The 183,929-nt window shown below is 61.1% G+C and carries 158 protein-coding genes and 4 pseudogenes; 73 read left to right on the top strand and 89 right to left on the bottom strand.

All coding sequences use genetic code 11. The features are described from left to right. Window positions 1-187: 187 nt before the first annotated feature. From AC09SL_RS14565 to AC09SL_RS14520, 10 genes are all read right to left on the bottom strand, one after another. Entirely contained in the window at window positions 188-1,186 is a 999-nt protein-coding gene (locus AC09SL_RS14565) for a helix-turn-helix domain-containing protein (RefSeq protein WP_058544524.1), read from the bottom strand. 88 nt (window positions 1,187-1,274) lie between these two features. Beyond that, a complete protein-coding gene (locus AC09SL_RS14560) occupies window positions 1,275-2,753 on the bottom strand; it encodes an aldehyde dehydrogenase family protein (RefSeq protein WP_064106940.1) in 1,479 nt (492 codons plus the stop codon). 74 nt (window positions 2,754-2,827) lie between these two features. Next, window positions 2,828-3,676 carry a VOC family protein gene (locus tag AC09SL_RS14555; RefSeq protein ID WP_058542443.1) on the bottom strand — a complete coding sequence of 283 codons (849 nt, stop codon included), beginning with the start codon at window positions 3,674-3,676 and terminating at the stop codon, window positions 2,828-2,830. Window positions 3,677-3,698: 22 nt separating this feature from the next. Continuing rightward, the gene (locus tag AC09SL_RS14550) at window positions 3,699-5,345 is read right to left on the bottom strand and encodes a bifunctional 3-(3-hydroxy-phenyl)propionate/3-hydroxycinnamic acid hydroxylase (RefSeq protein WP_058542442.1); all 1,647 of its coding nucleotides are present in this window, start codon (window positions 5,343-5,345) and stop codon (window positions 3,699-3,701) included. 21 nt (window positions 5,346-5,366) lie between these two features. After that, a complete protein-coding gene (locus AC09SL_RS14545) occupies window positions 5,367-6,188 on the bottom strand; it encodes an IclR family transcriptional regulator (RefSeq protein WP_058542441.1) in 822 nt (273 codons plus the stop codon). Between the two features lie 2 nt (window positions 6,189-6,190). Then, window positions 6,191-7,042, bottom strand: coding sequence for a fumarylacetoacetate hydrolase family protein (locus AC09SL_RS14540; protein WP_058542440.1), 852 nt, complete (start codon window positions 7,040-7,042; stop codon window positions 6,191-6,193). A gap of 318 nt (window positions 7,043-7,360) precedes the next feature. Beyond that, on the bottom strand, window positions 7,361-8,809 hold the full coding sequence (locus AC09SL_RS14535; RefSeq protein ID WP_058542439.1) for a carotenoid oxygenase family protein: 1,449 nt from the start codon (window positions 8,807-8,809) through the stop codon (window positions 7,361-7,363). Window positions 8,810-8,818: 9 nt separating this feature from the next. Next, a complete protein-coding gene (locus AC09SL_RS14530; protein WP_058542438.1) occupies window positions 8,819-10,039 on the bottom strand; it encodes an MFS transporter in 1,221 nt (406 codons plus the stop codon). A gap of 55 nt (window positions 10,040-10,094) precedes the next feature. Then, entirely contained in the window at window positions 10,095-11,087 is a 993-nt protein-coding gene (locus AC09SL_RS14525) for a SphA family protein (RefSeq protein WP_064106939.1), read from the bottom strand. A gap of 144 nt (window positions 11,088-11,231) precedes the next feature. Further along, a complete protein-coding gene (locus tag AC09SL_RS14520) occupies window positions 11,232-11,852 on the bottom strand; it encodes a TetR/AcrR family transcriptional regulator (RefSeq protein WP_058545967.1) in 621 nt (206 codons plus the stop codon). 162 nt (window positions 11,853-12,014) lie between these two features. Here AC09SL_RS14520 and AC09SL_RS14515 point away from each other — a divergent pair, with 162 nt between their 5' ends. Continuing rightward, window positions 12,015-12,455, top strand: a complete 441-nt coding sequence (locus AC09SL_RS14515; RefSeq protein WP_058545966.1) for a hotdog fold domain-containing protein — start codon at window positions 12,015-12,017, stop codon at window positions 12,453-12,455. Window positions 12,456-12,468: 13 nt separating this feature from the next. Here AC09SL_RS14515 and AC09SL_RS14510 read toward each other — a convergent pair whose 3' ends face one another. The 6 genes from AC09SL_RS14510 to choW form a co-directional block, all read right to left on the bottom strand. Further along, window positions 12,469-13,383 carry a LysR substrate-binding domain-containing protein gene (locus AC09SL_RS14510; protein ID WP_058545965.1) on the bottom strand — a complete coding sequence of 305 codons (915 nt, stop codon included), beginning with the start codon at window positions 13,381-13,383 and terminating at the stop codon, window positions 12,469-12,471. Window positions 13,384-13,470: 87 nt separating this feature from the next. Further along, complete coding sequence (locus tag AC09SL_RS14505; protein ID WP_058545968.1) at window positions 13,471-14,607, bottom strand: FAD-binding oxidoreductase; 1,137 nt, start codon at window positions 14,605-14,607, stop codon at window positions 13,471-13,473. 9 nt (window positions 14,608-14,616) lie between these two features. Continuing rightward, the gene (locus tag AC09SL_RS14500; protein WP_058545964.1) at window positions 14,617-15,873 is read right to left on the bottom strand and encodes an aromatic ring-hydroxylating oxygenase subunit alpha; all 1,257 of its coding nucleotides are present in this window, start codon (window positions 15,871-15,873) and stop codon (window positions 14,617-14,619) included. 138 nt (window positions 15,874-16,011) lie between these two features. Continuing rightward, window positions 16,012-16,950: a LysR substrate-binding domain-containing protein gene (locus tag AC09SL_RS14495; RefSeq protein ID WP_058545963.1), complete on the bottom strand. Its 939-nt coding sequence runs from the start codon at window positions 16,948-16,950 to the stop codon at window positions 16,012-16,014. Between the two features lie 30 nt (window positions 16,951-16,980). Further along, complete coding sequence (gene choV / locus AC09SL_RS14490) at window positions 16,981-18,204, bottom strand: choline ABC transporter ATP-binding protein (RefSeq protein WP_064106938.1); 1,224 nt, start codon at window positions 18,202-18,204, stop codon at window positions 16,981-16,983. Beyond that, window positions 18,201-19,049, bottom strand: a complete 849-nt coding sequence (gene choW / locus AC09SL_RS14485; RefSeq protein WP_058546417.1) for a choline ABC transporter permease subunit — start codon at window positions 19,047-19,049, stop codon at window positions 18,201-18,203. The genes choV and choW overlap by 4 nt, the downstream gene beginning before the upstream one ends. A gap of 464 nt (window positions 19,050-19,513) precedes the next feature. Here choW and AC09SL_RS14480 point away from each other — a divergent pair, with 464 nt between their 5' ends. Beyond that, complete coding sequence (locus tag AC09SL_RS14480; protein ID WP_058546418.1) at window positions 19,514-20,218, top strand: TetR/AcrR family transcriptional regulator; 705 nt, start codon at window positions 19,514-19,516, stop codon at window positions 20,216-20,218. Beyond that, window positions 20,208-20,993, top strand: coding sequence for a pyrroline-5-carboxylate reductase family protein (locus AC09SL_RS14475; protein ID WP_058546419.1), 786 nt, complete (start codon window positions 20,208-20,210; stop codon window positions 20,991-20,993). The genes AC09SL_RS14480 and AC09SL_RS14475 overlap by 11 nt, the downstream gene beginning before the upstream one ends. A 537-nt stretch (window positions 20,994-21,530) precedes the next feature. Here the strand turns inward: AC09SL_RS14475 and AC09SL_RS14470 are convergent. Both AC09SL_RS14470 and AC09SL_RS14465 read right to left on the bottom strand, forming a co-directional pair. After that, entirely contained in the window at window positions 21,531-21,914 is a 384-nt protein-coding gene (locus AC09SL_RS14470) for a VOC family protein (protein WP_058546420.1), read from the bottom strand. A 125-nt stretch (window positions 21,915-22,039) separates the two neighbouring features. Beyond that, window positions 22,040-24,076: an NADH:flavin oxidoreductase gene (locus AC09SL_RS14465; RefSeq protein WP_058546421.1), complete on the bottom strand. Its 2,037-nt coding sequence runs from the start codon at window positions 24,074-24,076 to the stop codon at window positions 22,040-22,042. A 211-nt stretch (window positions 24,077-24,287) separates the two neighbouring features. On the opposite strand from AC09SL_RS14465, the gene AC09SL_RS14460 reads away from it, so the two are divergent. The 6 genes from AC09SL_RS14460 (at window position 24,288) to AC09SL_RS14435 (ending at window position 29,005) form a co-directional block, all read left to right on the top strand. Beyond that, entirely contained in the window at window positions 24,288-25,037 is a 750-nt protein-coding gene (locus AC09SL_RS14460) for an electron transfer flavoprotein subunit beta/FixA family protein (protein WP_058546422.1), read from the top strand. Continuing rightward, window positions 25,037-25,972: an electron transfer flavoprotein subunit alpha/FixB family protein gene (locus AC09SL_RS14455; RefSeq protein WP_058546423.1), complete on the top strand. Its 936-nt coding sequence runs from the start codon at window positions 25,037-25,039 to the stop codon at window positions 25,970-25,972. The genes AC09SL_RS14460 and AC09SL_RS14455 overlap by 1 nt, the downstream gene beginning before the upstream one ends. A gap of 200 nt (window positions 25,973-26,172) precedes the next feature. Then, window positions 26,173-27,072: a glycine betaine ABC transporter substrate-binding protein gene (locus tag AC09SL_RS14450; RefSeq protein ID WP_058546424.1), complete on the top strand. Its 900-nt coding sequence runs from the start codon at window positions 26,173-26,175 to the stop codon at window positions 27,070-27,072. A 133-nt stretch (window positions 27,073-27,205) separates the two neighbouring features. Beyond that, window positions 27,206-27,874 (top strand): dimethylsulfonioproprionate lyase family protein, encoded by a 669-nt coding sequence (locus AC09SL_RS14445; protein WP_058546425.1) that lies wholly within the window; start codon window positions 27,206-27,208, stop codon window positions 27,872-27,874. Further along, on the top strand, window positions 27,865-28,149 hold the full coding sequence (locus AC09SL_RS14440) for a hypothetical protein (RefSeq protein ID WP_058546426.1): 285 nt from the start codon (window positions 27,865-27,867) through the stop codon (window positions 28,147-28,149). Before AC09SL_RS14445 ends, AC09SL_RS14440 begins: the two co-directional genes overlap by 10 nt. Next, entirely contained in the window at window positions 28,142-29,005 is an 864-nt protein-coding gene (locus AC09SL_RS14435; protein WP_226920918.1) for a DMT family transporter, read from the top strand. The genes AC09SL_RS14440 and AC09SL_RS14435 overlap by 8 nt, the downstream gene beginning before the upstream one ends. A gap of 72 nt (window positions 29,006-29,077) precedes the next feature. Here the strand turns inward: AC09SL_RS14435 and AC09SL_RS14430 are convergent, their stop codons facing one another. Together AC09SL_RS14430 and AC09SL_RS14425 are read right to left on the bottom strand one after the other, a co-directional pair. Further along, window positions 29,078-29,845: a methyl-accepting chemotaxis protein gene (locus tag AC09SL_RS14430; protein WP_413468870.1), complete on the bottom strand. Its 768-nt coding sequence runs from the start codon at window positions 29,843-29,845 to the stop codon at window positions 29,078-29,080. Between the two features lie 93 nt (window positions 29,846-29,938). Next, window positions 29,939-31,021: pseudogene (locus AC09SL_RS14425) on the bottom strand (HAMP domain-containing protein); the annotation flags it as partial. 293 nt (window positions 31,022-31,314) lie between these two features. Between AC09SL_RS14425 and AC09SL_RS14420 the strand changes: the two are divergent. Next, the gene (locus tag AC09SL_RS14420) at window positions 31,315-32,358 is read left to right on the top strand and encodes a GlxA family transcriptional regulator (protein ID WP_058546428.1); all 1,044 of its coding nucleotides are present in this window, start codon (window positions 31,315-31,317) and stop codon (window positions 32,356-32,358) included. A 120-nt stretch (window positions 32,359-32,478) separates the two neighbouring features. Here AC09SL_RS14420 and AC09SL_RS14415 read toward each other — a convergent pair whose 3' ends face one another. Together AC09SL_RS14415 and AC09SL_RS14410 are read right to left on the bottom strand one after the other, a co-directional pair. Continuing rightward, on the bottom strand, window positions 32,479-32,892 hold the full coding sequence (locus tag AC09SL_RS14415; RefSeq protein ID WP_058546429.1) for a hypothetical protein: 414 nt from the start codon (window positions 32,890-32,892) through the stop codon (window positions 32,479-32,481). A gap of 379 nt (window positions 32,893-33,271) precedes the next feature. Then, the gene (locus AC09SL_RS14410) at window positions 33,272-33,994 is read right to left on the bottom strand and encodes a pirin family protein (RefSeq protein ID WP_058546430.1); all 723 of its coding nucleotides are present in this window, start codon (window positions 33,992-33,994) and stop codon (window positions 33,272-33,274) included. Window positions 33,995-34,232: 238 nt separating this feature from the next. Here AC09SL_RS14410 and AC09SL_RS14405 point away from each other — a divergent pair, with 238 nt between their 5' ends. Next, window positions 34,233-35,183, top strand: a complete 951-nt coding sequence (locus AC09SL_RS14405; protein WP_058546431.1) for a GlxA family transcriptional regulator — start codon at window positions 34,233-34,235, stop codon at window positions 35,181-35,183. Between the two features lie 182 nt (window positions 35,184-35,365). Continuing rightward, window positions 35,366-36,856 carry an ATP-binding protein gene (locus AC09SL_RS14400; RefSeq protein WP_058546432.1) on the top strand — a complete coding sequence of 497 codons (1,491 nt, stop codon included), beginning with the start codon at window positions 35,366-35,368 and terminating at the stop codon, window positions 36,854-36,856. Here the strand turns inward: AC09SL_RS14400 and AC09SL_RS14395 are convergent. Beyond that, window positions 36,818-39,607: an ATP-binding protein gene (locus AC09SL_RS14395; protein ID WP_058546433.1), complete on the bottom strand. Its 2,790-nt coding sequence runs from the start codon at window positions 39,605-39,607 to the stop codon at window positions 36,818-36,820. The two genes, AC09SL_RS14400 and AC09SL_RS14395, sit on opposite strands and share 39 nt — an antisense overlap. Window positions 39,608-40,092: 485 nt before the next feature. Here AC09SL_RS14395 and AC09SL_RS14390 point away from each other — a divergent pair, with 485 nt between their 5' ends. From AC09SL_RS14390 to AC09SL_RS14360, 7 genes are all read left to right on the top strand, one after another. Beyond that, entirely contained in the window at window positions 40,093-40,914 is an 822-nt protein-coding gene (locus tag AC09SL_RS14390) for an alpha/beta fold hydrolase (RefSeq protein WP_003203408.1), read from the top strand. A gap of 59 nt (window positions 40,915-40,973) precedes the next feature. Next, window positions 40,974-41,921, top strand: coding sequence for a LysR family transcriptional regulator (locus AC09SL_RS14385; protein WP_058546139.1), 948 nt, complete (start codon window positions 40,974-40,976; stop codon window positions 41,919-41,921). Continuing rightward, window positions 41,918-42,331 (top strand): DoxX family protein, encoded by a 414-nt coding sequence (locus AC09SL_RS14380; RefSeq protein ID WP_058546140.1) that lies wholly within the window; start codon window positions 41,918-41,920, stop codon window positions 42,329-42,331. Before AC09SL_RS14385 ends, AC09SL_RS14380 begins: the two co-directional genes overlap by 4 nt. Continuing rightward, a complete protein-coding gene (locus AC09SL_RS14375; RefSeq protein ID WP_058546141.1) occupies window positions 42,324-42,950 on the top strand; it encodes an antibiotic biosynthesis monooxygenase in 627 nt (208 codons plus the stop codon). Before AC09SL_RS14380 ends, AC09SL_RS14375 begins: the two co-directional genes overlap by 8 nt. Before the next feature lie 120 nt (window positions 42,951-43,070). Beyond that, window positions 43,071-44,909: an amidohydrolase gene (locus AC09SL_RS14370; protein WP_058546142.1), complete on the top strand. Its 1,839-nt coding sequence runs from the start codon at window positions 43,071-43,073 to the stop codon at window positions 44,907-44,909. Window positions 44,910-45,068: 159 nt separating this feature from the next. After that, complete coding sequence (gene ycaC, locus AC09SL_RS14365) at window positions 45,069-45,698, top strand: isochorismate family cysteine hydrolase YcaC (protein ID WP_064106937.1); 630 nt, start codon at window positions 45,069-45,071, stop codon at window positions 45,696-45,698. Between the two features lie 238 nt (window positions 45,699-45,936). Further along, on the top strand, window positions 45,937-46,815 hold the full coding sequence (locus tag AC09SL_RS14360) for a LysR family transcriptional regulator (protein WP_058546143.1): 879 nt from the start codon (window positions 45,937-45,939) through the stop codon (window positions 46,813-46,815). 57 nt (window positions 46,816-46,872) lie between these two features. Here AC09SL_RS14360 and AC09SL_RS14355 read toward each other — a convergent pair whose 3' ends face one another. The 15 genes from AC09SL_RS14355 to AC09SL_RS14285 form a co-directional block, all read right to left on the bottom strand. Continuing rightward, window positions 46,873-47,349, bottom strand: a complete 477-nt coding sequence (locus AC09SL_RS14355; protein WP_058546144.1) for a hemerythrin domain-containing protein — start codon at window positions 47,347-47,349, stop codon at window positions 46,873-46,875. Between the two features lie 198 nt (window positions 47,350-47,547). Then, window positions 47,548-48,657, bottom strand: a complete 1,110-nt coding sequence (locus tag AC09SL_RS14350) for an NAD(P)/FAD-dependent oxidoreductase (protein WP_058546145.1) — start codon at window positions 48,655-48,657, stop codon at window positions 47,548-47,550. A 109-nt stretch (window positions 48,658-48,766) separates the two neighbouring features. Further along, a complete protein-coding gene (gene nuoN / locus AC09SL_RS14345) occupies window positions 48,767-50,230 on the bottom strand; it encodes an NADH-quinone oxidoreductase subunit NuoN (RefSeq protein ID WP_003203388.1) in 1,464 nt (487 codons plus the stop codon). A 7-nt stretch (window positions 50,231-50,237) separates the two neighbouring features. Next, on the bottom strand, window positions 50,238-51,770 hold the full coding sequence (gene nuoM / locus AC09SL_RS14340) for an NADH-quinone oxidoreductase subunit M (RefSeq protein WP_058546146.1): 1,533 nt from the start codon (window positions 51,768-51,770) through the stop codon (window positions 50,238-50,240). Window positions 51,771-51,809: 39 nt separating this feature from the next. Continuing rightward, window positions 51,810-53,663, bottom strand: a complete 1,854-nt coding sequence (gene nuoL, locus AC09SL_RS14335) for an NADH-quinone oxidoreductase subunit L (RefSeq protein ID WP_058546147.1) — start codon at window positions 53,661-53,663, stop codon at window positions 51,810-51,812. Further along, window positions 53,660-53,968 (bottom strand): NADH-quinone oxidoreductase subunit NuoK, encoded by a 309-nt coding sequence (gene nuoK, locus AC09SL_RS14330; protein ID WP_003180046.1) that lies wholly within the window; start codon window positions 53,966-53,968, stop codon window positions 53,660-53,662. Before nuoK ends, nuoL begins: the two co-directional genes overlap by 4 nt. A gap of 4 nt (window positions 53,969-53,972) precedes the next feature. Further along, window positions 53,973-54,473: an NADH-quinone oxidoreductase subunit J gene (gene nuoJ / locus AC09SL_RS14325; RefSeq protein ID WP_003203382.1), complete on the bottom strand. Its 501-nt coding sequence runs from the start codon at window positions 54,471-54,473 to the stop codon at window positions 53,973-53,975. A 9-nt stretch (window positions 54,474-54,482) separates the two neighbouring features. Continuing rightward, entirely contained in the window at window positions 54,483-55,031 is a 549-nt protein-coding gene (gene nuoI, locus AC09SL_RS14320; RefSeq protein WP_003180051.1) for an NADH-quinone oxidoreductase subunit NuoI, read from the bottom strand. 11 nt (window positions 55,032-55,042) lie between these two features. Beyond that, entirely contained in the window at window positions 55,043-56,050 is a 1,008-nt protein-coding gene (gene nuoH, locus AC09SL_RS14315; protein WP_058546148.1) for an NADH-quinone oxidoreductase subunit NuoH, read from the bottom strand. After that, on the bottom strand, window positions 56,047-58,761 hold the full coding sequence (gene nuoG, locus AC09SL_RS14310) for an NADH-quinone oxidoreductase subunit NuoG (protein ID WP_058546149.1): 2,715 nt from the start codon (window positions 58,759-58,761) through the stop codon (window positions 56,047-56,049). The genes nuoH and nuoG overlap by 4 nt, the downstream gene beginning before the upstream one ends. Before the next feature lie 137 nt (window positions 58,762-58,898). Then, window positions 58,899-60,257, bottom strand: a complete 1,359-nt coding sequence (gene nuoF, locus AC09SL_RS14305; RefSeq protein WP_058546150.1) for an NADH-quinone oxidoreductase subunit NuoF — start codon at window positions 60,255-60,257, stop codon at window positions 58,899-58,901. After that, window positions 60,254-60,751 (bottom strand): NADH-quinone oxidoreductase subunit NuoE, encoded by a 498-nt coding sequence (gene nuoE, locus AC09SL_RS14300; protein ID WP_053123206.1) that lies wholly within the window; start codon window positions 60,749-60,751, stop codon window positions 60,254-60,256. The genes nuoF and nuoE overlap by 4 nt, the downstream gene beginning before the upstream one ends. Before the next feature lie 2 nt (window positions 60,752-60,753). Next, window positions 60,754-62,538 carry an NADH-quinone oxidoreductase subunit C/D gene (nuoC, locus tag AC09SL_RS14295; protein ID WP_058546151.1) on the bottom strand — a complete coding sequence of 595 codons (1,785 nt, stop codon included), beginning with the start codon at window positions 62,536-62,538 and terminating at the stop codon, window positions 60,754-60,756. A gap of 72 nt (window positions 62,539-62,610) precedes the next feature. Next, window positions 62,611-63,285: a NuoB/complex I 20 kDa subunit family protein gene (locus AC09SL_RS14290; RefSeq protein ID WP_013693708.1), complete on the bottom strand. Its 675-nt coding sequence runs from the start codon at window positions 63,283-63,285 to the stop codon at window positions 62,611-62,613. Between the two features lie 10 nt (window positions 63,286-63,295). Then, a complete protein-coding gene (locus AC09SL_RS14285) occupies window positions 63,296-63,709 on the bottom strand; it encodes an NADH-quinone oxidoreductase subunit A (RefSeq protein ID WP_030141323.1) in 414 nt (137 codons plus the stop codon). A 905-nt stretch (window positions 63,710-64,614) separates the two neighbouring features. Here AC09SL_RS14285 and AC09SL_RS14280 point away from each other — a divergent pair. After that, window positions 64,615-65,631 (top strand): annotated as a pseudogene (locus tag AC09SL_RS14280) (methyl-accepting chemotaxis protein); the annotation flags it as partial. Between the two features lie 42 nt (window positions 65,632-65,673). Then, on the top strand, window positions 65,674-66,537 hold the full coding sequence (locus AC09SL_RS14275) for a methyl-accepting chemotaxis protein (protein WP_413468869.1): 864 nt from the start codon (window positions 65,674-65,676) through the stop codon (window positions 66,535-66,537). Window positions 66,538-66,649: 112 nt separating this feature from the next. On the opposite strand, the gene aceA is transcribed toward AC09SL_RS14275, so the two are convergent. From aceA to AC09SL_RS14235, 8 genes are all read right to left on the bottom strand, one after another. Further along, on the bottom strand, window positions 66,650-67,975 hold the full coding sequence (gene aceA, locus AC09SL_RS14270; protein ID WP_003203364.1) for an isocitrate lyase: 1,326 nt from the start codon (window positions 67,973-67,975) through the stop codon (window positions 66,650-66,652). Window positions 67,976-68,432: 457 nt separating this feature from the next. Continuing rightward, complete coding sequence (locus tag AC09SL_RS14265) at window positions 68,433-69,194, bottom strand: secretin N-terminal domain-containing protein (RefSeq protein WP_058546153.1); 762 nt, start codon at window positions 69,192-69,194, stop codon at window positions 68,433-68,435. 308 nt (window positions 69,195-69,502) lie between these two features. Beyond that, window positions 69,503-69,928, bottom strand: coding sequence for a GNAT family N-acetyltransferase (locus tag AC09SL_RS14260; protein ID WP_058546154.1), 426 nt, complete (start codon window positions 69,926-69,928; stop codon window positions 69,503-69,505). After that, window positions 69,921-71,087 (bottom strand): ribosomal protein uL16 3-hydroxylase, encoded by a 1,167-nt coding sequence (locus AC09SL_RS14255; protein WP_058546155.1) that lies wholly within the window; start codon window positions 71,085-71,087, stop codon window positions 69,921-69,923. The genes AC09SL_RS14260 and AC09SL_RS14255 overlap by 8 nt, the downstream gene beginning before the upstream one ends. 84 nt (window positions 71,088-71,171) lie before the next feature. Next, window positions 71,172-72,542, bottom strand: a complete 1,371-nt coding sequence (gene purB, locus AC09SL_RS14250) for an adenylosuccinate lyase (RefSeq protein ID WP_058546156.1) — start codon at window positions 72,540-72,542, stop codon at window positions 71,172-71,174. A gap of 291 nt (window positions 72,543-72,833) precedes the next feature. After that, window positions 72,834-73,457 carry a high frequency lysogenization protein HflD gene (hflD, locus tag AC09SL_RS14245; RefSeq protein ID WP_058546157.1) on the bottom strand — a complete coding sequence of 208 codons (624 nt, stop codon included), beginning with the start codon at window positions 73,455-73,457 and terminating at the stop codon, window positions 72,834-72,836. Then, window positions 73,454-74,578 (bottom strand): tRNA 2-thiouridine(34) synthase MnmA, encoded by a 1,125-nt coding sequence (gene mnmA / locus AC09SL_RS14240; protein WP_058546158.1) that lies wholly within the window; start codon window positions 74,576-74,578, stop codon window positions 73,454-73,456. Before mnmA ends, hflD begins: the two co-directional genes overlap by 4 nt. A 59-nt stretch (window positions 74,579-74,637) precedes the next feature. After that, on the bottom strand, window positions 74,638-75,084 hold the full coding sequence (locus AC09SL_RS14235) for an NUDIX hydrolase (protein ID WP_058546159.1): 447 nt from the start codon (window positions 75,082-75,084) through the stop codon (window positions 74,638-74,640). 199 nt (window positions 75,085-75,283) lie between these two features. On the opposite strand from AC09SL_RS14235, the gene AC09SL_RS14230 reads away from it, so the two are divergent. Continuing rightward, window positions 75,284-75,442, top strand: coding sequence for a hypothetical protein (locus AC09SL_RS14230; protein WP_155742085.1), 159 nt, complete (start codon window positions 75,284-75,286; stop codon window positions 75,440-75,442). Between the two features lie 227 nt (window positions 75,443-75,669). On the opposite strand, the gene AC09SL_RS14225 is transcribed toward AC09SL_RS14230, so the two are convergent. Further along, a complete protein-coding gene (locus AC09SL_RS14225) occupies window positions 75,670-77,895 on the bottom strand; it encodes an NADP-dependent isocitrate dehydrogenase (protein ID WP_058545300.1) in 2,226 nt (741 codons plus the stop codon). 482 nt (window positions 77,896-78,377) lie between these two features. Between AC09SL_RS14225 and icd the strand changes: the two genes are divergently transcribed. Next, a complete protein-coding gene (gene icd, locus AC09SL_RS14220) occupies window positions 78,378-79,634 on the top strand; it encodes an NADP-dependent isocitrate dehydrogenase (protein ID WP_003203344.1) in 1,257 nt (418 codons plus the stop codon). Window positions 79,635-79,711: 77 nt separating this feature from the next. On the opposite strand, the gene AC09SL_RS14215 is transcribed toward icd, so the two are convergent. Then, window positions 79,712-79,981 (bottom strand): cold shock domain-containing protein, encoded by a 270-nt coding sequence (locus AC09SL_RS14215; RefSeq protein ID WP_058545302.1) that lies wholly within the window; start codon window positions 79,979-79,981, stop codon window positions 79,712-79,714. 226 nt (window positions 79,982-80,207) lie between these two features. Between AC09SL_RS14215 and clpS the strand changes: the two genes are divergently transcribed. Beyond that, window positions 80,208-80,570: an ATP-dependent Clp protease adapter ClpS gene (clpS, locus tag AC09SL_RS14210; RefSeq protein WP_003180089.1), complete on the top strand. Its 363-nt coding sequence runs from the start codon at window positions 80,208-80,210 to the stop codon at window positions 80,568-80,570. A 29-nt stretch (window positions 80,571-80,599) separates the two neighbouring features. Beyond that, window positions 80,600-82,870 carry an ATP-dependent Clp protease ATP-binding subunit ClpA gene (gene clpA / locus AC09SL_RS14205; protein ID WP_003203340.1) on the top strand — a complete coding sequence of 757 codons (2,271 nt, stop codon included), beginning with the start codon at window positions 80,600-80,602 and terminating at the stop codon, window positions 82,868-82,870. A gap of 158 nt (window positions 82,871-83,028) precedes the next feature. Here the strand turns inward: clpA and infA are convergent, their stop codons facing one another. The 4 genes from infA to trxB all read right to left on the bottom strand — a co-directional run bounded on the left by infA (window position 83,029) and on the right by trxB (window position 85,856). Further along, entirely contained in the window at window positions 83,029-83,247 is a 219-nt protein-coding gene (infA, locus tag AC09SL_RS14200; protein WP_002553999.1) for a translation initiation factor IF-1, read from the bottom strand. A 122-nt stretch (window positions 83,248-83,369) separates the two neighbouring features. Beyond that, window positions 83,370-84,077, bottom strand: a complete 708-nt coding sequence (locus AC09SL_RS14195; RefSeq protein ID WP_058545303.1) for an arginyltransferase — start codon at window positions 84,075-84,077, stop codon at window positions 83,370-83,372. A gap of 57 nt (window positions 84,078-84,134) precedes the next feature. Continuing rightward, window positions 84,135-84,815: a leucyl/phenylalanyl-tRNA--protein transferase gene (gene aat, locus AC09SL_RS14190; RefSeq protein ID WP_058545304.1), complete on the bottom strand. Its 681-nt coding sequence runs from the start codon at window positions 84,813-84,815 to the stop codon at window positions 84,135-84,137. A gap of 81 nt (window positions 84,816-84,896) precedes the next feature. Continuing rightward, window positions 84,897-85,856 (bottom strand): thioredoxin-disulfide reductase, encoded by a 960-nt coding sequence (gene trxB, locus AC09SL_RS14185; protein ID WP_058545305.1) that lies wholly within the window; start codon window positions 85,854-85,856, stop codon window positions 84,897-84,899. Between the two features lie 308 nt (window positions 85,857-86,164). Between trxB and AC09SL_RS14180 the strand changes: the two genes are divergently transcribed. From AC09SL_RS14180 to cysG, 6 genes are all read left to right on the top strand, one after another. After that, on the top strand, window positions 86,165-88,570 hold the full coding sequence (locus AC09SL_RS14180) for a DNA translocase FtsK (protein ID WP_058545306.1): 2,406 nt from the start codon (window positions 86,165-86,167) through the stop codon (window positions 88,568-88,570). 57 nt (window positions 88,571-88,627) lie between these two features. After that, the gene (gene lolA / locus AC09SL_RS14175; protein ID WP_058545307.1) at window positions 88,628-89,251 is read left to right on the top strand and encodes an outer membrane lipoprotein periplasmic chaperone LolA; all 624 of its coding nucleotides are present in this window, start codon (window positions 88,628-88,630) and stop codon (window positions 89,249-89,251) included. Window positions 89,252-89,508: 257 nt separating this feature from the next. Next, window positions 89,509-90,834, top strand: coding sequence for a replication-associated recombination protein A (locus AC09SL_RS14170; RefSeq protein ID WP_058545308.1), 1,326 nt, complete (start codon window positions 89,509-89,511; stop codon window positions 90,832-90,834). Continuing rightward, entirely contained in the window at window positions 90,831-91,205 is a 375-nt protein-coding gene (gene crcB / locus AC09SL_RS14165; protein ID WP_058545309.1) for a fluoride efflux transporter CrcB, read from the top strand. Before AC09SL_RS14170 ends, crcB begins: the two co-directional genes overlap by 4 nt. 15 nt (window positions 91,206-91,220) lie before the next feature. Beyond that, window positions 91,221-92,501 (top strand): serine--tRNA ligase, encoded by a 1,281-nt coding sequence (serS, locus tag AC09SL_RS14160; protein WP_058545310.1) that lies wholly within the window; start codon window positions 91,221-91,223, stop codon window positions 92,499-92,501. Then, window positions 92,502-93,896 (top strand): siroheme synthase CysG, encoded by a 1,395-nt coding sequence (gene cysG / locus AC09SL_RS14155; RefSeq protein ID WP_064106935.1) that lies wholly within the window; start codon window positions 92,502-92,504, stop codon window positions 93,894-93,896. Between the two features lie 121 nt (window positions 93,897-94,017). On the opposite strand, the gene AC09SL_RS14150 is transcribed toward cysG, so the two are convergent. The 8 genes from AC09SL_RS14150 to AC09SL_RS14115 all read right to left on the bottom strand — a co-directional run bounded on the left by AC09SL_RS14150 (window position 94,018) and on the right by AC09SL_RS14115 (window position 98,348). Beyond that, a complete protein-coding gene (locus AC09SL_RS14150; RefSeq protein WP_058545311.1) occupies window positions 94,018-95,022 on the bottom strand; it encodes a glutathione S-transferase family protein in 1,005 nt (334 codons plus the stop codon). A gap of 88 nt (window positions 95,023-95,110) precedes the next feature. Continuing rightward, entirely contained in the window at window positions 95,111-96,112 is a 1,002-nt protein-coding gene (locus AC09SL_RS14145) for a glycosyl transferase family protein (protein ID WP_058545312.1), read from the bottom strand. After that, entirely contained in the window at window positions 96,109-96,444 is a 336-nt protein-coding gene (locus AC09SL_RS14140) for a TusE/DsrC/DsvC family sulfur relay protein (RefSeq protein WP_003203314.1), read from the bottom strand. The genes AC09SL_RS14145 and AC09SL_RS14140 overlap by 4 nt, the downstream gene beginning before the upstream one ends. Next, a complete protein-coding gene (gene tusB, locus AC09SL_RS14135; protein WP_058545313.1) occupies window positions 96,441-96,734 on the bottom strand; it encodes a sulfurtransferase complex subunit TusB in 294 nt (97 codons plus the stop codon). Before tusB ends, AC09SL_RS14140 begins: the two co-directional genes overlap by 4 nt. Next, complete coding sequence (gene tusC / locus AC09SL_RS14130; RefSeq protein WP_058545314.1) at window positions 96,734-97,096, bottom strand: sulfurtransferase complex subunit TusC; 363 nt, start codon at window positions 97,094-97,096, stop codon at window positions 96,734-96,736. The genes tusB and tusC overlap by 1 nt, the downstream gene beginning before the upstream one ends. After that, window positions 97,096-97,488 carry a sulfurtransferase complex subunit TusD gene (tusD, locus tag AC09SL_RS14125; RefSeq protein ID WP_058545328.1) on the bottom strand — a complete coding sequence of 131 codons (393 nt, stop codon included), beginning with the start codon at window positions 97,486-97,488 and terminating at the stop codon, window positions 97,096-97,098. The genes tusC and tusD overlap by 1 nt, the downstream gene beginning before the upstream one ends. 261 nt (window positions 97,489-97,749) lie before the next feature. After that, window positions 97,750-98,085, bottom strand: a complete 336-nt coding sequence (locus AC09SL_RS14120; RefSeq protein ID WP_058545315.1) for a DUF6388 family protein — start codon at window positions 98,083-98,085, stop codon at window positions 97,750-97,752. A gap of 2 nt (window positions 98,086-98,087) precedes the next feature. Then, window positions 98,088-98,348 carry a hypothetical protein gene (locus tag AC09SL_RS14115; protein WP_014337702.1) on the bottom strand — a complete coding sequence of 87 codons (261 nt, stop codon included), beginning with the start codon at window positions 98,346-98,348 and terminating at the stop codon, window positions 98,088-98,090. Window positions 98,349-98,489: 141 nt separating this feature from the next. On the opposite strand from AC09SL_RS14115, the gene AC09SL_RS14110 reads away from it, so the two are divergent. After that, window positions 98,490-98,840: a hypothetical protein gene (locus tag AC09SL_RS14110; protein WP_058545316.1), complete on the top strand. Its 351-nt coding sequence runs from the start codon at window positions 98,490-98,492 to the stop codon at window positions 98,838-98,840. Window positions 98,841-98,906: 66 nt separating this feature from the next. Here AC09SL_RS14110 and AC09SL_RS14105 read toward each other — a convergent pair whose 3' ends face one another. Then, window positions 98,907-99,338 (bottom strand): GNAT family N-acetyltransferase, encoded by a 432-nt coding sequence (locus tag AC09SL_RS14105; RefSeq protein ID WP_058545317.1) that lies wholly within the window; start codon window positions 99,336-99,338, stop codon window positions 98,907-98,909. 162 nt (window positions 99,339-99,500) lie between these two features. Between AC09SL_RS14105 and ggt the strand changes: the two genes are divergently transcribed. The 4 genes from ggt (at window position 99,501) to AC09SL_RS14085 (ending at window position 103,770) form a co-directional block, all read left to right on the top strand. Beyond that, on the top strand, window positions 99,501-101,228 hold the full coding sequence (gene ggt, locus AC09SL_RS14100; protein WP_058545318.1) for a gamma-glutamyltransferase: 1,728 nt from the start codon (window positions 99,501-99,503) through the stop codon (window positions 101,226-101,228). Window positions 101,229-101,328: 100 nt separating this feature from the next. After that, complete coding sequence (locus tag AC09SL_RS14095) at window positions 101,329-101,862, top strand: cysteine hydrolase family protein (RefSeq protein ID WP_058545319.1); 534 nt, start codon at window positions 101,329-101,331, stop codon at window positions 101,860-101,862. Between the two features lie 11 nt (window positions 101,863-101,873). Then, the gene (locus AC09SL_RS14090) at window positions 101,874-103,100 is read left to right on the top strand and encodes a hypothetical protein (RefSeq protein ID WP_058545320.1); all 1,227 of its coding nucleotides are present in this window, start codon (window positions 101,874-101,876) and stop codon (window positions 103,098-103,100) included. Between the two features lie 34 nt (window positions 103,101-103,134). Further along, entirely contained in the window at window positions 103,135-103,770 is a 636-nt protein-coding gene (locus tag AC09SL_RS14085) for a Vgb family protein (RefSeq protein WP_058545321.1), read from the top strand. Window positions 103,771-103,971: 201 nt separating this feature from the next. Here the strand turns inward: AC09SL_RS14085 and AC09SL_RS14080 are convergent, their stop codons facing one another. Together AC09SL_RS14080 and AC09SL_RS14075 are read right to left on the bottom strand one after the other, a co-directional pair. Then, on the bottom strand, window positions 103,972-104,832 hold the full coding sequence (locus tag AC09SL_RS14080) for a CAP domain-containing protein (RefSeq protein ID WP_058545322.1): 861 nt from the start codon (window positions 104,830-104,832) through the stop codon (window positions 103,972-103,974). A gap of 323 nt (window positions 104,833-105,155) precedes the next feature. Continuing rightward, window positions 105,156-106,121, bottom strand: coding sequence for an EamA family transporter (locus AC09SL_RS14075; protein WP_058545323.1), 966 nt, complete (start codon window positions 106,119-106,121; stop codon window positions 105,156-105,158). Window positions 106,122-106,373: 252 nt separating this feature from the next. On the opposite strand from AC09SL_RS14075, the gene AC09SL_RS14070 reads away from it, so the two are divergent. Both AC09SL_RS14070 and AC09SL_RS14065 read left to right on the top strand, forming a co-directional pair. Beyond that, window positions 106,374-107,504: a sensor histidine kinase gene (locus AC09SL_RS14070; protein WP_058545330.1), complete on the top strand. Its 1,131-nt coding sequence runs from the start codon at window positions 106,374-106,376 to the stop codon at window positions 107,502-107,504. 96 nt (window positions 107,505-107,600) lie between these two features. Continuing rightward, window positions 107,601-108,692 (top strand): SMP-30/gluconolactonase/LRE family protein, encoded by a 1,092-nt coding sequence (locus AC09SL_RS14065; protein ID WP_058545324.1) that lies wholly within the window; start codon window positions 107,601-107,603, stop codon window positions 108,690-108,692. A 218-nt stretch (window positions 108,693-108,910) separates the two neighbouring features. On the opposite strand, the gene AC09SL_RS14060 is transcribed toward AC09SL_RS14065, so the two are convergent. From AC09SL_RS14060 to AC09SL_RS14045, 4 genes are all read right to left on the bottom strand, one after another. After that, a complete protein-coding gene (locus AC09SL_RS14060; RefSeq protein ID WP_058545325.1) occupies window positions 108,911-109,297 on the bottom strand; it encodes a DUF1850 domain-containing protein in 387 nt (128 codons plus the stop codon). Continuing rightward, the gene (locus AC09SL_RS14055; RefSeq protein ID WP_058545326.1) at window positions 109,294-111,321 is read right to left on the bottom strand and encodes a TRAP transporter permease; all 2,028 of its coding nucleotides are present in this window, start codon (window positions 111,319-111,321) and stop codon (window positions 109,294-109,296) included. The genes AC09SL_RS14060 and AC09SL_RS14055 overlap by 4 nt, the downstream gene beginning before the upstream one ends. An 81-nt stretch (window positions 111,322-111,402) precedes the next feature. Next, window positions 111,403-112,353, bottom strand: coding sequence for a TAXI family TRAP transporter solute-binding subunit (locus AC09SL_RS14050; protein WP_058545327.1), 951 nt, complete (start codon window positions 112,351-112,353; stop codon window positions 111,403-111,405). 392 nt (window positions 112,354-112,745) lie between these two features. Continuing rightward, window positions 112,746-113,750, bottom strand: a complete 1,005-nt coding sequence (locus tag AC09SL_RS14045; protein ID WP_058546073.1) for a LacI family DNA-binding transcriptional regulator — start codon at window positions 113,748-113,750, stop codon at window positions 112,746-112,748. 167 nt (window positions 113,751-113,917) lie between these two features. Here AC09SL_RS14045 and AC09SL_RS14040 point away from each other — a divergent pair, with 167 nt between their 5' ends. The 3 genes from AC09SL_RS14040 to AC09SL_RS14030 all read left to right on the top strand — a co-directional run bounded on the left by AC09SL_RS14040 (window position 113,918) and on the right by AC09SL_RS14030 (window position 117,679). After that, the gene (locus tag AC09SL_RS14040) at window positions 113,918-115,093 is read left to right on the top strand and encodes a Gfo/Idh/MocA family protein (protein WP_058546074.1); all 1,176 of its coding nucleotides are present in this window, start codon (window positions 113,918-113,920) and stop codon (window positions 115,091-115,093) included. Beyond that, window positions 115,057-116,181, top strand: coding sequence for a sugar phosphate isomerase/epimerase family protein (locus AC09SL_RS14035; RefSeq protein ID WP_153388493.1), 1,125 nt, complete (start codon window positions 115,057-115,059; stop codon window positions 116,179-116,181). The genes AC09SL_RS14040 and AC09SL_RS14035 overlap by 37 nt, the downstream gene beginning before the upstream one ends. A gap of 265 nt (window positions 116,182-116,446) precedes the next feature. Continuing rightward, on the top strand, window positions 116,447-117,679 hold the full coding sequence (locus AC09SL_RS14030) for a nucleoside permease (RefSeq protein ID WP_058546076.1): 1,233 nt from the start codon (window positions 116,447-116,449) through the stop codon (window positions 117,677-117,679). Window positions 117,680-117,697: 18 nt separating this feature from the next. Here AC09SL_RS14030 and AC09SL_RS14025 read toward each other — a convergent pair whose 3' ends face one another. Further along, entirely contained in the window at window positions 117,698-118,354 is a 657-nt protein-coding gene (locus tag AC09SL_RS14025) for a polysaccharide lyase family 7 protein (protein WP_058546077.1), read from the bottom strand. 247 nt (window positions 118,355-118,601) lie between these two features. On the opposite strand from AC09SL_RS14025, the gene AC09SL_RS14020 reads away from it, so the two are divergent. After that, window positions 118,602-118,937 (top strand): hypothetical protein, encoded by a 336-nt coding sequence (locus AC09SL_RS14020; RefSeq protein ID WP_058546078.1) that lies wholly within the window; start codon window positions 118,602-118,604, stop codon window positions 118,935-118,937. 148 nt (window positions 118,938-119,085) lie between these two features. Here AC09SL_RS14020 and AC09SL_RS14015 read toward each other — a convergent pair whose 3' ends face one another. From AC09SL_RS14015 to AC09SL_RS13995, 5 genes and pseudogenes are all read right to left on the bottom strand, one after another. After that, the gene (locus tag AC09SL_RS14015) at window positions 119,086-120,849 is read right to left on the bottom strand and encodes an L-lactate permease (RefSeq protein ID WP_058546079.1); all 1,764 of its coding nucleotides are present in this window, start codon (window positions 120,847-120,849) and stop codon (window positions 119,086-119,088) included. A 713-nt stretch (window positions 120,850-121,562) separates the two neighbouring features. Further along, window positions 121,563-121,943 (bottom strand): RidA family protein, encoded by a 381-nt coding sequence (locus AC09SL_RS14010; RefSeq protein WP_058546080.1) that lies wholly within the window; start codon window positions 121,941-121,943, stop codon window positions 121,563-121,565. Between the two features lie 40 nt (window positions 121,944-121,983). Next, window positions 121,984-122,139, bottom strand: a complete 156-nt coding sequence (locus AC09SL_RS14005; protein ID WP_153388491.1) for a hypothetical protein — start codon at window positions 122,137-122,139, stop codon at window positions 121,984-121,986. Window positions 122,140-122,189: 50 nt separating this feature from the next. Further along, window positions 122,190-122,864, bottom strand: coding sequence for an SOS response-associated peptidase family protein (locus AC09SL_RS14000; protein ID WP_058546082.1), 675 nt, complete (start codon window positions 122,862-122,864; stop codon window positions 122,190-122,192). A 247-nt stretch (window positions 122,865-123,111) separates the two neighbouring features. Beyond that, window positions 123,112-123,546: pseudogene (locus tag AC09SL_RS13995) on the bottom strand (LysR substrate-binding domain-containing protein); the annotation flags it as partial. On the opposite strand from AC09SL_RS13995, the pseudogene AC09SL_RS13990 reads away from it, so the two are divergent. Continuing rightward, window positions 123,493-123,926 (top strand): annotated as a pseudogene (locus AC09SL_RS13990) (aldo/keto reductase); the annotation flags it as partial. The pseudogenes AC09SL_RS13995 and AC09SL_RS13990 overlap by 54 nt on opposite strands. A gap of 174 nt (window positions 123,927-124,100) precedes the next feature. Here the strand turns inward: AC09SL_RS13990 and kefC are convergent. The 4 genes from kefC to AC09SL_RS13970 form a co-directional block, all read right to left on the bottom strand. Continuing rightward, complete coding sequence (gene kefC / locus AC09SL_RS13985) at window positions 124,101-125,927, bottom strand: glutathione-regulated potassium-efflux system protein KefC (RefSeq protein WP_058546083.1); 1,827 nt, start codon at window positions 125,925-125,927, stop codon at window positions 124,101-124,103. Between the two features lies 1 nt (window position 125,928). Beyond that, entirely contained in the window at window positions 125,929-126,450 is a 522-nt protein-coding gene (gene kefF / locus AC09SL_RS13980) for a glutathione-regulated potassium-efflux system oxidoreductase KefF (protein WP_058546084.1), read from the bottom strand. A gap of 316 nt (window positions 126,451-126,766) precedes the next feature. Beyond that, window positions 126,767-128,107, bottom strand: coding sequence for an ATP-binding protein (locus tag AC09SL_RS13975; RefSeq protein WP_064106933.1), 1,341 nt, complete (start codon window positions 128,105-128,107; stop codon window positions 126,767-126,769). After that, window positions 128,104-128,814: a response regulator gene (locus tag AC09SL_RS13970; RefSeq protein ID WP_058546812.1), complete on the bottom strand. Its 711-nt coding sequence runs from the start codon at window positions 128,812-128,814 to the stop codon at window positions 128,104-128,106. The genes AC09SL_RS13975 and AC09SL_RS13970 overlap by 4 nt, the downstream gene beginning before the upstream one ends. Window positions 128,815-129,217: 403 nt before the next feature. Here AC09SL_RS13970 and AC09SL_RS13965 point away from each other — a divergent pair, with 403 nt between their 5' ends. Together AC09SL_RS13965 and AC09SL_RS13960 are read left to right on the top strand one after the other, a co-directional pair. Then, a complete protein-coding gene (locus tag AC09SL_RS13965) occupies window positions 129,218-130,006 on the top strand; it encodes an MlaA family lipoprotein (RefSeq protein WP_058546796.1) in 789 nt (262 codons plus the stop codon). After that, the gene (locus AC09SL_RS13960) at window positions 129,999-130,235 is read left to right on the top strand and encodes a hypothetical protein (RefSeq protein WP_058546797.1); all 237 of its coding nucleotides are present in this window, start codon (window positions 129,999-130,001) and stop codon (window positions 130,233-130,235) included. The genes AC09SL_RS13965 and AC09SL_RS13960 overlap by 8 nt, the downstream gene beginning before the upstream one ends. A gap of 6 nt (window positions 130,236-130,241) precedes the next feature. On the opposite strand, the gene AC09SL_RS13955 is transcribed toward AC09SL_RS13960, so the two are convergent. After that, entirely contained in the window at window positions 130,242-131,195 is a 954-nt protein-coding gene (locus AC09SL_RS13955; RefSeq protein ID WP_058546798.1) for an endonuclease/exonuclease/phosphatase family protein, read from the bottom strand. A 160-nt stretch (window positions 131,196-131,355) separates the two neighbouring features. Between AC09SL_RS13955 and AC09SL_RS13950 the strand changes: the two genes are divergently transcribed. Then, window positions 131,356-131,835: a VOC family protein gene (locus tag AC09SL_RS13950; protein WP_058546799.1), complete on the top strand. Its 480-nt coding sequence runs from the start codon at window positions 131,356-131,358 to the stop codon at window positions 131,833-131,835. A 119-nt stretch (window positions 131,836-131,954) separates the two neighbouring features. On the opposite strand, the gene AC09SL_RS13945 is transcribed toward AC09SL_RS13950, so the two are convergent. Beyond that, complete coding sequence (locus AC09SL_RS13945) at window positions 131,955-132,356, bottom strand: RidA family protein (RefSeq protein ID WP_058546800.1); 402 nt, start codon at window positions 132,354-132,356, stop codon at window positions 131,955-131,957. Between the two features lie 132 nt (window positions 132,357-132,488). On the opposite strand from AC09SL_RS13945, the gene AC09SL_RS13940 reads away from it, so the two are divergent. From AC09SL_RS13940 to AC09SL_RS13895, 10 genes are all read left to right on the top strand, one after another. Continuing rightward, on the top strand, window positions 132,489-133,418 hold the full coding sequence (locus AC09SL_RS13940; RefSeq protein WP_058546801.1) for a LysR family transcriptional regulator: 930 nt from the start codon (window positions 132,489-132,491) through the stop codon (window positions 133,416-133,418). Next, window positions 133,415-134,155, top strand: coding sequence for a CPBP family intramembrane glutamic endopeptidase (locus AC09SL_RS13935; protein WP_058546802.1), 741 nt, complete (start codon window positions 133,415-133,417; stop codon window positions 134,153-134,155). Before AC09SL_RS13940 ends, AC09SL_RS13935 begins: the two co-directional genes overlap by 4 nt. Window positions 134,156-134,327: 172 nt before the next feature. Next, a complete protein-coding gene (locus AC09SL_RS13930) occupies window positions 134,328-135,722 on the top strand; it encodes a TolC family outer membrane protein (RefSeq protein WP_058546803.1) in 1,395 nt (464 codons plus the stop codon). Window positions 135,723-135,892: 170 nt separating this feature from the next. Beyond that, window positions 135,893-138,034, top strand: a complete 2,142-nt coding sequence (locus AC09SL_RS13925) for a type I secretion system permease/ATPase (RefSeq protein ID WP_058546813.1) — start codon at window positions 135,893-135,895, stop codon at window positions 138,032-138,034. A 5-nt stretch (window positions 138,035-138,039) separates the two neighbouring features. Further along, window positions 138,040-139,464, top strand: coding sequence for an HlyD family type I secretion periplasmic adaptor subunit (locus AC09SL_RS13920; protein ID WP_058546804.1), 1,425 nt, complete (start codon window positions 138,040-138,042; stop codon window positions 139,462-139,464). Window positions 139,465-139,517: 53 nt separating this feature from the next. Then, window positions 139,518-139,904 carry a hypothetical protein gene (locus AC09SL_RS13915; RefSeq protein WP_058546805.1) on the top strand — a complete coding sequence of 129 codons (387 nt, stop codon included), beginning with the start codon at window positions 139,518-139,520 and terminating at the stop codon, window positions 139,902-139,904. 177 nt (window positions 139,905-140,081) lie between these two features. Next, window positions 140,082-140,468 carry a hypothetical protein gene (locus tag AC09SL_RS13910; protein ID WP_058546806.1) on the top strand — a complete coding sequence of 129 codons (387 nt, stop codon included), beginning with the start codon at window positions 140,082-140,084 and terminating at the stop codon, window positions 140,466-140,468. Between the two features lie 87 nt (window positions 140,469-140,555). Continuing rightward, window positions 140,556-141,071 (top strand): DUF5625 family protein, encoded by a 516-nt coding sequence (locus tag AC09SL_RS13905; RefSeq protein WP_058546807.1) that lies wholly within the window; start codon window positions 140,556-140,558, stop codon window positions 141,069-141,071. A 389-nt stretch (window positions 141,072-141,460) separates the two neighbouring features. Next, window positions 141,461-151,624: a putative Ig domain-containing protein gene (locus AC09SL_RS13900; protein WP_479571947.1), complete on the top strand. Its 10,164-nt coding sequence runs from the start codon at window positions 141,461-141,463 to the stop codon at window positions 151,622-151,624. 202 nt (window positions 151,625-151,826) lie between these two features. After that, on the top strand, window positions 151,827-152,219 hold the full coding sequence (locus tag AC09SL_RS13895; RefSeq protein ID WP_058546809.1) for a GFA family protein: 393 nt from the start codon (window positions 151,827-151,829) through the stop codon (window positions 152,217-152,219). Window positions 152,220-152,244: 25 nt separating this feature from the next. Here AC09SL_RS13895 and AC09SL_RS13890 read toward each other — a convergent pair whose 3' ends face one another. The 5 genes from AC09SL_RS13890 to AC09SL_RS13870 all read right to left on the bottom strand — a co-directional run bounded on the left by AC09SL_RS13890 (window position 152,245) and on the right by AC09SL_RS13870 (window position 157,203). Then, complete coding sequence (locus tag AC09SL_RS13890) at window positions 152,245-152,742, bottom strand: DUF3916 domain-containing protein (protein WP_058546810.1); 498 nt, start codon at window positions 152,740-152,742, stop codon at window positions 152,245-152,247. 105 nt (window positions 152,743-152,847) lie between these two features. After that, on the bottom strand, window positions 152,848-154,296 hold the full coding sequence (locus AC09SL_RS13885; RefSeq protein ID WP_058546811.1) for an aldehyde dehydrogenase family protein: 1,449 nt from the start codon (window positions 154,294-154,296) through the stop codon (window positions 152,848-152,850). Between the two features lie 204 nt (window positions 154,297-154,500). After that, window positions 154,501-155,682 carry an NAD(P)/FAD-dependent oxidoreductase gene (locus tag AC09SL_RS13880; RefSeq protein ID WP_064106931.1) on the bottom strand — a complete coding sequence of 394 codons (1,182 nt, stop codon included), beginning with the start codon at window positions 155,680-155,682 and terminating at the stop codon, window positions 154,501-154,503. After that, window positions 155,679-156,077 (bottom strand): RidA family protein, encoded by a 399-nt coding sequence (locus tag AC09SL_RS13875; RefSeq protein ID WP_064106930.1) that lies wholly within the window; start codon window positions 156,075-156,077, stop codon window positions 155,679-155,681. Before AC09SL_RS13875 ends, AC09SL_RS13880 begins: the two co-directional genes overlap by 4 nt. After that, window positions 156,067-157,203 (bottom strand): DSD1 family PLP-dependent enzyme, encoded by a 1,137-nt coding sequence (locus tag AC09SL_RS13870; RefSeq protein WP_058544725.1) that lies wholly within the window; start codon window positions 157,201-157,203, stop codon window positions 156,067-156,069. The genes AC09SL_RS13875 and AC09SL_RS13870 overlap by 11 nt, the downstream gene beginning before the upstream one ends. Window positions 157,204-157,298: 95 nt before the next feature. Here AC09SL_RS13870 and AC09SL_RS13865 point away from each other — a divergent pair, with 95 nt between their 5' ends. From AC09SL_RS13865 to AC09SL_RS13805, 13 genes are all read left to right on the top strand, one after another. Further along, the gene (locus AC09SL_RS13865) at window positions 157,299-158,183 is read left to right on the top strand and encodes a LysR family transcriptional regulator (protein WP_058544726.1); all 885 of its coding nucleotides are present in this window, start codon (window positions 157,299-157,301) and stop codon (window positions 158,181-158,183) included. A gap of 452 nt (window positions 158,184-158,635) precedes the next feature. Next, complete coding sequence (locus tag AC09SL_RS13860) at window positions 158,636-159,304, top strand: haloacid dehalogenase type II (protein ID WP_018601252.1); 669 nt, start codon at window positions 158,636-158,638, stop codon at window positions 159,302-159,304. Between the two features lie 36 nt (window positions 159,305-159,340). Continuing rightward, entirely contained in the window at window positions 159,341-160,615 is a 1,275-nt protein-coding gene (locus AC09SL_RS13855; protein ID WP_058544727.1) for an NAD(P)/FAD-dependent oxidoreductase, read from the top strand. 85 nt (window positions 160,616-160,700) lie between these two features. Continuing rightward, on the top strand, window positions 160,701-162,344 hold the full coding sequence (locus tag AC09SL_RS13850) for an ABC transporter substrate-binding protein (protein ID WP_058544728.1): 1,644 nt from the start codon (window positions 160,701-160,703) through the stop codon (window positions 162,342-162,344). A 43-nt stretch (window positions 162,345-162,387) separates the two neighbouring features. Further along, on the top strand, window positions 162,388-163,344 hold the full coding sequence (locus tag AC09SL_RS13845; RefSeq protein WP_058544729.1) for an ABC transporter permease: 957 nt from the start codon (window positions 162,388-162,390) through the stop codon (window positions 163,342-163,344). Beyond that, window positions 163,341-164,216, top strand: a complete 876-nt coding sequence (locus tag AC09SL_RS13840; RefSeq protein ID WP_058544730.1) for an ABC transporter permease — start codon at window positions 163,341-163,343, stop codon at window positions 164,214-164,216. Before AC09SL_RS13845 ends, AC09SL_RS13840 begins: the two co-directional genes overlap by 4 nt. A 1-nt stretch (window position 164,217) precedes the next feature. Continuing rightward, window positions 164,218-166,062 carry an ABC transporter ATP-binding protein gene (locus tag AC09SL_RS13835; protein ID WP_058544731.1) on the top strand — a complete coding sequence of 615 codons (1,845 nt, stop codon included), beginning with the start codon at window positions 164,218-164,220 and terminating at the stop codon, window positions 166,060-166,062. Next, a complete protein-coding gene (locus AC09SL_RS13830) occupies window positions 166,059-166,367 on the top strand; it encodes a (2Fe-2S)-binding protein (protein WP_058544732.1) in 309 nt (102 codons plus the stop codon). Before AC09SL_RS13835 ends, AC09SL_RS13830 begins: the two co-directional genes overlap by 4 nt. Further along, complete coding sequence (locus tag AC09SL_RS13825; RefSeq protein WP_058544733.1) at window positions 166,349-167,740, top strand: FAD/NAD(P)-dependent oxidoreductase; 1,392 nt, start codon at window positions 166,349-166,351, stop codon at window positions 167,738-167,740. Before AC09SL_RS13830 ends, AC09SL_RS13825 begins: the two co-directional genes overlap by 19 nt. Continuing rightward, a complete protein-coding gene (locus AC09SL_RS13820; RefSeq protein WP_058544734.1) occupies window positions 167,737-168,891 on the top strand; it encodes an NAD(P)/FAD-dependent oxidoreductase in 1,155 nt (384 codons plus the stop codon). The genes AC09SL_RS13825 and AC09SL_RS13820 overlap by 4 nt, the downstream gene beginning before the upstream one ends. Further along, entirely contained in the window at window positions 168,888-170,045 is a 1,158-nt protein-coding gene (gene argE / locus AC09SL_RS13815; RefSeq protein WP_058544735.1) for an acetylornithine deacetylase, read from the top strand. The genes AC09SL_RS13820 and argE overlap by 4 nt, the downstream gene beginning before the upstream one ends. 487 nt (window positions 170,046-170,532) lie before the next feature. After that, on the top strand, window positions 170,533-171,990 hold the full coding sequence (locus AC09SL_RS13810) for an NAD-dependent succinate-semialdehyde dehydrogenase (protein WP_058544736.1): 1,458 nt from the start codon (window positions 170,533-170,535) through the stop codon (window positions 171,988-171,990). Between the two features lie 40 nt (window positions 171,991-172,030). Next, a complete protein-coding gene (locus AC09SL_RS13805) occupies window positions 172,031-173,110 on the top strand; it encodes a tartrate dehydrogenase (RefSeq protein WP_058544737.1) in 1,080 nt (359 codons plus the stop codon). Window positions 173,111-173,393: 283 nt separating this feature from the next. Here the strand turns inward: AC09SL_RS13805 and AC09SL_RS13800 are convergent, their stop codons facing one another. The 3 genes from AC09SL_RS13800 to AC09SL_RS13790 form a co-directional block, all read right to left on the bottom strand. Then, window positions 173,394-174,101, bottom strand: coding sequence for a cupin domain-containing protein (locus AC09SL_RS13800; protein ID WP_058544738.1), 708 nt, complete (start codon window positions 174,099-174,101; stop codon window positions 173,394-173,396). Window positions 174,102-174,143: 42 nt separating this feature from the next. Beyond that, entirely contained in the window at window positions 174,144-175,001 is an 858-nt protein-coding gene (locus AC09SL_RS13795; RefSeq protein ID WP_058544739.1) for a GNAT family N-acetyltransferase, read from the bottom strand. A 356-nt stretch (window positions 175,002-175,357) separates the two neighbouring features. Further along, window positions 175,358-176,284: a 2-hydroxyacid dehydrogenase gene (locus AC09SL_RS13790; RefSeq protein ID WP_058544740.1), complete on the bottom strand. Its 927-nt coding sequence runs from the start codon at window positions 176,282-176,284 to the stop codon at window positions 175,358-175,360. A gap of 288 nt (window positions 176,285-176,572) precedes the next feature. On the opposite strand from AC09SL_RS13790, the gene gabT reads away from it, so the two are divergent. The 3 genes from gabT to AC09SL_RS13775 all read left to right on the top strand — a co-directional run bounded on the left by gabT (window position 176,573) and on the right by AC09SL_RS13775 (window position 179,143). Further along, window positions 176,573-177,865, top strand: coding sequence for a 4-aminobutyrate--2-oxoglutarate transaminase (gene gabT, locus AC09SL_RS13785; RefSeq protein WP_058544741.1), 1,293 nt, complete (start codon window positions 176,573-176,575; stop codon window positions 177,863-177,865). An 87-nt stretch (window positions 177,866-177,952) separates the two neighbouring features. Further along, window positions 177,953-178,609, top strand: a complete 657-nt coding sequence (locus tag AC09SL_RS13780; RefSeq protein WP_024617434.1) for an HAD family hydrolase — start codon at window positions 177,953-177,955, stop codon at window positions 178,607-178,609. 45 nt (window positions 178,610-178,654) lie between these two features. Then, entirely contained in the window at window positions 178,655-179,143 is a 489-nt protein-coding gene (locus AC09SL_RS13775; protein ID WP_003203167.1) for an Lrp/AsnC family transcriptional regulator, read from the top strand. A gap of 127 nt (window positions 179,144-179,270) precedes the next feature. Here AC09SL_RS13775 and AC09SL_RS13770 read toward each other — a convergent pair whose 3' ends face one another. Then, the gene (locus AC09SL_RS13770) at window positions 179,271-180,224 is read right to left on the bottom strand and encodes an alpha/beta fold hydrolase (protein WP_058544742.1); all 954 of its coding nucleotides are present in this window, start codon (window positions 180,222-180,224) and stop codon (window positions 179,271-179,273) included. 332 nt (window positions 180,225-180,556) lie between these two features. Between AC09SL_RS13770 and AC09SL_RS13765 the strand changes: the two genes are divergently transcribed. After that, window positions 180,557-181,306 carry a substrate-binding periplasmic protein gene (locus tag AC09SL_RS13765; protein ID WP_058544743.1) on the top strand — a complete coding sequence of 250 codons (750 nt, stop codon included), beginning with the start codon at window positions 180,557-180,559 and terminating at the stop codon, window positions 181,304-181,306. 327 nt (window positions 181,307-181,633) lie between these two features. Here the strand turns inward: AC09SL_RS13765 and AC09SL_RS13760 are convergent, their stop codons facing one another. Continuing rightward, window positions 181,634-183,814, bottom strand: coding sequence for a TonB-dependent siderophore receptor (locus AC09SL_RS13760; RefSeq protein WP_058544744.1), 2,181 nt, complete (start codon window positions 183,812-183,814; stop codon window positions 181,634-181,636). Window positions 183,815-183,929 lie beyond the last annotated feature (115 nt).

The raw sequence follows: 183,929 nt of genomic DNA, 5'->3' as shown, positions 1-183,929 counted from the left end.
CCCCGCGCCTCCCCGGAGCGCCCCGTGGGAGCAAGCTCAGCTCCCACAGGGATCGGTGGTGAGCATCGGACCCATGCCTCCCCGGAGCGCCCCGTGGGAGCAAGCTCAGCTCCCACAGAAGATTTGTGGTGAGCACCGAATCCAGCTCCCACAGGGCAATGGTGAACCATAGGAATTGGAAACAGGCTCAAGCCGCTGTCGATTTCTCTCGGCTGTCGCTCGCGGTGTCGCGGAACAGCCTGGGTGACATGCCGAACGTCGATTTGAAATGTCGGCTGAAGTGGGAACTGCTGCCATAACCCCAGGCGTAGGCGATCTCGGTGAGCGAGCGGTGGGCATGTTCCCGGTTGCGCAGGTCTTCGGCACAACGGGATAGGCGCCGCTGCCAGATGTATTCGCTGACACTGCACCCCAGTTCATCCTGGAAGGCGCGGTGCAGGCTGCGTACCGAGCATTGTTCGGCGTTGGCGATGCGTTCGATGGTCAGGTCGCGGTCGGCCAAGTGGCGTTCGATGTACGCCTTGAGGCGGTTCTGCTTGAAGAAGCGGAAGTCGTGTTCGAGTTGCTTTTCTTCCTGTTTGTTCTTCAGCGCGTTATCCAGCAGCCCGGTGATGCTGTCGCCGATCAGCCCGGCCGAATGGTTGTTCAGCAAGGGGTATTGGTTGTAGGCATCGCTGATCAGGTGCATGAGCATCCGCCCCAGTCCATTGCGACCGTTGAGGTGCATGTCGCCTGTTTGCCCCGGCTGCCCGGGTGCCCCTTGGAACAGGAGGATGAAATGTTCGCAACCCTGCGTGCTGGTCACGTTGAAAGGTTTGCCGCAGTCGACCAGGAGCATTTCGTCAGGGGCCAGCACGCTGCTTTGCTGGCCCTGCTCGAAATGACTGACACCCGCCACCTGCATGATCAACATGCGCGGTGTGTCGAGGGCGTCGACCGCTTTGCTCAGGTGGCGCGAATATCGATGGGCGCTGGCGGTCATCCGACAGAAACGCAGTTGGCCCAAGTCACCGTACTCCAGCCGTCCCTGGAAGTTAGTGTCATGCAGCGGGTCGATGAACGTCGATTCCAGCCGTTTTATATAGTCCGGCGTGCGCCCCAGGTGATCGCTCATGAACTCCTTCCACTTCATCAGGCGATCGGAGCGAACAACTTGCTCGGTGGACACGCAGGCTAAATGGTTCATTTTTCGCCTCTATTTATTATTGTTTTCCTGTGGATCGGGCAAAGGGGTCGACTTGCCCGATCCGGGTCTGATCAGGTTTGCCACAGGCTCAGAACGGGTAGTGATGGCCTCCGGGCTGCCAGGTCACCCAATGGGCACGGGTAAACTCATCCAGGGCATAGTGACCGTTGAAGCGACCGAGGCCGGAATTCTTCTCACCGCCGAACGGGGCATTGGGTTGGTCATCGACGGTGATGTCGTTGATATGGGTCATGCCCGCCACAATGCCGCGGGCGAAGTTCAAGCCGCGGGCCATGTCCCGGGTGAACACGGCGCTGGACAGGCCATACTCGCTGGCGTTCGCCAACGCCAATGCATGGGTTTCGTTTTCTGCGACCAGCAGCGGCAGCAGGGGGCCGAACGTTTCATCGCGGGCCAGCTCCTGATCGGCTTCCACTTCACCGAACACATGGGCCGGCAGCACCAGCCCGGAGGCCGGGCCGCCGCAAAGCTGCTTGAGGCCGGCATTCCGGGCGCCATCGAGCTTACGCAGCAGGCCATCGAGCTGGCTCTGATTGACCACTGGCCCGATCACCGTGTCTGCCTTGGTCGGGTCACCCGTCTTGAGGTTGCGCACGCGCTCCACCACCAGCGCCGCGAAATCGGCATACAGCGAGCGGTCGACGATCACCCGGTTGACGCTCATGCAGATCTGCCCCTGGTGCAGGAAACGCCCGACCACCGCGGCGTGCGCCGCAACTTCAATGTCGGCGTCATCCAGCACCACCAGCGGCGCGTTGCCGCCCAGTTCCAGGGCCACGCGCTTGATGTGTTTGCCCCCGGTGGCAATACGGCCGACATTGCGTCCCACATCCGTCGAACCGGTGAAGGAAATCAGGCTCGGCACCGGGTGCTCGACAAAGGCATCGCCGATTTCCGAGCCTGCGCCGACCACGACGTTGAGTGAACCCTCGGGGAAGCCGGCTTCTTCGAACAGGTGGGCAATCAGCAGACCGCCGGTCACCGCTGTGTCGCTGGCGGGCTTGAGCACGATCGTGTTGCCCAGGGCCAGTGCCGGCACCACCGAGCGCATGCTCAGGTACAGCGGGAAATTCCATGGGCTGATCACGCCCACCACACCCAAGGGTTCACGGAAGACAAAACTCTGTTCGCCGGGCTTGTAGCTGGTCAGGATCCGACCTTCGACCTGCATCGGCATCGTCGTGCATTCGCGGACCAGGTTCAGCGTGAATTGCCATTCCATGCTCGCCTTGATCCGGGTGCTGCCGGACTCGTGGATCAGCCAGTCGATGATTTCTTCACGGCGGTTCTGGATGACCTGGGCGAGCTTTTCAAGTTGTGCACCGCGCTGGGTGGGGTGCAGCTGTGCCCAGGCTGCCTGAGCCTGGTGCGCGGCCTGATAGGCGTCGTCGAGATCGGCAATCGAGGCCAGGGGCATCTCCAGCAGCTGTTCGCCATTGAAGGGGTTGCGGTCGTCCAGGCGGCGTGCGGAGCGCCCTGCACGCCAGGTGCCGTTGATGTATTGGTCGCCATTGATGGCGTAGGGCGCGAGCGATTGAGTCGTCATGGTCTTTTACCTTTAGAGGCAGGTGGTCGCCTCGTTCAGAAATTAAGGGTGCAAACGCCGAGGGGGGAAACTGCTCAGCTCCTGATCCAGGCGCGGCCCCAGGAATTGAGTGTGTATTCCTCCTGTGCCCAGACACCGGGCTGGCGGCTGGCATCAGTGACTTCCAGCTCCGCCGAGAACTCCAGGCGGTTGCGATCGGCATCGACCACCATGAAGAACAGGTTGTTGCCCGGCCCATGTCGGCCGGGCCCGAAGAAAATGGTGATGCGTTCCTCGGCGAAGCGATCACCCCAGTCGCGGATGTCATTCCATTCGTTGGTTTCGTAACAGTGGTGGTCCCACTCGTTTTTCGAACCGCGGAAAAACGCCAAGGTGTGGTGCTCGTCGTCCGAGCGCAGGAAGCACGTCATGAGTTGGCCGGTCTGCTCATCCACGACATTGTCCGAAACAGTGAAGCCCACCGTGTTGACGTAGAAATCGATCATCGCTTCCAGCTCCGTGGTCTGGAACACCACGTGCTGCAAGCGCCCGGGCATGCCTAGGCCAGAGGCCTGGAGAGCGGGGTGAGCGACGCCAAATATCGTTTGCCGGCCCTGGGGATCACGAATCAGGAAAGCCCCCGCTTCGAGCAGCGGCGAGTCGACCTCTTCGATGACGCAACCGTTGCCGAGCAGGCGAACCCGCAGCGCCTGCAGTCGAGGCTGACTGCCCAGGTCGAACGCCGCCGCGAGCAGGCCGCTGTGGTCGGCGGGGGACACGAGCATGGCGCGTTGCGGGCCGCTGAGCATCCAGCTGCCATCGGCTTGCGCCTGGCAGTCCATATCCAGCATCCGCCGATAGAAATCGATTTGCCGTTGCGCGTCCTTGCTCGCCAGGTGCAGGTAGCACAGGCGTGCAGGTGTGGAAGTCTGGAGTGTTTGCATAACCACCTCTGTGCTTGAAGGTTCAATGAAAGACGGGCGCGATGCTCGGCTCGATCGCGCTGCTGTGGGCCACGGCGATGCCGAACAGCGATTGCAGAGATTCGGCGGCCCGGGTTTCGGTAGCCTTGTCGAAAATCGCGGCGATATAGCGATCCGGGCGCAGCAGCAGGAACGGCTGTGAATCGCCCAGCAGGGATTTGAGCTGGCCTTCACGGTCCTGGAGCACCGTGCAGCCGGGGATCGACGGCATGGCCTGGACAGACTCGGGCAGGATCAGGATGCGTCTGGCTTCGAGGTGGCTCCAGAGGCCATGCTGGAGTTCATCGATACGCTGGCGGGACGGGTCGCCGTATTGAATCAAGGCGAAGTCGGCGCCGATGGCGTCATCGAGCAGGCGTTCTTGGCCGTGGGCGTCGGTGAGCATCGGTTGCGGGAACATCTGTCCGCAGGACAACGTGCCGGCTTGCCCCTCGGTCAGCACCAGCCCCCGGGTGAAGCGGGGTTTGGGCTTGAAGCGCATTTGCAGGAAATAATCGCGCAACGGCGGCAACAGGCCGATCAAGGCGAATGCCCCACTGATCAGGCGGGCACGCAGGACGGTGGCCGGTGCCATGACCACGCCGAGGTTCAAAGCCAACTTGATCAAGGCCCACGCATGATCACGACGCTCGCTTTCGTAGGACAGCAGTGCGCCTTGCGCCATCTTCCCCTTCAGCACGCCGACCAGCTTCCAGCCCAGGTTGTGGGCATCGCGAACGCCGCTGTTCATGCCTTGCCCGGCATAGGGCGGGGTCAGGTGCGCGGCGTCGCCGGCAAGAAACACCCGCTGCACCTGCCACCGCTCGGCAACCCGGGCGTGGAAGGTGTAGACCGTCTTGCGCACGATGGAAACCGGCGTGTCCCCCTTGAACGGGCGCAACAATGCTTGCAGGCAGTTTTCGTCGAGCACCTGTTCGTCCGTTTCATCGGGCTTGAGCAGGAACTCGAATCGGCGCGTACGGTGAGGGCCGGGCACTTCCACCACCGGACGCCTGGCGTCGCAATACACGCGGGTCTGCCAGAAGGGGTCGTCGTCCTGGTCGGTATCGACCACCAGCCAGCGCGAGGAGAAGCTCGAACCGACCATCTCGATCCCGAGTTGCTTGCGCACCGGGCTACGACCGCCGTCGCAGGCCACCAGGTAAGCCGCGTGGACTTCCAACAGTTGCCCTTCGGCGTCACGCACCAGCGCGCACACGCCGTGTGGGTCCTGGCTGAATTCCACCAACTCGTGGCCGAACCGAGCCGTCAGGTTGGCAAAGCGTTCGAGGCCTAGCCTGAGGGTGTTTTCAAACAGCGGTTGGCGAAAGGCGTTGCGTTTGGGAAACCCATACAGCTTGCCGGTCGGCTCGACCTTGCCGAAGCAGCGACCGCCAGGCCGGGTGAAGTAATGCACGCCGTAGCCAGGCACGACATCACGCAGCACGGCGGCATCCAGCCCGATGGCCTGCATGGTGCGCAAGGATTCGTCATCGATTGAAACCGCCCGCGGTTCGGTCACGGTGCCCGGCTTGCGATCGATGATCAGGGTGTCCACATCGGCTTGGCCGAGCAGGTTGGCCAGGGTCAGCCCGGTAGGACCGGCACCGACGACCAGGACCTGGGTGTTGATGCGTTTGAGGGTTGTCATTGTTATTCCCTTGCAGATGGTTCAGCCCAGAGGCTTGGCGCGGTTGGCGAGCGCAGCCATGCGTTGCGACAGTTCCTGCGCCAGGGCAAGGATCTGCTGCCCTTGTGTCTCTTCCTGGGCACTGTCGCGTTCTCGCACCGGGCGCACGCAACTGATGCTGCCGACGACCTTGCCGTCGCCGTCGAAGATCGGCGCGGCCAGGCCATAGACGCCCGCGTCGACTTCGCCTGCGCTGGCCACGTAGCCTTGGCGACGCAGTTGCTGCAGCGAGCGACGAAACGCCTCCCAGGTCTGGCCAAGCTGACTGGCGCGCACTTCCTCGGGGTGGTCGAGAAACAGTTGGCTGTGTTGGCGCGAGGTCATGTTGGCAAGGATCGCCTTGGACGTCGCCCCCAGGAACAGGGGCCTGGGCGAGCCACGGGAGTAGCTGACCTCACTGAACAGGTCGCCGTGCTGGTGAATGCACACGACCTGGTCCTTGAACAGTCGGCAGATCAGCCAGACCTGATGTTCGCTCCACTGCGGGAAGCTGGGCTCAAGCGATTGCGCGGCGCGTACGAGGGGGTCGCTCAGGCGCAGTTGGCGGTCCCAGGTAATGATCCGCGCACCCAGGGCATAACGCCCGGCTTCGACCTGGAACAACAGGTTGGCCTCGGCCAATTCGCGCACGTAGCGGTAGATCGTCGAGCGGGTAAAACCCAAGGCGCCGCCCATGTCGTCCACCGCCCAGATCGGGTGCTGTTCGGTGAACAGGTCGAGTACCCGCAACATGCGCTCCAGGCTCGAACCTTTGCTGTCGCCCTCCTGCTCGGGCAGGGGGGCAGGGGTGTGTAGGTTTTCCATGGTTACTGCTCGTCCACGATGCTGTTGCGCAGGGTGCCGATTCGAGCTATCTCGACCTCCACCTGATCGCCTGGCTTCATCCACACCGGCGGCTCGCGGAACGCCCCGACGCCACCGGTGGTGCCGGTGACAATCACGTCACCGGGGGCCAGTTCGGTGAAGGTGGAGCAGTACTCGATCAGCTGGCGCACATCGAAAATCATGTCGCTGGTGCGGGTGTGCTGCATCACTTCGCCATTGAGGCGGGTGGTCAATTCCAGGTCCTGCGGGTCGCCGATTTCGTCGCCGGTCACCAGCCAGGGGCCGAAACCACCGGTGTTCGGGAAGTTCTTGCCGGGGACGAACTGAATGGTGTGCTTCTGCCAGTCGCGGACACTGCCGTCGTTGTAGCAGGCATAACCGGCGACGTAGTCCAACGCGTCGGCGAGTTTGACGTGGCGGGCCGCTTTACCGATCACCACCGCCAGCTCGCCCTCGAAATCAAGCTTGTGGGACGCGGTCGGGCGAACGATGGGTTGCAGGTGGGCGGCCTGGCTGTCGGCGAAGCGGGTAAAGATCATCGGATAGGTCGGCATTTCCCGACCGGTTTCGCGCACGTGGGTGGCGTAGTTGATGCCGATGCACAGCACTTTGCCCGGGTTCGGGATCACCGGCAGGAACGTCACTTCAGCCAGGGGGATACGCGGCAGACTTGCCAGGTGCGCAGCGCTCAGTTCGTTCAGGCGGTTGTGGGCGATGGCTTGCTTGAGATCGCTGCCAAGGGTTGGCTTGAGCGATTCCAGGTCGATGATTTGGTCACCTTCGACCACACCGTAGCTGCTACGGCCTTGGACAATAAAGCTTGCGAGTTTCATGGAGGCTCCTGGGGAGAGGGCGGGTGCAATGAGGGTTAATCTAGTCTTGCTATAAAATCCTGTAAAGTAGGATTTATACAAAAATCCTAAAATATGGAATTTATGTATTTTTTGGCGAGACTGTCCCTTTGGCGGACTTGGGGAGCAAAGGGAGGGGAGGCAGGCAGCCACCGCAGATGGCTTGGGCCGCGAGAGGTGCGCAAAAGGCTCTAACCCTGTGGGAGCGGGCTTGCTCGCGAAGACGGCGTCACAAGCGACATCGATGTCGACTGTACCGCCGCCTTCGCGAGCAAGCCCGCTCCCGCAGGGGATTTGCGTTTAATTGATTGGCGCCCAGCAGCCATGCAGCGACATGCGCATCCGGAAGGGAATCCTGATGCGGGCGATGGGGCCGCTGGCCATGTCACGGGAATCCAGCACGACCAGCTCACTGCGCCCCTCTGCGATGAGGTTGAGCAGGGCAACCACGTAGCCATCGGCTTCCTCTGCATCCGCCGAGCGCGGAATGAAGATCGGTTCCTGGAAGCATCCGCTGTCGCCGGGAAACCAGGCGTCGGTGCTGCCCGTCTTCAGGTTCAAATGGACCAGCAGGTTGAAGAATTGAAAGGGTATGGGCCCATTCGCCGGGTTGTAAGGGCGCTCAGGATCAAAGGCGAGCAGGAAACCATGCTGGTACTTTCGACCGATGTAGCGATCATCACACCGTGGAAACTCGCAGGGGTACTCGGTCAGTGGTTGCGGTTCGACCTCGTCCTGGGGGCTGCTCAGGTCAAAGGTCCAGCGCATCAGGCTGGCAGCCAGGGTTTCAGGCGGTGGAACATATCCGTCCGCCTGGGGAAAGAAGTAAAAAACATTCCCGCCGGTGACCGGCATGTCGACATACACCTTGCCGTCCTCATCGAACGCATTGAGCGTATGCCCCTGAAAACTGTCCTTGGGGCCCTTGAACCACCGCACATCTTGCGCGTTACCGTTGCGCGGCACGACGGCGAACAGCTGAGGCAGGTCCGGTTGCCATTGGAAATGCGGCCCGCCGTTTTTCATGCGTTCGACATCCACCGTCAACGGAATCAACGGGAACACGACGTAGCGTTCGGTCACCGCAAAATCGTGCACCATGGCCGCATAAGGCGCCTGGAACCAGATCTCGTGCAGCAGTTTTCCGTCCGGCGAGATTTCGAAGTAGACAATGTCGGGCGTACCGTCGCCTTTGGCTTCATAGCTGAAGGCCAAGAGATTGCCTGTCGCTGGATCGCGCTTGGGGTGGGCGGTGAATGTCGCGGCTTTGATCTGCCCATCAAAGGTCCATTCGCCGAGGGTCTCCAGGGTTTCGAGATCCATCGCCCAAGGCAGGGCATCTTCCTTGAGCGCCAGCAGGACGCCGTTGTGAGGGATAACGGTGGTGTTGGCGGTGGTGTTGTTTTTCGCCGCGAGGGGGTCATTGGTGTAGAGGTTTCGATAGACGCCGTTGAGCGAACGCCCTTCACGACGCTGGGCCATCAGACGGTCCGTTTTCACGTAGCGGCGTCGCATCGAGACTTTGCCATTGGCAAAGTAGAAGCCAGTGACCATGCCGTCACCGTTGAAAAAGATATCGGTGCCCAGCATCGGTGGGTACTGGGGGTCTGGTGCGACTTGATAAAAGGCTCCTCGGATCTCAGCGGGAAGGGTGCCTTCAACCTCAAGATCGAATAGTTCTGCTTCTACGCGACTGGGCGTATAGAGTGCGCCGGAAAATTCAGACGTTTGAGGAAATGGAATAGTCATGGGGCAATCTCACTCATGTGCTGTTCGTTGATTTTGAAGTTGAGGTTTCAGGCTGGTTGGAGGGGGGACTGCCGGCCCGGAGGGCTTGGTGTCTCGACGAAAACGCGCAACCACCAGGCAGGAAATGACCAGCGCCAGTAAATAGGCAGAGGCGGCCAGCCATCCGACAGCCCGGAAGTGTCCCTCACCGACGACCAGTGCCGCACCAAACGGCCCGAGGCCTTGGCCAACGAAAATGGCGGCGTTACCCAAACCTGCCAGTCGACCGGAAGGGTCCAGCTCGGCTGCCATGGAAAGCAGGTAAGGCAGGCTGAAAAACCATGCGACATGAATCAGGCAGGCCGTGGTGGCAAAAGCCACGGCACTGTCGCCGTAGACGATGATCAGGGTGGCCAACAAGGCTGTGCCGAAGCTCAGTAGTTGCGGAAGTAGCAAACCCAGGCGCCGTCCGATCAGTCCCGCCAGACCCGCCCCCAGCGCCCCGGCCAGGATGCTGCCGCCGAGAATGCCACCAATCTGCTGCGGTTCAAGGCCAATGCTTTTGCCGATGCGTTCCTGATAGACCCAGAGGGCGGAGTGCCCGAAAAACAGCAGTGCAAACAGTACGATCAACAGGATGGACGTAAGACCAAATGGCGGTGTCGAGACGTTGGCCAAACGATGTGCCTGCGGATAATGCTTGGGTATCCTCCAGCACCCCGTCGCCGCGAGCACACTGGTGATCGCCAAGAGGGAAAAAGCGCCGTTCACGCCGAATGATTTCAGGATCAACGGCATGGAGGTCACCAGCAACATTCCCCACATCAGGTTGCCGATGTTGATGACGGCGAAGGTCGCGTCCTTGGACGTGCGCAGCGCTGCGCTGGCATAGACCACGGCCATGACCGCACCACCGCTTGCGCCGCAGATCATTCTGCACAGGAGCAGCCCTGCCTGGCTGTGCAGTTGCGTACTCAGCACGTTACCCAATGCCAGGATCAGCAAGGCCACCAGGGCGAAGCGGCGCCGGTCGACGCTCGCCATGAACAGGGCGCTGATGCCGCAGGCGATGGCCATCGCCATGAGTTCGGCTGCGAAAATGGCGCCTATCGCATTGAGCGGCAGGCCGAGCTGGTCGATCAAGGCACCGCCCAGGATTGGCTGGATCTGCAGTGTCCCCAGGGAAATAACCATCATCAGGCAGATGGCCCCCAATGATTTTTTGCTGTCGATGGAGTCGAGCGCATTCATGAAGCATCACCTCGGGTAAAGGGCCTGCTCATGGGTGAGCAGGCGTACACGCCATTCAGAACTTGTGGACGTAACGAACCTGCACCTGGTAATCCGCGCGGGAGCGATTTTCGACGCCGGTTTCTTTATAGGTATTGAGCCAGAGCGCTTTGTCTTCGGCGATTTTCCAGAACAGACCGGGGCCAAATCCCAGAACTTTTTCCCGGGAGTCAGTCAGGGTATTGCCGTTGACCTTGTCATCCGAAATCTGCCGGAAGTAGTAGCCGTTGATGCCCACCGAGACCTTCGGGAACACTTCGTACGAGGCGGTGAAGTTGGCCCACGCCGACTGTCCTGACTGGGTGTCGCGCACCGCTTGCCCTTCAAAGAACTGCTGCGAACTGCTCGCCGGATCGTCGTTCTTGAAGTTGTACAGATAGTTCAGCCTCCAGCTCACTTCCCAACGGGGTGCCGGCATCCAGGTCGCTGCCCAGTAGGGATTGAGGGAGAAATAGTTGGAGCCTGGGTTCAGGTCTTTGTGTTTATCGTATTTGCCCGTCGGCAGGATGACGTCGAAAGCCATGCGCTGCACGAAGACCGGCCTACCGCTGGCGTCGACGATCGGATCAAACTGGATCTGGGGGCCGACCGCGACATCGCCCAGGCCAGTGGCGTTGTCCTTGAGCTTGGAACCGTTGTCACCGAAGTCGCCGTCCAGGGAAACGATGGGCACCAATAGGCTCCAACCCAGGTGCGCCCCCCCTCCAATGGTCTCGGGTGAGTAGTAGCTCAACTGATTGATCAGCGTGATGACGTTGATCTTCGGGTCATCGAAGGCGCCGTTTTTCTTGCCGCCGTTGGTCCTGATGCTGCTGGCGGTGCTGAACTTCAGGTAAGTCTGGTGATTCAGCCCGGGTGGTCCCGCAAAACCGTCGTAAAAGCTGGTGCCGCCCAGGTTGATACCGCTGGGTTGGCTTACGGAAGGTGGAGGAGGGCCATCGGCTGCATGGGCGGCAAATGACGCGAAGCTGAGTGCCAGGCACGCTGGCAGGGATTTGGTCGGGCTCATTGAAGTGGCTCTATTCTTGGAATTGTGAGCGGGGGAATGTCCCCTGGCACTTCGACTTTAAGTCCCTGTTATGGGTGATGCTTGTGCGCAGCGGCCAGAGTTGACTGGGAGCGCCATGAACCGGGAGAAACGGGAGCGAACTGCTCAGCCGCCAACGCCAACGGCGCGCCAGGCGGCCTCGGCCAGTTGCTGCCGGTAGCCTTCCGGGCTGCGTTTGACGCGGGCCGAGAGCCAGGCGCGGCAATAGCTTTCCGCCGAACCGATGATCAGTGACGGGATCAGCTCAAAAGGCAGGTCCTGCAAATCCTGCTGGTGGGCAGGGTCGCTGAACCATTGCTTGAGCGCGGCGTTCCTGGCGACATTCGCTTCGGCGAGCCGCTCGTTGAAGCTGCTGCGTGCGACTGCAAAGCGAGCCTGGTACTGGAACCGCGCCCAATCGGGTTGGCTGACCACCCAATCCACGTAGCTGAACACCAAGGCGTGGACCCATTCCCTGGTCGACGTGACAGCGCTGAGGTAGCGGTCCCTGAGCTGTGCCTGGTCATCCAGGGCGGTCATGTACAACGCCGCGACCAAGCCTTCCTTGTTAACGAAATGGTGATAAATGGCCCCCACGCTCATCTGGCTTTCGGCACGGATGATGTCGATGGTGGTCGCTTCTATGCCCTGTTGATTAAACAACGCCAGGGCACATCGCAGGATGTGCCGCTTGGACTCGGCACGGCGCCCTGGGTAGCAGCGCTCGAGGAGATCGACAGGTTCCATTTTTCGGCCCAGGCAAAAAGGGGCCATGGTAATTGAAACGACGGCTCGGCACGAGCGATTGACAGGGTGGGTATTTACAGAATAATGTTCTGTAACAGAGCAATATTCTGTAATGGAGTGATGTTCTGTCCGTGACTTCAATCCACCTGACCCGAGATCCCCATGAGCCAGACTCTCAGCATGTACCAAAGCGTTGGCCCGTCCGCTTTCAGCAATATGGCCTGCCAGATGGCACCGTATTTCGGCACCATCACCCCGGAAATTTCTGTGTTGACCCCTGGTCGCGGTGAAGTGAAGGTGCCGTTTCGCAAGGAGATCACCAATCACCTGGCGTCCGTTCACGCGATTGCGCTGTGCAACGCGGCAGAACTGGCGGGCGGCATGATGACCGAGGTGTCCATCCCCAGCGGCGCGCGCTGGATTCCCAAAGGCATGACTGTCGAATACTTGGCCAAGGCCAAGACCGCCATCCATGCGATTGCCGACGGTAGCGAAATCGACTGGCAGACTTCGGGCGACAAGATTGTCCCGGTCGAGATCTTCGACGAGGCTGGGGTGAAGGTCTTCACGGCGCGCATCACCATGAATGTGAAAGTCGGCTAGGTCGCCTGGCGCATCAAGCGTCGATCGTCTCTGCCAGATGTGCCATCAGCCACTGGCGGAAACGGTTGACGCTTTGCCTGTTCGGGGCCCGGCCTTGAGGTTCCAGCAGGCAGAACTGCGCGTCGGTGCGCAGGATGGCTTGCGTCGGCCGCACGAGGTTGCCGGTTTGCAAGTGATTGCTGAGCAGGCCCGACCAGGCAAGGGCGATCCCTTGGCCAGCCAGGGCCGACTGGATCAGCATGGCGTAGTTGTTGATATTGATGCGCCGTCGAGGTTCTGGCGCTGGGTAGCCAAGGCGCTGGAACCATTCTTTCCAGCCAATCCAGTCCCGGTGCTGGTCTTCCAGCCACAACCAGGTGCATCCCCCCAACTGCTCCAGCGTCTCGATCCCTGGGTGCTGCGCCATATAGGCGGGGCTGCACACCGGGAAAATCTCTTCGTTGAACAGCGGCGTGACTTTCATGTTTTTCGGTGGCGTGCTGCAGTAATACAGCGCCAGGTCACAGTCCAGGCGGGAAAAATCACTGACTTGATCCGTCGCGATGATGCGCAGGTCAATCTCCTCATTCTGGCGTTGGAACTGCGACACCAGCGGCAGCAGCCACAACGACGCCATCGCCGTACTGGTGACGACGGTGACTTGTTGCGCGCCTTGCCAGTGACGTATGCCTGCCGTGGCTTGGGCGATTTGCTGCAACGTATCGCGCACGCTTTCGTAATACTGGCTGCCGGTGGCGGTGAGATTGATTTCGCGGGTCGTGCGGGTGAACAGTGCCGTGCCCAGGTAGTCTTCGAGCAAGCGTACCTGGCGGCTGATGGCGCCTTGGGTGACGTTCAGTTCGCGCGCCGCCACGGTGAAGCTCAAGTGGCGGGCGGCGGCCTCGAATGCCACCAGGCTGTTGAGGGGCGGCAAGGGTTGCAGTTTCATCAGGCTGGGCCACTGTCTTATTAGGGTAAGCGCACGGAGATTGTGCAGAAGCCAGTGTGCAGTGACTACCTTATTCGCGATGCAAGGCTAAAGATCCAGGACCAGGTCAGAAGTGGGCTTGCTGCAGCACAGCAAGCGCAGGCCTTTGTCGATTTCCCGTTGCCGGATACCGCCGTTGTGATTCATCTCGACCGTACCCTGTAGCAGGGCGGTCTTGCAGGTGCCACAAACGCCCTGGCTGCAAGAGGAGGGCACGATGGCGCCGGCCTTCTTTGCGGCGGCCAGCACGGTCTGGTTGCCCGGCATGCTGAAGGTTTTTCCGGAGCGCGACAGGGTCACGGTGAAGACGTCCTGCTGATTGAGCGTAGCGGCCTGCTCGATCAACGGTTCTTCATTCAGTGCGGTGATGTCGAAGCTTTCCTGATGGTAGTGGGCGAAATCGAACGCCGCTTCCCTGAGCAGTGACTTGACCGCTTCCATGTAGCCCAGGGGACCGCAAGTAAAGATTTCCCGTTCCTTGTAGTCCGGCACGTGCTGGCTCAGCAACGACAAATCGAGCCGGCCTATCGGTTGCTGCCATTGAGCGGTGTCGCCAGGTCCTTCGCAAACACTGATGACCCGCAGCCCCGGCATGGCGGCCTGCATACGCGTCAGTTCTGTGTGGAAGATGACGTCGTTGGGCGTACGGGCGCTGTGCACAAAAACGATGTCGAGGTTGCCCGCCATGTCGCAGGCGGCCCGGGTCATGGACATCAGGGGCGTTACGCCGGAACCGGCCGACAGGTACAACAACTTGGTCGCAGGATGGCCGACCGGTGTAAAGCTGCCCGCGGGGCCGGACGCCTTCAGGCTGTCGCCGGGCTTGAGGTGGTCATGCAGCCAGTTCGATACCGTTCCCCCCGGTACGCGCTTGACGGTAATGGAAAACGCAAAGGGCCGGGTGGGGGAGGACGACAGGGTGTAGCAGCGCAAGAGGCTCTGCCCGCCAATGACCGGTGAGATCGTGATGAATTGACCGGGCTCGAAGCTCAGTGCGCTGAAGTCCGCACAACGAAAAATGAAGGTTTTTACGTCATGGGTTTCCTGGCGCACAGCGCAGCATTGCAGGGTTTTTTGTTCACCGCTGTGCCACTGCGAGCCGAACGTGCTCCAGGTGGTCGGGTCGGTAAAACGTTGAACCACGCTGGCAGTTGCAGGGCGTGCCGGGTTTTCGTAAGTCGTCATGTTCATTCCTCACACGCCATGGGCGGCCAGACGCGCCGCGTACCAGCGAGAGAACTGGTCGACATAGGTTTCGGTAAAGGCTGAGAACGGCCCGGGTGTGTAGACGGGATCCTGGGTGCCGCTGTGGGTGATGCCGACGAGGTTGGCGTCTTGCAGGTTGGTCGCCGCCCAGACTTCGGTCAGCTTATCCACCTGGTAGTCGACGCCTTCGACGGCATCGGCATGGACCAGCCATTTGGTGCGCACCAGGGTTTTATCGGGCGCCAGGGGGATGATGTAGGAGACCACGGCATGGTCGCTCATGACATGGGTCCAGGAGTTGTGCGTCCAAAGATGCACGTCGCCCAAGTCGCGGCGGGTGAGGTCGCCGAACAGCCGGGTGCACGCCACGCGGGTGTCCAGGGTCTGGGATTCGCCGTTGCCGGCAATGGCCAGTCGTTGCGAGCGGAACTGGGTCACGGCATCTTCACCCAAGTGTTCGACGGCATCGCAGATATAGCCTTCGTTCTCCCAGTTGGTCTTGGTGTCGGCATTGCGGCGGTGATATTCGGCCAGTGCCTGTAGTGAATCCTCGCCCAGCCCATCGGTGCAGAAACCGAAATCTTCGGGCAGGAAAGACGCGGTCAATTCCGGGTGGGTGGCGGCGCAGTGATAACACTCGCGGTTATTCTCGATTACCAGTTTCCAATTGCCGTTCTCGATGATTTCCGATTCGTAGGCGATCTTCGAGTGGGCAATGTCGTATTGGGCGAAACGCGGTGTCATGACCTGGTCAAGGTACAGGATGTCTTCTGGTGGTTCGTCGCCCAGGCAGACGAAGACATGGGTGCCGATGACTCGAGTGTGCACAGGGATCAGGCTTTTGCAGTTAGGGTCGAAGTCCTGGCCCATGTGTGCCGCATGTTTCAGGCTGCCGTCCAGGTCGTAGCTCCACTGATGGTAGGGGCAGACGAGCATGCCTACTGTCGACTTGCCGGCCTGTTTCAGGCGAGCCCCGCGGTGCCGGCAGACATTGCGAAACGCTTGCACGTGCTCGTCATCGTCGCGCACCAGGAGGATGGAGGATTTGCCAATGTCGATGGTCGAGACATCACCGGGTTCGGGGATGTCGCTGGTGACCCCCACCAGAATCCAGTGTTTGGTGAAAAAGATATCGACGTCGGTTTCAAAAATATCCTGGCGACCAAACAAACCGCCTGGCATGCCATGGCCGGGCGTGCGGTCGGCCAGAAGTTCACGATGGGTCTTCACGGCATTGATTGTCATTATAGGTCTCGCTCACATTCAAATTGATCAGGCGGCGAGCACAGTTTGGAAAGGTGGAATAAGACCGTCAACGCGCTTTATTTTCACGCTCGCATAACTTTGCGTTATGCCTGAAAGCTGACTGAAAACTGTTGATTATCAGTGAGTTATATAACTGTCGTCGCGCAGCCAATCGACCAGTGCCTGGGTAATGGGCTCAAGTTTTCGACCGCTCGGAATGACCAGGTAATAAGCGTCTTTTGGCTTGACCACGTAGGGCGTGATTCTGATCAGTTCGCCACTGTTGAGGCGGTGCGCGATCAGTCGACTCCATCCCAGTGCAATGCCGTGGCCTTGAATGGCCGCCTGGATCGCATCGTTGTAGGAACTGCAGCGAAATGAATAGTTGAGCTTGGGGCGCATATCGCCCAGTTCCCGGCACCAACGGTTCCAGGTCATCCAGCCTTCAAGGGTGGAATCGGAGTCAATCAGCGCCGTGTCCAGAAAATCGGCAATGGCTGAAGGTGCCGGGTTGGCGGCGAGCCAGGCTGGCGAGCAAACGGGAAACACTTCTTCATCGAACAGGAAAACCGAACTGCCATCTTCCCATTTTCCATTGCCGAAACGGATGGCCAGGTCGACGTCATCCCGATATGAACTTGGCGAGACCTGCTGCGTCATCAGGCGCAATTTCAACTTCGGTTGCAGCGTGCGCAGAGCGATCAATCTGGGGAGTATCCTCAAGTGAGAGAACGCCTCCGTGCAGGCAATGGTGATCTCTTGCTCACCAATGCCCTCGGCGATTTTGTCGAAGACACTGGCCATGCGATGAATGGACTCTGCGACGACCAGGTGCAGGACGTAGCCTTCATGAGTCAGCTTGATCGCCCGATGAAGTCGATGGAACAGCTTGGTCCCCAGGGTATCTTCCAACAATCGGATTTGCTTGCTGACGGCCGCCTGGGTCACGCCCAGTTCTTGGGCGGCCAGGGTGAAACTGGCCAATCGCGCCACGGCTTCGAATTCCAGCAACGCCGTCATCGACGGTATCAACCGCCGATAGCCCTTGACCTTTTTATCGATAACGCTGGGTTGCATAGGTGTATTCCGAGGTTGCTGCCTGGTGAATCAAGCCACCGAAGATTCTCTTGCGGGTTCAGAAAGCGTGGGGTGCGACAGGTTGTGCCCCAGCAGTGCCCGATACAGTTCGCCATCGCCCAATATGCCCAGGACGGTACCGGCCTCGTCCTGCACGATCAGGGGGTGGCCCGTTTCGTAGCGAATCTGCAGGGCGTCGCGCATGGTGGTCGCCGGTGGCACGCAAGTCGGTTGTCGTGCCAAGGTCTCGATTTGCTGGGCCGGACTCCATGGTTGGACGTGCGCTGTCGTGACGCCTTTTCGAAGGCTGGTCAAATGACGCTGCGGGTTCACTATCATCCATAGGTTTTGAGCAGTATCCAGGCAATATTCGCCGCGGGCGACGACGCACTGCTCCAGCGGGGTCATCAAGCTTTTCGCACACAGCACATTCAACGGGTTGGTGTGGGCGACGAAGTTACGCACGTAGTCGTCGGCTGGGTTCAGCACGATCTCTTCGGGTTTGCTGTACTGGATGATCTTGCCGTCTTTCATGATGGCGATGCGCGTGCCCAGCTTCAGGGCTTCGTCCAGGTCATGGCTGACGAACACGATGGTCTTGTGCAATTTGCGCTGCAGATCGAGCAACTCATCTTGCAGGCCTTGGCGAATCAACGGGTCGAGGGCCGAGAACGGTTCGTCCATCAGCAGGATGTCGGCGTCCATCGCCAGGGCGCGGGCCAGGCCGACCCGTTGCTGCATGCCGCCGGACAATTCGTCAGGCTTCTTGTTGCGCCACTGGGTCAGGCCCACCAGTTCGAGTTTTTCATCCACCAGTGTGCGGCATTCCTTTTCCGACCGGCCCTGCATTTCCAGACCGAAACTGATGTTCTCGCGCACCGTCAGCCAGGGCATCAGGGCGAACTTCTGGAACACCATGGCGATGCGCTGGGTGCGCATCATCTTCAGTTCGGCGGGGGTACAGGAGGCGATGTCGATCTGCCGGCCTTCGTGTTCGACGAACAGCTTGCCGCGGCTGACGGTGTTCAGGCCGTTGATGCAGCGCAGCAGGCTGGATTTGCCGGAGCCGGACAGGCCCATGAGCACGCAGATTTCCCCCTTGTTGATCTCCAGGTTGGCTTTCTCCACGCCGACGATCAAACCGGTTTTCTGAAGAATCTCCGGGCGCGAAAAACCTTGGTCGAGTAGATCCAGGGCGGGCTTCGGACGGGCAGAGAAGATGACGTCGACGTCTTCAAAACGGATGATGCTCATACGTCACCTCTTTTCACGGCTTCACGTTGTTTGCAGATTCGGTCGAGGATGATGGCCAGCAGCACGATCGCCAGGCCGGCTTCAAAACCCATCGAGATATCGGCGGTGTTCAGCGCATTGACCACGGGTTTGCCCAGGCCGTCGGCACCCACCAGTGCGGCGATCACCACCATGGACAGCGACAGCATGATGCACTGGGTAATGCCGGCGGCGATGCTGGGCATGGCGTGGGGCAGTTCGATGCGCGCCAACAATTGGCGGCGCGAACAGCCAAAGGCCTTGCCGGCATCCATCAACTCTTCGGGTACATCACAGATGCCCAGGTAGGTCAGGCGAATAGGGGCGGCGATGGCGAATACCACGGTGGATATCAGGCCTGGGACCACTCCCAGGCCGAAAAGGGTCAGGGTAGGGATCAGATAGACGAAGGTGGGCACGGTCTGCATCAGGTCGAGGACTGGCCGCAAGGCCATATAGAACCAGGGTCGATGCGCCGCGACGATGCCCAGCGGTACGCCGATGACTACGCACACGAGTGTGGCGAAGGTCACTTGGGCAAGGGTCTCCATGGTCTCCTGCCAGTAACCGAGATTGAAGATCAGCAGGAACGAGAGGGCCACGAAGAGGGTGAGGCTCACCTTGCGTTGGATGTAATAGGCCAGCAGGGCAAATACGGCGATCAACGCCAAGGGGTTGAACCAAAGGAGCGCGTTGGTCAATGCGGTGATGACGCCAGACAAGGATAACGATATGGCGTCGAAAATATCGGCGCCATGTTGAGTCAACCATTCGACATACCGGGCGATGTATTCGCCCAGTGGAAGCTTCTCTTGTGTAATCCACATATCACTAATCCGGCTGATGGAAAGAAACAGCACGCCAGCAACCGCCCGGACGCGGCTTCGTGTGCCAGGTTTTGCAGGCAACACAAAGCGACGGCGCGAGGCGTCGCGTAAGCAGTTATCGAGATTTGGGCAGGGGATGAGTAACAGAAGAAGCGTGTGTCAAAGCCAGTCGCCCCGGCATTCTTTGGCCGGGTGTCGAGTGTCTTTCAGAGGTGTGCACTGCAAGATTCATGATGGCGGCTCGTTGTTGTTTTGGTTTGGAGTCCGTTGCCTGTGGGAGATGGTTATTCAGGTGCCTTTTGCTGACAAATCATTTTATGTCCGCGACTCATGAGTTCTTGTCATTAATGATCTGCAACTTCAACGAAGTCTAAGTCGAGAAAGTCAATCAAATGTACTCAGGTGTACATTTGACGGTCATCCGAGTACATTCGCGCTACGCATATTTAAAGAAGGTAAGCAGGATGTCCCAGGTAGGGAAGGCACGTGGCAAGGCTCAGGACGCAGGCTGGCGGGGCTCGCCAGAGGGTTGGCTGGAAGCGGCCTACGAGGCCCTCAAGGAGTCGGGCATCGATGCGGTCCGGGTCATGCCGCTGGCCAAGCGCCTGGGCTTGTCACGCACCAGCTTCTACTGGTTCTTCGAGGATCGCGAGCAACTGCTGGCGGCGTTGCTGTCGCGTTGGCGAGAGACCAATACGGGGGGCTTGATACGGCAATGTGAAAGCTATGCCGAAAGCATCTCCGAAGCGATCCTGAATGTGTTCGAGTGCTGGCTCAACCCACAGTTGTTCGACTCGCAATTCGAGTTTGCCGTGCGCAGCTGGGCGCTGCAGTCCGCTGAAGTGGCTCAAGAGGTCGCTGCGGTAGACGAGCAGCGCATGAACGCCCTGGCGAGCATGTTCAAGCGCTTTGGCTACGACACCCAAGGCGCTGATACCCGGGCCCGAACGATTTATCTGACGCAGATCGGCTACATCACCATGAATACGAGTGAGCTGATTACCGTGCGTTTCCAGCGCATTCCTCATTACGTGAGCATCTTCACCGGCAAAGTCCCCAAGCAGCGTGAGCTGGATCGTTTCTATGGAAAGTTTGGCTATGCCGAAAAAGAACCCGGGGTCTTTGTTCCCTTGACGGACACGTTCGAAGGTAACGGCGATGATCAATGAGACCTTGGGAATCATTGGCGGAACCGGCTGGCTGGGCGGCGCGATTGCCAAGGCCGTCCTGGCGAAGGGACTGGTGCCGTCCGCAAACCTGATCATTTCCAATCGTTCGGGAGACCACCCGTTGGTCCAACAAGGTGCCAGCCTGGTCACGGACAACCAGGACCTGGTGGATCGCAGCGCGGTCGTGATCATCGCGGTTCGCCCCGAGCAGTTCGCCAGCTTGAACATCAATGCGACGGGCAAAACCGTGATCTCCTTGATGGCCGGCATCACGGCACAGGCAATTGCTACACAGACTATGGCTTCGGCAGTCGTACGGGCGATGCCCAATGCGGCGGTGGAAATCGAGCAGTCCTTTACGCCCTGGTATTGTTCGGGCGGAGTAGAGGCGACCACGAAAAGCCTCGTGCAGCGCCTGTTTGAATGTGTGGGCACCGCTGCTGAAGTCCAGGAAGAAGGCTTCATCGATTATCTCTCAGCACTCTCAGGCACCGGCCCGGCCTTTCCGGCCTTGTTGATGACGGCGCTGACCAATCAGGCAATGCTGGCCGGTATACCTGGTGATATCGCGCAGCTTGCCGCGAAAAATGTCGTGGTCAACAGCAGCCAACTGCTGGCCAACCGTGATGCCCTGCAGATGATCGATGCCTTGGTGGCCTACCGCGGTGTAACGGCCGCCGCCTTGCAGGCGATGACCCAGGGGCATTTCGAAGAGCAGGTTGGAAGGGCGTTGCAAGCAGGTGCTGCGGTTGCCCGCAAGGGGCTTCAAGCCTGATAAAACGATCGGGGTCGGGTAACGGCCACCACCGCATCGCGAGCAGGCTCGCTCCCACATTCGATCTTCAGCGGACACAACATCCATGTCCAACACAAAGGGTTTCGGGTGTTCACAGCATCTGGACACGACACAGGGGAAACACGGTCTCATCAAAAAACAGGTCGGCTGTTAGGCCGCCTCGCTTTTGATCTTGATCTGGGGCGCCCCGTTAACCACGATGGCTGAACGGAGGTGTTGTGGAGTGGGCATCCCGGCATGGATGCCGGGATAGCTGCGCTGGGCCATGGATGGCCCTTCGCGGCGGGCCCACGGAGCAATGCCTTCGTTCAGGCACACCGAGCCTAGGCGAGGTGCCGAGTGGTGGGGCAAAGCGCTTTTGCTTACTTTTGGCGCTCTTCCAAAAGTGAGCCGCTGTAAGAGCGGAACCGCCAGCCGCCGCTACCGCAGCAACGGATATTCACCCCACCCCCAGATAAAAAAAGGCACTCCTCCAAAAAACGAAAGGCGCCGTTTTCCTCAAGCCAACCTCAAATCCTATTCAGCCTTGAAGCAATACACCGCCAGCTTGTTTCCATCCAGATCCCGTGCATAAGCTGCATAGGCATTGTCCGCCCAGCCACGCGGACCCGGCAGGCCTTCACATACGCCACCGTTCGCCAATGCCGCTGTATGGAACGCCAGAACCGCAGCACGGTTCGGTGCCTCGAAGCTCACCGTAACACCGTTACCAAGGGTCGCCGGACTGCCATTGGCCGGGTTGAGTACAAAGAACGAAGGCTTATCAACGCCCCAGATGGAACCGGCATCGTTGAGATCGGCAACACGCTTGAGGCCGATCTCCTTCAAGGTGGCATCATAAAACGCACGTGCTTTTGCCAGGTTGTTGGTGCCGACGGTGACATGGGTAAAAACAGACATCTTGGTTTCCTTTCTATGGGGTAGTTGAACGATCGACCGAAACTCAGAAATGAATGACGGTGCGAATGCTTTGCCCGCTGTGCATCAACTCGAAGGCGTCGTTGATCTTGTCCAGGGTCATGACTTCAGATGTCCTTGACCAGCCGCAGCGCATCGTAGATGGCCGCGTGGGTATTACGCGCCGACACCGCGTCGCCGATCCGGAACAGCTGGAAGCGGCCTTCAGGGTTGGTCACGATATTCTGGGTTTTGCCGGCGATCAGGTCGTGCTGTTCCACCGCGCCGTTATTGCTCGAATGCGGGCGCAGCTCGAAGTACAAATCGTCCAGGGGCAGGGTGCCGTGGTTGACCACCACCTGATCGACCACGCGCTGCTTATGCACCTGGCCGTAATCGCTGCCGAAGTTGGCCAGCAACTGACCGTCGCGTTTCTCCACGGAATCGACCCGATAGGTGACCGTGAAGGTGACGTTCAAGTCTTGCAGGCTGCGCATGTAAGGCACCAGGTTCATCGCCATCACCTCCGGTGCGAACGAGCGGTCCGGCGTGACGATCTCCAGTTTTGCACCGCTGTTGGCGATGACCTCGGCCGCCTGCAGCGCCGCATGGTCGCCGGCGTCGTCGAAGATCAGCACGTTCTGGCCGGGCTTGACGTCGCCGGAAATGATGTCCCAGGTCGACACCACCAGTTCATTGCCCTGCTTGAGCACTTCGGTATGGGGCAAGCCGCCGGTAGCGACGATCACCACGTCCGGCGCCTCGGCCATGACCGTCTCGGCTTCGGCCCAGGTGTTGAAATGAAACTTCACCCCCAGCCGTTCGCATTGCGCCATGCGCCAGTCGATGATGCTGATCATCTCGCGGCGACGCTCGCTCTGGGCAGTCAAGCGGATCTGCCCACCGGGCTGATCCGCCACTTCGAACACCGTGACGTCGTGGCCACGTTCGCTGGCCACCCGTGCTGCCTCCAGGCCCGCCGGGCCGGTGCCGATCACCACCACCTTGCGCTTGACAGCCGCCTTGGGGATTTCGTGGGGCATGGTGGTTTCGCGGCCAGTGGCGGCGTTGTGGATGCAATACGCAGCGCCGCCCTGATAGATGCGATCCAGGCAATAGTTGGCGCCGACGCAGGGGCGGATTTCTTCTTCGCGCTTCTCGATGATCTTGCGCACGATGTGCGGGTCGGTCATGTGCGCCCGGGTCATGCCGATCATGTCCACCTTGCCGGAGGCGATGGCGTGTCGCGCCGTGGCGACGTCCGGGATCTTGGCCGCATGGAACGTCGGGAAGCCGGTGGCCGAACGAATCTCGCCGGCAAAATCCAGGTGCGGTGAGTTGCGCATGCCCTGGATCGGAATCACGTCGGTGAGGCCGGCATCGGTATCGATGTGCCCGCGAACGACGTTGAGGAAGTCCACCAGCCCACTGTCCTTGAGCATGTGGGAGATCTGCAGGCCATCGCTGGCACCGAAGCCGCCGGGCAGGTCTTCATCGCCGGTGTAGCGCACCCCGAGCAGGAAATCCTCGCCACAACGCTGGCGAATGCCGCGCAACACATCAAAAGTGAAGCGCATCCGGTTTTCCAGCGAACCACCGTAGGGCCCGTCGAGATCGTTGGTCAGGGGCGACCAGAACTGATCCATGAGGTGCCCGTAGGCCTGCAGTTCCAAACCATCAAGACCGGCGGCCTTCATGCGCTCGGCGGCGTCCACGTAATCCTTGATGATCCGGTCGATGTCCCATTCTTCCATCTTTTTCGGGAAGGCCCGGTGGGACGCTTCACGACGATGGGAAGGCGATACCACCGGGAGCCAGTCGGCCTTGTCCCAGCGCGTACGCCGTCCCAGGTGGGTCAGCTGGATCATCACCGCCGCGCCGTGTTCGTGGCATTCGTCGGTCAGGTCCTTCATCCATTTGACCACTTCATCCTTGTACGCCAGCACGTTGTTGAACACTGGCGGGCTGTCCCGGGAAACGGCGGCGGAGCCCGCCGTCATGGTCAGCGCCACACCGGCCTTGGCGCGTTCAACGTGGTAGGCGCGGTACAGATCCTTCGGCATACCGTCGACAGGATAAGCGGGCTCATGGGAGGTGGTCATGATCCGGTTTTTGAGGGTCAGGTGTTTGATCTTATAGGGCTGCAGCAGAGGATCGCTGGACATGGTGTTGCGCTCCGGGAACAGAACATCAGGCTTGGTTTGACATAACGGTAAGTTGAATGTTCATGTGTGTCAATGATTGAGACACAGGTGTACATTTTTCTTGCGTGGCGGAAAAACCAGGATTACCATCCAGTCGAAACAGGGGTGATCCGGCATATCCGGTCGGTCATCCCGCATCGATCCAGAGTGCAAGGGGGCTATGCAAAGAACTATGAAAGTGCTCGTTGCGGTAAAACGCGCCATCGACCCGAATGTAAAAGTCCGGGTGAAAGCCGACGGTTCAGACGTTGAGCTCAATGGCGTGAAGATGGCCTTGAATCCGTTCTGCGAAATCGCGGTGGAAGAGGCGATTCGCCTCAAGGAGAAGGGGCTGGTATCCGAAGTGGTGGTGGTCTCGGTGGGCACTTCGGCGGCCCAGGAACAACTGCGCACGGCTTTGGCACTCGGTGCGGACCGGGCGCTGCTGGTCGAGACGAGTGCGCTACTCGAGCCGCTCAACGTCGCCAAGTACCTGAGCAAAGTGATCGATCAGGAAAAGCCGCAACTGATCCTGTTCGGCAAACAGGCGATCGACCAGGAGAACAACCAGGTCGGGCAAATGGTCGCGCAGCTGCTTGGCAGCGGTCAGGCCACTTACGCCTCTGCAATCAATCACGTTGAAGGGCAATGGGTGGTCGAGCGTGAGGTGGACGGTGGCAGCCAGGTGCTCGCCCTCGCGATGCCGGCTGTGGTGACCTGCGACTTGCGCCTGAACCAACCGCGCTACGCCTCGTTGCCGAACATCATGAAAGCCAAGAAAAAACCGCTGGAAATCATTGCTGCTGACACCTTGGGTGCGAGCGTGAAGGAACACGCTCGATTGTTAGGGGTTGTCCCGCCTGCGGTGCGCAAAGCGGGCATTAACGTCGGTTCGGTGGCCGAGCTGGTGGATAAACTGAAAAATGTTGCGGGGGTGATTTGATGCGCACATTGGTGATCGCCGAGCACAGTGCAGGTCAGCTGACGGCAGGTACGTGGAGTGCCGTGACCGCCGCCATGGCACTGGGGGCCGAGACGGATTTGCTGGTGATGGGCGGGACGGACGCGTCGGCAGTGGCGCAACAGGCAGCACTGGCCCAGGGCCTGGACCGGGTGCTGCTCGCACAAGGTGCGATGTTCGAAAACGCCCTGGCTGAAAATGCCCAGCCGCTGATCACTTCACTGGTGGTCGAGGGGTATACGCACGTCGTTGCCGACGCCAGCAGCATGGGCCGCAATGTGTTGCCACGGGTCGCGGCCAGCCTGGATGTCGGCATGCTATCCGACGTCACCCAGATTGTCTCGGCGGACACCTTCCAGCGCCCCATTTATGCCGGCAATGCCATCGCCACGGTGCAGTCCCTTGACCCGATCAAGTTGCTCACCGTTCGTGCCTCGGCGTTCGCCCAGGCCTTGTCCCATGAACATCGTTGCGAAGTGGTGGCGGTGGAGGGCGGGCAAAGCGCAAGCAACGTGCGTTTCGTGAGCGAACAACTGACGGCCAGTGAAAGGCCCGATTTGTCGAGTGCCCGCGTCGTTGTTTCCGGTGGCCGCGGCATGCAATCCAAGGAACATTTCGCCTTGATCGAGCGTGTGGCCGACAAGCTCGGTGGTGCCGTAGGGGCCTCGCGTGCCGCGGTGGATTCGGGTTTTGTCCCCAATGATTTGCAGGTCGGGCAGACGGGGAAAATCGTCGCGCCAGAGCTTTACATCGCCGCGGGTATCAGCGGCGCCATTCAACATTTGGCGGGCATGAGTGGCTCAAAGGTCATCGTTGCGATCAACCAGGACGCTGAAGCGCCGATTGCCCAAGTGGCGGATTACATGTGGGTGGCGGATTTGTTCGAGGCCTTGCCGGCGCTCGAAAACGCATTGTGAGTGCTTACATTTATAAGCGCCGCCAAATGGCGGAGGAGGGCCGAACGACCTGAACACATGAAGGGTTTTCGTATAACTAAAACTTATCCATGCATAACATAAAATCCCTTGAGGGTGTAATGGCACTCTGCTTTTATGAGGGAAGTTAATTCTTCTGCTGCCCTGCCAATAACTATTAATACAGTACGCGGAGATGCACCATGATTACGTTATCCAGTAAAACTTGTATCGGCTGGCTTGCAGGCCTGGCGATGGCCGCCGGTAGCCTGATGGCTCACGCCGAGGAACCGACGCCCATCCGTATTGGATGGGTGAATTGGTCGGATACGGAAATTGCTGTAAAGCTGGCAGATACAGCATTGCGCGACCACTTGAAGCAACCGGTCAAATTGGTGCTCGCCGATATAGGCATTCAGTTCCAGGCCTTGGCTAACGGCAATATCGACCTGATCCCGATGGTCTGGCTGCCGAGCACTCACAAGGCGTTCTACGACAAATACCAGGATAAGCTCGAAGACCTCGGCGTGCTATATGAAGGTCGGATTGGCATGGCGGTGCCTACTTCTATTCCAACCAGCGAGATTGCCAGCGTCGAAGATCTTAATAAGCCAGAAGTGCGGGAGAAACTGGGCGGCAAGATCCTGACTTCGGAAGTGGGTAACGGTCAATACAAACTCACGGAAAAGGCCATCAAGGAATATAAACTCGATGGTTACAAGATGATCGCTTCTTCAGAGTCTGGAATGTTGAGTGAGCTCGATCGCAACCTCAAGCGTGACAAATGGTCGTTGATCAATGCCTGGAGCCCGCACTGGATGTTTGCCAAGTGGCCGCTGCGCTACCTGGATGATCCGAAGCAGATTTTCGGTGGTGCCGAGCAAATTCACGCGGTTGCCCGCAAAGGCTTCAGCGCCGAGCATCCCGATGTAGCCCGGTTCTTCGCCAACTTCAAGATCCCCAAGGCTGACCTTGAGAAGTTGATGTCCACCGCCCGTGACAGTTCGGCAGACAAGGTCGTTGCAGAGTACTACGCCGCCAACAAGCCTCGCTTCGAGGCGATGTTCGGCAGTCAGACCGCCTCCGTCACACCGTCCCAGTAATCCATTGCGGTGTTGCAGTCCGGTGCCCTTGGCCAGGTGTGAGGGGCGCCGGCCGTGTCGATGAGCTTAAAGCGATACCCTGAAAACTACGGCCAAGGCTTGCGTCGGTTAAGCCGTTGCAGTCCGGCTCGGGATGGGGTTGAAAATGATGGTAAACAATACCGGGCATGTGTTGTTGGAATCGGATGTCTTGAGTCGCGGGAAGTCGCTTCAACGAGCGCTTCATGCGGCGCTGTTGAACCAGGCTCGCAATGGAGAGCCGGATTCGATACAGGCGCATGCGAGTGTCCTGGATGCTGCCCGATGGACCTTGAAACAAACATTGGAAACACCACGTGCATTACCAGAGTGCCTGGCACCCAGTTTATCCCAGGCACTCAATGCTGCACCCAGGAGCAGTCCGCATCTGGCGTCGATACGGGATGCGTTGATGACGCTCTTGCCCCATCTTCACTGGATAAACCGCCAAGCTCGGGCCGACCAGGACAGCGCTTTCGTGGAGCGGCATCGCCACGGGATGATCGCCGGTCCGGGAGCGCTTTTTGAGTGTTCCACCTTGACCTTGGGGTTGGCGCTCATGATGCCCGAGACTTGCTACCCCTATCACCAACACCCTCCTGCCGAGTTCTATCTCGTTCTTTCGCCGGGCGACTGGTACCGGGAGGACGTGGGTTGGTGGAGTCCTGGCGCGGGGGGCGTGGTCTTCAATCCGCCTTCTTGCATGCATGCAATGAGATCGACGTGCGTTCCACTTCTTGCTTTATGGGGTTTGATTCATTCAGAGGCTGAGCTATGTCGGTAACCACACTGGGCATCAAATTGGATGGGGATACGCGTGCCAGGCTGAAGTCGGCGGCGGTCAAGTTGGATCGCACCTCACATTGGTTCATGAAGAAGGCGATTTTGCATTTCATTGAAAAAGTGGAGGCCGGGGCCGACGTTGAAGCGTTTGTAGCGGTCGAGGCGCTGGAAAGGGATACGTTGCGCCATAGCATCGCACGACGGCGCAGGGATAACGGCCCGCGTGACGATACCGCCCCGATGGCATCGACCAAGGATAGTGTGCACGGTGCGTGATCATGATGCGCCGCGGCCTCAGCTAGGCATCGCCTTGTGTCTTTTGTCCATGCTGATCTTTGCGAGCCAGGATGGCGTCACCAAAGTGCTGGTAAGGGATCTGCCCGTCGCCCAACTCGTCATGGTGCGCTATTGGGTATTCCTTGCGTTTGCCGTTGGCTATGGCATCTATCAGGGAGGTTTGCGAACCGCATGTCGAAGCCAGCATCCTTTTCTCCAGATAACTCGTGCCCTGGTTGGGGTGGGAGAAATCGCTTTGTTTGGATTTGGCCTGCGTTATCTTGGCTTGGCTGAGATGCATGCCTTGTATGCGGTTTTTCCCCTGATGACGCTGGCCTTGGCGGGAGCATTTCTGGGTGAGTTCATTGGCGTGCGTCGATGGATTGCCGCTGCGATAGGCTTCCTGGGCACGTTGGTTATCCTTCGCCCCGGCACGGGTGTCTTCGAACTCGCAGCGTTGATTCCCCTGATGTCCGCGCTGGGGTTCGCCGTGTTCAATGTGCTGACGCGGCGGATTAGCCGCGACGATTCGTTTGCTACGAACATGCTCTACATGGGCTTTTTCGGCGCAATGGCCGTCACGGTTCCCGGCCTTCCCGGATGGGTTGCGCCGAGTCCGATGGAGTGGGTCTTGATGGGGGTGCTTTCTTCCACAGGTGTAGTGGCCCAGCTTTTACTTATCCAGGCGCTCAGATATGCGACGGCGGCCACGCTCCAGCCTTTCAATTACACACTGCTGGTATTCGCCACGTTCATCGGCCTGTTCGTGTTTGGCGAATTGCCGGACCTATGGACAGTCGTAGGGGCGAGCCTGGTGGTCATCGGTGGTCTGTATGCGGTCAAGGCGAAAGGGTAGGTACCGCGATTTTCCTTATCGCCGACTCGTGATCCGCACAGAGCCATCCTTGGCTCTTCCAGGCACTACTGCTTAGAACTTGAAGCGCCCCACCAAGCCTTTGAGCTGCCCGGAAATATCCGTCAGACGCCCCGAGCCGGTCTGCGCCGAGTGGGCGAATTCCTCGACCAACTGGGCATCGGCATGGATCTGCGCGATGTGCCGGTTGATGTCTTCGGCCACCTGGTGCTGCTCCTCTGCCGCTGTGGCGATCTGCGTATTCTGGTCGCGGATCGAGTCCACCGAGTTGCGGATCTTGTCGAAGCTGTCGCGGGCCTGCTGGATGCGTTCCACACTGGTGTGCGACACCTGCAGGCTGCTTTGCATCTGTTGGGTCACTTCCTGGGTGCGCCGTGCCAGGTTGCCCAGCAGGCTGTCGATCTCGCCGGTGGAGTCGGCGGTGCGCCGCGCCAGGGCCCGGACTTCGTCGGCCACCACGGCAAACCCGCGACCTTGATCGCCGGCCCGTGCGGCTTCGATGGCGGCGTTCAGCGCCAACAGGTTGGTCTGCTCGGCGATGGAGCGAATGGTGTCGAGGATGGTGTTGATGTTCTTGCTGTCCTGTTCCAGCGCCTGCATGGTCTGGGTCGACTGTTGCAGGTCCTCGCTCAGTTTCATCACGCTGCCGGTGGCTTCGCCGATGTGATGCTGGCCATCGTGTACATCGCGATAGCCTTCGTCCGCACTGGACGCGGCCTGGCTGCACGAGCGGGCCACTTCGTTGGCGGTGGCGACCATTTCGTTGAACGCGGTGCTCACCAGTTCCACGGCCTGGCGCTGGCGCCCGGCCGCTTCGTTCATGTTCTGGGCCACTTCGCTGGTGTCGGCCGCGGCGGTTTGCAGATCGGATGAGGCACTACCGATGCGCTGCACCAGTTGGGCGATCATGCCCAGGAACTGGTTGAACCAGCTTGCCAGGGTGGCGGTTTCGTCCTTGCCTTGCACCGAGAGCTTGCGGGTGAGGTCGCCTTCACCTTCGGCGATTTCCTGCAGGCCGTTGGCAACGCCGCGGATCGGCCGCACGATCACGCTGGCGAAACTGGCGCCCACCACGGCGAAGACCACTGCCAGCGCGGCGGCGATGGCGGCGATCAGCCAAGTCAGGCTCGAGGCCTCGGCCATCACTTCATCGCGTTTGATCAGGCCGATGAAGCGCCAGCCCAGGTCTTTGGAAGTGACCACGTTGGCCATGTAAGACACGCCGTCAATCTCGATCTGGGTCACGCCATCGCTGCTCTTGGCCAGTTCGGCATAGTTGGGGCCCAGGTCGGCCAGCGGCTTGAAGTTGTGCTTGGCATCGGCAGGGTCCACCAGGACGTTGCCGTTGGCTTCCACCAGCATCAGGTAGCCGCTCTCGCCCAGCTTGATGTTCTTGACCAGTTCGGTCAGTTGCTTGAGCGATACGTCCAGGCCGACCACGCCCACCAGCTTGCCGCCAGCATCGGCGACGGTGTGCACGATGCCGATCAGCGACACATCGTCCGGCGCCCAGTAATAGGCATCGGTCTTCACGGTAGTGCCCGGATTGGCGATGGCCGCCTTGTACCAGGGGCGCACGCGTGGATCGTAGTTGGAAATCTTCGGATCATCCGGCCAACTGGCGTAGCCACCGTCCTCCAGGCCCAGGGAAAGATAGGCTGTGGTCGGGTGGCTCTTGGCGAATCTGTCAAAGATATCCAAAAGCTGTTTGTTGTTCTCGGGGAGAGGAATTTGTGCGGCGTCGGCACCGGAATAGTTTTTCAGGTCCTTGGCCGCGACGATCCGCGGATCCTTGGCGAAGAATTCGACGTTTTGCATGATGCCATCGAAGAACTGCTTCATGCCGTTGTCGATCTGACGGATTTCACGTCCGCTGCTGTCCAGGAAGTTGGCTTTTGCGGCGTCGCGCAGGTTCAGCACGACAAGCACCGCCACCAGGATAACCGGAAGGCAGGCGATGGCCGCGAACGCCCATGTCAGCTTCTGTTTGATATTCATGACTTCTCCCGCGGAATATTTTAAGTGTTGGAACGGCGGAAACAGCTGTGGTTGGCGTTGCGAGTCTCTTAAAGGGAAAAGCGCCCATACCTACTGCCAGTGTATCGACCAAAGTCGTAGGCACTTGAGGCTTGCCATTTTGGCGCGGGTCGACCAGTAGGGGGCGCTGGGGTGATTGCAGCCGGTTTGACTAGTCTGGAAGATAGTGTGGTTTGCTCTGTTCCTTCGCCCGGTGGTTCAAGACACCCGCGTGCCGTCAATCCTCATCGTCTTTAATGTATTAACGAGGCCCTATGCCAAGCGCATTCGAGAGCGTACTCAAAAACAAGAACATGGCTTATCGACCACTCGGATCGGCGCCTGCCAGCCAGGCACCGATCCGCGTCGCGTTTGTATTGATGGATAATTTCTCGATGATGTCCTTCACCGGTGCGGTGGACGCGCTGGTGACCGCCAACCTGATGAGCGACATGCCCCTCTATAAGGTGCTCACGGTAGGGGTTTCGGGTGGGCAAGTGACGAGCGACCTGGGCATTGTCATCTCGACCGACATCGAACTGGCGCAGATGCCGGAAAACCAGGACGTGCTGATTGTCGCCGGAGGCTTTCGCGTGAAGTTGCAAGGCCATCCCTTGCTGCGACGCAAGCTGCGCGCCAACGCGGCGTCCGGGGCGATACTGGGAGGGCTGTGGAACGGCGCCTTCTTCGTGGCCGATGCCAATCTGCTGGACGGTTTCGAATGCGCTGTCCACCCGGAAAGCCGCGCCATGATGGCGGAGGTGTTCCCCCATGTGAAGGTGTCCAACCGGGCCTATGTCGTTGATCGGGAGCGGGTCAGTTGTGCGGGCGCCAACAGTTCGCTGCGCATGATGCTCCAGTTGATTCGCCAGACGGGCGGGGCGGCGCTGGTGGGCGCCATCGAGGAAATTCTTCGCTGTGACGAGTCAGGCGATGATGCGACAGACCTGCCTCCGATCTTCGTCGAGACCGACCCGACGCTGCCGGAAAGCCTCAAGCTGGCGTTGGAGCTGATGTGGCAAAACGTAGAAGAGCCGTTGACCATCGATGAGCTGGCGGCGTGCGTCAAGATTTCCAAGCGACAGTTGGAGCGGCGGTTCTGCAGTTTTCTCGGTGCGACCCCCACACGCTATTACTTGGAGCTGCGCTTGACCCGTGCCCGCCAGCTCATCCAGCAAACCAATCGATCCGTGACCGAAATCGCCGTGGCGACAGGCTTCGTCAGCTCCCCGCACTTCCAGCGTCGTTTCCGGGATTTTTTTGGTGTGCCGCCTGGTAGCTATCGCTCGAAATCGGAGCGCAAGCAAACCCTGCGATGAAGACGCTGGCAGATCACAGATGAGTTTTCAGGGGGGGAGAGGGCGTTGCCGCGCCGTAGCGCGGGAGCTGTGTGAGGAGCAAGCTTTGCTCCCACATAGCTCCCGCGCTACGGACCTGAATCAGGTGTTATCGTCTGTTTGGGTTTCGGTGGGCAGGTCTTCAGTTTGCTTCGCTGCTTTTGAAGCGGTCAGGGTTGTGTCCTTGCACAGCACCTTTCCAACTTCGTCGGCTATCGAGCCGTCGATGATTCGCCCTTCCATCTGGTCGAACTGGGCTTTTTCCACCCCTGAAAGGCTGTTGTACATCCCCATGTGCCGAACATTGCGGGTGGCACAGTCGAGTTCAAGCTTTGTGTAGTTGGTGAAGTAAGCGCCCGATCTTTGTACGGTGGCCTGGATGGCTGAACCGCTGTCGACAAACGAAACGATGGAGTACACGGCATCCGAATCATCGTAGAGGTACTTGATGTTCTGGACGTCCGCAGCCGAATTGCACGCAATGAAGAGTAACGCGAGGGATATAACGGTTTTCATGCTTTCTTCCGTGAATAAGCAAGTCAGGAGAATCAATGGCAAAGTGAGATCATTTTGCCTTGGTGCGCGCGCTGGGTCAATTTGCTTTGGCTAGTAATCCAATGGCCATCGGTCAGAAACGAGGTCATTTGGGGAACTTTATAGATCGACCCCGTTCGTGGCAACAGGCGAACGTAGGTAGGCGGCCCAGTGACCCTCCCAAAATGCGCCGCTCCCATTATCAAAGCCTAGATTCTTCGCAGAGCTAGACTTTTTTTAGATGTTTTTCGCCCCAAAGGAGTCATTGATCATGGATTCAGGACTTTCGAGTCTTTTTCGCTCATTGCCAGAGAGGGACCTTGCGGGAGCAGGCTCGCTCCCACAAGGCTTCCCGCTTGCTTCATGGCATCTGCGGCAATTCTTGCGGCCGTAGGTCGAACACCAGCACCTCGGCATCCCGGCCGTTATTGAAGGTCAGGAGCTGCTCCTCGCGCACCCGCACGCCATCACCTTCCTGTAACGATATGCCGTTGAGCTCCACAGCACCTCGTGCCACGTGCACATAGGCATAGCGATCCGGTGCCAGGGTCAGGGTGGCGCTTTGTTCGCCATCGAACAGCCCGGCGTAGACCCGTGCATCCTGGCGCACCTTGAGCGAGCCGTCGGCACCGTCGGGGGAGATGATCAATTGCAGGCGACCGCTTTTCTGCTCGCTGCTGAAATGCTCCTGTTGGTAGCGGGGCGTGGCGCCGCTGACGTTGGGCACGATCCATATCTGCAGGAAGTGCACCGGCTCGTCCGCACTATGGTTGAACTCGCTATGGGCCACGCCGCTGCCGGCACTCATCAACTGCACGTCACCCGGGCGAATGACCGAGCCCGTGCCCAGGGTGTCCTTGTGTTCCAGCGCCCCTTCAAGCACATAGGAAAAGATCTCCATGTCCCGGTGGGGATGCTGGCCGAACCCTTTGGCAGCGGCGACGCGGTCATCGTTGATGACCAGCAGGTCGGAGAAGCCCTGTTCGTTGAGGTCACGGTAGTTGGCGAACGAGAAGGTGTGGAACGAGGTCAGCCAGCCGTGGCGGGCAATGCCGCGATCCGAAGCTTTGCGAAGGGTCAGCATGATGAATTCTCCTGAGTCTATGGGCGACGGCTGGGGCCGTTCGCCGGGTTCAGAAGAAGGTTAATGGTTATCAAAATGTTCAATAAGCAGCTGGAAAACGAAAGACTGTCCGTTATCGGTAGACAATCGAGAATGCTACCGGCGGATGCTTCGCTTCGACATAATGCATAAACCCTATGGGAGCAAGCTCGCTCCCACAGGGGCATTTATAGTGTCTGGATTTTTTGGCGTCTTCCCGATGAAAACCGTTGCAATGGTGCTGTTCCCGGATTTTTTGCTGCTCGACATGGCTGGGCCTCTGGAGGTGTTTTCCATCGCCAATCGCTATCTCGAGCCGGATCAGCGTTATCAATTGCTCACCCTGGGCACCGAGCGAGGGCCATTGCGAGCGTCCAATGGCGTGACGGTGCAGGCCGATATCCATATCGACCAGGCATGGGCGGCCTATGACGTGTTGCTGGTGCCGGGCGGGCCGGGAGCCTATAACGACCAGCATCCGGGGTTGCACACCTGGCTGCGGGCCGCGGCACAACGGGCCACGCGCTACGGCTCCATCTGCACTGGGGTCTTTGTGCTCGGTGAGGCGGGCTTGCTCGACGGTTATCGCGTCACCACCCACTGGCATTACACCGAACGTTTGTTACAGCGTTTCCCCAAGGCCCTGGTGGAAACCGACAAGATCTTCCTGCAGGATCGGCGTCTGATCACCTCCGGCGGCGTCACCGCCGGGATTGACCTGGCCCTGTCCATCGTCGCCCAGGACCATGGCCGCAAAGTCGCGTTGGACGTGGCCAAGGTGTTGCTGGTAGTGATGAAGCGCCAGGGTGGACAGGCGCAGTTCAGCCCCTCGGTGGCGGCGGTGTCGACGCAGGAATCGGCCATTACCCGCGTGCAGAATCATGTGATGGAACGTCTGGAAGAACCCTTCACCATCGAGCGCATGGCCGCGCTGGCGGCCATGAGCGCGCGGCATTTCGCCCGGGTCTTCGCCCGTGAAGTGAAGATGACGCCCATGGAGTTCCTGCAGGGCGCACGCATCGACCGGGCGCGTCAGTTGCTGGAAAGCACCGACCTGCCGCTCAAGACCGTGGCGTTTCGCAGTGGCTTCGGCAGTGTGCGGCACATGCGCTTCTTGTTCAGCGAAAAGCTCGGGCTGACGCCGGTGCAGTATCGCCAGCAGTTCAGTTGAGCCATGGTGTCCGTCCAGGGCACCGTGATGTCCGTGACGCTCCCTGTGCCAGTATTGTCCTCAAGCCTGTGCCTGCCAAGATAACGGCGAACCCTTTGGAAAGGATGCGCAGGAGCCAGGGCAGACGTGTTCGATGATTCGCACGCTGACGCCCGCACCGGTTATCCGGCGCTGGATCGCCCATGAACAGTTTCGTCAAACCCGATAGCGAGCCGGCGGTGGGCTTCGGTCCGTTTGCCTTCTACCGGCAGCAGCGGCTGGTCACCCGTGACGGCCAGCCCCTCGCACTGGGCGGCCGTGCCCTGGATGTCCTGCAGGTGCTGGTGGAACACGCCGGCCACTACGTCAGCACGCAAACGCTCATCGCCCACGTCTGGCCTGACAGCGTCGTGGAGGCCATCAACCTGCGGGTGCACATCGCGGCGCTGCGGCGGGCCTTCGGTGATGGACGCAGCGGCGCTCGCTATATCCTCAATCATCCTCGACAAGGCTATTGCCTTGCAGTGCCCCTGGCGTTGCAAGAGCGCGTTGAGTCGCCTGTCAGTCCCCAAGCCGAGCGACACAACCTGCCTGCACGCTTGAGCCCGGTGGTGGGTCGCGACAAGGTCCTGGGGCGGTTGCTGGCGCAAGTGCCCCGTCAAACCGTGACCACCGTCACCGGCCCCGGCGGGGCCGGCAAGACCACGGTGGTGTCGCGGGTGGCGGAGCTGCTGCTCGAACACTTTGAAGACGGTGCCTGGTTCGTTGACCTGGCGGCCGTCAGCGATCCCTCACAAGTGGTGGCGCAAGTGGCCGGCGTGCTGGGCGTGGAGCAGGGGGCTTTGGCTTGCTCCCTCGAACCCTGTCGGATGTTGCTGGTGCTCGATGGTTGCGAGCACCTGCTCGAGGCCTGTCGGGAGCTGGTCCAGGCAGTGGCTGCGGCGGCGCCCGGGGTGTCGCTGCTGCTCAGCAGTCGCGAACCCTTGGACTTGCCGGACGAAAGGATTGTCACGCTGCCGGGCCTGGCCGTGGCGTCGTCCCTGGAACCGGCGCACCAGATCGAGGCATGTCCGGCGGTGCAGTTGTTGATCGAGCGGGTTGGCGCCCGGCAGGAGGGTTTCAAGCCGGATGGCCGCGACTGGCCGACGCTTGCACAGATCTGCCAGCGCCTGGACGGGTTGCCGCTGGCGTTGGAACTGGCGGCGGCCCAGGTTGACGTGTTGGGGGTGGCGGGGGTCCTGGAACAACTGGACTACGGTTTATCACTCTTGAGCCACGGGCGGCGTACCGCGGTGGCCCGACACCAAAGCCTGGAGGCGGTGCTGGACTCGAGTTTCGAGCGTTTGAGCACTGACGAACAAACCGCATTCCAGCGCCTGGCGGTGTTCGAGGGGCCGTTTACGCTCAAGGCGGCGCTGGCCGTGATCAGTTGCGCTGAATTGAGTGTCGGGCAATTACCCTCGCTGCTGTCGCGGCTGGTAAGCGTGTCACTGCTGATGGTCGAGCCTCTTGCCGAAGGGGAGCGCTTTCATCTGCTCCACACCACTCGCGCCTATGCCATGGACAAACTGCGGCGCAGTGGTCAGTGGCCTGTGTTTCATCGGCGTTACGTGCTGCAAGGCGCTTGGGGAGCCCGGCGTTCAAGGCCCCAACCGTCAAGTCAGCGCCTGGAGCAGCATGCTGGCTTCCAATAGGTCGGGGGTCTCGAAACCTTCGGTAAAGCGTCGATAGACGGGCCCGAGCAGTGCCTGCGCTGCATGCGCTTGCCCTTGGCGCTGCCACAAACGAGCCAGGGACGTGGCGCTGCGCAGTTCCCAGGCCAGGGCCTGGTGACGACGGGCAATGCCCAGGGCGGCCAGCAGTTGCGCTTCGGCTGCTTCCTCTAGAGAGGGGTCGTTGCGGGCCAGCAAGGTCTCGGCACTGGCCCGCAGGATCTGCGCAGAACACCAGCCCGCGGCGCCACTGCGGGCCCGTTCGATTTGCGCCGGGCTGACGAAGTCGCTGCGCAGGGTGATGGCGATGTCCTGGATCAACCCGTCTGGCGGGCGCGTTGTCAGGGGCTGGTCATCGAATGCGCGGTCGTAATGGCAAGCCCAGTCATGGAACAGCATCACCGAATGTTTCTTGGCCTGCTGCTTCAGCAGGTCGAGCCTTTCCCGGGCAGTCGGATAATCGCCGTTGTAGTGGGCGATCACGCAACCGGCCAGCGCCAAGGTGTAGCAGATCGAAATACCGTGGTTGATCTGCACGGCGATCTGCAACGCCAGGTCGGCAGTGCGCCGGGCTTTCTCGGCAAAACCTTGCAGCCAGAGGATGCGCGCCAGAATCGTCAGCGCGGCTACGCTTTGATCGTATTGCACGCCGAAGCCGTGGGTGAAACGGCTGCGGTGACCGCTCTGGGCCAGGCGCTGGATTACCTGTTCGGCTTCGCGCCGCGCCGCGCCCTGGTCGCCGGTGAAATGCAGCGCCAGCACCCGCAGGCGTTGGGCGCTCAAGGACAGGATCGGATCGCCCTGCAAGCCCAACCGGTCGAAATCCAGGCTGTGTGCCAGGGCCTGTTGGTAGCTGCCGCAACTGAGGTCGACGGTCATTTGCCCCGACACGGCCCGCAGCTCGCCGGCCAGGTCCTGGCATTGCCGGGCCAGTTGCCGGGCCGCGCCAAAGGCGCGGACGGTGGTCGGCGTGCCACCCTCGGTGTGGTAGCTGAAACTGGCGTGGGCCAGTTCCAGGGCCAGCGTCAGGCGAGGACATGGCGCGGGGCTGGCCTGCAACAGTTGCAGCGCTTTGTTGACGTAGAGACCGTGTTCCTTGAGCAGCGACAACTCCTGCCAGAGGGGCAGGGTACGGGCGGTCAGGCGGATCGCGACGGCGTGTGAACCCTGCGGGCCCAAGCCTCGGTCGAGTGCCGCGCGGATGTCGTCGCGATAGTCGGCGTAGCGGGCGATCCACAGTCGGGTGGGGGTGTTTTCCCAATCGCTTTCCGCTTGCCCCATGAGCGCCAGGCAGCGCTCGGCGTGGCGTTCCTGGCTGACCGCCAACTCCCCGGCTTCGGCCAGTTGTTCCAAGGCATAGCGGCGGGTGGTGTCCAGCAGGCGATAGCGCACCTCTTCATCGCCGATCTCTACATTGAGCAACGATTTGGCGACCAACTGGCTGACCGACAGCAGCACCTGGTCGGGCGCGACGTGCTGGCCGACGATCACCGCGGCGGCCGAGGCCAGGTTGAAACTGCCCATGAACACCGCCAGCCGCCGCAGGCAGGTCTGCTCGCAGGCCGTGAGTAACGTGAAGCTCCAGTCCAGCGTGGCGCGTAGGGTCTGCTGGCGCGGTGCGGCGTCGGTGTCGTTGTGAAGCAGGGCGACGCTGTCTTGCAGTTGCCGCTGAAGTTCCTCCAGGGTGAAGCGGCCCAGTTGTCCGGCGGCCAGTTCGATGGCCAAGGGAATGCCGTCCAGCCGCTGGCAGATGTCGACCACCAACGGCACCTCGTGGTCGCTCAGTTCGAAGTCGTCACGACTGGCCAGCGCGCGCTCGGCAAACAGTTGAAGCGCCGGGTATTCCAGGGCGGGACAGCCTTCGATGGGCATTTCCCGGGGCGGGAACGCCAGGGCGTCCAGGCGCTGCACGTGTTCACCTTCGGCGCGCAAACCTTCGCGGCTGGTGGCCAGGATGTGCAGGTGGGGGGCGCCGCGCAGCAGGGTTTCGCTGAGCTGGGCGATGGCGTCGATCAGGTGCTCGCAGTTGTCGATCACCAACAGCAGATGCCGCTCCCTGAGCTGCCGGGCGATGGCGTCCAGCGGATCACCGTCCTGCAGTGGAAGCTCGAGCAATGCGCACAGGTTGGGGGCGATCATGGCCGCGTCGTTGAGCGATGCCAGGTCCAGCAGATGCGTACCGTCACGGTACTGGCCGATCAGCCGTTCAGCCACCCGCAGGGCAACGCTGGTCTTGCCGATGCCGCCGGTGCCGACCAGGGTAATGAAGCGTTTTCGCGGCAGTTGGGCCACCAGGTTTTCCACCAGGGCCTGGCGTCCGATCAGGCGCGTGCGCTGCAGCGGCAGGTTGCGCGTCAAAGACGGATGAGGAATATGCGCCCATTGGTCGAACGGCTCGAATGACAGTGGCGCGACAAAACTGTAGCCGCGCTGCGCCACGGTGACGATGTAGCGCTGCCCGGCCTGGCCATCCCCGAGGGCCTTGCGCAGTGCCGCCACGTGCACGCGCAGGTTGGTGTCTTCCACCACGCTCCTGGGCCAGACCCGGGCGATCAGTTGCTGCTTGCTCACCACCTCGCCAGCGTGTTCGAGCAGCACCAGCAGAATCTCCACGGCCCGCCGTCCCAGGCGCAACGGTTGCCCACCCTCGAGCACCAGGCGCTGGCGAGGATGGACCCGATAAGGGCCGAAATGCACCGTCTGTTCGACGGGCAGGCTGAGGTATTGGCTCATGTTGCTCTCAATGTTCTGGTCCCGGTGCTGGGGCGTTACCCGAGCATATTCCTCAGGTTTGGCTTCAAGCGCAACGGCGCAGGCTCTACTCCCAGCCTTCCAGCCGGCAAATCCCGTGGCGAGGGAGCTTGCTCGCGCTGGGCTTCTGTAGGAGCTGGCGAAGCCTGCGATCTTTTGATCTTTTGATCTTTTGATCTTTCGATCTTTCGATCTTTCGATCTTTTGATCTTTCGATCTTTCGATCTTTCGCTTGAGATTCAAGTGTCTTTGGAAAGATCGCAGCCTCGTTGCACTCGACAGCTCCTACACAGCTACAGAGCTCCTACAGAGCTCCTACAGAGCTTCTACGCAGCTGCTACGGGGGCGGCCCCGCGGAAGCGGGTTTTTAACACCGCCGTGCCGAAAAAATTAACAACGTTTAACTCACGCAGGTACCCCCCATGGCTGGACCATAAAGCGATCCACCCACCTCAAGGAGTCATGTCATGAGCACCTTCATCACCCGCGACGGCACCGAGATTTACTACAAGGATTGGGGCAGTGGTCAACCGGTGGTCTTCAGCCACGGCTGGCCGTTGAACTCGGACAGTTGGGAGGCGCAGATGATGTTCCTGGCGTCCAATGGCTACCGGGTGATCGCCCATGACCGCCGTGGGCACGGGCGCTCCAGCCAGCCCTGGGACGGCAACGACATGGACACCTACGCCGATGACCTGGCCGAGCTGATCGAGCGCCTGGACTTGAAGGATGCGGTGTTGCTCGGCTTCTCCACCGGCGGTGGCGAAGTGGCGCGCTACATCGGCCGCCATGGCGCCGCCCGTGTCGCCAAGCTCGGCCTGATTTCGGCGGTGACGCCGCTGATGCTCAAGACTCCGGCCAACCCCGGCGGTCTGCCTGTGGAAGTGTTCGACGGTTTCCGCCAGGCCTCCCTGGCCGACCGTTCTCAGCTATACAAAGATGTGGCCAGCGCGTTTTTCGGTGCCAACCGCCCGGGCGCCAAGGTGTCCCAAGGCATGATCGACTGGTTCTGGATGCAGGGCATGCTCGCCGGCCACAAGAACACCTACGACTGCATCAAGGCGTTCTCGGAAACCGATCTTTCCGAAGACCTGCGCAACATCGACGTGCCGACCCTGGTGGTCCATGGCGATGACGATCAGGTGGTCCCCATCGAAACGGCTGGCATCGCCGCCGCCAAGTTGCTCAAGAACTCCCAGTTGCTGATCTACCCCGGCGCGCCCCACGGCCTGACCGACACCCACAAGGACCGCCTGAACGCGGACCTGCTGGCGTTCATCCAGGGTTGATCAAACCATGAAACTGTGGGAGCGGGTTTGCTCCCACAGGATCGATAGGACTCACACCCATGAACCGCAACGATTTACGCCGTCTCGACATGAACCTGCTGGTGATCTTCGAGGCGCTGATGTTCGAGAAAAACCTGACCCGCGTTGCCGAAAAACTGTTCATGGGCCAGCCGGCGGTGAGCGCGGCGCTGGGGCGGCTGCGGGATCTGTTCGATGATCCTTTGCTGATCCGCCACGGGCGCGGCATGGAGCCGACGCCGCGAGCCCTGGCGATCCTGCAAGAGCTGCAACCGGCCATGGACACCATCTCTGGCGCGGTCAGCCGCGCCAAGGCGTTCGATCCGTCAACCAGTTGCGACGTGTTTCGCATCGGTCTGTCCGACGATGCCGAATTCGGCCTGTTTCCACCGCTTCTGAGTCAACTGCGCGAAGAAGCGCCGGGGATCATCGTGGTGGTGCGCCGGGCCAATTTCCTGCTGATGTCGTCGCTGCTGGCCAGCGGTGAAATCAGCGTCGGCGTCAGCTACACCACCGATCTACCGGCCAATGCCAAGCGCAAGAAGCTGCGGGACATTCCTTGCAAAGTCTTGCGTGGCGACAAGCGCCCGGGGCCCTTGACCCTGGACGAATACTGTTCGCGGCCCCACGCCATGGTCTCGTTCTCGGGCGACCTGAGCGGCAACATCGACCTGGACCTGGCCCGCATCGGCCGGACCCGCAAAGTGGTGCTGGCGGTGCCGCAATTCAGCGGCCTGCGGGCCTTGCTGGCCGGCACCGAACTGATCGCCACCGTGCCCGACTATGCCGCCTGCGCGCTGGTGGAAGGCTGCGCGCTGCGCGCCGAGGACCCGCCGTTCGAGATCAATGCCGCGGAACTGTCGATGGTCTGGAGCGGCGTGCATGACAACGACCCGGCCGAGCGCTGGCTGCGCTCGCGCATTGCCAGCCATATGTCCCAACCGCTGCCAGCGGCGGCTTCGATCGCCGCGGACGGAGCCCTCCGATGAACATGACCGATGAGCGCCCGCTGCAGGATCTGGGCTTGTTGTTCCTGCGCCTGAGTGGCGCGTTGTTTTTGCTGTGGGTCCATGGGTTGCCGAAGCTGTTGCACTACAGCGTCGAGCTGACCCGTATCGAAGACCCGTTTCACCTTGGCGCGGCGCCGACCCTGGTCCTGGCGATTTTCGCCGAGGTGCTGTGTCCGCTGCTGATCATGGCCGGTGTGCTGGTGCGCCTGGCGTGCTTGCCGATTCTGTTTCTGCTGGTCGTGGCGCTGCTGGTGGTGCACCCGCAGTGGAGCCTGGAAGAAGGCCAGTTCGGCTGGCTGCTGCTGATCGTATTTACCAGTGTGTTGATCGCCGGGCCCGGACGCCTGGCAATCAATACGCGTTTTGTTGGAGTGCTTCGTCATGTCTGAGTCTCAAACCGTTGAATCCACCGCGAGCCCGGCCAAGCCCGGCTTCGATGAAATCGTGACCCTGGTGGTCAAGCACCGGATCAAGGCCGGCCAGGACGCGGCGTATGAAGCCTGGTTGCGCCGCATCGTGCGCGTGGCCGGTCAATGGCCAGGGCACCTGGGGGTGGATGTGGTGCGGGGCAAGCAGGACGGGCTGGCGCTGTTCACCTGCGTGCTGCGCTTCTGTTCCACCGAGGCCATGCAACGCTGGCTGGACTCGCCCGAGCGCCGCGAACTGGTGGAGGAGGCCATGCCGTTGCTGGCCGACGGTGACCAGACCGAAGTCGGGGCGCACAAGGAATTCTGGTTCACCCCGCTGGCCGATGCGGCCACACCGCCGCCACGCTGGAAGCAGGCCGTGGTAACGCTGCTGGTCATCCTGCCGCACACCTTGCTGGTGCCGCTGATCTGGGGGCCGTTGCTGCAACTCAACAGTTTTCTTTCCAACTACGTGGTGGCCACGTTCCTGATCACCCTGACCATCGTGCTTTCGGTGGTGTACGTGTGCATGCCGCTGGCGACCCGGCTGTTCGCACCGTGGCTTGAGGACTCGAAAGCTCACGTGCACCTGGAGCCCTGAGCAGCGCCGAGCTTTTGTGACTAGCACTGTTGTGGCGAGGGGATTTATCCCCGTGGGATCGCGAAGCGATCCCTCTAAATGTCGCCGCCTATCGATTCATTTATCGTCAAAGGAAATCCGATGAACGCCGATCTGATTCTGTTCAATGGCCAGTTCCATACCGTCGACCGTGAAAAACCCCGCGCCAGCGCGGTTGCCATCAGCCAGGGGCGCTTCGTCGCCGTGGGCACCGACGCCGAGGCCATGGCCCTGCGCGGCAGCGCTACCCAAGTCATCGACCTCAAGGGCCGCACCGTCATTCCCGGGCTCAACGACTCGCACTTGCACCTGATCCGTGGCGGCCTGAACTACAACCTGGAGCTGCGCTGGGAAGGCGTACCGTCCCTGGCCGACGCCTTGCGCATGCTCAAGGACCAGGCCGACCGCACGCCGACGCCGCAATGGGTGCGCGTGGTGGGCGGCTGGAACGAATTCCAGTTCGCCGAAAAGCGTATGCCGACCCTGGAAGAACTCAACCAGGCCGCTCCCGACACGCCAGTGTTCGTGTTGCACCTGTACGACCGTGCCTTGCTCAACCGTGCCGCGCTGCGGGTGGCCGGCTACACCCGTGACACGCCGAACCCGCCGGGTGGCGAGATCGTGCGGGACAGCAAGGGTGAACCCACCGGCATGCTGGTGGCACGGCCTAACGCGATGATCCTGTACTCGACGTTGGCCAAGGGGCCGAAGTTGCCGTTGGAGTACCAGGTCAACTCCACCCGCCAGTTCATGCGTGAACTCAATCGCCTGGGCCTGACCAGTGCCATCGATGCCGGCGGCGGCTTCCAGAACTACCCGGACGACTACGCGGTGATCGAGCAGTTGGCCCGGGAGGAGCAGTTGACGGTGCGCATCGCCTACAACCTGTTCACCCAGAAGCCCAAGGAAGAGCTCACCGACTTCAAGAACTGGACCGGCAGCGTCAAGTTGCACCAGGGCGATGATTTCCTGCGGCACAACGGCGCCGGGGAAATGCTGGTGTTCTCGGCGGCGGATTTCGAGGACTTCCTGGAGCCGCGCCCGGACCTGCCGCCTGGCATGGAGCAGGACCTGGAGCCCGTGGTCCGGCACCTGGTGGAGCAGCGTTGGCCGTTCCGCCTGCATGCCACCTATGACGAATCCATCAGCCGCATGCTCGATGTGTTCGAAAAAGTGAACCGCGACATCCCGTTCAACGGCCTGCCTTGGTTTTTCGACCACGCCGAGACCATCACGCCGAAAAACATCGAGCGTGTGCGAGCGCTGGGCGGCGGCATCGCGATCCAGGATCGCATGGCCTTCCAGGGTGAATACTTCGTCGACCGCTACGGTGCCAAGGCTGCCGAAGCCACGCCGCCGATCAAGCGCATGCTCGCCGAAGGCGTGCCGGTGGGCGCCGGCACCGACGCCACCCGCGTCTCCAGCTACAACCCCTGGACCTCGTTGTACTGGATGGTCAGCGGTCGCACGGTCGGTGGCCTTTCGTTGCACGAAGAAGGCTTGCCGCGCCTGACGGCGTTGGAACTGTTTACCCACGGCAGTGCCTGGTTCTCGTCGGAGCAGGGCAAGAAAGGCCAGATCAAGGTTGGCCAATTGGCGGACCTGGCGGCCCTGAGCGCGGACTTTTTCAGCGTCGAGGAAGAAGCCATCAAGTGGATCGAGTCGGTGCTGACCGTGGTCGACGGCAAGGTGGTGTACGCCGCCGGCGACTTCGAAAAACTCGGGCCGGCCAGCGTCCCGGTGCTGCCCGACTGGTCGCCGGTGGTCAAGGTCCCGGGCCACTGGCGCCCGACGTCACCGTTGCAGGCCCAGGTCCACCAGTGCAGCGGTCCGTGCACGGTGCATTCCCACAGCCATGAACGGGCGCGGTTGTCGAACGTCCCGGTCAGTGATTTCCAAGGCTTCTGGGGCGCATTTGGCTGTTCCTGTTTTGCCTTTTGACTAACACGCGGATTTCCCCCTGAGGGAGCGAGCTTGCTCCGGTCGGCGATCCGACGATGGCGGCGGAACATTCAACGTCGCCGCCGCCTGACACGCCGCTATCGCGAGCAAGCTCGCTCCCACAAGGTTTTGTAACATCCATCCCAAAGGAGTCATCCCATGAGCAACGTTCCCGCCTACAACCGTCTGAACAAAGACGACGCGGTCGTCCTGCTGGTCGATCACCAGACCGGCCTGATTTCCCTGGTCCAGGACTTCTCGCCCAACGAGTTCAAGAACAACGTGCTGGCCTTGGCCGACCTGGCGAAGTTCTTCGAACTGCCGACCATCCTGACCACCAGCTTCGAACAAGGCCCTAACGGTCCACTCGTGCCGGAACTCAAGGAAATGTTCCCGGATGCGCCGTACATCCCCCGTCCGGGCCAGATCAATGCCTGGGACAACGAAGATTTCGTCAAGGCGATCAAGGCCACCGGCCGCAAGCAACTGATCATCGCCGGCGTGGTCACCGATGTCTGCGTGGCGTTCCCGACTCTGTCGGCGCTGGCTGAAGGTTTCGACGTGTTCGTTGTGACCGACGCTTCGGGTACGTTCAACGAAACCGTGCAACAGGCCGCCTGGGTGCGCATGACCGCGGCCGGCGCGCAAATGATGAACTGGTTCTCGGTGGCCTGTGAGCTGCACCGCGACTGGCGCAACGACATCGAAGGCCTGGGCAACCTGCTGTCCCAGCGCATTCCGAACTACCGCAACCTGATGAACAGCTACGCGGCGCTGACGGCCAAGTAAGCGGTCCATGCTGAACGACGCCCGCCGTGTGCGGGCGTTTTTGTGTTTGGCATTCACTTCTTTCAAGCTGATTCACCGCTATCGCGAGCAAGCTTTGCTCCCACAGGGTTTCGCCCGATCCAATGTGGGAGCAAAGCTTGCTCGCGATGACGGCGGCACATCCCACACCTTTCCTATCTGCTTTACCTAAACCACAATGGCCAACAGAAACCGCTGACTGTCCACCCCAGGAATGACAATGAACCCCTTCGAAGAAATGCGTATCTTTGCCCAGGTCATGGAGTCGGGCAGTTTCACCGCAGCGGCGGACAAGCTGGGGCTGTCCAAACAGTTCGTCAGCCGCAAGCTGATGGAGTTGGAACAGCGCCTGGGCGTGCGCCTGCTCAATCGCTCGACCCGGCGGTTGGATGTCACGCCCCTGGGCCAGCGCTATTACGAAGCGGCGCTGCGCCTGCTCAATGAAGTCGAACAGGTGGAGCAGGGCATCAGCGGCCAGACCAGCGAGCCCCGCGGTACCATTCGCCTCAGCGCACCGCTGTCTTTCGCCGTGGCGCACCTGGGCAGCCTGCTGCCGCTGTTTCTGCAGCGCCATCCGGGCGTCAGCGTCGAGGTGGACCTGAGCGACCGCTCGGTGGATCTGCTGGGGGAGGGCTATGACCTGGCGCTGCGCATCGGCGTGCTGGAGGATTCAACGCTGATTGCCCGGCGCATCGCGACCATCGAGCGGGTGTACTGCGCCAGCCCCACTTACCTGGCGCAAAAAGGCACGCCTGCGCGGCCTGAAGACCTGCGCAATCACGACTGCTTGCCCTATGGTCACAGTCGCCAGGTGCAATGGCGTTTCGCGGGGACCGGCAAACCGTTGACCCTGGAGGTCACGGGACGTATGCGCGCCAATAACGGCGATTTGCTCAGGGACGCGGCCATCGCCGGCATGGGCATCACCTATCTGCCCGCTTTCATCCTCGGCGATGCCTTGAAGGATGGACGGCTGATCAAGGTCCTGGAAGGTTTCGAGACCGCACCGCTGGCGTTGTCGGCGGTGTATCCCCAGCATCGGCAAAGTGCACGCCCGGTGCAGGCGCTGGTGGAATTTTTGCGAGAACAAATGCAATAAAAGCGCCGCAACGCATTCAGCCGTCACATGACGGCTGAAGCATCCACGGCGCTTTGATCAGGCGGCGAGATTGGCGCTGCTCAGTTCTTTTTTGTACTGCGCTTTCATGGTCTCCATGTCAGCACCCAAGGCATCGAGTTTTGCCTTGCCCAGCAGTTTTTTCGCCTGGGGGAACATTTCCTTTTCTTCTTCCTCGATGTGGTGCTCAAGCAGTTCCTTGACCACTTTCACCCGACCGGCGAATTCCGGTTGGGTCGGATCGGTGGTTTTCAGGTCCGGCAGCACCAGCGAATCGACAGTACGGTGTTCTTCCTTGGCTTCGTAATACATTTCGGCCTCGTCCTTGCCACCGGCCTGCTTGAAAGCCGGATAAAGAATTTCTTCTTCCAGGCGGGTGTGGATGGAAATTTCCATTTCCAGTTTTGCCAACAGGTCGGTGCGTTTTTTCACGGCGCGGTCGGTCGACTCGCTCAGTTGAGTCAGAATGGCTTTGACGCGTTCGTGGTCGGCTTTCAACAGATCAATGGCATTCATAGGTAGCTCCTCGGCAATACACGGAAGCGGGCAGGCTTGGAGACGCCTACGCCGCGTAAGAGCTGAATTGCATCAGCTGTGCCAGCCGAAGATCGATTTAAAACCCTTTAAAAACAATAAGTTGAAACGCAAGGAATTTCCGGCGTCGTGCAAGCTGCATGAGCGGGGGGCAAAACGCGTTGCACTTTGCGCTGGTGGCTAGGCATTTTCGATCCGTTGTCGGACCCGGCTGGCGATTGCCAGGCAGGACGTCAGCCCGGGCGATTCGATCCCGAGCAGGTTGATCAACCCTGGCACCCGGTGTTCGGCCTCGCTGCTGATGACAAAGTCGCGGGCCGGTTCGCCGGGCGCGGAGATCTTTGGGCGGATGCCGCTGTAGGCTGGTTGCAGGCTCTGGTTGGGCAGGCCCGGCCAATAATTGCGGATCGCCGGGTAAAACGCTTCGGCCCGGGCCGGATCCACTCGATAGTCCTCGCACTCGACCCATTCGGTGTCCGGGCCGAAACGCGCCTGGCCTGCTAAATCGAGCGTCATGTGGATGCCCAGGCCAGCAGCTTCCGGTGCGGGATAGACCAAATGGCGGAACGGTGCTCGCCCGGCGAGGCTGAAGTAGTTGCCCTTGCACAAAAAGTCCTCGGGTACCGATTGCATCTCCAGGCCTTCGATGCGGCGGGCGAGGGCCGGTGCCTGGAGGCCCGCGGCGTTGATCAGCAGGCGACAGGACAGGGTCATCTGCGCCGTGCCGCCCAATTCCAGCATGAACCCCCCAGTGATGACGCGAGCTCCCAGCAAAGGCGTGTGGAAGGCAATGTTCGCCCTGGCCGCTTCGGCGTCGCCCAGCAAGGCCAGCATCAGAGCGTGGGAATCGACGATACCGGTGGAAGGCGAATACAGCGCGGCGACACAGGCCAGGGCCGGTTCCAATGCCAGCGCCTGTTCTTGAACGAGCAGGAGCAGGTCATCCACGCCGTTCATCAAGCCCCGCTCAAGCAATGTTTCGAGTCCGGCCACTTGCGCCTGATCCGTGGCTACGATCAACTTGCCGAGCCGGCGGGTGGCGACGCCGTGGCTTTCACAATAGGCGTACAGCCGGTGCCGGCCTTCGACGCACAGCTGCGCCTTGAGACTGCCCGGCGGATAATAGATGCCTGCATGGATGACTTCGGAGTTGCGCGAGCTGATGCCCATGCCGATGGCTTCGGCGGCTTCGATCACCAGCACTTCATGACCGGCCTGGGCCATTTCCCGCGCCACGGCGAGCCCGACGACCCCCGCGCCTACGACGATGCACTCGATATCGACATTCAACGTTGTTTCTCCTTCACGGCTCGGGTTCCTGAAAATCCATCATGCCCCAAACGCAAAAACGGCACCCCAAAGGTGCCGTTTCTGTTTTCTACGATCTACCGCTACACGATCAGCCCGTCAAGCCAGCCTGCTGAACCAGGGTCAGCAACGGCTGCGGGTACACACCGAGGAAGAATGCCAGTACGGCGATGGCCAGCAGCATCACGCCGCCTGCCTTTTGTTCCCAGTGCAACTCGGCGTCGTGACGACGCAGGTTGGGTTCCATCAGGTACAGGGTGACCATGACGCGCAGGTAGTAGAACACGCCGATGGCACTGCCCAGCACCAGGGAGCCGACCAGCCACCATTGGTGAGCTTCGACGCCGGTGGCGATGATGTAGAACTTGCCGATGAAGCCGGCGGTCAGCGGGATGCCGGCCAGGGACAGCATCATCACGGTCAGCACGGCGGTCAGGTACGGACGGCGCCAGAACAGGCCGCGGTATTCGTACAGGGCGTCGGCGTCGCGGCCGTTGTACGGCGAGGACATCAGGGTGATCACGCCAAAGGCGCCGAGGCTGGTGATCACGTAGGTGACCAGGTACACGCCGATGGCTTCCACGGCCAGGCCTTTGCTGGCGATCAGGGCGATCAACAGGTAGCCGAAGTGGGCAATGGACGAGTAACCCAGCAGACGCTTGAGGTTGCTCTGGGTCAGTGCCAGCAGGTTACCGAACAGGATCGACGCGATGGCGATGATGGTCAGCACGTTGCTCAGCACACCGCTGCTGGCCACTGGCGAGATCTGGAACAGACGCACCATGACCGCGAACACCGCCACTTTCGAAGCGGTGGCCAGGAACGCCGCCACTGGCGCCGGGGCGCCTTCGTAGACGTCCGGGGTCCAGAGGTGGAACGGTACCAGCGACAGTTTGAACGCCAGGCCGATCAGCATCATGCCCAGGCCCAGTTGCGCGATCGGGCTAGGCAGGCCGGTAGCCGCCAGGGCCTGGCCGATGCCGACGAAGCTCAGGGTGCCGGCTTCGGCGTAGAGCAGGGCCATACCGAACAACAGGAACGCGGAACCGGCCGCCGACAGCACCATGTACTTGATGCCGGCTTCCAGGGAGCGCTTGTTGAAGAAGGCATAGGCCACCAGGCCGTAGACCGGTACCGACAGCAGTTCCAGGCCGATGAACAGGCTGGCCAGGTGCTGCGCGCTGACCAGGACCAGGCCACCGGCGGCGGCCATCAGGATCAGCAGGTACAGTTCTTCGCGGTTGCCCGGGTAACCCGAACCGCCATCGCCGAGGTAGGCGTGGGCGAGGGTGACACAGGCCAGGGTGGCGACCAGGATCAACGCCATGTAGAGGCAGGCGAAGCTGTCGATCTGTATCAGCGGGGTGACCGCCAGGGGCGCGACTTTCAGGGCCGGCAAGATCGACAGCAGGGCCAGGTTCAGCCCCGCCACCGACAGCAGGAAGGTCTGTGAGTGATTGCGCCGCCAGGCGATCGCCAGCATCACCACGATGATCGTGGCGCTGGTGATCAACAGCGGCGCAAGCGCGATAAAGTGTTGAATCGTGAATTCCATAGCGCTCTTACCGGGCCGAAGCGAGTTGAGAGAAGGCGGTGCCGAGCCACTGCTGCACGCCATGCATCGTGGCGGCAGAGGTGTCGAGGAACGGTTGCGGGAAAACGCCGAGGTAAACCAGCAGCACCGCAAGGCCGAGCACCATGATCAGTTCGCGACCGTCCATGCCACGCAGCACTTCGTCCGACTTGGTCGGGCCGAAGTAGGCACGGTGGATCATGATCAGCGAGTAGACCGAACCGAACACCAGGCCGGAAGTCGCAATGGCGGTGATCCATGGCGAACTGGCGAACGTGCCGATCAGGATCAGGAACTCGCCGACGAAGTTGCCAGTGCCTGGCAGGCCCAGGGAAGCGGCGGCGAAGAACAGGCTGATGGCCGGCAGGTAGGCGATGCGCGACCAGATGCCGCCCATCTCACGCATGTCCCGGGTGTGCAGGCGCTCGTACAACTGGCCGCTGAGGATAAACAGCGCCGCCGCCGACAGGCCGTGAGCCAACATCTGGATCACCGCGCCTTGCAGGGCGAGCTGGCTGCCGGAGTAGATCCCGATCAGCACGAAGCCCATGTGCGAAACGCTGGAGAACGCGATCAGGCGCTTGATGTCGGTCTGGGCGAACGCCAGGAACGCACCGTAGAAAATCCCGATCAGGCCCAGGGTCATGGCAATCGGCGCGAACTCGGCCGACGCATTGGGGAACAGCGGCAGGGCAAAACGCAGCAGGCCATAGGCCGCCGTCTTGAGCAAGATACCGGCCAGGTCCACGGAACCTGCGGTCGGCGCCTGGGCGTGGGCGTCCGGCAGCCAGGAGTGGAACGGCACCACCGGCAGCTTCACCGCGAAGGCGATGAAGAAGCCGAGCATCAGCACGTACTCGGTGGTCTTGGACATCTGCACTTTCAACAGGTCGGCGTAGTTGAAGGTAATCACGCCGGTGTTGTTGAAGTTGACCAGTACCAGGCCAAGGATCGCCACCAACATGATCAGGCCGGAAGCCTGGGTGAAGATGAAGAACTTGGTCGCCGCGTAGATCCGGGTTTTCTTGCCGTCCGAAGAACTGTGACCCCAGAGCGCGATGAGGAAGTACATCGGCACCAGCATCATTTCCCAGAAGAAGAAGAACATGAACAGGTCCAGCGCCAGGAACACGCCGATGACGCCGCCCAGGATCCACATCAGGTTCAGGTGGAAGAAACCCACGTGACGCTGGATCTCTTTCCAGGAGCAGAGTACCGAGAGGATACCCAGCAGGCCGGTCAGCAGGATCATCAGCAGCGACAGGCCGTCGAGGGCCAGGTGCACGCTGATGCCGAAGCGCGCGATCCAGACGTGCTTGAATTCAAGCGCCCAGGTTGGATCGGCGCCAGGGGCCGGAGCAAATGAATAGTCGCCGGTCGCCCACAGCCAGAGGCCGAGCGCGAGTTCCAGGGACATGGTCAGCAGCGCAATCCAGCGCGGGAGCGTGGAGCTGGAGCGCTCCGCGATCCAGCACAGCAGGCCGCCGATGAAGGGGATCAGGATTAGCCAGGGCAGAATCATGACGGGCTCGTTTCCTTTCGCAAGTTCGCAAGGTTCATATCAGACCGCTACCAGCACGATGGCGCCGATAACCAGCACGGCGCCAGCCGCCATGGAAGCCGCATACCAACGCAGTTGACCGGTCTCGGTACGGCTCAGGGCGGTGTGGCCGCCCTTGGCCATGCGCGGGATCAGGCCAATGGTCTGGTCGAGCGGGTCTTTGCGCAGAATGTGGCTGATCGCAAGGTATGGCTTGACGAACAGTTTGTCGTAGATCCAGTCGAAGCCCCAGGCGGCGAACCACCAGGCCGAAAGGAATCGCCCGATGCCGCTGTTGGCGATCGCCGTGACGAAACGACGCTTGCCCAGGAACAGCAGGGCGGCCAGCAGGATGCCCGCCAGGGCGATGGCGCCCGAGGCGATTTCCAGGCTGTGCTTGGCTTCGCCGCCGGCATGACCGACGCTTTGCGGCAGCACATCGGCCAGCGGCGGGGTGATCATGGCGCCGACGAAGGTCGACAGCACGATCAGCACCGACAGTGGCAGCCAGTGGGCAATGCCATGGCCGGCATGGGCTTGGGTCTTGGCTTCACCATGGAACGCGATGAAGATCAGGCGGAAGGTGTACAGCGAGGTCATGAATGCACCCACCAGGCCGGCATAGAGCAGTGCCTGGTTACCGCTGGCGAACGCTTCCCAGAGGATCTCGTCCTTGGAGTAGAAACCGGCGGTGACCAGTGGCAGGGCCGCCAGGGCCGCGCCGCCGACGATGAAACTGGCGTAGGCCAACGGCAGTTTCTTCCACAGGCCGCCCATCTTGAAGATGTTCTGCTCGTGGTGGCAGGCAACGATCACCGCACCGGAAGCAAGGAACAGCAACGCCTTGAAGAAGGCATGGGTCATCAGGTGGAAGATCGCGCCTTCCCAGGCTCCAACGCCCAGGGCCAGGAACATGTAGCCGATCTGGCTCATGGTCGAGTAGGCGAGGATGCGCTTGATGTCAGTTTGTACCAGGGCGGCAAAACCGGCCAGTACCAGGGTCACGCCGCCGACGATGCCGACCAGGTGCAGGATGTCCGGCGCCAGGGCGAACAGGCCGTGGGTACGGGCGATCAGGTAGACGCCCGCGGTCACCATGGTCGCGGCGTGGATCAGTGCCGAAACCGGGGTAGGGCCGGCCATCGCGTCCGCCAACCAGGTTTGCAGCGGCAGTTGCGCGGATTTACCGACGGCGCCGCCCAGCAGCATCAGGGTCGCCAGGACGATCCAGAAGTCACCGGCCTGGAAGTGCTCGGGTGCCTTGACCAGCAATTCCTGGATGTTCAGCGTACCCAGTTGCTGGAACAGGATGAACAGGCCGATGGCCATGAACACGTCGCCGATCCGGGTGACGATGAACGCCTTGAGTGCGGCATTCCCGTTGTTGCGGTTGCTGTAGTAGAAACCGATCAACAGGTACGAGCACAGGCCCACGCCTTCCCAGCCGAAGTACAGGAACAACAGGTTATCGCCGAGCACCAGGAACAACATGCTGGCGATGAACAGGTTGGTGTAGGCGAAGAAGCGCGAATAACCGGCTTCACCGCGCATGTACCAGGAGGCGAACAGGTGGATCAGGAAACCCACGCCGACCACCACGCCGAGCATGGTGATGGACAGGCCGTCCAGGTACAGGGCGAAGTTCGGCGTGAAGCCTTCAACGGCCATCCACTGCCACAGCACCTGCACGTACCGGCCACCTTCCGGTGGGGCGACGTTGAATTGCCAGATCACGTAGGCCGTGACGATGGCAGACAGGCCGATGGAGCCCACGCCAACCAGCGCCGACAGGTTCTCCGACCAGCGTCCACGAGAGAACGACAGCAGCAGGAAACCGATGAGGGGGAATACGAAAGTCAGGAAGAGAAGGTTCATCCGCGCATCTCGCTGGCAGCGTCAATGTCGAGGGTGTGGAAGCGGCGATACAGCTGCAACAGGATCGCCAGGCCGATACTGGCCTCGGCGGCTGCCAGGCTGATCACCAGGATGAACATGATCTGTCCATCCGGCTGCGCCCAGCGAGCGCCCGCGACGATGAAGGCCAGGGCGGAGGCATTCATCATGACCTCCAGGCTCATCAGCACGAACAGAATGTTGCGGCGGACCATCAGGCCAACCAGACCGAGGCAGAACAGGATGCCGGCAACCGCCAGACCATGCTCGAGAGGGATAGCAGGCATGTGATTACTCCTTCGCCTCGTTACGGCCCAAATGGAACGCCGTGACGGCTGCGGCAAGCAGCAGCATCGAGGCGAGTTCGACCACCAGCAGGTACGGACCGAACAGGCTGATGCCCACGGCCTTGGCGTCTACGGTGGTGTGGCCGATGGCCTGGCCGCTCTGGTGAGCGAACAGCACATACAGCAGTTCACCCAGCAGCAGGGCGGACAGGATCACCGGTCCCGCCCAGATGCCGGGCTTGAGCCAGGAGCGTTCCTGCTGGACCGCGGCCGGGCCGAGGTTGAGCATCATCACCACGAACACGAACAGCACCATGATGGCGCCAGCGTAGGCGATCACTTCCAGGGCACCGGCGAACGGCGCGCCGAGGGCGAAGAAGGTCATGGCCACGGCGATCAGCGAAATGATCAGGTAGAGCAGGGCGTGCACGGGGTTGGTGTTGGTGACCACACGAAGCGTGGACACCACCGCGATACCCGATGCGAAATAGAAAGCGAATTCCATCTTTCTTCCTTAAGGCAGCAAGCTCTTCACGTTGATCGGTTCGGCTTCGTTCTGCGCGGCGCCTTTTGGCTTACCGGCAATGGCCATACCTGCAACACGATAGAAGTTGTAATCAGGGTTTTTACCGGGACCGGAAATCAGCAGATCTTCTTTCTCGTACACCAGGTCCTGACGTTTGAACTCGGCCATTTCGAAATCCGGCGTGAGCTGGATCGCGGTGGTCGGGCAGGCTTCCTCGCAGAGGCCGCAGAAAATGCAGCGCGAGAAGTTGATACGGAAGAAGTCCGGGTACCAGCGACCGTCTTCGGTTTCAGCTTTCTGCAGCGAGATGCAACCCACCGGGCACGCCACGGCGCACAGGTTGCAGGCCACGCAGCGCTCTTCGCCGTCGGGGTCGCGGGTCAGAACGATGCGGCCACGATAGCGCGGTGCCAGGTAGACCGGCTCTTCCGGGTATTGCAGGGTGTCGCGCTTGCGAAAGCCATGGCCGAAGATCATGACCAGGCTTCGCAGTTGGGTACCGGTACCCTTAACGATGTCGCCAATATATTTGAACATGGGTCAAATCCTCACTGAACCGCGGCCGCAGGCGCGTTCATCAAAACGATCGCAGCGGTCACCAGCATGTTGATCAGGGTCAGCGGCAGGCAGAATTTCCAGCTGAAGTCCATCACCTGGTCGTAGCGTGGGCGCGGGATCGAGGCGCGCAGCAGGACGAACAGCATGATGAAGAACGCCGTCTTCAGGGCGAACCAGACGAAGGACAGTTGCGGCAGGATGCCGAACGGACCGTGCCAGCCACCGAAGAACAGCGTTACCAGCAGCGCCGAGATCAGGATGATGCCGATGTATTCACCGACGAAGAACATGCCCCATTTCATGCCGGCATATTCAATGTGGTAACCGTCGGCCAGTTCCTGCTCCGCTTCCGGCTGGTCGAAGGGGTGACGGTGAGTCACGGCCACGCCAGCGATGAAGAAGGTACAGAAACCGAAGAACTGCGGAATGATGAACCACAGGTTCTGGGCCTGGTACTCGACGATGTCGCGCATGTTGAACGAGCCGGCCTGGATCACGATGCCCATGAGCGACAGGCCCATGAACACTTCGTAGGACACGGTCTGGGCCGAGGCCCGCAGGCTGCCCAGCAGGGCGAACTTGTTGTTGCTCGACCAGCCGGCGAACAGCACCGCATACACCGACAGGCCGGCCATGGCGAAGAAGAACAGCAGGCCGATGTTCAGGTCCGCCACGCCCCAGGTCGGGGTGATCGGGATGATCGCGAAGGCGATCAGCAAGGCGCTCATGGCCACCACCGGTGCCAGGGTGAAGATCACCTTGTCGGCAAACGGTGGCGTCCAGTCTTCCTTGAAGAACATCTTGATCATGTCGGCGGCGATCTGGAACATCCCGTACGGGCCGACGCGGTTCGGACCGTAGCGGTCCTGCCACCAGCCCAGCAGGCGACGTTCGACGAAGCTCAACAGTGCGCCTGCGACCACCACGGCCAGCAGGATCACGATGGCCTTGAGGACCGTCAGGATCACAGCGATCACTTCAGGGGTGAACCAGCTCATTGCGCTGCCTCCTGCAGACCGTCGACGGTTTTGCCGAAAATCGCTGGCGGGATGCCTGCCAGGCCGGCCGGCAGGGCCACCAGGCCGGCGCCCAGTTCTTCATTGATGCGCAGTGGCAGACGCAAGGTCTGGCCGGCCACGTTCAGGCTCAGCAGGGCACCGTCGTTGACGCCCAGGCGGTCGGCTTCGGACTTGGCCAGCGACACGTAGGCGGCCGGGATGCGCTCCTGCACCGGTGCGGCCTTGGAAGAGTTCTCTTCGCTGCCGAACAGGTGATGGAACGGCACGACCTGCCAGGTGCCCGGTGCCGGGTTGAAGGCGCGTGGCACGCTGGCGAACCAGCTCAGGCCATCGCCCTGGCTTTCGATCAGGCGGGTGCCCGGGTCGCCGGCACGCAGGTGACCACCGACTTCGTCCTGGAACTTGTTCCAGGCTTGCGGCGAGTTCCAGCCCGGCGACCAGGCGAATGGCACCTGGGAACGCGGTTCGGTCGAGCCCGAGTAGCCTTCCATGGAGAACGAGAACGCGGTGTCGTTGTCCTGGGAGGTGCGCGGTTCGTGAACGCTGATGTCGGCGCGCATGGCGGTGCGACCGGAGTAGCGCAGCGGTTCGCGCGCCAGCTTCAGGCCTTTGATGCGGAACGAGGCCGACGGAGCGGCATCGACGATGCGCGCCAGTTGCGGGTTGCTCTCGGCGCAGGCAGCGGTCGCGTGGTCCAGTTGCGTCCAGTCCACCGGCTGGTCCAGCAGGGTCGAGCGCAGGGCATGCAGCCAGCGCCAGCCTTCATGAACCAGGATGCTGGCGTCCAGGTATTGCGGGTCGAAGACCTGGAAGAAGCGCTGGGCGCGACCTTCCTGGCTGACCAGCGTACCGTCGCCTTCGGCGAAGCTCGCCGCCGGCAGCACCAGGTGGGCGCGGTCGGTGGTGGCGGTTTTCTGATGGTCGGCGACGATCAGCACTTTCGCGGCGTTCAGGGCGGCGTCCACCCGGGCCTTGTCGGTGCGGGTATACAGGTCGTTTTCCAGCACCACGATGGCGTCGGCGCTGCCGTCGATCACCGCTTGCAGGGCGGCGTCTACCGATTCGCCACCGAGCATGGCCAGGCCGAGGCTGTTGGCTTCCGGGACGATCAGGCTGATGGAACCGTTCTTCTCGCGCAGCTTCAAGGCCTTGGCGATGTTGGCCGCGGCTTCGATCAGCGCCTTGGAACCCAACGAGGTGCCGGCGATGATCAGTGGGCGCTTGGCCGCCAGCAGGGCGTCGGCGATGCGTTGGGCCAGGGCGGCCGCTTCGCTGTCCAGCCCGTCGACGGCCGGGGCGCTGGCGTCCAGGGCGTGGGCCACGGCGAAACCGATGCGGGCCAGGTCGTCAGGGGCGGCGTGGACGCATTCTTCGGCCACGTCGTCGAGCTTGGTTTCAGCCAGGCTGGCGATGAACAGCGGGTTCAGCGCGTGCTGGCCGATGTTCTTCACGGCGGCGTCGAGCCATGGCTGCACGCGCATGGCGTCGGCCATGTCTTCGGCCTTGCCCTTGACCGACTGGCGCAGGGCCAGGGCCATGCGGGCGGCAGTCTGGGTCAGGTCTTCGCCGAGGACGAACACCGCGTCGTGGTCTTCGATGTCGCGCATGTTCGGCACGGGCAGCGGGCTGTTCTTGAGCACTTGCAGCACCAGGCGGATGCGTTCCAGCTCACCGGCTTCGATGCCGCTGTAGAAGTGCTCGGCGCCGACCAGTTCACGCAGCGCGTAGTTGCTTTCCAGGCTGGCCCGTGGCGAACCGATGCCGACGATGTTGCGACCGCGCAGCAGGTCGGCGGCTTTATCCAGTGCTTGGTCCAGGCTCAGCTTGGCGCCGTTGGCGAGCAATGGCTGGCGTGGACGATCCTTGCGGTTGACGTAGCCATAGCCGAAACGGCCACGGTCACACAGGAAGTACTGGTTCACCGAACCGTTGAAGCGGTTTTCGATACGACGCAGTTCACCGTAGCGCTCGCCCGGGGAAATGTTGCAACCGCTGGAGCAGCCATGGCAGATGCTCGGCGAGAACTGCATGTCCCACTTGCGGTTGTAACGCTCGGAGTGAGTCTTGTCGGTGAACACACCGGTCGGGCAGACCTCGGTGAGGTTGCCGGAGAACTCGCTTTCCAGGGTGCCGTCTTCAACGCGACCGAAGTACACGTTGTCGTGGGCGCCGAAAACACCCAGGTCGGTGCCGCCGGCGTAGTCCTTGTAGAAACGCACGCAGCGATAGCAGGCGATGCAGCGGTTCATCTCGTGGGAGATGAACGGGCCGAGGTCCTGGTTCTGGTGGGTGCGCTTGGTGAAGCGATAACGGCGCTCGTTGTGGCCGGTCATCACCGTCATGTCTTGCAAGTGGCAGTGGCCGCCTTCCTCGCAGACCGGGCAGTCGTGAGGGTGGTTGGTCATCAGCCATTCGACGACGCTGGCGCGAAACACTTTCGCTTCTTCGTCGTCGATGGAGATCCAGCTGCCGTCGGTGGCGGGGGTCATGCAGGACATGACGATCCGACCACGCTTGTCGTTTTCGTCGGTGTACTGCTTGACTGCGCACTGGCGACAAGCGCCAACGCTGCCAAGGGCGGGGTGCCAGCAGAAATATGGAATGTCGAGGCCCAGCGACAGACATGCCTGTAACAGGTTGTCTGCGCCATCGACTTCGAGCTCTTTGCCGTCTACGTGGATAGTGGCCATGGTTCAAAGTTCTTCGTTGGCCCGGTGTCAGCGGGCGTGGCTAATGGAATCTTGTTATTCGTCCGAATCCAAACAGCCTTCAAAGGCGTCATCGGACGAAGGCGAAGGGCACGGACCCTTCGCCTTTCAAAGCGTCGTTACGCGCCGACCATGGTCGGCGTGACCACCTGATTGAGATCGCCCGCGCGGGTTGGCGCGATGCCGGCCTCGAATTCAGGGCGGAAGTATTTGATCGCGCTGCCCAACGGCTCCACGGCACCCGGTGCGTGAGCACAGAAGGTCTTGCCTGGGCCGAGGAAACCCACCAGACCCAGCAGGGTCTCGATGTCGCCGGCCTGGCCTTCGCCGTTTTCAAGGGCCCGCAGCAGCTTGACGCTCCACGGCAGGCCATCGCGGCAAGGGGTGCAGAAACCGCACGACTCACGGGAGAAGAACTCTTCCATGTTGCGCAGCAGCGACACCATGTTGACGCTGTCGTCCACCGCCATGGCCAGGCCGGTACCCATGCGGGTGCCGACCTTGGCGATGCCGCCGGCGTACATTTGGGCGTCCAGGTGTTCGGGCAACAGGAAACCGGTACCGGCGCCGCCAGGCTGCCAGCACTTGAGCGTGTAGCCGTCGCGCATGCCGCCGGCGTAGTCTTCGAACAGTTCGCGGCCGGTGACGCCGAACGGCAGTTCCCACAGGCCAGGGTTCTTGACCTTGCCGGAGAAGCCCATGAGCTTGGTGCCCATGTCTTCGCTGCCGTCGCGGGCCAGGGATTTGTACCAGTCCACGCCGTCGGCGATGATCGCCGGCACGTTGCACAGGGTCTCGACGTTGTTCACGCAGGTCGGCTTGCCCCACACGCCGACGGCGGCAGGGAAGGGCGGCTTGGAACGTGGGTTGGCGCGGCGGCCTTCCAGGGAGTTGATCAGCGCGGTTTCTTCACCGCAGATATAGCGTCCGGCACCGGTGTGGACGAACAGCTCGAAATCGAAGCCCGAGCCCAGGATGTTCTTGCCCAAGAGGCCTGCGGCCTTGGCTTCTTCCACGGCACGGTTCAGGTGCTTGGCGGCGGTGGTGTACTCGCCACGCAGGAAGATATAGCCACGGTAGGTTTTCAGCGCGCGGGCGCTGATCAGCATGCCTTCGATCAGCAGATGGGGCAGTTGCTCCATCAGCATGCGGTCCTTCCAGGTGTTGGGCTCCATTTCATCCGCGTTGCACAGCAGGTAGCGGATGTTGATGGATTCGTCCTTGGGCATCAGGCCCCACTTCACACCCGTGGGAAAGCCCGCGCCGCCGCGGCCCTTGAGGCCGGAGTCTTTCACGGTCTGGACGATGTCGTCGCCGGCCATGTCGGCGAACGCCTTGCGCGCGGCGGCATAACCGTTCTTGGCCTGGTACTCGTCCAGCCATACGGCTTCGCCGTCGTCACGCAGGCGCCAGGTCAGGGGATGGGTTTCGGCCGAACGCTGGATGCGGTTGGCGGGCCCGAAGGAAGTCAGGGTCATACGTAGCCCTCCAGCAGTTTGGCGACGCCGTCAGGCTGGACGTCACCGAAGGTGTCGTCGTCGATCATCAGCGCTGGCGCCTTGTCGCAGTTACCCAGGCAGCACACCGGCAGCAGGGTGAAGCGACCGTCGGCAGTGGTCTGGCCCAGGCCGATGCCCAGCTTGCTCTGGAGCTCGCCGACCACCGATTCGTGGCCGCCGATGTAGCAGACCATGCTGTCGCAGACACGAATGATGTGACGGCCCACTGGCTGGCGGAAAATCTGGCTGTAGAAGGTGGCCACGCCTTCGACGTCGCTGGCCGGGATGCCGAGGATCTCGCCGATGGCGTAGAGCGCGCCGTCAGGCACCCAGCCACGTTCCTTCTGGACGATCTTCAGGGCTTCGATCGACGCCGCGCGCGGGTCTTCGTAGTGATGCAGCTCGTGCTCGATGGCCGAGCGCTCGGTTTCGCTCAGGGCGAAACGGTCTGTCTGGATAAGCGTGCTATTCATGCTTAGCGGTCCACGTCGGCCATAACGAAATCGATACTACCCAGGTACGCGATCAAGTCCGCGACCATGCTGCCTTTGATCACTGATGGGATCTGCTGCAGGTGCGGGTAGCTTGGGGTGCGAATCCGGGTGCGGTAGCTCATGGTGCCGCCGTCGCTCGTCAGGTAATAACTGTTGATGCCCTTGGTCGCTTCGATCATCTGGAAGGACTCGTTGGCCGGCATGACCGGGCCCCACGAAACCTGCAGGAAGTGCGTGATCAGGGTCTCGATATGTTGCAGCGTGCGCTCTTTGGGCGGCGGCGTGGTCAGCGGGTGATCCGCCTTGTACGGGCCTTCCGGCATGTTGCGCATGCATTGGTCGATGATCTTGATGCTCTGGCGCATTTCCTCGACGCGAACCATGCAGCGGTCGTAGGCATCGCCATTGGCCGCCAGCGGGACTTCGAATTCGAAGTTTTCGTAGCCGGAGTAAGGGCGCGCCTTGCGCAGGTCGAAGTCGCAACCGGTGGAACGCAGGCCGGCACCGGTGACGCCCCATTCCAGGGCCTCTTTGGTGTTGTAGGCGGCGACCCCGACGGTACGACCCTTGAGGATGCTGTTCTGCAGGGCGGCCTTGGTGTATTCGTCCAGGCGCTTGGGCATCCACTCGACGAAGTCCTTGACCAGTTTTTCCCAGCCGCGCGGCAGGTCGTGGGCAACGCCACCGATGCGGTACCAGGCCGGGTGCAGGCGGAAACCGGTGATGGCTTCGATCACCGTGTAGGCCTTCTGGCGGTCGGTGAAGGTGAAGAACACCGGGGTCATGGCGCCGACGTCCTGGATGTAGGTACCCAGGAACAGCAGGTGGCTGGTGATGCGGAAGAACTCGGCCATCATGATGCGGATGACGTCGACCTTCTCCGGCACCTTGATGCCGGCCAGTTTCTCGACCGAAAGCACGTACGGCAGGTTGTTCATCACGCCGCCGAGGTAGTCGATGCGGTCGGTGTACGGGATGAAGCTGTGCCAGGACTGGCGCTCGGCCATTTTCTCGGCGCCACGGTGGTGGTAGCCGATGTCAGGCACGCAGTCGACGATCTCTTCGCCGTCCAACTGCAGGATGATGCGGAACGCACCGTGGGCCGAAGGGTGGTTCGGGCCGAGGTTGAGGAACATGTAGTCCTCGTTGGCGCCCGAACGTTTCATGCCCCAGTCTTCAGGCTTGAAGCGCGCGGCTTCCTCCTCGAGCTGTTGCTTGGCCAGGGACAGGCTGAACGGGTCGAACTCGGTGGCACGGGCCGGGAAGTCCTTGCGCAGCGGGTGACCTTCCCAGGTCGGTGGCATCATGATGCGCGACAGGTGCGGGTGGCCGGGGAAGTCGATCCCGTACATGTCCCACACTTCACGCTCGTACCAGTTGGCGTTCGGCCAGATGCCGGTCACGGTCGGCACGCTAAGGTCGCTCTCGGACAAGGCGACCTTGATCATTACGTCACTATTACGCTCGATCGACATCAAGTGATAGAACACGGTGAAGTCGACGCCGTCGGGCAGCCCTTGACGCTTGGTGCGCAGGCGCTCGTCCACGCCGTGCAGGTCATAGAGCATGACGTACGGCTTGGGCAGGTTGCGCAGGAAAGTCAGGACTTCGACGAGTTTGGCGCGGGCAACCCAAAGCACCGGCATGCCGGTGCGGGTCGGCTGGGCGGTGAACGCCTCGGGGCCAAAACGGTTGTTCAGTTCGACGACCACATCCTGGTCGTCTGCCTTGTAAGGCGGGATGTACAGAGCACTGCCTGTAGTCATGGTTATTTATCGCTTTCGGTCAACGTAAAGAATGAACCCAGGTTCTCGTTTCTTATGCAGAGCAGAGCTGGATCAGACTTCGTCGGGGCTGCGCAGGTTGGTGACTGCGATACGCTGTTCGCGGCGCTGTTCCTTTTGCGATGGCATGTCGGCGCGATAGACGCCTTGATCGCCAACGACCCAGGACAGTGGGCGACGCTCCTGGCCAATCGACTCCTGCAACAGCATCAGGCCTTGCAGGAAAGCTTCAGGGCGAGGCGGGCAGCCGGGCACGTAGACGTCCACGGGCAGGAACTTGTCCACCCCTTGAACGACGGAGTAGATGTCGTACATGCCACCGGAGTTGGCGCACGAACCCATGGAGATAACCCACTTGGGCTCGAGCATTTGCTCGTAGAGACGCTGGATGATCGGCGCCATCTTGATGAAGCAGGTACCGGCGATAACCATGAAATCCGCCTGACGCGGCGATGCCCGGATCACCTCGGCGCCAAAGCGCGCGATGTCGTGGGGCGCCGTGAAGGCGGTGGTCATTTCCACGTAGCAGCACGAAAGGCCGAAGTTGTACGGCCACAGGGAGTTCTTGCGACCCCAGTTGACCGTGCTGTTCAGCACGTCTTCGAGCTTGCCCATGAAGATGTTTTTGTGGACTTGATCTTCTAACGGATCGGCGACGGTTTCCCGTTCGCCAATCGGATACTGCTCGTTAGGAGCATCGGGGTCGATCCTGGTGAGATTGTATTGCATTGCCAAAGCCTCATTGTTTCAGCTTCGCTTGCCGCTTGCGCCGAGCTTCCGGAGCCCAATCAAGCGCCCCCACTCGGTAAAGGTAGACAAGACCTGCCAACAGAATTGCTATGAAAACGAGAGCTTCGACGAATCCGGTCCAGCCGCTTTCGCGGACGGACACAGACCATGCAAAGAGAAAGAGGGCTTCGATATCGAAGATCACGAACAGCATCGCGACCAGATAGAATTTGGCTGAGAGCCGCAAGCGGGCGCCACCGGTAGGTAGCATGCCGGACTCGAACGGTTCGTTTTTGCTGCGGCCCCAGGCTTTTGACCCGAGCAGGCTCGATACCCCGAGCATGAAGGCACACAGGCCGACAACACCCAGAAGGAAAATGGCAAAGCCCCAGTTGTGGGCCATGAGTCCTGTCGCTTCGGGCATGCTGGAAATCCTTAACAGAGAGCAAAGGTCTCTGAGCTTGAAAAGAAATAACGCAGTGACGATATGTCGCAGCAATCAATCGCGGTGATTTTATGGCTAAACACCGGGCAAGTAAAATTCCTATAGCGAAATTATTTATTGGAATAAGGACATAGCACGCCTCCATGACCCCGCGGCCCAGGCCGGGCGGGCGTTGACCGTCTGTTCAGCAATAATATTTTGTGAGGAATGTAACAATGATAATGGCTTCCAAATGATAATTATTATTATCTGTGGCGACCTTTCTACCGCGCACTTAGTGTTGTGACTGAGAGACTGTCTTACATCGCCGCTACTGCAATTGTCAGCGCCGAACGTTTTACTCCTTTTCGGACTGCCCAATACTGCGTTCGATCAATTTTTCTACCCGTGCGCCGACGTTTTGTGGGGGGGGGTGGTGAAGGCTGGATCTGCGTGGGGGACTGCTCCTGTGGGAGCCAAGCTTGCCCGCGATGTCGGCAACGCGGTCCCGAGGCAGACGGCGTCATTGTCCATCGCGGGCATGCCTGGCTCCCACAGATGCAGGCTTGCTCTTACAGCGTAGGTTGCTTCAAAAAAAACGGGTGAAAAAACCCGGTCTTCAGATCGCTGTCGAGCAGTTGAGCCAGCGCAGGCACCGTGGGCATGGGGTCTGCGTGTTGGAGCGGCACCGCTTTGGTGCTTTAGGCTCGTTCTCTGCCGATTTTTGCTCGCTAGCCTCCCGCCAATCTATACATCGTCAACTCCCTTGAAGAAATGATATCAAATGGCTATCTTTGTGCTTTATTCATCTAATCATCTATACCAATATTTGATTAGGCTAACGCCCCTTCTTAGATAGCCACGTCAGTTTTCATTGTTCGCGGCTGATTACCTTAAGGAATGTCATGAACTCTCGGATCGCGAATATGAGCGTTATGCTCAAGCTGGCTTTGGGCTTTGCCGTTGTGCTGCTTCTGACCGCTATCCTCGCCGCGACCGGCTGGTTCAGCCTGGGAAAGATGATCGAGCGTACTGATCGCATGACGAGCATTACCGAACTCGGCGACCGTCTTGATCACCTACGCAGGGCTCGCTTGCAATACCAGTTGGACAGGGGAGATGAACAAAAGGGTGCACTGATCCAGGCGTCGCTGGAGCAGTTTGTCGCCCAGCAAAAAAGCCTCGCCAGCGAGTTGAGAAAACCTGAAAACCAGAAAAAGCTTGCGCTGATCGAGCAGGCCAGCTCGCAGTATCAAGTGGCACTGAATACGATGCGCGAGGCTTATCGCAACGACGCAGCCATGCGCAAGGAGATGGGCGTCAATGCGGTCAAAGGCGCCGCGCTGATTGCCAAGGTCATCAATGATGTAGAGGCAATGCCCGCCTCGGATGAGCGTCGCTTTGACCTTTATAGGGTCATCCTCAAGGCCAAGGAGGACTTGGCGCTGGTGCGTTATGAAGTGCGCGGCTATACCGGCAACCCCAACAGCGCCACCGAACAAGCCGCCGCCCGCCAGCTCGAAAATGCGCTCAAGAGCATCGAGGCCCTCAACAGCGCTTTCGGCCCGACCTATGCTGACACCATCAAGCAGCTGCAAACCGCGGTGATTGCTTATCGCCGTTCGGTGCAGGACTTCACTGCCAGCAATCAGGCCATTGGCAAGGCCGTGCAGGACACTGTCGATTTGGGTGGAACCATCACTCGCCTGTCTGACGAAATGTATGCCAGCCAACTGGTCTCCCGGGACGAAGACAGCGCCCAGGCTCGCATCCTGCAGCTGAGTTGTACTGCCCTGGCGATGTTGTTGGGGGTTTTTGCCGCCTTGATCATCACTCGCCAGATTACACGGCCGTTGCAGGACACATTGGCTGTGGTCGATCGCATTGCAGCGGGCGACCTTACGCAACACCTGATCGTGACCCGTCGTGATGAGCTGGGTGCTTTGCAGCAGGGCATTCAGCGCATGGGTCTCACCTTGCGCGATCTGATCGGTGGCATCCGCGATGGCGTCACCCAAATCGCCAGTGCCGCCGAAGAGCTATCGGCTGTCACCGAGCAGACCAGTGCCGGGGTCAATAGCCAGAAGACCGAGACCGACCAGGTGGCAACTGCCATGCACGAAATGTCGGTCACCGTGCATGAAGTTGCGCGTAATGCTGAACAGGCTCGTGCAGCCGCATCAGAGGCCGATGCGCAAGCCCGTATGGGTGACCAAGTGGTCGCGCAAGCCATCGTTCAGATTGAGCGCTTGGCCGGCGAAGTCGGGCGCTCAGTCGAAGCCATGAACGAGCTGGAACAAGAAAGCGGGCGCATCGGCAAAATCATGGACGTGATCAGGGCGGTGGCTGAGCAGACCAACTTGCTGGCCCTTAACGCCGCCATCGAGGCCGCTCGCGCGGGTGATGCCGGGCGCGGTTTTGCCGTGGTCGCCGATGAAGTACGTGGGTTGGCCCAGCGCACCCAGCATTCCACCGAAGAGATTGAAAGCCTGGTAGCGGGCTTGCAGAACGGCACGCGCCAGGTATCGAGTATCATGCGAAACAGCCGCGAACTGACCGACAGCAGCGTGGAATTGGCAGGCCAGGCCGGCACCTCCCTGAGCAACATCACCCAGGCGGTTTCTGGCATTCAGGCCATGAACCAACAGATTGCCGCCGCCGCGGTGCAACAAAGCTCGGTGGCCGAGGAAATCAGCCGCAGTATCCTGAGCGTGCGCGATGTATCCGAACAGACCGCCTCAGCCAGCGAGGAAACCGCAGCCTCCAGCATCGAACTGGCGCGCCTGGGTAACCAGTTGCAGCAGTTGGTCAGTCACTTCAAGGTGTGAAAAACGAAGCGGTGAAAACCGGCAAAAAAAAGCCCCGAACCAGTCGGGGCGTCAGATCATCGGCTTTGCGGTTAGCTTTTACTCGGTCCGCAAGGGCCGTTTATGGCGTGTATCAGTGGAACTGTTCTTCTTCGGTGGAACCGGTCAGTGCGGTCACCGACGAAGTGCCACCCTGGATCACGGTGGTCATGTCGTCGAAGTAGCCGGTGCCCACTTCCTGCTGGTGAGCCACGAAGGTGTAGCCCTTGGCGGCGTCGGCGAACTCTTGCTCTTGCAGCTTCACGTAGGCGGTCATGTCGTTGCGGGCGTAGTCGTGCGCCAGGTTGAACATGCTGTGCCACATGTTGTGAATGCCGGCCAGGGTGATGAACTGGTGCTTGTAACCCATGGCGGACAATTCACGCTGGAACTTGGCGATGGTCGCGTCGTCCAGGTTTTTCTTCCAGTTGAAGGAAGGCGAGCAGTTGTACGACAGGATCTGGTCCGGGTATTCCTTCTTGATCGCTTCGGCAAAGCGACGAGCCTCGTCCAGGTCCGGCTTGGCGGTTTCGCACCAGATCAGGTCGGCGTATGGCGCATAGGCCAGGCCGCGGGCGATGGCTTGGTCGAGACCGGCGCGCACCTTGTAGAAGCCTTCCTGGGTGCGGGTACCGGTCACGAACGGCTGGTCGTACGGGTCGCAGTCGGAGGTCAGCAGGTCAGCGGCGTTGGCGTCGGTACGGGCCAGGATGATGGTCGGTACACCGGCAACGTCGGCCGCGAGGCGGGCAGCGGTCAGCTTCTGCACGGCTTCCTGGGTTGGGACCAGTACCTTGCCGCCCATGTGGCCGCATTTCTTCACCGAAGCCAATTGGTCTTCGAAGTGAACGCCGGCGGCGCCTGCCTCGATCATGCTCTTCATCAGCTCGTAGGCGTTCAGGACGCCGCCGAAACCGGCTTCAGCGTCAGCCACGATCGGCGCGAAGTAGTCGATGTAGCCTTCGTCGCCCGGGTTCTTGCCGGCTTTCCACTGGATCTGGTCGGCACGACGGAACGAGTTGTTGATGCGCTTGACCACGGTTGGAACCGAATCCACCGGGTACAGCGACTGATCGGGGTACATCGACTCGGCGGAGTTGTTGTCCGCGGCCACTTGCCAGCCCGACAGGTAGATCGCCTGGATGCCGGCCTTGACTTGCTGCACAGCCTGGCCGCCGGTCAGGGCGCCCATGCAGTTGACGAAATCTTTCTCGGGACGGAAGGCTGGCTTGGCGCCCTGGGTGACCAGGTTCCAGAGCTTGTCGGCGCCCATTTTCGCAAGGGTGTGCTCAGGTTGAACCGAGCCACGCAGACGGACGACGTCAGCAGCGGAATAATTGCGCTTCACGCCTTTCCAGCGCGGGTTTTCAGCCCAATCTTTTTCAAGGGCTGCAATTTGCTGTTCGCGTGTCAGTGCCATGGAGATAAACCTCGTCGCATAGGTCTTGGTGGAAAATTCCTGCTCCTGCCGACCAGGGGGCTGGCGTACAAGTCGGTTCAGGCGGGGCGGCGACGGGATGAACGATGGGCTCGAGGGGAAAGTGAGCAGGTAGGGGCGAACTGCGGGCGCATTCGGGCGTCGTGGGCCTTTAATACGAACTCAGAGTGATGCCGGGTTACCTAGTTACGCTTCCGTCCCTCGGGACAACTTCGTTCCAGTCGCAACCTCGTCAAACACACCTTGTGGGCGGTACAGACACGAATCGGCTCGCAGGGTAATTGCAAGCGTCGACCCGAAGGCCCTTTCCAGGGCCCCTGATTAGCGGGAGCGAGGCCATCATGCCTTTGGTTTTTTGGCTCGTCAAACGTTTTGTAGTGCTTTTTTTATGGCACTACATCTTTGGTCTAATACGACTCATCAGTCAGTTTTTGGTGCTTCAGTTCAGGGTATCGACCTTGACCCGCAGAATCATGTCGTCGCGACCCTGGGTCGAGTAGCTGCGGGTCAGCCCCTGTTTATCGGCCTGAGTCTGGCGATTGACGCCGGCCAGGGTGATCCATTCGCCCAGGCGGCCGCTGACGGTTGTGTCGGTACTCTGAACGTTCACTACATCGGGACGTTCCTGGCTCATGCGGTCACGGTTGGTACTGATGCTGAGATGAACGGTCTCGCCGGTGACGCTCGCCGTGACATAAAAACCTTGGGTGACGTTGCGGTATTCGGTCTGGCTTTGCAGGCGGCCATAATTGTCGGTCTGGCTGCTGGTGAAGGGCACGCTCTGGCCGACCTGGATCAGCGCCGGCTGGCCTTCGCTGGCTTGCACCTGCTGCACGCCGCCGTCACGGCTGGCGGTGCTGCGGTTGATGATGCGGGTCTGGCTGGGCGCGGCGCCGTTGATGGAGTAGCCCTGGTCGCCCTGCAGGTTGTTTTCGTTGGTGTCGACCGTGATCAGCAGGCGCTTGGGCGCGGTGTCCAATTGGGCCAGGAACTGCCGGAGTTCTTCGATCTTGCCGGGCTCGGCGTTGACGATCAGTTGGTTGCCGTAGGCGCTGACCTGGCCGTCCTTGCCGATGAAGTTCTGTGCCACCGGCAGCAGGTCGGCGCTGGTGCGGTAGTTCAGCGGCACGATTTGCGTATCGGCCATCACCGACAGGCTGCAGCCGAGCAGCAGGGTGGCGAGCAGGGTGCGTAAGGACATGTCCATTTCTCCGCGAGACAAAGGCTTGATATTGCCAGTTTGTCGGCCTGGGGTGGTGCAAGTTGAATGTTAGACGGCAAAACGCCCCGGCATCGGTGGATGGCGGGGCGTTTTTGGGGTGTTGCAGGATGCTTTTGTGGCGAGGGGATTTTATCCCCGCTGGGTCGCACCCTGTAGGCGCTGACGAGTGCAACGAGGCTGCGATCTTTCCATTGCCAATTGAGTTTGAAGCAAGAGAGCAAAATCAAAAGATCGCAGGCTTCGCCAGCTCCTACACCTGGCGGGAGCGAGCTCCCGTGCCACAGGGCTCAGAGCGAATGCCGCACCATGTCCACATGAGGAATCCCGGCTTCCAGGAACTCCTCACTGACCACCGCAAACCCCAGCCGCTCATAGAACGGCGTGGCGTGCACCTGGGCGCTGAGCATCTGTTGCTGGAGCCCGCGTTTCTCGGCTTCGGCGATCACGGCGTGCATCAGCGCATCGCCCACCTTCAGGCCACGCCAGTCCTTGAGGACCGAGACACGGCCGATATGGCCGTCGGTCAACAGGCGGGCGGTGCCGATGGGAAAGTCGCCTTCAAACGCCAAAAAATGCACCGCGCTCTGGTCATCGGCATCCCATTCCAGCTCAGGTGGAACGGACTGCTCGGCAATGAACACGGTCTCACGAATGCGCCGGATCTCGGCGTTATCCTTTTGCCAGTCTGCGACACGAACGTGAATTTTATTCATCGGCGAACCCCAGGCTGCCTTGCTTGACCAGCTCGCAGACCAGGCCGCGACCGTCTTCGTCGGCCAACCACGGACCGAGGTTCTCGATGTGCAGGGCGTCGGCGGCGCAGATCATTTTCAGCAGCTCGCGCAGCTTGCCCGGCAGGTAGCGGCTCTGGCCGCTGGCGAACAGCAGCAGGTCGTCATCGACTTCCGACCAGGCCAGGCGCGCGCTCGGGTTGCGAATGATCACGGCGCCTTGTTCCAGGCTGGCCAGCAGGTCGTCTTCTTCCAGTTCCGGGCCCACCACCAGTTCCGGGTAGCGCGGCTCGGTCATGAACTGGCCGAACCAGGTCAACAGCAGGCGCTCGTCGCTCATGTGCTCGGCCAGCAAGCCCTTGAGGCGGTCGAGGGCGTCCTGCTGGATCTGGTGCGGGTCGGCGACAGGGCGTGCGTCGGCGTCGGTGTAGCGTTCTTCGTCTGGCAGGAACTGGCTGAGGAAGTCGGTGAAGTGGGTCAGCACCTCAGCGGCGCTCGGCGCACGGAAGCCCACCGAGTAGGTCATGCAGTCGTCCACAGCCACGCCGCAGTGCGCCAGGCGCGGCGGCAGGTAGAGCATGTCGCCCGGTTCCAGGGTCCACTCGTCGGTGGCTTCGAATTCGGCGAGGATGCGCAGGTCGGCGTGCTGCAGCAGCGGGCTTTCGGAGTCGCACATCTGGCCGATTTTCCAGTTGCGCTGGCCGTGGCCCTGCAGCAGGAATACGTCATAGTTATCGAAATGCGGACCTACGCTGCCACCCGGGGCGGCGAAGCTGATCATCACATCGTCGATGCGCCAGCTCGGCAGGAAGCGGAAGTGCTCCAGCAGCTCGCTGACTTCCGGTACGAACTGATCGACCGCCTGAACCAGCAGGGTCCACTCGCGCTCCGGCAGCTTGCTGAATTCGTCTTCGGCGAACGGGCCGCGACGCAATTCCCAGGGGCGCTCGCCGTGCTCGATCACCAGGCGCGATTCGACTTCTTCTTCCAAGGCCAGGCCGGCCAGTTCGTCGGCATCGATCGGGCTTTGGAAGTCAGGAATCGCCTGACGGATCAGCAGGGGTTTTTTCTGCCAGTAGTCGCGCAGGAACTCCCGTGCCGTGATGCCGCCCAGGAGTTGCAGAGGAATATCAGGATTCATGTGTAACCTATTGAAAAAATATACTTTTCAGACGCGAATAAAAACGCCCGGCGCGGCCGGGCGTCTCAAAGGTAAAGCGATGTATCAGATGCGCTTGGCTTGTGCCGCTGCGTTGCCGATGTAACTGGCCGGCGTGAGCTTTTTCAGCTCGGCGCGGGCCGAGGCAGGCATGTCCAGGCCATCAATGAAAGTCTGCAACGCTTCAGGGCTGATGCCCTTGCCACGGGTCAGTTCTTTCAGCTTTTCATACGGGTTTTCGATGTTGTAGCGACGCATCACGGTCTGGATCGGCTCGGCCAGGACTTCCCAGCAAGCGTCCAGGTCGGCGGCGATCTTCTGCTCGTTCAGTTCCAGCTTGCTGATGCCCTTGAGGCTGGCTTCGTAGGCAATGACACTATGGGCAAAACCCACGCCCAGGTTGCGCAGTACGGTGGAGTCGGTCAGGTCGCGCTGCCAGCGGGAGATCGGCAGTTTGCTCGCCAGGTGCTGGAACAGCGCGTTGGCGATGCCCAGGTTACCTTCGGAGTTTTCGAAGTCGATCGGGTTGACCTTGTGCGGCATGGTCGAAGAACCGATTTCGCCGGCGATGGTGCGCTGCTTGAAGTAACCCAGGGAAATGTAGCCCCAGATGTCACGGTCGAAGTCGATCAGGATGGTGTTGAAGCGCGCGATCGCGTCGAACAACTCGGCGATGTAGTCGTGCGGCTCGATCTGGGTGGTGTACGGGTTGAAGCTCAGGCCCAGTTCGTCTTCGATGAAGGCGCGGGCGTTGGCTTCCCAGTCGATGTCCGGGTAGGCCGACAGGTGGGCGTTGTAGTTGCCCACGGCGCCGTTGATCTTGCCCAGCAGTGGCACGGCGGCCACTTGGGCGATCTGGCGCTCCAGGCGGTAGACCACGTTCGCCAGTTCCTTGCCCAGGGTGGTCGGCGAAGCCGGCTGACCGTGGGTGCGCGACAGCATCGGCACGTCGGCGAAGCGGATCGCCAGCTCGCGGATGGCCTGGGCGGTCTGGCGCATCAGCGGCAACATCACCTCATCACGGCCTTCGCGCAGCATCAGGGCGTGGGACAGGTTGTTGATGTCCTCGCTGGTGCAGGCGAAGTGGATGAACTCGCTGACATTGGCCAGCTCCGGCAGCTTGGCCGCCTGCTCCTTGAGCAGGTATTCGATGGCCTTGACGTCGTGGTTGGTGGTGCGCTCGATCTCTTTGACGCGCTCGGCGTGCTCCAGCACAAAATTTTCTGCCAGGGCGTTCAGCACCGCGTTGGCTTCGGCAGAAAACGCCGGGACTTCGCTGATGGCAGGGTGGGCGGCCAGGCGCTGGAGCCAGCGCACTTCAACCAGGACGCGGGCACGGATCAGGCCGTACTCGCTGAAAATCGGGCGCAGGGCCTGGGTTTTGCCGGCGTAGCGGCCGTCTACAGGGGAAACCGCAGTGAGCGAAGAGAGCTGCATGGGGTGTTCTCGGACAGTCGGGCAACGAAATGGGGCGCGTATCATACATGAAAACAATCGCCGGTCCGTCGCCAACTGACCGGCGTGTTACGCGTAACGAAATAAAACTTTTGATGCTTGTGGCGAGGGCGCTTGCTCCTGCTGGGTCTGTAGGAGCTGTCGAGTGCAACGAGGCTGCGATCTTTCCCTGGGCGCTTGAATCCCAAGCGAAAGATCAAAAGATCGCAGCCTTCGGCAGCTCCTACAAGTCCGATGGGAGCAAGCTCGCCACAAAAAACGGGTTGAGGCGACTTATTCGTTGCGCATCAACGGGTAAAGCTCTTTAAGTAATTTGCGTCGGCTGACCACCAGCTGCCAGCGATGGCCGCCCAACTGCCGCCACAGCCGTGCCGAACGAATCCCGGCCAGCAGAAGGGCACGGATCTTCGAGGCATTGCTCGGTTGCTGCAGGTTGCGCATGTCGCCATGCACCTGGATGCGCTGGCGCAAGGTGCTCAGGGTGTCCTGGTACAGCGCGCCGCAGGCCGCGACGACGTTTTCGTGGGAAGGGCCGAAGTGCTCGACCTGGGACTGGATCTGCGGCAAGCGTTTGCCGATGGTCTCCAGCAGGTCGTCGCGCTTGGCCAGCTGGCGCTCAAGGCCCAGCATCGACAGGGCATAGCGCAGCGGTTCGCGTTGCAGGGCGCTGGGATCGCGCTCCAGGGCGCCGATCAGTGCACGGTAGCCTTCGCGCAGGTTCAGGTCGTCGCCGCCGTAGACTTCCAGGGTGTCCTTGGGGTCGCGAACCAGCAGGCTGCCGAGCATGCAGGCCACGCCCGCGTCGCTGGCCTGGCCGGTCTTGGCGATCCGGTCCACCAGCACGGCGGCGAGAAACACGCCGCCCAATGCCGTCAGTTGTTCCTGGATAGGGGTCATGCCTTGCTGCTCCAGGGCTCTGCGATTTCGATCACGCCGCCGCCCAGGCAGATTTCCCCGTCGTAGAACACCACGGACTGGCCGGGTGTGACTGCTCGTTGTGGGTCGTCGAACGTCGCGCGATAGCCCGTGGCGGTTTTTTCCAGCATGCAGGGTTGGTCGCTCTGGCGGTAGCGAACCTTGGCCGTGAGGCGGCGCGGTTGGCTGAGGTCGATCGGGTTGACCCAATAGATGTCCGAGGCGAGCAGGGCGCGGGAAAACAACCAGGGATGGTCGTTGCCCTGGCCGACGATCAGCTCGTTGTGCTCCAGGTCCTTGACCAGCACGTACCACGGCTCCTCCCCGGCGTCTTTCAGTCCGCCGATGCCCAGGCCCTGGCGCTGGCCGATGGTGTGGTACATCAGGCCATGGTGACGGCCGATGACTTCGCCTTCGGTCGTCTTGATCTCGCCCGGCTGGGCCGGCAGGTATTGCTTGAGGAAGTCGCTGAAACGCCGCTCGCCGATAAAGCAGATCCCGGTGGAGTCTTTTTTCTTGGCGGTGGCGAGCTGGTGTTTTTCGGCGATCGCGCGCACTTCAGGCTTTTCCAGTTCGCCTACCGGGAACAGGGTCTTGGCGATCTGCTCACCGCCGACGGCATGCAGGAAGTAGCTCTGGTCCTTGTTCGGGTCCAGGCCCTTGAGCAGCTCGGTGCGGCCGTCGATGTCGCGGCGACGCACGTAGTGGCCGGTGGCGATCAGGTCGGCGCCGAGCATCATGGCGTAGTCGAGGAACGCCTTGAACTTGATTTCGCGGTTGCAGAGGATGTCCGGGTTCGGCGTGCGGCCGGCCTTGTATTCGGCCAGGAAGTGCTCGAACACGTTGTCCCAGTACTCGGCGGCGAAGTTGGCGGTGTGCAGCTTGATGCCGATCTTGTCGCACACGGCCTGGGCGTCCGCCAGGTCGTCCATGGCGGTGCAGTATTCGGTGCCGTCGTCTTCTTCCCAGTTCTTCATGAACAGGCCTTCCACCTCATAACCCTGCTCGATCAGCAGTAGGGCGGAAACGGAAGAGTCCACGCCGCCGGACATGCCGACTATGACGCGTTGCTTGGGTGTGTTCGAAGAGGCTGGATCACGCATAGGAATTCAATGAGTGTCTTGAAAAAGGACGCGATTCTATCAGGCCCGGGCGCTCAAGGCTAAAGAGAAGGGCGGATCAGTGACAGGCTGTGGCAGTGGCCGGCCAGATAATCGTCGATGCAGCGGATGATCAGCTCGCTGCGCCAGTGCTCGCGCTGCTCGAGGAGTTCGTCGCGGGTCAGCCATTTGGCGCCGAGGATGCCGTCGTCCAGCGGCCGTTCAGGGTTGTGTTTCAAGGCCTTGGCGGCGAAGCAGACCCTTTGGTAGGTCACGCCGTTGCTGGGGGCGGTGTACAGATATATGCCCACCACGGCCGTGGGTTCGACGTCCCAGCCGGTTTCTTCCAGGGTTTCGCGCACGGCGGCTTCGGTCAGGGTTTCGTCCGGGTCAAGGTGGCCGGCGGGCTGGTTGAGGACTGCGCGTCCGGCCTTGGATTCTTCCACCATCAGGAAGCGGCCGTGGTCTTCGACGATGGTGGCGACGGTGATGTGGGGTTGCCAGTTCATAAGGTTCTTCTATTTCTCGGATTGGTATGTGGGTTGCGGGGGGGGGGGTGTTGATTGAGTACATATCCGTTGCTGCGGTCACGGCTGCCTATGGTTCCGCTCTTACAGCGGCTCACTTTTGAGAAGCCCGGAAGCCGGCCCAGTCAAAAGTAAGCAAAACGCTCATGCCCCACCACTCGGTGCCTCGCCTAGGCTCGGCATGCCCTCTCTCCAGCATTGCTCCGTGGGCCGCCGCGAAGGGCCATCCATGGCCGGCTATCCCGGCATCCATGCCGGGATGCCCACTCCACAATGCCTGCGTTCGGCCAGCGTGGTTAACGGGGCGCCCGAGATCAACGTCCACCGCGAGGCGGCCTAGTAGCCGACCTGGTTCTTCCGGTCGTACACCCATCAGATCTGTTTGAGTAGGACCTGTGGGAGCAAAGCTTGCTCGCGATAGCGGTGTGTCAGTCAATATTTGAATTGAATGATGAATTGCAATCGCGAGCAAGCTCGCTTGGATGTTTAGACTTGAAGGGGTGGGTTCTAGATGCCAGAAACACAAACCCCGGCACCAGGCCGGGGTTCGTGGTACTGCCTACAGCCTTACACCAGCGCAGCAATCGCCGCGTTGAAGGTGTTGCTCGGGCGCATGGCCTTGCTGGTCAGCTCCGGGTTGGCGAAGTAGTAACCGCCGATGTCCACTGGCTTGCCTTGGACGGCACTGAGTTCGGCAACGATTTTTTCTTCGTTGTCGGTCAATGTCTTGGCCAGGGAAGTGAACTGAGCCTTGAGGGCTGCGTCGTCGTCTTGAGCGGCCAGTGCCTGGGCCCAGAACAGGGTCAGGTAGAAGTGGCTGCCGCGGTTGTCGATGCCGCCGACCTTGCGCGAAGGCGACTTGTTGCGGTCCAGGAACTCACCGGTAGCCTGGTCCAGGGTCTTGGCCAGCACCAGGGCTTTCGGGTTGTTGTAGGTTACGCCCAGGTGCTCGAGGGACGCGGCCAGGGCCAGGAACTCGCCCAGGGAATCCCAGCGCAGGAAGTTTTCTTCCAGCAATTGCTGCACGTGCTTGGGGGCCGAGCCGCCGGCGCCGGTTTCGAACAGGCCACCGCCGTTCATCAGCGGCACGATCGACAGCATCTTGGCACTGGTGCCCAGTTCCATGATCGGGAACAGGTCGGTCAGGTAGTCGCGCAGTACGTTGCCGGTCACCGAGATGGTGTCCTTGCCCTCGCGGGTGCGGGCCAGGGTGAACTTCATCGCGTCGACCGGCGACATGATGCGGATGTCCAGGCCGGCAGTGTCGTAGTCCTTCAGGTAAGCCTGGACTTTCTCGATCACGACGCCGTCATGGGCGCGCATCGGGTCCAGCCAGAAGATCGCTGGGGTGCTGCTGGCGCGGGCACGGTTGACGGCCAGTTTGACCCAGTCCTGGATCGGCGCGTCCTTGGTCTGGCACATGCGGAAGATGTCGCCAGCTTCGACGCCCTGCTCCAGCAGGGTGCGACCATTGTTGTCCGAAACACGCACCACGCCGTCGACCTTGATCTGGAAGGTCTTGTCGTGGGAACCGTACTCTTCGGCTTTCTTGGCCATCAGGCCAACGTTTGGCACGCTGCCCATGGTGGTGGGGTCGAAGGCGCCGTGTTGCTTGCAGTCTTCGATCACCGCCTGGTAGATGGTGGCGTAGCAGCGATCCGGGATCACGGCCTTGGTGTCGTGCAGCTGGCCGTCGGTGCCCCACATCTTGCCGGAGTCACGGATCATGGCCGGCATCGAGGCGTCGACGATGACATCGCTCGGCACGTGCAGGTTGGTGATGCCTTTGTCGGAGTTGACCATCGCCAGGGATGGGCGTGCTGCGTAGACCGCCTGGATATCGGCTTCGATCTGCGCCTGCTGCTCGGCCGGCAGGGCCTTGATGCGAGCGTAGAGGTCGCCGATGCCGTTGTTCAGGTTGAAGCCGATCTGTTCCAGCACTTGGGCGTGCTTGGCCAGGGCGTCTTTATAGAACTCGGCAACGATCTGGCCGAACATGATCGGGTCGGAGACCTTCATCATGGTGGCCTTGAGGTGAACCGACAGCAGGACGCCCTTTTGCTTGGCGTCTTCGATTTCAGCGGCGATGAACTCGCGCAGGGCGTTTTTGCTCATCACGGCGCAGTCGAGGATCTCACCGGCTTGTACGGTGGTTTTTTCCTTCAGGACAGTGGCAGTGCCGTCCTGGGCGATCAGCTCGATTTTCACGCTGCCGGCGGCGTCGATCAGGGCGGCCTTTTCGCTGCCGTAGAAATCGCCGTTGCTCATGTGGGCAACGTGGGACTTGGAGTCCGCTGCCCAGGCGCCCATCTTGTGCGGGTGCTTGCGGGCGTAGTTCTTGACCGACAGCGGCGCGCGACGGTCGGAGTTGCCTTCGCGCAGGACCGGGTTCACGGCGCTGCCCTTGATCTTGTCGTAGCGGGCACGAGCGTCTTTCTCGGCATCGCTGGTCACGGTTTCCGGGTAGTCCGGCAGTGCGTAGCCCTGGGCCTGCAATTCCTTGATCGCGGCCTGCAGTTGCGGCACCGAGGCGCTGATGTTCGGCAGCTTGATGATGTTGGCTTCAGGCGTAACGGCCAGGTCGCCCAATTCGGCGAGGTGGTCGGCTACGGCTTTGTCACCCAGTTGCTCGGGGAAGCTGGCCAGGATGCGCCCTGCGAGGGAGATATCGCGGGTTTCCACGGCGATATCGGCCGAAGCGGTAAAGGCTTCGACGATCGGCAGCAGCGAATAGGTGGCGAGGGCGGGCGCTTCGTCGGTGAAGGTATAGATGATCTTCGAGCGGGTGGGCATATTCGGATTAACTCTCTTCTTTGCTAAAGCATGCGCAGAAACTCGAGGGGCGCCGGGTAAGCGCGTTCGTTCAAAGTCTTCCGTGAACCGAATGTCGAGGTTTCTTCGCGGTGATGTTGGGTGCATCAGTCGAGCGTCAAGCGGTTGGGCCGCGGTAACGGTCCGGCTTTTAAGCTGGCGGAAAGACCTGTGATAGAGCGCTCAGCCAGTGTGACCCTGCGGTCAGCGGCGACATTATACATAGGTAGCTGGCAATCTGCCGATGGTTCATAGACTTCCGTACACGTCCATTGGTCTAAACGTCGCAGTACCGAAGGAGCAGGCTATGCTCATGTTTGGCGCTTTTCCCTTGGTTTTCAGGATTGTACATCGCGAACTGCAACGCTTTACCCCGGATGAGCCTAACGTAGGGTTTGCGCGCCGATTCAAGTGGGGTACGCTCGAACGCAGCCAGATGTTCAATCCAAGCAACGGAGTTCAGCATGGGGTATCAAAAGATTCAGGTTCCAGCCGTCGGTGACAAAATCACCGTCAATGCAGACCATTCTCTTAATGTTCCCGACAACCCGATCATCCCCTTCATCGAAGGCGACGGCATTGGCGTCGATATCAGTCCGGTCATGATCAAGGTTGTGGACGCTGCGGTTCAGAAGGCCTATGGCGGCAAGCGCAAGATTTCCTGGATGGAAGTCTATGCCGGTGAGAAAGCGACTCAGGTCTATGACCAGGACACCTGGCTGCCCCAGGAAACCCTGGATGCGGTCAAGGATTACGTGGTTTCCATCAAGGGCCCGCTGACCACGCCGGTGGGCGGTGGAATCCGTTCGCTGAACGTGGCCCTGCGCCAGCAACTCGACCTGTACGTGTGCCTGCGCCCGGTGCGCTGGTTCGAAGGCGTGCCAAGCCCGGTCAAGAAGCCTGGCGACGTGGACATGACGATCTTCCGCGAGAACTCCGAAGACATCTACGCTGGCATCGAGTGGAAGGCCGGTTCGGCCGAAGCCACCAAGGTCATCAAGTTCCTGAAAGAAGAAATGGGCGTGACCAAGATTCGTTTCGACGAGGACTGCGGCATCGGCATCAAGCCGGTTTCCAAGCAGGGCACCCAGCGCCTGGCTCGCAAGGCCTTGCAATATGTTGTCGACAACGACCGCGATTCGCTGACCATCGTGCATAAAGGCAACATCATGAAGTTCACCGAAGGTGCCTTCAAGGAATGGGCCTACGAAGTGGCGGCCGAGGAATTCGGCGCGACCCTGCTCGACGGCGGCCCGTGGATGCAGTTCAAGAACCCCAAGACCGGCAAGAATGTCGTCGTCAAGGACGCCATCGCCGATGCCATGTTGCAGCAGATCCTGCTGCGTCCGGCTGAATATGATGTGATCGCCACTCTGAACCTGAACGGTGACTACCTGTCCGACGCCCTGGCGGCGGAAGTGGGCGGTATCGGTATTGCGCCAGGCGCCAACCTGTCCGACACCGTGGCGATGTTCGAAGCCACCCACGGTACCGCGCCCAAGTATGCCGGCAAGGACCAGGTCAATCCGGGCTCGCTGATCCTATCGGCGGAAATGATGCTGCGCCACATGGGGTGGACCGAAGCGGCCGACCTGATCATCAAGGGCACCAATGGCGCAATCTCGGCCAAGACCGTGACCTATGACTTCGAACGCCTGATGGAGGGCGCCAAGCTGGTGTCGTCCTCGGGCTTCGGTGATGCCCTGATCTCGCACATGTAAGCGGATCGGCGCTTAGCGCGAATGCCCGGCTCGAGTGATCGAGCCGGGCATTTTCATTTGTCCGGATCGACGACCGGTCAATGGGTTTCGGTGACCCTGACCTGGACAGGGGCGGGCGTTTCTTCGATGGTGACAGCCCTGATGTTGACCGCGTGCAGACCCTTGGGTCCCTGGATGACGTCGAACGTCACAGGTTGTCCGGCCTTCAGGGTTTTGTAACCTTCCATGTTGATGGCCGAGTAATGGGCGAAAAGGTCTTCATCATCCCTGCCGGCTGCGATAATGAAACCGTAGCCCTTGGCATTGTTGAACCATTTCACCTTGCCATTCATCTTGACGACCGACATAACCCATTTCCCTCTGCAACGCACTCCATCACTGGAGTATCATCCAGTCCATCCGCAGGCTAATCTTGAAGTAAGGATAGATTCCACGGACCTTTTTAACCCACGATGGGCTCTATTGGTTGTAACACCGTTTTCCCGATAGTCAAGGTGGCCGGGTGGTCGTGGTTGAAATCGCCCACAAGCGCCCCCATCACTGTATTCGCCAACTAAACGAACCTTTCTTTCCATGCATGCAGTCAGCCAGATTCGACTAACATTCAATCAGGATCGCCCGGATCTACACGACGACGATTCCGCAGGCATTGCTGTTCAGGAAGCAAAGCCTGCATTACAGGCGCCGCCGATGTACAAGGTGGTTTTGTTCAACGATGACTACACACCGATGGATTTCGTCGTCGAAGTGCTCGAGGTGTTTTTTAACCTGAATCGCGAGCTGGCGACCAAGGTCATGCTGGCCGTCCATACAGAGGGACGGGCAGTATGTGGAGTGTTTACCCGCGACATCGCCGAGACGAAGGCCATGCAGGTCAACCAGTACGCCCGGGAAAGCCAGCATCCGCTACTCTGTGAAATCGAGAAGGACGGTTAACGCCGACCACTTGGGTATGAGGTGAAGCTATGTTAAACCGCGAGCTCGAAGTCACCCTCAATCTTGCCTTCAAGGAGGCTCGTTCGAAGCGTCATGAATTCATGACCGTCGAACACCTGCTGCTGGCCCTATTGGATAACGAGGCTGCCGCCACCGTTTTGCGTGCCTGCGGCGCGAACCTCGATAAACTCAAGCATGATCTGCAGGAGTTCATCGACTCCACCACGCCACTGATCCCCGTTCATGACGAGGATCGCGAAACCCAGCCAACCCTGGGCTTCCAGCGTGTCCTGCAGCGTGCTGTCTTCCATGTACAGAGCTCGGGCAAGCGTGAAGTCACCGGCGCCAACGTGCTGGTTGCCATCTTCAGCGAGCAGGAAAGCCAGGCGGTGTTCCTGCTCAAGCAGCAGAGCGTGGCGCGTATCGATGTCGTCAACTACATCGCCCATGGCATCTCCAAGGTGCCGGGGCATGGCGATCATTCCGAAGGTGAGCAGGATATGCAGGATGACGAGGGCGGTGAGTCTTCTTCTTCAGGCAACCCATTGGATGCCTATGCCAGCAACCTGAACGAACTGGCACGCCAGGGGCGCATTGACCCGCTGGTCGGGCGCGAAGCGGAAGTCGAGCGTGTTGCCCAGATCCTGGCCCGGCGTCGCAAGAACAACCCATTGCTGGTGGGCGAGGCGGGCGTAGGCAAGACCGCAATCGCCGAAGGCCTGGCCAAGCGCATCGTCGACAACCAGGTGCCGGACCTGCTGGCCAACAGCGTGGTGTATTCCCTCGACCTGGGTGCCTTGCTGGCCGGTACCAAGTACCGCGGCGATTTCGAGAAACGCTTCAAGGCGTTGCTCGGCGAGCTGAAAAAACGTCCGCAAGCGATCCTGTTCATCGACGAAATCCACACCATTATTGGTGCCGGGGCGGCGTCGGGTGGGGTCATGGATGCGTCGAACCTGCTCAAGCCGTTGCTGTCGTCGGGTGATATCCGTTGCATCGGTTCGACCACGTTCCAGGAATTTCGCGGGATCTTCGAGAAAGACCGTGCCCTGGCCCGGCGCTTCCAGAAGGTCGATGTGTCGGAGCCTTCGGTGGAAGACACCATCGGCATCCTGCGCGGCCTGAAAGGGCGTTTCGAGCTGCACCACAATATCGAGTACAGCGATGAAGCCCTGCGCGCTGCGGCTGAGCTGGCCTCGCGCTACATCAACGACCGGCACATGCCGGACAAGGCCATCGACGTCATCGACGAAGCAGGTGCCTACCAGCGCCTGCAACCGGTGGAGAAACGCGTCAAACGCATCGAAGTGCCTCAGGTCGAGGACATCGTGGCGAAAATCGCGCGTATTCCGCCTAAGCATGTCACCAGTTCCGACAAGGAGCTGCTGCGTAACCTGGAGCGTGACCTGAAGCTGACGGTGTTCGGCCAGGACGCGGCTATCGACTCGTTGTCGACCGCCATCAAGCTGTCCCGCGCCGGTCTCAAGTCACCGGACAAACCGGTAGGTTCGTTCCTGTTCGCCGGGCCGACCGGTGTCGGCAAGACCGAGGCGGCACGGCAGCTGGCCAAGGCGATGGGCATCGAACTGGTTCGCTTCGACATGTCCGAGTACATGGAGCGCCACACCGTATCGCGTCTGATCGGTGCGCCTCCGGGCTATGTCGGTTTCGATCAGGGCGGCCTGTTGACCGAAGCCATCACCAAGCAGCCACACTGCGTATTGTTGCTCGACGAAATCGAGAAGGCGCATCCGGAAGTCTTCAACCTGCTCCTGCAGGTCATGGACCACGGTACGCTCACCGATAACAACGGGCGCAAGGCGGACTTCCGCAACGTGATCATCATCATGACCACGAACGCCGGTGCCGAAACCGCTGCTCGTGCTTCGATCGGTTTCACCCATCAGGACCACTCGTCCGATGCGATGGAAGTGATCAAGAAGAGCTTCACGCCTGAGTTCCGCAACCGCCTGGACACCATTATCCAGTTTGGTCGCCTCAGTCATGAAGTCATCAAGAGCGTGGTGGACAAGTTCCTTACCGAACTTCAGGCGCAGCTCGAAGACAAGCGTGTGTTGCTGGAAGTTACCGATGCGGCCCGCAGTTGGCTGGCCGAAGGTGGTTACGACGTGACGATGGGGGCGCGGCCGATGGCTCGCTTGATCCAGGACAAGATCAAGCGTCCGCTGGCCGAGGAAATCCTCTTTGGCGAACTGGCCGAACATGGCGGTGTGGTGCACATCGACATCAAGGACGGCGAGCTGACCTTCGACTTCGAAACCACGGCCGAAATGGCCTGACCGTTAGTTGCAACAAAGCAAAAGGCGCCGAAAGGCGCCTTTTTGCTGACTTCAGAAATACGCCGATTTCCTGTGGGATCTGTGTGTTTCTGAAGGGTGAGGCAAATCGCAGACAAACAAAAACGCCCGGCATCAGCCGGGCGTTTTGTATTGACTTGTTAGCGCGCGCGGTAAGTGATGCGCCCTTTGCTCAAGTCATAGGGCGTCAGCTCGACGCGCACTTTGTCACCGGTAAGAATACGAATGTAGTTCTTGCGCATCTTGCCGGAGATATGCGCGGTTACGACGTGCCCATTTTCCAACTCCACACGAAACATGGTGTTGGGCAGGGTGTCGACGACAGTGCCTTCCATTTCGAAGCTGTCTTCTTTCGACATGCAGTAAAGCCCTCGGTATCCAGTGAATGGCCCGGTGCAACTGCGCCAGGCAAAAGCGGCGTGCATTGTGCCCGAAAAAGGGGGGTCAAGCCAAGGGGTTCTAGCTTTAAAGGCGCAGGGTTCTAACTCAGGACCACCCACCGTTGGTTAATCAGCAGTTCAATGGGGCGATATTGGGTCTTGTAGTTCATTTTCTTGCAGTTTTTGATCCAGTAACCCAAGTACACCGCCTCCAGTCCCAAGCGCTGGGCTTCGTTGATTTGCCAAAGGATGGCAAACCGCCCCAGGCTGCGCCGCTCTTCGTCCGGCTCGTAGAAGGTGTACACCGCTGAAAGCCCATTGGGCAGCAGGTCTGTGACGGCAATGGCCATCAGTCGCCCTTCGAGACGGAACTCGTAGAAGCGGGAAAATGGCAGGTCACGCACCAGGAAGGTCGAGAACTGATCCCGACTGGGCGGGTACATGTCGCCATCGGCATGGCGTTGTTCGATGTAGCGCTGGTACAGGTCGAAATATTCTTCGGTGAATTGCGGCTTGGCCGGGCGGACCTGCAGGTCGGCATTGCGCTTGAAAATGCGTTTCTGCTGGCGGTTGGGCAAAAATTGCGCCACGGGAAGGCGCGCCGGGACGCAGGCGTTGCAATGTTGGCAATGGGGCCGGTAAAGGTGATCGCCGCTGCGACGAAAGCCCATTTCCGACAGGTCTGCGTAGACATGCACATCCATGGGCTGGCTAGGGTCGAGGAACAGCGTGGTGGCCTGCTCCTCCGGCAGGTAGCTGCAAGAGTGGGGCTGAGTGGCATAGAACTTCAAACGCGCCAACTCGGTCATGATCAACCCTCGGATAAACTTTTAAATTTAAGTGTAAGCCAGGAGCGCGAATGTCGCTCAGCAAACCCAGGTCGCGTGGTTGGGTTGATCCAGATGGGCCTTGAGATAGCCAGCAAACTCAGTCCGTGGTATCGGGCGGGCGCCCAGGCTGTGCAGGTGCTCGGTGGGCATCTGGCAGTCGATCAGCACGAAACCGGCGGCCTTGAGGTGTTGGACCAGCATCGCGAAGCCAAATTTGGACGCATTGTCGGCCCGGCTGAACATGGACTCGCCAAAAAACAGCTGCCCCATGGCCAAGCCATACAGGCCGCCCACCAATACCCCTTGGTCCCACACTTCCACCGAATGGGCGAAGCCGCGGCGGTGCAGTTCCAGATAGGCGGTTTGCATGGCCTCGGTGATCCAGGTGCCCTCGGCATAATCCCGCGGCGCGGCGCAGGCCTGGATGACTGCCGCAAAATCCTGGTCGAACGTCACTTCATAGCGCTGCTTGCGCAGCAGTTTGCCCAGGCTGCGGGATACGTGCAGTTCGTCGGGAAACAGTACCGTGCGCGGGTCTGGCGACCACCAGAGGATCGGTTGCCCCTCGGAAAACCATGGGAAGCAGCCGTGGCGATAGGCCTGGATCAGCCGGTCGGCGGACAGATCGCCACCGGCGGCCAGTAACCCGTTGGGATCGCGCATGGCTTTTGCCAGTGGCGGGAATTCGAAGCTGTTGCGTTGTAACCAGGTCAGCATGGGGATCCGGCGTAGTAGAAGGGGAGGGCGGCAGGTGGCGGGCCTCGCCCATCCGCGAGTGCCCGCCTGGAAGGTTAACCGTCAAGCGGCCGGGATGTCATCGAGATACTTCTCCGCATCGAGTGCCGCCATGCAACCGGCGCCCGCGGAGGTAATTGCCTGGCGATAGACATGGTCAGCCACATCGCCGGCGGCGAACACGCCCTGGATATCGGTCGCGGTGGCGTTGCCTTCGCCGCCGCCGCGCACGAGCAGGTAGCCGTCACGCATCTTCAACTGGCCCTGAAACAGCTCGGTATTGGGTTTATGGCCGATGGCAATGAACACGCCGGCCAGGGAAAGCGTGCTGGTTTCGCCGGTCTCGCTGTGGCGCAGGCGCGCGCCAGTCACGCCGCTGGCGTCGCCCAGCACTTCATCCAGGTTCTGGTTCCAGTGCAGCTTGATATTGCCGCTGGCGGCCTTTTCGAAGAGTTTGTCCTGCAGGATCTTCTCTGAACGCAGCTTGTCGCGACGATGGATCAGGTGCACTTGCCTGGCGATGTTCGACAGGTACAGGGCTTCTTCGACTGCGGTATTGCCGCCGCCGACCACGGCCACCACTTGGTTGCGGTAGAAAAAGCCATCGCAGGTCGCACACGCGGAAACCCCTTTGCCGGCGAAGCTTTCTTCCGAGGGCAGCCCCAGGTACTGGGCCGAGGCGCCGGTGGCAATGATCAGCGCATCGCAGGTGTAGGTGCCGCTGTCGCCGATCAATTCAAATGGGCGCTGTTGCAACTTGGCGGTGTGGACATGGTCGTAGACGATCTGTGTGTCGAAGCGTTCGGCGTGTCGTTGCATGCGCTCCATCAGTGCCGGGCCCGTCAGGCCTTCGACGTCGCCGGGCCAGTTGTCGACTTCCACGGTGGTGGTGAGCTGGCCACCGGCCTGCAGGCCGGTAATGACAACGGGTTTGAGGTTGGCCCGGGCAGCATAGACAGCTGCGCTGTATCCCGCTGGGCCGGAACCGAGAATGATCAGGCGTGAATGCTTCACTTCGCTCATAAAAAACACCTCATAAGCCTTTGTCACAAAAGAGAATGCATGGTCCAATTGGCGCGTGTACACCCTGTATCGGGCTATGCTGTGAGGCAATGCCTTGGCGCGGACAAACCCGTACAATGCTTGAGTTTTGAACGCAGGATGGGCTAAAGGTCAAAGTCTTCGGCACCACCTGCGGTTTTCTGGATGCGCCCCACAGTGGTAAAAGTAGTACCGGTTGTGCACATTCACTTTTTTACCTGCTCGTCATGGGCAGTTTTTTATAGTCATTCAACAGATGGACGCGCCGTTGGCGCAGGAAAAGAAGCGTTTTGAAGAAATCCACCGCAGCACCCAAACCAGTCGTTCCGCTATGGCGCCAGCAATTGCACTACCGACTCAAGGAAGGTGCGTTGATCGCCATCGGTGCCCTGTGCCTGTTCCTGATGATGGCCCTGCTGACCTACGGCAAGGACGATCCGGGCTGGAGCCATAACAGCAAGATCGACGACGTGCAGAATTTCGGCGGTCCGGCCGGTTCCTACAGCGCCGACATCCTGTTCATGGTGCTGGGCTATTTCGCCTACATCTTCCCGCTGCTGCTGGCGATCAAGGCCTACCAGATCTTTCGCCAGCGCCACGAGCCGTGGCAGTGGAGCGGCTGGCTGTTCTCCTGGCGCCTGATCGGCCTGGTGTTCCTGGTGTTGTCAGGGGCTGCGCTGGCCCACATCCATTTCCACGCGCCCACCGGCTTGCCGGCCGGGGCGGGCGGGGCGCTGGGTGAAAGCCTCGGCGACCTGGCCCGGAACGCCTTGAATATCCAGGGCAGCACGCTGCTGTTCATCGCCCTGTTCCTGTTCGGCCTGACGGTGTTCACCGACCTGTCATGGTTCAAGGTCATGGACATCACCGGCAAGATCACCCTCGACCTGATCGAACTGATCCAGGGCGCCATGAGCCGCTGGTGGGCGGCACGCACCGAGCGCAAGCAACTGGTGGCGCAACTGCGTGAAGTCGATGACCGCGTCCACGACGTGGTAGCCCCGACGACGCCGGACAAGCGCGAGCAGGCCAAGGTCAAGGAGCGCCTGATCGAGCGTGAGCAGGCGTTGAGCAAGCACATGTCCGATCGCGAGAAGCAGGTGCCGCCGGTCATCACCATGGCCCCGGCCAAGCCGCCCGAGCAAAGCAAGCGCGTACAGAAAGAGAAACAGGCGCCGCTGTTCGTCGACAGCGCGGTGGAAGGCACCTTGCCGCCGATCTCGATCCTGGACCCGGCCGAGAAGAAACAGCTCAACTATTCCCCCGAATCCCTGGCGGCCGTCGGCCATTTGCTGGAGATCAAGCTCAAGGAGTTCGGGGTCGAGGTCTCTGTGGACTCGATCCACCCGGGCCCGGTCATCACCCGCTACGAAATCCAGCCGGCCGCCGGTGTGAAGGTCAGCCGCATCGCCAACCTCGCGAAGGACCTGGCGCGCTCCCTGGCCGTGACCAGCGTGCGGGTGGTGGAAGTGATTCCCGGCAAGACCACCGTGGGCATCGAGATTCCCAACGAAGACCGGCAGATCGTGCGCTTCTCCGAAGTGCTGTCCACGCCTGAGTACGACAACCACAAGTCGCCGGTCACCCTGGCCCTGGGCCACGACATCGGCGGCAAGCCGGTCATCACTGACCTGGCGAAAATGCCCCACCTGCTGGTGGCCGGTACCACCGGTTCCGGTAAGTCGGTGGGCGTGAACGCGATGATCCTGTCGATTCTGTTCAAGTCAGGTCCCGAAGACGCCAAGCTGATCATGATCGACCCGAAAATGCTCGAGCTGTCGATCTACGAGGGCATCCCGCACCTGCTCTGCCCGGTGGTCACCGACATGAAGGACGCCGCCAACGCCTTGCGCTGGAGCGTCGCGGAGATGGAGCGCCGCTACAAGCTGATGGCGAAGATGGGCGTGCGCAACCTGTCGGGCTTCAATGCCAAGGTCAAGGAAGCCGAAGAAGCCGGTACGCCGTTGAGCGACCCGCTCTATCACCGCGAAAATATCCACGACGAAGCGCCGCTGCTGCACAAGCTGCCGACCATCGTGGTGGTGGTGGACGAATTCGCCGACATGATGATGATCGTCGGCAAGAAGGTCGAAGAGCTGATCGCCCGTATTGCCCAGAAGGCCCGTGCGGCCGGTATCCACCTGATCCTCGCCACACAGCGGCCGTCGGTGGACGTGATCACCGGCCTGATCAAGGCCAACATCCCGACCCGCATGGCGTTCCAGGTGTCGAGCAAGATCGACTCGCGGACCATCATCGACCAGGGTGGCGCCGAGCAGTTGCTTGGTCACGGTGACATGCTCTACATGCCGCCGGGCACCAGCCTGCCGATTCGTGTGCATGGCGCGTTCGTCTCCGACGACGAAGTGCACCGCGTGGTGGAGGCCTGGAAACTGCGCGGCGCTCCTGAATACAACGACGACATCCTCAACGGTGTCGAAGAAGCCGGCAGCGGTTTCGAGGGCAGCAGTGGCGGCGGTGACGACGATGCTGAAACCGATGCGCTCTATGACGAAGCGGTGCAGTTCGTCCTGGAGAGCCGTCGGGCCTCGATTTCTGCCGTACAGCGCAAGCTGAAGATTGGCTACAACCGCGCCGCCCGCATGATCGAAGCCATGGAAATGGCCGGGGTGGTGACGGCCATGAACACCAACGGCTCGCGCGAAGTACTGGCGCCGGGCCCGATGCGCGACTAACGACCCGGGCGGCCTGCCGACATGCCGCTCGACCCCCACGACTTCATGAGGACTCCCATGCGCCTGATTCGCATGTTGCTGTTGCCCGTACTGGCCCTGACCACCTTGTCGGCCCACGCCGACGAAAAGGACGTGGCCCGCCTGACCCAGTTGCTGGAGCGCTCCCAGACCCTGACCGCACGTTTCTCCCAGTTGACCCTCGACGGCAGCGGCACCCAATTGCAGGAAACCGCCGGCGACATGGCCCTGCAGCGTCCGGGGCTGTTCTACTGGCACACCGATGCGCCAGCCGAACAACTGATGGTCTCCGATGGCAAGAAAGTCTCCCTGTGGGACCCGGACCTGGAGCAGGTCACCATCAAGACCCTCGACCAGCGCCTGACCCAGACCCCGGCGCTGCTGCTCTCCGGTGACGTCTCCAAGATCAGCCAGAGCTTCGACATCAGCGCCAAGGAAGCCGGTGGCGTGATTGACTTCACCCTCAAGCCCAAGACCAAGGACAGTCTGTTCGACAGCCTGCGCCTGTCGTTCCGTAACGGCCTGGTCAATGACATGCAACTGATCGACAGTGTCGGCCAGCGCACCAATATCCTGTTCACCGGGGTCAAGGCCAACGAGCCGATTGCTGCGTCCAAGTTCAAGTTCGACATCCCCAAGGGTGCGGACGTGATCCAGGAATAAACCAAGGCCCCCTGTGGGGAATGGCCTATGGGAAATGGTCTATGGGAAATGGCCTGCGGGAAATGGCCTGTGGGAGCAAGGCTTGCCCGCGATTGCATCGCCTCGGTCTACCAGATGCACCGAGGTGTCTGTATCGCGGGCCAGCCTTGCTCCCACAGATGTGCTCTCACAGATCTACCCCTACAAATTTGCTCCCACAGATCTGCCCTGGCACAGATCATCGGCATCAGGACCCAGCGGAGGTTGCATAAGTAGTGATGGACCTGTTTCGAAGCGCCCCGATTGCCCAACCATTGGCCGCCCGCTTGCGCGCGACCAACCTGGATGAGTACGTCGGTCAGGAGCACGTGCTCGCCCGCGGCAAGCCCCTGCGCGAAGCGCTGGAGCAGGGCGCGCTGCATTCGATGATCTTCTGGGGCCCGCCGGGAGTGGGCAAGACCACCCTGGCGCGGCTGCTGGCGGAAGTCTCGGATGCCCACTTCGAAACGGTGTCGGCGGTGCTGGCCGGGGTCAAGGAAATCCGCCAGGCGGTGGAAGTGGCCAAGCAGCAGGCCGGACAGTACGGCAAGCGCACCATCCTGTTTGTCGATGAAGTGCACCGTTTCAACAAATCGCAGCAGGACGCGTTCCTGCCCTACGTCGAAGACGGGACGCTGATCTTCATCGGTGCAACCACTGAAAATCCTTCGTTCGAACTCAATAACGCCTTGCTGTCGCGGGCGCGGGTCTATGTGCTCAAGAGCCTCGACGAAGCGGCGATGCGCAAGCTGGTGCATCGTGCGCTGACCGAGGAGCGCGGCCTGGGCAAGCGGCATTTGAGTCTCAGCGATGAAGGCTTCCAGATCCTGTTTTCAGCCGCCGATGGCGATGGCCGACGCTTGCTCAACCTGCTGGAAAACGCCTCGGACCTGGCCGAAGACGACAGCGAGATCGGCGTCGAGCTGCTACAAAGCCTGCTGGGCGATACCCGGCGCCGCTTCGACAAGGGCGGCGAGGCGTTCTACGACCAGATTTCGGCGCTGCACAAATCCATACGCGGTTCCAACCCCGACGCCGCCTTGTACTGGTTTGCGCGCATGATCGACGGCGGCTGCGATCCGCTGTACCTGGCGCGGCGCGTGGTGCGCATGGCCAGCGAAGACATCGGCAATGCCGACCCGCGGGCCCTGAGCCTGTGCCTGGCGGCCTGGGACGTGCAGGAGCGCCTCGGCAGCCCGGAAGGCGAGCTTGCCGTGGCCCAGGCGATCACCTACCTGGCTTGCGCGCCGAAAAGCAACGCCGTGTACATGGGCTTCAAGGCGGCGATGCGCAGCGCCGCCGAGCACGGTTCCCTCGAGGTGCCGCTGCACCTGCGCAACGCGCCGACCAAGCTCATGAAGCAGCTGGGCTACGGCGAAGAATACCGTTACGCCCATGATGAGCCGGACGCCTATGCCGCCGGTGAAGACTATTTTCCCGAAGAACTCGAACCCCAGCGCTTCTATCAGCCGGTGCCCCGTGGCCTGGAGCTGAAGATCGGCGAGAAGCTCAACCACTTGGCGCAATTGGACCGCTTGAGTCCACGGCAGCGGAGAAAACCTTGATCCCCTTGATTCTTGCAGTTTGCGCCGGTGGTGCGGCCGGCACGCTGTTGCGTTTTGCCACCGGCAACTGGATCAACGCAAATTGGCCACGGCACTTCTATACCGCGACGCTGGCCGTTAATATCGTGGGCTGTCTGCTGATCGGTGTTCTATACGGTCTGTTTTTGATACGCCCGGAAGTGCCCATCGAGGTGCGTGCGGGGCTGATCGTCGGCTTTCTTGGCGGCCTGACGACCTTTTCATCCTTTTCACTGGATACGGTGCGCCTGCTGGAAAGCGGGCAAGTGCTGCTGGCCCTGGGCTATGCGGCCATCAGCGTATTCGGCGGGCTGCTCGCTACCTGGGCTGGCCTGTCCTTGACCAAACTTTGATAACGAGAGACCGACATGCTCGATTCCAAACTGTTACGTAGCAACCTTCAGGACGTAGCGGACCGCCTGGCTTCCCGTGGCTTTGCCCTGGACGTCGCGCGGATCGAAGCGCTGGAAGAACAGCGCAAGACCGTCCAGACCCGCACCGAAGCCCTGCAGGCTGAACGTAACGCGCGCTCCAAGTCCATCGGCCAGGCCAAGCAGCGCGGTGAAGACATCGCGCCGCTGATGGCCGATGTCGAGCGCATGGCGGGCGAATTGAGCGCCGGCAAGGTCGAGCTGGACGCGATCCAGACCGAGCTGGATTCGATCCTGCTGGGCATTCCGAACCTGCCTCACGAGTCGGTACCGGTCGGTGAAGACGAAGAGGGCAACGTCGAAGTGCGCCGTTGGGGCACGCCCAAAGCCTTCGATTTCCCAGTGCAGGACCACGTGGCCCTGGGCGAGAAATTCGGCTGGCTGGATTTCGAAACCGCCGCCAAGCTGTCGGGCGCCCGTTTTGCCTTGCTGCGTGGGCCGATTGCCCGTCTGCACCGGGCCCTGGCACAGTTCATGATCAACCTGCATGTCACCGAGCACGGCTACGAAGAAGCCTACACGCCGTACCTGGTCCAGGCACCGGCCCTGCAAGGCACCGGCCAGTTGCCGAAGTTCGAGGAAGACCTGTTCAAGATCAGCCGCGAAGGCGAGGCCGACCTGTACCTGATCCCGACTGCCGAGGTGTCGCTGACCAACATCGTCGCCGGCGAAATCGTCGATGCCAAGCAACTGCCGATCAAATTCGTCGCCCACACGCCGTGCTTCCGCAGTGAAGCCGGGGCGTCGGGCCGTGACACCCGCGGCATGATCCGCCAACACCAGTTCGACAAGGTCGAGATGGTCCAGGTCGTCGAGCCTTCGAAGTCCATGGAAGCCTTGGAAAGCCTGACCGCCAACGCCGAGAAAGTCCTGCAACTGCTGGAGCTGCCGTATCGCACCCTGGCGCTGTGCACCGGTGACATGGGCTTCAGTGCGGTCAAGACCTACGACCTGGAAGTCTGGATCCCGAGCCAGGACAAGTACCGCGAGATTTCTTCGTGCTCCAACTGCGGTGACTTCCAGGCGCGTCGCATGCAGGCGCGCTTCCGCAACCCGGAAACCGGCAAGCCGGAACTGGTCCACACCCTCAATGGCTCCGGCCTGGCGGTGGGTCGTACCCTGGTGGCCGTGCTGGAAAACTACCAGCAGGCCGACGGTTCGATCCGTGTGCCCGAGGTGTTGAAACCCTACATGGGCGGCATCGAGGTCATCGGCTAAATGGACTATTTGCCACTGTTCCACAACCTGCGCGGCAGCCGCGTGCTGGTGGTTGGCGGCGGGGAGATTGCCTTGCGCAAGTCTCGCCTGCTGGCCGATGCCGGCGCGTTGCTGCGGGTGGTCGCACCCGACATCGAACCGCAGTTGCGGGAACTGGTCAGTGGCAGCGGCGGTGAGTGTGTCGAGCGCGGTTACCTTGAGACGGATCTGGACGGTTGCGGGCTGATCATTGCCGCCACCGATGACGAACCACTCAATGCTCAGGTCTCGGCCGACGCTCATAAGCGTTGCGTGCCGGTCAACGTGGTGGACGCGCCGGCCCTGTGCAGCGTGATCTTTCCGGCGATTGTCGACCGCTCACCCTTGGTGATCGCAGTGTCCAGCGGCGGCGACGCGCCGGTGCTGGCGCGGCTGATCCGGGCCAAGCTGGAAACCTGGATTCCTTCGACCTACGGGCAACTGGCCGGGCTGGCGGCGCGTTTTCGCAGCCAGGTCAAAGGCTTGTTTCCCGATGTCCAGCAACGACGGGCGTTCTGGGAAGAAGTGTTCCAGGGCCCTATCGCCGACCGTCAACTGGCCGGGCAGGGTGCTGAAGCGGAGCGCCTGCTGCGGGAAAAGATCGACGGCCAGGCGCCGAACGCGCCGGGCGAAGTCTATCTGGTGGGGGCCGGGCCAGGCGATCCGGACCTGCTGACCTTCCGTGCCTTGCGCTTGATGCAGCAGGCAGACGTGGTGCTGTACGACCGCCTGGTGGCACCGGCAATCCTGGAACTGTGCCGGCGCGACGCCGAACGCATCTACGTCGGCAAGCGCCGCTCCGAACACGCCGTGCCCCAGGACCAGATCAACCAGCAATTGGTGGACCTGGCCCGACAAGGCAAGCGTGTGGTGCGGTTGAAGGGTGGCGATCCGTTCATCTTCGGTCGCGGCGGTGAGGAGATTGAAGAACTGGCGGCCCATGGCATCCCGTTCCAGGTCGTCCCGGGCATCACCGCGGCCAGTGGGTGCGCGGCCTACGCCGGGATCCCGCTGACCCATCGCGACTACGCCCAATCGGTGCGCTTCATCACCGGCCATCTCAAGGACGGCACCAGCGACTTGCCGTGGGCCGACCTGGTCTCTCCGGCCCAGACGCTGGTGTTCTACATGGGCTTGGTCGGCCTGCCGATGATCTGCAACGAGCTGATCAAGCACGGCCGTGGGGCGGATACGCCAGCTGCGCTGATCCAGCAGGGCACGACGTCCAACCAGCGGGTCTTTACCGGCACTTTGGCGGACTTGCCACGGCTGGTGGCCGAGCACGAAGTTCACGCGCCGACGTTGGTGATTGTCGGGGAAGTGGTGCAACTGCGCGAGAAACTGGCGTGGTTTGAAGGGGCGCAGGGGCAGGTCTGAAGACCGCATCACGCCCAATCGCGAGCAAGCTCGCTCCCACAGTGGACCATGTTTGAAGACAGTCCAATGTGGGAGCGAGCTTGCTCGCGATGAGTCCCTCAAATACAGCGAAAACCCAGGATCAATCCCCAGCCCCACGCCAAATCCCTTTCCCACTCAACCTTTCCCGATCATGGGCGACCGTAAAGTCCTGCCTCGGTCCCTTGGGCACGATCCCATTGGGGTTGATGGTCTTGTGGCTGCCGTAGTAGTGGCCCTGGATGTGGGTGAAATCCACGGTCTCGGCAATGCCCGGCCATTGGTACAACTCCCGCAGCCAGTTCGACAGGTTCGGATAGTCGGCGATGCGCCGCAGGTTGCACTTGAAGTGGCCGAAGTACACCGCGTCAAAGCGGATGATGGTGGTGAACAGGCGGATGTCGGCCTCGGTCAGGTGTTCGCCCGCCAGGTAACGGCGGCTTGCCAGCAACGTCTCCAGCCAATCCAGTTCGGCAAATAGCCGGTCGAAGGCTTCTTCGTACGCGGCTTGGGTCGTGGCGAATCCGGCACGGTACACACCGTTGTTCACCGCCGGGTAGATCCGCTCGTTCAAGGCGTCGATCTCGCGGCGCAGGTGTTCGGGATACAGGTCCAGGTCGTTGCCGGTCAAGCCGTCGAAGGCGCTGTTGAACATGCGGATGATTTCCGCCGATTCGTTGTTGACGATGCGTTGTTGCTGTTTGTCCCACAGCGCCGGGACAGTGACGCGGCCCGTGTAGTCCGGCGTGTCGGCGGTGTAGCGCTGATGCAGGAAGCTCAGGTTGTCGAGTTTGTCGCCTGTCGAGCCGTGGGCCTTGTCGAAGATCCAACCGTTTTCCAGCATCAGGTAGCTGACCACCGACACATCGATCAAGTCTTCCAGGCCCTTGAGCTTGCGCAAGATCAGCGTGCGGTGCGCCCAGGGGCAGGCCAGGGAGACATACAAATGGTAGCGCCCGGCCTCGGCGGCAAAGCCGCTCTCACCCGAAGGGCCGGCGCTGCCGTCGGCAGTGACCCAATGACGACGTTGCGCCTGTTCGCGCTGGAACGTGCCGTCCTTGCTTTCATACCACTGGTCCTGCCAGCGGCCCTCGACTAACAAACCCATCTCGATCTCCTCGGCCAATAAACGTTGGAGGCGAGTCTATTCCGATAGGTTCGAACTAAAAGCGCAAAGGTTGGGCGCTAATGATCGGTTAAATCGAACGGTCCCGGGCATCCCAATACTGCCGGGCTTTGTCGAACGCTTCTTCGCGCGCCAGACCCAGGCCACGCAAGGCCAGGGCCATGGTGGCGATCAGGGCCAATTGCGGGTAGCTGTCCTCGACGTCGCCGCGCCAGATCGCCTTCAAGTGCTCGGGGTCGAGGCTCTCCGGTTTGACGTGGCGCTGCTCGGCCAGTCGCGGCCATTCTTCGTCCCAGCTGACGCCGCCAGTAGTGCCGTACAGGTGGCTGTCGGCGTCCGGGTTGATCTCGATCTCACCGCCGTCACCCTTGATCACGATGGCGGTATCACCGAGCAAGCCGCTGGCGTCGCGATGCACGGCCTGGTAGCCCGGGTGGAAAATGCTTTGCAAGCCGCAACGGGCCGCCAGTGGGTTGAGGATGCGTGCCAGGGAATGGATCGGCGAGCGCAGGCCCAAGATGTTGCGCAGGTCGATCATCCGCTGCATTTGCGGCGCCCAATCCACCAGCGGCATGAAGGCCAGGCCGCCGTTGTCCAGCGCGCTGCCGACCTGCTGCCAATCCCGGCACAGTGGGATCTGCAGCAAACCCAGCAATTGTTCGGTGTAGAGCCGACCTGCCGTGTGAGCGCCGCCGCCATGCATGAAGATCCGCACGCCGTTCTGCCCAAGGCATTTGGCTGCCAGCAGGTACCACGGCAAATGGCGTTTCTTGCCGGCGTAGGTCGGCCAATCGAGGTCCACCGCCAACGCCGGGACCACCAGGCGCTCACGCAGTGCCTCGGTGAAGCCGGCCATCTCCTCGGCACTTTCTTCCTTGTGTCGCAGCAGCATGAGGAAGGCACCAAGCTGGGTGTCCTCGACCTTTTCGTCGAGCACCAGGCCCATGGCTTGGCGGGCCTCTTCGCGGGTCAGGTTGCGGGCGCCGCGCTTGCCTTTGCCAAGGATGCGCACGAACTGGGCGAACGGGTGTTCGGCCGGGGTCTCAAGGGTCAGCGCTGGAAAGTCGGTCATAAGCAATTCGTCGGTTTGGGCAGGCCCGCCAGCTTGGCGGCGAGTTTGGCGGGAGTGCCTTTGAACAATCGGTTCAGGTGCAGGCTGTTGCCTTTGTCCGCGCCCAGTTTCAGTGCCGTGTACTTGATCAACGGCCGGGTCGCGGGGGAGAGCTGGAATTCGTTGTAGAAGCCGCGCAGCAGTTCGAGGATCTCCCAGTGCTCGGGGCCCAACTCGATGTCTTCGGCGGTTGCCAGGGCCGTGGCGACCTCCGCCGACCAGTCGTCAAGGTCGGCCAGGTAACCGTCCTTGTCCAGCGCGATGGCGCGGTCGCCCACGTTCAGCGTCTTCATAGCCAGGTGTTGACCTTGTCGTGCTCGATCGACAGCTCGACGAAACCTGAGTAGTTGATGGCTTCGGCCCAGTCTGGCGTGTCCAGGGCGCGGGCCTGGAGGTCTTCGGCGAGCACGAACAGGTTCACGCCAGCGGCCTGCAGCAGGTCAAACGGCGAGCTGCCCGGTTGCAACGCGTACGTCGCGTCGCCGCACAGCAGCAGCGCATCCTTATTGCCCAGTACCCGCAGGCAACTGGCGAGGCGGTTATCGCCGAAGGGCGAATGAGACAACACATGCAAAGTCGACATCAGAGGGTGATCACCTGGTCGTAACGATCAATGAGCGCGGCGATTTGCGGCGCGGTCAGTGCTTTCACGTCGCCCAGCGCCAGGGTATCGGTGGCGATACCCCGTTCGGCGGCGCTGTTGGCGCAGAAAAACAGGTCCTCGACGCCGAACATCGGCAACGCCTGCAGGTTGGCGCTCAGGTCCTTTTGCTGGACCGCCTTGGCGTTTTGGCCGGCCTTGAGCTGGAACACCCCATCGTCGAGAAACAGCAGGCCGATGGGCAGGTCGAACGCACCGCCGGCCAGGGCGATGTCCAGCGCTTCACGGGCGCCGGGGCCGGACCATGGGGCCTGGCGGCTGATGAGCAATAAAGACTTGGCCATCACGCGCCTCCAAAGCAGATCAAACGGTCGGCGTCCTGGATGGCATCGTGCAACTGGCCCAGCCCGGACAAGGCCCAGGGCGCCTCGACACTGGCCGCGGAACGCTGGTAGCGCTGGGCTTCTTCCTCGTTCAACACCCCACGGCGCAACGCCGCCGCGATGCAGACCACGCCGTCGAGCTGGTTATCTCTGACAAAGGTTCGCCACTGCTGGGGCAGGTCCTGTTCGTCCTGGGGCGTGACGACACTGGCACAGGCGTTATAGACGCCGTCCTGATAGAAAAACAGCCGCACGATCTCATGCCCACCCGCCAGCGCAGCCTGGGCAAACAGCAAGGCACGGCGCGAGGAGGGCGCATGGGCGGCGGAAAACAGCGCGATGGCGAACTTCATGACAGACCCGATCAGCAAAACTGCGGCCATGATAAAGCTTTATGGGCGGTGGGGCGATTGCCAGGAAAGGCGCAGAAAGCCTGTTTGGATCAGGGGCATTGAAAGATTGCTCCTGCTCGATTGCATTGTAGGAGCTGTCGAGCGAAGCGAGGCTGCGATCTTTTGATCTTCGCTTGAGATTCAACTGCCGGGGGAAAGATCGCAGCCTCGCTTCACTCGGCAGCTCCTACAGGCCCGGCGGGAGCAATTGCTGGCCACGGGTTAGTCCTGGGGCTTGAGGCCATGCAACTGGCAATACTCTGCCCATTCCATCCCCGCCATCTCCGCCACTTCCCTGTGCACTTCCAGGCGTTGGGCCTGGTAGTCCTGGGGCGAGGCGGCGGTCAGTTGCAGGGTCAGTTCCCAGGCAAACAGGCCCAGGCGCTCGGCCTCGGCTTCGAAGGCTTCATGCAACCGCTCGGCGCGATACTGCGCGGCGGTCTCGCCCTTGGCCTGGGCCAGCAGCGGGTTGAGGTGGTCCAACTCGACGCGCAGCTCGGGGCGCTCGTCGAGGAATTTTTCCAGGGCTCGTTCGTGTTGCTGTTCGGTTGCCGCCATGGTCACTCCTTGGGGGATGCAGATTGTTTCTTGCTGGCCTTGGCCGCAGCCGCCAGGCATTCGAGGGCGAACTGTTCGGTGTAGGTCATCTGGATTGGCGTGGTTTCGCCCTTGACGGTGCGTTCGCCGTCGAGGATGTAGCGAATCCGCTTGTCGGTGACGCCGATGCGCTTGGCGATCCAGGACGGTGTCTGGCCGATCTGGCTGATCAGTTTGTCGGCGTATTCGGCGGTGGGTTTGTAGAATTCAGCGTTGGGGGTCATGGGGTGTTCCGCGTGGCTGGTGGCAATGGCGCGACAGGGTGCGCGAATCGCAGGCCGATGTCCCGTGTAAATTTCAGTAAAGCAGCACGAAGGCCCGGGTCGCAGTGCTACAGTCCGTTTTTTTCTTGATGAGTGAACGCAATGCGAATGTTGACCGTGGCCCTGGCCGCAACCTTGCTGGCCGGCTGCGCGGGTTCGGCGATGAAAGAGGCCCGGACCCAGGCCCCTTACAAGATTCTGACCTCGGACAAACCCGAGCAGGTCGTGGCCCAGTGCGTGCAGTTCTCCTGGCAGGACGAAGCGGTGTTCGGTGTCGATGCCGCGGCCTACCTGCAACCGGGCAAGCAAGGCGGCTTGACGGTCTACACCCGCTCTGCCGAATCGTTTGTCGATGTGCAAACCGGTGCTACGGGTACGACGTTGAACTATTACGCCAAGCATGACGACTTCGTGGCCAAGCGCCGGTTGGCGGCGTTGGCGACGTGTCTTTAAGCAACTCGAACTGAAAACCGGATCGAGTGTGGGAGCGAGCAAGCCCGCTCCCACAGGATCAGTATTTCAATGGGTCTGACTCAGGCGCTTCTGGAGGAAGAAGTGCTGGTGGCCTGGCGGGTAGTCGTCCATCTGGCCGATTTGCGTGAAGCCGTGTTTGCGGTAGAACTCCGGCGCCTGGAAGTCGAAGGTTTCCAGCCAGATGCCCACGCAGTTTTTCTCCCGGGCCAGTTCTTCGGCCATCTGCATCAGGGTCGAGCCGGTGCCCTGGCCCCTGGCCTGTTCCGGCACCACCAGCAGCTCGATATACAGCCAGCGAAAAAACACCCGGCCGTAGAGCCCCCCTACAATTTCGTCCTGTTCGTCCCGCACCAGCCAGGCCACCAGTTCAGGTACCGTCCCGCCGGTCTTGGCGGTGTTGTAGGCGCGTAGCGGCGCGAGGATGGCTTGGCGTTCCTGGTCGGTGGGCGTGTCGGTGCGTTCGATTCGTAGCGTCATCGGCGATGTCCTTATGCAGTCAGGATGAACCGCAGGAAGCCTATCTTAAAGGCTGCCGTGGCGTCACCCGGTGGGTGAGGGATACAGGCGCATTACGCAAACCAAGCCATACTGAAATGTCCTGATGCGCTCCCTATCCTTAAAACAAGAAGAGACCGACTCATGAAGTTCGAATCCTTAGCCCGGACCCTCATCGCTACGTCATTGACCCTCGGTTGTTTATCGACGTACGCCGCTTCCCAGGCACCAGTGGCCGCCGAGAACGGTATGGTGGTCACCGCCCAGCACCTGGCGACCCACGTGGGCGTCGATGTGCTCAAGAACGGTGGCAATGCCGTGGATGCGGCGGTGGCGGTGGGCTATGCCCTGGCGGTGGTGTACCCGGCGGCGGGTAACCTGGGCGGGGGTGGGTTCATGACCTTGCAAATGGCCGATGGCCGCAAGACGTTCCTGGATTTCCGCGAAAAAGCCCCCCTGGGCGCCACCGCCAACATGTACCTGGACAAGGACGGCAACGTCGTCCCCGACCTCAGCACCCGTGGACACCTGGCCGTGGGCGTGCCCGGCACCGTCTCCGGCATGGAGTTGGCGTTGAAGAAGTACGGCAGTAAACCGCGGGCGGAATTGATCGCCCCGGCCATCAAGTTCGCCGAGGAAGGCTTTGCCCTGGAGCAGGGCGATGTCGATCTGCTGGAAACCGCCACCGATGTGTTCAAGAAGGACATGCGTGACTCCGGGGCGATCTTCCTGCACAACGGCGAGCCCATGCAGGTCGGCCAGAAGCTGGTGCAAAAAGACCTCGCCAAGACCCTGCGGGAAATCTCCGCCAAGGGCACCGACGGCTTCTACAAGGGCTGGGTCGCCGATGCGCTGGTCACCTCCAGCCAGGCCAACAAAGGCCTCATCACCCAGGCCGACCTGGACAAGTACAAGACCCGCGAGCTGGCCCCGGTGGAGTGCGACTACCGCGGCTACCACATCATCTCGGCGCCGCCGCCCAGTTCCGGCGGGGTGGTGCTGTGCCAGATCATGAACATCCTCGACGGTTATCCGATGAAGGACCTGGGGTTCCATTCGGCCCAGGGCATGCACTATCAGATCGAAGCCATGCGCCACGCCTACGTGGACCGCAACAGCTACCTGGGCGACCCGGACTTCGTGAAGAACCCCATCGACCATCTGCTGGATAAGAACTACGCCGCCAAACTGCGGGCCGCGATCGAACCGCAAAAGGCCGGCGACTCGCAGAAGATCAAGCCCGGCGTGGCGCCCCATGAGGGCAGCAACACCACCCATTACTCCATCGTCGATCAGTGGGGCAATGCCGTTTCGGTCACCTACACCCTGAACGACTGGTTCGGTGCTGGTGTGATGGCGAGCAAGACCGGGGTAATGCTCAACGATGAAATGGACGACTTCACCGCCAAGGTCGGCGTGCCCAACATGTATGGCCTGGTGCAGGGCGAAGCCAATGCCATCGCGCCGGGCAAGGCACCGCTGTCATCCATGAGCCCGACCATTGTCACCAAGGACGGCAAGACGGTCATGGTGGTGGGCACCCCGGGTGGCAGCCGGATCATCACCGCGACGTTGCTGACTATCCTCAATGTGATCGACTACGGCATGAACCTCCAGGAGGCGGTCGATGCGCCGCGTTTCCACCAGCAGTGGATGCCGGAGCAAACCAACCTGGAGACGTTCGCGGCCAGCCCGGATACCCGCAAACTGCTGGAAAGCTGGGGGCACAAGTTTGCCGGTCCGCAGGACCCCAACCACATTGCCGCGATCCTGGTCGGTGCGCCGTCATTGGGTGGCAAGCCGGTGGGCAAGAACCGCTTTTACGGCGCCAACGATCCCCGTCGCAACACCGGGTTGTCGCTGGGTTATTAATCCCCTGCAGGCGCTGCCGAAGGCTGCGATCTTTCGGGCCGGGCAAAGATCGCAGTCTCGCTTCGCTCGACAGCTCCTACAGGTTTGAAGAGGGAAGGTCATGAACACCGCATTGCTGATCATCGATGTCCAGAACGCGCTGTGCTCAGGTGAAGAGGAGTGCTTCGACAGCCAGCGCGTCATCCGGACCATCAACGACCTGGCGGCCAAAAACCGGGCCCTCGGCTTGACGGTGATCCTGATCCAGCACGAAGAGTTGGAAGGCTCGCTGACGTATGGTTCTGCCGCCTGGCAACTGGCCGCCGACCTGGTGACCGCTGCCAATGACCTGCGGGTGCGCAAGACCACCGCCGATGCCTTCTACCAGACCGACCTGCAACCGTTGTTGCAGGCCCGAGGCATCGACCGCCTGGTGATCTGCGGGCTGCAAACCGACTATTGCGTCAACGCCACCGTGCGCCAGGCCCATGCCCTGGGGTACGACGTGGTTTTGGTGGCCGATGCCCACTCCACCGTGGATAACGGCAGCATGGCGGCCGAGCAGATCATCGCCAACCACAACAACCGATTGGGACGGCTGAGCAGTGCGGTATCGCGGATCGATGTGGTGCCGGCTGCCGACATCCGCCTCTGACCCTAAAACCCATGACAACTGACCCTCTGATCACCGCAGCGGCGCGAGCACTGGCAGCGGGGGATCCTGTCGCTGCGCTCAATCGCGTCGCGCTGCGCAACGATGCCCCCGCCGTCGCGCTTCGCGGCATTGCCATGGCGCAGTTGGGGGATCTGGTTCGGGCCAGGGCCCTGATGCGTCGGGCGGGTGCGACCTTCGGGTCCAAGGAGGCCGTGGCACGGGCGCGCTGTGTGGTCGCCGAAGGCGAAATCGCCCTGGCGTCCCGTGACCTGGCTTGGCCGATGAAGCGCCTCGACGCCGCGCGGGCGGTGCTCGAAACCCACGGTGACCGGGCCAACGTCGCGCATGCCCACACGATCGAAATCCGCCGCCTGCTGTTGATCGGTCGACTCGACGAGGCCGAACGCAGGCTCGTTGACCTGGACCTTGCCTGCCTGCCCTTGGCATCACGGGCGGCTTGCGAGTTGGTGGCGGCGGGAATCGCCATGCGGCGCCTGCAAACGCAGACCGCCCGCGCCGCCCTCGAACGGGCCGGGCACGCCGCACGGCAAGCGGGCATCGGCGCGCTGAACGCCGAAATTGAAAGCGCCTGGCGGCTACTGCACGTACCCGCCGCGCGCCTGATCGCCAGCGGCGAAGAGCGCTTGCTCGTGCTCGAAGAGGTGCAAGTGCTGTTGGCTGGGTCGGCGCTGGTGGTGGACGCGTGTCGCTATGGAATCAGCGGCGCTGGCATCCAGGTCAGCCTTGCCCGGCGCCCGGTGTTGTTCGCCCTGGCGCGTGGGTTGGCGCAAGGCTGGCCTGGCGATGTGTCGAGGGAAGCGCTCATGGCCCAGGCCTTCGGCTTGAAGCTGACGGATGAATCTCATCGCGCCCGGCTGCGGGTCGAGATGGGACGGTTGCGGGCGACGCTGCGTCCGTTGGCTGACGTGAGGGCAACCCCGCGCGGTTTTACCCTGGTGCCGCGACAAGCCGACGAGGTCGTGGTGCTGGCGCGAGTTGTCGAGGAGCCTTATGGGGCGGTGCTGGCATTGCTGGCCGACGGTGAAGCCTGGTCCAGTTCAGCCCTGGCGCTGGCCCTGGACATCAGTCAGCGTAGCGTGCAGCGGGCCTTGGAAACGCTGGCCGCCGCCAGCAAGGCGCAGTCGTTCGGACGCGCCAGGGCCCGTCGCTGGATGGCGCCCCCGATGCCCGGATTCGCGACGGTATTGTTACTCACCGCGCTGCCATCCGAGGATTAGGCTGCAGTCACACCCCACTGATGAGGCGAGTGAGATGAAACGTTCAGAGGCACAGATCCTGCGTGAATACGGTCCTTTCCCGGGCGTCGATTGCGTGCACGGCGTGAGCCATGACGGCGAGCGCGTCTGGTTCGCTTCAGGCGACAAGTTGCATGCCCTCGATCCCTCCAGCGGCCAGCCCGTGCATTCGCTCGATATCCCGGCAAATGCGGGCACGGCGTTCGACGGTGAGCATTTATTCCAGATCGCCGGCGACAGCATCCGCAAGATCGATCCACGCACCGGTCAGGTATTGGCGACCATTCCGGCCCCCAACAGCGGTGATGATTCCGGTCTGGCGTGGGCCGAAGGATCGCTCTGGGTCGGTCAGTACAAGGCACGCAAGATCCTGCAGATCGATCCGGTCGACGGAAGGGTGCTGCGCACCATCGAATCCAACCGCTTTGTCACGGGCGTGACCTGGGTCGATGGCGAGCTTTGGCACGGCACCTGGGAAAATGACGAGAGTGACCTGCGGCGTATCGATCCGCAAACGGCGCAAGTGCTGGAAAGCGTGGCAATGCCGCCTGGTATCGGCGTGTCGGGGCTGGAGTCCGACGGCGCCGAGCGGTTTTTCTGTGGCGGCGGTGGCAGTGGCAAGGTGAGGGCGGTGCGTCGGCCGGCGCAATGAGCTGGGCCCCGTAGGCACTGTGTAGGAGCTGTCGAGCGGAGCGAGGCTGCGATCTTTCCACTGACAATTGAGTCAAAAGCGAAAGACCAAGATCAAAAGATCGTCCGAACGCGGCCCGAGCCTTCGCCAGCTCATACAGAATCCAGCGGGAGCAAGCGCCCTCGCCACAACAGCGGATGGCTCAGCGCTGGGAATGGTGTTTTACGGCGCACCAAGTACCATCGTCCAGTACACCCCCGCATCACTGCGCGAATCGCTGGCGGAAGCTGCGCCCATCTGGGTGAACATCGGGTTCATCAGGTTGGCGCAGTGCCCCGGGCTGGCCAGCCAGTCGTGCATGGCCTGGCTCGGCGAGCGTTGTCCGGCGGCGATGTTCTCGCCCAATTTACGTCCGCGAAAACCGGCGCGCTTGGCCCGATCGGAAGTGGAGCGACCGTCCGGGTCGCGATGGGCGAAATAATTGTCGCGGGCCATCGACCGGCTGTGGCCTTGGGCGGCGGTTCCCAACGCGGCGTTCCAGCTCAGTGGCCGGGCCGCCGCGAAGCGCTGGCGCCCGCACATCCGTGGCTTGGCCCTGGCGGCGTTGACCTGGGCCAGCAGCGTCTTGTCCGCCGCACCCGCATCACTTATCCGCGTGCCACCCATGGGCTGCGCCAGCACCACACGCCACTCATCACCGACCCGATTGACACCAATGTCGGCGTACTGGTTGTCCAGCAAAGCGGCGCAATGTTCGTCTGTCAGCAGGTCGAAGGCTTCTTCGGCGTTTCGCGCATCGGTCAGGCGGATGCTGCGCACGGCCCGGGCTTGATAGCCGGCGTCTTTCAAGGTTTCCCGCAGGCCACCGCGAAAGCCGATCGGCAAGCCCAGGCTCGAACGCAGCACCAGCGGCTGGGTGGCACGCACCGTGCGCCATTCGCAACGGCGCGACTGGCTACGGAAATCATTGATGGCGTCCACCAGTTGCCTTTCGCCGCGGGCGTGGGCGGGGCTGGCAAATAGAGAAAACAGGACAAGCAAGCACAGCCAAACGAAACGGCAAGAGCGTACAGGGTGGCGCATGGGGCGAACGGCTCAAGGAAGGAGAGGTGCTTTAGCGCCAGGCTTGGCGCCGATCAGTTGGAAAACCCGTCGCTGCAGGTCGGCGGGGTTTTCACGGCTGGGGTAGGACTGTGGGTTTTGAAACAAGTTTCCGGAGGACGAAGACTATCTGTGGGCTGGCGCAACACATTGTGGCGGGGGATTTAGCCAAACGTCGCCCCACCCTGTAGGAGCTGGCGAAGCCTGCGATCCTTTGATCGTTCGCTTGCGACTCAATTGTCAGGGACAAGATCGCAGCCTCGCTGCACTCGACAGCCCCTACGCTAGCCCAGCGGGGCGCCAGTTCAATTCGCCGCTTCAGCCACAGGCACCTTGACCCGTTCAACCTTGCGATAGGTCAGCAACACGATGCCCGTCACCACAATCGCGCCGCCCATCACCTGGCCCGGGTTGAGCATCTGGTCCAGCACCAGCCAGCCGATCAGCAGCGTGGCCAGCGGTTCGATGTTCATCACCGGGGCGTTGCGCGGCATGTCCAGGCGCGGCACCGAAATGAACAGCACAGTGAACCCGGTGCCATAGAGCACCACCAGGGTCGCCAGGGCGAACCAACCGGTGCTGCTGGCCGGCAGGTCGAAACCGCCGGGCAGGGCACCGGTGAGACCGGCAAGGTTGACGCTGCTGAAGACGATGAAGATCGTCAGCAGGCTGCGGACCGAGCCGCGCACCTGGGACAACTTGTGATCGGTGATCCACAGTGCGCAGGCAAAGGCGCAAGCAGCGCAAAAGGCCAGGCCCACCCCCAGCAGCCATTGCGGGCCAACGCTCTGTGCGGACGATAACCGCGCCGGCACTTCCAGCACGAACACCAGGCCCACCAGGATCATGCCCATCAACGCGGCAGTGCGCGCCGTCGGGCGTGGCCCGCCCAGCGCCCAGGTCAGCAAGGCCAGCAGGATCGGAAACACATTGCCCACCAACAGCGCCAACGCCACGGGCACACGGGCTACGGCGGAGTACAGGCACAGGCTCTGGGCGCCGATCAACAGCCCCAGCGCCAATTGCCAGCGCCACGCACCGGGCGGCAGGCGCAAGCTCTGCCGCTGCCAGAGCACCATCGCCGCCAACACCAGCAGCGTCCCGCCCGAGCGCAGCAAGATCGCCAGCAGCACACCGGCACCGTCATCGAACGCGGCCCGCGCGGCGACGTGGTTGCCGGCGAAGGCACAGCCCATGCACAGCAGGATAAGCACGGCGAGGTGGCGGGGTAACGGCGCGGTGGTAGCAGGTGTGACAGTGGAACGGGTCATGGCAGGTGTCTCGAAGGCGGCCGCCAAGGCAAAAGGCCTCGGATCAGCTATTTTTAGTTATAGGTTGTCGTACGACTGTAAGGTTTTTACCTCATGGGTTGCAAGGACGAGGTTCGCAGGCCTGTGCGCTCTGGTGCATGGGTGCGGTCGCCTCGCAAGATCTGCACATTACGCACATCGCCCAGCGCTTTGCTGTACAACAATCAGGCCGCTGTGTCGTTCACAGCATTGCCCTTCGTGCGGAAAAAACTCATGCGCCTGGCCGATTTCATCCTCGACAATATCGAGCCGATTCTTCAGGCGTGGGAAGACTTCGCCAAAACCATCACCCCCGCGTCCATTGGCATGGATTCCGTAGCCCTGCGCGACCACGCCGAACAGATGCTGCGCACCATCGCCGCCGACCTGCGCACCTCGCAAACGCGCAAGGAGGCGATTGCCAAGTCCCACGGGGAGGCGCCAGCGACGGATGCCGAAACCGCCGCCGAAACCCATGCGGTCATCCGTCAGTTCTCGGGTTTTACCTTGGAGCAAATGGTTTCCGAGTACCGGGCCCTGCGCACCAGCGTGCTCATGCTCTGGATGCCGCACACGCAGTTGGACCACAAACAGGTCATGGACGATCTGATTCGATTCAACGAAGCCGTGGACCAGGCCTTGGCCGAGTCCGTCGTCAGTTACTCGGGGGCGGTGGATGCGTCGCGCAACATCTTTCTCGGGATTCTGGGGCATGACCTGCGCAGCCCCTTGGGCGCGATCCTGCTGAGTTCCGAAGTGCTGCTGCGGGCGGGGGACCTGCCCGCCAAAGCCACCAAGATCACTTCGCGCATCTACACCAGCGTCAAGCGGGCCAACAAAATCGTCGGCGATCTGCTGGACTTCACCCGCACTCAACTTGGCTCGGGCATTCCGGTGCAGCGCTTCAACGGCGATCTGGTGGCCGCCTGCGAAGGCATGGTGGAGGAGGCGCGGGCCTATCACCCTGAAAGCGAAATCCGCTTTGAGACGACCGGTGCCCTGGAGGGCGTATTCGATCCGGCCCGCATGGAGCAAGTATTCGCCAACCTGATTGGCAATGCGGTCCAGCATGGCGCCGAAGGCACGCCAGTGACTGTTTCGTTGAGCGTTGAAAAGGATATGGCCGTGATTGCGATCAACAACCAGGGCAAGCCTATCGAGAAGGAGGCCATTGCCAGTGTCTTCAACCCGATGATCCGGCATCTGCGCGGCGGTGAGATGCAGTACGGTGCCAAGGCCGGTCTCGGACTGGGCCTGCACATCGCCTCGGCGATCGTATCGGCCCATCAGGGCACCATCGAGGTTCACTCGAAGGCACGAGTCGGCACGACCTTTACCGTTCGTATACCGCTGAACCCCGTCTGACCGACTGTCCACAAGAGCAGGGTTATATACTTGTACGATGTCTTATCACGTAGTAAAACTGTCGTCCCGTCCAATAATAATTAACGGAGACGCACGATGGATGCTTCGCAATCTGCACCCGCCGCCGATCAGGGCCGCCGGGTCTTCCTGAAACGGTCGCTGGTGGTCTCGGCCGCTGCGGCCGCCCTTGGCAACCTGCCAGGGCTCGCCCAGGCCGAACCCTTGAGCCAGCGTTACCCAGACCCGCTGATCAACATCCTTGACCCCAGCTTCATGGACCTGCGCATCTTCAACGCCAGCGTGGAGAAACTTGCCACCGGCCTGCGCTGGGCGGAAGGGCCGGTATGGGTCGGCGACGGTCGTTACCTGCTGGTCAGCGACATTCCCAACAACCGCATCGTGCGCTGGGATGAAATCACCGGTGGCCTGTCGGTCTACCGCGAAAATTCCAACTTCTCCAACGGCATGTGCCGCGATCGCCAGGGCCGGCTGCTGGTGTGCGAAGGCTCCACCACTTCCAGCGAAGGCCGGCGCATCACCCGCACCGAGCACAACGGCACTCTCACCGTGCTGGCGGACAGTTTCGAGGGCAAGCCTTTCAACTCGCCCAATGACATCGTCTGCAAGCGGGACGGTTCGGTCTGGTTCACCGACCCACCGTTCCAGACCGGCAACAACTACGAAGGGCACAAAGTCACGCCTGTCCAGCCTCATGCGGTGTATCGCATCGACGGCGAAACCGGCAAGGTCAGCCGGGTGATCGACGACCTGGCGGGGCCGAACGGGTTGTGCTTTTCCCCGGACGAGAAGACCCTCTACGTGGTCGAAGGCCGAGCCAAACCCAACCGCTTGATCTGGGCCATTGCCGTCAAGGACAACGGCACGCTGGGCGAGCGACGCAAGCACATCGAAGGCCTGGATTACGCGGCGATCGATGGGATCAAATGCGATGAAAGCGGCAACCTCTGGTGCGGTTGGGGCGGCAATGGCGACCCCAAGGCCGACCTGGAAAAACTCGACGGCGTGCGGGTGTTCAACCCTGAAGGCAAGGCCATCGGGCATATCTCCCTGCCGGAACGCTGCCCCAACGTCTGCTTCGGCGGGCGAGAAGGCAATCGGTTGTTCATGGCCGGCAGCCATTCCTTGTATTCGCTGTTCGTGAATACCCGGGGGGCGACGTTCGCCTGATTGAACGGTTCTCCATTGTGCCCAGCAATTGCTCCTGCTGGGCTCTGTAGGAGCTGGCGAAGCCTGCGATCTTTCGATCTTGATCTTTCACTTGAGATTCAAGTGTCTGGGGAAAGATCGCAGCCTCGTTGCACTCGACAGCTCCTACACGGCTCCTACAGGGCGCGTGTCAGCAGGAGCAATCGCTGGCCACGGATGTCCTGTGTTTTCTGATAGGTTCAGGATTGTCCGCAACTCCACAGCTCTACGGTCGGCTGGCCCTCTGTCGGCGGTCCTAACCAGAAACTCATCGGCCGACAACGGCCATCGAAACACAATTGATAGTCGCCGGCCTGCGGCGTGCGGCCCAGTTTCAGTGGTTGCAGGGGCGGCATCTGGCGTTGGTAGTGCCAACTGCCATTTTTCAGTAGGGCGCCTTCAGGTATCTCCATGCCCGCACCATTGCCTTTGACCCTGGCTTCACCCAGGACCAGCCCCGGTGCGGTCACACGATAGTCTTCCTCCCAGCGGATCTTCTCGATGGTGTGGTTCCACGCCAGCGTGAAATTGGCAACGGGAAGCTGTGCCCAGGCCACCCCGGCCAGACCCAGGCACAAACCGATCACGCCAAGGCCCGCCCGGCACGCCGCGAGCGCCAGATGTGCTGGAAGATCATGAGCCCGGCCAGCACGAAACCGATCTCATCGGTCAGCGGCAGGGCCACCACCAGCAACGCGCCGGCCGCAAAACACAGCAGGCGTTCCCAGGCCGGCATCTTCTGTTGCAGATAGCCGGTGGACGCCATGCCCCAAAGCCCGACGGCCAACATCGTCTTGATCAGCATGTACGCCGTCATCCACAGGTTGTCACCCTGGAGCATCAGGGCCGGGTTATAGACCGCCATGAATGGAACGACGAAGCCGGCGAGGGCGATGCGCACCGCCCAGAAGCTGATCTTCAGGCCGCTTTCCCGGGCAATGGGCGCAGCGGCGAAACAGGCCAGCGCCACCGGCGGTGTCAGGTCGGCAAGGATGCCGAAATAGAACACGAACATGTGCGACACGATCAGCGGCACGCCCAGTTCCAGCAGGGCGGGGGCGGCGATCGAGCTGGTGATGATGTAGTTGGGAATGGTCGGGATGCCCATGCCCAGGACCAGGCAGGTGAGCATGGTGAGGATCAGCGACAGCAGCAGGTTGTCGCGACCGATGGCCAGGATGTAGCCGGCAAAAGTGGAAGCTACGCCGGTCAGCGAGACCACTGCGATGATGCTGCCCACCAAGGCGCAGGCGATCCCCACCGGAACGGCATGACGCGCGCCGTCCACCAGGGCATGCAGGCAGATGATGAGGGTTTCTCGCGTGCCTTTCATGAACCAGCAGGCCACCACCAGCACGGCAATCACCGCAAACACGACACCGATGCCCAGCCGGAAAAAGCCGACGCAAAGCACGCCCAGCGCGATCCAGAAAGCACAGCGCAAAGCGTAGTTCGAGACCTTGAGAATGATCGCCGAGCCGAGAATCACGATGGCTGTCAACGCCAGGCCCACCATGCCGGAAAACAGCGGTGTGCGTCCGGAAAACAGCAGGTAGACCAGCACCGCGAGCGGGATCAGCAGGTACCAGCTTTCCTTGACCGCGCTCCAGGCGCTGGGGCACTGGTCCTTGGGCAAGCCCTTGAGGTCGGAGCGTTTGGCTTCCAGGTGAACCATCCAGAACACCGAGCCGAAATACAGGCAGGCGGGTATCAGCGCAGCCTTGGCGATTTCAACGAACGGTACATTGATGGTTTCGGCCATGATGAAGGCCACCGCGCCCATCACCGGCGGCATGAGCTGGCTGCCCATGCTGGAAGTCGCCTCCACACCGCCGGCAAACGCGGCCCTGTAGCCGAAGCGCTTCATCAGCGGGATGGTGAACTGCCCGGTGGTAACGACGTTGGCGATGCCCGAACCGGTGATGGTGCCCATCAGCGCCGATGACACCACAGACACTTTCGCCGGGCCGCCCAGCTTGTGACCGAACAGGCCCATGGCGAAGTCGGTGAACAGCTTGATCATGCCGGCCTTTTCCAGGAAGGCGCCGAACAGGATGAACAGGAAGATGTAAGTAGCCGACACATAGGTTGGCGTGCCGTACAAGCCTTCGGTGCCGAACGACAGTTGGTTGATGATTTGATCGACGCCATAGCCGCGATGGGCCAAATCGCCCGGCAGATATTCGCCAAACAGGCCATAGGCCAGGAACAGGCCGCAAATGATCGGCAGCGCAATGCCCATCACTCGCCGCGCGGCTTCGAATACCAGCACGACCAGGACCACGCCGATGATCATGTCGGCGGTGGTCAGGTCGCCGGAGCGCTGGATCAGGTCGGCCTCGAACACCCATTGATAAAGGGCCGTCGCCACGCCCGCCAGGCTCAAGACCCAAGCCAGGGGTTGCCAGGGACGCTGCTTGCCATAGGCCGGGTAGCTGAGGAACACCACCCACAGCAGGAAGCCGACATGCACCGCCCGCAGCACGATGCTGGAGACCGGAGAAAACGCGGCGGTGACGATCTGAAATACTGAAAACAGCAAGGCCACGAAGAACAGTGTCTTGGGCCAGTCCCGCGGGTCCGTGGCGATGCCGTGCTGGTCTTCACTCATGAGGTACCTGCCTTCTGTTCACATTCAAGGGGCAAAACATGACGCATCAACGGCGCCGGGCGCCGTTGATGCGTAGGGGGGCTACAGCGCGCCCACTTCCTTGTAGTAGCGCTCGGCACCGGGGTGCAGCGCGATGGGCAGGTTCTTCGCGGCGTTTTTCAGGGTGATGTCCTTGGCCGCCGAATGGGAGGTACCCAGGCGAGTGAGGTTCTCGAAGAGCAGCTTGGTCATCTGGTACGCCACCTCATCCGGCACACCCTCGCGAGTGACCAGAATGTTGGTGATGGCCACGGTCGGTACGGCATCGGTCTGGCCGTCATAGGTGTTGGCCGGAATCATCGCGCTTTGGTAGGCCGGGTTACCGATCTTCTCCACCACATCGGTGGGCACCGACACATAGTTCAACGCCATGGTCGAGGCCAGGTCACGAATGGCCGCCATCCCCAGGCCGGAGGACTGCAGCGTGGCGTCCAGTTGGCGGTTCTTGATCAAGTCCACCGACTCGGCGAACGGCAAGTACTGGACGTTCATGTCCTGATAGGTCAGCCCCGCAGCCTTGAAGATCGCCCGGGCATTGAGTTCGGTGCCGGATTTCGCCGCGCCGACGGAAACGGTCTTGCCCTTGAGGTCTGCCAGGGTCTTGATGCCGGACTCCTTGCTGGCAACGATCTGGATGTAATTGGGGTAGGTGCCGGCGATGGCGCGCAGCTTGGTCAACGGTGCCTTGAAACCGGCGTCTTCCACGCCGTTCTTGGCGTCCGCCACCGAGTCGCCCAGGGCCAGGGCCAGTTCCCCACGCCCGGCTTGCAGCAGATTGAGGTTTTCCACCGAGGCCTTGGTGGCCTGCACCGACGTCTTGGCGTCCTGGATGCCACTGCTGTAGATCTGCGACAGCCCGACTCCGATCGGGTAATAAACCCCACTGGTGCCCCCCGTCAGGATGTTGATATACACCGGGGCTGCGTGGGCCGCAGTGGTGACCGCCAAGGCTGCCGCGGCGGCCAGGAGGGTGAAGCGCTTGTTGACTCGCATGGGAACTCTCCGTCTTGTTATGGCTGTATGCAGAGTCTTTCCACTGTAGTCGAAAGGAGAGTCGAGGCGCCATAGACGCTTTTGTGACGAGCAAGCTTGCTCCCGCTGGGCTCTGTAGGCGCTGGCGAAGGCTGCGATCTTTTGATCTTGATCTTGATCTTGATCTTGATCTTGATCTTGATCTTGATCTTGATCTTGATCTTGATCTTGATCTTGATCTTGATCTTGATCTTGATCTTGATCTTGATCTTGATCTTGATCTTTCGCTTTTGACTCAATTGTCAGTGGAAAGATCGCAGCCTCGCTCCGCTCGACAGCTCCTACATAGCTCCTACATAGCTCCTACAGGGCGCGCCCCAGCGGGAGCAAGCTCCCTCGCCACGGGTTCCCACTCACTGTCTGGCCCTAGGCGCCGTACTGCCACGCACCGTCAACTCAAATGGCAACACCACATGCTGTTCGGCAATCGGCTTTTTCTCGATCAGGGCAATCAGCATCTCTACCGCTTTTTGCCCAAAAATTTCGGCAGGTTGCGCAATGGTGGTCAGGGGCGGGTCGCAATAGGCGGCGAACGGGATGTCATCAAAACCCACCAGGGAAATGTCCTCGGGCACCCGCAGGCCCATTTGCTTGATGCGCCTGAGCGCGCCGATGGCCATCTCGTCGTTTTCACAGAACAGCGCACTGGGACGGTCGGCCCGTTCCAGCATCGCGGCGGCGCCGTCGTCACCGGCCTTCAAGGTGAAGTCGCCATGGCAGATCAGGCTTGGGTCGACGGCGATACCAGCCTGGTGCAGGGCATCCTGGTAGCCGGCCACGCGATCCAGGGTCAGGGGGCTGCTGCGTGGCCCCTTGATGATGCCGATGCGGCGATGACCGAGGCCGATCAGGTGCTCGGTCATGGCCTGGGCGGCGGCGCGGTTGTCGAGGCTGATGGTCGGGTAGGGCGCGTTCCTGACCACTTCGCAGGCGTTGACCAGCGGCAGGCTCTCAGCGCCTGCGGGCATTGATTCGAAAGGATCGCTGGCGCGCAACTGGATCACCCCGTCGGCCTGGTGGGCGTAGACCAGCGCGGCGAACTCGCGCTCGATTTGCACCTGGCCCTGGGTGTCGCACAGCAGCAAACGATAGCCCGCCGCCTGCGCGGCCTGCTGCGCGCCGCTGATGACCCGGGCGAAGAACGTATTGGCGATGGTCGGCACCAGGATCACCAGGTTGCCGGTGCGGCGGGAGCGAAACTGCACGGCCATCAGATTGGGTCGATAGCCGGCCTGTTCCACCGCCGCGTTGACCTTGTCCCGCGTCTGGGGAAGCACCCGTTCGGGCGATTTCAGCGTTCTGGACACCGTGGCCACCGAAACACCGGCCAGCCGGGCCACTTCACGAATGTTGGACAAAATCACCTCACGGGGCAGGGGCTACGGTTGGGGAGCTTACCGCAGGTTGAGCGCCCCACAAATGTTCATGCGTGAGCGCATGGGGTTTGACACGCAGGAAAACTGAGCCTAGATTTCCGCCAGTATGTAACCGGTTACATCAACATTCTGACAGGAAGACAATCGCGATGAACCCTGTAGCACCGAAAATAAGAATGGGCTTCGTCGGCGGTGGAGAGGGCGCGTTCATCGGCCAGGCCCACCGTCAGGCCGCGGGCCTGGATGGCGGTTTCGAACTGGTGTGCGGCGCGTTCAGCCGCGACCCGCACAACGCCCGGCAAACCGGTGCGGCCTTGGGCCTGACGGCGTCGCGTTGTTACCACGACTGGCAGCAGATGCTCGACAGCGAAGCGCTGCTGCCGCTGGATCAGCGCATGGAACTGCTGGTGATCGTCACGCCCAATCACCTCCATGCACCCATTGCCAGCCAGGCGTTGAAAGCCGGTTTCCATGTGTTCAGCGAGAAACCCGCCGCCCTGGACCTCAACGAGTTGCTGGCCCTGCGGGAAGTGCTGCAAGGCAGCCGTTGCCTCTACGGCCTGGCCCACACCTACCTGGGCTATCCCATGGTTTGGCAGGCCCGGGAGATGGTGCGTTCGGGCGAGATTGGCCAGGTGCGCAGAGTGCTGGTCGAGTACCCCCAAGGCTGGCTCAGCCAGGATGTCGCCGCCCAAGGCAATAAACAGGCCGAGTGGCGCGACGACCCCTCGCAGTCCGGCCTGGGCGGTTGCATCGGCGACATTGGCACCCACGCGTTTTCCCTGGCCGAGTTCGTTGCAGACCAGCCTATCCAACAGCTATGCGCCACTTTGGGCACGCACATCCCGGGCCGGCAATTGGATGACGACGCCGCGATGCTGTTCAAGATGGCGGGCGGTGCCAGCGGTGTGTTGATCGCAAGCCAGGTCTGCACCGGCGAAGAGAACCCGCTGAAGATTCGCGTCTACGGCGACAAGGGCGCCTTGGAGTGGCGCCAGGAAGAACCGGCGAGCCTGATCCATCGCGCCGTTGACCAGCCCCTGCGCATCTTGCGTAGCGGTGTCGGCCAACCGTGGCTGTGCGCGGCGGCCACCCGGCGCATGCGCCTGCCGGCCGGGCATCCCGAAGGCTACCTGGAGGCCATGGCTAACCTCTACGGCGATTTCGCCCAGGCCATTCGCAGCCATGTCGAAGGCCCTGACGCCCCCGGCGTGCCCGGCATCGAGACCGGTTTGCGCGGCATGGCATTCATCGAGGCCGCCATCCTCAACCACCGTGGCGACGCGAAATGGACCGCCGTGCAAACCGGAGCATCCCTGTTGTGAATACCCTCGACAAGACACCGAGCGGCCTGCGTGGCCCAGGCATTTTCCTGGCGCAGTTCATGTCTGCCGACGCGCCGTTCGACACCCTGGCCAACATCGCCCAGTGGGCGGCGTCGCAAGGCTACAAGGCCATTCAACTGCCGACGTCGGGCACCCAATACATTGACCTGGCCCGGGCCGCCGAGAGCCAGGATTATTGCGATGAACTCAAGGCCACTTGTGCCCAGGCCGGCGTCGAGATCAGCGAGCTGTCGACGCACCTGCAAGGCCAGTTGGTGGCGGTACACCCGGCGTTCGACGCGCTGTTCGACGACTTCGCCCCGGCGCATCTGCGCGGCCAGCCCCAGGCGCGGACCGAATGGGCTATAGAGCAACTCAAGCTGGCCGCCCGCGCCAGCCAGCGGTTGGGCCTCAAGGCCCATGCGACGTTTTCCGGTGCGCTGCTGTGGCCGTATTTCTACCCCTGGCCGCAGCGTCCGGCGGGCCTGGTGGAGCAGGGTTTCGCCGAGCTGGCCCGGCGCTGGTTGCCGATCCTCGACTGCTTCGACGCGGCCGGCGTGGACCTGTGCTACGAAATCCACCCCGGCGAAGACCTCCACGACGGGGCCTCTTTCGAGCGCTTCCTGGAGGCGGTCGATCATCACCCGCGGGCGGCGATTCTCTACGACCCCAGCCATCTGCTGCTGCAACAGATGGACTACCTGGGCTTCATCGACCGCTACCACGCGCGCATCCGCATGTTCCACGTCAAGGATGCCGAATTCCGCCCCGATGCCCGTTCCGGGGTGTACGGCGGTTACCAGGGCTGGGTCGATCGCCCCGGGCGGTTCCGGTCGTTGGGCGATGGCCAGATCGATTTCAAATCGATCTTCAGCAAACTGACCCAATACGATTTCAGCGGGTGGGCGGTTTTGGAATGGGAGTGCTGCCTGAAGGATTCGCAACAGGGCGCCGCAGAAGGGGCGGCGTTCATCCAGCGGCACATGATCAGCAGGACTCGCAAGGCGTTCGACGATTTTGCTGGTGTCACGGCGGATGAAGATTCCAATCGGCGGTTGCTGGGCTTGCCCCCAATGCCAATGACATAACCCTTGTGGCGAGGGAGCTTGCTCCCGCTGGGCCCTGTAGGAGCTGGCGAAGCCTGCGATCTTTTGATCTTGATCTTGCGCTCTCGACTCAATGGGCTGTGGAAAGATCGCAGCCTCGTTGCACTCGTCAGCTCCTACACAGCTCCTACAGAGCGCGTCCCAGCGGGAGCAAGCTCCCTCGCCACAAAAGCAGGCCACATAAAGCAGGCCACAAAAGCGGCACAAGGCTTTTTTTCACAAGAACAACAATAAAACGGTGACTGTCATGACCACGATGAACGCACGCCTGAGCGTGATGATGTTCCTGCAGTTCTTTATCTGGGGTGGCTGGTTCGTCACCCTGGGGACTTTTCTTTCCAGCACGCTGGGCGCCAGCGGCGGGCAGATCGGCATGGCGTTTTCCACGCAGTCGTGGGGGGCGATCATTGCGCCGTTCGTCATCGGCCTGATCGCCGACCGCTACTTCAATGCCGAACGGATCCTGGCGATATTGCACCTGCTGGGCGCGGTGTTGCTGTATCAGCTGTATTCGGCGGCGGATTTCAGTGTGTTCTACCCGTACGTGCTGGCGTACATGGCGGTCTACATGCCGACGCTGGCCCTGGTCAACTCCGTGGCGTTCCGGCAGATGCGCGAGCCGGCGCTGGAGTTCTCGCGTATCCGGGTGTGGGGCACGATTGGTTGGATCGTCGCCGGCGTGGTGATCAGTTTTGTGTTTGCCTGGGATTCGCGTGAAGCGATCTTGGCGGGCGGCTTGCGCAATACCTTCCTGATGGCGGCCATCGCGTCCCTGATCCTTGGGCTCTACAGCTTCACGCTACCGGCCACGGCGCCGCTCAAGGAACAGGCCAGCACTGGCGGCGTCAAGCAACTGCTGGGGCTGGACGCGTTGGGGTTGTTGAAGGACCGCAGCTACCTGGTGTTCTTCATCGCCTCGATCCTGATCTGCATTCCCTTGGCGTTCTATTACCAGAATGCCAACCCGTTCCTGGCCGAAACCGGCATGACCAACCCGACCGCGAAAATGGCCATCGGGCAGGTCTCGGAAGTGTTGTTCATGCTGCTGTTGCCGCTGTTCATCCAGCGCTTCGGCATCAAGCTGGCGTTGTTGGTGGGCATGTTGGCGTGGGCGCTGCGCTATGTGTTGTTCGCCTATGGCAATAACGGCGACCTGGCATTCATGTTGTTCACCGGCATTGCCTTGCACGGCATCTGTTATGACTTCTTTTTTGTATCGGGGCAGATCTACACCGATGCCAAGGCGCCGAAGCATTTGCGCAGTTCGGCCCAGGGCCTGATTACCCTGGCGACCTATGGCGTGGGGATGTTGATCGGTTTCTGGGTGGCGGGGCAGGTGACCGATCACTTTGTCCTGGAGGGCGGCCACGATTGGAAAAGCATCTGGCTGTTCCCGGCCGGTTTTGCGTTGCTGGTGTTGGCTTGCTTCCTGTTTACCTTCCGTGGTCAGCAAACGCTCGCCGCGCCGTCAAAGGCCTGAAGCAGGGCAGGGCGTCGGTCATTTGTGACTGACGCTCAGTTTGGTGTAGGTCACTTTCCCGCCTTCATTGGAGTAGCCCTTGTTATCCAAGGTGTAGACGCCAGCCTTGAAATAGAAGTTATAGCCGTACCAGGACTTGTCCAGTTTTACCTGTTTGCCACCTTTGCCGATCAGCACCGAGAGCTGGCCTTGCTTGTCCATTTGCAGCGTGTATGAGAAGGATTTGTTCAACGGTACCTTGGGCACGGTGTAGATCACCGGGCTCTTCTTGTCCTTGGGCTTGACCCGGTACTCCACGTCGATATTGCCGGTGCCCTTGGCGTAGCGGTACACCAACTTCAACAACGGCGTGGGGGCGTCCTTGGCGTGAATCTGCGCCACGACCACGCGGCCTTCGGAAGGCACCTGGTTCACTGAAAGCTCGCCCTTGAGGGTGTTGGTGCCGCTGTTGTAGCGCCAGTTGCGGTGTTTCCCGTCCCTGCTGGTTTCCCGCAGTTCGGAACGCGGGTATTTGCTGTTACCGGTATGGGAGCCTGTGACGGGCGCCCAGAAGATGATCCTCTGGCCGTTATTGTCGAAATACTTGTTCTTCAAGGTCGGCATGGCTTTGGTCGCCACGACCTGCGCCGGCGTTTGCACCGGCAGGGTTACGCTCCAGACAGTTACGTCAATCATGATGAACACCTCCAACGGGAGCGGCCGTTATCTGGCGGCCGTCAAGACAAAATACTGCCTTCCGTGGCGTTGTTTTCATGTTATCGACGAGGGTCTGTTTCGCTGGAGGCGCACCTGATGGATGGCTCTGCGATGAGCCTCTCAGGCGCTGAATTGGGCGGATTGCCATGTGTCAATTTGTTGCTGATCGGTTAGAGTACGCGCCGCCCGAGAGACGGATCCCGGGCGTTTTCCAATGGAGTATTCAATGAACCACATCAGCAAAATTGTCGCCTGCGCATTGTTCGGCTTGGCCCTGGCGGGTTGCACCGGTACCGCGATGAAAACCCAGCAATACGACAGCAGCCAATACACCGTTGTCGGCCACAGTGAAGCAAAAGCCACCGGCCTGCTGCTGTTCGGCGTGATCCCGATTCGCCAGAACAACCGTTTCGTGCGTGCCCAGACTGCAGCGATCAAGGCCAAGGGCGGCGACGCCATGATCAACACCCAAGTCCAGGAAAACTGGTTCTGGGCCTGGGTCCTGACCGGCTACACCACCTCGGTGTCCGGTGATGTGGTCAAGCTCAAGAACGTTCAGTAAAAACCCCGCTCGCCCCTGCTTGATGGGGACATTGTAGGAGCTGCCGAGCGAAGCGAGGCTGCGATCTTTGCGAGTTCAATCGAGTCTCAAGCGAAAGATCAAAATCAAAAGATCGCAGCCTTCGGCAGCTCCTACAGGACGCATTCGATCAGTGTCCTCCCACCACCATATGCGTGAACGGCGCCACATACGCCTGCAACGTCACCAGCCCGCCCACCAGAATCGCCAGCACCACCGAGTGGAAAAACACGTAGCGCAGGATTTCGCCTTCGTGACCGTACCAACGGGTGGCGGTGGAGGCGACCACGATCGACTGGGCGTCGACCATCTTGCCCATGACCCCGCCGGAACTGTTGGCCGCCGCCATCAACACCGGGCTGATGCCCAGTTGCTCGGACGTGACCCGTTGCAAGCCGCCAAACAGCACGTTGGACGCAGTGTCCGAGCCGGTCAGTGCCACGCCGAGCCAGCCCAGCAGGGTGCCGAACATGGGGTAGAAAATGCCCGTGGCGGCGAAGGCCAGGCCCATGGTCGCGTCCAGGCCTGAATAGCGTGTGAGAAACCCCAGGGCCAACATCGCCACGATGGTGATCAGCGAGTAGCGCACCACCCAGAGCGTTCGCAGGTAGTGATGCAGCAGTTGCGTGATGGAGTAGCCCATCAGCAAGCCACCGAGAATCGCCGCCAGGAAGATGCCGCTGCCGGTGGCGGTGAACCAGTTGAATTTGTAGACCGCTTCCTCGGTTTTAGGTTGAGGCACCACGGGCGGGACTTTTTCGATCTGCTGGTGGATGGTGCCGAAGGTCACCAGGGGCGAGAAGATCGGGTTGGCCTCACGCATCGGCTTGCCTTGAGGGTCGAGCTTGACCGATTGGGTCTGTGGGTCCAGCGCCGGGCGGGTATCGAACAGGTTCTTGAAACCCTGGGTACCCCAGGCGAACACGAAGACCGTGAGGATGATCCACGGCATCCAGGCCCGCAGTACAGCCGGTCGCGCATCACCGGAAAAGGTACCGCCGACCTGCGGTTTTTCATCTTCGCTCACGTCGACTTTCGAATCATCGACCCGTCCCGACAACGCTGCGGACGTGTGCACCGTGGCCGGTTTCCAGACCTTGAGAAAACCGGTGAGGCAGGCCATGGAAATCAGCGCGGCAATCACATCCACCAGCATCGGCCCGTGGTAGTTCGATACCAGGAACTGCGGGATGGCGAAGCTGACGCCGGCCACCATAATCGCCGGCCAGATTTCCAGCATCTTGCGCCATCCGGCAAACGCCCAGATCAACCAGAACGGCACGATCACCGAAAAAAACGGCAACTGCCGACCGACCATCATCGACAACTCCATTTCATCCAGACCGGTAACCTTGGCCAGGGTGATGATCGGCGTACCCAGGGCGCCGAACGCCACGGGCGCGGTGTTGGCGATCAGCGCCAGGCCCGAGGCGGCCAGGGGTGAGAACCCCAGCCCGATCAGGATCGCGCCAGTCACCGCCACCGGCGTGCCGAAGCCCGCCGCGCCCTCGAAGAACGCACCGAAGCAAAAGGCGATCAGCAGCAATTGCAGGCGCCGGTCGTCGGTGATGCGGGCGAGGGAATCCTGCAGGACCTTGAACGAGCCGTTCTCGGTGGTCAGCCGGTGCAGGAAAATGATGTTGAGGACAATCCAGCCAATGGGCAGCAACCCGTTGGCCGCGCCATAAAGTGCCGCCGAACCGGCCATGCCGGCGGGCATGCCGAAGGCGAAGATCGCGATCAGCAAGGCCGAGGCCAAGGCCATCAACGCCGCCAGGTGCGCCTTGACATGAAAGAACGCCAGGGACGCCAGCATCACCACCACCGGAACCGCCGCCAGGAGCGTCGACAGCACCGCATTACCGAAGGGATCGTAGACTTGTTGCCAGACCATGTTCCACCTCTGCTTTTTATTCTTGGAAGTGCAGGCCCCGGGGGGATTGGCAGAGAAGTATAGGCGGGGATTTGTTAAGCGATTGCCAGCCAAACCCTTGTGGAGAGGGAGCTTGCTCCCGCTGGGTTCTGTAGGCGCTGGCGAAGGTTGCGATGTGTTGATCTTTCGCTTGAGATTCAATTGTCTGGGGAAAGATCGCAGCCTCGTTGCACTCGACAGCTCCTACACGAAATTGGAGCCATCACTCTCGCTACCAAACGAAGGGTGGCGGCCATACGCAGGTTGGTAGACCGGTCCACATGAACACCGGCGCGCCCGGGGGCGCCCTACGCATAGCCACCATTGAATACAAATGCTGAAAGGCCCCTGCAAAAAAATGAGCTGTGCGTCATGTAGAGGCCGGGCTACCAAACCCGATCGCTGACTCGTCAGCGACCCGGAAACGATAGAGCCCGCCCCCCAGGCGCACAAGCCGGCGGATGCTGGCGCAGTTGTAGGCAACTGGGTTCTGTAGGAGCTGGCGAAGCCTGCGATCTTTTGATCTTGATCTTGATCTTTCGCTTGAGACTCAATTGTCTGGGACAAGATCGCAGCCTCGTTGCACTCGACAGCTCCTACACAGCTCCTACACAGCTCCTACAGGCGCAGTCCGGCGGGAGCAAGCTGCCTCGCCACAAAAGCGCTTGCTCAGTCGAACAGAGCAGTGCGCCCGTTCAGCCCTTCGCCGCCATCGCCGTCACTTCCACTTTCATTCCTTCAACCGCCAAAGCGGCCACGCCCACGGCGGCGCGAACCGGCCAAGGTTTGGCGAAGAAGCGTTTGTAGACTTCGTTGAACGCGGCGCGATCCGCCATGTCGGTCAGGTAGATGGTCAGGTGCAGGACCCGGTCCATGGAACTGCCGGCGCCTTCCAGGGCGGTCTTGAGGGCTTGCAGTGTGCATTCGCTCTGCAGGGTGATGTCGCCCAGTTCCAGGCTGCCGTCGGCGTGGGTGGGGATTTGCGTGGAAACCAGCAGGCCGCCGAAACCGGCGACGTCGGAGGAAATGGAGTCCGGGTCCGGATCTGGAATAAACGTGATATCTGGGTTGCTCATGCAAAGCCTCATGCTGGAAAAGAAAAAGGACCGCCGCAGTTTACCGTCCATTGCTGCGCCGTTCCTGCATTCCTTTACCCGTGCGCTCCCAATCGCTGTTTTGTACCCGTGCCTGGATGTAGGCCTCCAGCGTCGTGGTGCCGTGCAAGGTGTCGTCGCCCACATCGAAGCCGCTGTCGAGGCTGACAGCGCTCATGCGCGTGGCCCGTGGCGCCCATGATCACGTACATAACTGATCTCCCAGAATCAAAGGCCGCCCTGGGCCGGACGTTGGGTTGTCATCGCCGGTTCAAGGGGCGGTTGCGCGCCGTTGAGGCGTGCGGCCAGTTGTTGTGCCTGTTCCCATCCCAGCGCGGGCTGCAGCCAGTCGAGCGCATCTTCGGCACTGAAGGCCAGTACCCGCTGCTGCTGGTTGGCAATGTCGCCATACGTCACCAGGGCCAGGCCGTCACAGCCAAACGGGGTCTCGCTGGCCTGGGCCAGGGCGGCGAGGAAGACTGGCGCAGATTGCCGGTCGGTCGTGTAGGTGAGGTGCTGCGCCTGGGAGGCTGCTTGCGATTCATACCAACCCTCCACGGCGACCAGTACGCGGCCTTCGTGCTTGATGGGGTCGAAGACCTTGGAGCGCATGACCAGATGCAAGGGCAGATGCGTCAGCGGTGGCATCGTTCCGACCGACCAGATCGGCGACCAGCCCCAGCGAACCTTGATGCACTCCAAGTGACCACCACGACGGCGAATGGCGCTGACCTGCATGTTTGGCTTGATCAGGTTGTGTCCGTCCTGGGCCCTGGGCGGCGTTGTCACGTGCAGATCCAGGGGCGTCACGCTTGTACCGAAACGGCTGCCGGGCGGGTCTCGCTGGGCTAAATACGCCAGGGAGTCTTTTGAAGAAACGTGTTGAACAAGACCGTCACACATAACGAAAACTCCCGGCAGTGAAACCCAAAGAAGCCTTGATCTACCCGCCGTTCAAGCCGTGACGTCGAAGCGCGTCAGCGGGGCTTTCAGCGGTGTCATGTAGGTCCGAACCCATGACGAAATGCTTGGTTCGAAAATCCTTGCGGCGGGGAGACGAGCGGGCAACGGGGTGAATGCACTACCGCCATCGCGAGCAGGCTCGCTCCCATCCCGTTGTGCATGGATGAAGTCCACGAAAGCCCTCAGCGGCGAAGCGCTGGAAGCGGGGGCCGATGGGGAGGGCGATCATGTCTTGCTCCAGGCGTTCGTCGTAGCGAATGCCCGCGTCACAGCAAGCCGCGAGCATGTCGACAAAGCTCTCTTCGGTGACCACTTCCAGGCGGATGTCGGGGTAGCTTTTCAGGAACGGTGTGATGATCGCTGGCAACACCAGCCGGGCGGCGCTGACCGGCACGTTCAACCTGAGGGTGCCCGAAGGATGGTCGCGAAAGTCGTTGACCACGTCCATCGCCGCTTCGACTTCGCCCAGGGCCGGGACGATGCGTTCCATCAACCGGGCACTGGCTTCGGTCGGGACCACGCTGCGGGTGGTGCGGTTGAGCAGGCGCACACCGAGCCGGCTTTCCATCCGGCGGACGGCATCGCTGAGGCTCGAAGCGGATTTGCCGCTCAGCCGCAGCGCCAAGGCCTGATCCGCCACCTGGGCCTGAGCAACGTCACGGCCGCGCAGGTCAAGCAGGCCCAGGGCATTGCCCAAGTGGTCTGCGTGCAGAACCACTACAACCTGACCCATCGCGACGACGAACAACTTATCGCTGACTTGGGCCGGCAGGGCATCGCTTACGTGCCGTTCTTCCCCCTGGGCGGCTTCATACCGCTGCAATCGCAGACCCTTTCCAGCGTGGCGGCGCGGCTGCAGGCGTCATGCAACGAGCGCCGAATATCCTGCTGATTCCCGGTACATCATCGTTGGCGCACCTGCGGGAGAACCTCACGGCGAGTGAGCTGACGATTCCTGCGCCGATGCTGGCCGAGCTGGACGGGTTGGTTGGGGCAGACTAAAAAGACTGCGGTCTGGCTGCAAAGCTGTTCGCACGTAGGAGCTGTCGAGCGAAGCGAGGCTGCGATCTTTCCCCAGTCACCTGAGTCCCAAGCGAAAAGATCGCAGCCTTCGGCAGCTCCTACAGAACCCCGCGGAGCAAGCCCCCACGTACCTCCGATGAACAGTATCAGCGTCTAGGCATCGCTTTTATCCGTTTCGTTACGATGGTGTTCCTGCCAGTTGTCGACCGGGCGGGCACGGTCTTCGTTGAACATGTCCGTGAGCAGCGCATTGGCACGCTGGTAGGCATCGTGGCGGAACTTGAGGTCGTCTTCCGGCTGGGCGACGATCTCCTCCAGCATCCTGAGGTTCAGCCGGCGGAACTGGTCTGCCCGCTCACGCGCTTCGTAAGCCCCGACACCCATGCGCTCCAGCGCACTGCGACCCAGTGACAGCGCGCTCTCGAAGGTTTCCCGCTCGGCGGCCTCCACACCCATTTGCCGAAGGGTGATGAGGTGCCCCATGTCCCGCGCGCGCACGATCAACTGCAACGCAGGGAAGTGCTCCTGGGCCAGTTGGGTCAGCGCCAGGTTGTCTTCCCGATTGTCGATCGCGTTGATCAGCACCACCGCTTGGGCCGCGCCGGCTGCATGCAGCAGATCCAGGCGCGTGGCGTCGCCATAAAAGACTTTCACGCCGAATTTGCGCAGGGTCTCGATGTTGTCTGGGTCGTGATCCAATACCACCACCTCGACGCCGCAAGACATCAGCAAGCGCCCGGCGATCTGCCCGAAACGGCCGAACCCGGCGATGATCACCCGTGGATTCTGCTGGTCGACAAGGTCGGATTCGCGTTTGTTTTTCTTGGCGACGGACTCGAACCGATCCAGCAACACGATCAGCAAGGGCGTCAGGCACATGGACAAGGCCACCGCCAGGGTCAGGCTCTTGCCCCATTGGTCAGTCAAGATGCCGGCCACGGTCGCCGCGCCGAACACCACGAAGGCGAATTCGCTGCCCTGGCCCAGCAACACCGCCTGCCAGGAGCGCTGGCCGGCGGGAACGTTGAGGAAGCGACCCGCGGCCTTGATCACCAATAGCTTGATGAGGATGAAACCCAGGGTCAGGGTGAGCACCTTCAGCGGTGCGTCGATCAGGGTGCCGAAATCGATCGACATGCCGACGCCGATGAAAAACAGGCCCAGCAGCAGGCCCTTGAACGGTTCGATGTCGCTTTCCAACGCGTGTCGGTATTCGGAGCTGGCCAGCAGCACCCCGGCGAGGAATGCGCCCATGGCCATCGACAAACCGGCTTCCTCCAGCAGAAAACCGAAACCGAACACCAGGAACAGCGCCACGGCACTGAAAATCTCCCGCAAGCCTGAGCGTGCGGCGAAGCGCAGTAGCGGTCGGGTCACGTAGCGTCCCAGCAGCACGACAATGCCGATGGCGGCGACGATCTTGCCAATCGATAGCAACAGCGCTGTGCCCGAAGGTGTGGCGCCGTGGGCCGACAACAAGGGAATCATCGCCACCAGGGGAATGGCCGCGATGTCCTGGAACAGCAGCACGGCAAAGCTGCTGCGGCCCACCGCAGTGGCGGTCAGGTTGCGCTCGTTCATCGCCTGCATGGCGATGGCGGTGGAGGACAGGCTCAGGGTCAGGCCCACCAGCAGCGCTGCCGTCCAGTTCAGGCCAAGGGCCGTACAGAACAAGCCAATGGCGGCACCACAGGCGAGCATCTGCAGGGCACCGCCACCAAACACCATCCTGCGCAGGGCCCAGAGCCGTTTGGGATCGAGTTCAAGGCCGATGATGAACAGCATCAGGACCACGCCGATTTCAGCGAACTCCAGGATGGCCTTCACATCGGTAATCAGCTTCAGCCCCCACGGGCCGATGACGCACCCGGCCAGCAGGTAACCCAGCACCGGGCCCAGGCCAAACCGAACGGCAATCGGCACGATCAGCGTCGCCGAGGCCAGGTAGATGAGCATTTCAATCAGGCTGTGCGTCTGCATCTCAATCTTCCTTCCAGGCGGCCAGGCGTTTGCCGTAATGTTCGATTTGGGCGCGTTGGGCCTCAGGGTCGGCGGCATAGGCGCCATGCACGACCACCGGCTCCAGCCAGCGCATGCCGCAATAAATGGCTGTGGCCTGGAGCGGTTGGGCCAGCGCCGAAAAATCGGGGTAGTCGCCGATCGCGAAATGCGCGTGATCGCCGCCGGTGCTGACGGCCCATAGCAGGCCCTTGTCCTTGAGGACCGTGGCGCCTTTGCCATAGGCCCAGCCGTGGGTGAAGACCTTATCGATCCACAGTTTCAGCAGGGGCGGTGTGCTGTACCAGTACATCGGGTGCTGGAGGACGACAAGTTCTGCTTGTTCCACCGCTCGCTGTTCCGCCTCGACGTCGATGTCGAAGTTGGGGTAAAGCGCGTAGAGCGAACGTATGACCACGTCCGGGTTGGTCGACACTCGCTTGAGCATCTGCTGGTTGACCTGCGACTTGTCGGGGTAGGGGTGCGCGTAAATGATAAGAATCATCGGTGAATTCCTTGGTTTGGCGCCGTCGATGCCTGTCTGTCGAGCAAGCTTGCTCCCGCTGGGCCTGTAGGAGCTGCCGCAGGCTCGGGCCGCGTTCGGACGATCTTTTGATCTTTCGCTTGAGACTCAAGTGTCTGGGGAAAGATCGCAGCCTCGCTTCGCTCGGCAGCTCCTACAATGAGCGCGAGCGATGGCACTTGGAGCCGAGCGATATAAACAAGAACGCCTTCCAAAGCGCAGGCTCCAGGCCGGAAAAACCGGACATCCTACCGAGGAAGGCGCTGATTGTTTAGCGCGGATCGATACATCGGTCACTTCAGTCAAGCGGTAGCGAGACCCTGGCCTCCAACCCGCCACTGCGTCGATTCCTCAGGGTCAGCGTGCCGCCATGCTCCAGCACCGTCGCTCGGGCCGCCGACAGGCCCAGCCCGACACCGCCGGTGTGCTTGTTGCGTGAGCCTTCGATGCGAAAGAACGGCGTGAAGACCTGCTCAAGGTATTGCGCGGCGATGCCCGGTCCGCGATCCAGAATGCGAATGTCCACACGATTGGCGTTGGCTTCGAGGCGAACAGTTGGCGCGCCGCCATATTTGATCGCGTTGTCGATCAGGTTGACCAAGGCACGTTTGATGCCGATGGGACGACCGACATAGACCAAGCGCTGGGCACCTTCGAACGCGACCTCGGTACCGGCGTCCTTGAGGTCATCGACGATGGTGTGCAGCAGCTCGGCCAGGTCGAACGCGGTGGCATGTTCCAGCCGGGCATCGTCGCGGAAGAATTCCAGGGCTGAGTTGATCATCGCCTGCATTTCGTCCACGTCCCTGAACAAGCGCGATTGCTGCTCGGCATCCTCGATGAACTCCCCGCGCAGGCGCATGCGGGTCAACGGCGCGCGCAAGTCATGGGAGATGGCGGCGAGCATCTGCGTGCGGTCCTGCAAAAAGTGCTTGAGCTGGGCCTGCATGGCATTGAAGGCGAGGATCGCCTGGCGGATTTCGTGGGGGCCGATGACCGGAATCGGTGGCGCCTGGTGGTCGACGCCAAAGCGCCGGGCGCCTTCGGCAAAGCGTTCCAGCGGGGCGGCCAGGTGCCGGGTGGCGATCAGTGCGACGATCAACGTCGACAGCAGGATCAGCGCGATGATAATCCCGTTGCGCGCCCACTCCCCCAGCCCCCAGCTGCGCGAGGGCACGGAGAAGATCACCCACGAATGGTCGACCAGCTCGATGATCACCGCGTAGCGTGCGTCGGGTTGATCGGCCGGCCAGTCGCTCGGTTCGTAGGCTTCGATCCTGGCGTCCGACCGGCCCAACTGCTGGCGCAGTAACGCCGAGCCTTCACTGAACGCCGGGTTGTCGATCACCGGCAACCGGGCGTCTTCATACCGATGCAACCATTGCGCGTTGAATGTCTGGTTGCTGGCGGCCCTGGCAATATCGGGTCGTTGTTCGGGGGCGACGGAGTCGATGATGCGGGTGATGGCGGAGGCCTTTTCCATCAGGCCGGTTTCCATCAGCGGCGGGCGCGCCCAGGCGCCGGCCAGCAGGCTGAACAGCTGATTGAGGGCCAGCAACGTGAGCATGGCGATCAGGGTGGTCAGGGCGATCCAGCGCGCCACCGTGTCCCGTGGGAGATGGGTGCCCGGGCGCTTCATCGCTTCACCACGTAGGGGCTGAAGAGGTAGCCGCTGTTGCGCACGGTGCGGATCATCGACGCGCCGGTGACGTCGGTCTCCAACTTGCGCCGCAGGCGGCTGACCTGGACATCGATGCTGCGGTCGAACGCCTCGAAGGTTTCGCCGCGTGCCAGGTCCAGCAACTGCTGACGAGTCAGCACCCGGCGCGGGTGTTCGGCAAACACCAGCAGCAGTTCGAACTCTCCGGCCGACAGCGGGATCATGACCTTGTCTGGTGAGCGCAGTTCGCGCCGGGTGACGTCCAGTTGCCAGTTTTCGAACTCCAGGATCGGTCGCGATGAGTCGTTCAATGTGCCTAGGGCTTCGCCAGTGCGCCGCAGCACGGCACGCACCCGGGCCAACAGCTCGCGGGCGTCGAAGGGCTTGGTCAGGTAATCGTCCGCGCCCAGCTCCAGGCCGACGACGCGGTCACTCAATTCGCCCATGGCGGTGAGCATGATGATGCCGACGGTGTGCTCGGCCCGCAGTCGTTGGCAGAGCACCAGGCCGTTGTCGCCCGGCAGCATGACGTCGAGGATGATGAGGTCCGGCACCCGACGCTCCACCGCCTGCCACAAGGCGTTGCCATCGGCGGCCACGTCCACGCTGTAGCCATGTTGTTCGAGGAACTTGCGCAAGAGGGCGAGGACTTCGAGGTCATCGTCCACCAGTAATAAATGGCTCACGGTGGGCACGCAGGGTAATGAATACAGGAGGCGATACTAGGGTCAATCCAGGGGCTGCGTCATATATTTCAATCCGGCAATAAAGTTGCCAGCGGGCAATGTTCTGGAAATCTGCGGGCAAAAAAACGGCGGCAGGATGGCGTTGATGTCGGTCAGTTAAACCACACGCCAACGCTGCTTCTGTGGCAAAGGGATGTGCTGGGCTCTGTAGGCGCTGGCGAAGCCTGCGATCTTTTGATCTTTCGCTCCAGACTCAATTGGCAGTGGAAAGATCGCAGCCTCGCTTCGCTCGTCAGCTCCTACAGACCCAGCGCGAGCTTGCTCCCTCGCCCCAGGAATTTGGTGTTTGGCTTGTGATCGGCATAGGCAGCAAGCCTCCCATTCCTCGCCGAGATAACCCTGTATGCCGATCACCAAGCCCGCTCCGCTGTTCGTTCGCTCCACCGTCGTGGTTGTATTGGCGGTACTCGCCAGCGGTTGCTCCAGCACGCCAGCTGCAAAACCAGGTTCCTGTGACCGCGCGACCTATACCGTTCACGATCCTGCAGAACCAGTCAACCGCGGCATCTTTTCGTTCAACCGGACCGTGGATGACTATGCGCTGGCCCCCGTTGCCCGTGGTTATCTCAAGTTGCCGGAGGTGTTCCAGGCCGGTGTCCACAACTTCGTGGCGAACTTCGGTGAGCCCAAGGTATTCATCAACGACTTGCTGCAAGGCAATGCCCAGCGCTCGGTCAACACACTGGGGCGATTCGTCATCAACACCACGGCGGGCATCGGCGGGCTGATCGACGTGTCGGGCAAGCTGGGCATCGAGCGCCACAAGGCCGATTTCGGCCAGACCTTCGGCGTCTGGAACGTCGTCCCCGGGCCGATCGTGGAACTGCCATTGCTGGGCAGCGCCAACCTGAGGGACGCGACGGGCAAAGTGCTGAGTTTCGCCGTCGACCCGTTCGGCGACAACAGCAGCACCGTCGACACCCTGGGCACGATCAACACCGTCGGCGGCGTTGTCGATGGCCGCGCCGAGGCATTGCCACTGACAGACGAGTTGCGGACCCAAGCGGATTACTACGCGGCACTTCGCGACGCAACGGCGCAGCGGCGTGCCGATTTTGTCGCGCAGGGGAAGTTGGGGGCGGTCGCGCAGGGCCATCCGCAATGCCAGGGAGCAGAGGTCGGCGATGAGTAACGCGACGTTGGTCTTGCAGCGGCGAATAAAACAGATCGGCCAGGATGCGTTGCATTGCCGTGAACTTGAACTGCGGTTGACCGAGGACGGCCGTCATGTGCTGCTCAGTCGCTACCTCGAGTTGTACTGCCACGAGAAGGCCAGCGAGTGTTCGGTGCGGCATTACCGGGTGCCGCTGGCGAGCATGATTCGCTGGATGGTCGATAACGCAGAGCAGAGGAGTACCTAGTCGGTTTCAGTACTGCAGGTCGTAGAGCACCGGGTAATGATCGCTGCGCAACGCCTGTCCCCGAAAAATACGCAGCACTTCATCGTGCCCCCGTACCTTGAGCTTACCGGCATCGCGAATCAACTGGCGCTCATGAAGCCAGGATTTCTTGATCTGCACTGCGGCGTCGCAGTATCCACGCGCCACGACGCCTTCATGGACGTAGGCGTAGTCCAGCTGTGAAGGGATGGCGAAATCACCGTAGCCCAGGTCACCGCCCAGCAGGCTCGAGACGTATTGATCGATCGGTGTATAGAAGCGACTCACCTCGTCCAGCTTCTTGTATTCCTTTTTGGCCTGGGTTTCGGTGGAGCGGATGGTGACGTGCGTGAAGCCGCTGCCTTCGGGGAACACCGCGCTCATCCTGGTTGCGCCACGGTAAGCGGAGATTGTCTTGGGGGCCGAGCTATAGGGGGTGTTGAGGTCGCCGCCGAAAAATACCAGGCGTTGAAAGTCGCCTTCATGGATAGAACCGAGTTCCTGCATGTCCCCCAGTATCTGCGGCCAGGCGTTTCTTGAGGCATTGGCATGGCAGAAGGCGAATGTGTTGCCTACATCGTCGGTCAGTAGCAACGTGGCGCGCCTGGCTTCCGGGCCCAGCGGCCAACTGTAGCGTTCCCTGAACTCGTTGGCCCTGTCTGTGCGCACAAATACCATGGAACCCAGCGTGGTGCTTTTGCGCACGCCACCGTCCTGGTCGAGGGATGACTTGAGGATGTATTGCTGGCTCAGGTCATTGACCAGTCGATCGTTGGGATTGCCGGTGCTGCCCACCTCAAACAGGGCGACGATGTCCGGGTTGTCCTGTTGCAGGACCTGTTTGAGCGTGGCCAGTTTTTCCTGGTAGGCATCGCTCATCTTGCCGCCTGCCTGGTTGTTCAGGTGCTGGGTATTCCAGATCAGGATTCTGCACTTGGCCACGGCGTCCGCTCCATGAATGCTGCGCCGCAGTATAGATCAAGGTCGTGGGGGGGTGGGCCAGACCCTGGAAAAGCGCTTTGGCTCGACCGACTGGCAGGTTTTTTCCAGCTCCCGGGCAGGCTGCTAGACTTTGTCGTCCAGTCCCTTTTGGAGAACCGGCATGAACAATAAAAACAGGATATGCCTCTGGTACGACGGCACCGCCCAGGAAGCGGCAGAATTCTACGCAAAAACCTTTCCCGACAGCGCGGTGAACGCCATCCATCATGCTCCGGGTGATTACCCGTCGGGCAAGCAGGGTGATGTGATCACCGTGGATTTCACGGTGATCGGCATTCCTTGCATCGGCCTCAATGGCGGGCCTGCGTTCAAGCACAGCGAGGCCTTTTCATTCCAGATTGCAACCGATGACCAGGCCGAAACGGACCGCTTGTGGAACGCGATCATCGACAACGGCGGCCAGGCGAGCGCCTGTGGCTGGTGCAAGGACAAGTGGGGGCTGTCGTGGCAGATCAGCCCGCGCGTGTTGGTTGACGCAGTAACCAGTTCCGATAAAGCGGTCGCCAAGCGTGCCTTCGAGGCCATGATGACGATGACCAAGATCGACATCGCCGCGATTGAAGCAGCGGTGAAAGGCTAGCCGGTTAATCGCTCCCACATTGGTTGGTGGTGACTTCGAATTCTCGACCTGCACAGTCTCCTGTGGGAGCGAGCTTGCTCGCGATGGCGCCGGCACAGCCAACATTGATGCAAGCTGACCTATAAGGTGGTTTCAGGCAACCGGGCAATCACCTTGATCTCGAACTGAAACCCATACAGCCACGTCACGCCCACCGCGGTCAGTGTCGGGTGCGGCGCGCTGCCCCAGAACTCGGGCACGACGCTCCAGACCCGTTCGAAGATCGATTCGGGATCGACCATGAAGACCGTGACGTCCACCACATCGTCAAAGCTGCACTCGGCTGCGGCGAGTATCGCCTTCAGGTTGTTGAACGCCAGCCGAACCTGAGCCTCCAGGTCCGGCTCCGGCGAACCTGCTTCAGTGCTGCCAACCTGTCCCGAGACGAACAGAAAACCGTTGGAGCGAATCGCCGGCGAATAACGATTACGCTCATAAAGTGCCTGGCGTCCAGGCGGGAAAACCACGTCGCGCTGTGTCATCAATACCTCCATCAAAGAGTGGGTTCCAAACGATGAACTCACTCTAGGGGCTTGTGTCCAGGCGATAAACGAGCAACCTTGGCGATCACTGTTTGTAGAATCCAAACAATCGGATCGACAGCCGAGGCACAGATGGATCGTTTTGATGCGATGCAAGCGTTCGTTCGAGTCGTGGAGGCGGGCAGCTTCACCAAGGCGGCGCAAACCCTGCACATGAGCAAGACCACCGTGACCCAACTGGTGCAGCAGCTCGAAGCACGGTTGCGGGTCAAGTTGCTCAACCGCACCACGCGCAAGGTCAACGTCACCGCCGACGGCGCGGCTTACTACGAGCGGGTGATCCGGCTGCTGGCCGACATGGACGATGCCGAGACCAGCGTGTCCGGCGCCCAGGCGTTACCTCGCGGGCGACTGCGGGTGGACGTGCCGAGTCCGCTGGCCGCGATGATCCTGATACCGGCCTTGCCGACTTTCTACGCGCGATACCCAGACATCCAGATCGACATGGGCGTCAGCGATCGCATCGTCGACATGCTCGATGAAAACGTCGATTGCGTGTTGCGCGGCGGCGAGTTGAGGGATCAGTCGCTGATCGCCCGACGCGTCGGCGACCTGGCCCTTGGCGTCTTTGCCGCGCCGAGTTACCTGGCACGGTTTGGCCTGCCCGCGCATCCGCGAGAACTGGAAGATTCGCATCATCGCACCGTGGGTTTCCTGTGGGCACGCACGGGTAAATCCTTGCCCTACGCCATGCGTCGTGACGGTGAGCTGCTTCACGTCAAAGGGCGCTACGCGCTGGCCATCGACGACGGCAATGCCTACCTCGCGGCCGGTTTGGCAGGGCTGGGCGTGCTCTGGCTGCCCAGGTACATGTCCAGGCCTCATGAAGCGCAGGGCGGGTTGGTGCCGCTGTTCGAAGACTGGCACCTCGAGCCGATGCCGTTGTATCTGGCTTATCCTCCGAACCGGCACATCAGCGCCAAGTTGCGGGTGTTCATCGACTGGGTTGTGGAATTGATGGCCCAACATGCGCCGGTTGACGCCAAGGCAAGAGCGCAATGATCGCCGAAGGACTCGTTGTACTGCTGGACTACACCCTGTATCTGCTGCCGGGCCTGGCGCTCTTCGGCCTCTGGTTCGGGTTGACGCCCAAGACCCAGACAGCGTTGCGCATCGTGATTTTGCTATTGGCATTCGTGTTGATGCGCGATGCGATGACGCCCTTGGGCATGTGGTCCCTGAATGGCGATCTGCAGATTGGTTTTCTGGCCAACCCGTTTGTGCTGGCGATGCTGGGCGTTTCGTCGCTGCTGTTGGTCGCGTTGAGCGCGCGCCTGTTGCCGGACTTGTGGCAACTGGTGGTTCTATTCAAAGGCAATCGACTAGCTGGCCTGGTCCTGGGCTTCGCCGTGGGCTGCCTGATCGGTTTGCCGCTGCGGCTTTATCAAGGGGCTGAAACGGCGATTCCGGGTTATGGGGCCTGGCTGCTCGGCATGGTGGTGCTGGCCTATGGCGCCAACGCGCTGGAAGAAGTGCTGTTTCGTGGCTTCTTGCAGGGTTACCTCGAACTGCACGTCAGCGCCCTGCGAGCAGCGCTGATCAGTGCCGTGGCGTTTTCTGCGTTGCATGCTTCTCTCGCCTTGAGCGTCACCCAACTCGGTTGGCCGGTTTTGCTTTTTACGCTGATTGAAGGGCTGGCCTGCGGGTTCGTGCGCATGCGTTATGGGGTGGTGGCGTCGACGGCGACCCATGGGACGGCGATATTGCTGATTGCGGTGCCGATGGCCGGTTTTCAGTGAGTTAAACCAGCCACAATTAACCAAGACGACGACCTTGCAACCGCCTCGTGTAGAGAAACGCGGCGTTGTGCTTGAACGCTTGACCTCTTCCCCCAACTGCCTTAGTTTCGGCGCCCCATTGGGGCAGCTGCCGATTTTTCGCTGCTTTCGCGTCATTCAAAAGGATTTGGTCATGAGTCGCGCTCAACGCGTTCTGTTGTTCGCCTGCCTGTTCCCTTCGTTCGTTTTTTCCGCGCCGACCGCTGAGCGGGCCGAGCTGATGGCGGTCTATCGTCAGGCTGTTTCGCATAACTCCGATCTGGCGGCAGCCCGTGCCGATTACGCTGCGCAACAGGAATTGGTGCCGCAGGCACGGGCCAATCTATTACCCGTGATCAGCACGGGGGCTACGTTTGAAGCCACTCGCCTGTCGCGTGATGAGCCAGCGCTTGAACGGGGGCGCAGCGGCAATACGATCCAGGCCAACCTGAAACAACCCTTGGTCAACGCTGCATTCTGGTATGAATTCAAGGCTGCCAAGGCTAGCACTGTACAAGCGGCCCTGGAGTTGTCGGCCAAGGAGCAAGCGCTCATTCTGCAAACGGCGCAGGCCTATTTTGAAACGCTGCGCGCCACGGACGAGCTGGCGGCATCGGAGGCTGAGGAGACCGCGCTCAAGCAGCAAATGGATCAGGCGCAAGCACGTTTGAAGGGTGGACTGTCGAGCATCACGGATGTCCTGGATGCCGAGTCTGCTTTCGATAATGCCCAAGCCAATCGCCAACTGGCGCAGCGCAAGGTTGAAGACGCTTTCGAGCAACTGGTGCATTTGACCAATCAGCAATACACCAGTATCGAGGGTATGCAACATCAATTGCCGGTGTTGGCGCCGATTCCCAATGATACGAAGTCGTGGGTAGAAGGTGCTGTCGAGCAGAACCTGATGCTGTTGGCGAGCAACTATGCTGTCGAGGCTGCTGAAGAACGCTTGCGTCAGCGTCAATCCGGGCATGCGCCAACGGTCGATGCGGTGGCTTCCTATCGCAAGGGCGATAACGACAGTTTTGGCTACAGCAACCCGACTGATTTTGGTCGCGATGGTTACCGTGGAAACGTCGCCCAGAGCAGTATCGCTGTTGAAGTGACCGTCCCGCTCTACAGCGGGGGGCGCGTCAGCTCCCAGGCCCATGAGGCTTATCAGCGGTTGACGCAAAGCGAGGAGTTGAGGGAAAGCCAGCGCCGGGAAGTGGTCCTGGATACCCGTAACTATTTGCGCGCCGTCAACTCCGACATCCAGCAGATAAAAGCCCGGCGGCAGACGATCCTGTCGAGCCAGAAATCCTTGAAAGCGTCCAAGGTCGGCGCGGATATCGGGACCCGCAACACCGTCGACGTACTCAATGCCCAACGTCAACTTTTCAAGTCCGTGCGTGACTATAACGACGCGCGTTACGACTACATTCTCAATAATCTGCGTTTGAAACAGGCTGCCGGCACGCTGAGTGCCGACGACCTGCAACAGCTTGCCGAGTACCTGAAGGCAGACTACCAGCCGCAGCGCGATTTTCTTCCCCCTGAACTGATGTAAGGCTCTGGCACAGGCGTTAGAAGTCGGTTCCTGGTCGACAGAGACCGGAAAATCGAATAATGTTGTTTTGATATCGTTCTTGACTCGGGCCTTGGCGCCAAGCGGAACACCGTGCCCCACCCAAGGAAGTTATGGGGGCTCGCTAATGAATTTTCCGCATGGAAGCGTTTATGCAAGAACAAGGTACTTCTCAAGGGCCATCGGCGGCGCTGGACACGGGGCTGGCCTGTCTGGCCATGTTGGCGCGTTTTCACAACGTTGCCGTTTCCACGGAACAGCTTACCCACGAATACGTGGCTGAAGGGCAGTTGTTCGGCAAAGCCGAAATACTGCTGGCCACGCGTCAGCTTGACCTCAAGGCCAAGGCTATCCGCACCACATTCGAACGGCTCGGGCAAACGCCTTTGCCTGCGATTGCCTGTGCCAGTGACGGCGGGTTTTTCATCATTGCCCGTATGGACCAGGAAAAAATCCTGATCCATGACCCCAGGTCCCAACGCCCCGAGATGATCAGCGCCGAACAGCTTCAGGCACGCTGGGGCGGTGAATTGATTCTCATACGGTCCCAGTCGTCGTTGGCGGGCGAGCTGTCCAAGTTCGATTTCACCTGGTTTATCCCGGCCATCGTCAAATATCGAAAGCTATTGGGTGAAGTACTGCTGGTTTCTTTCGTCCTGCAGATATTCTCGTTATTGACCCCGCTTTTCTTCCAGGTCGTCATGGACAAGGTGCTGGTGCACCACGGGCTCACCACGCTGGATGTGATCGCCATTGGCCTGCTGGGCATCATGTTGTTCGAGACAGTCTTGAGTGGGCTGCGCAGCTATGTGTTCGCCCACACGGCCAGTCGCATCGATGTTGAATTGGGTTCCCGGTTATTCCGGCACCTGGTGACGCTTCCTCTCTCGTATTTCCAGGCACGACGGGTCGGCGACTCCGTCGCTCGGGTTCGTGAGCTCGAGAACATTCGCAGCTTTCTCACTGGCAACACCATTACGTTGGTACTGGATGTCCTGTTTTCGGTGGTGTTCATCGCCGTGATGTTTTTCTACAGCGGCTGGTTGACGCTGGTGGTACTGCTGTCACTGCCGTTGTATGTCGTGGTTTCCCTGTTGATTACGCCGGTGCTGCGCGCCCGCTTGAACGAAAGCTTCGCCCGTGGCGCCGAGAACCAGGCCTTTCTGGTGGAGACGGTCAACGGCATCGACACATTGAAATCCATGGCGGTCGAACCCCAGATCACCCGCAAATGGGACAACCAGCTGGCGGCCTACGTCAGTGCGGGTTTCAAGACCCAGACCTTGTCGACGATCGCCAATGAAAGCGTCTCTCTGATCGGCAAGCTGGTGACTGTTGCGACACTGTGGCTAGGCGCCCGGCTGGTGATCGACGGGCAACTGTCGGTGGGCCAGTTGATCGCCTTCAACATGCTCGCGGGCCGGGTCGCCCAACCGATCATGCGCCTGGCTCAACTGTGGACCAATTTCCAGCAGACCGGTGTTTCGGTGCAGCGCCTGGGGGATATTCTCAACACGCGGACCGAAATGTCCCAGGCGACTCGCAGTGCGTTGCCCGCCTTGAAGGGGCGGATCGAATTCGACCAGGTGCATTTCCGTTATCGCCCCGATGGCTCCGAGGTGCTGCGCAGCGTAAGCCTGGAAATAGGCGCCGGAGAGGTGATCGGCATCGTCGGACGTTCCGGCTCCGGCAAAAGCACGCTGACCCGCCTGTTGCAGCGCCTCTTCGTCCCGGAGCGCGGCCGCGTGCTGGTGGATGGCATGGACCTGGCGCTGGCCGACGTTTCTTCACTGCGCCGGCAGATCGGCGTGGTGTTGCAGGACAACATGCTGTTCGCCCGCAGCATCCGCGAGAACATCGCCTTGACCGATCCCGGGGCGCCCCTGGAGGCGGTCATGCAGGCGGCGAAAATGGCCGGCGCACACGATTTCATCCTTGAGTTGCCCGAAGGCTACGACACGGTGGTCGGTGAACACGGCGCTTCGTTGTCTGGCGGCCAGCGTCAGCGCGTGGCGATCGCCCGAGCCTTGATCGGCAATCCGCGAATCCTGATTTTCGATGAAGCGACCAGTGCACTGGACTACGAGTCGGAGCGGATCATCCAGCAGAACATGCAGGCCATTTGTAAAGGTCGAACGGTGATCATCATCGCCCACCGGCTTTCGGCGGTGCGCGATGCCAACCGGATTGTCGTCATGGATCGCGGACAGATCGTCGAACAGGGCACCCACCACGAGCTCCTGGCCCATCAAGCGGGACACTATTCTCGCTTGCACCGTTTGCAACAAGGATAGTTGGCATGAGCGAACCCTCAGCAACACGTGCGTTGTTGCGACGCTATCGGACTGCCTGGCGCCAGGCATGGCGCCATCGCAAACAGTTGGACACGCCGAATCGGCTTGCCCACGAGGTCCAGTTCCTGCCGGCCGCGCTCGCCTTGCAGGATCAACCGGCTCACCCGGCGCCACGCTACATCCAATGGACCATCATGGGCTTCGCCGCGCTGGCGCTTTTGTGGGCCTGTGTCGGTGAAATCGAAGTGGTCGCCACGGCGCGGGGCAAGGTCGTGGCAAGCGGCAAGAGCAAGACCATCCAACCGAGCGAAGTGGCGGTGGTGAAAGCCATCCGGGTCTACGATGGGCAATGGGTCAAGGCCGGGGATGTGCTGGTGGAGTTGGACACCAGTGCGACCAGTGCTGACGTCAATCGCTTCAAGAGTGACTTGCTGGCGGCCGAGGTCGATAGCGCCAGGGCCACGGCGTTGCTTGAAGCGATTCAAAGTGGCAAGGAACCCGGATCCCTTGCCACTTACCTGCTTCAGGCCGATCCGCCGCAAGTGATGGCCGCACAACGCTGGCTTCAGGGGCAATACCTGGAACTGCGCAGCTCCCTGGATCAGGTCGATGCCGAAGTCGAGCAGCGCACGGCGGAAATCCAATCGGCCAAGGCGATGGTGGCCTCGCTGCAACAGACGCTGCCGATTACCCGTCGCCTGGCCCAAGACTATCGTGAGCTGCTCGATCAGCAATACGTGCCACGCCACGCCTACCTGGAAAAACAGCAGGCCCTGCTGGACCAGGAGCGGGACATGGCCGTGCAGCAAGCGCGGGTGATCGAACTCAATGCCAGCCGCAAGGAAGCCGAGCGCCGGCGCCAGGGCATCCTCGCCCAGACCCGCCGGGCAATGCTCGATTTGCAGCAGCAATCGGAACAGAAAGCGGCTGCACTGGCACAAGAACTCAAGAAGGCCGAACAACGCGACCACCTGATGAGCCTGACCGCGCCGGTGGATGGCACGGTACAGCAACTGGCAATTCATACCGTGGGCGGTGTGGTGACGGCGGCCCAGCCGCTGATGGTGGTCGTGCCTAATGACCAGCCGATGGAGGTCGAGGCCATGCTGGAGAACAAGGACGTTGGTTTTGTCCGGAAGGGGCAACTGGCTACGGTGAAAGTCGAGACATTTACCTTTACCAAGTACGGGACGGTCGAGGGGGAAATTGTCAGCGTTTCCAACGATGCGATTGAAGACGAGAAGCGTGGGTTGATCTACAGCAGCCGCATTAGTTTGTTGCAGGACTCCATTCTGGTACACGGGAAAAAAGTGCCGTTGTCCCCCGGGATGTCGGTGACGGTGGAAGTGAAGACGGATCGCCGGAAGGTGATTGATTATTTCCTGAGTCCGTTGCAGCAGTATGCGGGTGAGAGTTTGCGGGAACGCTGAGTTCTTTAGAAATTGAGCCGTGGCGACAAGCATGGAAGAGGGAGTGAGTGTCAATGGCGGAATTGAAAGTTTTTCTTTACGGTTTGTACGACATATTTTTGTTTCCGTGCATGGTGATCACTGCTCTTGTGATGATGCGTTTGAATCGTAAGTATGCAGATGACATTCTTGTCTGGGGGTTAAGCCTGCTGACGACACTTTATTGTTATATTGTTTATATTTATGAGGGGGCTCGAAGCTGGAATTATCTTGTTGTAGTCATTATTGACCTTTTGGCTTTCTCTCAAATCGGCTGGCTGAGTTTCTTGTTGATGCTGTTAAGTAAGATGACTAGCTTTATGGGGCTGAGGGCGGCAGGTGTTTGGATTTCAATTGTGTCTTTGGTTTTTCATGGGTTGTATTTGTTGTTAGCCTTGCTTTTGCAACCCTTGGTTAGGTAGTTGGAGCTGGCGGCGGAAGTGAAGTTGGGTCGCAGCGAGCTGGCTGGTTGTTTTCTGAGTCAGTTGAAATAATATGCAGATAAAAGTTTGCGGGAGATAGTGCTGCCCAAAAATTTGCATTTATTTGTGTGGTATTGAGTTGTGTCTATCTAATGCGAGCGCGCTAGGGGACGGGTGATGGGTGAATTGAAAATACTTTTCAGTGGGCTGGATGGCGGTATGGTTTATCTTGGTTTGCTGTTGGCGAGCTTGGTTGCCGTAAAGTTAAAGTTCGCGAACGCAGCCTCACTGTTTATATGGTGCTGTAGCGTTCCGCCTACTATTTTTTGCTATATCGTTTGGCTTTATGCCAGTGGGGGCTATAAGTGGAGTCCGGCAATGCTTCTTATAGAGGCGCTAGCGCTTGCGCAGCTCGGTTGGCTGGGGGGAGGATTAGCCTTGGTAGGGGGGCTGATTGAAGCAGATATTTTGAAGAAAGTGGCGTTGTGGATTTCCATAGGGTCGGTAATTTGTCATGGCCTGTTTTTAGCGTCGATTTATGTTTTTGGATATGGCTCTTCATAAATGGTTTTTCGGTTGTTGCAGGATTAATGGGGGTAACCCTTTGCTACGCTGTGAATCTCATTAGGTGACGTTTGTGAGGAAGTGTTTATGCTTGTTAAGGCTTTGTCAGTAATAAGGAAAATTCTTGTTGTATCTGTTTGTGTTTTTTTTGCGGGATGTTCGAATAAGGTTCTGATAGTCAAACCGATCGACGTCTCCCGCGCAGGTCAAATAGCCAACGCACAGTTTACGGTTGACCAGGCGGGAGGATACAGAGTTGCTTTGTTGTTCGTCTGGAGCAAAAACATATCCGAAAGAGAGGCGCAGGGAAAGCTGTGGGGTGGCGGATTGTACAGAGAGGTAGGGGTGCCGATACCGATCGGTTTGCGCGTTCTGAGGAATGGCAAGCTGTTTTTTGAAGAGCGGATAATGACGGAGGGTGTTAATTCTGGTCAGGCCTTTGAGTATGAAGGGGATCATAAGTCCGCGCAGGTTAGGGACATCAAATATCTGGCTCTTGCCCCTGGCGAGTACTCGGTTGAGATTGTGACTCTGAATGAAATTGAAGCGCTTAAGGGTACTGAAAGTTATGTAGAGTTTTCTTATTATGATCCGAAAATTTAATTCTTTGAGCTGGTGAGTGAAGGGATTCACGAATGGAAAAAAATTATAGTGTTACATATAAAGTCGCAGGGGTTGGTGCGGATTATATTTATCAGCAAGACAAAAGTTCCCATAAGGCGGGAGACCTGCACGACTCCCCCGGTGGGCATATGTGGTACAGCGTCAGTGATGGAGTGGCGAAGCAGAGTTACGGTTTTGCTTCAAGGCTTGATGAGATGTTTGGGCCAGGACAAGTAACAAACGAAGATGATGGTGGCTATCAGGAAACAATTTATGAGGTCACCTTAAAGTTGACCGAGGCGCAATACAACGCGCTGATGACGTTTTCTAATGGGCCCGATAGTGGCGGCTTCGATGCATCGACATACGATCTGTTAAAAAACAGTTGTGTGGATTTTGTATATGCTTCACTGAAGACTATTGGTTATAACGAAAGCGGATTCGAGGGAGACCTTTTTCCAGGTAATAATCCGGATAATCTGAAGGCACTTCTTCATGGCTTCGGCGCACAAATTATCCGTGACGATCTGACGCGCCACGGCGCTTATTATGACGATGGCGAGAGCTGCCTGTGGCTCGATCCTACTGACCGTGTCAATGCTGCCCCAGTAAAAAACGAATTTGCCCTGAATACCGACCTCGTTTCAGGTATTAAATACAAGGATTCGATCGACCACGACGCAGCGGCCCAACAAGTTAGCAATGGTCTGATCAGCAGCGGTGGCGGCTGGAACCTGAGCTCCGATCCCAATAAGCTCAACCTGAATCAATACCAAGGTAACTGGATCAACAATACCTTTACCGCCGCAGCTACCCAGATATTGGCTGATGGTTATCGCCCCGGCAACGTCAATACCGTCAAGGAAGTTTTCGATTTCAGCCTGCGCAATTCCAGCCAAGGCCTTTCCTATGGCAGTACCTTGGGAGCCTTGCTGAACTCAGGTGATGCGCGGGCGCGGGTGACACTGCCTACCGACCCACTGGTATTGGATCTCAACGGCGATGGTGTACGCCTAACCAACTATCTGACATCCCCTGTGTTCTTCGATGCCGACAATGATGGCGGCAGCCTTGAAGAAACCGGTTGGGTCAGCCCCGAGGATGGCGTCGTAGTTGTTGACGCCAATGCCAACGGCAGAATCGATAATATCAGCGAGACACTTTCGGAATACTTCGGCGGGACAGCAGGCGCCGATGGCGAAGCCGGGCAAAAGCGTTTCGCTAATGGTTTTGCCGCCCTGGCCAGCCTGGATAGCAATGCCGATGGCGTATTCGATAGGCAGGATGCCTCTTGGTCGAGCGTCAAGGTCTGGGTAGACTCGAATCACGATGGTAAGAGCTGGAACGACCTCAACGGCAACGGCGCGATTGATGCCGGTGAAGCCAGTGAACTCAAATCATTCTCGGACCTGGGAATTACCCAGATCAACCTGAACAATCAAGTACAAAGTGGCGAGGTACGTGACGGCAACGAAGTCTTGGCACGTGGCACTTTCGTGCAGAACGGTACAAGCAAGGAAGCCATTGCCGCCAATTTCCTGGCCAACCCCAACGGCCATGTCTTCACCGCAAGTGGAGCGGGCACCGTGGTCTCGACCCAAGGCTCGGGAGAAGTCTCGGCCGTGAAAGGGTATGTTTCGTCGTCGACCACAGGCGAAACTATCGATGTCGCTCAGAAGGGCGTCAACAACGCCACCGGCGGATCGGGCGATGATGTGTTGCTGGGGGATGCCCAGACCAACTGGCTCGCTGGCGGCCAAGGCAGCGATACCTTCAACGGCGGTGCAGGTGACGATGTTCTGCTGATCGATGGGGACGACCTATCCGCGAATATTCACGGTGGAGAAGGCACCGATATCGTACAGGTGCTCGGCGATAAAGGCGTCTATCTGAACCTGGCCGAGGCAAGCGTGGAAGTTGCCCAAGGTGGACGCGGCAATGACATATTCATTGGTAGTGGGAACAGTACGGTCTACATGCGAGGTGGGGACGGCGACGATGTATTGGTCGGCGGATCCGCCAACGATGCGTTGTCAGGTGAAAATGGCAACGACACCGTTCTGGGCGGGGCAGGCAACGACGTGCTGCGCGGTCACCGTGGCAATGACCAGCTTCAGGGTGGTTCCGGCAATGATCTGATCGACGGCGGCCAGGATGACGACAACCTGAGTGGTGGCGTCGGCGATGACGTCCTTATCGGCGGGGCCGGCGACGATCACATCGATGGTGGTAGCGGTCTGGACGTTGTCGAATTGTCAGGTGACTTCGCAGATTACCGCATTACCCGAACCGCCGAAGGCGTCTGGATCAGCGATACCGTGGCCGGCCGCGATGGTACCGACTTCCTGCAGAACGTCGAGAAAGCCAACTTCAAGAACCTGAAGCTGGTCGAGATCCCGACCGCGACCAGCGAGGGCATGGAGAGTGCACTGCTGGTCAAGGATGTCCTGAGCAAGGATAAAAGCGGTGTCGAGTTCGAGCGCACCAGCGCGCACCTGATCGGCAAGGAACAACTGCTGCAGAACGACATCGACTGGCAGCATGACGCGCTGCACATCACCGGCTTGTTCGATGTGGTGGGCGGAACCGCCGTCGTGACCCAGGCCGGTGACGTGCTGTTCACGCCGGACGCGACCTTCACCGGCATCATGGGCTTCAAGTACACCGTCGCCGATGCCAAGGGTAACGAGGCCAGTACGATCATCAACATGGGCACCGGCGAAAGCGCGACGATGCGTGCCGCTGTCTATCTGAAGACTTCGGACCTGCCCGACGATCCGCTGGTGACTGATCAGTGGTACCTGTCCCAGGCGAACATCCTGCCGGTCTGGAAAGACTACACCGGCAAAGGTGTCAGGATCGCCGAGATCGAGACCAACAGTCCGTTCGGCACGACCAAGGAAATCCTCGATTACCGCCACGCCGACCTGAAGGACAACATCGACCAGAACTGGCTGGCCAATGCCACGCCGGGACAGATGGCGGGCGAGGGCAGCGGTGGCAAGTTCAGCGATCACGCGACCCTCGTCGCCGGGGTGATGGTCGCCGCCCGCAATGGCGAGGGCAGTGTCGGTGTCGCCTACGACGCCACGGTGGCCGGGTATTGGGTCAATAAAGACGATTTCAGCAACATGTCCCACATGTATGAATACGATGTGGTGAACCACAGCTGGGGCAGCAACAATCACTTCGACCTGAAGTTCAGCCCCGCCGAGCTGGGGACATTGCCGACGGCCTATTACCAGGCCATCGACGAAGGCCGCAACGGGTTGGGGACAGTGATCGTCACTGCGGGCGGCAACGATCGGGAGAAGGGCGGTAACACCAACTACTCGAACGTCTCCAATACCCGCAGTAGCATCGTGGTTGGCGCGATCAACGCCACCACCGACCTGGGGGCGTTGCAGTTGGGCGGGAAACCGTTCTCCAGCCCTGGCGCCAGCATCCTGGTCAGCGCGCCGGGCTCGAACGTCACGTCGACCTCACGTTTGGTGCAGAACGACAACGGGTCCACGTTCGGCGGCGACACCAGCGTTTCCCAAGGCACCAGTTTCGCAGCCCCTATTGTCTCCGGCATCGTGGCCTTGATGCTGGAAGCCAACCCGGAGCTGGGTTATCGCGATGTGCAGCAGATCCTGGCGATTTCGGCCCGCAAGGTGAACGATCCCACGACCTCGTGGCAGACCAACGGTAGCCAGAACTGGAACGGCGGCGGCATGCACGTCAGCCACGACTACGGTTATGGCGAAGTCGATGCCCGGGCCGCGGTGCGTTTGGCGGAAACCTGGAATATCCAGCAGACGTTGGGTAATGAGTTGCGCCTGACGAACCCGCTGGAATCCGGCGTGCTCAACCGCGCGATCACCGACGGACAGGGCGCCGGCATCAGCCATTCGCTGACGATGGGAGCGGTCGACATTTTGGCCGAGCATGTCGAGGTCAAGGTCAACCTGAGCCATGCGCGGCCAGGGGACCTGATTCTCAAGTTGATCTCGCCGTCGGGCACTGAATCCATCCTGATGAATCGTCCGGGCAAAGCCCCGGGCAGCGCGGCGACGGATCGTGGGAATGCCGATTTTGACGGTCAGAACACCTTGAACTATGTCTTTGGCACGGCCCTGCTGCGTGGCGAAGCGGTGCAAGGGAACTGGACGCTGCAAGTGATTGACAGCGTGACCGGCGATACCGGGACGCTCAACAGCTGGAGCCTGAACGTCTACGGCAAGGGCGATACGATTGACGACCAGTATGTGTACACCAACGAGTACGCCCAACTGGCCGCTTCGGGCGGGCGCAATGCGCTTAACGACACCGACGGTGGTCAGGACACGATCAACGCGGCGGCGATCTCCAGTGCCAGTGTGATCGATTTGTCCAAAGGCGAGGCCACCCTGGCCGGCGCTCGCTTGGCGATCACCAATGCCGCGCAGATCGAGCACCTGATCGGGGGTGAGTTTGCTGACACGTTGATCGGCAACGCCGCGGACAACCATCTCTCAGGTGGCCGCGGTGATGATGTGCTGTCTGGGGGTGCTGGGGTCGATACGCTCATCGGCGGCAAGGGCAATGACACCTTTACCGGCGGCGCCGACACGGATTATTTCGTGATCGACAAGGCCGCGGGCGACATCGACACCGTCACTGATTTTGTGATCGGTACTGACCGAATCGTTCTGTCCGGCTTTGATGACGAGGTCTATACGGCGGCGACCATTACCCAGCAAGGCGCCGATACTCGGTTGAGCCTGGCGGATGGGCAAGTCCTGTTACTCAAGAACGTTCAATCCGAAGGCCTGACGCTAAAGAATTTCGTTCACATCCCGGAAGGTGTGCGCCTGAGTCGGCTGGAGCAGGCTTCTGGCTACGGTTTCGGGCTCAGCGGTGCCAATACCGAGCGCAATCTGCCGGACGTGACCGGTAGCTTCCTGTATTGGGCTCACGATGGTGGCGAGCGCGTATTTGGCGGCACCGGTGCCGATACGATCATGGGTGGCCAGGGTGACGATGTATTGGTTGGCGAGTCCTCGACGGCTTCGACCGTGGGCGGCAATGACGTTATCAGCGGAGGCGAAGGCTACGATGTCATCCGTGGTGGCGCTGGCGATGATGTATTGCGTGGCGATGTCGGACTGGATTACCTGGGGGGGGACGCCGGCAACGATGTCCTCTACCTCGAAGGTGACCAGGCTATCGAGGACCATGCCTACACCACCGTGCTGTCACCGAACATCAACCTGAGTGGCGCTGCGACGCACACCGGTGCCTCCGTCGCGGGCGGTGCCGGTAATGATCGTTTTGTGCTGGTCGAAGACCTGCTGGCCAGCGCCTCGCAGGGGATCATGGGCAACCTGATCGATGACTTCGAAGTCGCCAATGCCAACGAGAAGATCGATCTTTCGCAGATTCGCGCGGTACACAGTTTTGCTGACTTGAACTTCAGCAACGTGACCGTCGACGGCGAGGTCTATCTGCGGGTCTGGCTGGGCACGATGGCCAGCGGTACCCAGTACCTCACGCTTAAAGGCGTAACTGCCGGCCAGCTCTCGGCAGCCAATTTCATTTTCGGCCAAGCGGTAACACAACCCAAGGTGCTGCTGAGCGGTACCGGCGCGAATGATCTGTTGGTTGGCGATGCCGGAGGCAACACGCTCGACGGGGGTGCAGGCGCCGATGTCCTTGAAGGGCGGATGGGGGACGATACCTACATCGTCGATAACGCGGGGGACGTCATCAAGGAAGTCGTAGGCGGTGGCTATGACGTGGTCAAGTCCAGTGTCAGCCATGTCCTGGCCAGTGAGGTGGAGTCTTTGCAGCTACTGGGCAGTGCCGCCATCAATGGGACCGGTAACGAGCTCTCCAACCGTTTGGTGGGCAATAGCGCAAACAACATTCTCAATGGCGCCGGCGGCTCCGACGTGATGATCGGCGGTCTGGGCGACGATACCTATGGCGTGGATGACGGTTCCGACCGGATCGTCGAATCCGAAGGCGCGGGCACCGATACCGTCAATTCCTCGGTCTCCTTTACGCTGGCCAATCACCTGGAAAACCTGAGCCTGACCGGTAACGCGGCGATCAATGCCACGGGCAACGCGGCCAACAATGTCCTGCGTGGCAACGTTGCCGATAACCGTCTAGACGGGGCCCAAGGCGCAGACCGGATGATCGGTGGCCTGGGCAACGACACCTACTTCGTGGATAACGCCGGTGACGCCGTCGTGGAAGACCTCAACGGCGGCAATGACAAGGTGATTTCCACCCTCGACTACACCTTGGCGGCCAATGTCGAGGCATTGACCTTGTCCGGTCCGGCCTTGAATGCCACTGGTAATGAGCTGAGCAACGAACTGATCGGCAACGAGCGCAATAACCGTTTGTATGGGGCTGCGGGCGATGACTTCCTGCAAGGTGGCAGGGGCGACGACCGCTACGTATTCGGCGTCGGCCAGGGTCAGGATCACATCAGTGAAGACCTGGAAGCGGCTGGCGGCATTGACACCATCGTGTTCGAAGCGGGTATCAAGGAAAGCGATGTCGCTGTCGACCATTCGGCCCGGGGCATGGTGCTGCGCCTGAATGACGGCCAGCAAATCATCTCCGGCTGGACGGCCGCTCGCGGTCATAGCGTCGAGCGTATCGAATTCGCCAACGGGACGGTCTGGAACACTGCGACGCTGTCGACCCAGGCCAATCGGGCGCCCACCGTATCGGCAGCGATTGCTGACCAGAAGGCCACCGAGGACAGCGCTTTTGTCCTGACGCTCGCGTCCAATGCCTTTGTCGATGCGGACACGGGCGATGCGCTCCAACTGAATGCGACCCTTGCCGACGGCAAGCCGTTGCCCGCCTGGTTGAGTTTCGATGCCCAGACTCGCACTTTCAGCGGTACGCCGAATAACGATGCGGTGGGTGATTTGTCGATCCGGGTCACCGCAACCGATAAGGCGGGGTTGTCTGTCAGCGATAGCTTTGAAGTCCAGGTCAGTAATACCAACGATGCACCGGTCCTGGTGAAAGCCATTGCCGACCAGTCCGTCGTCGAAGGGGCGTCTTTGACGTTCGCGTTGCCGGCAAGCACCTTCGCCGATGTGGATGTGGCGGATACGCTGAGCATCACCGCGCAATCGGCCGATGGCCAGGCGCTTCCCGGCTGGCTGTCTTATGACGCTGCGAGCCGGACGTTCAGCGGTACGCCGGGCAATACGAACGTTGGCAAACTGGCCATTCGTGTCCAGGCGACCGACAAGGCAGGCGCAACGGTTTCCGATACGTTCGAAATCGACGTGCAGAACGTCAACAACGCGCCAACCGTCAATCTCGGCCTGGCGGATCAGGTGGCGAGCGAAGACGCCAGGTTCAGCTTCACTGTGGCGGCAAGCAGTTTCAGCGACATCGATGCGGGTGATGCCCTGAGCCTGGTTGCGACCACTGCCAGTGGTGGTGCGCTGCCGAGCTGGCTGACCTTCGATGCGCTCACCCGGACGTTCTCGGGTGTGCCGACCAACAACGATGTTGGTTTGCAAGCGATCAAGGTGACGGCCACCGACAAGGCCGGAGCCACCACGTCGGACGTCTTCAATCTGACCGTTGCCAACGTGAACGATACACCGCAACTCGTCAATGCGGTCGCTGACCTGAGTATCCAGAGCGGCCAGGCGCTCAGCTACGTGTTGCCGGCCAATGCGTTTGCTGATATCGATGCCGGGGATCGGCTGAACTTCAAGGCGACGTTGGCCAACGGTTCGGCGCTTCCTGCGTGGCTGGTATTCGATGCGGCCACTCGCACCTTCAGCGGCACGCCTTCGCAGGCTGGAACCGTCTCGGTCAAGGTTTCAGCAGTGGACCTGTCTGCTGCCGTGGCCAGTGACGTGTTCGACATCGTGGTCAATGCCCAAGCCGTCACCAACGGCACTGCGGCTGCCGATAGCCTCAACGGCGATGCCTCGGGCAACGTCATCAATGGGCTGGGCGGTGATGACTCGATTTACGGTCGGGAAGGTAACGATGTGCTGAACGGCGGTGATGGCGCCGACTGGATCTCCGGCGGGGACGGCAACGATACCTTGGACGGTGGCGCCGGCAATGACAGCCTGCGTGGCGATTTCGGTAATGACACCTATCGGTTCTACCGAGGTATGGGCCAGGACAGCGTCACCGATTTCGACTGGACGGTCGGCAACGTCGACACCATCAAGGTCGCGGCTGATATTGCCCCGGCCGATGTCATCGTCAGCCGGGACCAGACTTACCTCACGCTGGCGATCAAAGGCACGACCGATAAATTGTCGATCACCTTCTTCAGTAATTCGAGTTACATCGTGGAGCGCGTCGAGTTCGCCGATGGAACGGTCTGGGGAGTTGACGCCCTCAAGCAAATGACCAAAGGCGTCGCCAGCAGCGCTGCCGATACGTTGTTTGGCGACATCGGGGCCGATGTACTCGATGGGCTTGAGGGGGATGACAAGGTCTACGGTGAGGCAGGTGACGACCGACTGGAAGGCGGCGCCGGTAACGACTCGCTGGGCGGGGGGGATGGCAATGACATCCTCAAGGGTGGCACGGGTAACGATTATCTGAGTGGCGATAACGGCAATGACCGCCTCGATGGTGGTCTCGGTAACGATCGATTGTCGGGGGGCGCAGGCAACGATACCTATATGTTTTATCGGGGTATGGGCCAGGACACTATCAGCGAGTTCGACTCGATGGCTGGAAACAGCGATACGATCAAGGTCGCCGCGGACATCAATCCCGGCGATGTCATCGTCAAGCGTGAGGGGAGCGATGTTTACCTCGCCATCAAGAACACCACTGACCGGATGACCATCTACAGCTACACCGACGCCAACTATCAGGTTGAACGCGTCGAGTTCGTAGACGGCACCGTCTGGTCCGTCAGCGATCTCAAGCGCCTGTCGGTAGAGGTCGCCACCAATGGCGCCGATACGTTGATCGGTGACGAAGCCAACGATCGGTTGGACGGGCTTGACGGTGATGACAAATTGTCTGGCCTGGCCGGCAACGATGTGCTCAACGGTGGAGCGGGTCGGGATACGCTTGACGGTGGGATGGGGCTGGATACGCTGGACGGTGGGGCGGGCAATGACTCGTTGTACGGCGGTTCCGGCAACGACACCTATCTCTTCCAGCGTGGTGGTGGCCAGGACCTGATTTCCGATCGCGACTGGACCAGGGGCAATCTTGACGTGATCAAGTTGGCCCAAGGGATCAGCCCAGGCGACATCAAGGTTGCTCGCGTGGGCTACAACCTGGAACTGACGATCCTCGGTACCACCGACAAGCTGACCGTCAACGAATGGTTCCTTTCCACGGACTCGCAGGTTGAACAGGTTCAGTTCGCCGACGGCACGCTCTGGGACGCCGCAACCCTGACGACCCTGTCCAAGGGCGTGGCGAGTGAGGGCAATGATGTCCTGCAAGGCGATGAGTCCAGCGCCGATATCCTCAATGGACTGGGTGGTGATGACTCACTCTACGGATTGTCGGGCAATGACACACTCAATGGCGGCTCCGGCAACGACAAACTGTTTGGTGGCGCGGGCATGGACACGCTCGATGGTGGCACCGGCAACGACTCGCTTTATGGGGATGCCGGTAACGATACCTATCTGTTCTACCGCGGGGTCGGGCAGGATTCGATAAGTGACTATGATTCTTCGGTGGGTAACCTGGATACGATCAAGGTAGGGGCAGGCCTCAAACCTTCCGATATCCAGCTCAGTCGAGACACCAGCAACCTCTTTTTGGGCATTGCAGGAACCACCGACAAGCTGACCGCTTCCAGCTGGTTCTCCAACAGCGCGTATCGGATCGAGCAGATCCAGTTCGACGACGGAACCCTCTGGAATGCCGACACCATCAAGAACATGACCAAGGGCACGGCAACTTCAGGTAGCGATGCACTGTTCGGCGAGGATGCACTGGCTGACTCGTTAAGTGGTCTTGACGGTGATGACAAACTTTACGGGTTGGGTGGTAACGACACGCTGTCGGGTGGCAACGGGGCCGATGAACTGAGCGGTGGCGAAGGCTCCGACACCTTGCTGGGTGGGGCGGGTGATGACCGGTTGTCTGGTGATACAGGCTCCGACACCCTGATAGGTGGAATAGGCAACGATCAGTTGAGTGGGGATCGTGGTAATGATCTTTATCGATTCGAGCGTGGGGATGGTCAGGATGATATTGACGATTTCGACCCGGACGCCAATACCGATGTGCTGCAGTTCGGTGCCGGTATTTCCGCCAATCAACTCTGGTTCAGTAAGAACGGCTGGGACCTGGAAGTGAGTGTCATTGGCACCACCGATAAAGTGACGATCTCCAAATGGTCGTTCTGGGGGCCGGGTAACTGGGAAAAAGCCCAGAACATCGAGCAGTTCCGTACCGCCGATGGCAAGGTCCTGTTGGACAACCAGGTCGATCAATTGGTTGGCGCCATGGCCGCTTTCGCGCCACCGGCTCCCGGTGAGACTTCACTGCCGCAGAACTACCAGGCCTCGTTGAACGCTGTGATTGCCAGCAACTGGCAATAGTGCCCCAAGCTGCCGCGCCTCAAGGCGCGGCAGTCACATTGGCGGTACGGTTACCCTGATGCTAGACAAAAACGCCCGTCAGGGCGTTTTCTGATTAATACGACCTTTTTTCAACGTGATTAGCCGCTACGCTGATCTCTAATGATAACGGCCGCTCGCGGGTTCTCGACGGCCTATTAAACGGTTGTAAGGGAGGCCCTCCATGGACCGATTCACCGGCGGTTGCCTGTGCGGCAACGTTCGTATCCAAGCCTCGGGCCGTCCGTATCGGGTTGGCCTCTGTCACTGCCTCGACTGTCGCAAGCATCACGGCGCGCTCTTCTACGCTGCCGCTGTGTTTCCACAGGATGCCGTGACGATCGAAGGTGAAACACGGGAATACGCCGGACGCTTTTTCTGTCCCCGCTGCGGCTCGTCGCTGTTCGCCCGCTCGGGTGACGAAATAGAAGTGCACCTTGGGACGCTGGACGCCCCCGATCAGCTGATGCCCACTTACGAAAGCTGGACCGTGCGCCGTGAGGCCTGGCTGCCGGCGTTTCCGCTCACCCGACACTACGAGCATGATCGCGAGGGGACAGGGCGGGTCGAGGACTGAGGCTCGCCTGCAGTTACGACTGACTTCAGGCCGGTTCACCTATGCACCACCATTGAACTGCGATTTCGTCGTCCGCTTGAGTCACGTCATGCCCGTGCTCTATGAAGTGCGCCGGGGTGTGTAACGCGAGTGTCTGGCTGAGCAGTTGCGGATTGAGTGCATTGGTTTCGCCGAGAAACCGCAGGTAATAGTCCCGATCATAGAAGAGGGTGACTTCACTCTGATGCACCCATGGCCACGTCAGCAGGCACGCGACCCGGTAGTAGCCCTGTGAGCGATCAGCTGCATTGGACAGATGGGTTGCCGCTTCGAGCAATTGTTGGATACAGAAGGCCTGGACTTCAATTCGGGCCTGAGGGCCTTCGACCAAGGCCTCATGAACAGGAATCTTCCAGTTTGCATATTTCCTGTCACCAGGCCTTGGGTAAAAGTTGTCTTGAAAACTTGATGCCCAGCGCTCTATGGAACGAAGGCGGCGATGGAGGCCCCTGAGTGGTTTGTCATTGATGCTGATTTGCCGCATTGATGTTTCCTGCCGAGTGAGGTCCGGCTATTCTCCGGGCCGCGACGCGGTATTCCAAGGATGACCCTGGTGGGTTTCGTGTCATTTGATGACATCGGTTTTGTCTCACTCAAACCCGACAATCGCCTTGATCTCCAGATACTCCTCAAACCCGTGAACCCCATACTCACGGCCATTGCCCGAACGCTTGTAGCCACCGAAGGGTGCCATCGGGTTCCACGCCGGGTAGTTCAACAGCACTTGCCCTGCGCGGATACGCGACGCGACGGCGCGGGCAAGATCAAGGTCCTGCCCCTGGACATGCGCGCCCAGCCCATAGACGGTGTCGTTGGCGATGGCGACGGCTTCATCCACCGTGTCATAGGCAATGATGCACAGCACCGGGCCGAAGATTTCTTCCTGGGCGATGCGCATGGCGCTGTCGACCTGCGAGAAAATCGTCGGGCGGGTGTAGAAGCCTTGTTCGAGACCCGCCGGGCGTCCTGGGCCACCGCAGACAAGCTTGGCACCCTCATGCAAGCCGACTTCGATCATGGCTTGCACGCGATTGAACTGGGCCTCGTTGGCGATGGGACCGAGTACGGTTTCTTCCGATCGTGGATCGCCGACGACGATCGCGTTGGCGGTGGCGGCGGCCAACGCCTCGACTTCCGCCAGGCGGTTCCTTGGCACGATCATTCGGGTCGGTGCGCTGCACGATTGGCCGACGTTGCGAAATGCCGACATCACGCCCGGCGGCACGGCCTTGGCGAAGTCGGCGTCGGGCAACAGCACGTTCGGCGACTTGCCGCCCAATTCTTGCGTCACGCGCTTGACCGTCGGGGCGGCGGCCTGGGCCACCAGTGCGCCGGCGCGGTTCGAGCCGGTGATGGAGATCAGGTCGATGTCGAGATGCGCCGCCATGGCCGCGCCGACCTCGGCACCGCTGCCGTTCACCAGGTTGAAGACGCCAGCAGGCAGGCCTGCGTCATGCACCAATTGTGCGAAGAGAAGGGCGCTCAGGGGCGACAGTTCGCTGGGTTTCAACACCACCGTGCAACCGGCGGCAATCGCCGGGGCGACTTTGGCGGTGATTTGATACAGCGGCCAGTTCCACGGCGTGATGAGGCCGCAGACGCCAATGGGTTCGCGTTGAATGGCCGTGCCATGCTCGATCTTCTGGAAGCTGTAAGTGGACAGCACATCGCGGGCCACCCGAACATGTTCGGCGGCCAGCGGCACTTGCATGGCCCGTGCGAAGCCGATGGCCGCGCCCATTTCCAGCGAGAGCGCCTGGGCCAGTGCTTCTTTGCGTTCAAGGATCAACGCATGGATCTTTCCCAGGATCGCCACGCGGGTATCCACCGGAGTCGAAGACCAGCCGGGAAATGCTGCGCGAGCCGCCGCTACGGCGCGGTCAACGTCCTCGCCTGAGCCGCGGGCGACCTCGGCAATGACTTGCTCGGTAGCGGGGTTGATCACCGCCAGCGTGGCCGGGTATGCCGCAGACTGCCAGTCACCATTGATATAGAACTGCTGGGACGTGGGCGGGGTGTTCGAAAATGGGGTGGTCATCCAACGGGCTCCCATAGAGCGGTGATAGCGTTGCCGGCAACAGATCCTGAGGCCGTTTTCTTCTCGATAAACTAACAAAGCGGCCCGGATGGGATATGCCGTTCTCAAGCCTGGCAAAGAAGAATCTGCTGTATCTGCCGGGTTAACTTGGCGAAAAAAATGGCAGCATCTGTCCGGGGCAAAAAGAGCGTCCAGGCGTTTGTGTCAAATGAGTCTGCCGGTGCCAGGCGTGCTCATCTGAGGCATGGTCAGGGCGGTCGGCTCGGTAAACCTGCGAATATCAAAAGGGCTGATCAGGGTGCCGGTGCTGCCGGTGCTGATCAGCTCGGCCATGACGTCGCCGACGCCCGGGCCGAGCTGGAAGCCATGCCCGCAGAAACCAAAGGCATAGAACAACCCCTTGACCTTGCCGCTTGGGCCCATGATCGGCAGCGAGTCTGGCGTATAGCTTTCGATGCCGCTCCACACTCGGATGATGTTGAGGTTCGCCACCCCGGGCAGCAGGCGGCTCATCTGCTGCATCTGGTTGAGCAGGCTTTCGGGCTTGAAATAGGCGCGGCGGTTGATCATGTCCGGTTTGCAGCGGTTGCCGCCGCCGATGATGAGGTTGCCTCGAGGGATCTGTCGGAAATAAATCACCTCTTCCTTTATCTTGGTGAACACGCCGATTACGGTCGGCAAGGCATAGGGCACCGGCTCGGTGACCGACATCTGCGGGCCATTGGCTTCCAACGGCACCGCTTCGTCGAATTGCTCGGACAGCTTCGCCCCCCACGCGCCCGCCGTGATCAGCAGTTGCTCGGCGATGAATAGTTGGCCGTCGGTGGTGGTCACGTGGAATTGGTCATTCACCTTTTGTACCGCAGCGACTTCTGTTCGCTCGCGGATGCTGGCCCCGGCCCGTGTCGCCGCGCGAGCAAATGCCGGGGCGGCCAGGCGCGGGTTGGCGTGGCCGTCGTGAGGGGCGTACGAGCCGCCCTTGACTTCTGCACCGAGGAACGGGAAACGCGCGTGCAACGCCTTGCCGGTGATGATCTGCAAGTCCAGCTCCCGCGCCTCGGGTGCGGCGGCGTAGGCTTCAAGCTCGGCGATTTCGTCCTCGCGATAACAGACGCGCATGTGGCCGCTGGGGATGAATTCCAGGTCATCGCCGATCAACTCGGGAAGCCGTTTCCACAATCCGTACGAGCGATTGGACAGTTCCAGTTGGCCGAGGAATCGCCCTTGGCGTCGCACGTTGCCGAAATTCACGCCACTGGCGTATTGGCCGATCAGGTCGCGTTCCAGCAGGGTCACCGAGTGCCCACGCTGGCGCAGGAAAAACGCCGACGCCGACCCCATGATGCCGCCGCCGATAATCAAGACGTCGCTTTTTTGTGGCTTCATGATGTTCTCTCACTTCCTGCCAGCGCTTCGATTTCGATCAGGTACCCATGGTGCAGCGCCGGGACGGGCACCACCGCGCGCGCAGGCCGATGTTCGCCGAGATAGTGGGCGTAGATCCGGTCGAAAGCTGGCCAGTGTTCGATACCGGCGACATAGACCGTCACTTTCAGCAGGTCGCTGGGACTGCGGCCTGCCGCGCCGAGAATCGCCATCAGGTTGTCCAGGGCGATGGCGGCTTGCACTTCGAACGGTTGGTCGACGCTGTGGCTGCCATCGGCGCGTACCGGCAGTTGCCCGGACACGTACAAGATGCCCTGGTGCAAGACCGCCTGGGCGTAATGTCCGCCGGGGGCGGACGCCTGGGTGGTCTGGATCAACTCGATTTCACCAGCCATGCAGACGACTCCAGGTGTGCACCGCGCCCGAGGCATCGCAGGCGCGGTAATCAGGGAATTGCGCACCGGTGGCGCAGGCGTGGTTGGGCAGGATGCGCAGGCGACTGCCGATGGGAAAACGCTCGGTGATATCGACGGCACCGGGACTGGAAAGGGTGACGATGCCGTGCTCCTGGTTGGCGCTGGTGAGCAGTGCGCCCTCGATCCAGTCGCCGGCTTCGCTGCACACCTGTCCGTAACCGAAGTCCCGTTGCTGGCGCTGCGTACCCCGATCACGACTCATCGCCATCCAGCCGGCATCGGTGATGATCCAGCCTTTGTCCGGCTGGTGACCGATCACCGTGGTCAGTACGCTCAAGGCCAGCTCGTCCGCCTGGCAAACGCCGATGTTGTGCATCACCAGATCGAAGAACACATAGACGCCGGCGCGCACTTCAGTGACGCCTTCCAGGCTTTGCACCGAAAGTGCCGTGGGTGTGGAGCCGATGCTGACCTCGGGGCAGGTCAGCCCGGCTGCGCGGATGCGTTGGGCGGCGCTGACGCAGAGGTGGCGTTCTTGTTCGGCCAGGGCTTGCAGCGCTCGGGGCGTGTCGAGCTCGTAGCTGGACCCGGCATGGGTCATCACGCCGCACAACTGCATGCCGCCTTCGCTGAGTCGCCGCGCGATGTCGACCAGTGCATCGTCTTCAACGCGCACACCGGACCGATGGCCATCGCAATCGATCTCGATCCAGACCTCGAAACGTTCGTCGTGCTGCCGGCCGAAATCGACGATGGCCTGCGTCGTCGCCAGACTGTCGGTCAAGAGGCTCAATTGGCAGCCTTTGCGTCGCAGCGTCAGGGCCTGGGCCAGTTTTCCGGGCGCCATGGACACGGCATAAAAGATGTCGCGGATGCCTTCGGCGAAGCAATGCTCGGCTTCCTTGAGGGTCGACACGGTGATGGCGCTGGCGCCTGCTGCCAGCTGCGCCTGAACCACCGGCAGGCATTTGCTGGTCTTGATGTGCGGGCGCAAACGCACCCCCAAGGCGTCCATGCGTTGTTGCATGCGCTGGATATTGCGCTGCATTCGCGGCACATCGATGAGCGCGACCGGGGTATCGAGGGAGGCAATTGAGACTGGCATGAACGAGGCTCGTGGGTGAAAGACAGGCTCGACTCTACTCAGTCATCGTAAAGCCGTGGTTCAATGCGCTGTCATCAATCATTAAGTTGAACTGAATGATCAGCCTCGAAGACCTGCGCATGGCCGTGACGCTGGCACGCTGCGAATCGTTGAGCGCCGCGGCACGGGCCCTTAATGTCTCGCCACCGGCGCTGTCCATGCGCCTGCGCAAACTGGAGACGCGCCTGGGCCTGACCCTGGCCAATCGCGACGCCCGGCGGCTGAGCCTGACCGCTGACGGCGAGCGTTTCTCGCGCCAGAGTGCGCTGTTGCTGGAACAGCTGGAGGCGCTGCCCGAATCGTTCAAGCAGCAAGACGATCAACTGGCCGGTACCCTCAGGCTGGCGGCACCGTTCGGCTATGGACGCCAACGCCTCGCGCCGCTGCTGGCCCGGTTTGCCAGGTTGCATCCGCAGCTATGCCTGCATCTGGACCTGCGTGAAACGCCCTGGCCTGACCGTCATGACAGCGATGCGGTGATTCACATCGGTCACCTGAGCGACAGCCAGTGGGTCGCCCGGCTCCTCACGCACAATGACCGTTGGCTGTGCGCGAGTCCCGCTTACCTGGCACAGAACGGCACACCGCTCGCGCCGGAGCAGCTCGCCGAGCATCGCTGCATCTGTATTCGTGAAAACGATGAAGATGTCACCCTGTGGCACCTGCGCAATGTGCACGGGCGCAAGACCCTGCGGATCAAGCCTGCCTTGTTGAGCAACGACGGCAGCGTGGCCCGACACTGGGCCGAACAAGGCCTGGGGCTGGTGCTGCGTTCGCAATGGGACGTCAGCAAAGCCATCGCCGACGGCCGCCTGGTACGGGTGCTCGCCGATTGGCAATTCGACAGCGCCCCCATCAACCTGCTGGTGCCTTCGCGCAAACTGCGCAGCGCGCGGGTGCAGGCGTTGGTGAGCTTCCTGGAGGCTGAACTGAAGGTCTGAATAGGACACTGTTCCTACCGAGCCACCGCCATCGCGAGCAAGCTCGCTCCCACAAGGATTTATGCTGGCCTGGAACTCACTGACCGCCACAAATTCCCTGTGGAAGCGAGCTTGCTCGCGATGGCGGCGGTACATTCAACCCGGTTATCAAGGGCTGGCCCGAGGCGTAGATTCTGCCGCTACCGTCCCGCCATACCCCCGGTTTTCGCACCATAACGGCTCTCAAACCCACAGAAACACGGGCACGACGCCCACGCCTGGAGCATCCCGCAAAGTCTGCTGAGCGAGCCCCGCAAAACGGTGGTTTGTACCAAGCGGCCGGTATTTTTAACGATTTATCCACGGTCTCATGGTGTTGTAATAAAAACGTGATGCAGCGTTGCACCGATGCCTCACGAAAGGCGCCATCGTTCGCCTCGTCGAGCCTTCAACAACAATCCAGGACCGCACTCATGAGCTTTCTTCGACCCAAGTACATCACCTTCGACTGCTACGGCACGTTGACCAATTTCCAGATGGGCACCATGACCCGCGAGCTGTTCGCCGACCGTGTCGATGCCGGGCAGATGGACCAGTTCGTCAAGGATTTCTCCGCTTATCGCCTGGACCAGGTGATGGGTGACTGGCGGCCCTATGATGAAATCATCAAGACCTCCCTGATGCGGGTCTGCAAGCGTTGGGGCGTTGAATATCGCGGCGAAGGCCAGCTCTATTACGACGCCGTGCCAACCTGGGGTCCACACGCCGATGTACCGGCGGGCCTGTCGAAAATCGCCGACAAGATCCCCCTGGTGATTTTTTCCAACGCGATGGACGAGCAGATCATGTCCAACGTCGACAAGCTCGGCGCACCGTTCCATAAAGTCTTCACGGCCCAGCAGGCCCAGGCCTACAAGCCGCGCCTGGCCGCCTTCGAATTCATGCTCGATAACCTTGGCTGCGGACCGGAAGACGTCCTGCATGTGTCGTCGAGCTTCCGCTACGACCTGATGTCGGCCCACGACATGAAGATCAAGCACAAAGCCTTCGTCGCCCGCGGTCATGAACATCCGGCCAACGCTGCCTTTGGTTACCACCAGATCTCGGACATCGGCGGGTTGCCCGCGCTGGTCGGGCTCTGAGTCTCGACGCACGCTTGAAGGCGAAAGGGGTTAGACATGGGCAGTGAGTCCTATTGGCTCGACACCGCACCGGCGTTCACCGGTGCTCAGCTCGGCGGGTTGCCCGGGCAGGTGGATGTCGCCATCGTCGGTGGCGGCTTCACCGGTTTGGCGGCGGCGCGGGCCCTGGCCTTGAAGGGGGCCAGCGTGGCGGTGCTGGAAGCGGGCAGGGTGATTGGCGAGGCGTCAGGGCGCAACGGCGGGCATTGCAGTACCGGCGTGGCCCAGGATTACGCGGCACTCACCGCCAGCCTCGGCGCCGACAAGGCTCGGGCGTATTACCAAGCCTATGAAAGCGCCGTGCAGAGCGTCGTGACGCTGGTGGAGCAAGAGCAGATCGCTTGCGACCTCAAGCGCAACGGCAAGCTCAAGCTGGCCGCCAAGCCGATGCACTACGAAGGGTTGGCGCGCACCTGTGAATTGATCCGCAAGCAAGTCGATGCCGAGGTCGAGCTGCTGTCGGCCCAGGAGACGCGGGCGGAAGTCAATTCGGCGCAGTTTCACGGTGGCCTGTTGCAGCGCAATGGCGTGCAGATGCATGTCGGGCGTTTCGGCGTCGGCCTGGCCGAAGCGGCCGCCCGTCACGGTGCGTTGATCTTCCAGGGCGTGGCGGTGCAGGACTGGAAGGCCAGTGCCGGCGGGTATCGAGTCAACACCAGCAAGGGGACGCTGCAGGCCGCGCAGATCCTGCTGGCGACCGGCACCTGTCAGCAGGGCGGCCTGGGCTGGTATCGGCGGCGGATCGTCCCGGTGGGCAGTTTCGTGGTCGCCACCGAGGTCCTGCCCCAGGCGCTGATCGACAGCTTGCTGCCGGCCCGGCGCTCCTATGTCACCAGCCGGATGATCGGTAACTACTTTCGCCTGACCCCGGACAACCGTTTGCTGTTTGGCGGCCGCGCGCGGTTTGCCATGTCCGACAGCGTGTCCGATGCCAAGAGCGGCAAGGTGTTGCAAGCGGCCATGGTGCAGATGTTCCCGCAGTTGGCGAACACCCGGATCGACTATTGCTGGGGCGGCCTGGTGGACATGACCTCCGATCGCCTGCCCCGGGCCGGCCAGCATGGCGGGGTTTATCACTCCATGGGCTACAGCGGCCACGGTGTGCAGATGTCGGTACACATGGGGCAGGTCATGGCCGAGGTCATGGCCGGCAAGGTCGAGGCCAACCCTTGGCGCGAACTGGACTGGCCGGCCATCCCCGGGCACTTCGGCAAGCCTTGGTTTTTGCCGCTGGTCGGCGCGTATTACCGCCTGCAGGACTACCTGCACTGAGTTTCACCGCGTTGTTTGGCGTTTCAACCACGTTGCGTTAACGCACGTAATCGAGCCCTATCATTTTCCGAAAGGTAGAACTGACATGAGTGACACTAAAAACGGCATCAAAGACCAGTTGATCACCGGTACAGAAAGTCTGCGTGTTTTCGAAGGGCTCAACCGCGGCATGTCGCGCCGGCATGCCTTGCAAATGCTCGGGGTGGCCGGTGTGGCCGCGGCGGGTGCCGGCAGCCTGTTCGGCGCCGCCGGCAAGCTGTTTGCCGATGAGCAGGCAAAGCCCGGCAAAGGCAAGCCCGGCGGGCGTATCCGGGTCGCCGGTATCTCCAGTTCCACCGCCGATACCCTGGACCCGGCCAAAGGCTCATCGTCCACGGACTACGTGCGCCATTACATGTTCTACAACGGCCTGACGCGTTTCGACAGCCACATGGTGCCGCAACTGGAACTGGCCGAACGCATCGACACCACCGACGCCACGCTTTGGGTGATTACCCTGCGCAAGGAAGTGACCTTCCACAATGGCAAGGGCCTCACCGCCGCCGACGTGGTGTTTTCCCTGATGCGCCACAAGGACCCGATCACCGGTTCCAAGGTCTTGCCGCTGGCCGAGCAGTTTGCCGAGGTCAAGGCCACCGGCACCCATGAAGTGCAGATACGCCTGAGCGGCCCGAATGCCGAGCTGCCATCGATCCTTGCCATTTCCCACCTGTTGATCGTCCCGGAGGGCACCAGCGACTTCAACCAGGGCATCGGCACCGGTCCGTTCAAGGTCAAGGAATTCAAGCCTGGGGTGCGTTCCATCGGTGCGCGCAACACCAACTACTGGAAGCCTGGCCTGCCGTACCTGGACGAGATCGAATTCATCGGCATTGCCGACGAGCCTTCACGGGTCAATGCATTGCTGTCGGGCGACGTGCAGATCATCAACGAGGTCAACCCGCGCTCGACCACGCGCATCAAGGACAGCACCACCCATCGCGTGGTGGATTCGCCGTCGGGTAACTACACCGACCTGATCATTCGCCAGGACCAGATGCCCGGCCAGAGCCCGGAGTTCACCGAGGCGATGAAACTGCTGCTGGACCGCGAGCAGGTCAAGTCGGCGATCTTCCGTGGCTTCGCCAGGGTCGGCAACGACCACCCGATTGCCCCCGGCGCGCGTTTCTACAATGCCGATCTGCCGCAACGGACCTACGATCCGGAAAAGGCCCGTTTCCTGCTGAAGAAGGCCGGCATGGAAAGCATTAGCATGCCGGTGATGTGCTCGCCGGCCGCCACCGGTTCGGTCGACGTTGCCGTGCTGTTGCAGCAATCGGCCAAGGAGGCTGGGCTCAAGCTCAACGTCAATCGGCTGCCGAGCGACGGCTACTGGTCCAACCACTGGGCCAAGCACCCGCTGAGCTTCGGCAACATCAACCCGCGGCCCAACGCTGACATGCTGTTTTCGCAATTCTTCCAGTCCACCGCGCCGTGGAACGAATCCGGCTGGAAAAACCCGCAGTTCGACCAGTTGCTGGTGCAGGCTCGCGGTGAAACCGATGAAGCCAAGCGCGGCAAGATGTACGCGGACATGCAGACCTTGGTGCATGACCACTGCGGCATCGGCATTCCGGTATTCATCAGCAACATCGATGGCGTCGACCAGCGCGTCAAAGGTTATGGCACCAACCCGCTGGGCGGTTTCATGGGCTATATGTTCGCCGAGCAAGTCTGGCTTGAGGCTTGATGCGTGTTGTCTTGCGGCGTGACATGGCACAAGGGGTAGGGCGATGAATAGCAACACACTATGGTTGATCGGCCGGCGCCTGGGCGCAGCGGTCGTGACCCTGTTGATCGTATCGATGGTGGTGTTCGCCATTACGGCGGTGTTGCCGGGAGACGCGGCGCAACAGTCCCTGGGACAGTTCGCCACGCCTGAGCAAGTGGCGGCCCTGCGGGTGAAGATGGGCCTGGACCAACCGGGTGTGTTGCGCTACCTGCACTGGTTGATGAGCCTGCTCAGCGGCGACATGGGCGTGTCGATCTCCAACGCCACGCCGGTCACCGAGTTGATGGCTGGCCGGGTCCCCAACACCCTGATGCTGGCGGCGGCCACGGCGCTGGTGTCGGTGCCCGTGGCGTTGGTCCTGGGCATCGGTTCGGCGATGGGGCGAGGGGGGCGCATCGACGGCTTGCTGAGTTTCTTCACCCTGACGATGGTGGCGGTGCCGGAGTTCCTGGTCGCCACCCTGGCTGTGCTGATCTTTGCGGTGAACCTGGGCTGGCTTTCGGCGCTGTCCTATTCCAGCGAGATCACTTCGCCGCTGCAATTCATGCGCACCTATGCCTTGCCGGTGATGACCCTGTGCTGCGTTATCGTCGCGCAAATGGCGCGCATGACCCGGGCGGCGGTGATCGATCAGCTCGACAGCCCCTACGTGGAAATGGCCCGCCTCAAGGGCGTGAGCCCGGTGCGGGTGGTGCTGCGCCATGCCTTGCCCAATGCCATCGGGCCGATCGCCAATGCCATCGCCCTGAGCCTGTCCTACCTGCTGGGTGGGGTGGTGATCGTCGAGACGATTTTCAACTATCCCGGTATCGCCAGCCTGATGGTCGATGCCGTGACCAACCGCGACATGGCGTTGGTCCAGGCCTGCACCATGCTGTTTTGCACGGCGTACCTGACCTTGGTGCTGGTGGCTGACCTGTGCGCGATCCTGTCCAATCCGAGGCTGAGAAACCAATGAACAATCTCATTGTGAAATCCCCGCCTGCGGCACCCGAACTGGCCTTGGGCAAGGTGTCGCGCAAAACGCCCTGGCTCGGCCTGATCGGCGCCGCGATGTGTGTGATCTGGTTGCTGGTGGCTATCTTCGGGCCATGGCTGGCGCCGCACCCGGTGGGGGAAGTGGTCTCCGACAATGTCTTTGACAACCTCAGCGCCACGTATCCGATGGGCACCGATTATCTGGGCCGTGACATGCTCAGCCGCATTCTCGTGGGCGCGCGTTTCACGGTGGGCCTGGCGTTGGTGGCGGCGGTGCTGGCCAGTGGGCTGGGCACCAGTTGCGCGCTGCTGTCGGTGGTTTCGCCGAAGTGGCTGGATGAGCTGATCAGCCGCCTGATGGACGCCTTCATTTCGATCCCGAGCAAGATGCTGGCGCTGATCATGGTTTCGGCGTTCGGCTCGTCGGTGACCCTGCTGATCTGCACGGCGGTGCTCAGCTTCATGCCGGGGGCGTTTCGTATCGCCCGCAGCATGGCGGTGAACATCGAGGCCCTGGAGTACGTGCAAGTGGCCCGCACCCGTGGCGAGCGCCGGCTGTACATCGCCTGTGTGGAAATCCTGCCCAACATGCTCAACCCGGTGCTGACCGACCTGGGCCTGCGTTTTGGCTTCATCGTCCTGCTGCTCAGCGGCATGAGCTTCCTCGGCCTGGGCGTGCAACCGCCGGATGCCGACCTGGGTTCGCTGGTGCGGGAAAACATCGGCGGCCTCAACCAGGGCGCGCCGGCCATCGTGATTCCGGCGCTGGCCATCGGCACCCTGACCATCGGCGTCAATCTGTTTATCGACCGCTTGTCTTCGCGGCGCAACCGACGTACGGGAGGCCATTGATATGAGCCAATTGATCCGAGTCGAGAACCTGCGGGTGGTCGCCTGTGGCGAGCGCAGCGAGGTGGAGATCGTCAAGGGCGTGAGTTTCTCCCTGGAGAAAGGTGAAGTGCTGGCGCTGATCGGCGAGTCCGGTTCGGGCAAGACCACCATCGCCCTGGCGCTGCTCGGTTATGCCCGGTGCGGTTGTCGCCTGGCCGGCGGCGTGGTGCAGATTGGCGAGCACGACATGCTCGCCTTGAGTGAGCGCGAACTGCAAGGCCTGCGCGGCAACCGGGTGTCGTACATCGCCCAAAGCGCCGCCGCGGCGTTCAACCCGGCCAAGCAACTTATCGACCAAGTGGTGGAAGGCGCGTTGATCCATGGCTTGGGCAGCCGGGCCGTGCTCGAAGCCAAGGCCATCGAACTGTTCCGCGACCTGGCGCTGCCCAACCCCGAATGCATCGGCCAGCGCTATCCCCACCAGGTATCCGGCGGGCAACTGCAGCGGGTGATGGCGGCCATGGCGCTGATCAGCGATCCGCTGCTGGTGGTGCTCGATGAGCCGACCACGGCCCTCGATGTGACCACCCAGATCGACGTGCTGCGCGCCTTCAAGCGGGTGGTGCGCGAGCGTGGCGCGACGGCGGTCTACGTGTCCCACGACCTGGCCGTCGTGGCGCAGATGGCCGACCAGATCGTGGTGCTCAACGGTGGGCAGATCTTCGAGCAGAGCGCTACCGCGCCGCTGCTCAAGGGCCCGGCTCATGCCTACACCCGCAGCCTGCTGGCGGCGGCACGGCCGGACACCACCATTCGCCCGCCGTGTGGCGTGGCCGAAGACACGCCGCTGCTGACCATCAAGGGCCTGACCGCCGGCTACGGCAACAAGAACCAGCACGGCATGCCGGCGATCCGGGTGCTCGAAGACATCGACCTGACCGTGCGCAGGGGCCAGGCCATCGGTGTGATCGGTGAGTCAGGCTCGGGCAAATCGACCCTGGCGCGAGTGGTGGCCGGGCTGTTGACCCCGGCCCTGGGCGGGCTGACGTTTGACGGTCAGCCATTGGGCGGCAGCCTGTCCGAACGCACGGACGAACAGTTCCGCCGCGTCCAGATGGTGTTCCAGAACGCCGACACCGCGCTCAACCCGATGCACAGCGTCAGCACCATCCTGAGCCGACCGTTGAAGATGTATTTCGGCCTCAAGGGCGCGGCGCTGCGTGAGCGTATCGGCGAGTTGCTCGACCTGGTGCGTCTGCCACGGGACATGGCCGAGCGCCGCCCGAGCGAACTCTCCGGCGGGCAAAAGCAGCGGGTCAACCTGGCCCGGGCACTGGCGGCCAAGCCGGACCTGATCCTGTGCGATGAAGTGACCTCGGCCCTCGATACCGTGGTCGGCGCGGCGATCCTCGAACTGCTGCGCGACCTGCGCCAGCAATTGGGGGTGTCCTACCTGTTCATCAGCCACGACATCTCCACGGTGCGGGCGCTGTGCGACGACATCGTGGTGATGTACAGCGGCCACAAGATTCAAGAGGGCAGCCGGCAATCGTTCGCCCAGGCGCCGTTCCATCCCTACACCGACCTGCTGATCCATTCCGTACCGGAGATGCGCCAGGGTTGGCTGGAAAGTTGTGGCGCCACCACCTGCGGCACGCTGCCGCCGTTGGGTGCGCGCGCCGAGGGGGCGCAGCTGTGCACCTTCCTCAATCGCTGCCCGGTGCGGGTCGACGGCCTGTGCAACCAAACCGCGCCGCCCCGGCAGATCATCGACGGCGGCAGCGAGGTGCTCTGTCATCACGACAGTGCCGAGCTGCTCAAGCACCAACAGGATTCAAACAGCATGATCGTGGGAGCCTACGCATGAACGCGCGTTTCGTGAGGTTGGCCGAACAGGGCCGGCCCGTCGTCAAATTGAAAGTCGATGGCGTCCCGGTCGAGGCGTTGCAGGGCGACACGCTGATGGTCGCCTTGCTGACCAACGGCCCGGCGTTGCGCCAGTCGGAATTCGATCCGGGCAGCCGGGCCGGTTTCTGCCTGATGGGCGCCTGCCAGGATTGCTGGGTCTGGACCCGCAGCGGCGAGCGCCTGCGGGCCTGCTCCAATGAAGTACGCGAAGGGCTGGACATCATCACTCAACAACCGGAGGCGATATGGCCACTGCGCGGCTGAACACCCATCGAGTCGTCATTGTCGGCGCCGGGCCGGCCGGCATCCGTTGTGCCCAGACCCTGGTCGAGGCGGGCTTCAAGCCGATCCTACTCGACGAAAACCGTCGCGATGGCGGGCAGATCTACCGGCGCCAGCCCGAAGGGTTCACCCGCAGCTACGCCACGCTGTACGGCACCGAGGCGGACAAGGCTCGTGACCTGCACGAAAGCTTCGACCGCTTGCGCCCGCAGATCGACTACCGCCCGGATACCCTGGTGTGGAACCTGACACCCGGGCAATTGTGCTGCGTCAGCCAGGGCCAGCACACGACGGTGGATTACGATGCGCTGATCCTCTGCACCGGCGCCACCGACCGCCTGATGCCCATCGAGGGCTGGCAACTGGGCGGCACCTACAGCCTCGGTGGGGCACAGATCGCCTTGAAGGCCCAGGCGGTTTCCATCGGCCATCGCGTGGTGTTCATGGGCAGCGGGCCGTTGCTGTATCTGGTCGCCAGCCAATACCTCAAGGCCGGCGCCAACGTCGCGGCGGTGCTCGATACATCGCCGCTGGGCCAGCGCATCAAAGCCTTGCCCAAACTCATGGCGCGCCCGGGTTTGCTGTTCACCGGCATGAAACTGTTGGCGCAGTTGTATCGGGCGAAAGTTGCTGTGCACCTGGGGATTTCGCCGCTGCAAATTCTGGGCGAGGCGACCTCCGGCGTCAGCGGTGTGCGGGTGCGTACCGCCAGTGGGGAAACCTTGACGGTGGCGTGCGACGCGGTGGCGCTGGGTTATCACTTGCGCCCGGAAACCCAACTGGCTGACCTCGCGGGTTGTCGCCTGCGTTTTGACGAGGCCTCCAGCCAATGGCTGCTGGACACGGATGAAGAGGGACGGACCTCGGTCAGCGGTGTCTACGCCGCCGGGGATGGTTCGAAGATCCGTGGCGCTGACGCTGCCGAGCATGCCGGGCGCCTGGTCGCCTTGGCGTTGCTCGGCGATTTGCAGCAGCCGGTGGACGCCGCGAGGGTCGCCGAGCAGCGCCAGGCGCTCAAGGTGATGGACGCGTTTCGCCTCGGCCTGGCCCAGGCGTTTCCCTGGCCAGCGGCACAAGCCAAGGCCTTGCCGGACGAAGCCATCGTCTGCCGCTGCGAGATGATCAGCGCCGGCGAACTGCGCCGCACCGTCAGCGAAAAGGGCGCCTGTGAAGTCAACCGGGCCAAGGCGTTCAGTCGGGTCGGCATGGGCCGCTGCCAGGGGCGTTATTGCTCCCAGGCTGGGGCCGAAGTGATTGCTGCAGCAGCGGGTGTCCAGGTGCAAGAGGTGGGGCGCCAGCGCGGCCAGGCCCCCGTCAAACCACTTTCAATGCTCACACGGGAGGTGACGCCATGACGGTCAATAAAGCCGATGTGGTGATTGTCGGCGGCGGCCTGATGGGCTCGGCGGCGGCGTTTTTCCTGCGCCAACGGGGGCAGTCGGTGATCCTGCTGGAGCGTGACCAGATCGGCCAGTACGCCAGCGGCGTGAACTTCGGCAACGTGCGGCGCCAGGGGCGTTTTCTCGGCCAACTGGAACTGGCGAACCGCTCCTGGGCGCTGTGGAAACGCCTGCCGGAGCTGATCGACGACGACCTGGAGTTCATCGCCAGCGGGCACATGCGCGTGTGTTATCGCGAGGATGAAATCCCTGAGCTCGAGGCTTATGCGGCCGCCCCCGAAGCGGCGCAACTGGACTTGAAGATCTATCGCGGCAGCGAACTGCACGCGCGTTTTCCGTTTCTCGGCAAGGACGTCAAGGGCGGCTCCTATGCGCCGCACGACGGTCACGCCAACCCGCGTCTGGCAGCCCCGGCCTTTGCCCGGGCGGCACGGCGGCTCGGTGCTCGCATCGAGGAACGCACCGAGGTGGCCCAGGTGCAGAAGGTCGGTGACGGGTTCAGCATCAGCACCACCGATGGCCGCCAGTTCAGCGCCGCCCAACTGTTGATTACCGCGGGCGCCTGGGGCCAGAAGCTCTCGGCGCAATTCGGCGAGCCGGTGCCGCTGGAAACCAACGGCCCGCAAATGGCCGTCACCGAACCGGTGCCTTACGCCTTGCCGACGGTGATCGGCGTGTACACCAAGATTCCTGAAGAAGTGATCTATTTCCGCCAGATTCCCCGGGGCAATATCATCATCGGCGGCGGCTATCGCAGCAAGCCGGACATGCTCAACCGCCGGGCTTATGTCGAGCCGCGCAGCATTCTCAATCAATTGGACCAGATGCGTCGGCTGCTGCCGGGGGTCGGCAATCTCAACATCATCCGCGTGTGGAGCGGCATCGAAGGTTACCTGTCCGATTCCCTGCCGGTGATGGGGCCCAGTGGCAACGTCGATGGCTTGTACTATGCGTTCGGCTTCAGCGGCCATGGCTTCCAGCTCGGTCCGGGCGTTGGCGATGTCATGGCTGAACTGATCAGCACGGGCAGTACTCGAACCTTCATCGAGCCGTTCTCCATCCGCCGGTTCGCCCTTTCCGCCGAGCAACGGAGCAAGGCCTCATGAAACCCCGCGTGTTAGCCATTTTCGAACGCTTGCTGGCGTTTGAAACGGTCTCTTCAGAATCGAACCTGGCCCTGATCGAGTACGTGCGCGAGCTGTTGCTGGGCAAGGGCATCGAGTCGTTGATCGTCAAGGATGAGAGTGGCAAGAAGGCCAACCTGTTCGCCAGCACCGGCCCAAGTGACTTGCCTGGAGTCCTGCTGTCCGGCCACACCGACGTAGTGCCGGCGGCGGGGCAGGCCTGGACCGTCCCGGCGTTCCAGGCGACCGTGCGCGACGGGCGGGTCTACGGACGTGGCAGTTGTGACATGAAAGGTTTCATCGCGCTGGCCATCGACGCCATGCTCGATGCCGCCGACCATTCGCTGAACCGGCCATTGCAACTGGCACTTTCCCACGACGAAGAAATTGGTTGCGTGGGCGTGCGGCGCTTGCTCGACGTGCTGCACCTGGCGCCGGTGCGGCCGTTTTTGTGCGTGATCGGCGAGCCGACCAACATGCAGTTCGTGCTCGGCCACAAGGGCAAGGGTTCCTATCGCACCTACTGTCGCGGCCTGGAGGCGCACTCATCGCTGGCACCGCGCTCGGTCAATGCGATTCACGTGGCCTGCGATTTCATCGCGGCGTTGCGCCAGAGCCAGCAGCAGTTGCAAGAGCAGGGCGCTCAGGACCCAGACTACGACGTGCCCTACAGCACTGTGCATGTCGGGCAGATTGTTGGCGGCAAGGCCCTGAACATTGTGCCGAACCTGTGCACCCTGGATTTCGAAGTGCGCAATTTGCCGGATGACGATCTGGACCTGTTCCTGGAGCAACTGCGCGAACGCGCCGAGGTGATCGTGCGCGAGGCGAAAAAACTCTCCAGCGTCGCGGACATCGAGATCGAAACCCTCAACGTCTATCCGGGCCTCGATACCCATCCGAGCGTCGAAGCGGTGCGCTTCCTGAAAAACTTCGTCACCCCGGACACCGGCACCGCCAAGGTCTCCTTCGGCACCGAGGGCGGCCTGTTCAAACAGCGCCTGGACGTACCCGTGGTGGTCTGCGGCCCGGGCTCCATCGAACAGGCGCACAAGCCTGATGAGTTCATCGAGATCAGCCAGATGGAGGCGGGGGAGCGGTTTCTGGAAGGGTTGCTCGGCTCCCTGAAAATCTAAGCCCTGCACAGAAAAAAATGTGGGAGCACACCTGCAGGAGCACACTTGTGGGAGCAAAGCTGTAGGAGCAAAGCTGTAGGAGCAAAGCTGTAGGAGCATACCTGTGGGAGTACACCTATAGGAGCACACCTGTAGGAGCACAGCTTGCTCGCGATGAACGATGACACGGTCTTGATTGATGTCGCCTGATCCACCGCCATCGCGAGCAAGCTTTGCTCCCACAGTGCTCAGTGCTCAGTCTTCAGTGTTCAGTGCTCAGTCTTCAGTGCTCAGTGCTCAGTGCTCAGTGCTCAGTGTTCAGTGTTCAGTGTTCAGTGCTCAGTGCTCAGTGCTCAGTCTTCAGTCTTCGGTGTTTAGCCAGGGGCCTCGGTAGAGCCTGCCGTCCCACCTCGAAACTTCAGCATCCAACACTGCCCAAACCCCGCTTTCAGCATCCTGCCCCGTGGCATCTCCTTAGACTGGAATCACCTCGGAACAGGACGCGACCATGCTCAAGAATCAATTGAAAGACCCCAGCCTGTTGGCAGAACTTGCTTACGTCGACGGTCAGTGGATCGGCGCCGATAACGCCGCCACCCTTGACGTCATTGACCCGGCCACCGGCCAGGTACTCGCCCGTGTACCGGCCATGCAAGGCGTGGAAACCCGGCGCGCCATCGAGGCCGCCGAGCGGGCCTGGCCGGCGTGGCGCGCGCGTCCGGCGGCCGAAAGGGCAGCGCTGTTGGAGCGCTGGTATCAAGCCATGATGGACAACCTCGACGACCTCGCGCTGATCATGACTCGTGAACAGGGCAAACCGTTGAACGAAGCCAAGGGCGAAATCCGCTACGGGGCCGGTTTCGCCAAATGGTTTGCCGAAGAGGCCCGGCGGGTCTATGGCGAAACCATCCCGGCGCCCAGCGGCGACCGACGCCTGCTCACGCTCAAGCAACCGGTGGGTGTCTGCGCAGCCATCACCCCATGGAATTTCCCTAATGCAATGATCACTCGCAAGTGCGCCCCGGCCTTGGCGGCGGGCTGCCCGGTCATTGTCAAACCCTCGGACCTGACCCCCTTGTCAGCCCTGGCCCTGGCGGTGCTGGCCGAGCGGGTCGGGATTCCGGCCGGGGTGTTCAATGTCGTGACGGGTATGCCCGCCGGTATCGGCGAAGAACTGACCGGCAACCCGACGGTGCGCAAGATTTCCTTTACCGGTTCTACGGCGGTCGGGCGCTTGCTGATGCGCCAGAGCGCCGAGCACATCAAGCGCTTGAGCCTGGAACTGGGCGGCAACGCGCCGTTCATCGTGTTTGACGATGCGGACCTGGAGCAGGCAGTGGCCGGCATCATGCTCAGCAAGTTTCGCAACGCTGGCCAGACCTGCGTCTGCGCCAACCGCATCCTGGTGCAGGACGGCATCTACGAGCGCTTCGCCGCGCGCCTGGTGCAAGAGGTGGGCAAACTCAAGGTTGGCAATGGGCTGGAGGCTGACGTGATGATCGGCCCGCTGATCAACCTCGCGGCGGTGAACAAAGTCGCCCGGCACATCGACGATGCGTTGAGCCAGGGCGCGCGCCTGCTTTGTGGCGGTGTTCCCGAGGGCGACAGCCAATTCGTCCAGCCAACGGTACTGGGCGAGGCCCACGCCGGGATGTTGCTGGCCAATGAAGAAACCTTTGGCCCGGTGGCGCCGCTGATGCGCTTTACTACTGAAGAGCAGGCCCTGGCCCTGGCCAATGCCACGCCGTATGGCCTGGGCGCTTATTACTTCACCCAGGACCTGCGCCGTTCATGGCGTTTCGGCGAGGCGCTGGAGTTCGGCATGGTCGGTCTTAACACCGGAATCATTTCCATGGAAGTCGCACCCTTCGGCGGCATCAAGCAGTCGGGCCTGGGGCGCGAAGGCAGCAAGTACGGCCTGGACGAATACCTTGAAGTCAAAGCCTTCCACATCGGTGGGCTGTGATGCGACCGTCATTTGAACAGACACCAGGGAGCCACGATTGATGAGCAAACCATTTCGAATCGCTGCCATTGCCGGCGATGGCATCGGCAAGGAAGTCCTGCCTGAAGGGCTGAGAGTGTTGGAGCAGGCCGCGAAAAAGTGGCAGTTGTCGCTGGAGATCGAAGTGCTCGATTGGGCCCATTGCGATTACTACCTGGAGCACGGGGAGATGATGCCCGCCGACTGGTTTGAACAACTCAAGGGCTTCGACGCGATCTACTTCGGCGCCGTGGGTTGGCCGGACAAGGTGCCGGATCATGTTTCCCTGTGGGGCTCGTTGCTCAAGTTCCGTCGCGACTTCGACCAGTACGTGAACATCCGCCCGGTGCGGCTGTTCCCGGGGGTACCGTGTCCGTTGGCCGGGCGCAAGGCGGGGGACATCGACTTCGTGGTGATCCGCGAGAACACCGAGGGCGAGTATTCGTCGGTGGGCGGCAAGATGTTCGAAGGCACCGAGCATGAGTTCGTGCTGCAGGAGTCGGTGTTCACCCGCCGAGGTGTCGACCGAATCCTGAAGTTCGCCTTCGACCTGGCCCAGACCCGACCGCGCAAACGCCTGACGGCGGCAACCAAGTCCAACGGCATCTCCATCAGCATGCCGTATTGGGACGAGCGCACGGCATTGATGGCCGAGCAGTACCCGGACGTGAAGTGGGACAAGCAGCACATCGACATCCTCTGCGCCCGCTTTGTATTGCAGCCCGACCGGTTTGATGTGGTGGTGGCGTCGAACCTGTTCGGCGACATCCTCTCCGACCTGGGCCCGGCCTGCGCCGGCACCATCGGCATCGCACCGTCGGCCAACCTCGATCCGGAGCGCCGCTACCCATCGCTGTTCGAACCGGTGCATGGCTCGGCGCCCGATATTTATGGGCAGAACATCGCCAACCCGATCGCGATGATCTGGTCCGGCGCCTTGATGCTCGATTTCCTGGGTAACGGCGATGAGCGCTACCGTGCGGCCCATGATGGGATTCTCAAGGCCATCGAACAGGTGATCGCCGAAGGCCCCATCACCCCCGACCTGGGTGGACAAGGCTCGACCCAGGACGTTGGCCGGGCCATCGCCGCGATGCTCTGAGGCTTGACCTGACCTGCGACACCTTTTGCCCGCTCACACTGCGGGCTTTTTTATTCCTGATGACCCACAAACTCCACACCCACCACAAATCCCCTGTGGGAGCAAAGCTTGCTCGCGAAAGCGGTGGGTCAGCTAGTGGTGATGTTGGATGTGCCGCCGCCATCGCGAGCAAGCTTTGCTCCCACATTGGGTTCTCGGTTTACCGCAGATTTCACATCCACCGACAACCCCCCTGTGGGAGCAAAGCTTGCTCGCGATAGCGCCAGTGCTGCCGTACGCCGAACTATTTAACGACGTACACCTTGCGCACATAAACGCTGCTTTTCCAGGCGCACGGTGCATTCAGCGGGACGAATACGGTATCGCCGGTGTTGACCGTCAAGTCGCTGCCATCGGCTGCCTGCAAGGTGACGCTGCCTTCGAGCAGGTGCATCAGTTCATGCAGTTTGTGCGGTCGTGACTTACGGGTGTAGGGCGTCGAGTCCCAGATACCGATGCGCAGGTTGCTCGCTTGCTCGACGAACAGGTTGTGCGAACGACATTGCGGCGGCGGGCTGAGCAGGATCGCGTCATCGGGTGCTGCGGAAGGCGAAAGCAGGGTGTGGGCGGGGAGCGCCGTCAGCCCGGGAAGGTTTGCTTCGATGCGCTGGGTGTCGGCACAGAAGGCCCAGAGCGAGCCGGGTTGCGCCTCGACCTCCAGCGACGTCCCCCGACCGATCACCGCACTTTCACCCGGTTTGAGCTGCAGCGTCTGCCCCTGGCTGCGCAGCGTTATTGCGCCGGCATGCACCACGAGCGTCTCACTGAAGGGGTATTCATCGACGCTGAACAGTCCGCTCGTCCGGACCACGCCGGCAGCCATGCCATCGGCGCCGGCATAGGCGATGAGTCGGTCGAACGGATCGTTGGCGCCCAGCGATCCCGGGGTGAACGGGGTTGAGGCAAGGCTGCCATCGGCGTGTGCCAACAGCACTGCGGTGGGTTCGAGCATGAGGGTGATTCTCCAGGGAAGCGTTGAGGGGCGTGTGGGTTTTCAGCCAATGGCCTGGGTCACCGGCGCAAATTGCCGAACCGAACCGGTCGCCTGCGGGGGCGTGCCCCGTGCCATTTGGGCGACGGTGTCGACCTGCTTGAGCCCGGCCTCTTCCAGCCAAGGGGCCAGGCCGCTGTTTGAAGGGATGTCGATGCGAACGAATGCGTCCGGCACTTGAGCCAGCAGCACGGCGATCAAGTGCTGGGCCTGTTCCAGGTTCTGGGCGATGACCGGGCCAATGCAGCGACCACGACCGAACGGGCGCAGCAGGGCGAAGGCGCACAAGTGACCGTCGCGCTCGATACCCACTGAATGTTCAACGACCTCGAACAGATCATTGAGCACGGCGCTCCGCTCCAGCCCGCTCCCGGCATTGGCCAGTTCGATCAGCTCGGCGTGATCGGCTTCGCTCAGCTCGCGGCAGCGTTCGCCGGCGGCCAGTTCCAGTGGGGCCGGTACCAGCGCTTGCCCTTGATGCTGCTGAATATGCCCAAAATCAACGAACCCCTGGCTCGCATACAGCGGGGCACCGGCCAGGGTCGCATTGAGGATGGCGGTCCGCGAGCCGCACGCTTCGATCGCCAGTTCCATCAGCTTGCGACCGATCCCCTGGCCCTGATACTCATCGTCGACAATCACCAGGCCGATGGTGGCGTAGTCCCCCTGGGCGCAGGTGAACGCCGTTCCAATCAAACGGCCCTGGTCTTGCACGACAAACCCCTGGGCGACGCGTTGCAACATCGCCCAGTCTTCCAGGCGATGGGGCCATTTCAACTGCACGGACAAGGCATGGGCCGCAGGCACGTCGGTGGCGGTCATGGCGCGATAGATGTAGGTAGGGCGTTGCGAAGTGGACATGGCTGATCACCATAAAATTAGGAACGAAATCGGATGGATGTGTGCGCTGAAAGTCTTTGTATCTCACCTGCCTCCGGGCCTGGCAAGTGCGGTAAATCGATTCGGTAGCTTCCATAAGCAACGGCTCTGTCGGCCACATTTCTTGCTCAAATCATAGGCTTGGCCAGCAGTAAATACCGGGTCGGATTTCATGGTTCAGCGCAAAGATGGAGCTGCCTGCAGGCGCCGTGTAGGAGCTGCCGAGTGCAACGAGGCTGCGATCTTTTCCCTGGCAATTGAGTCCCAAGCGAAAGATCAAAAGATCAAAGGATCGTCCGAACGGGGCCGAGCCTTCGCCTGCTCCTACAGGGCTGCGATCAGTAGCTGCGCTCACGATCAACCAGGCCCAGCATCGATTCGTCCCGTTGATGCCGACGGATGTTCTCCAACAACACGGCAAATGCGCTCTCGGGTTGGGTCATCGCCGCGATATGCGGTGTCAGCAGGATCTGTGGATGGCTCCAGAATGGATGATCAGGGGGCGCCGGCTCCTGCTCCAGCACGTCCAGCACCGCGGCGCTGAGTTGGCCGTCGGCAAGGGCTTCAAGCAGGTCCTCTTCCACCAGGTGCCCACCCCGGCCCATGTTGACCAACGCTGCGCCCTTGGGCAGGTGTTGGAACAGCTGGCGGTTGAGGATCCCTCGGGTCTGCTCGGTCAACGGCAGGACGCACAGCACAATGTCGCACTGGCCGAGAAACGCCGGCAGTTGCTCCTCGCCAGCAAAGCACGCGACCCCGTCGATGCGATGCTCGCTGCGGGCCCAGCCCGACAAGGCAAAACCAAAGGTCTTCAAGGTGGCGAGTATCTGCCGAGCCTGCAAACCCAGGCCCATGACGCCCACCCGGCGTTGCCCGGCGGGCACCAGCCGGTGCGCTTGCCAGCACCGTTCGGCCTGTTGCTGGCGGTAGCGCAACATGTCCCGGTGCAGGCTGAGCACAGCGAAACTGGCGTACTCGCACATGCCTTGGCTGATGCCCGGGTCGAGCAAGCGCACCACCGGCAGCGCCGTCGGCAAACGATCGAGGTCGAGTTGATCCACGCCGGCAGACAAGGCGAACAGCACCTGCAGATTCGGCAACAGTGTTTCGAGCTCGTCCGGTGCCTGCCAGGCCGCCAGGTACTGGATATCCCGCGGGTCGCCGATGTCTGGCCAGGCACGCCATTCGATGTCCGGCGCGTGTTCGGCGAACAGGCGCCGCCAGTGTTCGCCGCGTACCGGGTCAGCTTTATAGAGCAGGGCCATGGGTCACTTCTCGCCTGAAATCAAGGAGCCCCTAGCATGCCTCAACGCCAGAGCAGGATCTGTCGAAAGGGCCGGCGTAGCAGCATCGCGCTGCGTTGCAAGGTGCCTCTTGCGGCAGATTCCATGGGGCTGGAATGCCTCTGGAGGATTCTGCTGTTTGCCGGGGTGTAAACAGTCGATCCGAATTTCTCAACGACCAAGTTCGGCTTAGACAATCGCGTCGAACGCTTAACCTGTGAACACACCGCAGCCGCTTCCTGGGTGCGAGGCTCACGATGGGAAATGCCAATGAACAGTAAAGTCGAAGAAACCCCAAGTTTGCTCCGTCAGCGTGATCAATTCGTGCCACGTGGCCTGGTCACCGCGCACCCGCTGGTGATCGATCGGGCCCAGGGCTCGGAATTATGGGACGTGGACGGCAAGCGCTACCTGGACTTCGTCGGCGGCATCGGTGTGTTGAACATCGGCCACAATCACCCCAAGGTCGTCGCGGCCGTTCAGGCCCAGTTGCAGAAAGTCTCCCATGCCTGCTTCCAGGTCGTGGCCTATAAGCCTTACCTGGACCTGGCCCAGCGCCTGTGCGAAATGATCGGCGGTCAGCAGGCCTATAAAGCGGCATTTTTCACCTCGGGGGCCGAAGCGGTGGAAAACGCGGTGAAGATTGCCCGGGCTCACACCAACCGCTCGGCCGTGATTGCCTTTCGCGGCGGGTTTCATGGCCGGACCTTGCTCGGCACCACGCTGACCGGCATGAGCCAGCCGTATAAACAGAACTTTGGCCCGTTCGCCCCGGAGGTCTTCCACACGCCCTATCCGAATGCCTATCGCGGCGTCACCAGCGCCATGGCGCTCCAGGCACTGGACGAGCTGTTGGCCACTCAAGTGGCGCCTGAGCGGGTCGCGGCCATCATCATCGAACCGGTGCAGGGCGATGGCGGTTTCCTCTCGGCTCCCGTCGAGTTTTTGCAGGGCCTGCGCGCACTGACGCAAAAGCATGGCATTGTCTTGATTCTCGATGAAATCCAGACCGGTTTCGGTCGCACCGGTAAATGGTTCGGTTTCCAGCACGCCGGTATCCAGCCGGACCTGGTCACGGTCGCCAAGAGCCTCGCCGGCGGCTTGCCGTTGTCGGGTGTGGTCGGCAAGGCCGAGATCATGGACGCGCCACTGCCGGGTGGCCTGGGCGGTACTTACGGCGGTAATGCGCTGTCGTGCGCGGCGGCGCTGGCGGTGATCGAGGCGTACGAACAAGAACAGCTGCTGGCCCGTGGGGAAGTCCTGGGTAAACGCCTGCGCCAGGGCCTGCTGCATTTGCAAACCCGTTACCCGCAGATCGGCGACGTGCGCGGCAGCGGTTTCATGCTGGCGATCGAACTGATCAAAAATGACGAGGCACGTACCCCGGACGCCGACTTGAATCAACGCCTGATCGACGAAGCTCGGGCCGGTGGTTTGCTGGTGATCAAGTGCGGGGTGTACCGCAACGTCTTGCGCTTCCTGGCGCCGCTGGTGACCAGCGAGGCGCAGATCGACGAAGCGTTGCAGATTCTCGACGGCGCCTTGGCACGCGTCCTGGGCTGATGCCTGCGTTCATGACGTTTGCCTGGGCAAGCGTCAGTGGCAGTTAATGGAGCGTTGATCGATGGGACATCATCGGAGGCTTTACAGATGAGGCTGACTGAATATCGGGCGTTGTTGATCGACTGCGATGAGGTCCTGGTGGATCGGGACTCCGGCGTCTGGACGGCGTTGCAGCCGTTGCTGGAAAACCATGGCGAGCCGTTGGACAAAGCGCAGGTGCTCGCCGATTTTGACGAGGTACTGCAAGCCTTGTACCCGCGTTTCGGCGAATTGGGCTTCAGCGGCTTGCTGTGTTTCGCCCACCGTCAACTGGCCGAGCGCTGGAAGCTGAAGGTCAGTTGGGAGGAGGGCATGAGCTTCGCCCGCTCGGCGGCCGGTTGGACGCTGTTCGAGGACGCGCCGGGTGCGATGCTCTACCTGCGCAAGTTCTATCGGTTGTTGGTGCAGGGGGATCGCGATGCCGAGGACCGGGGCGTGTTGTGCGAGCGCCTGGGTATCGAGCCTGATGATTTTATTTCGCTGGCGAGCGATCCGTTGCAGGATCACGATTGGCTGGCAGCCAATGGTCTGAGCGCCGAGACAATTCTCCAGGTGACCCGTCCCGGCGCCCGCCCACGGTCGGTTGGGGCTGTGTGCCTGATCTGCCGTAACGCCGATATGTCTCCTGCGCCCTGCGCGGCGGACTACTGCATCAACAGCATGGCTGATCTGGTCGCTCAGCATCAGCTGTCCTTACGACGCTGATTTTGTTAGAAGATTGTCTTACAAACGGCAGGCAAGAGGTATGCGATGGAAGGTTTAGCGAAACTGGACCGGATCGACATCAGCATTTTGGTAGAGCTTCAAAAAGATGGCCGCATGACCAACGTCAGCCTGGCCGATGCCGTGGGCTTGTCCGCCAGCCCGTGCCTGCAACGGGTCAAACGACTGGAGTCGTTGGGGTACATTTCCAGCTACAAGGCCCATTTGAACCTGGCCAAGATTACCGATTCGGTGACGGTCTTCACCGAAGTCACCCTCAGCGACCACAAGCGTGAGGACTTCGCCAAGTTCGAATCCAACATCCGCCTGGTGGATGAAGTGCTCGAATGCCACCTCATCAGCGGCGGCTACGACTATCTGGTGCGCTTCATGACCCGCAGCATCCAGGACTATCAGGACGTGATGGAAAGCCTGCTGGACAAGAACATCGGCATCTCCAAGTACTTCAGCTACATCGTCATCAAGTCACCGGTGCGCAAGGACGAGATTCCGTTGCGTAAGTTGTTGCGGCATTGAATCCATGACCACCCGAGAACAACCGTGGGAGCGAGCTTGCTCGCGAAGGCGTCGGTCCATTCAGCATTGAGGCAAGCTGGTCCACCGCCATCGCGAGCAAGCTCGCTCCCACAAGGGATCTGGGCTTTTATTCCTGAAGGAACTTCAGCAGATCCTGATTGAGGCGATCCTTGTGCGTCTCGGTCAAACCGTGCGGCGCGCCAGGGTAGACGATCAGTCGAGCGCCCTTGATCAGCGCCGCCGAGGCCCGGCCTGAAGCGTCGATAGGCACGATCTGGTCGTCATCGCCATGGATCACCAGCGTCGGCACATCGAACTTCTTCAAATCGCCTCGGAAGTCAGTCGCCGAGAATGCCGCGATCGAGTCATAGGTATTCTTGCTGCCACCCTGCATGCCCTGCACCCAGAACGACTGGATCAGCCCTTGGGATGGCTTGGCGCCCTTGCGGTTGTAGCCGTAGAACGGGCCCGAGGCGATGTCCAGGTACAGCTGCGAACGGTTCTCCAGGGACGCCTTGCGCAGGCCATCGAACACCTCCATAGGCAAGCCACCGGGGTTGGTGTCGGTCTTGAGCATCAACGGCGGGACAGAGGACACCAGCACGGCTTTCTTCACTCGAGCGGTACCGTGACGGCCGATGTAGCGAGCCACTTCACCACCCCCTGTCGAGAAGCCCACCAGCGTGACATTCTTCAGGTCCAGCGCTTCAATCACTGCCGCCAGGTCATCGGCGTAGTGATCCATGTCGTTGCCTTCCCACGGCTGGCTGGAGCGACCATGGCCGCGACGGTCATGAGCCACCACGCGATAACCCTTCGAGGCGAGGAACATCATCTGGCCTTCCCAGCTGTCGGAGTCCAGCGGCCAGCCGTGGCTGAAGGTCACGACCTGACCATCGCGCGGGCCCCAGTCCTTGTAATACAGCTGCACGCCATCCTTGGTGGTGATGTAGCTGGCGGACTGCACCACGCTGCCGACAGCCGACGCGCTGGCAGCGGCCTGGACCGGCGACGCGGCCTCGGCGCTGAGGGTGGCCAATGCCAGGGTGGCGACAGCGAGGGTGCGGTTGAAGGTGTTCATCGTTTCTCTCTCCATAAGGTCGGTTTGATCTGCGGCGATCGTCGTCGATCGCGTTGGTGGGCAGATTAGAGAGAGAGGCCGAGGACGAGAACGGCGCTGGCATCGATAGCAACTATTAGAAAATTCCAATAGCTGCGTTTTGCTTCGGTTACGAGGCGAATGTTTGTGGCCGATATCCAGTTTGTACTGATCGTACACCAGGGCCTGGGGGGCTAAGGGGCGGAATGTCGACTGCGTCAACTGTTGAGCATGTGTTTGGGTCTATGCTTACCTTACCCCCTTGAATCAGGCCCATCCATGCACAAACGCCGAACCATCCACCGGGAGAACATGTGAGACATTCGACACCGGCTGCAGCGCTGCTCTGCCTATTGCTCGGCACGGTTGAGGCCCGGGCGCAGGAGTATCAGGTCGTCACCGAAGAGTGGGCACCGTACAACTATCAGGAAAACAATCAGCTCACCGGCATGACCACCGAGATCGTCCGGGCCATCATGGCGTTGACCGGCAGTGACTACGAAGTGCTGATGCAGCCCAGCATGCGAGCCACGCAGGTACTGAAAAACCGGCCCAAGACGATCATGTACTCGCTGTTTCGCACGCCGGAACGCGAGCCGTTGTACAAATGGGTCGGCCCGATCGTGGAAGAATCCATCCACCCCTATCAACTGGCCAGTACGCCGCCGGTGAACTCCCTGGAACAACTGCTGCATGCCCCGCAGATCACCACCCGCCACGCCGGCCTGGTGCCTCAGATGCTGCAGTCGCTGGGCTTCAAAAACCTGGACAAAAGCGCCACCGAGAGCAAGCTGCTCTACCGCATGCTGCTCGCCGGACGCACCAACATCATCATCGGCGACACCGATGCGGGCGTGGCTTATTACAGCCGTCAGTTGAACATCGCGCCGGGCACCTTGCGACGGATTCCTATCGAGCTGTATCGCTCATCGCTGTACATCGCTTTCAGCCCTGACAGCGAGGATGAAGTGGTGGCGGCGTGGGCCAGTGCGTTGGAGAAGTTGCGGCGTTCTGGGGAGTTGGAGCGGATTCAGCGGCGGTATGAGCGGGTTGATGGGCAATGACGTCATTCAGAGGTTACTGAGTGCGAGCTGCACGGATTCTAGCTGGCTGCCAATGCTCGGGCTTGAACTTGCCGCGCTGTTGTTCCCAGTGGCGCCTGTTTGCCTCTCGATAGTCCTGGTTCCGATCACCGGCAAATGCACCCGCTGAGGTGAAGCCAATCCAGGTGAGTGCAAAAATGGCAGCCATTTTCATGTACTTGTCTCTCTAGCGCAGATGTGTGCGGGAGGTGAAATTCGCGGCTTCCGGTAGACCATAAGGAGGGTCGCAAGTGCATTGCTTTGGGTTGAAAAGGGGACGCTCCAAGTGACGTCCCCTTTTTCTGCTTTCTAGAAACTGTACTTGGCGGTCAGCATCATGTTGCGTGGGTTGCCATAGGCATCACCGCCATAGCTCACGGAGTTGGCGATGGTCGAGTAGTACCGGCGGTCGAAGATGTTGTTGGCGTTGACCTGCAGGTCCAGGTTCTGGCTGACGCGGTAGCCGGCCATCAGGTCGGTGATCGCGTAGCTGCCCTGTTCGAGGCGGTATTGGCTGCCATCAGCCAGCTTGATGTCGTTGTACATGCGGCTCTGCCAGGAGACGTTGCCGCCCACGCGCAGTTTTTCCAGCGGGCCCTGGAAGTGGTAGCTGGTGGTCAGCTTGAACAGATGTTCCGGTGTGTCGGTGTCGAACTGCTTGTTTACGTTCTGCGGGTTGGCGGCATCCTTGATGGTGTGTGTTCGCGCGTAGGTGTAGCCCCCGCCGACTTGCCAGTTTTCGGTCAAGGCACCTTGCAGTTCGAAGTCGATACCCTGGCTGCGAATCTCGCCGGAGGCTTCGTAGCAGGTTGCCTGTGGGCAGTTTGCCGTAAACAGTTGCACCGCGCGGTTTTCCTGGTCGACGCGAAACAGCGCCACGCTCGCATTCAGTGCGCCACCAAAATATTCGCCCTTGAGGCCGACCTCGTAGTTCTTGCCAACGATCGGCTTGACCGGGCTACCAGAAGTATCTTTGGAGGTCTGCGGTGTGAAGATGTCGCTGTAGCTGACGTAGACCGAGTGATGCTCGTCCAGGTCGTAGATCAAGCCGGCGTACCGGGTGAGGTTGCGGGTGACCTTGTAGTCGGTGTCGCCATCACGGTTATCGTAGTCGTACCAGTCCAGGCGCCCGCCGAGGATCAACTTCAACGGGTCGGCCAGGCTCAGGCGTGTGGTGAGGTAGACACCATCCTGAGTGGTGACGTCGCGCTGGTTGTTGGTATGGACGAAGTTCGGTTTACCCCCATTGAGCGGCCAGTTGCTGTCGTACGGGCTGTAGTTGTGGGTGGTCTTGTCGTAGATGCGCTTGCTGGCGCCCACCACCAGTTCATGGCTACGCCCGAACGCTTCGAAGGGGCCACTGGCAAAGGCGTCCACGCCGGCCTGGTTTTCATCGACGTCGGCCTGGTAAACCGTGCGGGCCAGTGTGTTGTTGACCCAGCGCGATTGATAAGAGCCGGAGAACAACGCGTTCTGTTCGGAGTAATTGGCGTTGACCTGAAGGTTCCAGTCATTGGCCAGGCGATGACGGACTTCGGCGAATACCGTGTTGATCTCCTGATCCTTGTTCTCCCAATCCGTACCCGGATTGTAGGAGCGTGGCAGGTCCAGATGATGACCATCCAGGCCGATCATCGAAGAGCCCCAGAAGTAATTGGTCTTGTCCTTCTGATGGGAAAACCCCAGGGTCAGGGTGGTGTCATCGCTCAGGTCCGCTTCGGTGACGGCATAGAACAGGCCGTGATCCTCTTCGACATTGTCGATGAAGCTGTTGGCGTCTTGGTAAGAGGTCACGACCCGGCCGCGCAGCGTGCCACTGTCGTTGAGCGGGCTGGAGGCATCGACCTCGCCACGGTAGTCGTCCCAGCTGCCGGCGGCACCGGTCAGGGTGACTCTCTGCTCGGCCAATGGCCGCTTGCGGATCAGGTTGATGGCGGCCGAAGGGTTGCCTGCACCCGTCACCAGGCCGGTGGCACCGCGCACCACCTCGACCCGATCAAACATGGCCAAGTTAGGCTGGGAGCCGACTGAAACGCCGTTGTAGCTACTCGGGATGCCGTCATACATCAGGTTATCGATTTCAAAACCGCGTGCCTTGTAGGTCTGCCGACCAGGACCAGAGGAAAAGTCCAGGAACAAACCGGGCGTCGCCTTGACCACGTCGTTGATGTCGGTCATCGCCTGGTCATCCATGCGCTGACGCGTAATGACGGTGACGGCTTGTGGGGTTTCACGCATGGTCAGTGGGAGTTTGGTCGCGGTCGACATCGCGCCGGTGGTGTAGGACTCGGTGCCTTCCGAGGTACTCCCGAGTTGGCCGCTCCCGGTGACCTCGGTCGCGTCTAGTTCAAGGGTGGCGGGTGGGGTGTTCGGCAGGGTGGCGCTGTTGTCATCGGCGTAGGCGGGGGCGAGGGTGGCCATGCAAATAGCCATGGCCAGAAGATCGCGGGCAGGGTTGAAGTGACGCGGCGGGGTGGCACAAGTCGACATTGAATAGATCCTGGTGCTAATGCGTGTGAGAGTAATTCGCATTAAGTATCACAGGATTCATCTGAGCGATAAAGCGTGTTGCGGTTGGAGTAGGCTGGAACGCTGGGCCAGCCCA

This window comes from Pseudomonas sp. PF05, assembly GCF_056521845.1.
This window is presented reverse-complemented; position numbering and strand designations above follow the sequence as displayed.

Bases quoted from the DNA above. Each gene is read 5' to 3' on its own strand.
- ycaC (WP_064106937.1), top strand. From the start codon at position 45,069: ATGAGCAACGTTCCCGCCTACAACCGTCTGAACAAAGACGACGCGGTC.
- AC09SL_RS13775 (WP_003203167.1), top strand. From the start codon at position 178,655: ATGGAAGGTTTAGCGAAACTGGACCGGATCGACATCAGCATTTTGGTA.
- nuoI (WP_003180051.1), bottom strand. From the start codon at position 55,031: ATGTTCAAATATATTGGCGACATCGTTAAGGGTACCGGTACCCAACTG.
- AC09SL_RS13950 (WP_058546799.1), top strand. From the start codon at position 131,356: ATGAACAATAAAAACAGGATATGCCTCTGGTACGACGGCACCGCCCAG.
- AC09SL_RS13890 (WP_058546810.1), bottom strand. From the start codon at position 152,742: ATGCGGCAAATCAGCATCAATGACAAACCACTCAGGGGCCTCCATCGC.
- AC09SL_RS14380 (WP_058546140.1), top strand. From the start codon at position 41,918: ATGAACATGACCGATGAGCGCCCGCTGCAGGATCTGGGCTTGTTGTTC.
- clpS (WP_003180089.1), top strand. From the start codon at position 80,208: ATGCATGCAGTCAGCCAGATTCGACTAACATTCAATCAGGATCGCCCG.
- AC09SL_RS14510 (WP_058545965.1), bottom strand. From the start codon at position 13,383: ATGAAACTGCAACCCTTGCCGCCCCTCAACAGCCTGGTGGCATTCGAG.
- AC09SL_RS14005 (WP_153388491.1), bottom strand. From the start codon at position 122,139: ATGAGCGCTGTCAGCCTCGACAGCGGCTTCGATGTGGGCGACGACACC.
- clpA (WP_003203340.1), top strand. From the start codon at position 80,600: ATGTTAAACCGCGAGCTCGAAGTCACCCTCAATCTTGCCTTCAAGGAG.
- aat (WP_058545304.1), bottom strand. From the start codon at position 84,815: ATGCTGACCTGGTTACAACGCAACAGCTTCGAATTCCCGCCACTGGCA.
- nuoJ (WP_003203382.1), bottom strand. From the start codon at position 54,473: ATGGAATTCGCTTTCTATTTCGCATCGGGTATCGCGGTGGTGTCCACG.
- trxB (WP_058545305.1), bottom strand. From the start codon at position 85,856: ATGAGCGAAGTGAAGCATTCACGCCTGATCATTCTCGGTTCCGGCCCA.
- AC09SL_RS14415 (WP_058546429.1), bottom strand. From the start codon at position 32,892: ATGAAAACCGTTATATCCCTCGCGTTACTCTTCATTGCGTGCAATTCG.
- AC09SL_RS14070 (WP_058545330.1), top strand. From the start codon at position 106,374: ATGCGCCTGGCCGATTTCATCCTCGACAATATCGAGCCGATTCTTCAG.
- AC09SL_RS13770 (WP_058544742.1), bottom strand. From the start codon at position 180,224: ATGAACACCTTCAACCGCACCCTCGCTGTCGCCACCCTGGCATTGGCC.
- AC09SL_RS13915 (WP_058546805.1), top strand. From the start codon at position 139,518: ATGGCGGAATTGAAAGTTTTTCTTTACGGTTTGTACGACATATTTTTG.
- AC09SL_RS14505 (WP_058545968.1), bottom strand. From the start codon at position 14,607: ATGACGACTTACGAAAACCCGGCACGCCCTGCAACTGCCAGCGTGGTT.
- AC09SL_RS14370 (WP_058546142.1), top strand. From the start codon at position 43,071: ATGAACGCCGATCTGATTCTGTTCAATGGCCAGTTCCATACCGTCGAC.
- AC09SL_RS14385 (WP_058546139.1), top strand. From the start codon at position 40,974: ATGAACCGCAACGATTTACGCCGTCTCGACATGAACCTGCTGGTGATC.
- nuoL (WP_058546147.1), bottom strand. From the start codon at position 53,663: ATGAACCTTCTCTTCCTGACTTTCGTATTCCCCCTCATCGGTTTCCTG.
- AC09SL_RS14255 (WP_058546155.1), bottom strand. From the start codon at position 71,087: ATGAATCCTGATATTCCTCTGCAACTCCTGGGCGGCATCACGGCACGG.
- argE (WP_058544735.1), top strand. From the start codon at position 168,888: ATGAAACCCCGCGTGTTAGCCATTTTCGAACGCTTGCTGGCGTTTGAA.
- gabT (WP_058544741.1), top strand. From the start codon at position 176,573: ATGAACAGTAAAGTCGAAGAAACCCCAAGTTTGCTCCGTCAGCGTGAT.
- AC09SL_RS13960 (WP_058546797.1), top strand. From the start codon at position 129,999: ATGAGTAACGCGACGTTGGTCTTGCAGCGGCGAATAAAACAGATCGGC.
- AC09SL_RS13820 (WP_058544734.1), top strand. From the start codon at position 167,737: ATGACGGTCAATAAAGCCGATGTGGTGATTGTCGGCGGCGGCCTGATG.
- AC09SL_RS14055 (WP_058545326.1), bottom strand. From the start codon at position 111,321: ATGAGTGAAGACCAGCACGGCATCGCCACGGACCCGCGGGACTGGCCC.
- AC09SL_RS14030 (WP_058546076.1), top strand. From the start codon at position 116,447: ATGACCACGATGAACGCACGCCTGAGCGTGATGATGTTCCTGCAGTTC.
- AC09SL_RS13830 (WP_058544732.1), top strand. From the start codon at position 166,059: ATGAACGCGCGTTTCGTGAGGTTGGCCGAACAGGGCCGGCCCGTCGTC.
- AC09SL_RS14480 (WP_058546418.1), top strand. From the start codon at position 19,514: ATGTCCCAGGTAGGGAAGGCACGTGGCAAGGCTCAGGACGCAGGCTGG.
- nuoF (WP_058546150.1), bottom strand. From the start codon at position 60,257: ATGACCCTGACTTCCTTCGGGCCCGCCAACCGCATCCAGCGTTCGGCC.
- AC09SL_RS13975 (WP_064106933.1), bottom strand. From the start codon at position 128,107: ATGAAGCGCCCGGGCACCCATCTCCCACGGGACACGGTGGCGCGCTGG.
- nuoG (WP_058546149.1), bottom strand. From the start codon at position 58,761: ATGGCCACTATCCACGTAGACGGCAAAGAGCTCGAAGTCGATGGCGCA.
- AC09SL_RS14110 (WP_058545316.1), top strand. From the start codon at position 98,490: ATGCGAATGTTGACCGTGGCCCTGGCCGCAACCTTGCTGGCCGGCTGC.
- AC09SL_RS14375 (WP_058546141.1), top strand. From the start codon at position 42,324: ATGTCTGAGTCTCAAACCGTTGAATCCACCGCGAGCCCGGCCAAGCCC.
- AC09SL_RS14565 (WP_058544524.1), bottom strand. From the start codon at position 1,186: ATGAACCATTTAGCCTGCGTGTCCACCGAGCAAGTTGTTCGCTCCGAT.
- AC09SL_RS14150 (WP_058545311.1), bottom strand. From the start codon at position 95,022: ATGGGTTTGTTAGTCGAGGGCCGCTGGCAGGACCAGTGGTATGAAAGC.
- AC09SL_RS14465 (WP_058546421.1), bottom strand. From the start codon at position 24,076: ATGTCCAGCGATCCTCTGCTGCAGCCCTATAAGATCAAACACCTGACC.
- AC09SL_RS14170 (WP_058545308.1), top strand. From the start codon at position 89,509: ATGGACCTGTTTCGAAGCGCCCCGATTGCCCAACCATTGGCCGCCCGC.
- AC09SL_RS13940 (WP_058546801.1), top strand. From the start codon at position 132,489: ATGGATCGTTTTGATGCGATGCAAGCGTTCGTTCGAGTCGTGGAGGCG.
- AC09SL_RS14420 (WP_058546428.1), top strand. From the start codon at position 31,315: ATGCCAAGCGCATTCGAGAGCGTACTCAAAAACAAGAACATGGCTTAT.
- kefF (WP_058546084.1), bottom strand. From the start codon at position 126,450: ATGATTCTTATCATTTACGCGCACCCCTACCCCGACAAGTCGCAGGTC.
- AC09SL_RS14025 (WP_058546077.1), bottom strand. From the start codon at position 118,354: ATGATTGACGTAACTGTCTGGAGCGTAACCCTGCCGGTGCAAACGCCG.
- AC09SL_RS13825 (WP_058544733.1), top strand. From the start codon at position 166,349: ATGGCCACTGCGCGGCTGAACACCCATCGAGTCGTCATTGTCGGCGCC.
- kefC (WP_058546083.1), bottom strand. From the start codon at position 125,927: ATGCAGACGCACAGCCTGATTGAAATGCTCATCTACCTGGCCTCGGCG.
- AC09SL_RS14550 (WP_058542442.1), bottom strand. From the start codon at position 5,345: ATGACAACCCTCAAACGCATCAACACCCAGGTCCTGGTCGTCGGTGCC.
- AC09SL_RS13780 (WP_024617434.1), top strand. From the start codon at position 177,953: ATGAGGCTGACTGAATATCGGGCGTTGTTGATCGACTGCGATGAGGTC.
- AC09SL_RS14440 (WP_058546426.1), top strand. From the start codon at position 27,865: ATGTCGGTAACCACACTGGGCATCAAATTGGATGGGGATACGCGTGCC.
- AC09SL_RS14080 (WP_058545322.1), bottom strand. From the start codon at position 104,832: ATGCGCCACCCTGTACGCTCTTGCCGTTTCGTTTGGCTGTGCTTGCTT.
- AC09SL_RS14090 (WP_058545320.1), top strand. From the start codon at position 101,874: ATGACAACTGACCCTCTGATCACCGCAGCGGCGCGAGCACTGGCAGCG.
- AC09SL_RS14455 (WP_058546423.1), top strand. From the start codon at position 25,037: ATGCGCACATTGGTGATCGCCGAGCACAGTGCAGGTCAGCTGACGGCA.
- AC09SL_RS14145 (WP_058545312.1), bottom strand. From the start codon at position 96,112: ATGACCGACTTTCCAGCGCTGACCCTTGAGACCCCGGCCGAACACCCG.
- cysG (WP_064106935.1), top strand. From the start codon at position 92,502: ATGGACTATTTGCCACTGTTCCACAACCTGCGCGGCAGCCGCGTGCTG.
- AC09SL_RS13805 (WP_058544737.1), top strand. From the start codon at position 172,031: ATGAGCAAACCATTTCGAATCGCTGCCATTGCCGGCGATGGCATCGGC.
- AC09SL_RS14495 (WP_058545963.1), bottom strand. From the start codon at position 16,950: ATGCAACCCAGCGTTATCGATAAAAAGGTCAAGGGCTATCGGCGGTTG.
- AC09SL_RS14355 (WP_058546144.1), bottom strand. From the start codon at position 47,349: ATGAATGCCATTGATCTGTTGAAAGCCGACCACGAACGCGTCAAAGCC.
- AC09SL_RS14225 (WP_058545300.1), bottom strand. From the start codon at position 77,895: ATGCCCACCCGCTCGAAGATCATCTATACCTTCACCGACGAAGCGCCC.
- tusD (WP_058545328.1), bottom strand. From the start codon at position 97,488: ATGAAGTTCGCCATCGCGCTGTTTTCCGCCGCCCATGCGCCCTCCTCG.
- AC09SL_RS14470 (WP_058546420.1), bottom strand. From the start codon at position 21,914: ATGTCTGTTTTTACCCATGTCACCGTCGGCACCAACAACCTGGCAAAA.
- infA (WP_002553999.1), bottom strand. From the start codon at position 83,247: ATGTCGAAAGAAGACAGCTTCGAAATGGAAGGCACTGTCGTCGACACC.
- mnmA (WP_058546158.1), bottom strand. From the start codon at position 74,578: ATGCGTGATCCAGCCTCTTCGAACACACCCAAGCAACGCGTCATAGTC.
- nuoH (WP_058546148.1), bottom strand. From the start codon at position 56,050: ATGAGCTGGTTCACCCCTGAAGTGATCGCTGTGATCCTGACGGTCCTC.
- nuoE (WP_053123206.1), bottom strand. From the start codon at position 60,751: ATGAATAGCACGCTTATCCAGACAGACCGTTTCGCCCTGAGCGAAACC.
- AC09SL_RS14230 (WP_155742085.1), top strand. From the start codon at position 75,284: ATGCCCTCTCTCCAGCATTGCTCCGTGGGCCGCCGCGAAGGGCCATCC.
- AC09SL_RS14445 (WP_058546425.1), top strand. From the start codon at position 27,206: ATGGGGTTGAAAATGATGGTAAACAATACCGGGCATGTGTTGTTGGAA.
- nuoC (WP_058546151.1), bottom strand. From the start codon at position 62,538: ATGACTACAGGCAGTGCTCTGTACATCCCGCCTTACAAGGCAGACGAC.
- AC09SL_RS14530 (WP_058542438.1), bottom strand. From the start codon at position 10,039: ATGAATGCGCTCGACTCCATCGACAGCAAAAAATCATTGGGGGCCATC.
- purB (WP_058546156.1), bottom strand. From the start codon at position 72,542: ATGCAGCTCTCTTCGCTCACTGCGGTTTCCCCTGTAGACGGCCGCTAC.
- AC09SL_RS14390 (WP_003203408.1), top strand. From the start codon at position 40,093: ATGAGCACCTTCATCACCCGCGACGGCACCGAGATTTACTACAAGGAT.
- AC09SL_RS14010 (WP_058546080.1), bottom strand. From the start codon at position 121,943: ATGAGCAACCCAGATATCACGTTTATTCCAGATCCGGACCCGGACTCC.
- AC09SL_RS13905 (WP_058546807.1), top strand. From the start codon at position 140,556: ATGCTTGTTAAGGCTTTGTCAGTAATAAGGAAAATTCTTGTTGTATCT.
- AC09SL_RS14050 (WP_058545327.1), bottom strand. From the start codon at position 112,353: ATGCGAGTCAACAAGCGCTTCACCCTCCTGGCCGCCGCGGCAGCCTTG.
- AC09SL_RS13810 (WP_058544736.1), top strand. From the start codon at position 170,533: ATGCTCAAGAATCAATTGAAAGACCCCAGCCTGTTGGCAGAACTTGCT.
- AC09SL_RS14430 (WP_413468870.1), bottom strand. From the start codon at position 29,845: ATGAACGAAGCGGCCGGGCGCCAGCGCCAGGCCGTGGAACTGGTGAGC.
- AC09SL_RS13865 (WP_058544726.1), top strand. From the start codon at position 157,299: ATGATCAGCCTCGAAGACCTGCGCATGGCCGTGACGCTGGCACGCTGC.
- AC09SL_RS13930 (WP_058546803.1), top strand. From the start codon at position 134,328: ATGAGTCGCGCTCAACGCGTTCTGTTGTTCGCCTGCCTGTTCCCTTCG.
- AC09SL_RS14395 (WP_058546433.1), bottom strand. From the start codon at position 39,607: ATGAGCCAATACCTCAGCCTGCCCGTCGAACAGACGGTGCATTTCGGC.
- tusC (WP_058545314.1), bottom strand. From the start codon at position 97,096: ATGGCCAAGTCTTTATTGCTCATCAGCCGCCAGGCCCCATGGTCCGGC.
- AC09SL_RS13925 (WP_058546813.1), top strand. From the start codon at position 135,893: ATGCAAGAACAAGGTACTTCTCAAGGGCCATCGGCGGCGCTGGACACG.
- AC09SL_RS14215 (WP_058545302.1), bottom strand. From the start codon at position 79,981: ATGTCGGTCGTCAAGATGAATGGCAAGGTGAAATGGTTCAACAATGCC.
- AC09SL_RS14360 (WP_058546143.1), top strand. From the start codon at position 45,937: ATGAACCCCTTCGAAGAAATGCGTATCTTTGCCCAGGTCATGGAGTCG.
- AC09SL_RS14405 (WP_058546431.1), top strand. From the start codon at position 34,233: ATGAAAACCGTTGCAATGGTGCTGTTCCCGGATTTTTTGCTGCTCGAC.
- AC09SL_RS13860 (WP_018601252.1), top strand. From the start codon at position 158,636: ATGAGCTTTCTTCGACCCAAGTACATCACCTTCGACTGCTACGGCACG.
- AC09SL_RS13910 (WP_058546806.1), top strand. From the start codon at position 140,082: ATGGGTGAATTGAAAATACTTTTCAGTGGGCTGGATGGCGGTATGGTT.
- AC09SL_RS13875 (WP_064106930.1), bottom strand. From the start codon at position 156,077: ATGGCTGGTGAAATCGAGTTGATCCAGACCACCCAGGCGTCCGCCCCC.
- AC09SL_RS14035 (WP_153388493.1), top strand. From the start codon at position 115,057: ATGGACCGCCGTGCAAACCGGAGCATCCCTGTTGTGAATACCCTCGAC.
- AC09SL_RS13760 (WP_058544744.1), bottom strand. From the start codon at position 183,814: ATGTCGACTTGTGCCACCCCGCCGCGTCACTTCAACCCTGCCCGCGAT.
- AC09SL_RS13880 (WP_064106931.1), bottom strand. From the start codon at position 155,682: ATGAAGCCACAAAAAAGCGACGTCTTGATTATCGGCGGCGGCATCATG.
- icd (WP_003203344.1), top strand. From the start codon at position 78,378: ATGGGGTATCAAAAGATTCAGGTTCCAGCCGTCGGTGACAAAATCACC.
- AC09SL_RS13850 (WP_058544728.1), top strand. From the start codon at position 160,701: ATGAGTGACACTAAAAACGGCATCAAAGACCAGTTGATCACCGGTACA.
- AC09SL_RS14265 (WP_058546153.1), bottom strand. From the start codon at position 69,194: ATGTCCTTACGCACCCTGCTCGCCACCCTGCTGCTCGGCTGCAGCCTG.
- nuoN (WP_003203388.1), bottom strand. From the start codon at position 50,230: ATGGAATTCACGATTCAACACTTTATCGCGCTTGCGCCGCTGTTGATC.
- AC09SL_RS14500 (WP_058545964.1), bottom strand. From the start codon at position 15,873: ATGACAATCAATGCCGTGAAGACCCATCGTGAACTTCTGGCCGACCGC.
- lolA (WP_058545307.1), top strand. From the start codon at position 88,628: ATGCGCCTGATTCGCATGTTGCTGTTGCCCGTACTGGCCCTGACCACC.
- AC09SL_RS14290 (WP_013693708.1), bottom strand. From the start codon at position 63,285: ATGCAATACAATCTCACCAGGATCGACCCCGATGCTCCTAACGAGCAG.
- AC09SL_RS13835 (WP_058544731.1), top strand. From the start codon at position 164,218: ATGAGCCAATTGATCCGAGTCGAGAACCTGCGGGTGGTCGCCTGTGGC.
- AC09SL_RS14140 (WP_003203314.1), bottom strand. From the start codon at position 96,444: ATGAAGACGCTGAACGTGGGCGACCGCGCCATCGCGCTGGACAAGGAC.
- hflD (WP_058546157.1), bottom strand. From the start codon at position 73,457: ATGACCCCTATCCAGGAACAACTGACGGCATTGGGCGGCGTGTTTCTC.
- serS (WP_058545310.1), top strand. From the start codon at position 91,221: ATGCTCGATTCCAAACTGTTACGTAGCAACCTTCAGGACGTAGCGGAC.
- AC09SL_RS13855 (WP_058544727.1), top strand. From the start codon at position 159,341: ATGGGCAGTGAGTCCTATTGGCTCGACACCGCACCGGCGTTCACCGGT.
- AC09SL_RS14015 (WP_058546079.1), bottom strand. From the start codon at position 120,849: ATGGTCTGGCAACAAGTCTACGATCCCTTCGGTAATGCGGTGCTGTCG.
- AC09SL_RS14475 (WP_058546419.1), top strand. From the start codon at position 20,208: ATGATCAATGAGACCTTGGGAATCATTGGCGGAACCGGCTGGCTGGGC.
- AC09SL_RS13935 (WP_058546802.1), top strand. From the start codon at position 133,415: ATGATCGCCGAAGGACTCGTTGTACTGCTGGACTACACCCTGTATCTG.
- AC09SL_RS14525 (WP_064106939.1), bottom strand. From the start codon at position 11,087: ATGAGCCCGACCAAATCCCTGCCAGCGTGCCTGGCACTCAGCTTCGCG.
- AC09SL_RS14000 (WP_058546082.1), bottom strand. From the start codon at position 122,864: ATGTGTGACGGTCTTGTTCAACACGTTTCTTCAAAAGACTCCCTGGCG.
- AC09SL_RS14535 (WP_058542439.1), bottom strand. From the start codon at position 8,809: ATGACTATTCCATTTCCTCAAACGTCTGAATTTTCCGGCGCACTCTAT.
- AC09SL_RS13885 (WP_058546811.1), bottom strand. From the start codon at position 154,296: ATGACCACCCCATTTTCGAACACCCCGCCCACGTCCCAGCAGTTCTAT.
- AC09SL_RS14020 (WP_058546078.1), top strand. From the start codon at position 118,602: ATGAACCACATCAGCAAAATTGTCGCCTGCGCATTGTTCGGCTTGGCC.
- AC09SL_RS13965 (WP_058546796.1), top strand. From the start codon at position 129,218: ATGCCGATCACCAAGCCCGCTCCGCTGTTCGTTCGCTCCACCGTCGTG.
- ggt (WP_058545318.1), top strand. From the start codon at position 99,501: ATGAAGTTCGAATCCTTAGCCCGGACCCTCATCGCTACGTCATTGACC.
- AC09SL_RS14040 (WP_058546074.1), top strand. From the start codon at position 113,918: ATGAACCCTGTAGCACCGAAAATAAGAATGGGCTTCGTCGGCGGTGGA.
- AC09SL_RS14545 (WP_058542441.1), bottom strand. From the start codon at position 6,188: ATGGAAAACCTACACACCCCTGCCCCCCTGCCCGAGCAGGAGGGCGAC.
- AC09SL_RS13800 (WP_058544738.1), bottom strand. From the start codon at position 174,101: ATGCTCGAACCCACCGCAGTGCTGTTGGCACACGCCGATGGCAGCCTT.
- AC09SL_RS14095 (WP_058545319.1), top strand. From the start codon at position 101,329: ATGAACACCGCATTGCTGATCATCGATGTCCAGAACGCGCTGTGCTCA.
- AC09SL_RS13920 (WP_058546804.1), top strand. From the start codon at position 138,040: ATGAGCGAACCCTCAGCAACACGTGCGTTGTTGCGACGCTATCGGACT.
- AC09SL_RS14460 (WP_058546422.1), top strand. From the start codon at position 24,288: ATGAAAGTGCTCGTTGCGGTAAAACGCGCCATCGACCCGAATGTAAAA.
- AC09SL_RS14115 (WP_014337702.1), bottom strand. From the start codon at position 98,348: ATGACCCCCAACGCTGAATTCTACAAACCCACCGCCGAATACGCCGAC.
- AC09SL_RS13845 (WP_058544729.1), top strand. From the start codon at position 162,388: ATGAATAGCAACACACTATGGTTGATCGGCCGGCGCCTGGGCGCAGCG.
- AC09SL_RS14285 (WP_030141323.1), bottom strand. From the start codon at position 63,709: ATGCCCGAAGCGACAGGACTCATGGCCCACAACTGGGGCTTTGCCATT.
- AC09SL_RS14410 (WP_058546430.1), bottom strand. From the start codon at position 33,994: ATGCTGACCCTTCGCAAAGCTTCGGATCGCGGCATTGCCCGCCACGGC.
- nuoM (WP_058546146.1), bottom strand. From the start codon at position 51,770: ATGATTCTGCCCTGGCTAATCCTGATCCCCTTCATCGGCGGCCTGCTG.
- AC09SL_RS13895 (WP_058546809.1), top strand. From the start codon at position 151,827: ATGGACCGATTCACCGGCGGTTGCCTGTGCGGCAACGTTCGTATCCAA.
- AC09SL_RS14520 (WP_058545967.1), bottom strand. From the start codon at position 11,852: ATGGAACCTGTCGATCTCCTCGAGCGCTGCTACCCAGGGCGCCGTGCC.
- AC09SL_RS14540 (WP_058542440.1), bottom strand. From the start codon at position 7,042: ATGAAACTCGCAAGCTTTATTGTCCAAGGCCGTAGCAGCTACGGTGTG.
- AC09SL_RS14065 (WP_058545324.1), top strand. From the start codon at position 107,601: ATGGATGCTTCGCAATCTGCACCCGCCGCCGATCAGGGCCGCCGGGTC.
- AC09SL_RS13795 (WP_058544739.1), bottom strand. From the start codon at position 175,001: ATGTCCACTTCGCAACGCCCTACCTACATCTATCGCGCCATGACCGCC.
- AC09SL_RS14560 (WP_064106940.1), bottom strand. From the start codon at position 2,753: ATGACGACTCAATCGCTCGCGCCCTACGCCATCAATGGCGACCAATAC.
- AC09SL_RS14400 (WP_058546432.1), top strand. From the start codon at position 35,366: ATGAACAGTTTCGTCAAACCCGATAGCGAGCCGGCGGTGGGCTTCGGT.
- AC09SL_RS14555 (WP_058542443.1), bottom strand. From the start codon at position 3,676: ATGCAAACACTCCAGACTTCCACACCTGCACGCCTGTGCTACCTGCAC.
- AC09SL_RS13870 (WP_058544725.1), bottom strand. From the start codon at position 157,203: ATGCCAGTCTCAATTGCCTCCCTCGATACCCCGGTCGCGCTCATCGAT.
- AC09SL_RS14195 (WP_058545303.1), bottom strand. From the start codon at position 84,077: ATGACCGAGTTGGCGCGTTTGAAGTTCTATGCCACTCAGCCCCACTCT.
- choW (WP_058546417.1), bottom strand. From the start codon at position 19,049: ATGTGGATTACACAAGAGAAGCTTCCACTGGGCGAATACATCGCCCGG.
- nuoK (WP_003180046.1), bottom strand. From the start codon at position 53,968: ATGCCTGCTATCCCTCTCGAGCATGGTCTGGCGGTTGCCGGCATCCTG.
- AC09SL_RS14120 (WP_058545315.1), bottom strand. From the start codon at position 98,085: ATGGCGGCAACCGAACAGCAACACGAACGAGCCCTGGAAAAATTCCTC.
- AC09SL_RS14275 (WP_413468869.1), top strand. From the start codon at position 65,674: ATGGGTCTCACCTTGCGCGATCTGATCGGTGGCATCCGCGATGGCGTC.
- AC09SL_RS14515 (WP_058545966.1), top strand. From the start codon at position 12,015: ATGAGCCAGACTCTCAGCATGTACCAAAGCGTTGGCCCGTCCGCTTTC.
- AC09SL_RS13790 (WP_058544740.1), bottom strand. From the start codon at position 176,284: ATGGCCCTGCTCTATAAAGCTGACCCGGTACGCGGCGAACACTGGCGG.
- choV (WP_064106938.1), bottom strand. From the start codon at position 18,204: ATGAGCATCATCCGTTTTGAAGACGTCGACGTCATCTTCTCTGCCCGT.
- AC09SL_RS14075 (WP_058545323.1), bottom strand. From the start codon at position 106,121: ATGACCCGTTCCACTGTCACACCTGCTACCACCGCGCCGTTACCCCGC.
- AC09SL_RS13945 (WP_058546800.1), bottom strand. From the start codon at position 132,356: ATGACACAGCGCGACGTGGTTTTCCCGCCTGGACGCCAGGCACTTTAT.
- tusB (WP_058545313.1), bottom strand. From the start codon at position 96,734: ATGTCGACTTTGCATGTGTTGTCTCATTCGCCCTTCGGCGATAACCGC.
- AC09SL_RS14105 (WP_058545317.1), bottom strand. From the start codon at position 99,338: ATGACGCTACGAATCGAACGCACCGACACGCCCACCGACCAGGAACGC.
- AC09SL_RS13840 (WP_058544730.1), top strand. From the start codon at position 163,341: ATGAACAATCTCATTGTGAAATCCCCGCCTGCGGCACCCGAACTGGCC.
- AC09SL_RS14260 (WP_058546154.1), bottom strand. From the start codon at position 69,928: ATGAATAAAATTCACGTTCGTGTCGCAGACTGGCAAAAGGATAACGCC.
- aceA (WP_003203364.1), bottom strand. From the start codon at position 67,975: ATGGCACTGACACGCGAACAGCAAATTGCAGCCCTTGAAAAAGATTGG.
- AC09SL_RS14235 (WP_058546159.1), bottom strand. From the start codon at position 75,084: ATGAACTGGCAACCCCACATCACCGTCGCCACCATCGTCGAAGACCAC.
- AC09SL_RS14085 (WP_058545321.1), top strand. From the start codon at position 103,135: ATGAAACGTTCAGAGGCACAGATCCTGCGTGAATACGGTCCTTTCCCG.
- AC09SL_RS14450 (WP_058546424.1), top strand. From the start codon at position 26,173: ATGATTACGTTATCCAGTAAAACTTGTATCGGCTGGCTTGCAGGCCTG.